This window comes from Roseospira marina (assembly GCF_014197855.1).
Taxonomy (GTDB): domain Bacteria; phylum Pseudomonadota; class Alphaproteobacteria; order Rhodospirillales; family Rhodospirillaceae; genus Rhodospira; species Rhodospira marina.
The window spans coordinates 112,513-341,700 of the sequence record NZ_JACIGJ010000001.1 but is presented as its reverse complement, the minus strand read 5'-3'; the positions used below and the strand labels follow the sequence as shown (position 1 = coordinate 341,700).

Annotated in this window: 215 protein-coding genes, 2 tRNA genes and 1 riboswitch (2 of these 218 cut by a window edge); of the genes, 93 read left to right on the top strand and 124 right to left on the bottom strand. The window is 67.3% G+C overall.

Going from position 1 to position 229,188, the window contains the following annotated elements; all coding sequences use genetic code 11:
• From GGD82_RS01620 to GGD82_RS01605, 4 genes are all read right to left on the bottom strand, one after another.
• On the bottom strand, positions 1–408 hold the 5' end (the start) of the coding sequence (locus GGD82_RS01620) for an elongation factor G (RefSeq protein ID WP_150060508.1). 1,626 nt of this gene lie to the left of the window's left edge; the window shows 408 of its 2,034 coding nt (coding positions 1–408); it begins with the start codon at positions 406–408; its stop codon lies beyond the left edge, outside the window.
• 305 nt (positions 409–713) lie between these two features.
• Positions 714–1,088, bottom strand: a complete 375-nt coding sequence (locus tag GGD82_RS01615; protein ID WP_150060509.1) for an Hsp15 family ribosome-associated heat shock protein — start codon at positions 1,086–1,088, stop codon at positions 714–716.
• A 2-nt stretch (positions 1,089–1,090) separates the two neighbouring features.
• Positions 1,091–3,658, bottom strand: a complete 2,568-nt coding sequence (locus GGD82_RS01610) for a helicase-related protein (protein WP_150060510.1) — start codon at positions 3,656–3,658, stop codon at positions 1,091–1,093.
• A 122-nt stretch (positions 3,659–3,780) separates the two neighbouring features.
• Positions 3,781–4,122, bottom strand: a complete 342-nt coding sequence (locus tag GGD82_RS01605) for an HPF/RaiA family ribosome-associated protein (RefSeq protein ID WP_150060511.1) — start codon at positions 4,120–4,122, stop codon at positions 3,781–3,783.
• A gap of 375 nt (positions 4,123–4,497) precedes the next feature.
• Here GGD82_RS01605 and htpG point away from each other — a divergent pair, with 375 nt between their 5' ends.
• Entirely contained in the window at positions 4,498–6,399 is a 1,902-nt protein-coding gene (gene htpG / locus GGD82_RS01600) for a molecular chaperone HtpG (RefSeq protein WP_150060512.1), read from the top strand.
• A 79-nt stretch (positions 6,400–6,478) separates the two neighbouring features.
• On the opposite strand, the gene GGD82_RS01595 is transcribed toward htpG, so the two are convergent.
• The gene (locus GGD82_RS01595; protein ID WP_170284096.1) at positions 6,479–7,351 is read right to left on the bottom strand and encodes a CheR family methyltransferase; all 873 of its coding nucleotides are present in this window, start codon (positions 7,349–7,351) and stop codon (positions 6,479–6,481) included.
• A gap of 3 nt (positions 7,352–7,354) precedes the next feature.
• Between GGD82_RS01595 and GGD82_RS01590 the strand changes: the two genes are divergently transcribed.
• Positions 7,355–7,594, top strand: a complete 240-nt coding sequence (locus GGD82_RS01590; RefSeq protein WP_170284097.1) for a hypothetical protein — start codon at positions 7,355–7,357, stop codon at positions 7,592–7,594.
• Here the strand turns inward: GGD82_RS01590 and GGD82_RS01585 are convergent.
• Positions 7,582–8,358: a CheB methylesterase domain-containing protein gene (locus GGD82_RS01585; RefSeq protein WP_150060514.1), complete on the bottom strand. Its 777-nt coding sequence runs from the start codon at positions 8,356–8,358 to the stop codon at positions 7,582–7,584. The two genes, GGD82_RS01590 and GGD82_RS01585, sit on opposite strands and share 13 nt — an antisense overlap.
• 472 nt (positions 8,359–8,830) lie before the next feature.
• Between GGD82_RS01585 and GGD82_RS01580 the strand changes: the two genes are divergently transcribed.
• Positions 8,831–11,251 (top strand): penicillin acylase family protein, encoded by a 2,421-nt coding sequence (locus GGD82_RS01580; protein ID WP_150060515.1) that lies wholly within the window; start codon positions 8,831–8,833, stop codon positions 11,249–11,251.
• A gap of 152 nt (positions 11,252–11,403) precedes the next feature.
• A complete protein-coding gene (locus tag GGD82_RS01575) occupies positions 11,404–13,239 on the top strand; it encodes a monovalent cation:proton antiporter-2 (CPA2) family protein (protein ID WP_170284098.1) in 1,836 nt (611 codons plus the stop codon).
• 182 nt (positions 13,240–13,421) lie between these two features.
• On the opposite strand, the gene GGD82_RS01570 is transcribed toward GGD82_RS01575, so the two are convergent.
• The 4 genes from GGD82_RS01570 to GGD82_RS01555 form a co-directional block, all read right to left on the bottom strand.
• Complete coding sequence (locus GGD82_RS01570; RefSeq protein WP_150060517.1) at positions 13,422–14,555, bottom strand: sodium ion-translocating decarboxylase subunit beta; 1,134 nt, start codon at positions 14,553–14,555, stop codon at positions 13,422–13,424.
• Positions 14,556–14,610: 55 nt separating this feature from the next.
• The gene (locus tag GGD82_RS01565; RefSeq protein WP_150060518.1) at positions 14,611–15,018 is read right to left on the bottom strand and encodes a biotin/lipoyl-containing protein; all 408 of its coding nucleotides are present in this window, start codon (positions 15,016–15,018) and stop codon (positions 14,611–14,613) included.
• A gap of 12 nt (positions 15,019–15,030) precedes the next feature.
• A complete protein-coding gene (locus GGD82_RS01560; RefSeq protein WP_150060519.1) occupies positions 15,031–15,441 on the bottom strand; it encodes an OadG family transporter subunit in 411 nt (136 codons plus the stop codon).
• Between the two features lie 128 nt (positions 15,442–15,569).
• The gene (locus GGD82_RS01555; protein ID WP_150060520.1) at positions 15,570–17,123 is read right to left on the bottom strand and encodes an acyl-CoA carboxylase subunit beta; all 1,554 of its coding nucleotides are present in this window, start codon (positions 17,121–17,123) and stop codon (positions 15,570–15,572) included.
• 880 nt (positions 17,124–18,003) lie between these two features.
• Between GGD82_RS01555 and GGD82_RS01550 the strand changes: the two genes are divergently transcribed.
• From GGD82_RS01550 to GGD82_RS01540, 3 genes are all read left to right on the top strand, one after another.
• A complete protein-coding gene (locus tag GGD82_RS01550) occupies positions 18,004–18,297 on the top strand; it encodes a hypothetical protein (RefSeq protein WP_184013217.1) in 294 nt (97 codons plus the stop codon).
• 258 nt (positions 18,298–18,555) lie between these two features.
• Positions 18,556–19,347, top strand: coding sequence for an alpha/beta fold hydrolase (locus GGD82_RS01545; RefSeq protein ID WP_170284099.1), 792 nt, complete (start codon positions 18,556–18,558; stop codon positions 19,345–19,347).
• Between the two features lie 57 nt (positions 19,348–19,404).
• Positions 19,405–19,596, top strand: coding sequence for a PLD nuclease N-terminal domain-containing protein (locus GGD82_RS01540; RefSeq protein ID WP_246163664.1), 192 nt, complete (start codon positions 19,405–19,407; stop codon positions 19,594–19,596).
• Between the two features lie 21 nt (positions 19,597–19,617).
• On the opposite strand, the gene GGD82_RS01535 is transcribed toward GGD82_RS01540, so the two are convergent.
• The 15 genes from GGD82_RS01535 to GGD82_RS01465 all read right to left on the bottom strand — a co-directional run bounded on the left by GGD82_RS01535 (position 19,618) and on the right by GGD82_RS01465 (position 33,173).
• Entirely contained in the window at positions 19,618–21,312 is a 1,695-nt protein-coding gene (locus GGD82_RS01535) for a Na(+)/H(+) antiporter subunit D (RefSeq protein ID WP_150060522.1), read from the bottom strand.
• Positions 21,299–21,652 (bottom strand): hypothetical protein, encoded by a 354-nt coding sequence (locus GGD82_RS01530; protein ID WP_150060523.1) that lies wholly within the window; start codon positions 21,650–21,652, stop codon positions 21,299–21,301. The genes GGD82_RS01535 and GGD82_RS01530 overlap by 14 nt, the downstream gene beginning before the upstream one ends.
• A complete protein-coding gene (locus tag GGD82_RS01525) occupies positions 21,649–23,232 on the bottom strand; it encodes a proton-conducting transporter transmembrane domain-containing protein (protein ID WP_150060524.1) in 1,584 nt (527 codons plus the stop codon). Before GGD82_RS01525 ends, GGD82_RS01530 begins: the two co-directional genes overlap by 4 nt.
• Positions 23,229–24,839, bottom strand: coding sequence for a monovalent cation/H+ antiporter subunit D family protein (locus GGD82_RS01520; RefSeq protein WP_150060525.1), 1,611 nt, complete (start codon positions 24,837–24,839; stop codon positions 23,229–23,231). The genes GGD82_RS01525 and GGD82_RS01520 overlap by 4 nt, the downstream gene beginning before the upstream one ends.
• 7 nt (positions 24,840–24,846) lie before the next feature.
• The gene (locus GGD82_RS01515; protein WP_246163665.1) at positions 24,847–25,221 is read right to left on the bottom strand and encodes a cation:proton antiporter subunit C; all 375 of its coding nucleotides are present in this window, start codon (positions 25,219–25,221) and stop codon (positions 24,847–24,849) included.
• Positions 25,214–25,717, bottom strand: coding sequence for a Na(+)/H(+) antiporter subunit B (locus tag GGD82_RS01510; protein WP_150060527.1), 504 nt, complete (start codon positions 25,715–25,717; stop codon positions 25,214–25,216). The genes GGD82_RS01515 and GGD82_RS01510 overlap by 8 nt, the downstream gene beginning before the upstream one ends.
• Positions 25,714–26,292, bottom strand: coding sequence for a DUF4040 domain-containing protein (locus GGD82_RS01505; protein ID WP_150060528.1), 579 nt, complete (start codon positions 26,290–26,292; stop codon positions 25,714–25,716). Before GGD82_RS01505 ends, GGD82_RS01510 begins: the two co-directional genes overlap by 4 nt.
• A gap of 4 nt (positions 26,293–26,296) precedes the next feature.
• Positions 26,297–26,695, bottom strand: coding sequence for a monovalent cation/H(+) antiporter subunit G (mnhG, locus tag GGD82_RS01500; RefSeq protein WP_150060529.1), 399 nt, complete (start codon positions 26,693–26,695; stop codon positions 26,297–26,299).
• The gene (locus tag GGD82_RS01495) at positions 26,695–26,997 is read right to left on the bottom strand and encodes an MrpF/PhaF family protein (protein WP_150060530.1); all 303 of its coding nucleotides are present in this window, start codon (positions 26,995–26,997) and stop codon (positions 26,695–26,697) included. The genes mnhG and GGD82_RS01495 overlap by 1 nt, the downstream gene beginning before the upstream one ends.
• On the bottom strand, positions 26,997–27,518 hold the full coding sequence (locus GGD82_RS01490; RefSeq protein WP_246163666.1) for a Na+/H+ antiporter subunit E: 522 nt from the start codon (positions 27,516–27,518) through the stop codon (positions 26,997–26,999). The genes GGD82_RS01495 and GGD82_RS01490 overlap by 1 nt, the downstream gene beginning before the upstream one ends.
• A gap of 75 nt (positions 27,519–27,593) precedes the next feature.
• Positions 27,594–27,833 (bottom strand): hypothetical protein, encoded by a 240-nt coding sequence (locus GGD82_RS01485; protein WP_150060531.1) that lies wholly within the window; start codon positions 27,831–27,833, stop codon positions 27,594–27,596.
• A 127-nt stretch (positions 27,834–27,960) separates the two neighbouring features.
• On the bottom strand, positions 27,961–28,587 hold the full coding sequence (locus GGD82_RS01480) for a tetratricopeptide repeat protein (RefSeq protein ID WP_150060532.1): 627 nt from the start codon (positions 28,585–28,587) through the stop codon (positions 27,961–27,963).
• Positions 28,584–31,010, bottom strand: coding sequence for a PAS domain-containing hybrid sensor histidine kinase/response regulator (locus GGD82_RS01475; RefSeq protein WP_150060533.1), 2,427 nt, complete (start codon positions 31,008–31,010; stop codon positions 28,584–28,586). Before GGD82_RS01475 ends, GGD82_RS01480 begins: the two co-directional genes overlap by 4 nt.
• Positions 31,011–31,072: 62 nt before the next feature.
• Positions 31,073–32,650, bottom strand: a complete 1,578-nt coding sequence (locus GGD82_RS01470) for a leucyl aminopeptidase (protein WP_150060534.1) — start codon at positions 32,648–32,650, stop codon at positions 31,073–31,075.
• 256 nt (positions 32,651–32,906) lie between these two features.
• Complete coding sequence (locus tag GGD82_RS01465) at positions 32,907–33,173, bottom strand: hypothetical protein (protein ID WP_150060535.1); 267 nt, start codon at positions 33,171–33,173, stop codon at positions 32,907–32,909.
• 615 nt (positions 33,174–33,788) lie between these two features.
• On the opposite strand from GGD82_RS01465, the gene GGD82_RS01460 reads away from it, so the two are divergent.
• Entirely contained in the window at positions 33,789–34,766 is a 978-nt protein-coding gene (locus GGD82_RS01460; RefSeq protein ID WP_170284100.1) for a DMT family transporter, read from the top strand.
• Positions 34,767–34,829: 63 nt separating this feature from the next.
• Here the strand turns inward: GGD82_RS01460 and GGD82_RS01455 are convergent, their stop codons facing one another.
• Together GGD82_RS01455 and glgA are read right to left on the bottom strand one after the other, a co-directional pair.
• Positions 34,830–37,307, bottom strand: coding sequence for a glycogen/starch/alpha-glucan phosphorylase (locus GGD82_RS01455; protein ID WP_150060537.1), 2,478 nt, complete (start codon positions 37,305–37,307; stop codon positions 34,830–34,832).
• A gap of 117 nt (positions 37,308–37,424) precedes the next feature.
• Complete coding sequence (gene glgA / locus GGD82_RS01450; protein WP_150060538.1) at positions 37,425–38,867, bottom strand: glycogen synthase GlgA; 1,443 nt, start codon at positions 38,865–38,867, stop codon at positions 37,425–37,427.
• A 333-nt stretch (positions 38,868–39,200) separates the two neighbouring features.
• On the opposite strand from glgA, the gene glgC reads away from it, so the two are divergent.
• Complete coding sequence (gene glgC / locus GGD82_RS01445; protein WP_246163686.1) at positions 39,201–40,439, top strand: glucose-1-phosphate adenylyltransferase; 1,239 nt, start codon at positions 39,201–39,203, stop codon at positions 40,437–40,439.
• A gap of 144 nt (positions 40,440–40,583) precedes the next feature.
• Here the strand turns inward: glgC and GGD82_RS01440 are convergent, their stop codons facing one another.
• The 4 genes from GGD82_RS01440 to GGD82_RS01425 form a co-directional block, all read right to left on the bottom strand.
• Entirely contained in the window at positions 40,584–41,627 is a 1,044-nt protein-coding gene (locus GGD82_RS01440; RefSeq protein ID WP_170284101.1) for a threonine aldolase family protein, read from the bottom strand.
• A 15-nt stretch (positions 41,628–41,642) separates the two neighbouring features.
• On the bottom strand, positions 41,643–42,986 hold the full coding sequence (locus tag GGD82_RS01435) for a TldD/PmbA family protein (RefSeq protein ID WP_150060541.1): 1,344 nt from the start codon (positions 42,984–42,986) through the stop codon (positions 41,643–41,645).
• 111 nt (positions 42,987–43,097) lie between these two features.
• A complete protein-coding gene (locus GGD82_RS01430) occupies positions 43,098–44,621 on the bottom strand; it encodes a UbiD family decarboxylase (protein ID WP_150060542.1) in 1,524 nt (507 codons plus the stop codon).
• A 212-nt stretch (positions 44,622–44,833) separates the two neighbouring features.
• Entirely contained in the window at positions 44,834–46,204 is a 1,371-nt protein-coding gene (locus GGD82_RS01425; RefSeq protein ID WP_150060543.1) for a glutamine synthetase family protein, read from the bottom strand.
• A gap of 541 nt (positions 46,205–46,745) precedes the next feature.
• On the opposite strand from GGD82_RS01425, the gene GGD82_RS01420 reads away from it, so the two are divergent.
• The 5 genes from GGD82_RS01420 (at position 46,746) to GGD82_RS01400 (ending at position 54,444) form a co-directional block, all read left to right on the top strand.
• Positions 46,746–49,073: a beta strand repeat-containing protein gene (locus tag GGD82_RS01420; RefSeq protein ID WP_150060544.1), complete on the top strand. Its 2,328-nt coding sequence runs from the start codon at positions 46,746–46,748 to the stop codon at positions 49,071–49,073.
• A 168-nt stretch (positions 49,074–49,241) separates the two neighbouring features.
• Complete coding sequence (locus GGD82_RS01415; protein WP_150060545.1) at positions 49,242–50,894, top strand: gamma-glutamyltransferase family protein; 1,653 nt, start codon at positions 49,242–49,244, stop codon at positions 50,892–50,894.
• 323 nt (positions 50,895–51,217) lie between these two features.
• Positions 51,218–51,718, top strand: coding sequence for a type III secretion system chaperone family protein (locus tag GGD82_RS01410; protein WP_150060546.1), 501 nt, complete (start codon positions 51,218–51,220; stop codon positions 51,716–51,718).
• A 3-nt stretch (positions 51,719–51,721) separates the two neighbouring features.
• Entirely contained in the window at positions 51,722–52,561 is an 840-nt protein-coding gene (gene proC, locus GGD82_RS01405; RefSeq protein WP_150060547.1) for a pyrroline-5-carboxylate reductase, read from the top strand.
• Between the two features lie 1,508 nt (positions 52,562–54,069).
• Positions 54,070–54,444: a helix-turn-helix domain-containing protein gene (locus GGD82_RS01400; protein WP_150060817.1), complete on the top strand. Its 375-nt coding sequence runs from the start codon at positions 54,070–54,072 to the stop codon at positions 54,442–54,444.
• 130 nt (positions 54,445–54,574) lie between these two features.
• On the opposite strand, the gene GGD82_RS01395 is transcribed toward GGD82_RS01400, so the two are convergent.
• Both GGD82_RS01395 and GGD82_RS01390 read right to left on the bottom strand, forming a co-directional pair.
• Entirely contained in the window at positions 54,575–55,474 is a 900-nt protein-coding gene (locus GGD82_RS01395) for an ion transporter (protein ID WP_150060548.1), read from the bottom strand.
• A 17-nt stretch (positions 55,475–55,491) separates the two neighbouring features.
• The gene (locus GGD82_RS01390; protein WP_150060549.1) at positions 55,492–55,761 is read right to left on the bottom strand and encodes a DUF2312 domain-containing protein; all 270 of its coding nucleotides are present in this window, start codon (positions 55,759–55,761) and stop codon (positions 55,492–55,494) included.
• Between the two features lie 226 nt (positions 55,762–55,987).
• Between GGD82_RS01390 and GGD82_RS01385 the strand changes: the two genes are divergently transcribed.
• Positions 55,988–57,037, top strand: coding sequence for an alpha/beta fold hydrolase (locus GGD82_RS01385; RefSeq protein WP_184013215.1), 1,050 nt, complete (start codon positions 55,988–55,990; stop codon positions 57,035–57,037).
• Between the two features lie 72 nt (positions 57,038–57,109).
• Here GGD82_RS01385 and GGD82_RS01380 read toward each other — a convergent pair whose 3' ends face one another.
• The 6 genes from GGD82_RS01380 to GGD82_RS01355 form a co-directional block, all read right to left on the bottom strand.
• A complete protein-coding gene (locus GGD82_RS01380) occupies positions 57,110–58,042 on the bottom strand; it encodes a ribose-phosphate pyrophosphokinase (RefSeq protein ID WP_150060551.1) in 933 nt (310 codons plus the stop codon).
• Between the two features lie 253 nt (positions 58,043–58,295).
• Positions 58,296–59,438, bottom strand: a complete 1,143-nt coding sequence (locus GGD82_RS01375; RefSeq protein WP_150060552.1) for a hypothetical protein — start codon at positions 59,436–59,438, stop codon at positions 58,296–58,298.
• 10 nt (positions 59,439–59,448) lie between these two features.
• A complete protein-coding gene (gene pgeF / locus GGD82_RS01370; RefSeq protein WP_150060553.1) occupies positions 59,449–60,216 on the bottom strand; it encodes a peptidoglycan editing factor PgeF in 768 nt (255 codons plus the stop codon).
• A 4-nt stretch (positions 60,217–60,220) separates the two neighbouring features.
• Positions 60,221–61,303 (bottom strand): class I SAM-dependent methyltransferase, encoded by a 1,083-nt coding sequence (locus GGD82_RS01365; protein ID WP_150060554.1) that lies wholly within the window; start codon positions 61,301–61,303, stop codon positions 60,221–60,223.
• A complete protein-coding gene (gene lgt / locus GGD82_RS01360) occupies positions 61,300–62,115 on the bottom strand; it encodes a prolipoprotein diacylglyceryl transferase (protein ID WP_150060555.1) in 816 nt (271 codons plus the stop codon). Before lgt ends, GGD82_RS01365 begins: the two co-directional genes overlap by 4 nt.
• A gap of 36 nt (positions 62,116–62,151) precedes the next feature.
• Positions 62,152–62,901 carry an ABC transporter permease gene (locus GGD82_RS01355; protein WP_150060818.1) on the bottom strand — a complete coding sequence of 250 codons (750 nt, stop codon included), beginning with the start codon at positions 62,899–62,901 and terminating at the stop codon, positions 62,152–62,154.
• A 388-nt stretch (positions 62,902–63,289) separates the two neighbouring features.
• Here GGD82_RS01355 and GGD82_RS01350 point away from each other — a divergent pair, with 388 nt between their 5' ends.
• A complete protein-coding gene (locus GGD82_RS01350; protein WP_246163667.1) occupies positions 63,290–63,817 on the top strand; it encodes a regulatory protein RecX in 528 nt (175 codons plus the stop codon).
• 6 nt (positions 63,818–63,823) lie between these two features.
• Here the strand turns inward: GGD82_RS01350 and dut are convergent, their stop codons facing one another.
• Together dut and coaBC are read right to left on the bottom strand one after the other, a co-directional pair.
• The gene (dut, locus tag GGD82_RS01345) at positions 63,824–64,288 is read right to left on the bottom strand and encodes a dUTP diphosphatase (RefSeq protein WP_150060557.1); all 465 of its coding nucleotides are present in this window, start codon (positions 64,286–64,288) and stop codon (positions 63,824–63,826) included.
• Positions 64,288–65,502, bottom strand: coding sequence for a bifunctional phosphopantothenoylcysteine decarboxylase/phosphopantothenate--cysteine ligase CoaBC (gene coaBC / locus GGD82_RS01340; protein ID WP_150060558.1), 1,215 nt, complete (start codon positions 65,500–65,502; stop codon positions 64,288–64,290). Before coaBC ends, dut begins: the two co-directional genes overlap by 1 nt.
• A gap of 163 nt (positions 65,503–65,665) precedes the next feature.
• On the opposite strand from coaBC, the gene GGD82_RS01335 reads away from it, so the two are divergent.
• On the top strand, positions 65,666–67,003 hold the full coding sequence (locus tag GGD82_RS01335; protein WP_150060559.1) for an ABC1 kinase family protein: 1,338 nt from the start codon (positions 65,666–65,668) through the stop codon (positions 67,001–67,003).
• A 7-nt stretch (positions 67,004–67,010) separates the two neighbouring features.
• Here the strand turns inward: GGD82_RS01335 and thpR are convergent, their stop codons facing one another.
• Together thpR and GGD82_RS01325 are read right to left on the bottom strand one after the other, a co-directional pair.
• Positions 67,011–67,544, bottom strand: coding sequence for an RNA 2',3'-cyclic phosphodiesterase (gene thpR, locus GGD82_RS01330; protein WP_150060560.1), 534 nt, complete (start codon positions 67,542–67,544; stop codon positions 67,011–67,013).
• Positions 67,523–68,236, bottom strand: a complete 714-nt coding sequence (locus GGD82_RS01325) for an arylesterase (RefSeq protein WP_184013214.1) — start codon at positions 68,234–68,236, stop codon at positions 67,523–67,525. Before GGD82_RS01325 ends, thpR begins: the two co-directional genes overlap by 22 nt.
• Here GGD82_RS01325 and GGD82_RS01320 point away from each other — a divergent pair.
• Positions 68,235–68,948 carry an ABC transporter ATP-binding protein gene (locus GGD82_RS01320; protein ID WP_150060561.1) on the top strand — a complete coding sequence of 238 codons (714 nt, stop codon included), beginning with the start codon at positions 68,235–68,237 and terminating at the stop codon, positions 68,946–68,948. The two genes, GGD82_RS01325 and GGD82_RS01320, sit on opposite strands and share 2 nt — an antisense overlap.
• Positions 68,945–71,491, top strand: a complete 2,547-nt coding sequence (locus GGD82_RS01315; protein ID WP_150060562.1) for an ABC transporter permease — start codon at positions 68,945–68,947, stop codon at positions 71,489–71,491. Before GGD82_RS01320 ends, GGD82_RS01315 begins: the two co-directional genes overlap by 4 nt.
• 7 nt (positions 71,492–71,498) lie before the next feature.
• Here GGD82_RS01315 and mlaD read toward each other — a convergent pair whose 3' ends face one another.
• The 11 genes from mlaD to fabD all read right to left on the bottom strand — a co-directional run bounded on the left by mlaD (position 71,499) and on the right by fabD (position 81,114).
• Complete coding sequence (gene mlaD / locus GGD82_RS01310; protein ID WP_150060563.1) at positions 71,499–71,969, bottom strand: outer membrane lipid asymmetry maintenance protein MlaD; 471 nt, start codon at positions 71,967–71,969, stop codon at positions 71,499–71,501.
• 43 nt (positions 71,970–72,012) lie between these two features.
• Positions 72,013–72,510 (bottom strand): MlaD family protein, encoded by a 498-nt coding sequence (locus GGD82_RS01305; RefSeq protein WP_170284103.1) that lies wholly within the window; start codon positions 72,508–72,510, stop codon positions 72,013–72,015.
• Between the two features lie 150 nt (positions 72,511–72,660).
• Positions 72,661–73,011 carry an NADH:ubiquinone oxidoreductase subunit NDUFA12 gene (locus tag GGD82_RS01300; RefSeq protein ID WP_150060565.1) on the bottom strand — a complete coding sequence of 117 codons (351 nt, stop codon included), beginning with the start codon at positions 73,009–73,011 and terminating at the stop codon, positions 72,661–72,663.
• Between the two features lie 139 nt (positions 73,012–73,150).
• On the bottom strand, positions 73,151–74,260 hold the full coding sequence (locus GGD82_RS01295) for an S-(hydroxymethyl)glutathione dehydrogenase/class III alcohol dehydrogenase (RefSeq protein WP_150060566.1): 1,110 nt from the start codon (positions 74,258–74,260) through the stop codon (positions 73,151–73,153).
• A 132-nt stretch (positions 74,261–74,392) separates the two neighbouring features.
• Entirely contained in the window at positions 74,393–74,755 is a 363-nt protein-coding gene (locus GGD82_RS01290) for a TraR/DksA family transcriptional regulator (protein ID WP_150060567.1), read from the bottom strand.
• Between the two features lie 261 nt (positions 74,756–75,016).
• The gene (locus tag GGD82_RS01285) at positions 75,017–76,186 is read right to left on the bottom strand and encodes a glycosyltransferase family 4 protein (RefSeq protein ID WP_150060568.1); all 1,170 of its coding nucleotides are present in this window, start codon (positions 76,184–76,186) and stop codon (positions 75,017–75,019) included.
• A gap of 58 nt (positions 76,187–76,244) precedes the next feature.
• The gene (gene mltG / locus GGD82_RS01280) at positions 76,245–77,348 is read right to left on the bottom strand and encodes an endolytic transglycosylase MltG (RefSeq protein WP_246163668.1); all 1,104 of its coding nucleotides are present in this window, start codon (positions 77,346–77,348) and stop codon (positions 76,245–76,247) included.
• Positions 77,349–77,356: 8 nt separating this feature from the next.
• Complete coding sequence (fabF, locus tag GGD82_RS01275; protein WP_150060569.1) at positions 77,357–78,616, bottom strand: beta-ketoacyl-ACP synthase II; 1,260 nt, start codon at positions 78,614–78,616, stop codon at positions 77,357–77,359.
• A 238-nt stretch (positions 78,617–78,854) separates the two neighbouring features.
• A complete protein-coding gene (locus tag GGD82_RS01270) occupies positions 78,855–79,091 on the bottom strand; it encodes an acyl carrier protein (RefSeq protein WP_150060570.1) in 237 nt (78 codons plus the stop codon).
• Positions 79,092–79,361: 270 nt separating this feature from the next.
• Complete coding sequence (gene fabG, locus GGD82_RS01265; RefSeq protein ID WP_150060571.1) at positions 79,362–80,102, bottom strand: 3-oxoacyl-[acyl-carrier-protein] reductase; 741 nt, start codon at positions 80,100–80,102, stop codon at positions 79,362–79,364.
• Positions 80,103–80,157: 55 nt separating this feature from the next.
• Complete coding sequence (fabD, locus tag GGD82_RS01260; protein WP_150060572.1) at positions 80,158–81,114, bottom strand: ACP S-malonyltransferase; 957 nt, start codon at positions 81,112–81,114, stop codon at positions 80,158–80,160.
• A gap of 493 nt (positions 81,115–81,607) precedes the next feature.
• Here fabD and rpsF point away from each other — a divergent pair, with 493 nt between their 5' ends.
• From rpsF to GGD82_RS01220, 8 genes are all read left to right on the top strand, one after another.
• Complete coding sequence (rpsF, locus tag GGD82_RS01255; RefSeq protein ID WP_150060573.1) at positions 81,608–82,060, top strand: 30S ribosomal protein S6; 453 nt, start codon at positions 81,608–81,610, stop codon at positions 82,058–82,060.
• Positions 82,061–82,063: 3 nt separating this feature from the next.
• Positions 82,064–82,294 carry a 30S ribosomal protein S18 gene (rpsR, locus tag GGD82_RS01250; protein WP_092784960.1) on the top strand — a complete coding sequence of 77 codons (231 nt, stop codon included), beginning with the start codon at positions 82,064–82,066 and terminating at the stop codon, positions 82,292–82,294.
• A gap of 58 nt (positions 82,295–82,352) precedes the next feature.
• Entirely contained in the window at positions 82,353–83,339 is a 987-nt protein-coding gene (locus GGD82_RS01245; protein WP_150060574.1) for a hypothetical protein, read from the top strand.
• The gene (rplI, locus tag GGD82_RS01240; protein ID WP_150060821.1) at positions 83,339–83,947 is read left to right on the top strand and encodes a 50S ribosomal protein L9; all 609 of its coding nucleotides are present in this window, start codon (positions 83,339–83,341) and stop codon (positions 83,945–83,947) included. The genes GGD82_RS01245 and rplI overlap by 1 nt, the downstream gene beginning before the upstream one ends.
• A 182-nt stretch (positions 83,948–84,129) precedes the next feature.
• Positions 84,130–85,095: a site-specific tyrosine recombinase XerD gene (locus GGD82_RS01235; protein WP_150060575.1), complete on the top strand. Its 966-nt coding sequence runs from the start codon at positions 84,130–84,132 to the stop codon at positions 85,093–85,095.
• Positions 85,092–86,336: a D-alanyl-D-alanine carboxypeptidase family protein gene (locus GGD82_RS01230; RefSeq protein ID WP_150060576.1), complete on the top strand. Its 1,245-nt coding sequence runs from the start codon at positions 85,092–85,094 to the stop codon at positions 86,334–86,336. Before GGD82_RS01235 ends, GGD82_RS01230 begins: the two co-directional genes overlap by 4 nt.
• Before the next feature lie 165 nt (positions 86,337–86,501).
• A complete protein-coding gene (locus tag GGD82_RS01225; protein ID WP_150060577.1) occupies positions 86,502–86,993 on the top strand; it encodes a Dps family protein in 492 nt (163 codons plus the stop codon).
• A 257-nt stretch (positions 86,994–87,250) separates the two neighbouring features.
• Positions 87,251–87,424 (top strand): hypothetical protein, encoded by a 174-nt coding sequence (locus tag GGD82_RS01220; protein ID WP_170284104.1) that lies wholly within the window; start codon positions 87,251–87,253, stop codon positions 87,422–87,424.
• A gap of 113 nt (positions 87,425–87,537) precedes the next feature.
• On the opposite strand, the gene GGD82_RS01215 is transcribed toward GGD82_RS01220, so the two are convergent.
• The 6 genes from GGD82_RS01215 to GGD82_RS01190 form a co-directional block, all read right to left on the bottom strand.
• Positions 87,538–88,416, bottom strand: a complete 879-nt coding sequence (locus tag GGD82_RS01215) for a DMT family transporter (RefSeq protein ID WP_150060578.1) — start codon at positions 88,414–88,416, stop codon at positions 87,538–87,540.
• Between the two features lie 63 nt (positions 88,417–88,479).
• A complete protein-coding gene (locus tag GGD82_RS01210; protein ID WP_150060579.1) occupies positions 88,480–90,927 on the bottom strand; it encodes a GcvT family protein in 2,448 nt (815 codons plus the stop codon).
• 72 nt (positions 90,928–90,999) lie between these two features.
• A complete protein-coding gene (locus GGD82_RS01205) occupies positions 91,000–91,686 on the bottom strand; it encodes a sarcosine oxidase subunit gamma (protein ID WP_150060580.1) in 687 nt (228 codons plus the stop codon).
• On the bottom strand, positions 91,667–94,729 hold the full coding sequence (locus GGD82_RS01200) for a sarcosine oxidase subunit alpha family protein (protein ID WP_150060581.1): 3,063 nt from the start codon (positions 94,727–94,729) through the stop codon (positions 91,667–91,669). Before GGD82_RS01200 ends, GGD82_RS01205 begins: the two co-directional genes overlap by 20 nt.
• A complete protein-coding gene (locus tag GGD82_RS01195) occupies positions 94,726–95,040 on the bottom strand; it encodes a sarcosine oxidase subunit delta (protein ID WP_150060582.1) in 315 nt (104 codons plus the stop codon). Before GGD82_RS01195 ends, GGD82_RS01200 begins: the two co-directional genes overlap by 4 nt.
• Before the next feature lie 25 nt (positions 95,041–95,065).
• Positions 95,066–96,319 (bottom strand): sarcosine oxidase subunit beta family protein, encoded by a 1,254-nt coding sequence (locus GGD82_RS01190; RefSeq protein ID WP_150060583.1) that lies wholly within the window; start codon positions 96,317–96,319, stop codon positions 95,066–95,068.
• A 301-nt stretch (positions 96,320–96,620) separates the two neighbouring features.
• On the opposite strand from GGD82_RS01190, the gene GGD82_RS01185 reads away from it, so the two are divergent.
• Together GGD82_RS01185 and GGD82_RS01180 are read left to right on the top strand one after the other, a co-directional pair.
• Entirely contained in the window at positions 96,621–97,625 is a 1,005-nt protein-coding gene (locus GGD82_RS01185; RefSeq protein ID WP_150060584.1) for a GlxA family transcriptional regulator, read from the top strand.
• A 123-nt stretch (positions 97,626–97,748) separates the two neighbouring features.
• Positions 97,749–98,900 carry a GlxA family transcriptional regulator gene (locus tag GGD82_RS01180; protein WP_150060585.1) on the top strand — a complete coding sequence of 384 codons (1,152 nt, stop codon included), beginning with the start codon at positions 97,749–97,751 and terminating at the stop codon, positions 98,898–98,900.
• 13 nt (positions 98,901–98,913) lie between these two features.
• Here the strand turns inward: GGD82_RS01180 and GGD82_RS01175 are convergent, their stop codons facing one another.
• The 3 genes from GGD82_RS01175 to GGD82_RS01165 all read right to left on the bottom strand — a co-directional run bounded on the left by GGD82_RS01175 (position 98,914) and on the right by GGD82_RS01165 (position 101,925).
• Positions 98,914–99,720, bottom strand: a complete 807-nt coding sequence (locus GGD82_RS01175) for an enoyl-CoA hydratase-related protein (protein WP_150060586.1) — start codon at positions 99,718–99,720, stop codon at positions 98,914–98,916.
• Between the two features lie 15 nt (positions 99,721–99,735).
• Positions 99,736–101,172, bottom strand: a complete 1,437-nt coding sequence (tldD, locus tag GGD82_RS01170) for a metalloprotease TldD (RefSeq protein WP_150060587.1) — start codon at positions 101,170–101,172, stop codon at positions 99,736–99,738.
• A 63-nt stretch (positions 101,173–101,235) separates the two neighbouring features.
• Positions 101,236–101,925 (bottom strand): SOS response-associated peptidase, encoded by a 690-nt coding sequence (locus GGD82_RS01165; RefSeq protein ID WP_150060588.1) that lies wholly within the window; start codon positions 101,923–101,925, stop codon positions 101,236–101,238.
• Positions 101,926–101,950: 25 nt separating this feature from the next.
• Here GGD82_RS01165 and GGD82_RS01160 point away from each other — a divergent pair, with 25 nt between their 5' ends.
• On the top strand, positions 101,951–102,754 hold the full coding sequence (locus GGD82_RS01160) for an SDR family NAD(P)-dependent oxidoreductase (RefSeq protein WP_150060589.1): 804 nt from the start codon (positions 101,951–101,953) through the stop codon (positions 102,752–102,754).
• A 20-nt stretch (positions 102,755–102,774) separates the two neighbouring features.
• Here the strand turns inward: GGD82_RS01160 and GGD82_RS01155 are convergent, their stop codons facing one another.
• Positions 102,775–104,070: an RsmB/NOP family class I SAM-dependent RNA methyltransferase gene (locus GGD82_RS01155; RefSeq protein ID WP_150060590.1), complete on the bottom strand. Its 1,296-nt coding sequence runs from the start codon at positions 104,068–104,070 to the stop codon at positions 102,775–102,777.
• Positions 104,071–104,142: 72 nt separating this feature from the next.
• Positions 104,143–105,102 (bottom strand): zinc metalloprotease HtpX, encoded by a 960-nt coding sequence (gene htpX, locus GGD82_RS01150; protein WP_150060591.1) that lies wholly within the window; start codon positions 105,100–105,102, stop codon positions 104,143–104,145.
• Between the two features lie 132 nt (positions 105,103–105,234).
• On the opposite strand from htpX, the gene mepA reads away from it, so the two are divergent.
• The 4 genes from mepA to GGD82_RS01130 all read left to right on the top strand — a co-directional run bounded on the left by mepA (position 105,235) and on the right by GGD82_RS01130 (position 113,162).
• Positions 105,235–106,149, top strand: a complete 915-nt coding sequence (gene mepA, locus GGD82_RS01145) for a penicillin-insensitive murein endopeptidase (protein ID WP_150060592.1) — start codon at positions 105,235–105,237, stop codon at positions 106,147–106,149.
• Positions 106,150–106,328: 179 nt separating this feature from the next.
• Positions 106,329–108,005 (top strand): L,D-transpeptidase family protein, encoded by a 1,677-nt coding sequence (locus GGD82_RS01140; RefSeq protein ID WP_170284105.1) that lies wholly within the window; start codon positions 106,329–106,331, stop codon positions 108,003–108,005.
• A 200-nt stretch (positions 108,006–108,205) separates the two neighbouring features.
• A complete protein-coding gene (locus tag GGD82_RS01135; RefSeq protein ID WP_150060594.1) occupies positions 108,206–110,101 on the top strand; it encodes a propionyl-CoA synthetase in 1,896 nt (631 codons plus the stop codon).
• Between the two features lie 604 nt (positions 110,102–110,705).
• A complete protein-coding gene (locus GGD82_RS01130) occupies positions 110,706–113,162 on the top strand; it encodes a sensor domain-containing protein (protein WP_170284106.1) in 2,457 nt (818 codons plus the stop codon).
• Between the two features lie 49 nt (positions 113,163–113,211).
• Here the strand turns inward: GGD82_RS01130 and thrC are convergent, their stop codons facing one another.
• Positions 113,212–114,609 (bottom strand): threonine synthase, encoded by a 1,398-nt coding sequence (gene thrC / locus GGD82_RS01125; protein WP_150060596.1) that lies wholly within the window; start codon positions 114,607–114,609, stop codon positions 113,212–113,214.
• A gap of 85 nt (positions 114,610–114,694) precedes the next feature.
• Positions 114,695–115,381 carry a GDSL-type esterase/lipase family protein gene (locus GGD82_RS01120; RefSeq protein ID WP_150060597.1) on the bottom strand — a complete coding sequence of 229 codons (687 nt, stop codon included), beginning with the start codon at positions 115,379–115,381 and terminating at the stop codon, positions 114,695–114,697.
• 219 nt (positions 115,382–115,600) lie between these two features.
• On the opposite strand from GGD82_RS01120, the gene trxA reads away from it, so the two are divergent.
• Positions 115,601–115,915, top strand: a complete 315-nt coding sequence (gene trxA, locus GGD82_RS01115; protein ID WP_150060598.1) for a thioredoxin TrxA — start codon at positions 115,601–115,603, stop codon at positions 115,913–115,915.
• Positions 115,916–116,054: 139 nt separating this feature from the next.
• Here trxA and GGD82_RS01110 read toward each other — a convergent pair whose 3' ends face one another.
• Genes GGD82_RS01110 through GGD82_RS01100 form a run of 3 tightly spaced genes read right to left on the bottom strand, consistent with a single transcriptional unit; the run spans position 116,055 to position 119,057 of the window.
• A complete protein-coding gene (locus GGD82_RS01110; protein WP_150060599.1) occupies positions 116,055–117,446 on the bottom strand; it encodes an NAD(P)(+) transhydrogenase (Re/Si-specific) subunit beta in 1,392 nt (463 codons plus the stop codon).
• Between the two features lie 12 nt (positions 117,447–117,458).
• Positions 117,459–117,890, bottom strand: coding sequence for an NAD(P) transhydrogenase subunit alpha part 2 (locus GGD82_RS01105; protein WP_150060600.1), 432 nt, complete (start codon positions 117,888–117,890; stop codon positions 117,459–117,461).
• Between the two features lie 12 nt (positions 117,891–117,902).
• Positions 117,903–119,057, bottom strand: a complete 1,155-nt coding sequence (locus GGD82_RS01100; RefSeq protein WP_150060601.1) for a Re/Si-specific NAD(P)(+) transhydrogenase subunit alpha — start codon at positions 119,055–119,057, stop codon at positions 117,903–117,905.
• A 386-nt stretch (positions 119,058–119,443) separates the two neighbouring features.
• Here GGD82_RS01100 and GGD82_RS01095 point away from each other — a divergent pair, with 386 nt between their 5' ends.
• Both GGD82_RS01095 and GGD82_RS01090 read left to right on the top strand, forming a co-directional pair.
• On the top strand, positions 119,444–119,998 hold the full coding sequence (locus tag GGD82_RS01095) for a hypothetical protein (protein ID WP_150060602.1): 555 nt from the start codon (positions 119,444–119,446) through the stop codon (positions 119,996–119,998).
• 137 nt (positions 119,999–120,135) lie between these two features.
• Positions 120,136–120,957: a DUF2189 domain-containing protein gene (locus GGD82_RS01090; protein ID WP_170284107.1), complete on the top strand. Its 822-nt coding sequence runs from the start codon at positions 120,136–120,138 to the stop codon at positions 120,955–120,957.
• Here GGD82_RS01090 and GGD82_RS01085 read toward each other — a convergent pair.
• The 12 genes from GGD82_RS01085 to GGD82_RS01030 all read right to left on the bottom strand — a co-directional run bounded on the left by GGD82_RS01085 (position 120,912) and on the right by GGD82_RS01030 (position 132,483).
• The gene (locus GGD82_RS01085; RefSeq protein WP_150060604.1) at positions 120,912–121,421 is read right to left on the bottom strand and encodes an L-2-amino-thiazoline-4-carboxylic acid hydrolase; all 510 of its coding nucleotides are present in this window, start codon (positions 121,419–121,421) and stop codon (positions 120,912–120,914) included. The genes GGD82_RS01090 and GGD82_RS01085 overlap by 46 nt on opposite strands.
• Positions 121,422–121,550: 129 nt before the next feature.
• A complete protein-coding gene (locus GGD82_RS01080; RefSeq protein ID WP_246163669.1) occupies positions 121,551–122,876 on the bottom strand; it encodes a TRAP transporter large permease in 1,326 nt (441 codons plus the stop codon).
• 15 nt (positions 122,877–122,891) lie between these two features.
• Positions 122,892–123,425, bottom strand: a complete 534-nt coding sequence (locus tag GGD82_RS01075; protein WP_150060605.1) for a TRAP transporter small permease subunit — start codon at positions 123,423–123,425, stop codon at positions 122,892–122,894.
• A gap of 94 nt (positions 123,426–123,519) precedes the next feature.
• Positions 123,520–124,608: a TRAP transporter substrate-binding protein DctP gene (dctP, locus tag GGD82_RS01070; protein ID WP_170284108.1), complete on the bottom strand. Its 1,089-nt coding sequence runs from the start codon at positions 124,606–124,608 to the stop codon at positions 123,520–123,522.
• A 147-nt stretch (positions 124,609–124,755) separates the two neighbouring features.
• The gene (locus tag GGD82_RS01065; protein WP_170284109.1) at positions 124,756–125,475 is read right to left on the bottom strand and encodes a GntR family transcriptional regulator; all 720 of its coding nucleotides are present in this window, start codon (positions 125,473–125,475) and stop codon (positions 124,756–124,758) included.
• Positions 125,476–125,615: 140 nt separating this feature from the next.
• A complete protein-coding gene (locus GGD82_RS01060; protein WP_150060608.1) occupies positions 125,616–126,539 on the bottom strand; it encodes a hypothetical protein in 924 nt (307 codons plus the stop codon).
• A gap of 8 nt (positions 126,540–126,547) precedes the next feature.
• Positions 126,548–127,306 carry an SDR family NAD(P)-dependent oxidoreductase gene (locus GGD82_RS01055; RefSeq protein ID WP_170284110.1) on the bottom strand — a complete coding sequence of 253 codons (759 nt, stop codon included), beginning with the start codon at positions 127,304–127,306 and terminating at the stop codon, positions 126,548–126,550.
• Positions 127,299–128,678 (bottom strand): acetoin dehydrogenase dihydrolipoyllysine-residue acetyltransferase subunit, encoded by a 1,380-nt coding sequence (locus GGD82_RS01050; RefSeq protein WP_150060610.1) that lies wholly within the window; start codon positions 128,676–128,678, stop codon positions 127,299–127,301. The genes GGD82_RS01055 and GGD82_RS01050 overlap by 8 nt, the downstream gene beginning before the upstream one ends.
• A 26-nt stretch (positions 128,679–128,704) precedes the next feature.
• Positions 128,705–129,676, bottom strand: a complete 972-nt coding sequence (locus GGD82_RS01045; RefSeq protein WP_150060611.1) for an alpha-ketoacid dehydrogenase subunit beta — start codon at positions 129,674–129,676, stop codon at positions 128,705–128,707.
• A 1-nt stretch (position 129,677) separates the two neighbouring features.
• Entirely contained in the window at positions 129,678–130,637 is a 960-nt protein-coding gene (locus tag GGD82_RS01040) for a thiamine pyrophosphate-dependent dehydrogenase E1 component subunit alpha (RefSeq protein ID WP_170284111.1), read from the bottom strand.
• A gap of 395 nt (positions 130,638–131,032) precedes the next feature.
• A complete protein-coding gene (locus GGD82_RS01035) occupies positions 131,033–131,281 on the bottom strand; it encodes a hypothetical protein (RefSeq protein WP_150060613.1) in 249 nt (82 codons plus the stop codon).
• Between the two features lie 389 nt (positions 131,282–131,670).
• The gene (locus GGD82_RS01030; RefSeq protein WP_150060614.1) at positions 131,671–132,483 is read right to left on the bottom strand and encodes an exodeoxyribonuclease III; all 813 of its coding nucleotides are present in this window, start codon (positions 132,481–132,483) and stop codon (positions 131,671–131,673) included.
• A gap of 108 nt (positions 132,484–132,591) precedes the next feature.
• Between GGD82_RS01030 and GGD82_RS01025 the strand changes: the two genes are divergently transcribed.
• Both GGD82_RS01025 and GGD82_RS01020 read left to right on the top strand, forming a co-directional pair.
• Positions 132,592–133,326: a hypothetical protein gene (locus GGD82_RS01025; RefSeq protein WP_150060615.1), complete on the top strand. Its 735-nt coding sequence runs from the start codon at positions 132,592–132,594 to the stop codon at positions 133,324–133,326.
• Between the two features lie 134 nt (positions 133,327–133,460).
• Positions 133,461–134,348, top strand: coding sequence for a class I SAM-dependent methyltransferase (locus GGD82_RS01020; RefSeq protein WP_150060616.1), 888 nt, complete (start codon positions 133,461–133,463; stop codon positions 134,346–134,348).
• Between the two features lie 6 nt (positions 134,349–134,354).
• On the opposite strand, the gene GGD82_RS01015 is transcribed toward GGD82_RS01020, so the two are convergent.
• Positions 134,355–135,902 (bottom strand): alpha/beta fold hydrolase, encoded by a 1,548-nt coding sequence (locus GGD82_RS01015; RefSeq protein ID WP_211364671.1) that lies wholly within the window; start codon positions 135,900–135,902, stop codon positions 134,355–134,357.
• A 213-nt stretch (positions 135,903–136,115) separates the two neighbouring features.
• Here GGD82_RS01015 and GGD82_RS01010 point away from each other — a divergent pair, with 213 nt between their 5' ends.
• A complete protein-coding gene (locus GGD82_RS01010) occupies positions 136,116–136,799 on the top strand; it encodes a YiaD family glycine zipper/OmpA-like lipoprotein (RefSeq protein ID WP_150060618.1) in 684 nt (227 codons plus the stop codon).
• A 115-nt stretch (positions 136,800–136,914) separates the two neighbouring features.
• On the opposite strand, the gene pal is transcribed toward GGD82_RS01010, so the two are convergent.
• On the bottom strand, positions 136,915–137,400 hold the full coding sequence (gene pal, locus GGD82_RS01005) for a peptidoglycan-associated lipoprotein Pal (RefSeq protein ID WP_150060619.1): 486 nt from the start codon (positions 137,398–137,400) through the stop codon (positions 136,915–136,917).
• A 253-nt stretch (positions 137,401–137,653) separates the two neighbouring features.
• Here pal and GGD82_RS01000 point away from each other — a divergent pair, with 253 nt between their 5' ends.
• The 4 genes from GGD82_RS01000 to GGD82_RS00985 all read left to right on the top strand — a co-directional run bounded on the left by GGD82_RS01000 (position 137,654) and on the right by GGD82_RS00985 (position 139,836).
• Positions 137,654–138,670, top strand: coding sequence for an NAD(P)H-dependent glycerol-3-phosphate dehydrogenase (locus tag GGD82_RS01000; RefSeq protein ID WP_150060620.1), 1,017 nt, complete (start codon positions 137,654–137,656; stop codon positions 138,668–138,670).
• 109 nt (positions 138,671–138,779) lie between these two features.
• Entirely contained in the window at positions 138,780–139,067 is a 288-nt protein-coding gene (locus tag GGD82_RS00995) for a YciI family protein (RefSeq protein WP_150060621.1), read from the top strand.
• Positions 139,068–139,100: 33 nt separating this feature from the next.
• Positions 139,101–139,391, top strand: a complete 291-nt coding sequence (locus GGD82_RS00990) for a YciI family protein (protein WP_150060622.1) — start codon at positions 139,101–139,103, stop codon at positions 139,389–139,391.
• A 25-nt stretch (positions 139,392–139,416) separates the two neighbouring features.
• On the top strand, positions 139,417–139,836 hold the full coding sequence (locus GGD82_RS00985) for an EVE domain-containing protein (protein ID WP_150060623.1): 420 nt from the start codon (positions 139,417–139,419) through the stop codon (positions 139,834–139,836).
• A gap of 372 nt (positions 139,837–140,208) precedes the next feature.
• Here GGD82_RS00985 and GGD82_RS00980 read toward each other — a convergent pair whose 3' ends face one another.
• The 3 genes from GGD82_RS00980 to gpmI are packed head-to-tail and all read right to left on the bottom strand — an operon-like array spanning position 140,209 to position 144,558.
• Positions 140,209–141,534, bottom strand: coding sequence for a S41 family peptidase (locus GGD82_RS00980; protein ID WP_150060624.1), 1,326 nt, complete (start codon positions 141,532–141,534; stop codon positions 140,209–140,211).
• The gene (locus tag GGD82_RS00975; protein ID WP_150060625.1) at positions 141,531–143,003 is read right to left on the bottom strand and encodes a murein hydrolase activator EnvC family protein; all 1,473 of its coding nucleotides are present in this window, start codon (positions 143,001–143,003) and stop codon (positions 141,531–141,533) included. The genes GGD82_RS00980 and GGD82_RS00975 overlap by 4 nt, the downstream gene beginning before the upstream one ends.
• Entirely contained in the window at positions 142,972–144,558 is a 1,587-nt protein-coding gene (gpmI, locus tag GGD82_RS00970) for a 2,3-bisphosphoglycerate-independent phosphoglycerate mutase (RefSeq protein ID WP_150060626.1), read from the bottom strand. Before gpmI ends, GGD82_RS00975 begins: the two co-directional genes overlap by 32 nt.
• 414 nt (positions 144,559–144,972) lie before the next feature.
• Between gpmI and GGD82_RS00965 the strand changes: the two genes are divergently transcribed.
• The 3 genes from GGD82_RS00965 (at position 144,973) to GGD82_RS00955 (ending at position 148,368) form a co-directional block, all read left to right on the top strand.
• Positions 144,973–145,758 (top strand): protein phosphatase CheZ, encoded by a 786-nt coding sequence (locus tag GGD82_RS00965; RefSeq protein WP_150060627.1) that lies wholly within the window; start codon positions 144,973–144,975, stop codon positions 145,756–145,758.
• Positions 145,759–146,123: 365 nt separating this feature from the next.
• On the top strand, positions 146,124–146,750 hold the full coding sequence (locus tag GGD82_RS00960) for an urease subunit gamma (protein WP_150060628.1): 627 nt from the start codon (positions 146,124–146,126) through the stop codon (positions 146,748–146,750).
• Positions 146,751–146,754: 4 nt separating this feature from the next.
• Entirely contained in the window at positions 146,755–148,368 is a 1,614-nt protein-coding gene (locus GGD82_RS00955; RefSeq protein ID WP_150060629.1) for an urease subunit alpha, read from the top strand.
• Between the two features lie 52 nt (positions 148,369–148,420).
• Here the strand turns inward: GGD82_RS00955 and cobS are convergent, their stop codons facing one another.
• The 3 genes from cobS to GGD82_RS00940 form a co-directional block, all read right to left on the bottom strand.
• Positions 148,421–149,407 carry a cobaltochelatase subunit CobS gene (cobS, locus tag GGD82_RS00950; protein WP_150060630.1) on the bottom strand — a complete coding sequence of 329 codons (987 nt, stop codon included), beginning with the start codon at positions 149,405–149,407 and terminating at the stop codon, positions 148,421–148,423.
• Positions 149,408–149,487: 80 nt separating this feature from the next.
• The gene (locus GGD82_RS00945; RefSeq protein WP_150060631.1) at positions 149,488–150,141 is read right to left on the bottom strand and encodes a J domain-containing protein; all 654 of its coding nucleotides are present in this window, start codon (positions 150,139–150,141) and stop codon (positions 149,488–149,490) included.
• A 96-nt stretch (positions 150,142–150,237) separates the two neighbouring features.
• Positions 150,238–151,992, bottom strand: a complete 1,755-nt coding sequence (locus GGD82_RS00940) for a transglycosylase domain-containing protein (protein WP_170284113.1) — start codon at positions 151,990–151,992, stop codon at positions 150,238–150,240.
• A gap of 658 nt (positions 151,993–152,650) precedes the next feature.
• On the opposite strand from GGD82_RS00940, the gene GGD82_RS00935 reads away from it, so the two are divergent.
• From GGD82_RS00935 to GGD82_RS00925, 3 genes are all read left to right on the top strand, one after another.
• Positions 152,651–152,863, top strand: a complete 213-nt coding sequence (locus GGD82_RS00935; RefSeq protein WP_150060633.1) for a ribbon-helix-helix protein, CopG family — start codon at positions 152,651–152,653, stop codon at positions 152,861–152,863.
• Positions 152,864–153,347: 484 nt separating this feature from the next.
• Positions 153,348–154,130, top strand: a complete 783-nt coding sequence (locus GGD82_RS00930) for a substrate-binding periplasmic protein (RefSeq protein WP_246163670.1) — start codon at positions 153,348–153,350, stop codon at positions 154,128–154,130.
• A gap of 9 nt (positions 154,131–154,139) precedes the next feature.
• Positions 154,140–156,290, top strand: a complete 2,151-nt coding sequence (locus tag GGD82_RS00925) for a PAS domain-containing sensor histidine kinase (RefSeq protein WP_150060634.1) — start codon at positions 154,140–154,142, stop codon at positions 156,288–156,290.
• Positions 156,291–156,314: 24 nt separating this feature from the next.
• Here the strand turns inward: GGD82_RS00925 and GGD82_RS00920 are convergent, their stop codons facing one another.
• The 7 genes from GGD82_RS00920 to argH all read right to left on the bottom strand — a co-directional run bounded on the left by GGD82_RS00920 (position 156,315) and on the right by argH (position 162,015).
• A complete protein-coding gene (locus tag GGD82_RS00920; RefSeq protein ID WP_150060635.1) occupies positions 156,315–156,593 on the bottom strand; it encodes a hypothetical protein in 279 nt (92 codons plus the stop codon).
• 456 nt (positions 156,594–157,049) lie between these two features.
• Positions 157,050–157,676: a LysE family translocator gene (locus GGD82_RS00915; protein ID WP_246163671.1), complete on the bottom strand. Its 627-nt coding sequence runs from the start codon at positions 157,674–157,676 to the stop codon at positions 157,050–157,052.
• Between the two features lie 204 nt (positions 157,677–157,880).
• A complete protein-coding gene (locus GGD82_RS20910; RefSeq protein WP_260178150.1) occupies positions 157,881–158,015 on the bottom strand; it encodes a hypothetical protein in 135 nt (44 codons plus the stop codon).
• A gap of 249 nt (positions 158,016–158,264) precedes the next feature.
• A complete protein-coding gene (locus GGD82_RS00910) occupies positions 158,265–158,852 on the bottom strand; it encodes a hypothetical protein (RefSeq protein ID WP_150060636.1) in 588 nt (195 codons plus the stop codon).
• Positions 158,853–158,960: 108 nt separating this feature from the next.
• Positions 158,961–160,238 carry a diaminopimelate decarboxylase gene (gene lysA, locus GGD82_RS00905; RefSeq protein ID WP_150060637.1) on the bottom strand — a complete coding sequence of 426 codons (1,278 nt, stop codon included), beginning with the start codon at positions 160,236–160,238 and terminating at the stop codon, positions 158,961–158,963.
• A 119-nt stretch (positions 160,239–160,357) separates the two neighbouring features.
• On the bottom strand, positions 160,358–160,579 hold the full coding sequence (locus tag GGD82_RS00900) for a hypothetical protein (protein WP_150060638.1): 222 nt from the start codon (positions 160,577–160,579) through the stop codon (positions 160,358–160,360).
• Positions 160,576–162,015, bottom strand: coding sequence for an argininosuccinate lyase (argH, locus tag GGD82_RS00895; RefSeq protein ID WP_150060639.1), 1,440 nt, complete (start codon positions 162,013–162,015; stop codon positions 160,576–160,578). Before argH ends, GGD82_RS00900 begins: the two co-directional genes overlap by 4 nt.
• A 24-nt stretch (positions 162,016–162,039) precedes the next feature.
• Between argH and GGD82_RS00890 the strand changes: the two genes are divergently transcribed.
• Positions 162,040–162,657, top strand: a complete 618-nt coding sequence (locus GGD82_RS00890; RefSeq protein WP_150060640.1) for a TlpA family protein disulfide reductase — start codon at positions 162,040–162,042, stop codon at positions 162,655–162,657.
• 30 nt (positions 162,658–162,687) lie between these two features.
• On the opposite strand, the gene GGD82_RS00885 is transcribed toward GGD82_RS00890, so the two are convergent.
• Positions 162,688–163,422 (bottom strand): phosphatase PAP2 family protein, encoded by a 735-nt coding sequence (locus GGD82_RS00885; protein ID WP_170284114.1) that lies wholly within the window; start codon positions 163,420–163,422, stop codon positions 162,688–162,690.
• A 143-nt stretch (positions 163,423–163,565) separates the two neighbouring features.
• Here GGD82_RS00885 and GGD82_RS00880 point away from each other — a divergent pair, with 143 nt between their 5' ends.
• Complete coding sequence (locus GGD82_RS00880) at positions 163,566–164,192, top strand: GNAT family N-acetyltransferase (protein WP_184013213.1); 627 nt, start codon at positions 163,566–163,568, stop codon at positions 164,190–164,192.
• On the opposite strand, the gene GGD82_RS00875 is transcribed toward GGD82_RS00880, so the two are convergent.
• Positions 164,179–164,751, bottom strand: coding sequence for a hypothetical protein (locus GGD82_RS00875; RefSeq protein ID WP_184013212.1), 573 nt, complete (start codon positions 164,749–164,751; stop codon positions 164,179–164,181). The two genes, GGD82_RS00880 and GGD82_RS00875, sit on opposite strands and share 14 nt — an antisense overlap.
• Positions 164,752–164,838: 87 nt before the next feature.
• On the opposite strand from GGD82_RS00875, the gene GGD82_RS00870 reads away from it, so the two are divergent.
• The 3 genes from GGD82_RS00870 (at position 164,839) to GGD82_RS00860 (ending at position 167,846) form a co-directional block, all read left to right on the top strand.
• Positions 164,839–165,975: a BMP family ABC transporter substrate-binding protein gene (locus tag GGD82_RS00870; protein ID WP_150060644.1), complete on the top strand. Its 1,137-nt coding sequence runs from the start codon at positions 164,839–164,841 to the stop codon at positions 165,973–165,975.
• A 10-nt stretch (positions 165,976–165,985) separates the two neighbouring features.
• Positions 165,986–166,636 (top strand): HNH endonuclease family protein, encoded by a 651-nt coding sequence (locus GGD82_RS00865; protein ID WP_150060645.1) that lies wholly within the window; start codon positions 165,986–165,988, stop codon positions 166,634–166,636.
• 208 nt (positions 166,637–166,844) lie between these two features.
• The gene (locus GGD82_RS00860; protein ID WP_184013211.1) at positions 166,845–167,846 is read left to right on the top strand and encodes a lipid A deacylase LpxR family protein; all 1,002 of its coding nucleotides are present in this window, start codon (positions 166,845–166,847) and stop codon (positions 167,844–167,846) included.
• A 112-nt stretch (positions 167,847–167,958) separates the two neighbouring features.
• Here GGD82_RS00860 and uvrA read toward each other — a convergent pair whose 3' ends face one another.
• Positions 167,959–170,841: an excinuclease ABC subunit UvrA gene (gene uvrA / locus GGD82_RS00855; protein ID WP_150060647.1), complete on the bottom strand. Its 2,883-nt coding sequence runs from the start codon at positions 170,839–170,841 to the stop codon at positions 167,959–167,961.
• Between the two features lie 343 nt (positions 170,842–171,184).
• Here uvrA and GGD82_RS00850 point away from each other — a divergent pair, with 343 nt between their 5' ends.
• From GGD82_RS00850 to GGD82_RS00835, 4 genes are read left to right on the top strand one after another with little or no spacing between them, the layout of a single operon-like run.
• Complete coding sequence (locus tag GGD82_RS00850) at positions 171,185–172,051, top strand: ABC transporter ATP-binding protein (RefSeq protein ID WP_150060648.1); 867 nt, start codon at positions 171,185–171,187, stop codon at positions 172,049–172,051.
• Positions 172,048–172,752, top strand: a complete 705-nt coding sequence (locus GGD82_RS00845) for an ABC transporter ATP-binding protein (protein ID WP_150060649.1) — start codon at positions 172,048–172,050, stop codon at positions 172,750–172,752. Before GGD82_RS00850 ends, GGD82_RS00845 begins: the two co-directional genes overlap by 4 nt.
• A gap of 27 nt (positions 172,753–172,779) precedes the next feature.
• Positions 172,780–173,643, top strand: coding sequence for a branched-chain amino acid ABC transporter permease (locus tag GGD82_RS00840; protein ID WP_221240691.1), 864 nt, complete (start codon positions 172,780–172,782; stop codon positions 173,641–173,643).
• On the top strand, positions 173,643–174,575 hold the full coding sequence (locus GGD82_RS00835) for a branched-chain amino acid ABC transporter permease (protein WP_150060650.1): 933 nt from the start codon (positions 173,643–173,645) through the stop codon (positions 174,573–174,575). The genes GGD82_RS00840 and GGD82_RS00835 overlap by 1 nt, the downstream gene beginning before the upstream one ends.
• 186 nt (positions 174,576–174,761) lie before the next feature.
• Here the strand turns inward: GGD82_RS00835 and GGD82_RS00830 are convergent, their stop codons facing one another.
• Positions 174,762–175,265: an outer membrane protein assembly factor BamE gene (locus tag GGD82_RS00830; RefSeq protein ID WP_246163672.1), complete on the bottom strand. Its 504-nt coding sequence runs from the start codon at positions 175,263–175,265 to the stop codon at positions 174,762–174,764.
• Between the two features lie 191 nt (positions 175,266–175,456).
• Here GGD82_RS00830 and GGD82_RS00825 point away from each other — a divergent pair, with 191 nt between their 5' ends.
• The 7 genes from GGD82_RS00825 to GGD82_RS00795 all read left to right on the top strand — a co-directional run bounded on the left by GGD82_RS00825 (position 175,457) and on the right by GGD82_RS00795 (position 180,476).
• The gene (locus tag GGD82_RS00825; protein WP_150060652.1) at positions 175,457–176,077 is read left to right on the top strand and encodes a ubiquinol-cytochrome C chaperone family protein; all 621 of its coding nucleotides are present in this window, start codon (positions 175,457–175,459) and stop codon (positions 176,075–176,077) included.
• Between the two features lie 10 nt (positions 176,078–176,087).
• Entirely contained in the window at positions 176,088–176,672 is a 585-nt protein-coding gene (locus GGD82_RS00820; protein ID WP_170284117.1) for a YceD family protein, read from the top strand.
• Positions 176,673–176,887: 215 nt separating this feature from the next.
• Positions 176,888–177,070 (top strand): 50S ribosomal protein L32, encoded by a 183-nt coding sequence (gene rpmF / locus GGD82_RS00815; RefSeq protein WP_150060654.1) that lies wholly within the window; start codon positions 176,888–176,890, stop codon positions 177,068–177,070.
• Between the two features lie 104 nt (positions 177,071–177,174).
• Positions 177,175–178,236, top strand: coding sequence for a phosphate acyltransferase PlsX (gene plsX / locus GGD82_RS00810; RefSeq protein WP_150060655.1), 1,062 nt, complete (start codon positions 177,175–177,177; stop codon positions 178,234–178,236).
• Positions 178,236–179,213, top strand: coding sequence for a beta-ketoacyl-ACP synthase III (locus tag GGD82_RS00805; RefSeq protein WP_150060656.1), 978 nt, complete (start codon positions 178,236–178,238; stop codon positions 179,211–179,213). The genes plsX and GGD82_RS00805 overlap by 1 nt, the downstream gene beginning before the upstream one ends.
• Positions 179,214–179,535: 322 nt before the next feature.
• On the top strand, positions 179,536–179,853 hold the full coding sequence (ihfA, locus tag GGD82_RS00800) for an integration host factor subunit alpha (RefSeq protein WP_150060657.1): 318 nt from the start codon (positions 179,536–179,538) through the stop codon (positions 179,851–179,853).
• The gene (locus tag GGD82_RS00795) at positions 179,853–180,476 is read left to right on the top strand and encodes a MerR family transcriptional regulator (RefSeq protein ID WP_150060658.1); all 624 of its coding nucleotides are present in this window, start codon (positions 179,853–179,855) and stop codon (positions 180,474–180,476) included. The genes ihfA and GGD82_RS00795 overlap by 1 nt, the downstream gene beginning before the upstream one ends.
• Before the next feature lie 54 nt (positions 180,477–180,530).
• On the opposite strand, the gene GGD82_RS00790 is transcribed toward GGD82_RS00795, so the two are convergent.
• A complete protein-coding gene (locus tag GGD82_RS00790; RefSeq protein WP_150060659.1) occupies positions 180,531–181,397 on the bottom strand; it encodes an ATP-binding protein in 867 nt (288 codons plus the stop codon).
• A 294-nt stretch (positions 181,398–181,691) separates the two neighbouring features.
• Here GGD82_RS00790 and yajC point away from each other — a divergent pair, with 294 nt between their 5' ends.
• From yajC to GGD82_RS00765, 5 genes are all read left to right on the top strand, one after another.
• A complete protein-coding gene (yajC, locus tag GGD82_RS00785; RefSeq protein ID WP_150060660.1) occupies positions 181,692–182,141 on the top strand; it encodes a preprotein translocase subunit YajC in 450 nt (149 codons plus the stop codon).
• Between the two features lie 52 nt (positions 182,142–182,193).
• On the top strand, positions 182,194–183,756 hold the full coding sequence (secD, locus tag GGD82_RS00780; RefSeq protein ID WP_150060661.1) for a protein translocase subunit SecD: 1,563 nt from the start codon (positions 182,194–182,196) through the stop codon (positions 183,754–183,756).
• 11 nt (positions 183,757–183,767) lie between these two features.
• The gene (gene secF / locus GGD82_RS00775; RefSeq protein WP_150060662.1) at positions 183,768–184,724 is read left to right on the top strand and encodes a protein translocase subunit SecF; all 957 of its coding nucleotides are present in this window, start codon (positions 183,768–183,770) and stop codon (positions 184,722–184,724) included.
• Positions 184,725–184,840: 116 nt separating this feature from the next.
• Positions 184,841–185,203, top strand: coding sequence for an Mth938-like domain-containing protein (locus GGD82_RS00770; protein ID WP_150060663.1), 363 nt, complete (start codon positions 184,841–184,843; stop codon positions 185,201–185,203).
• Between the two features lie 130 nt (positions 185,204–185,333).
• Positions 185,334–185,410 (top strand) — tRNA-Ile (locus tag GGD82_RS00765).
• Between the two features lie 33 nt (positions 185,411–185,443).
• On the opposite strand, the gene GGD82_RS00760 is transcribed toward GGD82_RS00765, so the two are convergent.
• A complete protein-coding gene (locus tag GGD82_RS00760; RefSeq protein WP_150060664.1) occupies positions 185,444–186,064 on the bottom strand; it encodes a hypothetical protein in 621 nt (206 codons plus the stop codon).
• Between the two features lie 867 nt (positions 186,065–186,931).
• On the opposite strand from GGD82_RS00760, the gene GGD82_RS00755 reads away from it, so the two are divergent.
• On the top strand, positions 186,932–187,999 hold the full coding sequence (locus GGD82_RS00755; protein ID WP_170284118.1) for a ChaN family lipoprotein: 1,068 nt from the start codon (positions 186,932–186,934) through the stop codon (positions 187,997–187,999).
• A 218-nt stretch (positions 188,000–188,217) separates the two neighbouring features.
• On the opposite strand, the gene GGD82_RS00750 is transcribed toward GGD82_RS00755, so the two are convergent.
• The 4 genes from GGD82_RS00750 to GGD82_RS00735 form a co-directional block, all read right to left on the bottom strand.
• The gene (locus tag GGD82_RS00750; RefSeq protein WP_150060666.1) at positions 188,218–188,505 is read right to left on the bottom strand and encodes a hypothetical protein; all 288 of its coding nucleotides are present in this window, start codon (positions 188,503–188,505) and stop codon (positions 188,218–188,220) included.
• 238 nt (positions 188,506–188,743) lie between these two features.
• Positions 188,744–189,004, bottom strand: coding sequence for a hypothetical protein (locus GGD82_RS00745; RefSeq protein ID WP_150060667.1), 261 nt, complete (start codon positions 189,002–189,004; stop codon positions 188,744–188,746).
• Between the two features lie 567 nt (positions 189,005–189,571).
• Entirely contained in the window at positions 189,572–190,018 is a 447-nt protein-coding gene (locus tag GGD82_RS00740; protein ID WP_150060668.1) for a hypothetical protein, read from the bottom strand.
• Between the two features lie 77 nt (positions 190,019–190,095).
• The gene (locus GGD82_RS00735; RefSeq protein WP_150060669.1) at positions 190,096–190,761 is read right to left on the bottom strand and encodes a class I SAM-dependent methyltransferase; all 666 of its coding nucleotides are present in this window, start codon (positions 190,759–190,761) and stop codon (positions 190,096–190,098) included.
• Between the two features lie 183 nt (positions 190,762–190,944).
• On the opposite strand from GGD82_RS00735, the gene GGD82_RS00730 reads away from it, so the two are divergent.
• Entirely contained in the window at positions 190,945–192,054 is a 1,110-nt protein-coding gene (locus GGD82_RS00730) for an NAD(P)/FAD-dependent oxidoreductase (protein WP_184013210.1), read from the top strand.
• A complete protein-coding gene (locus tag GGD82_RS00725; RefSeq protein ID WP_150060671.1) occupies positions 192,051–193,328 on the top strand; it encodes a hypothetical protein in 1,278 nt (425 codons plus the stop codon). The genes GGD82_RS00730 and GGD82_RS00725 overlap by 4 nt, the downstream gene beginning before the upstream one ends.
• A 179-nt stretch (positions 193,329–193,507) precedes the next feature.
• Here GGD82_RS00725 and rpoD read toward each other — a convergent pair whose 3' ends face one another.
• The 3 genes from rpoD to GGD82_RS00710 form a co-directional block, all read right to left on the bottom strand.
• Positions 193,508–195,559, bottom strand: coding sequence for an RNA polymerase sigma factor RpoD (gene rpoD, locus GGD82_RS00720; protein WP_150060672.1), 2,052 nt, complete (start codon positions 195,557–195,559; stop codon positions 193,508–193,510).
• A 245-nt stretch (positions 195,560–195,804) separates the two neighbouring features.
• Positions 195,805–197,649, bottom strand: coding sequence for a DNA primase (gene dnaG / locus GGD82_RS00715; protein ID WP_150060673.1), 1,845 nt, complete (start codon positions 197,647–197,649; stop codon positions 195,805–195,807).
• Positions 197,650–197,709: 60 nt separating this feature from the next.
• Positions 197,710–198,159, bottom strand: a complete 450-nt coding sequence (locus tag GGD82_RS00710; RefSeq protein WP_150060674.1) for a GatB/YqeY domain-containing protein — start codon at positions 198,157–198,159, stop codon at positions 197,710–197,712.
• 232 nt (positions 198,160–198,391) lie between these two features.
• Here GGD82_RS00710 and carA point away from each other — a divergent pair, with 232 nt between their 5' ends.
• The 3 genes from carA to GGD82_RS00695 are packed head-to-tail and all read left to right on the top strand — an operon-like array spanning position 198,392 to position 200,705.
• Positions 198,392–199,573, top strand: coding sequence for a glutamine-hydrolyzing carbamoyl-phosphate synthase small subunit (gene carA / locus GGD82_RS00705; protein WP_150060675.1), 1,182 nt, complete (start codon positions 198,392–198,394; stop codon positions 199,571–199,573).
• Positions 199,574–199,580: 7 nt separating this feature from the next.
• Positions 199,581–200,135, top strand: a complete 555-nt coding sequence (locus tag GGD82_RS00700; protein WP_425468496.1) for a CreA family protein — start codon at positions 199,581–199,583, stop codon at positions 200,133–200,135.
• 45 nt (positions 200,136–200,180) lie between these two features.
• Positions 200,181–200,705 (top strand): prolyl-tRNA synthetase associated domain-containing protein, encoded by a 525-nt coding sequence (locus tag GGD82_RS00695; protein WP_150060676.1) that lies wholly within the window; start codon positions 200,181–200,183, stop codon positions 200,703–200,705.
• A gap of 52 nt (positions 200,706–200,757) precedes the next feature.
• On the opposite strand, the gene GGD82_RS00690 is transcribed toward GGD82_RS00695, so the two are convergent.
• Positions 200,758–201,303 (bottom strand): GNAT family N-acetyltransferase, encoded by a 546-nt coding sequence (locus GGD82_RS00690; protein WP_211364672.1) that lies wholly within the window; start codon positions 201,301–201,303, stop codon positions 200,758–200,760.
• Between the two features lie 266 nt (positions 201,304–201,569).
• On the opposite strand from GGD82_RS00690, the gene GGD82_RS00685 reads away from it, so the two are divergent.
• The 4 genes from GGD82_RS00685 to GGD82_RS00670 all read left to right on the top strand — a co-directional run bounded on the left by GGD82_RS00685 (position 201,570) and on the right by GGD82_RS00670 (position 204,605).
• Entirely contained in the window at positions 201,570–202,355 is a 786-nt protein-coding gene (locus GGD82_RS00685; RefSeq protein WP_150060677.1) for a TerB family tellurite resistance protein, read from the top strand.
• A gap of 110 nt (positions 202,356–202,465) precedes the next feature.
• Entirely contained in the window at positions 202,466–203,434 is a 969-nt protein-coding gene (locus GGD82_RS00680; protein ID WP_150060678.1) for a DMT family transporter, read from the top strand.
• Positions 203,431–204,138 (top strand): N-acetylmuramoyl-L-alanine amidase, encoded by a 708-nt coding sequence (locus GGD82_RS00675; RefSeq protein WP_150060679.1) that lies wholly within the window; start codon positions 203,431–203,433, stop codon positions 204,136–204,138. Before GGD82_RS00680 ends, GGD82_RS00675 begins: the two co-directional genes overlap by 4 nt.
• A gap of 83 nt (positions 204,139–204,221) precedes the next feature.
• A complete protein-coding gene (locus tag GGD82_RS00670) occupies positions 204,222–204,605 on the top strand; it encodes a hypothetical protein (protein ID WP_150060680.1) in 384 nt (127 codons plus the stop codon).
• Positions 204,606–204,882: 277 nt separating this feature from the next.
• Here GGD82_RS00670 and rpoN read toward each other — a convergent pair whose 3' ends face one another.
• The 9 genes from rpoN to GGD82_RS00625 all read right to left on the bottom strand — a co-directional run bounded on the left by rpoN (position 204,883) and on the right by GGD82_RS00625 (position 212,646).
• On the bottom strand, positions 204,883–206,430 hold the full coding sequence (rpoN, locus tag GGD82_RS00665; protein ID WP_150060681.1) for an RNA polymerase factor sigma-54: 1,548 nt from the start codon (positions 206,428–206,430) through the stop codon (positions 204,883–204,885).
• Positions 206,431–206,465: 35 nt separating this feature from the next.
• A complete protein-coding gene (lptB, locus tag GGD82_RS00660) occupies positions 206,466–207,197 on the bottom strand; it encodes an LPS export ABC transporter ATP-binding protein (protein WP_150060828.1) in 732 nt (243 codons plus the stop codon).
• A gap of 129 nt (positions 207,198–207,326) precedes the next feature.
• Positions 207,327–208,292 carry an LptA/OstA family protein gene (locus GGD82_RS00655; RefSeq protein WP_150060682.1) on the bottom strand — a complete coding sequence of 322 codons (966 nt, stop codon included), beginning with the start codon at positions 208,290–208,292 and terminating at the stop codon, positions 207,327–207,329.
• On the bottom strand, positions 208,289–208,858 hold the full coding sequence (gene lptC / locus GGD82_RS00650; protein ID WP_170284120.1) for an LPS export ABC transporter periplasmic protein LptC: 570 nt from the start codon (positions 208,856–208,858) through the stop codon (positions 208,289–208,291). Before lptC ends, GGD82_RS00655 begins: the two co-directional genes overlap by 4 nt.
• Before the next feature lie 298 nt (positions 208,859–209,156).
• Positions 209,157–210,200 (bottom strand): KpsF/GutQ family sugar-phosphate isomerase, encoded by a 1,044-nt coding sequence (locus tag GGD82_RS00645; RefSeq protein ID WP_150060684.1) that lies wholly within the window; start codon positions 210,198–210,200, stop codon positions 209,157–209,159.
• Between the two features lie 107 nt (positions 210,201–210,307).
• Positions 210,308–210,919, bottom strand: a complete 612-nt coding sequence (locus tag GGD82_RS00640; protein ID WP_150060685.1) for a ribonuclease D — start codon at positions 210,917–210,919, stop codon at positions 210,308–210,310.
• 245 nt (positions 210,920–211,164) lie between these two features.
• A tRNA-Leu gene (locus GGD82_RS00635) sits at positions 211,165–211,251 on the bottom strand.
• 158 nt (positions 211,252–211,409) lie between these two features.
• The gene (secB, locus tag GGD82_RS00630; RefSeq protein WP_150060686.1) at positions 211,410–211,916 is read right to left on the bottom strand and encodes a protein-export chaperone SecB; all 507 of its coding nucleotides are present in this window, start codon (positions 211,914–211,916) and stop codon (positions 211,410–211,412) included.
• Between the two features lie 154 nt (positions 211,917–212,070).
• A complete protein-coding gene (locus tag GGD82_RS00625) occupies positions 212,071–212,646 on the bottom strand; it encodes an FxsA family protein (protein ID WP_150060687.1) in 576 nt (191 codons plus the stop codon).
• Positions 212,647–213,111: 465 nt separating this feature from the next.
• On the opposite strand from GGD82_RS00625, the gene GGD82_RS00620 reads away from it, so the two are divergent.
• The 6 genes from GGD82_RS00620 (at position 213,112) to GGD82_RS00595 (ending at position 220,427) form a co-directional block, all read left to right on the top strand.
• Complete coding sequence (locus tag GGD82_RS00620) at positions 213,112–213,840, top strand: Tim44/TimA family putative adaptor protein (protein ID WP_150060688.1); 729 nt, start codon at positions 213,112–213,114, stop codon at positions 213,838–213,840.
• 85 nt (positions 213,841–213,925) lie between these two features.
• A complete protein-coding gene (gene mltA, locus GGD82_RS00615) occupies positions 213,926–215,329 on the top strand; it encodes a murein transglycosylase A (protein WP_170284121.1) in 1,404 nt (467 codons plus the stop codon).
• A gap of 222 nt (positions 215,330–215,551) precedes the next feature.
• A complete protein-coding gene (locus GGD82_RS00610) occupies positions 215,552–216,769 on the top strand; it encodes a Tm-1-like ATP-binding domain-containing protein (protein ID WP_150060690.1) in 1,218 nt (405 codons plus the stop codon).
• Between the two features lie 49 nt (positions 216,770–216,818).
• Positions 216,819–217,649, top strand: coding sequence for a phosphoenolpyruvate hydrolase family protein (locus tag GGD82_RS00605; protein ID WP_150060691.1), 831 nt, complete (start codon positions 216,819–216,821; stop codon positions 217,647–217,649).
• 146 nt (positions 217,650–217,795) lie between these two features.
• A complete protein-coding gene (locus GGD82_RS00600; RefSeq protein ID WP_150060692.1) occupies positions 217,796–219,598 on the top strand; it encodes an O-acetylhomoserine aminocarboxypropyltransferase in 1,803 nt (600 codons plus the stop codon).
• Positions 219,599–219,710: 112 nt separating this feature from the next.
• Positions 219,711–220,427, top strand: a complete 717-nt coding sequence (locus GGD82_RS00595; RefSeq protein WP_150060693.1) for a Crp/Fnr family transcriptional regulator — start codon at positions 219,711–219,713, stop codon at positions 220,425–220,427.
• Between the two features lie 33 nt (positions 220,428–220,460).
• Here GGD82_RS00595 and GGD82_RS00590 read toward each other — a convergent pair whose 3' ends face one another.
• Together GGD82_RS00590 and purE are read right to left on the bottom strand one after the other, a co-directional pair.
• On the bottom strand, positions 220,461–221,543 hold the full coding sequence (locus GGD82_RS00590) for a 5-(carboxyamino)imidazole ribonucleotide synthase (RefSeq protein ID WP_150060694.1): 1,083 nt from the start codon (positions 221,541–221,543) through the stop codon (positions 220,461–220,463).
• A complete protein-coding gene (gene purE / locus GGD82_RS00585) occupies positions 221,540–222,073 on the bottom strand; it encodes a 5-(carboxyamino)imidazole ribonucleotide mutase (RefSeq protein WP_150060695.1) in 534 nt (177 codons plus the stop codon). The genes GGD82_RS00590 and purE overlap by 4 nt, the downstream gene beginning before the upstream one ends.
• 256 nt (positions 222,074–222,329) lie before the next feature.
• Here purE and ndk point away from each other — a divergent pair, with 256 nt between their 5' ends.
• Both ndk and GGD82_RS00575 read left to right on the top strand, forming a co-directional pair.
• On the top strand, positions 222,330–222,752 hold the full coding sequence (ndk, locus tag GGD82_RS00580; RefSeq protein WP_150060696.1) for a nucleoside-diphosphate kinase: 423 nt from the start codon (positions 222,330–222,332) through the stop codon (positions 222,750–222,752).
• A gap of 421 nt (positions 222,753–223,173) precedes the next feature.
• Positions 223,174–223,635, top strand: coding sequence for a NifB/NifX family molybdenum-iron cluster-binding protein (locus GGD82_RS00575; protein WP_150060697.1), 462 nt, complete (start codon positions 223,174–223,176; stop codon positions 223,633–223,635).
• A gap of 49 nt (positions 223,636–223,684) precedes the next feature.
• Here GGD82_RS00575 and GGD82_RS00570 read toward each other — a convergent pair whose 3' ends face one another.
• Both GGD82_RS00570 and GGD82_RS00565 read right to left on the bottom strand, forming a co-directional pair.
• Positions 223,685–223,834, bottom strand: coding sequence for a hypothetical protein (locus tag GGD82_RS00570; protein ID WP_170284122.1), 150 nt, complete (start codon positions 223,832–223,834; stop codon positions 223,685–223,687).
• 281 nt (positions 223,835–224,115) lie between these two features.
• Positions 224,116–225,165, bottom strand: coding sequence for a DUF2336 domain-containing protein (locus tag GGD82_RS00565; protein WP_170284123.1), 1,050 nt, complete (start codon positions 225,163–225,165; stop codon positions 224,116–224,118).
• A 731-nt stretch (positions 225,166–225,896) separates the two neighbouring features.
• Positions 225,897–226,026, top strand: a riboswitch (guanidine-I (ykkC/yxkD leader).
• A gap of 94 nt (positions 226,027–226,120) precedes the next feature.
• Here GGD82_RS00565 and GGD82_RS00560 point away from each other — a divergent pair.
• From GGD82_RS00560 to GGD82_RS00545, 4 genes are all read left to right on the top strand, one after another.
• Complete coding sequence (locus GGD82_RS00560; protein ID WP_150060699.1) at positions 226,121–227,209, top strand: putative urea ABC transporter substrate-binding protein; 1,089 nt, start codon at positions 226,121–226,123, stop codon at positions 227,207–227,209.
• A gap of 101 nt (positions 227,210–227,310) precedes the next feature.
• Positions 227,311–228,135, top strand: coding sequence for an ABC transporter permease (locus GGD82_RS00555; RefSeq protein ID WP_150060700.1), 825 nt, complete (start codon positions 227,311–227,313; stop codon positions 228,133–228,135).
• The gene (locus GGD82_RS00550) at positions 228,132–229,010 is read left to right on the top strand and encodes an ABC transporter ATP-binding protein (protein WP_211364673.1); all 879 of its coding nucleotides are present in this window, start codon (positions 228,132–228,134) and stop codon (positions 229,008–229,010) included. Before GGD82_RS00555 ends, GGD82_RS00550 begins: the two co-directional genes overlap by 4 nt.
• A protein-coding gene (locus GGD82_RS00545; RefSeq protein WP_150060701.1) for an urea amidolyase associated protein UAAP1 crosses the window boundary here: on the top strand, positions 229,007–229,188 show its 5' portion. The gene runs 577 nt beyond the window's last position; the window shows 182 of its 759 coding nt (coding positions 1–182); the start codon lies at positions 229,007–229,009; its stop codon lies beyond the right edge, outside the window. Before GGD82_RS00550 ends, GGD82_RS00545 begins: the two co-directional genes overlap by 4 nt.

Genomic DNA, 229,188 nt, shown 5'->3' with positions numbered 1-229,188 from the left:
CTCGATCTTGTTGATGAAGATCATGTGCGGAATGTTGCGCTGATCCAGCAGCTTCATCAGCGGCATCGCCATGCGGACGCGCGCCGGATCGGGATCCACGACCACCACGCCGACGTCCGCGACCATCAGCGCGTCGACGGCGTCCTGGCGGAACTCAACCGAGCCCGGGCAATCCAGGAAGGTCCACGTGTCGCCCAGGTATTCGGCCTCCACCACATTGACCTCGGTCGACATGGCGCGGTCGCGCGCCTCCGGACTGGCGTCGCCAACGGTGTTCTTGTCTTCCACGCGGCCCTTGCGGTGGACTGCCCCACACGCCATCAACAGGCTCTCCAACAGACTGGTCTTGCCGGAGAGATACGGGCCGACGAGGGCGGCCACCCTGGGCGAGACAACGCGGTCGGGCATCTGTCATTTCCTCACTGGTTTTGGGTCGGGACACGGCCCGCCGACGGGCAGGCCCCGAAGCGGACGCATACGGGAAACAGACCGGAGTCGGCAGCGCGTCCGCCGTTTCCGTATGGTTGTCCTGGATGTCGTGCGATACAAGGACAAAGCGGCCCTTGAGCAGATCGTTACACCTGTGCAGATCGTTAAAAGTCCCTGTTTTTCGGGTAGCACAGGGCTTGATGCCCCCTCAACCCGTCCAATAGAGGGCGGCCTGCTTCCAAAGGCTCAGAGATCAGGCAAATGGCGCCCACAGGAATGGCGCTTCAGAACCCGCGCAATTTATCCGTTTCGCGCCGGTCCCGTTTCGTGGGTCGGCCAGACCCCGCCTCCCGCACCGGCGTCGGGGCCATGACCGGGTCATGCAGCCGCTCCGGCGGCGCGGTCTCCTCATACAAAGCCTGGGCTTCGGGCGCGGGGCCCCGCCGTTCTCCCAGCGCCACCACCCGCAGGCGTCGCCGCCAAGGGCCCAGGATCAACACAACCTCGTCCCCGGGCCGAACGGTGGTGCTCGGCTTCCCCACCGTCGCCCCGTTCAGCGACACGTGCCCGCCGGTACACAGCGCCTGCGCCAACCCCCGGGTCTTTCGAAAACGCGCAAACCACAGCCACTTGTCGATCCGTTGCACGGTGTCCGCCATTGTCACGCCCGCAGTTTCTCAGCCAGCACGGCGAAGGGAGAGTCGGAGGTCCGGGCCGCGCCCTTGGCCAGCCGTCGCCGCCGGTCCGCCGCCGATTCCGACCGGTTCGCATCACCGCCGCGCGACCGGCGCCGGTCGGCCTTGACGCGGACGGCCTGGGTCTCGTCACGCCAGGTCCGGAACCCGAGGGCCCGACACAGGGCCTCCGCATCGTCCAGTGAGACGCCGAGCATCGAGCACACATGGCCCGGCAGGACGGCCCCCTCGCCCCCCTGCCCGCGCGGCACCTCGCGCACCGCGCCCCGCACCGAGGCCGCGAAGCGTTCGAGCATATCGGCCCGAACCGCGCGCCCGGCCAGCACCCGGAAGCCCAGCACCCGATGCGCCGTATCGAGGTCGCCGGTCGGTGCCTCCGCCGGGTTCACCGGAAACGACACGCGGCCGCGTGGCGGGGCGGGGGGCGGCGCCAAGCCCTGCCCGACCGCCCAGAGCAGCCCGCGCAATCGCTGGGATTCCGGCTTCAGCAGCGGTGGCATGTAGACACTTTCCACCCCGATCCGGACATCAAGCCGTGCCAGGGCCTTGCGATCCCCCGCCGACAGCGTCGCCAGTTGCTCGCTCACCCAGGCGCTGGGCGCCGTCCCCATAGCCTCCGCGAGTTGATAGGCCAGCCCGCGCGCCGCGCCGGAGAGGCCATGCCCCTCACGAACGGCCAGCAGCGGCGCCAGCTCCCGCGCCACCAGACGATCAAGCCACCCGCTCAGCCGGTCCCGCGCGCGGCGGGCGCGATCCCCGGCGAGCAGATCGGACACCGGCAGGTCAACCATGGGCCGCAGCGCATCCGGGCCGCGACCGAGCCGAGCCACGGGCACGCCGTCCCACAGAATCGCGCCGTCGTCCGCCAGGGTGAAGACCGCGTCCTCGGCCGCCTCCAGCGCGACCAGCCGGCGGCCGATCTCCCCATGCAGGGCCTTTTGCGACGCGTTCAGCACCGCCTTGTCGGCCCGGCCCCCGCCGGTGCCGACCGGCGTGAAGGCGAAGCCCTCCAACCGGCCCACGTAGTGGTCCTCAACGCGCACCCCGCCATCCCGATCCACGACCGCGAACAGGTCCGCGCGATCGTGTAGCTTGCGCATCAGCACCGCCGTCCGGCGGTCCACGAAACGCTGGGTCAGGCGGTCGTGCATGGCGTCAGACAAGCGGTCCTCAATCGCGCGCGTGCGCTGGCGCCAGTGCTCCGCGTCACTGAGCCAATCGTTCTGGTGGGCGATATAGGTCCAGACGCGGATGCTGGCGATACGGTCGCTCAGGGCGTGAATGTCGCCGTCGACGCTGTCCAGGCGCTTGATGTGGCCGGCGATCCAGTCCGGCGGTAGCCGTCCCAGCCGGCTCGTCAGATGTTGAAAGATCTGCGATTGCAGGCGGATATGCGAATCTTCGTGGATCTTGCGGAAATCCGGCACGCGGCAAACGTCCCACAGCAGCGTCACGGCCGCCCGCCCCCGGGCGTTGCGCCGGATGTCCTCGTCCCGGGTGAGCGTCTCCAGCGCTAACTGGTCGGTGGCGTCGCGCGTCCGCCGCAGCACCTCCTGCCCCGGCGGCGCGTTCAGGCTGTTGGCCAGGGCCGCCACCGAGGAGAAATCGAGCGCGCTGTTGCGCCACTGGATCTGACGCACCGCCTGAAACTGGTGGCCTTCCACCCGGTCCACCAACTCGGTCGGCAGCGCCCCCACATCAGCGGTGGTGCCGAACGTGCCGTCGTTCATATAGCGCCCGGCGCGGCCGGCGATCTGGGCCACCTCCGTGCTGCGCAGCGCGCGCTGGCGGGTGCCGTCGAATTTCTCCATCGCGGCGAAGGCCACATGGTCGACGTCCATGTTCAGGCCCATCCCGATGGCATCGGTGGCCACCAAATAATCGACCTCGCCGCTTTGATACAGGGCCACCTGGGCGTTGCGGGTGCGTGGACTGAGCGCCCCCATGACAACCGCCGCGCCACCGCGCTGACGCCGCACCAGTTCGGCAATGGCGTACACGTCCGCCGCGGAGAACGCGACGACCGCGCTGCGCCGGGGCAGACGGGTCAGCTTGCGGGGACCGGTATACGTCAGGCTGGAGAAGCGCGGCCGGGTCTCGAACAGGCAGTCTGGCAGCAGGCGGCGGAGCAGTGGCTCCATCGTCGCCGCGCCGAGGAACATGGTCTCCTCGCGGCCGCGCGCGTGCAGCAGCCGGTCGGTGAACACGTGACCGCGTTCGGCATCGGCGCAGAGCTGAATTTCGTCGATGGCCAGGAAATCGACCGACCGGCCGACTGGCATACTTTCGACGGTGCACAGGTAGTACCGCGCGCCCGGCGGGATGATCTTTTCCTCGCCCGTGATGAGCGCGACGGTCGCGGCGCCCTTGGCGCGAACGACCCGGTCATAGGTTTCCCGAGCCAGCAGGCGCAACGGGAATCCCATCATGCCGGACGGGTATCCGAGCATGCGCTCGACCGCCAGGAATGTCTTGCCGGTGTTGGTCGGACCGAGAACCGCCCAAACCCGCGCGCCGTCCGTCGAGGGTATCATGGCACCCCGAAGGATGGTGGCTCACACCCGTCTTGGCAAGGGTGGCCCTTAAGGGCGGCCCCATCGTGGACACCGGCCCCGGGTCCGTGAGAACGGATTCCGGGGCCGGGCCGTGCAAAGGATCAGACGACCTTTTGGCGCGCCGTGTAGTCTTTCACGCGCCGTTCCATCGTGGAAAAGGCATCGCGCAGGGCAACATTGATATCCTCGTGCGCTTTCGGTTCCTTGGGGTCGCGACGCACAACCAACTCTTCACCAGGTACCTTGCAGGTAATGGCGACGTGATACGGTTCTCCCTTGCGGTGAAGACTGGAGACGTTCTTGTGGTGGACACTGATGACGACGCGACACCCGGTGATGCGGTCGCAATACTGTTCCAGCTTGTCCACCCTCTCCCGGACACGCGCTTCGACGGCATCAGAGTGATCAAGTCCATCGAACGCGATCTGCAGCGGAATCTGCATTGAAGTCTCCTACACACCAAAGATCTTTTCGTCCACGGATCCGAAACACGGCCCGATCCGAACCGACCGACGGAGGCCCATCCATCGCGAACGGCCCGTGCCGGACTCGGCCGTGGCCGGCGACGCGACACCGATGCAGAGACCGTGCGTCTGTCGCGCGCCTGTCATCATCATGACCCATTTTTTACGACCCGAATAGTGAACTGAACGTCATGCCGACGGCCGAACCGCCGCGTTCGGAACAGCAGCACCGTGTGGGGTTGCGCTCGCGCGCAGAGCGTCACATATGGACGGCCCAAATTCCCGCGCGCCGCTTGGGCCCTGGCCCACGGCGCACACCTTGCCGCCACCAGAACACGACAGGGTTCCGCCCCCATGACCGAAGAACGGCTCTCCTTTCAGGCTGAAGTCTCGAAGCTGCTCGATATCGTCGTCCACTCGCTGTACTCGGACCGCCGCATCTTTCTGCGCGAGTTGATCTCCAACGCCTCCGACGCCTGCGACAAGCTGCGGTATGAGGCGCTGACGAACCCAGCCCTGCGCGAAGGCAGCGACGACTTCCGCATCACGCTGAAGGTCGACGCGGATGCCAAGACCATCGAGATCGCCGACAACGGCATCGGCATGAACCGGCAGGATCTGATCGACAATCTGGGCACCATCGCCCGGTCCGGCACGGAAGCCTTCGTCAAGCAGCTCCAGGCCGCCGGCAAAAGTGGCGACGCCAGCCAGATCGGCCAGTTCGGCGTCGGGTTCTATTCGTCGTTCATGGTGGCCAACACCGTCGAAGTGTTCACCCGCCGTGCCGGAGAGTCGGAGGGCTGGCACTGGACCAGCGACGGCGGCGGAGAATTCTCCATCGGAGAGGCCGAGGTCGCGGCGCCGGGCACCCGGATCGTGCTGCACCTGCGGGAGGACGCCAGCGAGTTCCTCGAGGCGTGGCGCCTGAAGTCCACGGTCAAGACCTACTCCGACCACATCGCCATCCCCGTCGTGCTGCTGGGCACCGAGGAGAAGGACGGCAAGACCGAAGACACCGCGGAGACGCTGAACGAGGCGTCGGCCCTGTGGACCCGGCCCCGGTCGGAGATCACGCCGGAGCAGTACAAGGAATTCTACCACCACGTCGGCCACGCCTTCGACGAGCCGTGGCACACGGTCCACTTCAAGGCCGAAGGGGCCATCGAATACACTGGCCTGCTGTTCATCCCGTCCCAGAAGCCGTTCGACCTGTTCCAGCCAGAGCGGAAGACGCACGTCAAACTGTACGTGAACCGGGTGTTCATCACCGATGAAGCACCGGACCTGCTCCCGTCCTATCTGCGGTTCATGCGCGGCATCGTCGATTCCAGCGACCTGCCGCTGAACGTCAGCCGCGAGATGCTTCAGCACAACCCGGTGCTGCGCAAGATCCAGGGCGGTCTCGTCAAGCGCATCCTGAGCGACCTGAAGAAGCGGGCCGAGGCCAACGCCGAGGACTACGCGGCGTTCTGGGACATTTTCGGCGCGGTGCTGAAGGAAGGCATCTACGAGGATCACGAGCGGCGCCAGGAGGTATTGGAGTTGGCCCGCTTCCGTTCCTCCACCACGGACGGCTGGGTCTCCCTGGCGGACTACAAGGCCCGGATGAAGACCGGCCAGGACACGATCTACTACATCACCGGCGATGACCCGGAGGTCCTGAAGCGCTCCCCGCAGCTTGAAGGATTCCGCGCCAAGGGCGTCGAGGTTCTGCTGCTGACCGATCCGGTCGACGAGTTCTGGATCAACAGTGTCCCCGACTTCCAGGACACGCCGCTGAAGTCCGCCGCCAGCAGTGTCGAGGGCCTGGACGAGATCGCCGGCCCGGACGCCTCGGACGAGACCACGACCGAAGACAAGGCGCCCGCCGACCAGATCGAAACCCTCACCAAGGCCCTCAAGGAGACGCTGGGCGACGCGGTCAAGGATGTGCGAGCGTCCTCCCGCCTGAAGGAAAGCCCGGTCTGCCTCGTGGCCGAGGATGGCGGGATGAGCCTGCACCTGGAGCGCATGCTGAAGCAGGCCGGTCAGGCCGGCATCGGCCTTGGGTCGGCGGCAGGCCGCATTCTGGAGATCAACCCGGCGCATCCGCTCATCAAGGGCATGGCGGCCCGCACGGCCCAGGGCACGCCGGACAGTCTGGCCGACATGGGTCAGTTGCTGCTCGATCAGGCCCGCATCGTGGAGGGCGAAGCCCCAGCCGATCCGGTGGCCTTCGCGCGGCGCCTGAGCACCGTCATGGCTGGGGCGCTGTAACACCCGCTTCATGATTGAAAAAAAGGCCGTCATTTCAGCGAAATGGCGGCCTTTTTTATGACGCCGCACACATGCAGAACTATGCCCGAGCCGGGACGGCCGGCTTCTGGAACACAAGGGCATCGGGCAACCGGCGCGCCTTGAACGCATCCGTCAGCCGCGCCCGCGCCTCGGTATAGCCGACGAACAGAAACCCCCCGGGTGCCAAAGCCCCGAACAAGACATCCAGCGCGGCTTTCCGGGACCGGTCGTCAAAATAGATCAGCATGTTCCGGCAGAAGATGATGTCGGCCCCCGAAAGCATCCCCGTGTCGCATGCCTTTACAATATTGATCTGGCTGAACTGCACGGTCTGCCGAAGCCTGTCGCGGACCTGCCAGACCTCGGGCGCCTGGGGCTGAAAGTACTTCTTCAGAAGGTGCGCGGGAACGGGCGCCACGGAGCGCCGGCCGAAGACACCCGCGCGCGCTTTGTCCAGAACCGTCGTGTTGATGTCGCTCGCCAGAATATCGATGCTCCAGGTTCGAGCACCCGGCCAATGTTCCATCAGATAGAGCGCGATGGAATACGGCTCCTCTCCAGTCGCGCAGGGGATCGACCACACGCGAATCGGGTCTCCCGCGCGCTTGCGCCGAACGACATCGGGCAGGACATCCCGAACCAGCGCACGGAAGTGATATTCCTCGCGAAAAAAGTAGGTCTCGCTGGTGGTCAGCCGATTGGCCAGCGTCTGCCATTCCGCATCGGCGCTGTCATCCCGGAGCATCTGGAAGTACGAGCGAAACGACCCATGTCCGGTCTCCCGCACCCGGCATTTCAGGCGCGCCTCGACGAAATAGCGCTTGTGGTCCTCGAACCGAATGCCGGTCCAGCCGTAAAATATGGTCCGGAACTGGTCGAACTCACGCCACGTGATGGTGAGGTCGTCCCGCGCCTCCTCGCCGGCCGTCACGACATGGACCCCGCCACCACAACGAAGGTGGGAGGCGGTGCATACCGCACCCTGCGAATGGTCATCCTCGGCACTCCGGGCACGGTGCGGGGGGCCAAACGATCGGACAGCGCCCGCGTGCGCCACCTCTCTTTAGAGAAAGAGATGATCAATCACCTATCTGAAGTCAATGTCGAGAATGCATTTAAGCGTATTTATCATGATTTACGCCCATGGCGGGCGATGCGCCATCAGGCCACCTGACGCATGCCGCTCTGCGCCACACGAGGCGCCACGCGCGCCGTCAGATGGGCCGCGATATCCAAGCCGTCCAGCACGACCGACGCGCCGCCCGCCCGCACCAGTTCGCGCGGCATGCTGGCCACGCTGCACGACGCCTCCGACTGGGCGATGGTGTAGCCGCCGCGCTGCTTCAGCGCGGTCATCGCCGCGACCCCATCCCGCCCCATGCCGGTCATCTGCACACCGATCAACCGCGTCGGCGCCAGCACCTCCATGGCCGAGGACACAAGGCGATCGACACTCGGGTGCCAGGGGGAGGCGTCTTCGGTCCTGGGGGCCGCGACAAGCTGGCCGGACCGGCGCTCGATCACAACATCCCTGCCGCCTGCGCCGACGTAGACACAGCCGGGACGGAGCACCTGCGGGCTCAACACCTCCACAACCGCGACAGCGCTGTTCGCGTCCAGGCGTGCCGCAAACGACCCTGTGACGTGCGCCGGCATATGCTGAGCGATCACGACCGGCAGCGGGAAGTTGACGGGCAGGACGGGAATAATCTCTTGCAGGATCCGCGGGCCCCCCGTCGAAATCCCGATCAGCACCAGCCCGGGGCCAGCCTCCCTCGCGGCGAGACGCGAGGCGGCACCCGAAGCGGGAGCCGGACGGGCGGCATTGAGCGGAACGACCCGGGCGGCGGCGGTGTCCGCGGCACCTGATGCGCTCCACGCGACGAGTCCGCACTTCTGGCCCGGAGCCGGGCGGGTCGACGTCAGAGGGGAGGGCATCGGCGGGTCTCCTCAATGTGGCGTGATGCCCCCCCCGTCGCCGGGGCGCTCGCCGGGCCGGATGGCTCCCGTCCTCACACGCGACCGGTCGTACGGGGACCCCGACCGGGTCGCGTCACCGTCCAGGAGGGAAGCCACCGGCCCGACGCCCAAACCCTATCGCAACACCGATGCCAAGTCGCGGTCGGCCCGAGAAAGCCATGTGTGCACGAGTGGCGGACCAAAAAGGACCCATTTCACGTAAAAGAGACCAGATTGTGTGACTCCCGAGGTCAAAGCGCGTAGCAAATTGACCGACGCGGCAACGTCGGCGCTGGAGACGACGTCAAAGTGACCTGCGTTCCAAAACCGGAAGCACACGAAGGACCGGCACCCCCGGCACTTGACGTGCACGCTGGCCGGGGTGAGATGACCGGAGGCACATGGGACGCCGACACGACGTCAGCGCCCTTAAAACAAACGGGGAGACCGCATGCGTGTGCTGCGCTGGACCCTCCGGATCCTGGTGGGACTGATCCTGCTTGCGGTCCTCGTAACGGCCGGCGTCGTCGGCTACGGCGTCTGGGCGGCGTGGCACACCGTTCCGCCGGACTCGGCAACCGTCCGTCTGGGCGACCGCTTGTCGGCTCCGGTGACGGTCCACCGGGACGCCCTCGGTATTCCCACAATCCACGCGGAGACGCTGCGCGACGCCACGGTGGCCCTGGGGTACGTCCACGCGCAGGACCGCCTGTGGCAGATGGAGACCCTGCGCCGCCTCGGGGCTGGCCGGATGGCGGAGATCGTGGGATCGCCCGTGGTTGGCCTCGACCGGTTCATGCGGACGCTCGGCCTGCACCGGGCCGCCCGCGCGCAATGGGAGATTCTCAACCCCGCCACCCGGCACGCGGCGAAAGCCTATGCCGATGGGGTCAACGCGTTTCTCAAGGACCCGCCAAGCGGCTTGCCCTACGAGTTCCGGATCGCGTTCCACACCCCGGAACCCTGGGATCCGGTCGATTCCATGCTGTGGCAGCGGTTCATGGGCCTGCAACTCTCCGGCAATTGGCACGAGGAACTGCTGAACACGCGCCTGCAGACGCGGTTCATCGGGGAACCTGAAGCACCTGCGTTCCTGATGCGGACCGAGCCGGACACCCCACCCCTTCTGACGACGGCATCCCACACCCCACCGCCCCCCGGGTTGGATGGCATGCTGGCCCGGCTGGCGGCGATGACACCGGCGGCGATCCGCCCAACCCTGGCCTCGAACGCCTGGGCGGTGGACGGGCGCCACACGGCCTCCGGCGGAGCCCTGCTGGCCAGCGATCCGCATCTCGGCTTTCAGGTTCCCATCCGGTGGTACCTGGCCCGGATCGAAACGCCCGACCTGACCCTGGAGGGGGCCACATTCCCAGGTGTGCCCTTCGTTATCATCGGCCACAACGCGCATGTGGCCTGGGGGTTCACCACCACGCACTCGGACACCATCGACCTATACCGGGAGCGCCTGGGAGACGACGCGGGCACCTACCTACGACCGGATGGCCCCGTTCCGTTCACCGTACGAAACGAGACCATCACCATCCGGTTCGGCGATTCCGAAACCCTGACGGTCCGCGAAACGGTGCATGGTCCGGTCCTCTCGGACCTCGGGTGGGGACGGTTTCAGGGCGCTGCCCCGGAGGCCCCGGGCACCGAAGTGATCGCGATGGCCGCCGCCGCCCTGCGCCCCAACGACACCACGCCGGATGCTCTGTACCGCCTGAACCGCGCCCGAACGCTGGACGAGGCCCGAACGGCCCTGCGCGCGTGGGACGCACCCCAGCAGAACATCGTTCTGGCGGACGCGACGGGGCGCGTCGGCATGGTTTCCCCGGGACGGGTTCCCCTGCGGGCGCCCGGCCACGACGGGCGCCTCCTCGCGCTTGGTTGGACCGGAACCATGGACTGGCAGGGCTGGCAGACGCGCGAGGACCTACCCAGCACGATCGACCCGCCGTCCGGACGGGTGCTGAACGCCAACAACCGGATCCACCCCGTGGACCGCGTCCATCCTCTCGCGGTGTCCTTCCCGGAACCCTATCGCGCCCGCCGGCTGGCGAACCGGCTGAACGCCCTGTCCAGCGCCACCCCATCGGATATGGCAGCCCTTCAGATGGATATCGTCTCCGCGATGGCGGCGGACCTGCTGCCTCCCCTTCTGGCGGCGGCCGACGTCGGCGCCCCGACCCATGCCGACGCGGCGGCCGCGCTCGACCGGCTGCGAGCCTGGGATCCCCCTGAGATGGCAGCGGACCGGCCGGAGCCGCTGATCTTAGCCGCGTGGCTGGACATCCTGACCCGCCGCCTGTTCCAGGACGATCTCGGACCGGTATTCGAGGCCTGGGCCGGACGCCCCCGCCCCTATCCGACCCGCGCCGCGTTGGAAAACGCCCCGCACTGGTGCGACGACATCCGCACCCCCGCCTCTGAACCGTGCCCCGAACAGGTCGCGGGCGCGCTCGACGCGGCGCTGGACTGGATCGCCGAGGAAACCGGCCGCGACGCCCTAGACGCACGTTGGGGCGACCTTCACAGGGTTCGCATGCGGCACGACCTGTTTCGGGTGATTCCCGGCATCGCAGCCCTCACGGGGCTGGAAGCGCCGACAGACGGCGGCGATTTCACGCTCAACCGGGGTGGCCACGCCGGTCTGAGCGGCGATCGCCCGTTCGAGCACGTTCACGGACCCGGATTGCGCGCCGTCATGGACCTTGCCCCGCCCGCCCGGGGACGCTTCATCATCGCCACCGGGCAGTCCGCCAATCCATTCTCGCCCCACTATGCGGATCAGTTTGAGCTGTGGCGCACCGGTCGCGTGGTACGCATTGGCGGGGGCGCGGAGACCGCCGTCCTGACCCTGACCCCGTAATACGTTCAACCCCGTAAGGCGTTCAACAGGGCGACGGCAACGCCCTGTCCGGGCGGATGGAACTGGAACCGCCCGACTCCGGCGGCTAGACTTTGGCACACGATCGGGTTCGTTCGCCCGTCGTGTCCGATCCACATCCGGAGTCCGGTCCTTTGACGCATGAACCGCTGAATATCCTTGCCCTGTTGGCCGGTGGCGTGATCGGCGTCACGCTGTTCCAGCGCCTCGGCCTCGGTTCGGTTCTTGGGTATCTGGTGGCCGGGCTGGTCATTGGACCCTGGGGTCTGGGGATGTTCACGGAAGGCGAGGATCTGCTGCATTTCGCCGAATTGGGCGTCGTATTCCTGCTGTTCCTGATCGGCATCGAGTTGAAGCCCGCCCGCCTGTGGCTGATGCGCAAGGATGTTTTTGGCCTGGGCAGCGCCCAGTTGGGGCTGACGGGCCTGGCCTTGGCCGGGCTCGCGTGGCTGTTCGGCCTTGCCCCCGGCGCTGCGGTTATTGTGGGATTCGGGCTGGCGTTATCGTCGACCGCAATCGGCCTGCAGCTGCTGGCGGACCGGGGCGAATTCGGGCGACGGCATGGCCGGGCCGCCTTCGGGATTCTGCTGTTCCAGGATCTGGCCGTGGTACCCCTGCTGGTTCTTGTGTCCCTGCTCGCCCCGGGGAAGGGCAGCGAGACATGGCAGGAGTCCATGGGTCACGTCGCTTTGGCCCTTGGCGCCATCGCGGCCGTGATCGCCGCCGGCCACCTCTTGCTCGGAACGTTGTATCGGGCGGTGGCCGGCGCCCACAATCAAGAGGTGTTCGCCGCCCTCAGCGTGCTGATCGTCCTGGGGGTCGCGTCCCTCATGGAGACGGTGGGCCTGTCCATGGCAATGGGCGCCTTCCTGGCCGGCCTGATGATGGCCGACAGCGAGTTCCGTCACCAGATCATGGCGGACATCGAGCCGTTCCGCGGGTTCCTGCTCGGCCTGTTCTTCATGGCGGTCGGCATGAGCATCGACGTCGGGGCCGCCGTGGACAATGGCCTGCTCGTTGCCGGACTGGTCGCCGGGTTGCTGGTCCTGAAGGGATTGATTCTGTTCGGGCTCGGCTGGGGGCTGAATGTCGGGCGCGACAACGGGATGCGCCTCGCGGTTCTGCTCTGCCAGGGCGGCGAGTTTGGGTTCGTCCTGTTCACGCTGGCAACCCAGACCGCCCTGATCGACACGAAAACAAGCCAACTTCTGATCCTGGTCATTTCCCTGACGATGGCGCTGACGCCGGTGATGGTGAAGCTGCTGCCGTTCCTTCTGCCCCGTACGCCGGAGCGGGCGCTGGCCGCCCTGGGACCGCGGGCCAACGACGCCGCACCGGGAACCGGCGGCCACGTCATCATTGCCGGCTATGGACGCGTCGGCCAAACCATCGTTCGGATGCTGGAGGCCGCCGGAGTGTCCTACCGGGCGCTTGACCTTCATGCGCAGCGGGTGGCGCAGGCCCGGGAAGCCGGTCAGGACGTATTCTATGGCGACGCCAGCCGGGCCGAGGTGCTCCGCGCTGCGGGCCTGGACGGCTCCCGCGCCGTCATCATCACTCTGGACCAGCCGGAGGCCGCCGAACGCGCCACCGCCGCCGTCCGGCGGCTGCACCCGGAAATCCCCGTCTTCGCACGGGCGCGTGACCCCTCTCACGTCGCAGAACTGGTGCGACACGGAGTCACCGGCAGTGTCGCCGAAGCCCTGGAATCGAGCCTCCAGCTCGGCGCCATGTTCCTGCGCGACACCGGCGATCACGCGCCGGATGCCGTGCAGTCCCTGGTCGAGTCCCTCCGCGACGAGTGCACCGCCACCGGGCGAAGCATCCCGCCGCGCGCGCCAATCCGTCCCAAGAGTCCGACGGACAAACCGGCCGAAGGCGGAACGGGAGCCGAGCCCCGCAGCACCGCACCCCGCACGGATCGGGCCGCGGCCGCGACGCAGAGACGGTACCCCGCACCGCAGCGATAGCGGGCGCGCGCCACGGTCCGCGAAAACGATGTCCGATGGGCCACACGCGGCGGCTTGGCCCGGCGATGCCGAACCGAGCGATGGCGCGGCACCGGTTCCGTCGGACCGCGCCTGAATCGAAACGGGCGCCCCGTGGGGAGCGCCCGTTCCAGACCGTATTCCGTAGCGGCGTCCGCCGTGCCCTACCCCGCGAACGTCGCGATAAAGTAGCCCGCCACGACGGCCGTACCGATCACACCGGCCACATTCGGCCCCATGGCGTGCATGAGCAGGAAGTTGCTCGGATCCGCGCGCTGGCCCTCCACCTGGGAGACACGCGCGGCCATGGGCACGGCCGACACGCCCGCCGATCCGATCAGCGGGTTGATCTTGTTCTCCTTGATGAACAGGTTCATCAGCTTCGCCATCAGCACGCCCATCGCGGTGGCGATGCCGAAAGCGATCACGCCCAACGCCAGGATCTTCAGGGTCTCACCCTGAAGGAAGCGTTCGCCCGTCATCGTGATGCCGACACTGGTGCCCAGGAAGATCGTCACCGCGTTGATGACTTCGTTCTGGGCCGCCTTGTTCAACCGCTCGGTCACGCCGCACTCCCGCAGGAAGTTGCCGAGCATCAGCATGCCGATCAGGGCCGACGCCGCCGGAACGAGCAGGATCACCATCACGGTCACGATCAGAGCGAAGATCAGCTTTTCCAGCCGCGACACCTTACGCAGGGAGCGCATGCGGATCTTGCGCTCTTTCTCGGTGGTCAGGGCGCGCATGACCGGGGGCTGCAACAGGGGCACGAGGGCCATGTAGCTGTAGGCGGCCACGGCAATCGGCGCCAGCAGCTCCGGAGCCAACTTGTTGGCCAGGAAGATGGACGTCGGCCCGTCGGCGCCGCCGATGATGCCGATAGCCGCCGCTTCCTGGCTCGTGAAGCCGATAGCCACGGCCCCAAGGAAGGTGGCAAACACCCCGAACTGCGCCGCCGCGCCCAACAACAGGGTCCGCGGGGCCGCAATCAGCGGGCCGAAGTCGGTCAGCGCGCCCACGCCCATGAAGATCAGCGGGGGGAAGATCTCCAGGTGCACACCCTGCTGGATGTAATAGAACAGACCACCGGGGTGGTCGCCCTCGGGCAGATTCACCAAGCCCGCCGTCGGCAGATTCGCCAGCAGCGCACCAAACGCAATCGGCACCAGCAGCAGCGGCTCGAACTTCTTGTAGACCGCCAGGTACATCAGCACCAAGACCACGACCCACATGACGGCCATCCGCCATGTGACGCCGGGAATCCCGGTCAGTTCGAACAGATGCTGGACGGTTTCCATGGACGACGCTCCCCTGTGACGGTCCGGATCCAAATCGGCGACGGTCGGAACCGGCCTAACCCAGGGACAGCAGAACCTGACCCTCGGCAACACTCACCCCGGCCTGCACGGACACGGCGGACACCGTGCCGCCCTGCGGCGCCTGGATGGGCGTGTTCATCTTCATCGCTTCCAACATCACGAGCTGCTGGCCGGCCGTTACGGTGTCGCCCACCTTAACGTCGACCGACACCACCGTGCCGGCCATGGGGGAGACGACGTCACCGGCCCCGGCGGCTGCCGGAGCGGGGGTTGCCGCCGGCGCGGGCGCCGGCGCGGCGGGTGCGGCCGCCGCCACGGGTGCGGCGGGACGCGCCGCCGGGGACGCGGAGGGCGCCGCCGCCACGGGCGCGCCATCGTCCTCCAGGGTCTCCACGGTTACGTCGTAAACCGTGCCCTCCACGGTGATGCGCAGCTTCTTCATGCGGGGGTCCCCCTAGCGAGCTTGGGAATGCGTCGGGTTGAGCGCCGGCAAGGACCGGCCCCAGTCGCCCTGACGGCGATGCGAATTGAACGTCTGCAGCCGGGCCTGATTGCCCCAGTCGCTCGTCGGCACGACCGGCGCCCAGACCTGGACGATGCGATAGGGGCGGTCCATGACCGCCGCCGTGGCGGCGGCGATGGCCGCCAGATGGTGGGCCGGAATACCACCGGCCGGGGTCGCGGCCAAGGCCGACGGCGGCGCAGCGGCCGCCGCCGCCGCGTTCTTGCGGGCCTCGGACGCCTTTTGCCGGGCCTCGACCATTCGGAATCCGAACCCGACGATGGCGCAGGATGCCCACAGCATGAGGAGCACCGCCATCACCACGGTGATTCCGACCAAGAGGATGTTCAGTCCCGCGAACACGCGCGCCTCCCTGATGCTGTCGAGTCGCCCATGGGCGGTTGCGGCCCCGGAACGCGCACGTCCCGGCACCGGTCGGTGAAACGGTCGCCGACGAAGCCCAGGCCCGTCGGCGCCCCGCAGTCCATCCCTTACAAGGGAATGTTGCCGTGCTTCTTCGGCGGCCGGGTCTCACGCTTGCTCAGCAGGGTGCGCAACGCGAGGGAGACACGTCCCCGCGTCTCGGCCGGACGAATAACGTCGTGCACGAACAGCTTTCCGGCGGAAATGTACGGCGACGCAAAGTGCGCCCGGTATTCATCCGCCAGTTCCCGCGACTTCTGCACGCGGTCCTCGGCCTTCTCCAGGTCACCCCGGTACAGGATGTTGACCGCGCCCTCGGCGCCCATCACGGCGATTTCGGCGGTCGGCCACGCCAGAACGATATCGGCCCCCATGTCGCGGCTGCACATGGCGAGGAATGCCCCGCCGTAGGCCTTGCGCATGATGATCGTGATCTTCGGAACCGTGGTCGCGCCATAGGCAAACAGCAGCTTGGCACCATGGCGGATGATGCCGCCCCGCTCCTGACGCACGCCGGGCAGGAAGCCCGGCACGTCCACCAGATTGACGATGGGAATGCCGAACGCGTTGCAGAACCGGATGAACCGCGAGCCCTTGTCGGACGCATCGATGTCCAGGCAGCCGGCCAGTTCTTTCGGCTGGTTGGCGATGAACCCGACCACGATACCGCTGATGCGCCCGAAGCCCACGACCATGTTTTTGGCGAAGTCGCGCTGGACCTCCAGGAAGCTGTCGGGATCAGCCAGCCGCGTGATGACGTCCTTGACGTCGAACGGCGCCTTCCCGGACTCGGGAAGGATGGCGTCCATCCCCGGATCTTCGGTCAGATCCACCACCTCGTCGACCTGATGGGGCGGCTCGCTCATATTGTTGGGCGGCAGATACGACAGCAGACGACGGACGATGTCGACGGCGTCTTCCTCGCTATCGGCCACGAAATGGATATTGCCCGACACGGCGGCATGGACGTCGGCGCTGCCGATTTCGTCCTTGCTCGTCGCTTGCCCGGTCACGCCACGAATCACCTCGGGGCCGCAGATGAACATCTCCGACTTGCCGCGGATCATGATAATGAAGTCCATCAGCGCCGGCGAGTAGGCTGCGCCACCCGCACACGGGCCGGCGATGACGGCGATCTGCGGCACCACGCCGGACAGGCGGACGTTCCGGTTGAACACCTGCCCGTACCCGGACAGCGCCATCACGCCTTCCTGGATGCGGGCACCTCCGGAGTCGTTGAAGCCGACCACCGGCACGCCACACCGTTCGGCGTGATCCATGATCAGGCCGAGCTTTTCCGCGTGCATGGAGCCGAGCGATCCGCCGGCCACCGTGAAGTCCTGACTGAAGGCCGCGACCGGGCGCCCATCGACGAACCCAACGCCGGTGATGACGGCATCGCCGGGCAGGTCCTTGCCTTCCATGCCGAACTGGCGGCTCTCGTGCTGGGCGTGAAGCCCGAATTCCTGGAAGGTTCCTTCCGCGAACATTGCGGCGAGCCGTTCCCGCGCCGTCCAGAGGCCCCTGGCATGGCGCGCCTCGATCTTTTTCGAGCCCCCACCGTGCGTGGCCACCGAACGGCGGCGTTCCAGTTCCTCGACGGCCTGCTTGGAAATCGGCATGACGGTCCCCTTCGGTTTGCGGCGCGGCAGTATAAACAGCAACGCGGGGGCCGCGTCCACCGCCATTGCGGTCCAAAACGGCCATGATTTTGGTTCTAGGCCGTCACCGGAGCAACGGGCGCGCGCACGACAGCGAAACGACGGGGAAACGGTGTCTCGGGGGTGTGACGAAGTCAAACGCAGATCGCATAGGGACCCAAAAACACCTATACAGGGGTCCGTCGATCGTGCGGCCTCCCGCCCTTTTGTCCCGCGACGTCGGAGACACGAGGTCCGTATGGTCCCGTTATGATGCTGCGCTGAGGTGCCGGGTATCTCTTGCGACGCGGCCCCAATTGAGTGGCGTCACTGCGGGGCCCCTCCCCCCGATCTGGAGCGCATTCGGGCCGCCGTCGAAGGGCCCGACCCGGACGCTGGCATGCTCACGAGAGCCCCTGCCCGGCCCCGGCGTTGAACCCACAGGCCCGATGTGAGACTCCAACCGTCGATTCGAATGGAGTCCCCTTCGCAACCCGTTATAAAGCCCATGAATCCAGCGCACGTCTGTCAAAAATGACAGCAACGGATGCGATGTATCGCGCGTGTTCAAACGAGAATGGACCAACCGGCACAATGCCTTAGCACGATCGCCCCATCCCGGCTCTCTGCCCAACAAACACCCTGCGTTTGCAGACAAAAACGGCCGACCTCGCCCGAAACGCTGACGCCCTCGTCGATCCGATCCAACGTATGGTCCCGCCCTTTCTGGCCCCGTATGTGGATTTTTTTACACGCTTCCGGGTCCGATACAAAATAAATTGACATGCCGTTTTCGCGGACCATATTGGTCAGCTATACGGTCCCCGAGAACAAGAGGGACCTCAAACCGGGAGGGACCAACATGATCAATGCACGGACCATGCGGCACATGACCGGGTCCCCGTGGCGCGCTGCCGCTGCGGGGCATCGGGCCGGGTCCGGGCGGGCGCGTCACGATGCCCGAGCGCGACCTCCGATTGCGCGGGCGCGGACGGGTGACACGCACGTTTGGGACCTCGATCAGGAACCCGATCTCGACAGCCTGCTGGCCGATCCCCTCGTCGGTCTCGTGATGGTTCGCGACGGGCTGTCTCCCGACGACGTGGCGCAATATGTACGCCGCGCGCGGGAACGTCTGGCGGCAGCATCCGCCTGAGCGTCAGCGGGCCGGACCGCGCTATCCCCCCTCTTGCCCCCCAGGCGGGCCGGCCCGCTTCTTTTTAAAGTCCTGTTTTTTGCGCAGTGTCCTTATTAGCCCAGTGTCCTCTTGGCCCACGCGGCTTTATTCGCCGCAGTCTGCGGGTCGGCCATTGGGTATCCCCGGCCCCATCACGTCGATCCGCCGGTTCCCGTCCGGCCTGAAACGCGGTACCCTTACGGCTCCCGCGTTTTGATTCTCGCCTGAATGCCCGTCATGACACTTGCCTGCTCGAGCGTTGGAGACGGTCCCCCGCTGCTGATCCTGCACGGCCTGTTCGGCGCCGGACACAACTGGGCCCGGATCGCAAAGCACATGGCCGGCCAAGGCTGGCGCGTGCTGAGCCCCGACCTGCGCAATCACGGCACCTCACCCTGGGCCGACACCATGACCTACCCGGCCATGGCGGACGACCTGAGCGCCCTGCTGGATGCGAAAGCGGACGGCGGACCCGCCTTGGTCATCGGGCACAGCATGGGTGGCAAGGCGGCGATGTGGCTGGCCCTGACCGAGCCGGCGCGGGTGCGGGGCTTGGTTGCGGTCGACGTCGCCCCCGTGGCCTATCCGCCGGGCCGCGTCATTGAGGCCTATGCGCAGGCCATGCAGGCCCTGCCCCTCGACCAACTCACCCGCCGCGCGGACGCCGATGCCGCCCTGACCGACGCGGTCCCCGAACGCGGCATCCGCGCCTTTCTGCTGCAGAACCTCGATTTACCAGGACCAGAGGGGGGATCCGCGCGCTGGCGTCTGAACCTCGATGTCCTGGCGGCGGCGCTGCCCACCATAACCGGCTGGCCGAATACGCCCCCGGAGGCGCATTACGAGGGCCCGACCCTCGCGCTGTTCGGCGAAGCCTCGGGGTACGTCCGCCCGGACCACCACGCCGCCATGCGCGCTCTGTTTCCCGCCGTCCGCTTCGAGGGGATTCCGGACGCCGGGCACTGGGTGCACGCGGAAAACCCGCCCGCAACCCTGGCGGCTCTGGAGCGTTTCCTTCAAACCGTATGACTGGGCGGGCTGAGTGTTCGGTCCCGGTTTCACTTCTGTGCGTGAGGACCCGTTCCCGTGTTCAAGATCGAAGTCGGATTTTTCGGAGTGCTGCTGCTGATCGCGGTCCTGTGGGCCGCGATGCATGTGCTGGGCAGCCGCGCCGAGCCCCTGCATAAGGCCTTGTGGATCGCGGCCCTGCTGTTCCTTCCGGTCGCAGGCTTGATCGTCTGGTTCTTCCTAGGACCGCGCGCCGTGCGCACCGCGTAACCCCGTTCGGGCTGGCCGGCGTCACGCCGGCCACAGATAGAACAGCATCAGGTAGACGAGCAGGAACAGCGCCACCATCACCGCCGAGGCGCTGATGGGCCATGTGCGGCCCAGCGCGCCCTGCAAACTATGCGTCCGTGCGGTCCAGGCCATCACGCGTTCGATCCAGCGACGGAACCCGGCCACCAGCAGGGTCCATTGTCCGCCGACACTTTCGCGAAGGATCTCGCCAAGGCGGGGCGCGCCCACGCGCCAAAACCAGTCCAGATCCAGCGTAATGGTCTCTGTCCGCTTCATCAGCGGCAGCAGCATGAAGAACGCCAGCCCCGAGAACAGCAGCAACTGAAGCTGGGTGATGACATGCGCACCGGTGTAGGCCTCGTAGTCGACCGGATAGGGCAGGATCGCATAAAGCGGACCGGGCATCAGACCAATCCCGACGCACAGGATCGCAAACACGATCATGGCCGCCCGCATGGGCCAGGGCGGATCCTTTGGACGCAAACCGCTGTCGCGCTGGAAGAACACGAACCAGGGGAACTTGATGCCCGCGTGCAGGAACACGCCGGCGCTGGCCGCCTGCAACAGCATCCAGGCCCACAGAAGGTGCTGGTCGGCCGCCCCCTGGGTGATCATGGACTTAGTCACAAAGCCCGATGTCCAGGGAAACGCCGAGATCGCCAGCGCGCCGATCGTGCCGCAGACCGTGGTGATCGGCATGGTGCGGAACAGCCCGCCGAGATCGGTGCACTTGCGCAGACCGGTCATGTAGAGCACCGATCCCGCGCTCATCAGCAGCAGCGCCTTGTAGATGATGTGCGCGAAGGCATGCGCAGCGGCGCCGTTCAAGGCGACCTCCGTCCCGATGCCGATGCCGACCACCATGAACCCGACCTGATTGATGATCGAATAGGCCAGGATGCGCCGCATGTTGTTTTCCAAGAGCGCGTACACAATGCCGTAGAACACCATGTACAGGCCGACCCAGATCAGGATCTCGGTACCGGGGAAGCCGCGCAGCAGGACATAGACGGCCGTCTTGGTGGTGAAGGCGGACAGGAAAACGGTCCCGCTCCACGACGCCTTCGGGTAAGCGTCGGGCAACCACGCCGACACCGGCGGTGCGCCGGCGTTGATGAGAAACCCGACCAGGATGAGAATCGTGGCCGGCGTGTCCGCCGACATGGCCGCGAATTCCGTCGATCCGGTGGCGGCGACATGGCCGGCGATCCCGGCCATCAGCACGGCGCCGCCGAGGAAGTGCATGAAGGCGTAGCGCAGGCCCGCTTGCCGGGCCTCCGGCGTACCGGGCGCCCAGACCACGAGCGTCGAGGCAACGGCCATCAGCTCCCAGAAGATGAACACCGAAACCAGATCGCCGGCAAACGCCACCCCGACCGCGCCACCCGCGTAGATCAGGGCAGCGGCCAGTTCCAGCACGTTCCGCTGGGGCAGCGCGAAGATGCAGCCGACAAAAGCCATCAGCGAGAAGATCGTCCCGAACAGCCGCGACAGCGCATCGGCCTCAACCAGATCGAGCTGATAGCCCAGATACGGCACGGACAGCGACACCCCGTCCGGTACCGCCCAGACCAGTCCGAGCGCCCCCAGAGGGGCGATCAGCGACACGGCCTGACGCGCCGCGCGCGGAAGGAACGGCAGCAGCAATCCGGCCAGCATCAGCACCAGGGCGGGAGGCAGACTAGTCCACGACATCGTAGAAGGTGTCCTTCCGCTTCAGGAACATGGCCAGTAACCGGGCGAAGACCACCATGGCCACGCACCCCAGGAACCCGAACCAGGCATGGAACGCGAACGCGCCCTCCAGCTCGAAATGGGGGTGCAGGTGCACGAAGAGTTCGGCCACCACGTTCAGCACCAGAATGGCGCCGAACAGCCACCACAAGGTCCGCACGCCCTCCGGCCGCACGATCCAGGGCTGACGCTCCCCGGGTTCCCGCATCGCCGGCTTTTCGCCGGCCGGCGGAACCCGCGCCACACGAACCAGACGCGGCGGGGCGTTCGGGTCGGGCAAGGGAAACAGATGGCGTATCACGGGCCGCCTCCCACAAGCTGTTCGGCCAGGGCCAGGAACGTATCGGGGAACAGGAAGAGCACGACGCAGCCGGCGGCCGTGAAGGTCAGCGCCAGCACGATCGGCAGCGGGGCCTCACCGTGGTCATGGGCGTCCGGGTACTCCTGCACCGGCAGCGCGACGGACTCGCCGGGACGCACCACCGCAAAGGCGCGATCTGCCGCATCCAGGCCATGGGTTCCGCTGTAGCCATGGCCGCCGGGCACCGCCCGGTGCGCGAACGCGTGATACACGATCGGCAGGAAGTACGCTGCGTTCAGCACGGTTGAGGCAAAGAGCACGGCGATGGCCGCCCAAGCCTGCGCGTCGTAGGCCCCGGACAGCATAAACCACTTGGACACGAACCCGACGGTCGGCGGGAGCCCGATCATGGACAGGCTGCCGATCGCAAAGGCGCCCATGGTCCAGGGCATCTTCCAGCCGATGCCGTGCAGTTCGCTCACTTTAGTCTTGTGCGCGGCCGTGTAGATGGAGCCGGCGGCGAAGAACAGGGTGATCTTGCCGAAGGCGTGCGCCATGATGTGAAGTGCGGCCCCCACCACCGACAGCGGCGCCAGAATGGCGGCGGCCAGCACGATGTAACTGAGCTGGCTGATGGTGGAATAGGCCAGTCGGCGTTTCAAGTTGTCCTGGCGCAGCGCGACGAAGCTCGCCGACAGGACGGTGAATCCGGCGGCGGCGGCGATCCAGCCTGTCGCCGGCGTGGCATTCAGCAGGTCGAGCCCGAACACATACACGACCACCTTCACAACGCTGAACACGCCCGCTTTCACCACGGCCACCGCATGCAGCAAGGCCGAGACCGGTGTGGGAGCCACCATGGCGGCGGGCAGCCAGCGATGGAACGGCATCACGGCGGCCTTGCCGATGCCGAAGACGAACAGCGCAAACAGGATCAGAACCGGCCAGCCCTCGGCCTTCCCGGCCAGCAGCCCGCCGGGCACGAAGTCCAGCGACCCCGCCAGCACCCAGCAGCCCACGATCGCCACCAGCTGCAGGCCGATGGACGTGCCCATCAGGATGCCCAGATAGATCCGGCCGGATCGCCGCGCCTCGTCGGTGCCCGTATGCGTCACCAGCGGAAAGGTGCTGACCGTCATCAGTTCGTAAAACAGGAACAGAGTCAGGAGGTTGCCGGCGAACGCGATCCCGATGGCCGACAGAATGGCCACCGCGAAGCAGGCGTAAAACCGGGTCTGGGCGTGCTCCTTGTTCCCGCGCATGTAGCCGATGGCGTAGACCGTGGTCACGATCCACAGCAGGCTGGCGATCATGGCGAAGATCATGCCCAGCGGCTCGACCTCGAAGGCCAGGGGCACGCCCGGCACCACCTCCCACAGGGTCAAGGCCGGCCGCAACCCGTCCAGCACCGGCCCGACCAGGGAGTAGACCAGCACCGTCAGGGTCCCCGCCGTCAGCAGGGTCACGGTCTCGCGCACGTTCGGCCAGCGGCCGACCAGAATGAGCGCTAGCATGCCGGCGAACGGCACAATCAGGCACAGGGCAATCGTCGTCGGCAGATCGACCAGAGGCGGACTCATTCGTGACCTCCCCCCTGCCCGCTCGTCTCGCCCGCCTGTCCGTGCGCGCCCCCGTCAAACAGCGGGTGCTCGAACGCCGGCCCGGCGTCCGGCTGGTAGTTCAGGATGAACTCCGCCGCGCTATCGGCCAGACCGACCGTGTACCGTGTATCCAAACCGAAATAGACGTTGGCCAGGGCCAGGGCGCACAGCGGGACCAGCATGACCAGCGGCGCCTCGCGAACCTTCGGGGCGTCCGCCGGGGGCGAGCGCATGTAGGCCACTTCCAGGATGCGCCAGATGTAGATGATGGCCAGGCAGGAGGACACCACGACAGCCGCCGCCATGATCCAGTGCTGGTCCGCAAGGGCGGCCTTGATGAGGTACAGCTTGCTGATGAAGCCGACGGTGCCCGGCACGCCGATCAGGCTGAGCGCCGCGATCAGAAACGCCGCGAAGGTCACCGGCATGCGGTAACCGATGCCGTCCAGGCGCTCGATCCGGGGCCGCCCGACCCGCAGCACGATGGCGCCCAGGGCCATGAACACCACGCCCTTCATCATGGCGTGGTTGACCATGTGCACCAGCCCGGCCGTCATGCCCGTGACCGAGACCATGCTGATGCCCAGCATCATGTAGCCGATCTGGGCGATGGAGGAGTAGGCGAACAGCCGCTTCAGATTGGGCTGGAAGATCGCCACCGCCGAGCCCGACAGCATCGCCACGATGGCGAGGAACGACACCACCTGCGTCTCGTGAACGGCGACCGGCAGGGTCTGGAACGCCTCGATCGGGCCGAGCACGGTGAAGAAAATCCGCACCAGCACATAGACGGCCACCTTGGTCGCCGTCGCCGCCAGGAAGGCGGTCACGACAGACGGCGCGTGGGTGTAGGCCCCGGGCAACCACTTGTGCAGCGGGAACAGCGCCAGCTTCAGCGACAGCCCGACGGCAAGGAAGGCAATGGCGACCGAGATCGTGCGGGTGTCCGCGACCTCCGGGAGGCGCCGCGCCAGATCCTCCATGTTGAGGGTGCCGGTCATCATGTACAGCAGGCCGATGCCGATCACGTAGAACGTCGCCCCCAGCGAGCCGAGGATCAGATAGCGATAGGCCGCCGTCAGCGCCCGGGGGTCCCGCCCCATAGCAACCAGGGCGTAGCTCGACAGCGACGAAATCTCCAGGAAAACGAACAGGTTGAAGACGTCGCCGGTGGCCACCATGCCCAACAGGCCGGTCAGGCACAGCAGGTACAGAACATAGAACTGCGGGATCAGGCGGCGCGGAATCTCCGCCTCGACGCTCGGCCCGGCATAGATCAGCACCAGAAGGGCGATGCCGGTCACGAGGCACAGCATGAGCGTGTCGAGCGGATCGATGACGTACTCGATCCCCCAAGGGGCGGCCCAGCCGCCCATCTCGTAGCTGAAGGCGCCGACCTGCTGCACCGTGCCGGTCAGCACAACGGCGATGGCAAACGTCGCGCCGGCCACGGCCAGCGCGAACAGCCAGGCGAGCCGGGGTGGGCGCATGAACAGGCACAAGGGCGCCGCGAACAGCGGAAGCACAACCTGAAGGGCGGGAAGATTCTGCACAAGCACGGTGGAAGCGTTTAGGGACGGGATCATGGCGCGCTCAGGCCTCCCCGTCCCGGCGGTCTTCGATCTCCAGGATCTCGTCCTCCTCCAGCGTGCCGTAGCTTTCCCGAATACGGACCACCAAGGCGAGCCCCAGCGCGGTCGTCGCCACGCCTACCACAATGGCCGTCAGGATCAGCACGCTCGGCAAGGGGTTCGTGTACAGGTCCGCGCCGTCCGGATCCACGATGGGCGCGGTGCCCCCCTCCACGTACCCCATGGAGATGTACAGCAGAAACACGGACGTCTGGAAAATGTTCAGGCCGATGATTTTCTTCGCCAGATTGCCCCGCGCGATGACGGTATAAAAGCCCGCCATCATCAACAGAATGACAATCCAGTAGTTGTACAGGCCCAGCACGGTCTCAAGCACGGTCATCCTCCCGTGCATCGATCAACGTGCCTTCGTCACAGCCCCACGCACTCGCGGGGTCATCGTCTTCCTCTTCGTCGTCGCCGTCGTGACCGACGAACGCCAGAAAGATCGACACCATCACGGCCCACACCGTGATGCCGACCCCCAGCTCGACCAGCAGGATTCCCAGGTGCTGACCGTGGTGCGGATCGTGCGCCAGGACATTGTAATTGAGGTATTCGCCGCCCATCAGCAGGGTCGCGAGCCCGACCCCGGCGTAGAGAAGGACGCCGACCGCACACATGGGCGTCGTCACCCAGCGCGGCGCCACCTGTCGGGCCCGAACCGGCCCGAAGATGAGGGTGAACACGATAAAGGCGACAGCGAAGATCACGCCGGCCTGAAAACCGCCACCCGGGCCATAATCGCCATGGAACTGAACATAGAGCGCGAACAGCATAATCGGCGGCATCAGCAGCTTGGTGCTGGTCCGCAGGACCGAATACAACCTCATGAGCGCGTCTCCGTCCCGCCGGGCGTTCGGCCGGACGCCGGGCGCCGGCGTCGGCGCCAGCTGCCCGCCAGAAGAACCATCACACCGATGCCGGCGGTAAAGATCACCGTGGTCTCGCCCAGGGTATCGTAGCCGCGATAGCTGGCGAGGACGCTGGTCACCATGTTCGGCGGCCCCACCTCGACCGGGCTATCGACGATGTAGCGCGGTGCGACGTGATGGTGAATCGGCGCGTCCGGATCGCCGAAGTGCGGCATGTCGAGCGTGCCGTAGACCAGCGCGGCGCCGGTCACCAGCACCACGACCAGAGGCACCGGATCGCGGCGGCGCGGCGGGCGCTCGTCGCGGAAGGTCAGGGCCAGCGTGCTCAGCATCAGCACGGTCGAGATGCCCGCGCCGACAGCGGCCTCCGTAAAGGCCACGTCGACCGCGTCCAGAACGACGAACAGGGATGCCGACAGCAGGCTGAAGATGCCCGACAGCATCACCACCGCGAACAGGCTGCGCAGCCGGATCATGACGATGGCCGCCACGGCCATAAAGGCCATGAGCACGATATCAATGATGTGTTCCATGGCCTCAGCGCTCCCCATCCGGTGCGCGCGCATCGACCAGGAAGGCATCGCCTTCACTCTCCCGGACGTCCACGGTTCCCTCGGTTGGACCGCCATCGCGAGTCCACGGCCGTTCGCCGTCCAGAAGGGCGGCCTGGGCCAGGGCGTGGGTCACAACCGGGCTGGTGAACAGAAGGAACACCAGGATCAGGATCAGCTTGACCCCCACCAGATCGGCGCCGATCCCGGCCTGAAGCAGCAGACCAAGGATGATCAGGCCGGCCCCCAGGGTGTCCGCCAGACTGGCGGCATGCATGCGGGTGAACACATCCGGAAAGCGGACCACGCCAATGCCGGACAGAAGGCTGAACACGCCGCCCCCGATGATGAACGCCCAGCTCAGGATATCCAGAACGAGGGCCATCAGACCTTCCCTTCCGATCCCGCCGCGTCGCTCCGGTCCGAGCGCGGCCCGGCGAGGCTGCTGTACTTGACGAACTTCAGGACGGCGATGGTGCTGGCGAAGTTGATCAGAACGTACAGCAGGGCGATGTCCTCGAACTCCGGCCGGTCGGTGAGAAATCCCAGCAGAACCAGCAGCACCACCGTCAAGGTGCCGAACAGATTCACCGCCACGATGCGGTCATAAACCGACGGCCCGCGCACGGCCCGCAGCAAGGCAAGGGCCATCGTGCCGAGCACGAACAAGCTGGCGGTGGTGAACATCAGCCGCGTTCCTTTGGAGTTCCCGCGAGACCGGCCAGGGGGCGTTCGACGCGCGCGCAGCGGCGGTCCATCTCGCCGGCCTCCAGGTCATCGATGCCGCCGCCTTCCAGCGCGTGCACCAGAATCCGGCCGCGCTCCACGTGCACAGAGATGGTTCCCGGCGTCAGCGTGATGGAATTGGCATAGATCACGGTGCCGAGATCGCTGCACTGGCTGGCCGGCACCCAGGCCATGCGCGGCGCCACACGGCCCGGATCCAGGATGCAGCGGGCAACGGCGAGGTTCGCCAGCACGATCTGCCACAGAAGCCAAGGCCAGTAGGCCAGCGCGTTCAGGGTGACGGAGACCGGAACGCCCTCGTGGTCCAACCCCTCCATCCGCCAGGCCACGAACACCGCCAGCGCGGCCGAGACCGCGCCCAAGGTCAGGAGCAACGGATCAACCCAATGGCCCGACAGCAGCAGCCACAGGGCATACAGCACGACGAACAGGCTGAGCGCATGCTTCACGGCGTGAGTCACGAGGGGGGTCTCCGGCAGGGACAAGAGGCCAGCCGGCGGCCGATTCCGACCGCCGTGCCAGCGGTAGCGCGAATATTAGTCGCCCTGCCGGGCTATGGCATCAAGGCTGGCGTCTCGGGCACCCATGTCGCGCAACGCTCGCACCACCTTGGCGCAACGGACCCAAGTGGTCTTGCGCCCGGCCAACACAGTGGCAACGGCCTTTTCCGACAGGCCCGAAAAGCGGGCGATCGCACCGGCGTCGGCATTGGCCGCACTGGCCAGAGCGGACCCATCCACCAGCACGAACTGTCCCCGTTCCTTGATCGCGGTCATCGTATCCTCGTCCTGTTTCCGATCCTGCTCCATACGCCCCGGCTCGACCGGGGAATTCCGGAGCGTGCCGGACCATAGACCGGATCGTGCGCGGACGGAAGCCCCCGCGCAACAAGCCATCCCAGAGTCACGCCTCCGTGGAGTCCGGCCCAGAAATGCCGGCGGATTCGGCCTGCGCGCGCCGCAGATCCAGCACCCGACGCAGGCGGGCCCGCGCTTCGGAATCCCTGGGCGCGAGCCGGCAGGCCCGCGCCAACACCGCACCCGCCGCCAGATAATCGCCGGCCGATGCTTCAACCGTCCCGAGGCCGTTCCACGCCGTGGCAGCGTCCGGCCGCAGAGCCACCACATGGCGCGCGAGACGCCGCGCGGTGCCGTGGCGTCCGGCCAGGCGCGCCACCTCCGCCCACTGGTGCCAGGCCTCCACCGCCGCCGGACGCACCTGCACGGCCCGCCGACAGGCTGTCTCAGCTTCGGCGAACGCGGCCATCGCCGCCAGCACCCCGCCAAGGGCCGTCAGCGCCTCGGCATGGGCTGGATCGGCCACCAGGGCGCGCCCACACAGCTCCAGCGCCTGACGCGGCCGCCGCCAGTGCATGGCAAGTCGGGCCAACAGCGCCCAGGCATCGGCATCCAGGGGGTCGGCGTGCGTGCGCGCACGGCACAGGCTCGCGGCCGTTTCGGCATCGCCACTGCGCCACGCCAGAATGGCGTCGGCCAGTGGCGGCGGGGACGAAGATCCGGAGCCGGTCATCGCACGGGCGCCCGTGTACGGCCGTCCGGCGCCCGGCGCCGCGCGCCGATCAAATCCACCAAACGAAGTCGCAACTGATCCGGACGCACCGGCTTGCGCAGGACCGGCAGGCCACCGCGTCCCGCATCCCGCAGGTGCTGGCCGTCCAGATCACCGGTCAGAAGCACGGCCGGAATGGGCTCGCGGAAATGCCCCCGAGTCAAAGCCACCGCCTCCACGCCCGTGCGCCCGCTGGGCAAGCGGAAGTCCACCAGCATGACGTCAGGATGCGCCAGGGTCTGGGTCAGCAAGGCCTCGGTCAGGTCCGACAGCCCGGCAAACACAGACACCCGATGGCCCCAGCCCTCCAGCAAAAGGGTCAGGCTCTCCCGAATAGCTGGATCGTCGTCGACCACCACCAGATGCGCGCGCCCCCGGAGGCTGTCCCACCGGTCCGTCACAGACACACGGTCGCCTGCATTGGCATCATCCTCGACCGGACCCATCTCCACCGGCCCGTCCGCCACTGCGTCCGGCCGGACACCGCCCATGTGGCAGGGCACCAGGACAGAGAACCGGGAGCCATGCCCCGGCACGGACTCCACCGTTACCGTCACGCCGAGCAGCCGAGCCACGCGGCTGACGATGCCAAGCCCGAGCCCGAGACCGCCGGCCCGCGCCGGCGCAGCCCCACGCCCCGCCGCCCCATCGTCGCCCGCAACCTGATGAAAATCCTCGAAAATAAGCTGACGTTGATCCGCCGGAATCCCGGCCCCGGTATCGACGATGTCGATCCGCAGCATGCACCCGTCCGGCTGACGGCGGGCCCCCAGAAGGACACGACCACCGGCCGGCGTGTATTTCAGCGCATTGCCGATGAGATTGCGCAAAATGACCTCCAGCAGAGCCGGATCACTGTAGAGGGTCGCACTCGGCGCAACGAATCGGAACGTCAGACCAGAGGCGTCCGCGACAGGCCCAAACTCATCGGCCAGCCGCCGCACCAGGCGACCGATGGCAAAGGGCCGTTGGTCCGGCAGGACGGCGCCCCCCTCCAAGCGCGAAATATCCAGCAGCGTGTTCATCAGGTCGGCCAAGGCGCCCAAGGCGCTCTCGATCTTGCCCAGCACGTCGCACTTGAACGGATCGGTCTCCCGCCCGGACAGCACGGACACGAACAGGTTCAGGGCCTGCAAGGGCTGACGCAGGTCGTGGCTCGCAGCCGCCAGGAACCGCGTTTTGGCCAACAGCGCCTGCTCGGCGGCGGCAATCGCGTCATGCAGGCGCTCCTCCGCCTCGACCTGTCGCGTGACGTCCTGAACATGCGCGATGAAGTGATGCGGGCGCCCTTCGCCGTCGCGCGCCAATGCCAGACTGACCCGGGCCCGGACCACCTGCCCTTCCGGCCGAAGGTAGCGCTTCTCGGCCGTGAACACCCGGACGTCCCCCGCCAGCAGGCGGCGGGCGGCCTCCAGTTCGACGTTGTGATCCTCCGGGTGCGACACCGCCGCCATGTCGAGACTGAGCATCGCCCGCTCGTCCCGCCCCAGAATGGTGCAAAGGGCACCGTTGACCTCCAGAAAGTTCCCGTCCAGCGAGACCATCGCGATGCCATGCGGCGCCGCGGCAAAGGTCTCCCGGAAGCGGCTCTCGCTAGCCCTCAGGGCGTGCTCCGCCGCGTGGCGCCGTGTAACATCGGCCACCTGCGCCACGATTTCCAGCGGCGCCCCATCCGGACCTCGGGTCAGAGCCGCGGTCATGCGCGCCCATAGAACGGTTCCGTCCGGCTTCAGGAATCGCTGCTCGCCATCATACGGCACCGTGTCACCGGCCACGGCCCGGTCGAGCCACGCCGTCATGGCCGGCCAGTCGTCGGAGTGAGTCACCGACAGCGGCGAATGCCCCATCAGGTCGTCCGCCGAGCGGCCGAGCATGAGCGTCAACGCCCGGTTCACCCGGCGCCACCGCCCGCTCATATCCAGCAGCGCCATCCCGTACGGCGCCTGATCGAAGGCATTGCGAAAACGGCTTTCGCTGCGGCGCTCCCCCACAGTCCCCTGCGCCGCTACACCCGCATCCTCGAACACGGCCAGTACGGCGTCCAACGCCACCGGCGGTTCCGCAGGCAAGCCAATCGGCACCATCGTGCAGCGCACCAACCCGCATGTGCCGTCGGCGCTAACGGGCGCGGTTTCGATCACCGCGCGGGGCATCGCCTCGCTGGTGGCAGGATTGAGCACGGCCACCATGCGCGCCCGCCGCTCGGCCGCGAGGGCGGGCGGAAGCCGCGCGAAATAGTCCACGCCAACCAGCCGATAGGCATCCCCCACACCCAGCCGTTCGGCGGCGGCGGTGTTGCCGCACACGATGATCCCGTTCTGATCCAGCAGAACAACGGCCTGCGGAGACAGGTTCCACGCCCGATCAAGTTCCACGCCCTGCATGGGCTGCCTGCTCCCGCTCGCGCCGCGCCGAGGACGCGCCCCGGCGCGGCGGCCATCGCTGTCTACTTCTTCTTACTGCCCTTGCCCTTCGCGGACTTTTCCTTGTCCTTGCCCTTGCCTGACTTGTCGTCGGTGTTGTCCTGGACGCCGCTTTCAATCACATCGCGCACGAAGCGGTCCAGCAGGCGCACACCGAAGGCGGTGCCACCCTTCGGCACCGTCGGCGCATCCTTCTTCGACCACGTGACCCCGGCGATATCGATGTGCGCCCAGGGGGTGTCTTTGATGAACCGCTGCAGGAACTGCGCGGCGGTGATCGACCCGGCCTCGCGGTTGCCCGTGTTCTTCATGTCGGCGATATCCGACTTGATGATCTTGTCGTAGGCATCGGCCAGCGGCAGGCGCCAGCACTTCTCCCCGACCGACACACCGGCCGCGGTGATGGCCCCGGCCAGGGCATCGTCATTGGAGAACAGGCCGGCGTGCTCACTGCCCAAGCTGATGATGATGGCGCCGGTCAGGGTGGCAAGATCGACGATATGGGTCGGCTTGAACCGGTCCTGGCAGTACCAGAGCGCATCGGCGAGCACGAGCCGGCCCTCGGCGTCGGTATTGATAACCTCGACCGTCTGACCCGACATGGTGTGCACCACGTCGCCTGGGCGCTGCGCGGTACCGGACGGCATGTTCTCCACCAGACCGCAGATACCGACCACGTTGGCGCGCGCCTTGCGGCCCGCCAGGGCCTTCATGAGACCGGCGACCACGCCGGCCCCGCCCATGTCCCACTTCATGTCTTCCATGCCGGCGGCCGGCTTGATGCTGATGCCGCCGGAATCGAAGGTGACACCCTTGCCGACGAACGCGACCGGCGGCGCCTTCTTGTCCTTCGCGCCCCGGTATTCCATCACCAGAAGCCGCGGCGGGCGCGCAGAGCCCTGGGCCACACCGAGCAGCGCGCCCATGCCCAGCTTGCGCATCTTGGCCTCGTCGAGCACTTCGACGGCAATACCGAGATCGGCAAGGTCCGCCACCGTGTCGCAGAACGTTTCCGGGTAGATCACGTTGGCCGGCTCGCTGACCAGCCGGCGGGTCAGCAGCACGCCCTCCGCCAAGGCCTTGGCGGGCTCAAAGGCCGTCTCTGCACCGGCCGGGTCGTCGCACAGGAGGGTCAGCGCGGTCAGGGCGGGCTTCTCGTCCGCCGTTTCCTTGGTGCGGTACTTGTCGAAGCGGAACGCACTGAGATGCGCGCCGAAGGCCGCGTGGCTGGCCGCCTCCGCCGCCGTCAGGCTCGCCCCCTCTGGCAGATCCACGGCCAGCGCGGCCGTCTCGTCGCCCAGTCCCCCCAGGGTCGAGACGGCGACCCCGCCCATGGTTTCCAGGGTGGTGGCCGTTACGGCGTCCGGCGCCCCAAGCCCGACCAGAACGATCCGGTCCAGGGTCACACCGTGAGGCGCGGGAACCACCAACGTCTTGCCGCTCTCACCGCTGAACCGGGCGCTCGCCAGGGCGCGGCTGAGCTGGCCACCGGTCAGATCGTCGAGCGTGGTGGCAGTGGCCCCCAGCGTCTTGCCGTCGAACACGCCGACGACCAGGGCGCCCTTGGCGGGAATATCAGGCTTGGCGAACGAGAGTTTCATGGAGGGTTCCTTCGGTGACACGAACAGGTCGGAGCGCCGTCCCGCGCCGGCTCGGCCGCGCGCCGACCTGGGCCGCATCCGGCCCGCGAGACTGGATGGCCGAGTGGCAAAGTCTACAAAGCCGCGACGCCGGGGGAAAGGGGGGCGCGCCATTCCGGTACACCACCCCCACGAAAAAGGGGCGCGCCGATGCGACGGCCGCCCCCCTTATCGCGTGGGTTTGCCTCACGCGCGTCTACGACGCCACGTCCAGCGTTCACCCGTTCTTGACAGCGGTCTCCACGGCCATCGCGACCTGAGCCCCATCGGGCGCCCCATCCGGCCGGCGCGTGACCGAGCGTTCCGCGTCGCGCAAAATGGCTTGCAGGGAGTCCATGGCGACACCGTCCCGACGCATGACCGTGCGAACGATCGGCTCGTTCAGCACATCCACCATGGCCGGTTCGGCGTTACCACCGAACGCATCCACATCATTGCGAAACGCACCGAGCACATGGCCGCCATTGTCCTGACGGTCGGTCATCCCATGTCCGCCGGCGGTCACATGCCGCGACCCAACTCCAGCGTTCGACGTTGTGAGCGCTTCGGCGCCCCGCTTCAACGCACCCGTTTTCATGGTTCCCGCTTTCATCCGGACCGTGAACCTACCGTCGTTCGCTGCCAGCGCCTCCTCCCTTCGAAGGAACGAAGCATCTATCGAACGATAGTGTTTTCTACGATTCAGGTCGAAACCCGACCTCAAACGCGCGCTCATTATGCAGAAGCCAACAAAAACATCAAGGACGATCGGAAAAAGTCAGGCGAACGTTAGGACTTGCGTCAAATCACTAAGACCGAAGTCCACACACGCATATGGATTTTCCCGAACCGCCGCCGACCTCATAGAAACATGATGAGCATCGTTTCAGATCACGATTGACGTCATGAACGCAGTTTGCCGTCCCTGCATCGAACAGAGTCACTATCGAACCGGATCGGACCCGCGCCGAACGTCATCGTTGATATGGAGGCCCCGCCATCGGAGCGCCACCCCTGGAGTGTCCATGTTACCGGAGTTTCACCTTGCCCCGGCCGAACGGGGCCCGGTAAGGGAGGCGTGGGGCGCCCCTGCCCCCCGCCGGTTACAAGGAATACACCCATGACATCGCCGCGTCCTGCCGAGCCATCACGGGGTCCCGGCCCGGCCACCGCCGGCCCGGCCGCGCGCGAGGACAGCGCCAAGGGCACAGACGACCGGCCGTTTGCCGGCATCCTGTTCATGCTGGCGGCCGTCGCTCTGTTCTCCGTCATGGACACGCTGGCCAAGGCCCTGACGCCACATTTTCCGGTTGGTCAGATCCTGTTCTTCCGCGCTGCGGCCGCGCTGGTCATCCTGGTGCCGCTGGCGCTGCGTCTGGCCGGCCCGGGTGCCTGGGGGCGGATCCGAGGCGCGGAAGTCACGCTTCTGGTCGCCGGCCTTCTGGGCGCGGGGGCCCTGGTCAGCTTCCTGATGGCGTGGCGCACCCTCCCCCTGGTGGAGGTCGCGGCCATTCTGTTCGCAGCCCCGCTGATCGTGACCGCGCTGTCTGTTCCCCTGTTGAAAGAACCGGTCGGCGTGCACCGCTGGAGCGCCGTCCTTCTCGGATTCGTGGGGGTGCTGATCGTGCTCCAGCCGGGGGGCGCGGTGTTCGGCATTGGGGCGCTGTGGGGAGGGCTCGGCGTCCTGAGCTATTCGCTCTGGTTCATCAGCCTGCGGCGCGCCGGCAAGACCGTCTCGTCCTACGTGGTCGCGGTGACCAACGCTGTCATCATGCTGCTGCTCGCGCTGCCCCTGATCCTGTGGGCGTGGGTGCCACCGACCCCGATGCAGGCCCTGGGCCTGATCGCGATCGGCGCCGTGGGCGGCCTGGCGCAATTCTGCCTCGTCCGGGCCTTCAGCCTCGCGCCCGCGTCGCTGATCGCGCCGTTCGACTACAGCTACATCCTGTACGCGACCGTTCTGGGGTATGTCGTCTTTGGGGACTTCCCGGCCCCGACAACCTGGGCCGGCGTCGCGCTGCTGACGGTGGCGGGGCTGTACATCATCCACCGGGAGCGCGTCACAGCGGCACGCAAACGGGCCGCCGATCCAAGCTGACCGGCGGCCCGTGGTGTCGTCTGCCCCTGGTTTCGTCCGCCCCGGTTTCGTTGGGGCGGACCGTCAGAGATCCATCTGCTTGGCGCCCCAAATGTCCCGAGCGTAGGTGTGGATGGAGCGGTCCGACGAGAACAGCCCCATGCGCGCCACGTTCAAAATTGCTTTACGCGCCCAGGCATCCGAATCGGTGAACAGGTCATCGACATGGGCCTGGGCCTCGACATAGGCCCGGAAGTCGGCCAGCACCATGTACTGGTCACCGCCATCGAACAGCGTGTCGCGGATAGAGTTGTACCGGTTGACCTGCTGCGGATTGAAATAGCCCGACGAAATCATGTCGACGACACGCCGCAGATCGGCGTCGTGCTCCACGACCTTCCAGGGATTGTAGCCCTTGCGCTTGGTCTCCTGAACCTGCTCGGTCGTCAGGCCGAAGATGAAGATGTTGTCGTCCCCAACCTCTTCCTTGATCTCGATGTTGGCCCCGTCGAGCGTGCCGATCGTCAAGGCGCCATTCAGCGCGAACTTCATGTTGCCGGTGCCGGACGCCTCCGTCCCGGCCGTCGAGATCTGCTCCGACAGGTTGGCCCCCGGGATGGTGATCTCGGCGTTCGACACATTGTAGTTCGGCAGAAACACCAGCTTCAGCGTATCGTTGACGGCCCGATCGTTGTTGATCGTCAGGGCAACGTCGCCGATCAGGCGAATGATCTGCTTGGCCAAATAGTAGCCCGGCGCCGCCTTGCCGCCGATCACCACGGTGCGCGGCACCGGGTTGGCGATGCGACCCTCGCGAAGCTGCACATAGCGGTGGATGACGTGCAGCAGGTTGAGGAGCTGGCGCTTGTATTCGTGGATTCGCTTGACCTGGACGTCGAACATGGAGGTCGGGTCCAGCGTGAAGCCGGTCCGGGTCTCCAGATGCCGCGCGAGCCGCTCCTTGTTCGCCAGCTTGATCGCATTGAACCGCTCGCGGAAGGCGGCGTCCTCGGCCAGCGGCTCCAGCGCGTGCAGCGCGGTCAGATCGGTCTTCCAGGAGTCGCCGATGGCCTCCGAAATCAGGTCGGAGAGCTTCGGGTTGCACTGCAACAGCCAGCGCCGCTGGGTCACGCCGTTCGTGACGTTGACGAAGCGGTTCGGATACATGGCGTCGAACTCGGGGAACACCTTCTCGCGCAGCAGCTTGGTGTGTAGCGCGGCCACGCCGTTCACGCGCTTGCTGCCGACGATGGCGAGGTGCGCCATGCGGATGCGCTGGGTGTCCTCGTCCACCAGCGACATCTTGCGCAGCACCTCCATCTCGCCCGGGAAGCGGAACCGGACCTGCTGCAAGTGGTCGTGGTTGATGAGGTAGATGATCTCCAGGTGGCGCGGCAGGACATGCTCCAGCATACCGACGGGCCAGGTCTCCAGGGCTTCTGGCAGCAGGGTGTGGTTGGTGTAGCAGAAGGTCTCGCGCGTGATCGCCCAGGCCTCGTCCCACTCCATCTCATGCACGTCCATCAACAACCGCATCAGCTCCGGCACCGCCAAGGCGGGGTGCGTATCATTGAGCTGAATTGCGATCTTCTCGTGGAAATTGTGCAGATCATTGTGGACGCGCAGGTGGCGGGCGATGATGTCCTGCAGCGAGGCAGAGACGAAGAAGTACTCCTGCTTCAGCCGCAGTTCCTGGCCCAGCACCGTGCTGTCCATCGGGTACAGCACCTTGGACAACGTCTCCGAGGTCGTCTTGTCCTTCACGGCCTCGATGTAGTTGCCCTCGTTGAAGAACCGCAGATCGAAGTCGTTAGTCGCCCGGGCCGCCCACAGGCGCAGGTTGGAGATCGCCGGGCTGTCGAAGCCGGTGATCTTCATGTCGTGCGCGACGGCGTGGACGTCGTTGGTGTCCACCCATTCGCAGCGCTCATGACCCTTCTCGTCCTTGAAGCAGACGATGCGGCCGTTGAACCGCACGGGGTAGGTGACGCTGTGACGCAGGAACTCCCAGGGATTGCCGCCGTGCAGCCAGCTGTCCGGATGCTCCACCTGCTGGCCGTCCTCGATGGTCTGCGAGAACATGCCGAATTCGTAGTGGATGCCGTAGCCATGGCCCGGGTAGCGGTGCGTCGCCATGGAATCGAGGAAACAGGCCGCCAGCCGCCCCAGGCCGCCGTTGCCGAGGGCCGGATCCGCCTCTTCCTTCGCCAGCACGTCCAGATCCTGGCCCAGGCTCGCCAGCGCCTCGCGCACGTTCTCCTCAAGACCGAAGTCCAGCAGGTGCTTCTTCAGGCGGCGGCCGGTCAGGAACTCCATGGACAAGTAATAGACCCGTCGGGTGTCCTGGCCATACTGCGCCCGGCTGGTACCCATGCCGCGTTCGGACAGAATGCCCTTCAGCATATGGGCCAGCGCCTGGAACCACTGGCGCGGCCCCGCGGCGAGCGGATCGTGCCCCACGACCCGCACCATGTAGGAAATCAGGCCCCGGCGGATGCTGTCCGCGTCATGGAGGTTGACGCGGAATTCACCCTCGAGGGCTTCCTTGACCAGATGGTCCATATTTGCCTGTCCCCGTCTCGTCGTGGCCGCGCCGTCGTGGTCGACGCGGCCCCGTTCCATGTGTGACTGCGTCTTATCGTGTGCCGGGTCCAGACCCGGACATCGCCGAGGGCGATATCAATCCGCGTGCAGAACTTCGCTGTAGAGACCAAGGTAATCGCTCGCCACCCGATCCCATCCATGGTCCACCGTCATCGCGTGCCGCACGACGGCCGCCCAAGTCTCGCGGTCCCGATACAATTCGACGGTCCGGCGCACGGCGTGGATCACTTCGCCCGGATCCGCATGATCGAACACGATGCCCGTGCCCATCTCCGCCTCCGCCACGTCGATCACGGTGTCGGCAAGCCCGCCCGTGCGCCGCACCACCGGCAACGTGCCGTACCGCATGGCGTACATCTGCGTCAAACCACAGGGTTCGAACCGCGACGGCACGAGCAGCGCATCGCTGCCCGCCTGGATACGGTGCGACAGCCCCTCGTCGTAGCCGATCCGGGCCGCCACCGCATCCGGCCGCGCGCCGGCGGCCCCCTGCACATGCCATTCCAGTCCGGGGTCCCCGGATCCCAGGATGACGATTTGCCCGCCGCTGTCCAGAATAGTTGAAATAACAGACAGCGCCAGATCGATGCCCTTTTGTTCGACAAACCGGCTGACCACACCGAACAGCGGCGCGTCGGGCCGTTCTGCCAGCCCCAGCTCCCGCTGAAGGGCCGCCTTACACACCGCCTTGCCATCCAGGTTTTCCGCGTCAAAGGGCGCGGCGATGTAGGGATCGGTGGTCGGATTCCACTCCTGCTGATCGACTCCGTTCAGGATGCCCTGAAGGCGCGCGCCCCGGCTGGACAGCAGGCCGTGCAGCCCCTCCCCGCCCATCTGAGTCTGGATCTCGCGGGCGTAGGTCGGGCTGACGGTAGTCAGGAAATGGCTGTAGTACAGGCCTGCCTTCAGGTACGAGACGTGGCCGTAGAACTCCAGCCCCTCCACCCCGAACATCATGTCGGGAAGCCCGACCATCGGCAGGATCTCGCGCCCGAATATGCCCTGGTAATGGAGGTTGTGCACGGTGAATACGGTGCGCGGCCGCGGCACGCCCCAGAGCCACAGGTAGGCCGCCGTGAGCCCCGCCTGCCAGTCGCTGGCATGAACGACATCCGGCACCCACTCCGGCACCACGCCCTGCGCCGCCACCATGGCCCCGACCCGTCCCAGCAGGCCGAAGCGCAGAAAATTGTCGGGCCAGTCATGGCCGTACTCGTTGAGGTAAGGGCCGCCCGGCCGCTCGAACAGCGGCGGGCAGTCGATCAGCAGCAGGGACTGTCCGGTCGCGGGTTCCGTCGCCGGAATCAGGCGAGCCCACACGTTGGGCAGCACCTCCCCCAGGCTGATCGCGGGACCGGTTGTCTCGACGCGGTCCAGGAGGCCCGCGTAGGCCGGCATCAGAATGCGGGCGTCCACGCCCAGGCGCGTCAGCGCCACGGGCAGGGCTCCGGACACGTCGGCCAGTCCGCCCGTCTTCACAAGAGGATGGGCTTCCGATGTCACGAACAGCACGCGCATTTAGGGGGGATCCCGGGTCCAGTGTCAGGTGGGCGGGACCTTAGCGTCCCGCCGCCTGGAAGCAAAGCCCCGCACGCCGCATTGCCGACTAAAGATGGCCGGGAGCGCGCCGGACGAAGAAATCGGGCACAGTCACATTCCGTTCATTGATTGGCCGCGACACGCGTGTATATGGTCCCGCGAAACGGGCACGAGTCGAACCCCCACTGCCAAACCACACCAGCCCCGAGAGAGGGAACCAGATACATGCCACAGGACACACGGTCGGACGTCCCTCCCAGCGGGCCAAACGTCGCGGATGAACTCGCCTTCGCCAGCGGCGTCAACAAGGCCATGCGCGGGACTCTGGCCCTGGTGCTGGCGGGGGGCCGCGGCTCCCGCCTGCTCGATCTGACCGACAAGGAAAGCAAGCCGGCCGTGCCGTTCGGCGGCAAGTACCGGATCATCGACTTCCCGCTGTCGAATTGCATCAATTCCGGCCTGCGTCGCATCTCCGTTTTGACGCAGTACAAGGCCCATACGCTGATTCACCACATTCAACGCGGCTGGGCCTTCCTGCGGGCAGAGGTTGGGGAGTTCGTCGAACTGTGGCCGGCGCAGCAGCAGACCGCCGCCGGGTCCTGGTACCAAGGCACCGCCGACGCTGTGTTCCAGAACATCGAGCACATCCAGTTTCACGGCGCAGAGCACATTCTCGTGCTGGCGGGCGACCATGTGTACCGGCAGGACTATTCCAAGCTGATGGCCACGCACTTGCGCTCCGGCGCGGACGTCTCGGTGGCCTGCATCGAGGTCCCGCGCGAACAAGCCACGGCCTTCGGTGTGGTCGACGTCGACGACCACGACACCATCATCGGGTTCCTGGAAAAGCCGGCCGATCCGCCTTGCATCCCGGGCAAGCCGGACCGCGCCTTCGCGTCCATGGGCATCTATCTGTTCAACGCCGAGTTCCTGATCCGGGTGCTGGAAGAGGACGCGCACGACCCCAATTCGTCCCGCGATTTCGGCAAGAACATCCTGCCCAGCCTGCTCGGGCGGTGCCGCCTCGCCGCCCACCGGTTCGAGGAAAGCTGCGTGTTCCCACCGCACGCCACCGACGAGCCGTACTGGCGCGACGTCGGAACCATCGACGCCTACTGGGCGGCCAACCTGGATCTGGTGGAAGTCACCCCGGACCTGGATCTCTACGACCCGGCCTGGCCGATCTGGACCGATCAGGTGCAGCGCCCGGGCGCGAAGTTCGTCTTCGACGAAGCCGACCGGCGCGGCATGGCCGTGGACTCAGTGCTGGCCGCCGGCTGCATCGTCTCGGGCGGCCAGATCAAGCACTCGCTTCTGTTCAATGACGTCCGCGTGAACTCGTACTCTGTCGTCGAGGACTGTGTCGTTCTGCCGCGCGTGGACATCGGGCGTCGGGCACACCTTAAGAAGGCCGTCATCGCCGCCGGCACGCGCATTCCCGCGGGGCTGGTCGTGGGCGAGGATGCGGAGGAGGACGCCCGCCGCTTTACCCGCACCGAGAACGGGGTGACCCTGATTACCCAGGACATGATCGACAGGCTGTCGCTGTAGACGACGCCACAGCGCAGACAGAGGTGGCGCGTCGGGGAGACCCGGCGCGCCGTCGTTTTTTGTGAACCACACATAAAAAGAACGCGACGCGTCATGCCCGCCGCACGGCCCGCGCCCGTGAACCTCCACCGGCGCAGCGCGCCGTCAGGCCGACGCCGCCAGCAACCCCCGGGCCGTGGCGATCAGCGCATCGACATCGGCGCGTCGCGTGGCGAAGTGAGTCACCAGCCGCACCGTGCCGGGCGTGTCCGACGGCCAGTCGTAAAACGCATACCCGGCGGCCCGCAAACCTTCCCGCACCGCGTCCGGCAGCACCGGAAAGGCCATGTTGGCCTCAACCGGATCCGGCAGGAGGACACCGGACAGGGTCGACAGTCCATCCCCCAGACGCCGCGCCATCGCGTTGGCGTGGCTGGCGTTCCGCCGCCACAAATCATCGTCCAGATACGCGACAAGCTGCGCCGCCACGAACCGCCCCTTGGACACCAGGTGGCCGGCCCGCTTGCGCCGCTCCTCCACATCCTCGGACAGGCCGGGGCGCAGGAACACGACCGCTTCGGCCGCCCAGGCGCCGTTCTTGGTCGCCCCAAGGCTTAGGACGTCCACGCCCACCCGCCACGTGATATCCGCCGGCGCACATCCCAGCGCGACCGCCGCTTTGGCGAATCGGGCCCCGTCCATATGCAGGCGGAGGTCGTATCGACGGCAGACCTCGGCGATGGCCGCGATCTCGTCGGGTGCGTAGAGCGTGCCGCACTCCGTCGCCTGCGTCAGGCTGACCACGGCCGGTCGAACCCGGTGCACCTTGCGGAAGCCGGTTCGGCGGATGGCCGCGTCCAGCGCGTCGGGATGCAGCTTGCCCCCGGGTCCGGGAATCCCAACCAGTTTCGCGCCCGCCGTAAACATTTCGGGCGCGCCGCATTCGTCCGTGTTGATATGGCTGTCCTCGTGACAGAACACGGCCCCGAACGGCGGGCACAGTTGGCCGAGGGCCAGTGCGTTGGCGGCCGTGCCCGTCACGACGGGGTAGACCTCGACCGGTGTCTCGAACAGGTCGGAGACCCGGCGCGTCAGCCGCTCGGTCCAAGAATCGGCGCCATAGGGTGGCGCGGTCCCCTCCGACGCATCCGCGAGGGCGCGCAGAATCTCCGGCGCGGCCCCGGTCACATTATCGCTGGTGAAATCCACGATGGCTCCCGCGCCTTACTGCCCCGCAACCGTCAGGCCGTCGACCCGCACGGTCGGGCTGTCGGTGCCATAGCGCAGGACAAGATCATCCGCCGGCGTCAGGCCGGCAAAGATCGCCTGCAACGTCCCGGCAATGGTGCACTCGCTGACCGGATAGGCGATCTCACCGTTTTCGATCCAGAACCCGGCGGCGCCCCGGGAGTAGTCCCCGGTGATGGTATTGACGCCTTGCCCAACCAATTCAGTGACATAGAAGCCGTCTTTTATGTCCGACATCAAGTCGTTGGGCGTCAGCGATCCCGGTTGCAGATAGACGTTGCTGGCCGAGGCCCGCGGCGGCGAGCCGGTGCCGCGCACGCCGTGCCCGGTGGGCGGCAAACCAAGCTGGCGCGCCGAACGCAAATCGAGAAGCCATGTGGTCAGGCGGCCGTCGTCGATCAGGTTGTACGGCCGCGTGGCGAGCCCCTCGGCGTCGCAGGGCCGCGACTTCAGGCCCCGATGGCGGTGCGGATCGTCGATGATCCGGATCCCCTCCGCAAACACCTGCTCCCCCATCTTGTCTTTCAGGAAGCTGGTCCCGCGCGCGATCGAGGCCCCGTTGATGGCGCCCAGAAGGTGCCCGATGAGAGAGCGCGCCACGCGCGGATCGAACACCACCGGGACACGCCCGGTGCGGGGGCGCCGCGCGCCCAGGCGGCGGACGGCGCGCTGGCCGGCGGACCGTCCAACCTCCGCCGCGTCCCGCAGGTCGGCCCGGAACACCGCGGCCGTGTAGTCGTAGTCCCGTTCCATGCCGCCGACATCGTCCCCGGCGATCACACTCGCGGCCAGGGACGACCCGGTGCGCGCGTAGCTTTGCGAAAAGCCGTTGGAGGCCGCCAGGGCAACCCGAGTCTGCGACCAGCCGGCCTCGCCCCCCTCGGAGTTGGTCACCCCCGGCACCGCCCGCGCGGCATCCTCGGCCGCCCGCGCCATGGCCGTCAGCTCCTCGGCCGACGGTTCGGCCGGATCGCAGCTTTCCAGACCCGGCAGATCGCGCCCGATCTGGTCTGGATCCGCAAGTCCCGCGAAAGGGTCCTCCGGCACCGTGCGCGCAATGGCAACGGCGCGGTCCACAAGGTCCCGCAGCGCCTCGGGCGACCGGTCGGCGCTGGATACGATCCCCTGGCGCTTGCCGACGAACACCCGCAGGCCGATGTCGCCCCCCTCCGATCGCTCCAGACGCTCCAACGCGCCCATGCGCCACGCCACCGACAGCGAGATGCCGTCCATCAGGATGGCGTCGGCGGCGTCGGCCCCGGCGGTTTTGGCGCGGGCAATCAAATCTTCGAGCAGGGAGAGGGTCTCGGCCTCGGACATGCAGCAGGTCTCCGATGGGTACGCGGTCAGAAGCGGCGATCCTAAAGCCTTCGCGGCGCCGACGCGAGGGCAACGGCCGGGATCCAACCGAAAGCGCCGGTCGCAATCAGGCTACTTCCAGATCGGCTTACCGGAGCCGGGCAGACCATAGTCCGCCCACTTGCGCGTCACCTCGTCGATGACAGCGTCGGTCATGCGGATTTTCTCGCCCCACTCACGGTGCGTTTCCGGCGGCCATTTGTTGGTCGCGTCGAGCCCGATCTTGCCGCCGAGGCTGCTTTCCGGGCTGGCGAAGTCCAGGTAGTCGATGGGCGTGCCCTCGACCACGGTAATGTCGCGCGCCGGGTCCATGCGGGTGGAGATCGCCCACATGACGTCCTTCCAGTCGCGGGCATTGATGTCGTCGTCCACCACGATGACGAACTTCGTGTACATGAACTGGCGCAGGAACGACCACACGCCCATCATGACGCGCTTGGCGTGGCCGGGATAGGCCTTGCGCATGGACACCACGGCAATGCGATAGGAGCACCCCTCCGGCGGCAGCCAGAAATCCACGATCTCCGGGAACTGCTGGATCAACAGCGGGATGAACACCTCGTTTAGGGCCTCGCCCAGCACGCTCGGCTCGTCCGGCGGCCGGCCGGTGAAGGTGCTCAGGTAGATCGGCTTGCGCCGCATGGTGATGGCCGAAATCCGGAACACCGGGAACTGGTCGACCGCGTTGTAATAGCCGGTGTGATCGCCGTACGGCCCCTCGTCCCCGAACTCGTCGAGCATCACGTGCCCTTCCAGCACGATCTCGGCGGTGGCGGGCACCTTCAGCGGCACGGTTTTGCAGTCCACCAGATCGACCTTACGGCCGCGCAGCAGGCCCGCGAACTGGTATTCCGACAGGGTGTCCGGCACCGGCGTCACCGCCGCCAGGATCGTGCCGGGATCGGCACCGATCACGACGGCGGCCGGCAGCGGCTCCTTCTTCTCCGCCGCCCAGCGCCGATAATGCTGCGCACCCCCGCGATGCTTCAGCCAACGCATCAGGACGGTGTCGCGACCGGTCACCTGCATGCGGTAGATGCCGAGGTTGAAGACGTCTTCCTTGCGGCCGCCCTTCCGGTCCGCCTGCGGGCCCTGCGTGACCACCACGCCCCAGGTGATGAGGGGCGCCGGCTCCCCGGGCCAACAGCTCTGCACCGGCAAACGCCCGAGGTCGATGTCCTGGCCGGTCAGAACCACCTCCTGGCACGGCGCCTTGGAAACCGAACGCGGCTTCATCGCCAGCACGGTCTTGAACAGCGGCATCAGTTCCAGCGCCTCGCGCCATCCCCCCGGCGGCTCCGGCTGTTTCAGGAAGGCAAGCGTCTCTCCCACCTCCCGCAACTCGGCCGGCGTGCGATCCATGCCCCAGGCGACGCGCTCCACGGTGCCGAACAGGTTGACCAGCACCGGCATGTCGTAGCGCCGTCCGCCCTTCCCGACCACGTTTTCGAACAGCACGGCCGGCCCGCCCTCGGCCAGAAGCCGGGTCTGGATCTCGGTCATTTCCAGGACGGGGGAGACGGGTGTCCCGACCCGAACCAGTCGCCCCTCCCGATCCAGTCGGCCCATGAAATCGCGTAGGGAATCAAACGGCATCACCACATCTCCGGCGTGTATTCGCACACCGCCCCGCGCGGTCCACGCAGGGCGAAGCCCCGAACAGGGACCTGAACATGCGATGGCTTACACCGCGATCCCGCTGAAGGAAATGACCTTTTCGGCGGCCTCGGTCGCGCGGGAGCGGCGAGGCCGCATGCGGCGGTGACGGCCCGTGCCCCCGCAACGCGGGCGCCGCACGACCGGCCGCGCTAATACCGTTCGAAGCCGCGCATCAGCTCCCAGTCGGTCACGCGGCGGTCGTATTCAAGCTGCTCCCAGTTGGCCGTGTGGACGTAGTGGTCCACGACCGCGTCACCCAACGCGGACCGCAGCATCTTGGATGTCTTCAGGTGCGCGGCGGCTTCGCGCAGGGTTGTGGGAATGTTCTTCAGCGTGCCTTTCCCATAGGCATCGCCGACGAACGGCTCCGGCAGTTCCAACCCCTCCTTGATGCCGGCGATCCCCGCCGCCAACAGGCCGGTGTAGGCCAGATACGGGTTTGCGTCCGCGCCCGGCACCCGGCACTCGCAGCGGATCGCCTTGGTGCCCTCCCCGCACAGGCGGAAGCCGGCGGTGCGGTTGTCCCGGCTCCATACGAGTTTGGTCGGCGCGAACGTGCCGTTCTGGAATCGCTTGTACGAGTTGATGTAGGGCGCCAGGAACCAGGTGATGTCGGAGGCGTAGGCGATCTGGCCCGCCACGAAATGGCGCATCAGGTCGGACATGCCGTAGGGTTTGCTCGGGTCGTAGAACTTCGGCGTCTCACCGACCGCATCCCACAGCGACATGTGGATATGGCACGAGCTGCCCGCGAGGTCGCAGGCCCACTTGGCCATGAAGGTGACCGCCTTGCCATGGTCGTGCGCGATTTCCTTCATCGCGTTTTTCATGACCACGTGACGGTCGGCCATGCTCAGCACATCGCAATAGCGGATGTTCAGCTCTTCCTGACCAGGGCCCCACTCGCCCTTCGAATTTTCGACAGGAATCCCGGAGTCCTGAAGATGGTTGCGCATGGCGCGCACCACGCCCTCTTCCTTGGTGGTCTGGAAGATATGGTAGTCCTCGATGTACGACCCGGCGGTGCGGGCGTCGCGGTAGTGCTTGTCGCGCAGCGCCCCGTAATCCTCGTCGAACAGATAGAACTCCAGCTCCGACGCCGCGAAGGCCGTCAGGCCCATCGCTTCAAGCCGCCCCACCTGGGCCTTCAGCATGGCGCGGGGTGAGTGCGGCAGCGGCGCATGGTCGTGATGGTCCAGCACGTCGCACAGCACCATCGCCGTGCCCTCCAGCCAGGTGCAGCGGCGCAGCGTGCTCATGTCCGGCTTCATGACGAAATCGCCGTAGCCCAGCTCCCAACTGTGTGCGGCATACCCAGGCACCGGCTCCATGTCGATGTCGTTGGCCAGCAGGTAATCGCAGGCGTGGGTTTCCTCATGTCCGCCGTCCATGAAAAAGGCCGCGTGAAACCGCTTCCCGATCAACCGCCCCTGCATGTCGGGGAATACAACCAGAACCGTGTCGATCTCGCCGACGCTGACCGCCTGCTTCAGGGCATCGAAGGTAAAGCCGGACTGCATAAGATTTCCTGCCTCTTCCGTGGAGTGCGGTCGATCATTGGACCTCGAATGACTGTGAGCGTAGCGCGGCTTCCGATGCCAGGAAACCGGTTTTCGCCCGGGTCGGACGCCCGTTTTGCGACATGCGCGGGCGTCCCGAAGGGCGGCGCCTGCTACAGCATCGACGCCGCCTGGGCATGACAGCACGACGGATCGCTCCGCAGCGGAACGCCCGTGACACACGTCGGACACACGAGAAACGGGTCGCTACACTCCTTTTTTACTCGCACACAAACAGACTTAAATCTATCAAAGGTACACTCGACTAAGAATTGCCAAAATACAATCCCTATTTTATCACTCAAGTTATCGACTTCGTTTCGCGTCCGATGCTACATTTCACCGCTTAAAGATCGCCACTCTCCACCAAACACTCGTTTTGATGGAGATGCGTCTTTGGTCGCAGCCGACATGCGCAGACGGACCTCGGTTCGGCGCAGGAAACGGCCGCGTCGCAGCCATCGTACCGTCGCCCCATCACCTGACGTGGAGGAAGTCCCACATGGCCACGCCGACAACGCAGTTCGACCCGGTGAACTACCTCAGCCAAAACATCGACGTTCTGAACGCGATCGCCAACGGACTGTTCGGCGGTGGTGTGACGACCGACTACGACGGCGACGGCGATGTTGATCGGTTCGACTTGGCCCGGTTCCATTTCGAGACGTTCGGTTGGAACGAACGGCGCAACCCGAACAGCACGTTCGACACCTCGGCCTATCTGGCCGCCAATCCCGATGTCGCGGCCGCCGGCGTCAATCCGTTCCAGCATTTTCAGCAGTTCGGCGTCGCAGAGGGCCGCTCCCCCAACGCCTCGATTCCGTCGCGTGCCAATTTCGACGCCACAACCTATCTGGCCAACAACCCGGACCTCGGGGCGGCCGGGCTCGACACGCCGGCGGAGGCGTACCAGCACTTCATCAACCACGGCCAGTTCGAGGGACGGCCGGCCAAAAACACCACGGGCGAGACGATAACCCCGCTGGAGAACGACGACGTCACCCCCGTTGTCCCAGGCCCGGGGGACGATGACGACGACACCGGCGGTGGCGGGGGCTCGACGGGCGGCAACACAATTACACTGTCGGCCCCGAGCGCCGTTGTCGACGGAACGACCAAGACCAACGCCGACGCCGTCACGACCGTGAACGCCGATACGATCAAGTCGTCGTACGCCAATCTGAGCGGATCGAAGGTTGATGGGCTCGACGGCACCGACACGCTCGTCATGTCCGATGTGATGAATGACACCATCAAATTCTCGGGCCTTGGCGCTTCGGATTATGCGCTGACCGACTTCACGAACATTGAAACGCTGAAATTGGCCAGTGGCGGAACCAATAAGGTCGCACAGTTCGATCAAACAACGACCTTCAAAACCATTGTTGGCAGCGACGGCAAAGATCAAATCTACGGAACAACCGCGATGAGAGACGGCGCCTCCATTTCTTTGGGGGCTGGGAATGACACTCTGTACATATATGATTATCTGGACGATTCGAAGGGCGATCCCACCACAACGGCGAATATGAACGTCGATCTTGGCAGTGGCGATGACTCGTTCGGAACAACGACGGCGAACGGGGACAGCAAGATCGTTAACTTCACGGCCAACACCGTGATCGACGGGGGGACCGGCACCGATACATTCTACGCGGTCAAAGGGACCGGCACGGTCACCGGCAACGTCGAAGTGGGCGGAGACGTGGCTGAAATCTGGCAAGGCACCGTGAAGAACTTCGAAAATCTGGTCCTGCACTCTGCCGACACCTACCTTCAGCTGAACATCGCGCAGTACAACCAGTTCACCACCATAGAATCGCAGGAAGGCGCCGGCACAAACGGGGGCGTTCTGGCCTTCCATGACTCCGGGACCGTCACGGCAAAAACCGTCACGGAAATCGGCACCAGCACTGCGCGCCCCGCGATCTACAAGTTTCAGACCGGCAACAACACGTTCAACGCGGCGACCGGAGACATGAAGGTCGTCGGCGCCGCCGGGGTGGAGACCTTCAATTTTGCAAACGGCCTCACGGCCGATGACGACATCGACGGCGCGGGCGGAACCGACATCCTGAACATCACGGGCGTGGCCACGGGCAGCGGCGATGTGGTCAACGTCGAGACGATCAACGTCACCTTCGTGACCGATTCGACCTTCACCACCGGCGCGATGGCACCGGGCGCGGCGGCGACCATCGACGCCTCGGAGTCGTCGGGAAAGGTGACGCTGGATGCCTCCGCCTTCGTGGTCACGACCAAGCTGACCATCACCGACGGCCAGGGCAACGACACGATCACCATCGGGTCGAGCGCCGCGAACCGTGAGTTGACCACGGTCGCGTTGGCGACCGGGGGAGCCGATACCATTGCCGTGGCTCCGGGCGCCGCTATCGCTTTGGCCGGAAACGCGGCCACGATCAATAACTTCACCGCTGGCGCCGTAGCCGGCGCGGACAAAATTGCCTTCAGCTTCAACGGCAGCGATGGTTTGGATGGCATCGACAAAGGCATTGATTCGAATGGTGCCGTAACTGGTGCAGAATATGTCGTCACGATCACCGAGGCGTCGCACAGCGCCGCGGATTTGACCGACGACGCCGACAGCGGCGCGGTGGAAACGGCGATCATCGCGGCCATCGATCTCACGACGCTCAGCGATGGCAACGACATCCTCGTCGCGCTCGGCAACGGCAGCGGCACGGCCACCGGTATCTACGCCGTCGACGTCACAACGGCGGGCTCTGAAACAATCGAAGTCGAACACATCATGACGTTGCAAGGCGTGGATGTGGATGACCTTGAGGCCGGGAACTTCCCGGTTCCCTGACGCCGCGCCACCGGCACAAACCGGTCCAGGCGAGCGTGGGCGGGGCTTTCGGGCCCCGCCCTTTTTCGTGGCGCGCCCCGTGGCAACCGCCCGACGTTGGCGTATGGTTGAGGCCGTCGGCGCCCCCACCCCGCCGCGCCGTTCCCGCACGCTGACCGGAGGCCCCGCATGCCGTCCCCCCTCGCCCGCGCCCGCCGTGCCGCCTGGGGCGCCCACAGCCCCCGTCGGACGATCCGCAAACCGGTGGTGCGCAGCGAAAACGGCGGCGTGGTCTGCGCGCAGCATCCGGCCGCGGCCGAGGCCGGCGCCCGCGTCCTGGCCGCCGGGGGCAATGCGGTCGACGCGGCCATCGCCGCCGGCCTGTGCGTCGGCGTCGTCGAACCCTGGATGAGCGGCCCCGGCGGCGGCGGCCTGATGCTGGCCCATATCGCGGCGGAGGACCGGACCGTGGTCATCGATGGCGGCATGGTCGCCCCGACCGCGCTCGACCCGTCCGCCTATCCCGTCGTTCCGGGCCCGGCGGACCGCGATCTGTTCGGATGGCCCCCGGTGGAGGACGCCCGTAACGTCCTTGGGGGGGCCGCCGTCGCCGTGCCGGGCCTGATCGACCTGTACCGGGTGGCCCTGGAGACTCTGGGCACGCGGCCCTGGGCGGACCTGGTGGCGCCCGCCGTCGACCAAGCGGATGCCGGCCTGCGGATCGACGCGCATGCCGCCCTTCTGATTGGCGCCAACGCATCGGAGTTGGGGCGGTTCGCCGGCTCGGTGGACGCCTTCCTGCCCGGCGGCGCGCCGTTCATGGACACCCGCGCCGACCATCGCCTGTCCCAGGCCCCCCTGGCCGCCACCCTGCGCACGCTGGCCCAGGACGGCCCGCGCGCGCTGTACGAGGGCGCCCCGGCCGAGACCATCGTCCGCGCCGCCCGCGCGACGGGCGGCACGTTGTCGATGGCGGACATGGCCGGTTACCGCGCGCGCATCCTGACCCCGGCCACCGCCGATTACCGGGGCACCACCGTCGCCGTCGCGCCGGACCTGAACGGCGGCCCGTCGATCCTGGTGGCGCTGGAGGCGCTGGCCGCCATGACCTGCGGTGGCAGTCGACCGCCGGGGCCGGATGCCTACGTGGCCTATGCCCACGCGCTGCGGCACGCCTTCATCGACCGCTTGGCGCGCATGGGCGATACGGATGGCCATCGCGGTCGCCCCTCCGATACCGGACCGTCTCCGGCCGAGGAGTCCTGCACCTCGCACATCTCCGTCGCCGATCGGGACGGGAATCTCGTCGCCCTGACCCAGACGCTGTTGTCCATGTTCGGCGCCCGTGTGGTGGCCCCGGATTCGGGCCTGCTGCTCAACAATGGGGTCTACTGGTTCGACCCCCGGCCCGGTCGGCCGAACTCCATCGGCCCCGGCAAACGCCCGCTGTGCAACTATGCGCCGACACTGGTTCTGACGCACGGCGGCGGCTTGGCCCTGGGGGCGGCCGGCGGACGGCGCATCATCGGCGCCGTGACCCAGTTGATTGCGTTTCTAATCGACCACGGCCTAGACCTGGAGGGCGCCATACATCAACCGCGCCTGGATGTCAGCGGCCTGGACACCGTCACCGCCGATGCCCGGCTGTGCGTCGAAACCCTGGACGCCCTGGCCGCCGCCGGCTTTGCCGTCGATATCCGGCCGCCCGTACCCTATCCGGCCTGGTTCGGCACCGTCGGCGTGGCGCAACGGCGGCCCGGACTCGCGCTCGGCGGGGCGGATCCGGCCCATCCGTGGGCCGATGTCTGCGCCAGCACGGATGCCACACCGCGTGTGTCGTAAGTCACTACATCGTTTGCCAGCCTTGCGCCGACCCGCCGGGGCTGGTAACCGAAAGGTCCATGCGGCGGGGAGCCAGGGCCTCCCTCCACGCGGCGACGCCGGGCCACGCGCGGGCCTTGCCTCCTCCGGGACCCTTTGGCACTCTGTCAATAGTATCCCGCTGGTGGGAATAACCCCAATATGTTGGGGTTCTGGCGGGAGGCGCGGACCTGTCGCGATGTTGGGGGCGATCCGACCGGAGTAAGGGGGGGTACGCCTCCGGTCTGGGATCAGGATGCGTGGCGACGCCGCGCGCCGGGCCCTGTACAGTCTGGGAGGGCGTCATGACCACGTCGGCCATTCGCGTCGAAAACTCCACCGCCAACCCCCTCGACATGATCGAGCAGTTCCTGTCGGTGAAGGATTGGGTGTTCGACCGCCGCGCCGAGGATGAGATGGTGGTTGAGGTGCCCAGCCAGTGGTGCACGCTCGGCCTGTTCCTGGCGTGGTCCGAAGAATTGAGCGCCCTTCATCTGTCCTGCGCTTTCGACATGCGGGTCCCCGAGGGTCGGCGCACGTCCGTGTATGAACTGCTCGCGCACCTGAACGAACGCCTATGGCTGGGCCATTTCGCGCTGTGGAGCGAGGAAGGCTCGCCCATGTTCCGGCACACCGTTCTGCTGGCGGACCGACGCCTCGCCGCCGAAGAGGCCCGCGACCTGATGGAAATCGCGGTGTCGGAGTGCGACCGCTTCTATCCCGCGTTCCAATTCGTTATCTGGGGCGGCAAAAGTGCCAGCGAAGCCATTGCCGCCGCGATGCTCGATACCGTGGGAGAAGCCTGACCGATGCCCGCCGCCGATCTGACCCGCGCCGCCCTTTCCGCCGCCCGTGTCTGGCTCGTGGGTGGGGGCAAAATGGGGGGCGCCCTGCTCACCGGCTGGCTGGATCACGGCGTGGCCCCGGACAACGTGACCGTGATCGATCCCGGCTTGGATCAGGGACCGCACGGGGTCCGTCTTGCCGCCGACCCGGCGGCGCCGTTGGCTGAAGGGCCGGCCCCGGACGTCCTGTTGCTCGCGGTCAAGCCGCAGGTGATGGACTCGGTCCTGCCGGCCTACCGCGCGCTTGGCGGCGGCCCCACCGTCGTGCTCTCGGTCGCCGCCGGGCGGCTGATCGCCGGGTTCGAGACCGCGTTCGGCCCCGGCACGCCCGTGGTCCGCAGCATCCCGAACACGCCGGCCGCCGTGCATCGCGGCATGACCGTCGCCTGCGCCAACGGCCATGTTACAGACACGGCGCGCGCCACCTGCGAGGCCCTGCTGGGCGCGGTCGGCGATATCGCCTGGGTGACCGACGAAGCCTTGATCGACGCCGTCACCGCCGTGTCGGGCAGCGGCCCGGCCTACGTCTTCTGGTTGACCGAGTGCATGACACAGGCCGGGATCGACGGCGGCCTTCCGGCCGATCTGGCCGCCCGCATCGCCCGTGCCACCGTCTGCGGCGCCGGCGCCCTCATGGATGCGAGTCCGGAAGACCCCGCCACGCTGCGCCGCAACGTGACCAGCCCGAACGGCACCACCGCCGCCGCGCTGGAGGTTCTGATGCAGGAGAGCGGCGGGCTCGGCCCTCTGATGTCCCGCGCCGTGGCCGCCGCCACGCAACGCTCCCAGGACTTGGCCGGCTAGGCCTATGGCTTACGGCCAGTCGATTCGGCAACGGTCCTTTTCGAGTCCTCATTCGACGGCCGTTGTGGTTTAATCGGTTGAAAGCGTGTCGTATCGCACGCCTGCCGGTTGGCCACGCGCTGTCGCGCCCCTCTGTGGGTACCGCGACACCGAAAACCTTCGACCCGGCACGCTGCGGACACGCAGGGGACCGTCCCCGACCCGTCGGCCGTTTGACGGAGCGGATGAATGCTGTCGTCGCCTGAACGCACAGGCTTCTTGACCCCGATAGACGTCGCGCGTCTGACCCGAGAGGGTGGCGCGCGCCGATCTCTGGCGTCCGGTCCCTCCGAGGACGCGCTCAGCCCTGCGTTCCGTCGGGTAACCCTGGACCCACAGAACACCCGGGCCGGCGGCCCGGATCCACGCGACACCCAGGATCGCCCCGGCACAAGCCCGCGTGGTCGCGGTGCGCCAGAGAACGCAAGCGCGCGCCGGCCCGAGGATGGCGCCGCGGCGGAAGAGGCCGCCGCCCGGCGGGACGAAGCCGCCCAGGCTCGCACAGCGACTCGCGACCGGTACCGGCGCTCCGCGCTTCCTGTTGATGCCAACGGCGTGCCGACCCCACCCAGTGGTGGGCAAACGGCCCTGCTCTCCGGCTCCATCGGTGTTCTGGCCCAGCTTTTCGGTCAAAGCCTAGACAGCCGGCCCCCACCGTCTTCCGGCTCCGGAACCACACCTGCGGACAGCACATCCGGCCCCGTCAACACACTCATGCGGCGCTTGGGGATTGGAGCATATGAGGCCGTGAACCGTGCCATCGGCGCGGCGACCCAGGGCCTCTCGCGCCACGAGGGTGTGGAGTACCTGTTCGCCCTGCCCGTGGGCGGCGTAACCTTGGACGACGCCGCATAGAACCAGTCGCACCACACCCGGCTCGTGGTCGGCCTCCGTTTTGACGCGGGAACCCGCTTTACAATCAAAGTGTTAAAAGCACTTCGCGCTCCACAGAGAGCCCCTGTGTGGTTCCCATTTTGACGTGGTACCCATTTTGCGCCGCCGGCTCCGCACCGGATATCGTCACTGTTGCGCCCTCGAACAACGCCGCCCCCATTCAGGGCCGTTCCGGGTTACGGCCCTCCATGCGGATGCCGGTATTTCGCCTTTATTCTACATAAAAATTGCAAAGAAACTAGGATTGCACTGCACGACCAGCCAGAATCGCCTGATCCTGCGGCTCGGGCATTCTTTAAATCTTGTGAACAACAGCGCAAAACACGTGTGTCGCTCTTGCCGTCGTGTGCTTGCGAGCGGTACCTAGAGTATAGCACGTGCGTGATGTCGCGCGTGGTGAACACGCAATACGATGTGTCGCGCACCACGGTCCGAATCCAGATCGGACCAGCCCCAGACTTTCTACGTTCAATGTATGCAGAATACCCGAATGTCAGCGTGTCTGGATCTCGCGCTGCGTGACGGTCTGTATGGAATCGGGATTTGAGGTGATGAATCGCTTGAGCGCCTTGGACATGGTACCGGCCCGGCCGGCAAACCGAGCCAGCGACGTGGACCGGTACGTGGGACAGCGTATCCGGGAGCGCCGCGTGATGCTGGGACTCAGCCAGCAGCAAATGGCCGAAATGATCGGAGTGACATATCAGCAGGCCCACAAGTATGAGCGCGGAATTAATCGTATTTCCGCCGGCCGCCTTTTTGAAATCGCCCAAGTTCTGGGCGTGGCAGTCAGTTTCTTCTTCGAAGGCCTGGAAAGCGACGCGGAGCAGGACAGTCAGAATCGTCAGCGCATGTGCCTGGAGTTGGCCCGCAACTTCGCCATGATTCGCAACGAGCGGCATCAGGACGCCCTGAGTCAGCTGGCGCGTGCCCTTGCCGCGGAGGCATGACTCTCACAAACCGACGCCGGCCCCGGGGCGCCGCCCGGTGTGAACCACACCCGGCCACCCGGTGGTTCAGGCGCCTGACACAAAACAACGCCGTCCGTGGCGCGTCGTCAGCGTCCCAAGGCCGCGCGCCCTACGACGGCGGGGCATCCCACGGTGGCACTCCGGCCCGGTCGGACGTCTCCGGCACCGCCGCACGCAAGGCGGCGACCTCTCTGCGCAACTGCCGCACCTCCGCCAGCACCAGCGCCGTCTGCCGGTCCGGCGCATAGGGCGTTCCCGCCGCTTCGGCCGCCGCTTCGGCCTCATCCTGCTCCCGCTGGTGGACGACCTGCATGGCGTCCACGATGATGCCGATGAACAGGTTGAGAATCGCGAAGCTCGTCGCAACGATGAACGGCACGAAAAACAACCACGCATACGGAAAGGCGTCCATCACCGGTCGCACGATGCCCATCGACCAGCTTTCCAGCGTCATGATCTGGAACAAGGTGTACATGGACGCGCCGATGGTCCCGAACCACTCCGGGAAGGCGGCGCCGAACAGCTTCGTGGACAGCACCGCGCCGACGTAGAACACCAACACGATGATCGCCCCGACCGACATCAGGCCGGGAATCGCGGCCAGGAGCGCCCCCACCACGCGGCGCATCTGCGGAACGACGGACAGAAGGCGCAGCACGCGCAGAATCCGCAGCCCCCGCAGCACGGCCAACGGTCCCGATGCCGGGATCAGGGCCGCGGCGACGATGAGGAAATCGAACACATTCCAGCCGTCGCGGAAAAATGTGCTGCGCCGATAGGCCAGCTTGACTCCGATCTCGAACACGAACACCGCCAGCACCGCTGCGTCGAACGTCCGCAGCGCCGGCCCGATCGCCTGCACGGCGGTGGCGCTGGTTTCGAGGCCGAGCGACACGCCGTTCAGAATGATGAGAGTGATGATGGCGCGCTGAAAGCCGGGGCCTTCAACCCACCGCCCGACGCGCGCGATCCAGCCGCCGGACGGCGACTTTGGGTTCCTGTCCGCCATACGTGCTGCCTGCCCGCTTAAACGTTCACGGCACGCCGATAGAGGTCCAAGAGTTCATCTTGCTCGGCAAGATCATCCCGGTCCATTTTTCGCAAGCGCACAATTTGGCGCATGATCTTGGTATCGAAGCCGGTCGACTTAGCCTCGGCGTAGACGTCCTTTATATCGTTCTGGAGGTTGCTTTTTTCTTCCTCAAGGTTTTCGATACGTTCAATGAATGAGCGGAGTTGATCGGCGGCGATGCCGCCGACGTCGGACTCGCCGTTCCGGGGTGCGTCGTCGCTCATAGGTGTCCTCCGCGTCCAAGGTGGCCGGCAGCGCCGTGGGGCGGGGCAATCTAGAGCATGTTTGCCGCCGAGGAAACGGCTTTCCAGGACCCCGCGCGCGGGCTTGAAACCGACGGGGATACCGACGGGGACTCTGCTGGCGAGGGAGGAAACACATGACCGGACCGACCGGCGTGTCGGCACGGACGTCGGGGCACGATTGGCGGCCGCGGACTCCATGACGCGCGTGCCTCCGTCCGTTTCCAGCGAGTCCTGTCTTGGTGGACCGCTGTCCGACCAGCGGATCCTCGACCCGCGCGGTCGCGGCCTCGTGCACCTTGAGCGCATGATCCCCGGGCCGGACGGCGGTGCCTCCGAGCTTTTCCTGAGCGGCTGGCAGCCGGCGCGCATGCGACCGGGCGAAGGCCCTCCGCCCCTGCTGTGCGTGCACGGCTCCACGTTTCCCGGCCATGCCACGTTCGACCTGCCGCTGGATGGGGTGTCGTTCCTGGAACTCCTGGCCGCGTTGGGTCAGCCGGCCTACGCCGTCGACCTTCCCAGCTACGGCCGATCGCAGCGCTCCAATGCGATGGAGCGCGGTCCCTCGGCATCCCCACCTCAGACGCGAAGCCCGGAAGCCATGGCTGCGGTTGCCGCGGCCCTGAACGTCCTCCGACGCGAGACGGGGCATGCCCGGATCGCTTTGTTGGGTTGGTCCTGGGGCGCGGCCCTGTGCGCGGCGCTCGCGGGGCAGGATCCCGATGCGGTGGCGCGCCTGGTCCTCGTCGGCCCGCAGTGGTTCCACGAACGACCACCGATCATCGCGCCCGGCGCGACCAGCATCGGCGCCTATCGTTGGGTGCCTCTGCCGGACATGCGCCCGCGCCGCATGAACGGAACACCGCCCTCGGAACACGAGTCCCTAGTACCGGACGCATGGCTTGAGACTTGGGAACGGGCCGTGCTGGACAGCGATCCCGTCGCCCGCTTCCGCACGCCCCCGGCGATCCGGGCTCCGAACGGCACCATACAGGACTCGCTGGACTCCTGGTGCATCGGCGACGTGCCCTATGATCCGAAAGCGGTGCGCGCGCCCAGTCTGCTGGTGGTCGGGGAGTGGGACCAGGAAACACCCCCGGATCAGGCGCGCGGGTTGTTCCACGCCCTGTCCAGCGCCCAGGTGCGGCGTCTGGTGCTTCTGGGCCGAGCCGGGCATTGGACCGTGCTCGACCGACGCCGGAATGAGCTGGTGCACTGCGTACACAGCTTTCTGTCGGAGCGGCTGGAGGCGTCATAACCGACAGCGAACACAGAACGACCGCCGGCATCCCTCGACACCGGCGGCCGCTGTGCCAGACAAGCGCTTGGATCAGTCGAACAGACTGGAGACGGACCGTTCGTCGCTGATCCGCTGGATGGCCTCGGCCATCAGCGGCGCGATGGTGATCTGGCGCACGTTCTTGGCAAGGCGCATGGCCTCCGTCGCCTGGATGCTGTCGGTGATCACCAGATTGTCCAGGGGCGACGACGTCACCCGCGCAACCGCACCGCCCGACAGAACGCCGTGGCTGACGTAGGCGCTGACGGCCGTGGCGCCGGCCTGCTTCAGCGCGACCGCCGCGTTGCACAGCGTGCCGGCGGAATCGACGATGTCATCCATCAGGATGCACAGGCGCCCGCGCACGTCACCGATGATGTTCATCACCTCGGAAACTCCGGCCCGCTCACGCCGCTTGTCGATGATGGCCAGGTCCGCCTCGATCCGGCTGGCAAGACCACGCGCCCGGACCACGCCGCCGACGTCGGGCGACACGACCATCGGGCGCTCGCCCGGATAGCGGTCCAGGATGTCCTTGGCGAACACCGGCACGCAGAACAGGTTGTCCAACGGGATATCGAAGAAGCCCTGGATCTGACCGGAGTGCAGGTCCAGCGTAACCACGCGACTGGCCCCGGCGACGGCGATCACGTTGGCGACGAGCTTGGCGGTGATCGGGGTCCGCGGCGAGGTCTTGCGATCCTGCCGGGCGTACCCGAAATAAGGAATCACCGCCGTGATGCGGCGGGCGGAACTGCGGCGCAACGCATCCAGCGTGACCAGCAGTTCCATCAGGTTGTCGTTGGCGGGATACGACGTAGGCTGGATGACGAACACATCCTCACCGCGAACATTTTCGTGGATCTCCACGAACACTTCCATGTCCGAAAACCGGCGAACGGAGGCATTGGTCAGTTCAAGGTTGAGGTAGGCGGCGATGGCTTCGGCAAGCGGGCGGTTGCCGTTGCAGGCCACAAGTTTCATGGGGCGATGTCCCTGGAGGCGATGGGCGGGCATGACCGGGCCGACGCGACGGCATCCACGAGACCCCGACCCGAAGGCTCCCGCGCGGCTTGAACAAGCGGGGGTCGGGCGCCCCTCGCCGTCAAGCGGGCGGACTATACCAATCGCGCCGGAGACCGACAACACGGCATTCATGGAGATGTCATAACACTTTTTAGGTGGCGACGCCCCGGCCCCCCGGACGGCACCGGCGGCTGGTATCATTCTACACGGGTTATTTCCCGGGCGACGCGACCAAACCTTTGCGCACCAGAATCTCACCAATCCCCATCACCGCGCCTTCCGCGATCAGGGCCGCCGTGTCCCCCCAGGCGCCGTCCAGCGACCCCTTCGGGATGGTATTGGCTTGATTGACCTGCCCAAGCGACGCTCCGTCGGCATCCAAAAGCTCCCAGACGATCGACACCGCCTCCTCGCCCGAGCGATCGCCAGGCAACACCTCGACCGCGCCGCGCACCCTCAGACGATCGTCCGAGGGGGCTTCCGCGATCCGCACGCCATTCATGCGGAACAACTGGGCGACCGCGCGTTCCAGGGCCGGTTTGCCGTCGCCGGGCGCCCGGGTGACCTCCGGCGGGGCCATGACCAGGGCGGTCACGGAGCGGGCGGGTTCGCGCGGCGGGGAGGATGCCGCCGAGGCGGGCGCCGCGGGCGCGGCCGCCTCGGCGGCCACGGTCGCGTTCTCCTGACCTGCGGGTGCTCCTTCCGGGGACTCGGTCGGCGCCGCCCGTGCGCCCTCCCCGGCCCCGGACGCCTGCGGGCCCGCACGGCCTGACCCCGCCACAGGGCGCCGCGTCGCAACGGTAAGACTCTGATCCGGAACCACAAGCGCCGCCACGGCCCGCCCGGAATCCCGCACCATCAAGGTGGCCGCGCGCGGGTCCAGATCGGTCCATGCGCGGGCCGGCACCCGTGTCGTATGCAGAGTTTCTTCTAGAACCGTCCCATCGGAGGCCACGAGGGTCCACTGCACCGTCAGGCGCAGCATAGCCGGCGCTTCGGGCCGCTCCGTGCGTTCATCCACAGCCTCCCGCAGCCACCCTACAAGCGTCAGGCCGACGGGCTTCGTCGGCGGATCGATCACGGCAACAGCCGGAATTTCCCGGCTCCGCAGCCAGTCCGCCAGATCGATTGCGATCATGCGATCCATGGGGAGTGGCGCGTCGACCACCGGCAGCACATGAACCCCGGCGCCGGAGCGCAGGCTCACCAACGGATTGGAATCCGGCGCGTAAGCCGTGTGACGGAAGGGTTGGGGCAGGCCGCACGCCAGCAACGGTGCGACAGCGCCCAGCACAAGCAGAACCCGACTCAGCATGCCCGGTCGACGCCCGTCGCCCGACACGCGACGCGGCATGGTGCCTCCCTCAACGCTCCAACGCGATGGCCGACAACTGGCGCCCATAGTCGCCTTCGGCGCGCAATGTGGCCCGACGATGACTGAAGAAGCGTCCTTCCTCGCGACAGGTGTCGCACGGCATGGGCATGATCTCCCGCACACCCGAGCGCGCAAGCTGTTTTGCGACGAAGCCCGGCAGATCGAACATGTAATGCCCCTCGCGCCGCGACGACGAGAAAAACACCTGGTTGTCGATGTCTTTTTCCGTGAACGCGGCATAGAATTCGGCGCCCACCTCGTAGGAGCGCTGCCCGATGCACGGACCGATGCCGGCGACGATACGATCCGGCTTGGCCCCGGCTTCCACCATGCGGGCCACGGCGTTGGCCAGCACACCGTTCAGGGCACCGCGCCACCCGGCATGGATCGCCCCGACGACGCCGGCCTTCCCGTCGGCCATCAGGACTGGGGCGCAGTCGGCCGTCAGCACGCCCACGACCAGACGCGGACGCGTGGTCACGATGCCGTCCGCGACCGGGAGTTTATCCAGCGGCCACGGGGTGTCGGTCAGAAGAACATCGGTGGTGTGCTGCTGCGCCACGGTGACCAGCGCTTCCGGGGGCATTTCCATGCGTTCGATAGCACGGATGCGATTGCGCTGGACCTTGGCCGGATCATCCTGAGACGAAAATCCGCAATTATTGCTCGCGTACAGACCTTCCGATATCCCTGTTTCCCGGGTAAAAAACGCGTGGCGGACCCGGCTTAGCGCATTCAACGCCGATACGGTGATCATTCTTCTACGTCCCCTCAAACCCCGGGAGCGTGGCCAGCCCCGCCGTGGCCACGGCAATCACCCTAAACAACCTGCCCATTTCCGCCGGATCGATCAAGCGACGAACACCAAGGTGAATCGCGCGATCCTGGTCGGGGGACGCGGTTCGACGCAGGGCCGCCGCCCGCGCTTCCACGCCCAGCGCGCGTAACCACGCGCCTTGCTCGATTGGACCCTGAATGCACCCCCCCGCGGAGACCGCCGCATGTCCCAAGGCCTCAAAGTCCACATGGGTAGTTAAATCGGCGCTGCCAAGATCCCGCAGAACGGGATGGTAATTATGGGCGCGTACGGACTGGAGTGTATCCCCAGTCGCCGACAGACCATGCCCGTAATCGATGATGAGCCCGGCCCCACCCTGCGCCGTGACCCGTCGCGCCACATCGGCGGCGAAGGCCCGGCCCGCCGGGCAGACCTCGGCGATAGCTCTCTCGGGCACGCCGGCCCGCAAGCGCGGCGCCAGATCATCGGCCGGCACGGCCTCACCCACCACGAACACCGGCGCGCCGTCGGCATCCAGGCCGATCCGCCGTAGATGCCAGGCGCCTTCCGCGCGGACGTACTGGCGGACCGGCAGGGCATCCACGAACTCGTTGGCGACCAGCAGAACCGGTGCGTCTTCCGGTACGGTGTCCAGGGTGTCGTGCCACGCCGTCACGGCCGCACCCAGGGCGGCACGTTGGGTCTCGCGCAGCACCGGACTGGTTTCGACCAGATGCACCTCGACCGCCGCCCGGAACGCCGGCACCGGTGCCAGCGCGCGCAACGCGTCGGCCATCAGGGTGCCCCGACCCGGCCCGCACTCGACCAGGAGGACGCGCTCGGGCGCCCCCAGCATCTGCCAGACGACCGCGAGCCACAGACCGATAAGTTCGCCGAACACCTGGCTGATCTCGGGCGCGGTCACGAAGTCCCCCGCTGCGCCGATGGCCTCGCCCCGGGCGTAATACGCGGCGTTGGCCTCAGCCATGACAGTCTCAACCGCCAGGGGACCCTCGGCCGCGATCCGCTGCCGAAGCTGGGTGTCCAGAGAGGGTGTGGAGATCATGGAGATTCCTGTTCAGGATCCTGTGGCGGCCGCGTCCAGGCGTAGACCAGGAAGCCGAGCCCGGCCAGGATCATGGGCAGCGACAGGATCTGGCCCATCGTCACGCCCCCGAACAGATAGCCAAGCTGTGGATCCGGTTCGCGCGCGAACTCGACCGTGAACCGGGCCAGGCCGTAGCCCACCAGGAACACACCGATCAGGCTGCCGCGCCGCAGGCGCACCGCCCGAACCCGCCACAGCAGGGCCAGGATCACGAACAGAACCAGCCCCTCCAGCGTCGCCTCGTACAGCTGGCTCGGGTGGCGCGGCAGGCCTGTGGGATCGGTGGGGAACACCATCGCCCAGGGCAGGTCCGGCGCTGGCCGGCCGTACAGTTCGGCGTTCACAAAGTTCGCCAGCCGGCCGAAAAACAGGCCGACGGGGGCGGCGCAGGCGATCACATCGCCCAGGGCCAGCGGCGCGATCCGGTGTCGGCGGCAGAACAGCAGCAGAGCCACCACCACGCCGGCCAACCCGCCGTGGAAGGCCATGCCCCCCTGCCAGACCATGGCGATCTCGGCCGGATGGGCGAAATAGTACGCCGGATTGTAGACCAGCACATAGCCCAGTCGACCGCCCAGAACGACGCCGAGAGTGGCCCAGACCAGGAAGTCATCAATCCGCTCCGGGGTCGTCACCGCCGGCGGCACCTGCGCCAAACGGCGCACATACCACCAGCCCAGCAGCAGCCCCGCGATATAGGCCAGGGCATACCAGCGGATCGCCAGCGGGCCCAGCTCGAAGGCGACCGGATCGATCATCGGATACGGCATGGCGGCTCAGGCCCCACTCGACAGTCAGGTTCAGGATCAGGCCTTGAGCTTGTAGCCGGATCGCAGCATCACGTAGCCAATGATAAGCAGGACAACGTTGGTCGTCCCGACCACCACAAGGCCGGTCACGGGCAGTGCGTCATCATGCCCGATGAACCCGTAGCGGAACCCGTCGATCATGTAGAAGAACGGATTGACGTGGGCGATGACCTGCATGTTCTCCGGCAGCCGATCGATGGAATAGAACGTCCCGGACAGAAACGAAAGGGGCGTGACGATGAAATTGGTCACGGCCGCCATATGGTCGAACTTGTCCGCCCAGATTCCCGCGATGATGCCGAGCAGCGAGAGCATCAGCGACGCCCCGACCGCGTGGAACAGGATGTAGCCGACGTTATGGATGTGGATGGTCACGAACAGCGTCATCGCGGCCAGGACGGCCGCGCCGACCACGACGCCCCGGCTCATCCCGCCCAGAGAGTACGCCGCCAGGATCTCCCCGCCGGACAGCGGCGGCATCAGCACGTCGACGATGTTGCCCTGGACCTTCGAGATGATGACGGAGGACGAGGTGTTGGCAAACGCGTTCTGAACCATCGCCATCATGACGAGGCCCGGCGCCAGAAACTCCATAAACGACACGCCCGGCACGTGGTTCGCCACATCGCGGCCCAGCGCCAGCACGAAAATCGCCAAAAAAATCAGGGTTGTGACGATGGGCGCCATCACGGTCTGCATGTAGACCTTAAGAAAGCGCCGCACCTCCTTCAGGTACAACTCCCACATGCCGCGCCAGTTGACCGCGCCGATGCGGCGCGGCGGCGGCAGCACGTCGTGTTCGATCTTGGCGCTGTCGCGCACGGTCGATCCTCCTGTGGGTCAAAAAAGCCGGTCCCGCCGGCGGTCGAAAAAGCCGGTCGCGCCGGTCGTTGGTCCGGTGTTTAGGCCCGCTGGACCGGCGCGGCAAGGGACGATCCGATGATGCCATCGGTCCCGCGGTCCGCGTGGGCGCAGGCATGGTATTGGCCGGGGCCTGCGTGCTATCTGGGGCGTCATGACGCCACAGCAAGACCGCACGCGCCCACATCGCGCCTCCGACCGTCCGGCGGACGCCCCGCCCCGGACACGCCGCCCGCCCCGAAAGGTCACCCCGACCTCGCTGGAGAACGCAGCGGTGTTTTACCTGCAGCGCTACTCCGCCAGCACGGAGCGTCTGCGGCGGGTGCTCGCGCGGCGCGTGGAGCGATCCGCGCGCATGCATCCCGACGTCGACCGGGCCGAGGCCGCCGCCTGGATCGACGCTCTGCTGGCCAAGCTCCAGCGCCTCGGCCTGTTGGATGACGTCCGGCACGCGGAGACGAAGGCGGGCGCGCTGTTCCGCCGGGGGGAATCCCGCCGGGCCATCGCCGCGCGCCTGCGGGCCGAGGGCCTGGACCGCGATACGATCGGTGACACCCTGGACGGACTGGCGGACGACACGCCCGGTCCCGATCCGGACCTCGCCGCCGCCGCGACCCTGGCGCGACGCAAGCGCCTGGGACCGTACCGGCTGTCGGACGACGATCGCGCCACCCACCGCCAGCGTGATCTCGCCGCCCTGGCCCGCAAGGGGTTCAGCCCGTCCGTGGCACTCACGGTGCTCGACGCGGCCGATGTGGACGCCCTGGATGCGCTGGTAGCGGGGGACGAGCCCGAAATCTGATGGCGGCTAGCCGGTCCCGGTGGACCCGTAGCCTCCGGCACCGCGCGCCGTCTCCGGCAGGGTGTCGACCGGCGCCCAGGCCACCCGCGTAACCGGTGCCACGACAAGCTGGGCGATGCGCATGCCGCGCTCGATGGTCAGCGGCGCGGAACCGTGGTTGATCAGGATCACCCCGACCTCCCCGCGATAGTCCGCGTCGATCGTCCCGGGCGCGTTCAGCACCGTGACGCCGTTCCGCGCCGCCAGACCGGATCGCGGGCGCACCTGTGCCTCATGCGTGGGCGGAAGTGCGATCGCCACCCCGGTCGGCACCACCTGGACCGCCCCGGGCTCCAGAACGACCGGCTCTGCAACCGCCGCCATCAGGTCCAGGCCCGCCGCGCCGGCTGTCGCATAAGACGGCAGGTCGAGCCCCTCCGCATGGGGCAGACGGACCACATCCACCGACACCGCAGCCCTCGGTTCGTCCATTACGCTTCCCCTCCCAGGGTTTCGGCGATCCGCGCCGCAAGACGCTGGCCGACCTCCGCCTTGCTCAGAACGGGCCAGGCGTCCTCGCCGTCCGCCGTGATGAGATGCACCGTGTTGGCATCACCGCCGAACGTGCCGCTGGTGGCGCTGACGTCGTTCGCCAGGATCCAGTCGCAGCCCTTGCGGTCCCGCTTCTCCCGCGCCTGCTCGATCACGCGTTCGGTCTCGGCGGCAAAGCCTACCACCAGCATCGGACGGCCCTCGCCGGGCCGCGACAGCGTGGCCAGAATGTCCGGGTTCTGCGTCAGGGTGAGGGCCATCGTGTCCTGCCCCGGCTGCTTTTTGCGCTTCTGGTCGGCGGCATCGGCCACCCGCCAGTCCGCCACGGCCGCCGCGCAGACCGCCACGTCCACCGGCAGCGCCGCGCGGCAGGCCGCCAGCATGGCCTCCGCGCTCTCCACATGCACGGTGGTCACGCCGGGGGGATCGGGCAGCGTGACGGGGCCGCTCACCAAAGTGACCTCCGCCCCCAGGGCCGCGAGCGCCGACGCGATGGCGTGGCCTTGCTTGCCGGAGCTGCGGTTGGCGATGAAGCGCACCGGGTCGATGGGTTCGTGCGTCGGGCCGCTGGTCACCAGGGCGCGCCGGCCCGCCAGGGGACCGGTGCCGGCACCCAGCGCGCCCTCGATCGCCGCCAGGATCTCGGCGGCTTCGGCCATCCGGCCGGGACCGTATTCGCCACACGCCATGTCGCCGGGATTCGGGCCGACCACCGCCACGCCGCGCGCGCGCAGCGTCGCCATGTTGGCCTGCGTCGCCGGATGCTCCCACATGCGCACGTTCATGCTCGGCGCCACCAGAACCGGCGTGTCGGTCGCCAGCAAAACCGTCGCGGCCAGATCGTCGGCGAGCCCATGGGCCATGCGCGCCAGAAGATTGGCGGTTGCCGGGGCCACCACCAGAAGGTCGGCGTCGCGGGACAACTGTATGTGCCCCATCTCCGCCTCATCAGTGAGCGAAAACAGGTCGGTATAGACCTTGTCCCCGGTCAGCGCGGACAGCGACAGCGGCGTGACGAATTCATGCGCGGCCTGGGTCATCACGCAGCGCACGGCCGCCCCCCGCTCCCGCAGGCGGCGGATCAGCTCCAGCGTTTTAAAGGCGGCGATACCGCCCGCGACGATCAGCAGGGTACGGCGGCCGTTCAAGGGCATGGTCGGGGCCTCCAGGCCGAGAAAGATGGCGCACGGTACGAAGGGCGCGCCGGAAACGCAATCCTGGCCGCCTGCGCCCCCGGGGACGACGTCGTGACTTAGTCACGGTCCCGCGGTGGCGGTCCGGTTAGGCTGCACCCAACCTCACGCCAAGGACTCACACATGCCTGACGAGAAACCGGACTCCCATCTCTCCAAATCCCGCGCGCGAACCGTGCCGAGCGGCCGCCTGGAACGAGTCGCCCGCTTCGGCGGCCTCGCCTCCGGCATCGCCGGCACCATGGCCTGGAACGGCGCGCGCCAGATGGCCTCCGGCACCCGCCCGCAAGCGCGCGACCTGCTGCTGACGCCGGCCAACGCCCGCCGGGTGGCCGACCAACTCGCCCATATGCGCGGTGCGGCGATGAAGGTGGGCCAGCTCATCTCGATGGACGCGGGCGACATGCTGCCGCCGGAACTGGCCGAGATTCTCGGGCGGCTGCGATCGGATGCGCACTTCATGCCGGGCAGTCAGCTTAAGACGGTGCTGACCAAAGCCTGGGGGGCGACCTGGCTGAAACGCTTCGCCAAGTTCGACACGCGGCCCATCGCCGCCGCCTCCATCGGGCAGGTGCACCGCGCCCGCACGGTGGACGGGCGGGATCTGGCGATCAAGGTTCAGTATCCCGGCGTGCGCCGCAGCATCGACAGCGATGTGAACAACGTGGCCACCCTGATGCGCCTGTCCGGGGTCATGCCCAAGACGCTCGATATCACGCCGATGCTGGACGAGGCCAAGCGCCAGCTTCACGAGGAGGCCGACTACGCCCGCGAAGGCCACTACCTCCAGCGGTTCGGCGCCCTGCTGGCGGACGCGCCGGAGTTCGTCGTTCCGAGGCTGTACACGGACCTAACCACCACCGATGTGCTCGCCATGGACTACGTCGAGGGTGTGGCGATCGACACCCTGGCCACCGCCCCGCAGGCCACCCGCGACCGGGTCATGGCACAACTGATCGGGCTGGTCTTCCGCGAACTGTTCGCGTTCCGGATGATGCAGACGGACCCCAATTTCGCGAACTACCGCTATCAGCCGGAGTCGGGCCGTATCGTTCTGTTGGATTTCGGCGCCTCGCGCGAGTTCGCGCCGGGCATGGCGACCCAGTTCCGCCGCCTGCTGAACGCCGGTCTGGACGGCGACCGGGCCGCCATCCGCGCGACCTTGCTCGACATCGGCTTTTTCGCCGAGGCCACGGCCGCCCATCACCAGGACAGCATGGTCGATATGTTCGAACTGTCCATGGAACCGCTGCGGCGCCCCGGCGCGTTCGATTTCGCGAACAACGATCTGGCCCTGCGCATGCGAGACGCAGGCATGGCGTTGGGGCACGACCGCGATTTCTGGCACATCCCGCCGATGGACACGCTGTTCATGCAGCGCAAGTTCAGCGGGTTCTACTTCCTCGCCAGTCGATTGAAGGCGCGCGTCGACCTGCGGGGCATCGTGGAGCCGTATCTGTAGAGCCCGCCTACGCCAGCGGATACCGCTCCAACGCCTCGTACTGGGCGCCGTCGCGGGTCAGGTGGCTTTCGAACAGCACCACCTCCGTCGCCGTGAACGGCGGAAACGCCCGGTCGTTGTAGGCGCCGATGAAGCCCTCCAGCCGCGTGGCATCGGGGGCCTTCAGGCGGGCCAGGGTGACGTGCGGGGTGAACTTCCGCCCCTCCGGCGCAAAGCCGGCGCGCACGGCGGCGGCCTCCACCCGGTCGCGCAGATGCACCAGCGCGGGCTCCCGGTGTGCGCCCACCCACAGAGTATGGATCTTGCGGCCCTGCCCGAAGGTGCCGATGCCCTGAAGGCTCACGGTCGGCGGCGCGGCCCGCATCATGCGCAACTCGGCGTCCAGGTCCTCCGCCCCGGCGGGATCGACCTCGCCGAGGAACCGCAGGGTCATGTGCAGGTTGTCCGCCGCCACCCACCGCGCCCCGGGCAAACCGATGGCCAGCGCCGCTAGTTCACACCGAAGGTCAGCCGGGGGTTCTAGTCCGATGAACAGCCGCATGGATCGGCCTTTCGCAACAGCTCTTCAACCGAGGGCAGAATGTTCTCGACCATTACCGCAACGCCCTCGGCCGTCGGGTGCATGCCGTCCGCCTGGTTCAGCGCCGGGTCGGCGGCGACACCCTCCAGGAAGAAGGGGTAGAACAGCACGCCGGTTCGCTCCGCGACCTCCGGGAACACGGCGTTGAACGCCTCCCCGTACTCGCGGCCCAGATTGGGGGGCGCCAGCATACCGGCGACCAGCACCTGGACCTCCTGCGACTTGAAGCGGCGGACGATGGCCGTCAGGTTCTCCCGCGTCTGGGCCAGATCCAGGCCGCGCAGACCGTCGTTGGCGCCGAGGGCCACGATGACCGCATCGGGCGTCTCGGCCAGAACCCAATCGAGCCGGGATCGGCCTCCGGCCGTGGTATCGCCGGAGACACCCGCGTTCAGGACCGTGACGTCGTGGCCACGGTCGCGCAGCGCGGCCTCAAGCTGAACCGGAAATGCAGCGTCCTGCGGCAGGTTGTAGCCGGCGGTCAAACTATCACCGAACGCCAGCAGCCGCAGGGGGTCCGCCTGCGCGGGCACGCCCGGTAGCATCAGCGCCACGGCCACCAGCGCGCCGACCGCAACCGACCCGTTCTCTTTGAACCAGCGGCGCAGGGGCCCATATCCCGGACACCCCGACGCAACGCGAGTTTGCCTCATGACTGTCTCCCCCAGTGCGCCGCCCACCGTTCGCCTGTCCAGCGTGAGCCTGACCCTGAAGGGTCCGGCCGGCGCGGTCAACATCCTGCGCGACGTCGATCTGGAGATTCCCCAGGGGGCCGCCGTCGGGCTGGTCGGTCCCTCCGGGGCCGGCAAATCCAGCCTCCTGATGGTCGCCGCGGGTCTGCAACGCCCCTCCGCAGGCTCCGTCACGGTCGCCGGTCAGGACCTCGGGCTGCTCGACGAGGACGCCCTCGCCCGTTTCCGCCGGGATCATGTCGGGGTTGTGTTCCAGGGCTTCCACCTGATCCCGACTATGACCGCCGAAGAAAACGTGGCCGTCCCGCTGGAGTTCGCCGGGCGCAAGGATGCCTTCGACGTCGCCCGCGCGCAGCTTGACGCGGTCGGTCTGGGGCATCGGATGGGGCACTACCCAGGCCAGCTTTCGGGCGGGGAGCAGCAGCGTGTGGCCCTGGCCCGCGCCTTCGCCCCCGGCCCCCGCCTGCTGCTGGCGGATGAGCCGACCGGCAACCTGGACGGGGAAACCGGCGCGCTGGTCATGGACCTGCTGTTCCGCCTGCACGACGAGCAGAACACGACCCTGATGCTCATCACGCACGATCAAGCCTTGGCCGGGCGGTGCGACCGCGTGATCCGCATTCAGGACGGCGCCATCACCGACAACCGGGCCACCCGGGACGCAGCGGCATGACGGACAGCGTGATCCGCGCCCTGCCCCTCTCCGTCCGGCTGGCCCTGCGCGAATTGCGCGGCGGCCTCGCGGGATTCCGCGTCCTCGTTGCTTGCCTCGCGCTGGGTGTGTTCGCCATCGCCGCCGCCGGCTCCATGAACCGGGCCATCCAGGCGGGGCTGGAGGCCGATGCCCAGGCGCTACTGGGGGGGGACCTGGAGGTGGAGCGCCGCTATCAGCCGCCCGACACCACCCAGCGCACCGCCATGGAGGCGATGGCGACGGTTTCACAGACCGTGGACATGCGCGCGATGGCGATCGTCCCCGGTGACGCCGGCGAGCGGGCGCTGGTCGAACTCAAGGCCGTGGATGACGCCTATCCGCTCTACGGCACCCTGGAGCTGACCGGCCGCGAGACTCTCTCGGATGCGCTGGCGCAGCGCGGGGACGTTTGGGGCGCGGTGGCGGACCCGAACCTGCTGACCCGGCTCGGGGTCAACGTCGGCGCGTTCGTGCGCGTGGGCGACGCCACGGTGCAGATCCGCGACACCATCGCGCGGGAGCCCGACCGGGTGGCAAGCCTGTTCTCGCTTGGCCCACGGCTGATGATCCATGCCGAGGCCCTGCCCGCCACCGCGCTGATCCAGCCGGGCAGTCTGGTCGAGTACGACACGCTTCTGCGGGCCGACAAGGGCGTGCCCGCCGACGCCCTGCGGACACGCCTGACCGACGCCTTCCCGGAGGCCGGCTGGCGCATCCGAGGCACCGACCGGGCGGCCCCCGGCCTGACCCGGTTCCTGGAGAACCTGACGCTCTATCTGACGCTGGTGGGCCTGACCGCCTTGCTTGTCGGCGGCATCGGGGTTGCCAATGCCACGCGGGCCTATCTGCAGGGCCGCATGACCACCATCGCAACGCTGAAGTGCCTCGGAGCCCCGGCCGGAACCATTTTCCGCGTCTACTTCATCCAGATCGGCCTGCTGGCGCTGCTGGGCGTGGCGATCGGCGTGGCGGCAGGTGTGGGCGCCCCCTTCCTCGTGCAGGCCCTGGCCGGTGACTGGCTGCCCATCCGCGCCCGCGTGGCGGTTTATGCGGAGCCGGCGCTGCTCGCCCTGGCCAGCGGCGCCTTGGTCGCGTTGGTGTTTGCGGTCTGGCCGCTGGCCCGGGCGCGCGACATTCCCGCCCTGGCGATCTTCAAGGGCGCTCTGGCCGATCCCGGCCGCTGGCCCCGCCCCCGCTATCTGCTGCTGCTGGCGCTCGCGCTGGGCGCCCTGGTCGCCGTCACGGCGCTGAGCGCCGTCGACCAACGCTTCGCGCTCGTATTCGTGGCCGGCGCAGCCGTGTCGATGGGGCTGTTCGGGGTGGCCGCCCTCGGCGTTCAGGCGCTGGCCCGGCGCTGTGCCCGGCTGGCGCATGGGCGGCCGGGTCTAAGGCTGGCGCTCGCCAATCTGCACCGTCCGGGGGCGGCAACCGGCTCCGTGGTGCTGTCGCTCGGCCTTGGGCTCTCCGTGCTGGTCATCGTGGCCCTGATCCAGGGCAACATGACCCGGCAAATCGACGAACGCCTGCCGGCGGAAGCCCCGTCGTTCTTCTTCATCGACCTTCAGCCCGGGCAGGTCGACGGCTTCCGCGCCATCCTGGAGCAGACCGAGGGCGTGGGCCGCACCGCCTACGCCGATATGGTCCGGGGCCGAATCACCCGCCTCGACGGCGTCCCGGTGGGCGAAGCCAACGTGGCCCCGGACGCGCAATGGGCCATTCGCGGGGACCGAGGCTTCACGACGGGCGATGCCCCACCCAACAACGCGGAGATCGTGCGCGGAAGCTGGTGGCCGGTAGATTACGACGGGCCGCCGCTGTTCTCCCTGACCGAGGAACTGGCGCAGGGCTTCGGCCTGGACATCGGCGAGACCATGACGGTCAACATCCTGGGCCGGGAGATCACGGGCACGCTGGCGAACACGCGCAAGGTGGATTGGGGTTCCCTGCGCATCAACTTCACCTTCATGGTCTCGCCCGGCGCGCTGACCGGCGCCCCCCGGACCTGGATCGCGACTGTTCGGGTGGATGACACCGCCGAGGCCGCGCTGGAACGGGCGGTGACCGACGCCTACCCCAACGTCTCGGCGATCCGGGTCAAAGGCGCGCTGGAGACCGTGCGCGGCATCCTCGACACCGCCGCCCGCGCCATCACCGCCACGGCTGCCGTCACGCTGGCGGCGGGCGCGCTGGTGCTGGCGGGGGCGTTCGCCGCCGGACACGGACGGCGTGTCTATGAAGCCGTGGTGCTGAAGGTGGTCGGCGCGACGCGGGGTGACCTGCTGCGCGGCTACCTGCTGGAGTACGGGCTGTTGGGCCTTGCCACCGGCCTGATCGCCGCCGCCGTGGGCACGGCAGGGGCCTGGGCGGTCATCGTGTTCGTCATGAAGGCCGAGTGGACGTTCCTGCCCGACGTCGTCCTGACCACGCTGGTCGCCTGCGTGCTGGTCACGCTCGCGGCGGGGTACCTGGGGACATGGCGGGCGCTGAGTGGGCAGGCAGCACCCTATCTCCGCAACGAATGACGGCCCGTCAGTTGGGCCCGCCGCTCGCCCCGGCCGGCTGGGTCGCGAGGAAGATGATCTCGCCGACCAGATCCTCAAGCGACTGATAATCCTGCGTGTAGCGCAGGGCGTCGCCGGGTTCCAGCTTGGCCTCGTCGGTCCCGGGGATCAGCTTGACATAGCTCCCCCCCAGCAAACCGTCGCTGGTGATGACGGCCCGGGTGTCGGTCGGCAGACGCACGCTGTCCAGCAGACTCATGTCCACCACGGCCTCGAAGGTCTTCGGATCCAGGCGTTGCCCGGTGACCGAGCCGATCTGAATGCCGGCCAACCGCACCTCGCCGCCCACGGTCAGGCCGCCCACCTTGGTGAAGCTGGCGCTGAGGGGGTAGCCCTTGACCTGTCGCAGATCCGCAGTCGTATAGGCAAACACCAGGAACACGGCCGCGACCAGCAGCACGAGCGCGCCCATGATGGTTTCAAGGGGATTGCGGTTCATCGGTTCTCCACGGCTCCGCCGTCCCGGCCGCGTCTATCGCGGCTCAGTATCCCACCGGCTTGTTCGGATCAAGGCCACGCTCCTGCTTGGCGCGGGCGACGATCTTGGACAGCAGATCCTCAATAATGACGGAGTCCTGCGAATAGTCCAGCCAGTCGCCCGGCCCCAGCACGTCCAGCGCGCCGCCCGGCTCCAGTTCCACGAACTTGCCCCCCATCAGACCGTCGGTCTGGATCGCCGCCGCCGAATCCTCCGGCACCTCCACCGTATCCATGACGCGGAACGTCACGACGGCGCGGTAGTACGGATCCAGATGCAAACTCACCACCTCACCGACGGGTATGCCGGCCATGCGGACGGCCGTTCCCGGGGCGATGCCATCCGCCTGCCCGAAACGGGCCTTCAGATCGTACGCGCCGTCGCCACCCAGCGTGCCTTCGGACCGATCGCCAATGCCCAGCGCGCTGAACCCGAACATCATGACCGCGGCCGTGAGCACAGCGGCCCCAACCCCCATCTCACGTCGCGCCTCGAAGCTCATCACATGGTCTCAACTTTTTGGGAACCCGCCGGGAGGCAAAAGCATCCTGAGTGGCATCGGGATCCTGCAAAACGCTCTATTTATTTGATATCCAAGTAAATCGTCGTCGCGATCTGTTCCAGATCGCTCGGGATTTGCTCGAAACGGGAGTCACGCGCCCGGCGTCCAGGCCTCGTAATCGCCACTGGCCGCCCGCCGGGTTCCACCGCGCCGCTCGTCACCGGTGGGCACATAGGCCGCCGGGGTGCCGGACAGATTGGGCACATGCTCCTTGATCCACGGCCGGTCGGGCGCTGCCAGCGGCGCGTCCACGGTGTGGTGCAGCCAGGCATTCCATTCGGGCGGAACCTTCGACGGCTCCGCGATTCCCTTGTACAGAACCCAACGCTTGACCCGGCGGCCCTTGGGCGGGCGCCGTTCCTCGAAGTAGGTGTTGCCGAACCGGTCATTGCCGACGAGACGGCCGTTCAGACGGCTGAAGATCTTGGTTCCAATGGACATGGGACCCTGTGCTCGCTGCCGAGCGCGCGGAGGGGAGAGCCGAACCGCGCACCGTGTTTTCGGAGTGCCAGACACTAAACCGGAACGGCGACCGTTGGAAGCGCCAAGGCGGCGCACGACGCCGCCCGCACGCCCCTGCTCAGAATGTCACGACGGTGCGGATCGATGCGCCCTCGTGCATGAGATCAAACGCCTCGTTGATGCGCTCCAGCGGCAGCACATGGGTGATGAGCGGATCGATCTCGATCTTACCCTTCATATACCAATCGACGATCTTCGGCACATCCGTGCGGCCGCGCGCCCCCCCGAAGGCCGTGCCCTGCCATTTGCGGCCGGTCACGAGCTGGAATGGACGGGTCGAAATCTCCTCGCCGGCGCCCGCGACCCCGATGATGGTGGAGACGCCCCACCCCTTGTGGCAGCACTCCAGGGCCGTGCGCATCACGTTAACATTGCCGATGCACTCGAAGCTGTAATCCGCACCGCCCTTGGTCAACTCGACCAGATGGCCGACCAGATCTCCCTCAACCTCGTTGGGGTTCACGAAGTGGGTCATGCCGAAACGCTCCGCCATCTCGCGCCGCGCCGGATTGAGGTCCACACCCACGATCATGTCGGCGCCGGCCAGCCGCGCACCCTGGATCACGTTAAGCCCGATGCCGCCCAGGCCGAACACCACCACGTTGGCCCCCGGCTCGACGTGCGCCGTGTAGAGCACCGCACCCACGCCGGTGGTCACACCGCAGCCGACATAGCAAACCTTGTCGAACGGCGCGTCGGGATCGATTTTCGCCAACGCGATCTCGGGCAGAACCGTGTGATTGGCGAAGGTCGAGCAGCCCATGTAGTGGTGCAGCATGCGGCCGTTGAGCGAGAACCGGCTGGTGCCGTCCGGCATCAGCCCCTTGCCCTGGGTGGCGCGGACCGCCTGGCACAGATTGGTCTTGCCGCTGAGGCAGTACTCACACTGCCGACACTCCGGGGTGTAGAGCGGAATGACATGGTCGCCCGGCTGCACCGAGGTCACCCCCACGCCGACCTCCAGCACCACGCCGGCGCCCTCGTGACCCAGGATGGACGGGAACAGCCCTTCGGGATCCGCGCCCGACAGCGTAAAGGCATCGGTGTGACAGACGCCGGTGGCCTTGATCTCGACCAGCACCTCCCCGGCCTTCGGGCCTTCCAGGTCCACCTCCTCAATGACGAGCGGCTTGCCTGCCTCCAGCGCAACGGCGGCACGCGTCTTCATGGCTGCGCTCCTCCCTGACGGTCCATGCCCGACTGTCGGCATCGGGAATGCACGGATCATGGACTGATCACGCACGCAGGGCAATGGCGGCGGTCGCGAATATCGACCCCGCTCAGGTACGCCGGACGCGCCCTATCCCTTGCCGCGAGTCTCGCTGGCGCACGACACGCACAGAGGGGCGGCCGGGTCGAATTCCAGACGACGAGTCTCAATATCGGCCCCGCAGTGCAGGCAGGCGCCGTATTCGCCCGCCTCCATCCGCTCGAGGGCGGCATCGATGCGCTTCAGCTCCACCTGACGGCGCCGTTCGGTTTCCTGCGCCATCGCCTGCTGTTGCAGGGCGTCCATGCGCGACAGACGGCCCATGGCGGTATCCCCCGCATCGACGGTGGCCCGGTCGGCCGCCGTGCTGGCCTCGTCCGCCCGCATCTCGTCACGGTGGGTGGTGAGTTTGGCCCTCAGCGCCTTCAGATCCAGATCGGTGCGTTCCGTCATGTACGCTCCGTGATGTTCGCGCGGGCACGCCCCGTCCGGGGCCTCAGGTGGCCCCGCATGCGACCCCGTCGCGCGGCCGCAAACACCGCTCGGCGCCCCCGGCTCTGTCTCCGTGGTGAGCCGGATCGCTGACGATCCTCTCTCGCCACAACAGGACACGGCTCATCGCCGCCCGTGTCTCCGGTCGCGCGACGCCGGTGTCACGAAACGGTCAAGTGTGACACGTCACCTCAGTATGGCCAAAGGGTTTCGGGACGGGCGTTAAGCCCCGCGCCCGCTGGATTCGCCGGCATGCCGCAGGCGCTCCGGCTCAAAGTCCAAATCAAAATCCAGATCAAAGTCGAGATGCAGGTCAAACGCCAGATCCGGATCCGGCGCCACCGCGACAGCGGTCACCGGCGCCCGTGCGGTGACGGGAATCGACGCCAGCCGATCCAGGAACGTGGCCGCCACGGCATCCCAGCTGTGCCGTAGGGCAAAGGCCCGGCAGCGCTCCCGATCGAGATCGAGCGCCTTGAGCGCGGCCCGCCGCAGGTCCTCGTCCAGCACCCCGACCGGATGAGCAGGATCGACGCCGGCCAGCACGTCACGCGGTCCCGCGACCGGGAACGCCGCCACGGGAAGTCCGCAGGCCAACGCCTCCAGCAGCACCAGGCCGAAGGTATCCGTCCGGCTGGGAAACACCAGCGCGTCGGCGGCGGCATAGCAGGCGGCGATGGTCGCGTCGTCCGGTGGGCTGGTGAAGAACACGTCCGGATAGCGCCGCCGCAGCCCCTCCAGCGCGGGGCCGACCCCCGCCACGACCTTCGAGCCCGGCAGATCGAGATCCAGGAACGCCGGCAGATTCTTCTCCACCGCAATCCGGCCCAGGAACAGAAAGATCGGCCGGGGCAGATGCGCGAACGGCGCCAGCGTGCGGTCCCTGGGCCGGAAGGTATCCGTATCCACGCCGTGCGGCCATACGGACAGATGCCGGAAGCCCCGCCGGCGCAGCTCGGCCAGCGTGGACGCCGCCGGCACCAAAACCCGTGCGGACGGCCGGTGCACGTGCCGCATCCAGGCATACATCCAGGACAACGGTGTGCGAAAGCGCGTGTGCATGTATTCGGGAAACCGCGTGTGATAGGCGGTCGTGAATGGCCACCCACGGCGCAGACACTGCGCGCGCGCCGACAGGCCCAATGGCCCCTCGGTCGCGATGTGAACGGCATCCGGCCGGAACGCATCCAGAAGACGCGCCACCTTGCGCCGAGGGCGCACCGCCAGCCGAATTTCCGGATACGTCGGCATGGGAATGGACCGGAACGCCCCGGGCTCGATCACCGCGACGGTATGTCCGGCGCGCTCCAGCGCGCGACGCACCGCCTCGATCACCCGCACCACCCCGTTGATCTGCGGGCGCCAGGCGTCCGTAACGATACAGATCCGCACCGTTATCCTTTCGATCCGGCCAGGGCCCCATCCCCCCCAAGACCCTGGCGCACGACGGTCACTCTTCGCCTTGCTCCCTGAGAAACCGGCGCCATCGTGCCACGTTTCGGTTGTGCTCCGCTAGGGTCCGGGCGAATGCGTGCCCGCCGGACCCGTCCGCCACGAAGTAAAGATCGTCGGTATCCATCGGATTCAGAACGGCCAGCAGCGCATCGCGGCCGGGATTACAGATGGGGCCAGGCGGCAGCCCATCAATGACATATGTGTTGTATGGCGTTTCGCTGCTCAGGTCCTTACGCCACAGCGGCCGCCCCAGATCGCCGTCCGGCGCCAGACCGTAAATCACAGTCGGGTCGGATTGCAGGCGCATGCCCTTGCGCAAGCGATTGATGAAGACGCCCGCCACATGGGCCCGCTCCGAAGGTACGCCGGTTTCCTTCTCCACGATGGAGGCCAGGATCACCGCTTCCTCCGGCGTGTCGAACGGCAGCCCCTCCGATCGCAGGACCCACAGCTCATCAACGGTTTCCTGCATGGCCGCCATCATGCGCCGCACGACCGCGTCCCGCTGCCCGCCTCGCGTGAAGTGATAGGTTTCCGGCAGCAGGCTGCCTTCGTCCGGCTCCAGGGTAATGGCCCCTTCCAGGCCCTCCGCCGCACGGACAAGGTCCAGCACCACCGGAACCGTCAGGCCCTCGCTGACGGTAATCCGCCGCGCGATCACGTCGCCCCGCGTGAGGATGTCGAGCGCCCCTTTCGGGCTCACCGCCACGTCGAACCGGTATTCCCCGGCCTTCAGGTCCCGGGCCCGGCGTTCGATACGCGCGCTCCACTCGAAGATGAGGGGGTCCCGGATCACGCCGTTCTGGACCAGAAGATCGGCGATTCCGCTCAGCGTGGTCCCGTGCGGCACGACGACGGTCACCGGCTCCGTCAGGGGACCCGGTGTGCGATACGCATCCTGGAGGTAGGTCCAGCCGACATAGCCGGCGACCACGGCCATGCCGGTCAGCAGCGAAACCAGCATGGCCAGCGCCCGCACGATCCCGCCGCCCGGCCGTTTGGCTCGGCGGTGTTCGGCGCCTCCTCCGCCGCGCCCCGTCGCCACACCGGGCTGAGGTTGCGGCGGGCCGCCGTCGTCCCTATCGGGTCCGTCCGCCATGGACCGGCTCAGGGCGCCGGCCCGAAGATCAGGCTGGCATTCGTGCCGCCGAAGCCGAAGCTGTTCGACAGCACGTGGCGGACCTTACGCTCCTTCGCTTCCTTGGCCACGAGGTCCATATCGCAGCCCTCGGACGGGTTCTCAAGGTTCAGCGTCGGCGGCAAGACTCCGGTGTTCATGGCGAGCAGCGAATAGATCGCCTCGACGCTACCGGCCGCGCCCAACAGGTGCCCGATCGCCGACTTGGTCGAGGACATGGAGACGGACGCAGCGTGCGGACCGAACAGGCGCTTGACGGCGTCATGCTCGATCTCGTCGCCCAGCGGCGTCGAGGTGCCGTGCGCGTTGATGTAGTCGATGTCCTCGGGGTTGAGGCCGGCGTTGCGCAGCGCGCCCGTCATGGCGCGGAAGCCGCCATTACCGTCCGCCGCCGGCGCCGTGATGTGGTAGGCGTCGCCGGACAGCCCGTAGCCCTTGACCTCGCCGTAGATCTTGGCGCCACGGGCCTTGGCGTGCTCGTACTCTTCCAGCACAACCACGCCCGCGCCCTCGCCCATAACGAAGCCGTCCCGTTCGCGGTCCCACGGACGCGACGCCTCGGACGGGCGGTCGTTGAAGCCCGTCGACAGCGCCTTGGCCGAGCAAAAGCCCGCAAGCCCCAGACGGCACACCGCCGATTCCGCGCCGCCCGCGACCATCACGTCGGCATCGCCGTACGCAATCAGGCGGCTGGCGTCGCCGATGGCGTGCGCGCCGGTCGAGCAGGCCGTCACCACCGCATGGTTCGGCCCCTTGTAGCCGTACCGGATGGAGACGTTGCCAGAGACCAGGTTGATGAGGTTCGCCGGAATGAAGAAGGGGCTGATGCGGCGTGGCCCGGACTTCTCCAACGTCAGCGCGCCCTCTGCGATGCCCTTCAGGCCACCGATGCCGGAGCCGATCATGACGCCGGACCGCTCCCGATCCTCGTCCGCCTCGGGCAACCAGCCGGAATCCTTCACCGCCTCGTCGGCAGCGGCCATGCCGAAGACGATAAACTCGTCCATCCGGCGGCGCATTTTCGGTTCCACGGTGGTGTCCGGATCGAATGCACCGGGCGCATCGCCTCGCGGCACCATGCCCGCGATGCGCGCGGTCAGATCGGAGACCTCGAACGCGTCAATGGCCCGGATACCGGACTTGCCGTTCGTAATGCTGTCCCAGTTGTGCGCAACGCCCACGCCCAACGGAGTGACCATACCCATTCCGGTGACGACGACTCGTCTCATGTCCCCTGCCATGTCTTATGCCTTGCCTGCCCCGGGACCAGGGCCGGCCTGCCCACGGGATCATGCTCGCGCGACCCCGGAGGCCCGCACCAGTAAGGCTCGCCGGCTCCCCCGCGCCGGACCCGTAAGCACCGGGGCCGTCCGGACCGAGCCCACGCACGCGGAGATCCGCGGCGGGTAACCCGGGCCGGGCAACCCTGGTTCAACGGCGCGCCCGACGGAGCGAGGGCGGCCGGTGTTACTTCGTGTGCTCGTTGATGAACGCGATCGCATCCTTGACGGTCAGGATCTTTTCGGCCGCGTCATCGGGGATTTCACACTGGAACTCTTCCTCGAAGGCCATGACCAGTTCGACGGTATCCAGACTGTCGGCCCCCAGATCGTCGATGAAGCTGGCGTTCTCGGTCACCTTGGACTCTTCGACGCCCAGGTGCTCAACCACGATCTTCTTCACGCGCTCGGCGACATCACTCATCTTGCTTCGTCCTTGAATGAAAGGGTCCTGGAAAACGGGAGCAGAGTGGGAACGGCTGTTCCCGGTTGGGGCCTCGTCACAAAGACGCGGACCCCCGTGCGCTTCGGCCGACTGACGGGGTCGCGACGGCTGTCGTCATGCCGCGCGATGTCGAACGGAGGCCGGACAATCGAGACGGGCTACCTAACACACTTACCCTGCCTTGACTAGCGCCGGGACAATCCCCAAAGGGCTTCCGGCCGAAGCATTTTCGCATCGTGGAGCAACGGCTCAAATCATCGCCATGCCACCGTTGACGTGCAGCGTCTGACCGGTGACATAGCCCGCTTCGTTGCTCGCCAGATAGACCACGGCGGACCCAATATCCGCGCCCGTGCCCATGGCGCCCGCGGGAATAGCGGCCAGCAAGCGCGCCTTCTGGTCATCGGACAGGGCGTCCGTCATGGCCGAGGTGATGAACCCAGGCGCCACGCAGTTGACCGTGATGCCGCGCGGCGCGACCTCGGCCGCGAGCGACTTCGACATGCCGATCAGCCCGGCCTTGGAGGCCGCGTAGTTCGCCTGCCCCGGATTGCCGGTCACGCCCACGATGGACGTAATGGACACGATCCGGCCCCAGCGCCGCTTCATCATGCCCTTGAGGGCCGACCGCGACAGACGGAAGGCTGCGGTCAGGTTGACCTCCAGCACCGCGCTCCAGTCGTCGTCCTTCAACCGCATGGCGAGTTGGTCGCGCGTCAGGCCGGCGTTGTTCACGAGAATGTCGAGGCCGGTGCCCGCCTCAGCCTCCGCGGCTGCGACGAGGCCGTTGACGGCGTCGGCATCGGACAGGTTGCACGGCACGATGGGGCAGCGGTCGCCAAGTTCGGCGGCCACGGCCTCCAGCGCCTCGCGCCGGGTCCCGGAGAGCACAACGGTCGCGCCCCGGGCGTGCAGCGCGCGCGCAATGGCGCCGCCGATACCGCCGGACGCGCCGGTCACCAGCGCGGTCTTACCGGTCAGATCGAACATGAACGGAGAATCCTTGTCGTACGGGATCTAAGGGTGGTCCGGCGACGGACGGGTCTCAGAGAGACGTCAGGAAGGCCTCGACATCGGCCGGCGTGGACACCGCGATGCCGGTTAGGCTGCGGTCGATGCGCTTCGCCAGACCCGACAGAACCTTGCCGGCCCCCAGCTCCACGAGGGTCTCGACGCCCGCGTCCTTCATATAGAGCACGCTCTCGCGCCACCGCACCGCACCGGTCACCTGTTCGACAAGGCGGGCCCGGATCTCCTCGGGATCCTCAATGGCGCGCGCCAGCACGTTCGCCACCACGGGCGGGTCGGGCGGCAGCATGGTCACCTGAGCCAGGGCTTCCGCCATCGCGTCGGCGGCCGGCGCCATCAGGGCGCAATGGAACGGCGCGCTGACCGGCAGCATCACCGCCCGCTTGGCCCCCCGGTCGGCCGCCACCTCGACCGCCAGCTTCACAGCTTCGGTGTGGCCCGACACCACGACCTGCCCCGGCGCGTTGTCGTTGGCGGCAGTACACACGCGGTCACCGGCGACTTCGGCCGCGATCGCCTTGGCGGCGTCGACATCCAGGCCCAGAAGAGCCGCCATCGCGCCCTGCCCGACCGGAACGGCGCGCTGCATCGCCAGACCCCGAGTCTTCAGAAGGCACGCCGCGTCTCGGAGCGAAAAGGTCCCGGCTGCAGCAAGCGCGGAGTATTCTCCCAGCGAATGCCCGGCGACGAAACGCCCGGCGTCGGCGAGGCGCACACCGCCCTCGCGCTCAAGCACACGAACCACGGCCATCGAGACCGCCATCAGCGCGGGCTGCGCGTTCTCCGTCAGCATCAGCGTTTCCGCCGGCCCCTCAGCCATCAGCCGGTACAGCGGCTGCGACAGGGCGTCATCCACTTCCTCGAACACCTCACGGGCCGCCGGGAACGCCTCGGCGAGGGCCACGCCCATTCCAACCGCCTGAGACCCCTGACCAGGGAACACAAAGGCCCGCGTCTGACCTGCCTGCGACATTGTAAGAATGTCTCCCTCCCTCGCCCGCACCACTTCGTTGACGGCACTGCGGGGTCTTCGTTGCGACCGCGACTCCACATCGCCGGCCGCCGCCACCATGGCGCGCCCGTGGGTCCGGACCAGTTACGGTTCTCGCGCCGCCCCGCGTGTCCGTGCTGGTCAATCGCGTCTGGATTCAAGCGCTTCCCGCGCCGGAACGCAAAGCAGACGGGTTCGGGCGGCGGCACAGTGTTAAACCCTGTAACACTTGTCAAGGTTCCCTTGCACGCAGAGGCGCAATGTGTATAGTGCGCCCTCCCGCCCCGCCGGCGATGTCGGCGGGCGGGTTGTGTATTGGCCTGCCGAAGGCCCGCCCCGGGATGCCGGGGTCGGGACAGACACCAGTCCTTTACCCTTGCCGGACGCGACCGGCTATGCCCGCCTCGATGCTGGCGCCCAAGGGGGGCCGGACCCGGGTTGCGGGATGAGACAAGCCAAAAGGGGCAAAAAAACCATGGGTTTGTACGAGACCGTGGTGATCGCGCGTCAGGATCTGTCGGCCGCTCAGGTCGACCAGATCGCCGAACAGACGACGGCGGTTATCACCGAAATGGGTGGCTCGGTCACCAAGAAGGAATACTGGGGCCTGCGCAGCCTCGCGTACCGCATGAAGAAGAACCGCAAGGGCCACTACTTCATGCTGAACGTGGATGCGCCACCGCCTGCGCTGCACGAGGCCGAGCGTCGCCTCCGCCTGAACGAGGACATCGTCCGCTATATGAGCATCCGCGTCGAGGCCCTGGATGAGGGCCCGTCGATCATGATGCAGAAGAACGAGCGCGGCGACCGTCCGGAACGCGGCGGCCGTCGGGATCGTGGAGATCGCGGCGACCGGGGTGACCGCGGCGATCGTGGTGACCGCGGCGACCGCGGTGATCGTCCCCGTCGTCAGGAAGCAGGAGAGTAAGTCATGGCGCGACGTCCATTCTTCCGGCGGCGCAAGACCTGCCCGTTCTCCGGCGCCAATGCGCCGAAGATCGACTACAAGGACATCCGGCTGCTGTCGCGGTACGTGTCCGAGCGCGGCAAGATCGTGCCCAGCCGCATCACCGCCGTCTCCGCCAAGAAGCAGCGCGAACTCGCGCGGGCGATCAAGCGGGCACGGTTCCTGGGCCTTTTGCCCTACGTCATCCGCCAGTGACCGGACGGGCACCGCAGGGTGCCCCGTGAGAACCTGGCAGGGACTCGGCTAGGCCGCCATGCACCCTACCGTCGCACTCGCCGTGGCCGCTGGCCTCGCGAACGCTGTTTTGTTCGCCAGTCCGGTGCTGATGGGGCCGAGCGCCCTGATGGCGTGGTGTGTCTCCCCCATGCCGCTGATCCTCGCCGGCCTGGCGTTGGGTCGGCTGGGGGGCGGGATCGCGGCCGGCGTAGGCTTGGTCACGGTGCTGCTCGTCGGTGGCTCCGGTCTGTACGCGGCGACGTATGCCGTCTCGGACCTGCTGCCCGCGTTGCTGATCGTGGGGCTGGCCCTGCGGCCGTATCCCGGGGTCACGGCCCCGGATCCGCGCCGGGCGGAGGACTGGTACCCACCGGGAGCAATCCTGGCCCGACTGGCGCTGGCGCCGCTGCCCATTCTGGCGGCGCTGACACTGGTCGACGCGGGTGACGCCGGCGACTTGCGCGACCTCGTGCGGGCCACCGTCGAAGGGGTCATGAGCGCGCAGGCGCCCGGGAGTCCGTTCGCCACCATGGATCCCGCCATCCGCGCGCAGTGGGTGGACGCCATGGTGCGATGGTTCCCCGGGGTCATCGCGCAGGTGTGGCTCCTCCGGGCGGTCGGGTCGGCGTTGCTGGCCCATCGGCTGGCGCGGTCTCTGGTCGGGTACGTGGGACGTACCGTTCGGGCGATGGCGCCGGTCCTGATGGCGCTGACCTTGCCGAGTTGGTATGTCGCGCTCCTCCTGGGAGTCACGGGGCTTGCCCTCGTCACGGGCGGATCGGTGGGCTACATCGCCGAGTCCGCCGCCGTGTTCCTGGTGGTGCCGGTGCTGCTGCTGGGGCTGAAGCTGGTCCATGCCGGCGCGCGCACGACGCCGCGTCCGGTGTGGTTGCTCAGCCCGTTCTATATCGTGCTTGTGTTCGTGTCGGGCCTGGGCTACGTCGCCCTGGCGCTGGCCGGACTGGTGGAATTTTCGCTTTCCTTGCGCCGGCGTGCGGCCGGCCGGGCCTCGGAGGAGGAATGATGGACGTCATCCTGCTGGAACGCATTGAAAACCTGGGCTTCATGGGCGACATCGTAAAGGTGCGTCCGGGCTATGCCCGCAACTTTCTCCTGCCGCAGCACAAGGCGCTGCGCAAGACGGACGCCAACTTGGCCTACTTCGAGGCCAAGAAGGTGGAACTGGAAGCTCGCAACCTGAAGCGCAAGCAGGAAGCCGAGGACGTCGCCGCCCGCATGGCCGGCGTCTCTCTGGTCCTGGTGCGCCAGGCCTCCGAGGGCGGCCAGCTCTACGGCTCCGTAACCGCCCGTGACATCGCGGACGCCCTGAAGGAAGAGGGCTACGACGTCGGGCGCTCCCAGGTGCAGCTCAACACGCCGATCAAGCTTCTCGGGACCACCGAGGTCCGCATCGGCCTGCACTCGGAAGTCGCCGTAACCGTGCCGGTCACCGTGGCCCGGAGCCTGGAAGAGGCGGAGCGCGCCGCCGAAGCCGAAGCGGCCGCTGCGGAAGCCGCCGAGGCGGGTCTGCCCGAGGACGACGCGGACCTCGACGGCGACGAGATCGACGTGGATGCCGAAGAGGCCTGGATCGAGGACGGCGGCGTCACCGACGAGTCCGACCCCGATTAAGACTGTCCCGGCCCCGTCCGCACGCCGGTTCGACACCGCCCGGATCCGCCCATCTCTCGCCGCGTGCGAAGGGGGGGTGATCTGGGCGGTGTTCGGCCCCCCTGGACAAGGGTTCCCGGATCGGGTTTCGTGTCCGGCATGGGGGTCGTAAAACGGGGATGGGTCGGGCCGGGAGCGACGCCATGATGTCGCGCCACATCGAGACGTTTCTGGAGATGATGGCGGTGGATCGGGGGGCCTCCCCGAACACCCTGGATGCCTATCGCCGGGATCTCGAGGCTCTGACCGCGTTCTTGGGCGCCACGCCCCCCGAACGCGCCAGCACGAATGACCTCCGGGCGTTCCTCCAGCATCAGGCCGCGCAGGGCATGGCCCCGCGGACGACCGCCCGACGCCGCTCCGCGCTGCGCCGGTTTTTCGGGTTCCTGGCCGCCGAGGGTCGCCGGCCGGACAATCCGGCCGATATTCTCGACGCCCCCCGCACCGATCACGCCCTGCCCCGCCTGCTCGATGAAGCCGAGGTCGAGCGGTTGCTCGATGTCGCCCGTGCCTGGGACGGCCCCCATGGCCTGCGCGCTTCGGCCCTGCTCGAAGTCGTCTACGCCGCCGGCCTGCGGGTGTCGGAACTGGTCGGCCTGCCCCTGGCGGCCGTCGCCCGTGACCCCGAGGTCCTGCTGGTGCGCGGCAAAGGCGACAAGGAGCGCGTCGTCCCCATCGGCGCCCCGGCCCGCGCAGCGATCCGTACCTATCTGCCGGTACGAGAGACCTTCCTGGCCGCGACGGGGCGGTCCCGCACCTTGGGTCAACGGTTTCTTTTCCCCTCCCGCGCGGCGGCCGGCCACCTGACCCGCGACGGCTTCTCCAAGATGCTGAGCGAACTGGCGGTGCGCGCTGGGCTGCCGCCGTCGCGGCTGTCGCCCCACGTCCTGCGCCATTCCTTCGCCACCCACCTGCTGGCGCACGGCGCCGATCTGCGCGGCGTGCAGGCCATGCTCGGCCACGCGGACATCACCACGACGCAGATCTACACCCACGTGCTCGATGCCCGCCTGCGGGCCCTGGTGGGGGAGCATCATCCGCTCGCCGATCTCGCCGTCGACCCGTCCCACGGGACCGGGTCCGAAACAGAACCAGGGGCCGGACCATGAGAACCGCCGCGCGCGGAATCGCTGGGCTGCTGCTGGTGTCGGTGCTGGGGCTGGCAGGGCCGCCGATCTCCCCCGCCCGCGCGTTCGACGAGCGCGGCGCGCACATCGTGGTGGACGCCGCAACCGGTCGGATTCTCGCGGCGAACAAGCCGAACCATCCCCGGTATCCGGCCTCGCTGACCAAGATGATGACGGTGCTCATGCTGTTCCGGGCCTTGGAGTCCGGCGCCATCACACCACAGACGCCGATTCCGATGTCCGCCAACGCAGCGGCGGCGAACCCGGTCAAGCTGGGGCTGGCGCCCGGCGACTCGATCACGGTAGCGGAGGCCATCCCTGCGTTGATCGCGCGCTCCGCCAACGACGTTGCCGTGGCGGTGGCGGAATTCCTGGGCGGCACCGAAGACGCCTTTGCCGAAGACATGACCCGGGTCGCGCGGGTCGAACTGGGCATGTCGCGAACCACATTCCGCAACGCCTCCGGCCTGCCGGACGATGCCCATGTCACCACGGCGCGCGACATGGCGCGACTCGCGCGCACGCTCTGGCGGGACTATGCTGCGCAGTTCGGCGCCTTCGGCACCACCGTGTTCCATTTCCGGGGCGGCGCTCTGCCCACGTACAATCCGCTGTTGGCCTCGTACGCCGGGGCGGACGGCCTGAAGACGGGATTCACCTGCGCCGCCGGCTACAACCTCGCCGGCACCGCGCAAAGGAACGGCCATCGTGTCATCGCCATCGTGCTGGGAGCCGGCACCAGCATGGAGCGCAACACCACAATCACGACCCTGATGGATCGGGGCTTTGATCGGATCGCCGCTCTTGAGGATTTTGCGACGGAGACGAACCCGGCGCCCCTCGGTCTCGCCGCCCTGCCGACGCTGGATGCGCTGCGGGCGCCCCGTCCCCTGCGTGACCACGCAGCGCCGGATGTCGAAGGCTGCGGCGGGGTGTATGCCGGCGGTTGGGCGATCAACCTCGGTTCCACCGGTAGCCTGAGCAAGGCCCGATGGATGGCCAACCAGGCGGCCGAACGCTACGGCGGCAAGGCCCTCACGGTGCCGGTCGGCACCGGCGGGATGGTCAAGCACAACGCCTATGTGGCGGCCTTGTCCGCCGGCCAAGCGCGCTCCATCTGTGCCCAGCGCCAGCGGAGCGGCGAATACTGCGTCGTCCGGAGCCCCCGCATGATGTGGGCCTCGCAAGCAGCGGTGCAGCGGCTGCGACGCTCCATGCAGTGACGCCCCCCGGAACCCAACCGGGCGATCGAAAAAATCGAATAAAACGAATTGACCAATCCGTTGGACCCATAGATGTGCGCTCTGCATCGTATGGGCCTGCGAAGGCGCCGTGGTCCTCCGACCGCACAGCGTCCGCGCCCCAAACAAGAGAAGGAGCTTCGACCCATGACCGAACAGACTCGGCTTGCCCCGATCGCCAACGGCCTTGAGGACAACGCCCGCGCCAACGTCGCCGAAGGGCTGGCCACGGTGCTGGCGGGCACGTATGCGCTCGCCCTGAAGACCCAGAACTTCCACTGGAATGTGACCGGCCCGCGCTTCCGCGGCCTGCATGCGCTGTTCGAGGAGCAGTACACCGATCTGCAGGGCGCCAGCGACGAGATCGCCGAGCGTATCCGCTCCTTGGCCGCGGTTGCGCCGGGCGGCCTCGCCCGCTTCGCCGCGCTGAGCCCGGTCGAGGACGCGCCCGACGTGCCCCCGGGTGCGGATGCCATGGTGGCCCAGCTCGCTGCTGACAACGACACCCTGGCCCGCACGCTGCGCGGCCTGATCGGCGAGGCGGGCGATGCCGGCGATGAGGCGACCGCCGACCTGCTGACGGGCCGTCTGGCCACGCACGAAAAGGCCGCGTGGATGCTGCGCGCCAGCCTGGGCTGATCCGGTCCCACCGCGCACGGCGCCCCCGGTCTGGTCAGAAGGCCGGGGGCATGCGCCCCTCCCCGTCACCCTTTGCCTCTTCGTCCCTGCGGCGGAGCCGTTTTGAACACGCCTTACGTTTGTCAATATGTCCGCGGGACAATAAGGGTTGTTTACGTGGGCGATACGACTCCATACTGACAACAGGCCTAGAGTCAGGACCGTCTTTGCTTTCCTTCAGCCATGCCTCAATACGACTGACTGAGGAGACCGATCCCATGCTCAAAACCGCGACCGTGGCCTTCGTGGCCACCCTATTCGCCTCCTCCGCCGCACTGGCGTGCAGCGGATGGAAATCGGCCGATTCGAGCAAGCCGATCACCACGGCGCAGGCCGACACCGGGTCCCAGACGTCGACTCCGTGGACCGGCAGCGGCGCCCGGACGGACTGATCCGCGCGCAAGCGCCCCTCTTGCAGAGATGCGTTCGAAAGGCCGGCTGTTCGGAACAGCCGGCCTTTTGCATGGCTGGAGTCCAAAGTTGGGCGGAAGAGACCGGTGACCGGTCACGTGCCGGACCGGCTGCCCCGCCGAAGCAATGCCAGCGCGCTGTTGCCCGCAATCGCGCCGATGACCAGCACGCCCCCCACCAGAGTCATCCCGGGCGGCACCTCACCGACGCCGACCCAGGCCCAGAACGGTCCCAACGCGGTTTCGATCAACGCCAGCAGCGCTACCTCGGCGGCGGGAATGTAGCGGGCGCCGCTGGTGTACAGAGCCAGCGCCAGCGGCGAGACGATAAGCCCCATGATGGCGATGATACCGAAGTCATGCAGCGTGACGTCCAGCGGCGCGCAAAACGGCAGGACCGCCGCCGCCGACAGAATGCCGCCCAGCGCCACCACCGGCAGGGTGTCGCGATCGCCCGCCTTGCGCATCAGGACCAAAGCGAGCCCAAGGCAGACCGGCACCGACAGCGCGACAAGATCGCCGATCACGGTGCCGCCACCGAGGCCCACCGAGCCGCTCATGATGATGACGACCCCGGTGAACGACAGCGTCATGGCGATCCAGGTGCGCAGCCGCACCCGCTCCCCGATCAACGCCAGCCCGAACAGCGCGCTGACCATGGGAATGGTGGCAATGACCACCAGCGCGTTGGACACCGTGGTGAGGGTCATCGCCACCACGAAGGCAATGTTGGTCACACCCATCAGGACCGACGCCAGCAGGCCGCCCCAGCCAATGGCCTTCAGGTGCCGGCCCGTGTTTCGGCGCTGCCAAAACCCGACCACCGCCAGCAGGACCAGACCGAGGAAGAGACTCCGCCAGAACACGACCTGAAGCGGCTCCGCCTCCGCCACCAGCTTGACCAGCATGCCGTCCGGGCTGATGACCAGCATGCCGGCGGCGGAAAGAAGCAGACCTTTCAGATGGGGAGACATAGGGTGTTCCGAATCGCGAGGCGCGCGGCCGGCCCCGCCGGGGCCGAGCGGGAACCGCACGGATCAGGTCGGCGCCACACCGCGCAGGCGCAGGTTCTCCGGATCGTAGGGACTGTCCGGAATCACGGTCACCTTATGGCGTGTGCCGAGAATGTCCATGGATAGCTCCGTTCCCTCCGCCGCCGCCTCCGGCCGCAGCATCGCGAGGGCGAGCGAATACCCGAGCCGAGCGCCAAAGTTTCCTCCGGTCGCGCGCCCGACCACGCTGTCGCCGTCGTAGATCGGGTTGTTGCCCAGTGCGTCGGCGTCCGTCACATCGTGCACCCGCAGCGTTGCGAACTGGTTCCGAAACCCGGTCTCCTTCCACGTCAACAGCGCATCCCGGCCAATGAAATCACCCTTGGCCGGCTGAATGAACCGATCCAGGCCGGACTCATAGGCCGCATACTCGATCGACAATTCGGTACCCACCATGCGGTAGGATTTTTCGATCCGCAGGCTGTCCATGGCCCGGATGCCGAACGGCGCCAGTCCCAGGTCGCCGCCGGCCGCCATCAGCGTATCGAAAATGTGGTTCTGGTACTCGATCGGGTGGTGCAGCTCCCAGCCGAGTTCGCCGACGAAGCTGACCCGCAGCGCCTTCACCGGGGCCATGCCGATGTCGATCTCCTGTCCCGACAACCAGGGGAACGCGCCATTGGACAGATCGGCGTCGGTCACCCGCTGCAACAGGTCGCGCGCCTTCGGCCCGGTCACGACCAGCACGCCCATGGCCCCGGTCAGGTTCTGGATCTGGACCGAACCGTCCGTGGGGGCGTGGCGCCGGAGCCAATCGTGGTCGAGCCGCTGCAACGCCCCGGCCGAAACCAGATAGAACGCATCGTCCGCCTCGCGCTGTATGGTGAATTCGGAATGCACCCCGCCACGCGGCGTCAGGGCGTGGCACAGGGCGAGACGCCCGGCCTTGCGAGGCAGCCGGTTGGCCACCAGCCGATCGAGGAACGCTACCGCCCCCGGGCCGCTGACGCGCGCCTTGGCGAAGGCCGTCATATCCAAAAGGCCCACGTTTTCAGCCACGTTCCGGGCTTCATTCATCACATGCTCGAACCATGCGGAGCGGCGGAAGGACCAGTCGTCCTCGCGCGCGACACCCTCCGGCGCGAACCAGTTCGGCCGCTCCCACCCGAACTTCTGCCCGAACACCGCCCCCCGGTCGCGCATGCGCTCGTAGCACGGGGCGGTGCGCAGCGGTCGGGCCGCCGGCCGTTCCTCGTCGGGGTAGTGCACGGTGAAGACGTTGGCGTAGGCCTCCTCGTTCTTGCGCCGCATGTAGCCCTTGGTGACGTAGTCGCCGAAGCGGCGCGGATCGACACCCAGCATGTCGATGGTGGGCTGACCCTCCACGATCCATTCGGCAAGCTGCCAGCCAGCGCCCCCGGCGGCCGTCACGCCGAAGCTGTGGCCCTCGTTAAGCCAGACGTTCGGCAGGCCCCAGGCCGGTCCGATGATCGGGTTGCCGTCCGGGGTGTAGGCGATGGCGCCGTTGTAGACCTGCTTGACCCCCACCTCGCCGAACGCCGGCACACGGAACATCGCCCCCTCGATATGCGGCTCCAGCCGCTCCAGATCGCCCTGGAACAGCTCCCACTCCGTGTCGGGGTGCGGGTCGTCGACGTAGCAGCAAGGCGCGCCCTTCTCGTAGGGGCCGAGCAGGAGGCCCCCGTTTTCCTCCCGCATGTACCAGGCGTTATCGGAATCGCGCAGCACGCCCATGTCCGGCAAGCCCTGCTGGCGGCGGGCCACGATCTCCGGGTGCGGCTCGGTCACGATGAACTGGTGCTCGACCGGAATGACGGGAATATCGAGCCCGAGCATACGCCCGGTCTTGCGCGCGAAGTTCCCGGTGCAGCAGACGATGTGCTCGCAGGTGATCTCGCCCTTGTCGGTGCGCACCAGCCATTCACCGCCGCGCGTGCGCTCGATGCCCAGAACCGTGGTGTTGCGGTTGATCTCGGCCCCGCGCGCCCGCGCCCCCTTCGCCAACGCTTGTGTCAGGTCGGCGGGTTGAATGTAGCCGTCCGCCGGGTGCTGGATCGCGCCCACCAACCCCTCGATGTTGCACAGGGGCCAGATGTCGCGGACCTGCTCCGGCGTCAGGAAGTCGACCGCGACACCGATGGTCTGGGCGACGCCCGCGTACTGGTGGTACTCGTCCATGCGGTCGCGGGTCTGGGCGAGCCGGATGTTGGTGACGTTGCGGAAGCCGACATCCTGGCCGGTTTCCTCCTGAAGGCGCTGGTAGAACGCCACCGAGTACTTGTGAACCTGCCCGACCGAGTAGCTCATGTTGAACAGCGGCAGCAGGCCCGCCGCGTGCCAGGTCGAGCCGGACGTCAGTTCCCGCCGCTCCACCAGCACGACGTCGGACCACCCCTTGGCCGCCAGATGGTACAGGGTCGAGACGCCGACGACACCGCCGCCGATCACCACCACGCGCGCATGCGTTCTCATAGGCTAACTCCCTGTCTGTTCCGGCGGCCCGGTTCCGGCGACATGCGCCGCTCCGGCCGTATGTGTGTTCGGTCAGAAATCCCCCGGTTCGTGCGCGATGCCCGTCATGGCGTCGATCAGCCACGCCGCCGTGTACCGGGCGATGGAATTGCGCACCCAGATCTCAATGGCGTCAGCCCCCCCTTGCTGACCATTGGGCCCCTCCCCGTCGGTGACCCGCAGAACCGCGCGGGTGCGGCCCAGCAGGGTCTGCACACAGGCACCCGAACCCAGAACACGCGGATGCAGGTCCAGCGGACAGCCCTTCGACAGCACCAACCGCGCGCGCGGCCCGGTCAGCACAAGGGTCGTGTACATGTGCGACAGGTCGCAGACGGACAGCCACGGATCGTTGACCCGGGCATCGCGGATCGTGGCCTCCACGGCGGGCGCGGTGCCGTCCGGCCCGACCAGAAGCCACTCGTCCGGCCCCAGCCACATCGCGATGCGGTGACCGTCCGGGCTGGCGGTCCAGGTGTTGGGCGTGGTTGGCGGCTGCACACCCAACCGCGTGCCGATGTCCGCCAGCATGCCCTCCGTCGCACGCAGGTTCTGCACCGAGCGGGCGGGCGTGGTGCCCAGCCGGACCAAGGGGCCACTGGCCGCCGCCATCGCCCGGGCCAGCGGATAGAGCGGGTTTTCCCAGCGCCCACCCGGGCCTCCCGGCCCGTAGTCAATCTCGGAATAAGACCCGGTCGGTTCACGCTGCGGGGAGGCCATCACGGCGCGCTCCTTCCTTGTCGACCATCACGGGATCGCAGATCACCGCCGGCACCTCGCCCGACGGCAGCGCGACCGCCACGGTGTCGCCGATCCGCCCGCGCCCGCCGCTGACCAGGGCCAGCGCGAAGCCGGAGTCCAGCGTCGGGCTCCAGTAGGCGGAGGTGACGAAGCCGAGCATCGGCACCGGCGTGGCCCGGCGGCTGGCGCCCGTCTCCACGATCTGGCTGCCCTCCGGGATCACCCGGCGCGGATCCTTCGACCGCAGCCCGACCAGATGCCGCCGGTCCGGCCGCGCGGTATCGGACCGGCTGAGCGAGCGCTTGCCGATGAAGTCCGGCTTGGTTTTCGACACGATCCAGTCCATGCCCAGATCAACCGGCGTCTGGCAGCCGTCCGTCTCCTGCCCGACGATGATGAAGCCCTTCTCGGCGCGCAGAACGTGCATGGTCTCGGTGCCGTAGGGCGTCACCCCCAGGTCCACGCCCACGCGCAGGATGGCGTCCCACAGGGCGCCGCCCTGGTGCCAGGGCACGTTGATTTCGTACTGCAACTCGCCGGTGAAGCTGATGCGGAAGACGCGGGCGTGCAGGCCGGCGACGATCGCCGGGCGCCAGCTCATGAACGGGAACGCCTCCGGCGACAGGTCCTGACCGGAGGCCAACCGAGCCAGCAGCTCGCCCGCCAGCGGCCCGGCAAGACCGACCGTGGACCATTGCTCCGTCACCGAGGTCAGGCGCACCCGCAGGTCCGGCCATTCGGTCTGAAGGTATTCCTCCAGGTGATCCAGCACGGCGGCGGCGTTGCCGGTCGTGGTGGTCATCAGATACCGGGTGTCGTCCAGGCGCGCCGTGGTGCCGTCGTCGAACACCATGCCGTCCTCCCGGCACATCACGCCGTAGCGCACCCGCCCGACCGCCAGCTTGGACCACGCGTTGGTGTAGACCCGGTTGAGGAATTCGGCCGCGTCCGGCCCCTGGATGTCGATCTTGCCGAGGGTGGAGGCGTCGAGAACTCCCACGCCCTCGCGCACCGCCCGGCATTCGCGTTCGACAGCCTGCGCCATGGTTTCGCCCGCGCGCGGGTAGTACCAGGGCCGCTTCCATTGGCCCACGTCCTCGAACTCGGCGCCCAGGGCCACATGGCGGTCGTGGATCGCGGTCAGCCGCGCCGGGTCCAGATGGTCGCCCCGGTCGCGCCCGGCCATGGCGCCGAAGGTCACGGGTGTATAGGGCGGGCGGAAGGTGGTGGTGCCCGCCTGCCCCATCGGGCGATCCAGCGCCTCCGCCAGCACGCCCAGGCCGTTGATGTTGCCGGTCTTGCCCTGGTCGGTGCCGAAGCCGGTGAGGGTGTAGCGCTTGACGTGCTCGACGCTTTCCAGCCCCTCGCGCGCGGCCTGCCGGATGTCGTGCGCCGTGGTGTCGTTCTGGAAATCCACGAACGGCAGGCCCCAAGCGTGGTCCAGGCCGGGGGCCGGGCGGACCCGCCACAGGGGCGCCGCCGGTCTGATGGGCGGTTCGGGCTCACAGTCCGGTGCGGCCGCGGCCTCCGGCCCGGGATCGAAGCCGGCGCGGCGGGCGGCGTCCGCGCCGGCCACCGCGCCCTCCGCCAGCGTCCCGGCCAGATCGAACGTGCCGGCACAGGCGCCCGCCGACGCCACCGCCTGGGTGGCCTGTTCCGGCACGAACGCCAGCCGGTCGTCGTCATAGCGCAGCCGGCCGCCGGACTGGCTGAACAGATGCACCACCGGCGACAGCCCACCCGAGACCAGCAGCAGGTCGCAAGGGATCGTTTCCAGGCAATGCGGCACCGCACGCCCGTCGGCTTCGAGTTTCGCAATGCTGGCGCCGGTGATGTGGCGCGTGCCGGTCGTGCCCGCGACCACATAGCCGGTCATGATGCGAATCCCGGCGGCGCGGGCGGCGGCGGGCCAGCCCGGCCCCGGCGCCTCGCGGGCGTCGATGATGGCGTGAACGGTCGCCCCGGCGGCGTGCAGATCGAGCGCGGCCTCATAGGCGGCGTCGTTGGTGGTGAACAGCACCACCGAACGGCCCGGCACGACGCCCCAGCGATGCCGGTAGGCCTGCGCCGCCCCGGCCAGCATGATGCCGGGCCGGTCGTTGTCTCCGAACACCAGCGGACGCTCATGGGCGCCGGTCGCCAGCACGACGCGCGTGGCCCGGATATGCCACAGGCGCTGACGCGGCGCGCCAGCGGGGGCGTCGTCCAGGGGCAGGTGATCCGTCACCCGCTCCAGCGCCATCAGGTAATTGCCGTCGTAATAGCCGAACACGGTGGTGCGCGGCAGCACGCGCACGTCGGGACGGGCGCGCAGGTCCGCTTCGACCGCGTCGGCCCACGCCGGCCCGGGCTGCCCCTCCACCACGCGCGGACGGGCCAGCAGGCTGCCCCCCAGGCGCTCGTCCTCGTCCGCCAGAATTACGCGGGCGCCGGGCACTGCCGCCGTGCGCGCCGCCGCCAGACCCGCCGGACCGCCGCCGACCACCAGCACGTCACAATGCACGTGGCGCTGGTCGTAGCGGTCGGGATCGGGCAGCGGTGGGCAGGTGCCGAAACCGGCCGCGCGGCGGATCAGCGGCTCGTAGACCCGGTCCCACATCCAGCGCGAGCCATGCATGATTTTGTAGTAGAAGCCGGCCCCCATAGCGCGGGAGGCCAGGCCCAGCGCGGCACCCAGGTCGCGCTCCACCGAGGGCCAGACGTTGACGCTGTCCGCCTCCAGCCCGTCCACCAGCGCGGTCTGGGTGGCGCGTCCGTTCGGATCGGTGCGCGCGGGCTCGCCCGTCAGACGGCGCTGGATGAGGGCGCCCGGATCCTCCGCCCCGGCGGCCAGGATACCGCGCGGCCGGTGGTATTTCATCGACCGGCCGACCAGATGGATCCCGTTCGCGAGCAAGGCACTGGCGACCGTGTCACCGGGATGCCCATCCATCCATTCGCCGTTGAAGCGAAAGCGAATGCGGCGGCTGCGGTCGATCAAGCCGCCTTCGGACAGCCGGAAGTCCTGCGTGCGGTCGGTCATCGCCCCGCCTCCCGCTCTGGCAAACCGGACTCGCCGGAGACGGCTGGCCGGGGCTCTCCCATGCGGTAGACGGCCAACATCCGGTGGCTGACGGTGTCACGCAGCACGTTGAACCAGCGTCGGCACCCGGCGGCGTGACACCAGCGCTCCGCGAATTCGCCCTTTGGATTGTCGCGCAAAAAGACGTAGGTCCCCCAGGCCTCATCCGACAGCGCGGCCGGATCCGCGGGGCGGGCGACATGGGCCTGACCACCGTAGTGGAACTCGGTTTCTTCGCGCGGCCCGCACCAGGGGCATTCGATCAGCAGCATGACGACGGATCCCTCCCGGGCCGGTTTAATGCGCGACGGCGGCGGCGCCGTGCTCATCGATCAAGGCACCGCTGGTGAAGCGGTCGAGCGCGAACGGCGCCGCGACGGGATGCGGCGCGCCCCGCGCAATGGTGTGGGCGAACACGAAGCCGGACCCCGGCGTGGCCTTGAACCCACCCGTGCCCCAACCGCCGTTGATGAACAGACCCGGCACCGGCGTCGTGCTGATGATCGGGGAGGCATCCGGGCAGGTGTCCACGATGCCGCCCCAGGTTCGCATCATGCGCAGGCGGGCAAAGACCGGAAAAAGCTCCACCAACGCCGCCGTCTGATGCTCCAGCACATGGACGCTGCCGCGCTGCGCATAGCTGTTGTAGCTGTCGATGCCGGCGCCGATGACCAGTTCGCCCTTGTCGGACTGGCTGACGTAGACGTGGATGGCGCCCGACATCACGACGCTGTCGAGGATCGGCTTGATCGGCTCCGACACCAGCGCCTGAAGGGGATGCGACTGGATCGGCAGCCGGACGTCCGCCATCGCCGCCACCACCGAGGAGTGGCCGGCCGTGACGATCCCCACCTTCGGCGCACGGATGGGGCCGCGCGTCGTCTCCACGCCCGTCACGCGGCCGTCGCCGTCGCGGCGAATGCCGGTGACCTCGCAGCCCTGAATGATATCCACGCCGCGCGCATCGGCCGCGCGGGCATAACCCCAGGCGACCGCGTCGTGGCGGGCCACCCCGCCGCGCGGCTGAAGGGTCGCGCCCATGATCGGGTAGCGCAGCGTCTGCGACGTGTTGATGATCGGCACGGCCTTTTTCACGCCGGCCGGGTCCAGCCAGACGGAATCGACCCCGTTGAGGCGGTTCGCCTCCAGACGGCGCCGCCCGGCGCGAACGTCCTGGAGGGAGTGCGCAAGGTTCAGCACCCCCCGCTGGGACAGCATCACGTTGTAGTTGAGGTCGCGCGACAGCCCTTCCCACAGCTTCAGCGACGTTTCGTACAGCGCAGCACTTTCGTCCCAGAGGTAGTTCGAGCGCACGATGGTGGTGTTGCGCCCGGTGTTGCCACCGCCCAGCCAGCCCTTTTCCAGCACGGCCACGTTGGTGATGCCGTGCTCTTTGGCGAGATAGTAGGCGGTCGCCAACCCATGGCCACCGCCGCCGATGATGATGACATCGTAGGCCGCCTTGGGCTCCGGGCTGCGCCACAGGCGGGGCCAGTGGGCGTGGTGCGACAGCGCGTTGCGCGCCAGCGACCAGATCGAATACCGGCTCACGAGTCCCTCCCCGCGTGGCTGACCGGATCGACACCCGAAGCCCTTCGGTGCCCGCGAACGGCACGCATCGGGCGTCTTGTGTCGCATTTAGGAGAGCGTGAACGGGCGCGACATGACTAGAACGCGGGAGACACGGCTCTGGTATATTTGCGCCATCCCGTCGCGGTCGTGATTGACTCGCAACGAACCGCTGATAACCCTTATCTGTCAGGGTTCTATGTCCGCTCAGGGGGACGATGCCAATGCCGCGCAACGCCCACGACCATGGCGCAGACGCACACGACGCGGGAGGCCCCGCGCCATGATGCCAAACGCGCCATCGACGGCCCGCCTCAAGGTCGGCTTCGTCCTTCTGCGCAGCTTCACGCTGCTGCCGTTCGCGGGCTTCGTCGATGTGCTGCGGCTGGCGGCGGACGAGGGCGACCGCAGTCGGCAAATCGAATGCCGCTGGACCACGATGACGCCGGACGGCCGCTCCCTGACGGCCAGTTGCGGCACCCGGATCACCCCGGACAGCGGCCTGATGCCGGCGGGCGGGTTCGACTACATCGTGGTGGTCGGTGGCCTCATCCATCAGGGGCCGGTGCAGGATCCGGCGGTCACCGCGTACCTGCGCGAGGCGGCGGCGGCCAAAGTGCCCCTGGTCGGCCTGTGCACCGCCGTCTTCACGCTGATCGACGCTGGGCTGATGCGGGACCGGCAGTGCTGTGTCTCCTGGTACCACTATCAGGACCTCATTCAGGCGTTCCCGGAGGTCACGCCGGTCGCCGACCGTCTGTTCGTGGTGGACGGCCCGCGCATCACCTGCGCCGGGGGGACCGGCGCGGTCGACCTGGCCGCCTGGCTGGTCGACCGCCATCTCGGCGCGGCGGCGGCCCGCAAAGCCCTCAACATCCTGGTCAGCGACGGCGCCCGGCCCGCCGACTCGCCGCAACCGATGGAGATCGGCGAGGGTACGGTGGCCGTGCGGGACCCGCGCCTGCGCCGGGCGCTCACCATCCTGGAGCACGCGCTGGCCAGCCCGCCCCGGGCGAGTGATCTGGCCCGCCGGGTCGGCCTGTCGCGGCGCCAGTTGGAACGGCTGTTCCGCGAGGAGCTGAACGCCACGCCGTCGGCCTATGCCCGCGCCGTCCGGTTGCGTCACGGCCACTGGCTGGTCACCCGCACAGGCCGCAGCGTCACGGACATCGCGCAGGAGTGCGGGTTTGCCGACGCCTCCCACTTCTCCCGCCATCACAAGGCGGCCTATGGCGCGACCCCGCAGGCGCTGCGGACGGCGACCCGCCCCGGAGCTTCGGTACCGTGACGAAACAAAGGGGTTTCCGGCACCAATCGAGTGTTTACGCGGGTCGCTCGTCCTGGATCAAATGACACACGAAACAGTGGGCGGGGCAGGAGTGGAGCGCCCCGCCATATCGGGGAGGCGTGCATGTTCAAACCCGTGGACCAGCGCCGTCCGAGGCTCCTTCAGTTTCTGCTGCTGCAACGGTTTTCCATGCTGGCGTTCACCTCGGCCGTGGAGCCCCTGCGCACGGCCAACCGGCTGGCCGGACAGACCCTGTATGACTGGGAGATCCTGACGACGACCGGCACCGCCGCCGTGGCCAGCAACGGCATTCACGTCCTGCCGGACAGCACGCTGGGCGAGGAGCGCCCTGACGCCGATGCCGTGGTCGTGTGCGCCGGGCTGGGGATGGAAGGCTACGACTCGCCGGAGGTGACCCGCTGGCTGCGCAGGCATGCCCGCCGCGGCGTCCCCGTCGGCGGCCTGTGCACGGGCCCGCTCGCGCTGGCGGCGGCCGGGCTGCTGAAGGGCTACCGCTGCACGATCCACTGGGAGAACGTCGAGAGCTTCGTCGAGCAGTTCCCGGATCTCGCCATCACGGCCACGCTGTACGAGATCGACCGCGACCGCTTCACCTGCGCCGGGGGCACATCCGCCCTCGACATGATGATCGCGATCATCCGGGAAGAGCATGGCCGCGCGCTGGCGGTCCGGGTCGCGGACGCCCTGATTCACACCGGCCTGCGCCATCCGGAGGACCCACAGCGCGTTGCCCTGCGCGAGCGGATCGGGGTCAGCGATCCGAAGGTCCTGGCCGCCATCGCGCATATGGAAGCGCACCTCGAAAACCCGGTGCCGGTCGAGGTTCTCGCCAGTCAGATTCGCGTATCGCACCGCCAACTCGAACGGTTGTTCCAGAAGCACCTCGGCGCGTCACCGTCGCGCTATTACCTGCGCCTCCGACTCCAGCGGGCGCGCTCCCTGCTGGCCCAAACCTCGATGACCGTGCTTCAAGTCGCGGTCGCCTGCGGGTTTTCCTCCGCTTCCCACTTTTCGAAGTGCTATCGGCAGGAGTTCGGGCAGGCGCCGCGCCGCTGGCGCTTGGCCCCCGAGCCCCTGCGAACCACGCCGACCAGCGGCACAGCGCCATCGGCGCCGCTCCCGGACGATGCCCCCGCCGACGTCGTCGACGTGCCGTTGGCCGTTGAGTTGGATGTCCTGAATGACCTCGATCCCGCCGGGGAGCGAGCGACACTGCCCGACCCCGGCGATGACCCGTCCACGCCGGCCCCCTGAAAGCCCCGCGACGCTAGCGCCGCGTCATCCGGTCCAGCATCGCCCCCACGGCGGCGGCATGTTCCGGCTCGTTGTGGCACTGGCCCTGGAAGCAGGCGCACAGGTCGAGGAAATCGGGCAGCGCCATGCGATGGGCGCTTTTCAGCAGGCGCTTGGTCATCCGCGCCGCTTTTGGGGGCTGGGCGGCGATCCGCGCCGCCAGCGCCTCCACCCGGGGCATCAGATCCTCCGGCGCCGTGACTTCAAGGACCAGCCCGAGGGCCAAGGCCTCCTCCGCGTCGAACACCCGCCCGGTCAGCGTCAGTTCCGCCGCGCGCTGGTAGCCCACGAGTCGTTGCAGGAACCATGCCCCGCCGTCACCGGGAATGATGCCCAGGGACAGGAAGGTCTCGCCGAAGCGGGCGCGGGTGGAAGCCACGCGGATGTCCGCCATGCAGGCGAGATCAAAGCCGGCCCCGATGGCCGGGCCGTCGACGGCGGCGAGGATGGGGACTTCGGCCGCCTCCAGCGCCAGCGGAATGCGCTGGATGCCGCGCCGGTACCGCTCCGCGACCGTGGCCGGATCGCCCGCGAAGTCGCCGGCACGCTCCACCATGTCCTTGACGTTGCCGCCGGCGGAAAACGCTGCGCCGCTGCTGCGCAGGACCAGCACCGAGACGTCGTCGACGGCCCGGTTCACCCATGCCGCCGTGGCGCAAATGTCGTCGATCAGGCCGGTTCCGGTCAGGGCATTGCGGACATCGTCGCGGTCCATCGTCAGGACCGCGACCCGATCCGCCACCTCCAGGCGGGAGTCCCTGAGGGCCGGCCGCTCGGTCATCGTCCGCGCCCGTCCCTAGGCCGCGCTGGTACCGCCGACCGTCAGGCGGTCGATCAGCATGGTCGGCTGGCCAACGCCCACCGGCACGCCCTGCCCTTCCTTGCCGCAGGTCCCGATACCGGGATCCAACGCAAGGTCGTTGCCGATCATCGACACCCGGGTCATCGCCTCCGGCCCGTGCCCGATCAGGGTGGCCCCCTTGACCGCCGGCCCGATCTTGCCGTCCTCAATCAGGTAGGCCTCGGAGGCGGAGAAGACGAACTTGCCGGAGGTGATATCGACCTGTCCGCCGCCGAAATTCACGGCATACAGCCCTTTCTTGACGGACTGGATGATCTCCGCCGGATCCTTGTCGCCAGCCTCCATCGTGGTGTTGGTCATGCGCGGCAGAACGGGGTGCGCGTGCGACTCTCGCCGGCCGTTACCGGTGGGCGCCACGCCCATCAGGCGGGCGTTCATGCGATCCTGCATGTAGCCCTTCAGGATACCGTCCTCGATCAGCACGGTGCGGGAGGTCGGCGTGCCCTCGTCGTCCACCGACAGGGAGCCGCGCCGGTCCGCCAGCGTGCCGTCGTCCACCACCGTGACACCAGGCGCCGCCACCCGATCGCCGAGCCGCCCGCTAAAGGCGGACGTCTTCTTGCGGTTGAAGTCGCCCTCCAGGCCATGGCCCACGGCCTCGTGTAGCATCACGCCCGGCCAACCGGACCCGAGCACCACCGGCATTTCACCGGCCGGCGCGTCGATGCTCTCCAGATTGACCAGGGCCTGCCGCAGCGCCTCGTCAACGGCCGCCTGCCAGCGCTCTTCGGTGACGAACGACTCGTAGCCCATGCGCCCGCCGCAGCCGTAACTGCCGCTTTCCATGCGCTCGCCCTGCTTCGTGACCACCGCCACGTTCATACGCACGAGGGGGCGGATGTCGGCCACGGCCTCGCCGCCCGGCCGCAGGATGTAGACGGCCTGCCATGAGGCGGAGAGGCTCGCCATGACCTGGGCCACGCGCGGATCCTTGGCGCGGGCGTAGGCGTCGATGGCCGACAGGATCGACACCTTCCGATCCATGCCGAGCCCCTCGATCGGGTTCGCGTCGGTGTACAGGTGCCGGTTGGTGCGCTGCGGCGGCAGCGCCAGCGTGCCACCGGAACCGGTGCGCACCGCCTTCACCGTGTCCGCCGCGCGGGCGATGGCCTGATCGTCCAGCAGGGTCGCATGGGCGAAGCCGACGGTCTCGCCCTGCTCGGCGTGCAGACCGAAGCCCTGCGCGGTGTCGAAGCTGGCACTGCGGATCCGGCCGTCGTCCAGCGAAAAGCCCTCGGACTGGCGGTATTCCAGGAACAGCGCGCCGTCGTCGCAACCGGCCAGCGCGTCGTCGACCAACGCGCCGACGCGCGCGCGATCCAGACCGGCGCGGTCGAAGAACAAGGCGGTGACCTGGGCGTCATGGGGCATGGGGCGGATCTCCAAGGCATGATGGAAGAACGTGCCTAACAGATCCGACCGCCGCGCGCGAGATCAAGGCCCGTTCGTGAACAGGTCCGGCGACGCGGCGGGGCGGTTCGGTCCGTGTGCCGCGTCGGCTGGCTGGGTGATCTCAAGCGCATCGTCCCACGCCAGCAGGCACCCCCGCACGTCGTCGAACGGCACCGTCGGATCCAGCCAGGCCGCTTCCGCCTCCGGCCCGGTCAGAAACGCGGGCATGCGGTGATGCAGGTCCGCCATCGCCGCCGTGGCCGCCCGTGTGATGACCGCGAACCGGCCGGCGTCGTTCACCAACCCGGCCATCGCCCACACCGGGGCGTCCGTCCGTGCGCTACGGTGGCGTTGCTTGCGCCCCCGGCCTGTCGCTCCCGACCATTCGAAAAACGCCGTCATCGGCACAAGGCAGCGGTTCCCGACGAACGGCCGGAACGTCGGCTTTTCGGTGAGAGACTCGGCACGCGCATTGATAAGCGGTTTCGTATCCCACTCCACCGCAAAGCCCCACGGCAAGGCGATCGGCACCCGCCGGGGTCCGATCACGGGGACCCGATCGGTCGGCCGAACCTCCGCGCGCGGCAAACCATCCAGCACGGCCCGGGTCGCGGCGTCCTCATCGGGCGGTGCGGTCAGGCCAAAGCGTGCCTCAAGATCGGCGGGCACCACATTGAGTTCGAAACGAGAGCACATGCCGAGTAGGATGAAGCCACCGTTTTCGGACCGCAAGGACCTCCCGCAAGGATCACCACCGATGACCGACGCCAATGACCCCCTCGCCTGCCCCGTGGATCACACCGCCCTGAAAGGGGATACGCCGAAACACGCGGGGCGCTCCGTCCTGATCACGGGAGCCAGCCAGGGCATCGGTCACGCCATCGCCGCGCGCTTCATGGAGGAAGGGTGGCGAGTCATTACCTGCGCTCGCCGCGACGTGCCCGCGCACTGCCGCCGGGATCCCCTGTGGACGCACCACTTCGTCGCCGATCTGGCGCAGCCGGACAGCCTGGACAACTTCGCCCGGCAGGCGAACGAGGCCCTGGGGGACGAGCCGTTGCACGCCCTCATCAACAACGCCGGTGTCTCGCCCAAGACCCCCTACAAGGAGCGGCTGGGTATCCTGAATGGCTCTATCGACGGCTGGCACGAGGTGTTCGAGCTGAATTTCTTTGCCCCGCTGCGGCTGGCCCGCGCCATGAGCGTCAAGCTGTCGCGCGGCAAGGGGACGGTCATCAACATCACCTCCATCGCGGGGCATTTCGTGCACCCGTTCGCGGGCTCGGCCTATTCGACGTCGAAGGCCGGCCTGTCGGGCCTGACGCGCGAAATGGCGGCGGAGTTCGCCCAGCTTGGCGTGCGCGTCAACGCGGTCGCGCCGGGTGAAATCGCCACGGAGATGATCAGCGAGGAGTACGAGGCCCTGATCCCCCGCATTCCGCTGGACCGCATGGGGTCGGTGGCGGACGTCGCGGGCGTGGTGTTCCGCCTGTGCGACGCCGATTTCAGCTACGTGACCGGAAACGAGGTGTTCGTGGACGGAGGCCAGCGGTTGCTGTAGGGCCGGGTCCAGCCGGACACTCAGGCCGAGCGCGTCAGCCGGGCGGCATAGAACCCGTCCATGCCCCCGGCTTCGCCAAGGTGACAGGGCAGCGTGCGCAGGTCGCCCGCCGGGGTGATAAGGTCGGGCAGGCCACCGACCTCCTCCGGTGCGATGGGATCGCGCGCCAGATCCGAATGGCGGGTCAAAGCCACCTCCACCACGGCGGCCCCCTCCTCCGGCTGCAACGAGCATACGCAGTACAGCAACGTCCCGCCGGGTCGGACGAGATCCCGCGCCGCGTCCAGCAACACCGCCTGGGTTTCGGCGAGCCCCGTCACGGCGCCGGGGGTCTTCAGCCACAGCGCATCGGGATGACGGCGCAGCGTGCCGGTGGCGGAGCATGGCGCGTCCAGCAGCACGGCGTCGAACGGGCCGCCCTCCGGTGTCCAAGTCCGCGCATCGGCCGCCACCACGGTGGCGCTCAGGCCGGCGCGGGAGAGGTTGTCCCGCACCCGGCCCAGGCGTCCCTCGGAGCGGTCAAGCGCCACCACATCGGCGCCCATCGCGGCCAGTTGCAGAGTCTTGCCGCCGGGCGCCGCGCACAGGTCCGCGACGCGCTGGCCGGGCTGTACCCTCAGCAGCGTGGCGGGCAGCGCGGCGGCAGCGTCCTGCACCCACCACGCCCCCTCGGCAAAGCCCGGCAACTCGGGCACCGACGCATGATCAGCCGGCAGGCGCAGGCTACCCGTGGGCAGCACCGTCGCGCCAAGGCGCTCCGCCCAGGGCGCCGCCTCGGACGGGTCGCGCAAGGTCAGGTCGAGCGGCGCGGGATGAAGGTGAGCGGTAGCGATGGCGCGGGCCTTGGCCTCGCCGTATCCCGTGGACCAGGCCGACCAGAGCCAATCCGGCGTGTTGCGGCGGGGCGCATCGAGGGATTGCCACCACGCCCGCCCCTCCCGGTCCAGCCGGCGCAGGATGGCGTTGACGAGAGCCTTGTGCCCCGCCTGCTTCGCCGCCACGCACAGGTCGACGGCGGTGGTCACGGCGGCATGGGCCGGCATCTCCAACACCAGAAGCTGCGCCGCGCCCAACCGGAGTACATGGCGCACGGGACGGGCCTTCGCCGGCAGCGGCCGATCAAGGCAGCGATCCAGGAGCGCGTCCAGACACCCCAGGTGACGGAGAGTCGCGGCGACGAGGGAATGCACGAAGGCGCGGTCGCGCGGCTCCAGGTCCCCGACCGCTCCGCCCAGCACCTCGTCGAGGGGGCGTTGCTTATCGAGGACCTGGCGCAGCACGGCCAGAGCGGCGAGACGGGAGCGGACGACGGTCATGGGCGGTCAGTACGCCCGCCCACCGTCCGGGTCAAGATGGGCTCAGGACCCACCTTCCAATCAAACGCCACATTACCCCCAGGGGCCGCGCCGCCGACGGGAGGCGCCGCCCGTGCTCGGGATACGGGAGGCCGCCGCCGACGCGCTCATGCCGCTGCCCCCGGCCGCCGTCGGCGCCGAGACCGACCCGGTGCCGCCGTGCGCGGCCATGGACCGCAGGGCGCGCACGCGGTTCGCGGTGGACGGGTGGGTGCTGAACAGGCTGTCGTGCTTGTGGGCGTGCAGCGGGTTGACGATGAACAGGTGCGCGGTCGCCGGGTTGCGCTCCGCCGCGTGGTTGTCGATAGAGCGGGATCCACGCTCCAGCTTTTCCAGGGCACTGGCCAGCCACTCGGGATTACCAGCGATGCGCGCGCCCTCGGCGTCCGCGTTGTACTCGTTGTGTCGGGAGATCGCCATCTGCACGATCATGGCCGCGATCGGCGCCAGGATCGCCACCAGCAACGCACCCACGATCCCGAGCGGATTGTCCCGGTTGCCGCCGAAGAAAAAGGCGAAGTTCGCCAGCATGCCGATCGCCCCGGCGATGGTGGCCGTGATGGTCATCGTCAGGGTATCCCGGTGCTTCACATGCCCCAGTTCGTGCGCCATGACGCCCGCGACCTCCTCGCGGCTCATCATGTTCAGCAGGCCAGTGGTCGCGGCAACAGCGGCATTTTGCGGGTTGCGCCCGGTCGCAAATGCGTTCGGTTGCGCGGTGTTGATGATGTAGACCTTCGGCATCGGCAGGTCGGCCCGCCGCGCCAGGTCCCGGACCAACCCGACGAACTCGGGTGCCTCCCGCTCGGAGACCTGCTTTGCGCCGTGCATCGACAGCACGACCTTGTCCGAGTTCCAGTAGGCGAACCCGTTCATGCCCAACGCGACCAGAAACGCCAGGACCATGCCTCCGGCGCCACCGATCATATAACCGACGGTCAGGAATAGGCCGGTCATGGCGGCCAAGAGAAATGCGACACGCATGAACGACATGGATCGTCCTCCCGGTGGAGATTCTGCGCTGGGGAGATAGGGTCAAGCCCGGTGCGTGCAACTAAATTCCTGGTAAGCTGAGCGGTGGCCGCGCGCGCGAAACGCCGGTCCGTTGTATGGGCGGAGGAAACCATGCGGTGGAGCACGATCCGGCGTGCAATGGCTCTTGGCGTCGTCCTTCTGGGAGTCGCCTTTCTATGGCTTGGTGGCCTGACCAGCGCGCGCGCCCAGCAGGACGACTGGTCGCGTCAGACCACCCCGGCCCCTGGCCCGGCGCGGGCGATCGGGACCTACACCGAGGGCTGTCTCTCCGGGGCGGTCGCCTTGCCGCTGCATGGAGCGGGCTACACGGTGTTGCGCCCCCAGCGGCTGCGCTATTTCGGGCATCCCCACCTGATCGCCGTGGTGCGGGACTTGGCCGCTTGGGCGGACGCAAACGGCTGGGGCACCCTGCTCGTCGGCGATCTGTCGCAGCCCCGCGGCGGCCCGATGAGCTTCGGCCACGCTAGCCACGAGATCGGGCTGGACGCTGATATCTGGCTGCGCCTGCTGCCGCCCGGCCAGCGCCTGTCGCCCGAGGACCGGGACGACCCTACGCCGGTCTCGATGGTGCGACCCGGCGCGGGAACCGCAGACCCAACCCGCTGGACCGCAACGCACAGCGCCCTGGTCCGGGCCGCCGCGCAGGACCCGCGCGTGGCCCGGATTTTCGTCAACCCGGCGATCAAAGCCACCCTGTGCGACGCCTTTCCGGCGGACGAGCCCGAAGACGCGGCGTGGCTACGGAAAGTTCGCCCGTGGTACGGCCACGATTCCCACATGCATCTTCGGCTGTCCTGTCCGACCGACAGCCCGTCGTGCCGGGAACAGGACCCCGTGCCGCCCGGCACGGGGTGCGACCCGCCGACGTTTGCTTGGTGGGCGGAGCAGATCGCAGCCCGTCAAGCCGCGCAGGCCGACACCACGCCACCGCCCGCCCGGCCCCCTGTTGCACGACCGCCGCAATCCGTGCCGCCCGATTGTTCCGCCGTGTTGTCGGCTCGATAACCCAGGGGCACATATCTATAGTGACACACGGATTCTCCGGCCGGATGGGCACGGGATCCGGTGTTGCTTTCGGGTTACATGCGCGGCGTTTGAGTCCGCGCCAGTCGGTCGGTGGGTGGATGAACCGCACAACATATACGAGATTCTTCGGCGCTGCATCGCGTTGGCGAGCCGGTGCCGTGGCCGCCGGGTCGGCCGCGCTGGCTTCGGCCCTCCTGGCCGGCTGTGTGACCGCCCCCCCGTCTAATGGGCCGGACGACCTGGGACCGATCCTGCTGGCGAGCCTCCAGTCCGGTCTCGCGCCTAGCCCCACGAGTCCGGCCCGGACTGAGGCCCTGGCCGACACGCTGCAACGCCACCTGTCCGCGCCTTCGGGATTCGAAAGCCCAAGCGCCGCCTATGCTGCGGCGTTCTATCAGGCGCGGGCCTTTGCCCCGGCCTGGACCGATGCGTCCGGCCCTACGGCGCGGGGACACGTGGTGCGCGAGGTCTTGAGCACCGCCTGGGCCGATGAGATTTACGGCCTGACCGTCCCCCCCGCGCCCACACCGCCACACGACGGACCGCTGTCGCCCGACGCCATTGTCGAACACGACATCGCTCTATCCGGTGCGCTCGCGGACTATATAGACAGAGCCACTGCGCGTCGTCCGCCCTGGGCATCGCCCCTGCTCGGTGGCGTAACCGGGGCCATGGCCGAAATCGCGGTGGAGGACGTGACCGACGCCGCGCCCGGACGCCTGTTCCATATCGTGGCGGAAAACGATCGCTTCGCCCGTCTCCGGCGCGGTCTGCTTCAGTATCAAGCCCTGGTCGACGCCGGGGGATGGCCGGCCGTGAGTCCGGACGGCCCCAAGATCGAACCGGGCGGCCAGGATCCCGAGATCCGCGCCATCCGCGCCCGGTTGCGGGCCACCAACGATCTACCGCCGCCCGTTCCGCCGATGCTGACGGCGGATGCATCAACTCTCGATCCGAGCCTTGAAGTGGCCGTGCGGCGGTTTCAGGCGCGGCACGGGCTGGCGGTCGACGGCACGATCGGCCCGCGCACCCGCACCGCCCTGGCCATGCCAGTCGAACGGCGCGTTCAACAGATGGCGCTGAACCTCCGTCGGCTGCGCGATATGCCGCCGGCCCCGGATGGGCGTTCGGTCGAGGTCAATATCGCCGGCGCCACCCTGGACGGCCGGGACAACGGCGTCACGGTCTTTCAGACCGACGTCATCGTCGGCATGCGGGACCGCCCGACCCCACGGTTAAGCAGCGCGATCAACCAGCTTGTGCTCAACCCAACCTGGACGGTACCCACGAGCATCGCCGAGAAGGATATCCTGCCCAAGCTGCGCGATGACCCGGGATATCTGGCCGCGAATGGATTCCAGCTCTTCGACGGCTGGACCAGCGCGGCCGCCGAGATTGACCCCCTGACGGTTGATTGGGACGCGCCGAACGTCAACATCCGGGCGATGCGTCTGCGGCAAGCTCCCGGCGGCGGCAACGCACTCGGTCGTATCAAATTCCTGTTTCCGAACCAGCATGATGTCTACCTGCACAGCACGCCCAGCCACGGGCTGTTCGGGCGGTCCCTGCGCACCTTCAGCAGCGGATGCGTGCGGGTGCGCGATCCGCTGGATCTGGCCGTCTTCATTTTGAATGAACCGGACACCTGGACGCGGGAGACTCTGGCGGCCCGCATCCAAAGCGGCGAAACCCGGACCCTGCGGCTCGCGCATGCGGTTCCCGTGTCGATCATCTACCTGACCGCGTGGGTCGCGGAGGATGGAACGATACAGTTCCGCCGCGATGTGTACGACCTGGACGCGCGCTCCCTGGCGGCGAACCCAGACGTGTCCTGAATCGCCTCCGCCGTCGAACGGGTCTGTCGCGAACGCGAGGGCCCGCGCATTCATTGTTGCTTTTACCGTCATGGTGCGCAATTTTGCTGTCCCTCCCGGCTGGCGATGCCATCCGGGCGACCGATTGAAGCGGCCTGCCCCGGGGTTTTCGCCGGACGGGCCACCCGATCTACCTGGACACACCCAGCGGAGCGCGCGCCATGGCTGACCCGTATCAAGAAGCCCACAGCTTGTCCCTCGAGGACCCGGCAGCCTTCTGGGGCAAGGCTGCCGAAGACATCCATTGGGTCAAGCGGTGGGACAAGGTCCTCGACGACTCCACCCCCCCGTTCTACCGCTGGTTCGTGGGCGGTGAGTTGAACACCTGCTATAACGCCGTCGACCGTCATGTCGAGGCGGGCCATGGCGAGCGGGCCGCCATCATCCACGACAGCCCGATCACGGGCACCAAGCGCACCATCACCTACGCCGAACTGAAGCAGCTCACCGCGTCGTTCGCGGGCGTGCTCGCCGATCAGGGTGTGACCAAGGGCGACCGCGTCATCATTTATATGCCGATGGTGGCGGAGGCCCTGGTCGCCATGCTGGCCTGCGCCCGCCTGGGCGCCGTGCATTCGGTGGTGTTCGGCGGGTTCGCCGCCAACGAGTTGGCCACGCGCATCAACGACGCCAAGCCGAAGGTCGTGGTCGCCGCGTCCTGCGGTCTGGAGCCGAACCGCGTGATCGCCTACAAGCCGCTGCTGGATGAGGCGATCCGGCTCGCGGCGCACAAGCCCGACCGCTGCGTTATTCTTCAGCGGGAGCAGGCGATTGCCGAGTTGATTCCGGGCCGAGACGTGGACTGGCAAGAAGCGGTGTCGACCGCGCGGCCGCACGACTGCGTGCCCGTCCTGGCGACCGATCCACTCTACATCCTGTATACGTCCGGCACCACCGGGCAGCCGAAGGGCGTCGTGCGTGACAATGGCGGCCATGCCGTGGCGCTGAAGTGGACCATGAAGGCCATCTACAACGTCGAGCCCGGCGAGGTGTATTGGGCCGCCTCCGACGTGGGCTGGGTCGTGGGCCACTCCTACATCTGCTACGGCCCGCTGCTGCACGGCTGCACCACCGTCGTGTTCGAGGGCAAGCCCGTTGGCACGCCGGATGCCGGCACGTTCTGGCGCGTCATCAGCGAATACAAGATTCCGATGCTGTTCACGGCGCCGACGGCCTTCCGCGCCATCAAGAAGGAAGACCCGACCGGCGAGTTCCTGAAGAAGTACGACCTCAGCCACTTCCGGACGCTCTATCTGGCCGGCGAACGCGCGGATCCCAACACCATCACCTGGGCGCAGAACCAGCTCAAGGTGCCGGTCATCGATCACTGGTGGCAGACGGAAACCGGCTGGGCCATCGCGGCCAACTGCATGGGACTCCAGGAGTTCCCGGTCAAGCTCGGCTCGCCCACCAAGGCGGTCCCCGGCTGGAACGTCCAGGTCCTCGGCGAGGACAAGGAACCCGTCGCCCCCGGCCAGATCGGCGCCCTGGTGTGCAAGCTGCCCCTGCCCCCCGGCACCCTGACCACCCTGTGGAACGCCGACGACCGGTTCCGTCAGGCCTACATGGACGAGTACCCGGGCTACTATAAGACCGGGGACGCCGGCTTCGTGGACGAGGAAGGCTACGTCTACGTCATGACCCGGACCGACGACATCATCAACGTCGCCGGACATCGCCTGTCGACCGGCGCCATGGAAGAGGTTCTCGCCAATCACCCCGATGTCGCGGAGTGCGCGGTCATCGGCGTGCACGACGACATGAAGGGCCAAATGCCGCTCGGCTTCATGGTCCTGAAGGCCGGCGTGACGCGGGACGCCGACACGATCGTCGCTGAGGCCGTCAAGATGGTGCGCGAGACCATCGGTCCGGTCGCCGCCTTCAAGAAGGCTCTGATCGTCGGCCGCCTGCCCAAGACGCGCTCGGGCAAGATTCTGCGCGGCACCATGCAGAAGATCGCCGATCACGAGGACTTCAAGATGCCGGCGACCATCGACGATCCAGATATCCTGCCGGAGATCGAGGATGCGCTGAAGGAGATCGGCCTGGCCCGCTAACGCCAGCCCCCCGGATAACGGACGGGGGAACGCCGACGACCCAGCATCCGACCGGAACGCGGGGCTCTCCAATCGGAGGCTCCGCGTTTCCGTTTTCGGGAGCCTCGGGCTTTTGGTTCACGGGAATGCTCCGCGCCTCTCAGGACCACGCCCCACACTCATGGCAGTGTCGCGCACACTACTTTTCCGGCATTTTTAATACATGATAGCCCTAAAAATTAGTATGACTGTGGATTGGGGCCAAATATCAGACCTGTTTTTTACGAAGTATCAAAAGTCGGCCGGTATCATTGTGTCCCGCTTCGCGGGCGGAGCGTCCAGTGCAAAGGATTAAATTGAATTTTTCACTTCAATCGACAAAAATGCAGGTGATATGCAAGGGGCTTGAGACTGGACGTGGTGTCGCGGCGGCTGACACGCGCGCACTGCGGCGAAACGACAGGGGAGGGCTGTTGTGACGCTCACGGAGAGACCCGGCATCGTTGCGGATGGCGGCTCGTCCCGTTCCATGACGCACTGTCGGTGTATCGGCGAGACAACGGGGGCCGCGCCCTGTCCCATTGGTTTACCGACATGGCTGACCTGCCGGGACATTGTGGACCATATGGACGCAGGCTTGGCCGTCATCCGCGATGGGGTGGTTCTATGTGTCAATCGGGGCTTCGCCCGCCTCGCGCGCCGCAAACCTGACCATCTGGTCGGACGCCACCTTGACGCCCTGTTCCTGGAGGACGACCGCGCGGCCCTCGTTCAGGCCTTGCAGACGGCCGTGACAGTCCCGGAGACCAGCCCCGACCCGACCGACCGCGAGAATGAGGCGCCCGAGCGCCTGCCTTCCGTCTTTCGGCTGCGCCGGCTCGACCGCGACACGGCGGTCAGTGTCACCATGCAAATGGTCCGTCTAACCCCCATCCGCCCCGAAGACACCGAAACGCCAATGGTCCTCGTTGCGCTCAACAACGCAACGCGCGAAACCGAAATGGCGCAGGCCCTGCGCGACAGCGAGGCCCGGTATCGCGGCCTGTTCGAACATGCGCTTGAGGGCATCTATCAGACCACGCCGACGGGGCAGTACATCACCGTGAACCCGGCCATGGCGCGGATCCTGGGCTTCGAGCGCCCGGAGGATCTCATCGCCGCCCGCGATGACATCGGGCAGCAGACCTATCTGGACCCCGACGTCCGGCACCGCTTCACCGACATGATCGTTACGGACGGCGTCGTCGAGCACTTCGAAGCCCAGGTCCTTCGCAAGGACGGGTCGGTCATCTGGGTGACCGAAAACGCCCGCTGCGTCCGCGACCAGAACGGCGAGATCGTGGCCTATGAAGGCACGATGGCCAACATCACGGAGCGCAAACAGGCCGACGCCGACCTGCATTTGATGGCCAAGGTCGTCAACAGCGTGCACGAAGGCATCGTCATTATCGACCGGGATTGCCTGATCTGGGGTGCCAACGAGGCCTACCAGCGCATGACGGGGTATGACGCCGCCGACCTTCTCAGTCGCCCGGCCCGCCTGACCACGCCCGAGTTGCATGAACCCGATTTCGAGGCGGCCATTCTTGAGGAGGTGGAACGCAGCGGGCACTGGGTCGGTGAGGTTTGGGGCCAGCGGCGCAACGCCCCCCCCTTCCCCATGGAGATGTCCGTTTCGGCCGTGCGGGACCGCAAGGGCGACCTCACGCATTACGTGTCGGCCTGCACGGACATCACAAAACGCAAGCGCGATGAGGAGCATATCCGCTTCCAGGCCAACTACGACATGTTGACCCACCTGCCGAACCGGTACCTCATCATGGACCGGCTGGAGCAGGCCATCCTGAAGGCACGGCGCGACGGCACGCGGGTCTGCGTGCTGTTCCTCGACCTGGACCGGTTCAAGAACATCAACGACCTGTACGGCCACGCGGCGGGGGACGAAATCCTCAAGCTCGTAGCGCGGCGCCTTCGGCAGGTCGTGCGCATGTCGGACACCGTGGGGCGCTTGGCCGGCGACGAGTTCATCGTCGCGCTGACCGACGTCGCAAGCGGCGATATCGGCGATCAGGTCGCCGAAAAGATCATCGAGGTGCTGTCCGAGGCCTTCCTCATCCTCGACGCCGAGCTGTTCTGCCTGCCGTCGATCGGCGTTACCTATTTCCCGGACCAGGCGGACACCGTCGAGGAGCTGCTGCGCAACGCCGACATCGCGATGTACCACGCCAAGCATATGGGTGATCGCCGCTTCGTGGCGTACTCCGAGGACATGGCGCAACGGTCCATCGAAATGATGAACCTGGAGAACGACCTGCGCCATGCGTTGAACCGCAACGAGCTGGAGCTGCACTACCAGCCGAAAGTCGCGGGCAGCCGACACCATGTGGTGGGCGTCGAGGCGCTGATCCGCTGGCGCCATCCCCGGCGCGGCCTCGTGGGTCCGGGTGAGTTCGTGCCGCTGGCCGAGGACTCGGGCCTCATCATTCCCATCGGACGCTGGACCCTCGCGACGGCCTGCGAGCAGTACATGCGCTGGCGGGCCCAGGGCATCGCCCCGCCCAGTATCTCCGTCAACGTCTCCATGCGGCAGTTCACGGATTCGTCGTTGTTGGAAAGTGTGCGCGAGGTTCTGGACCGCACCGGCGTGCCCGCCGGCTGCCTCGACCTGGAGATCACTGAAAGCGTCATGACCGGCGACGTCGAGCGGGCGGTCGCCACCCTGAACGCGCTCAAGGCGCTGGGGGTAACCCTATCGATCGACGACTTCGGCACCGGGTACTCGTCGCTGAACTACCTGAAGACGTTCCCGATCGATACGTTGAAGATCGATCAGACCTTTGTGCGGGACGTCAGCCACGACACGAAGGACGCCGCCATCGTCACCACCATCGTTACGTTGGCCCGGAACCTCGGGTTCAACGTGGTGGCGGAGGGCGTCGAATCTCAGGAACAGCTCGATTTCCTGTTGGCGAGCGACTGCGGCCTGTTTCAGGGCTATTTCGTCAGCCGCCCCTTGGCGGCGGCCGACTTCACGCTGTTCCTCCAGACCTGCCAAACAGATCGCCAGCACGCCCAAGCCTGAGGCCCGGAAACACAGGGCCGCCCCGCACCGGACCGGCCCCTGGGCGAGCTCAGCGGCGGATGCCGTCCCGCACGATCTGTTGCAGAACGCGGGTGTCGTTCGGCGCCTCCACCAGGCGCTCGGAACGCTGGTACAGATCCGCCAGACGTGACGGCAGCGGCGGCCGAATGCCGGTGGCCTTCTCCACGGCGTCCGGGAACTTGGCCGGATGCGCGGTGGCCAGCGAAACCGTCACCCCACCCTCGTCCCGCCGGCCGGCCACCTGCCCCGCGACGATGCCGATAGCCGTATGCGGGTCGACCAGCTCGCCCGTCGTCTCCAGAATAATGCGCATGGCCTCCGACGTCTCCTCGTCGGTCAGGCGATGGCCCCGGAACAGACCCAGCAGTTCCTGGTGCAGATCGTCCGGCACGCTGTACGACCCGCTCTGGCGAAAGCTCTCCATGGCAGCGCGCACTTCGATGGAATCGCGGCCGTGCATTTCGAACAGCAGCCGTTCGAAGTTGCTGGAGACCTGGATATCCATGCTTGGGCTCAGGGTCGGAATGACCGTTTCCTGTTGCATGGTCCCGGTTTCCAGGAACCGGCTCAGAATGTCGTTGCGGTTGGATCCCACGACCAGCCGGTCGATCGGCAGCCCCATTTGGCGCGCCACGTAGCCAGCGAAGACGTTGCCGAAATTGCCCGTCGGCACGCTGAAGCCCAGCGACCGGTCCGGCGCGCCCAGCGCCACGCCGGCCCAGGCGTAATAGACCACCTGGGCCATGATACGCGCCCAGTTGATCGAGTTGACCGCCGACAGGCCGACCTCGTCGCGAAACGTCGCGTCGGCGAACAGCGACTTCAGCAGCGCCTGACAGTCGTCAAAGGTGCCGTTGACCGCAATGTTGTGCACGTTGGCGGACTGAACCGTCGTCATCTGGCGGCGTTGCACCTCGGACACGCGGTCCTTCGGATGCAGGATGAACACGTCGATGGCGTCGCGATCCCGGCAGGCCTCGATGGCGGCGGAACCGGTGTCGCCCGACGTGGCCCCCACGATGGTCACCCGCCGCCCAGCGCGCGTCAGCAGCAGATCGAACAGCGGCCCCAGGACCTGCATGGCGTGGTCCTTGAACGCCAGCGTCGGCCCGTGGAACAGCTCCATCATCCAGTCGTGCGGGCCGATCTGGCGCAACGGGGCCACGGCCGGATGGTCGAAGCGCGCGTAGGCCGCATCCACCAGATCGGCCAGTTCCTCCTCGGTCAGCGCTGCGCCGACGAACGGCAGCATGACCCGCAGGGCCAGCTCCGCATGGGACAGACCGCGCAAGCTGCGCCACTCCCGCTCGCTCAGAGAGGGCCATTCCTCCGGCACATACAAGCCCCCGTCGGCCGCCAAACCGGCCAGAACCACCTCGTCGAACCCAAGAACGGGGGCAGCCCCCCGGGTGCTCACATAGCGCACGACGACCCATCTCCCCTGATTGTGTGCGGGCGAAGTCTATCCGGGACCCTAAGCCTTGCCGGACGGGCCGGCAACACCGTCCGTCCTATGACCGCGTGCCGCGCAGCAGAGCCTCGACCCGCACGCCGAGCGCTTGGGCCAGTGCGGCATGGTCCGCCTCGGTGAAGTGAATCCCGTCGCAGCCATGGGTCCGGCCGATCACCACGCCCGCCTCCACCACCGGCACGCCGGCCACCTCGGCCGCCGCCGCAACGGCGGGCCCAAGCGCCTGCCCGACACCCTCGCGTCCACTGAAACTCTCCGCCGTCCAGGGCGCCAACGACCCGATGGGCGCCGGCGCCAGGATCAACACGGCGGGCGACGGATAGGCGCTTGCCGCGCCCCCGGTTCGCACCATATCCGCCAGACCGATCACCGACCGGGCGATAGCCTCGGCCGAGCGATCGAAGCGCGCCTTCAGGTCGTTGGTGCCCAGGGCCAGGATCACCAGATCGGCCGGCGTGGCCTTGACCAGCGCCGCCGGCAGATGGGTGAGGCCGTTGAAGTCATGGGCCCGCAACGGCGTGAAGATCTCGGCCGAGACGGCATCGTCCTGGTCGGTCGTCCGAGCTGGCACGGCATCGACCTGCACCGCCACGCCGTTGCCCAGGCGTGCCGACAAAGCGTCAACCCACGGAACGCCCTCGGGATACCGCTCCAGCGGCCGGCGTTCGACCGCCGGGACGAAACCCCAGGCATTGGAGTCTCCGAAGACAAGAATTCGTTTGCGCATGGCGGCCCCCGGGCCTTCGCCCTGTGTTGGTGGGAACGTATCCCGGAGCTTACAGATCCCGGCCCGGCCCTGACTAGGGCCGCTCACGTCGGGTGTGTGCGCAACGCCTTTTCTTGACGCCCTTCACATCCCGGACCTAGATTTGGCCCACGATGACCGGACCGCCGGTGGCTTACCCCGGCCTGTTCCGGGCCGACATGTATAAAGGACGGCTTCCCCATGAAACATGTGTCCGATTCCTCGTTCGAGGAAGATGTCCTGAAGTCCACGTCCCCCGTGCTGGTGGACTTCTGGGCCGAATGGTGCGGTCCCTGCCGCCAGATCGCTCCCGCGCTGGAAGAGCTGGATCAGACCATGAGCGACAAGGTCACCGTCGCCAAGATCAACATCGACGAGAATCCAAACACGCCGAACAAATACGGCGTGCGGGGCATTCCGACGCTGATGGTTTTCAAGGACGGTCAGGTGGCCGCCACCAAGATCGGCGCCCTGCCCAAGAGCAAGCTCCTGGAGTGGGTTGAATCGGTCGTGTGATCCCGGACCTCACCGGATCGCAGACGGAACGGGGGCGGCCTCCGCACGGAAGCCGCCCCCTTTTTCGTGGTCCGACGCGCGGACCGTGTGGGCGGGACCGATAGGCCCACCCACACGGATCCGGTGCGACCGCGCCGCCCTATTCCAGCGCCTGCACGATCTCTTCGGTCATCTTTTTCGCGTCCCCGAAGAGCATCATGGTGTTGTCCTTGAAGAACAACGGGTTGTCGACGCCGGCGTACCCGGACGCCATGGAGCGCTTCACGAACAGCACGGTCTTGGCGTTTTCCACGTCCAGGATCGGCATACCGTAGATCGGGCTCGACGGGTCCGTCTTGGCCGACGGGTTGGTGACGTCGTTCGCACCGATGACATAGGCGACGTCGGCGGTGGAGAACTCGCTGTTGATGTCCTCCAGCTCGAACACCTCGTCATAGGGCACGTTGGCCTCGGCCAGCAGCACGTTCATGTGCCCCGGCATACGGCCCGCCACCGGGTGGATGGCGTACTTCACCTCGATGCCCTCGGCCTTCAGCTTGTCCGCCATTTCACGCAGGGCGTGCTGCGCCTGGGCGACGGCCATGCCGTACCCCGGCACGATGATGACCTTGGAGGCGTTGGACATGATGAAGCTGGCGTCGTCGGCGCTGCCCGGCTTCACGGCCTTGTCGCCGCTGCCACCGGCCGCCGCGGCCGCGCTGTCGCCGCCGAAGCCACCCAGGATCACGTTGAAGATCGAGCGGTTCATGCCCTTACACATGATGTAGGACAGGATCGCACCGGAGGAGCCCACCAGCGCACCGGCCACGATCAGCAGCGGGTTGCCCAGGGTGAAGCCGATGCCGGCCGCCGCCCAGCCCGAGTAGCTGTTCAGCATCGAGATCACCACCGGCATGTCGGCGCCGCCGATGGGGATGATGAGCAGGAAGCCGAGCGCGAAGGCCAGGACTGTCAGCAGCAGGAAGACGGTGTGGCTCTCGGTGACGCAGAAGATCACGATCAACACCAGCAGCGCGATGCCGAGGCCCGCGTTGAGCGGATGCTGACCCTTGAAGATCACCGGCGAGCCGGAGACCAGGCCCTGAAGCTTCGCGAACGCGATGCACGAGCCCGAGAAGGTGATGGCACCGATGGCCAGACCCAACGACATCTCGATCAGGCTGTTGACCGGGATGGTCCCGACCGAGCCGATCTCGTAGTTCTCCGGCGTCAGCAGCGCGGCCCAGGCCACCAGCACGGCCGCCATGCCGACCAGCGAGTGAAAAGCGGCCACAAGCTGCGGCAGCGCAGTCATCTTCACCTTGCGCGCCACCACGGCGCCGATGCCACCGCCGATGGCCACCGCGATCGCCATCGGGAAGTAATTGACGACGTGGGGCGAGATCAGCGTGGTCAGCACGGCGATAGTCATACCGACCATGCCGAACAGGTTGCCCTGCCGCGCGCTGGTCGGAGACGACAGCCCCCGAAGCGCCAGGATGAAGCAGACGGCGGCGATCAAATACGCCAGCATTGTCATTCCGAATCCCATGACTCGCCCTCCCTAGCTCTTTTTCTTCTTGAACATGGCGAGCATGCGTTCGGTGACGATAAAGCCGCCGAAGATGTTGATCGACGCCAGAAGCACGGCACCCAGGCCCAGCCAACTCGCGCCGGTGAACTCGGCCGGTCCGGCGGCGATCAGGGCGCCGACGATGATGACGGACGAAATCGCGTTGGTCACACCCATCAGCGGGGAGTGCAGCGCCGGGGTGACGCTCCAGACCACGTAGAAGCCGATGAAGCAGGCCAGGACGAACACGGTGAAGAGCCACCAGAATTCGCCGCCATGACCGGCCCCGGCCGCCGCAGCGGTCCCCATGGCCGAGCTTGCGGCCTGTTCGGCCAGGGCCTGCGCACTCTGCGCCAGCTGCCCGGCCTGTTCGGCCAGGGCGCCGGCCTGCGACGCGATGGTATCGGTGGTTTGCGTTGCCATTGGGTCCCCCTCCTAGTTCGAACCGCCGACGAGGGCCGGATGGACCACCTTGCCGTCATGGCAGACGCAGGTGCCCTTGATGGTTTCGTCCTCCCAGTTCAACTTCAGGGCCTTGGCCTCCTTGTCGAACATGGGCGTGAAGAAGTTCAGCAGGTTCTTCGCGAACAGCGGGCTGGCGTCGGCGGCGACCCGCGTCGGCAGGTTGGGGTAGCCGATGATCTTGACGCCATCGACCTCGACCATCTTGCCGGCCTCGGACAGTTCGCAGTTGCCGCCGGCCTCGACGGCCATGTCGACGATCACCGAGCCCTTCTTCATCGACCGGACCTGTTCGGCGGTCACCAGCTTGGGAGCCGGACGGCCGGGGATCAGGGCGGTCGTGATGACGATATCCGTCTTCTTCAGAACCTCGGATATGACCTGCTTCTGTTTTTCAAAGTATTCCGGCGGCATTTCTTTGGCGTAGCCGCCGGACGTCTCCGCCTGCTTTTCCATCTCGGCATCGACAGTGACGAACTTGCCGCCCAGGCTTTCCACCTGTTCGCGCGTCGCCGGCCGCACGTCGGTCGCCTGCACGGCGGCACCCATACGCTTCGCGGTCGCGACGGCCTGAAGGCCGGCAACGCCCGCGCCGAACACCAGCACCCGCGCCGGCGGAACCGTTCCGGCCGCCGTCATCATCATCGGGAAGGCGCGGGAGAAGGCGTTGGCCGCCTCGATCACCGCCTTGTAGCCGCCCAGGTTGGCCTGCGACGACAGGATGTCCATGGACTGCGCGCGGCTGATGCGCGGCATCAGTTCCATGGCGAACGCCGACACGCCGGCCGACGTCAGGGCGTCGACCATCGATTTCTGCGTCAAGGCGTTGAGATGACACATCAGGGTCGCGCCGCGTTTCATCAGAGCGATCTCGTCCGTGCCCTCGTCGGCCGTCATCGGCCGCTGGATCTTCCAAACGAGGTCGGCATCGCCCAGGGCCGTTTTGGCATCGGGGGCGATGGTGACGCCCACATCCTTAAGCATGTCGTCGGTGACGTCCGCGCCGAGGCCGGCGCCCGTCTCCACCACGACCTCGACGCCAAGACCGACCAGCTTCTTGGCGACCTCGGGTGAGATCGCCACGCGAGCCTCGTCGCTCCGGCGTTCCTTTGGTACGGCGAGTTTCATGGATTGGAACCCTCGATCGATCAACGAATGGCAATATGGCGCACGCCCGGCCGGCGCACGCCACCGCCGGAATATTGGAACCGGGTCGGGGCTCGGCAACATGCCGCGGCACTGCGGATGGGCGCCCCCTCTCGGACATGCAAACCACCCCGACGGGAAGGAGAACCCGTCCCGAAGTCCCCGGACCGTAGCCCATCGCGTATCACATAGCCACCGTTTCCCACTTTGCACCCGGTCAATCGTTCCGCTATACGGAAAGCTCATCCATCCGATCGGACCCACGTTAGCCACCGATCCGAGCGTCACGGCTCTTGCCTTCTCCCCCCGGCCCGAACGAATATCCCCTCGATTTCTGGGATGGCCAGCTTAAGGGACGGGAGGGACCGGTGGCGCTGCACGAACCGACGGACGACGAACGCTATCTGGCGGGGCCGCGCCCGGCCCCGGTGCTTCTGACGGTGCTCGGCTGGACGCTGGGCGCGCTGGTCGCCGCCCTTCTGCTCACGCAAGAGACTCCGATTCAGGCGCGCGCGCTGGAGCTGTACACGGGCACGTTCGGCATGCCACGGGGGGGCGGTGTTCCCGAACTGCGCATCGCCGGGGTCGTCGTGTTCGGCATTGCCGCCGTCATCGTCGGCCTATTTGCCTCGTTCCTGACGGACATCATCGACGGTGTGCCGAAGGTTCGCCTCCGGCTCGGCAATCTCGGCCTTCTGCTGCTGTGGATCCTGACCGTGGTGCCGTTCGCGTTGGTCGGGTTTCCATTCCTGGTCCCGATCGCTGCGGGCGTCGTCGGGTGGGTGCGGTCCAAGGGCTTCAGCCCCATCTCCCGCCGGACGCAAACCGGCGTCTGGGTCGTGTTCGCCGGCATCGGGGTCGCGGTTCTCGGCCTGCTGATGGTCCTGCGTCCAGACTTGGCGACGGTGATCCGCTTCGCCTGAGGCCGCCCGGCTCCGGCACGCCCACCGTGCGACAGGGCTTTGCGTCCCCCGCCCTCTGTTCCATGATAGGAACAAAAGCACCGGACCGCGCGCCGACGTTCCAACGCGCCGGTCCGGACGACGGGGAGGGACGCACAATGGCTCCGGACACCGAATCGATACCCGCTACCGGCTCGGCCGCGCCGCCGACCCCGCTGGCGGAGCGTGTCAACGTCCTGACCATGGACGACCCCTGGCTCTGGCTCCAAGCCGGCTGGCGTGACCTGATGGCCGCGTGGCCGGTCAGCCTGGGGTTGGGCGCCATGTTCACCGGCCTGGGGTTCGCCATCAGCGCCGGCCTCGCCCTAACCGGGCTCGACTACCTCATCACCTCCACCATCGCCGGGTTCCTGCTGGTCGCGCCCGCGCTGGCGATGGGCTTCTACGACATCAGCCGCCGCCTGGAATGGGGCGAGCGCCCGACCCTGTGGCGCGCCCTGACGGCGTGGCGCGCGAATCCCGTGCACATGCTGTCCTTCGGCATCGCGCTGCTGTTCTTCATGATGATCTGGCTGCGATTCGCGGCGCTCGTGTTCGCGATCTTCTTTCCCTACGTCAACATGTCCTGGGGCAGCATGCTGAACCAGACCCTGTCGCCGGAAGGGCTGGTGTTCCTGGCCGTGGGGTCGGGCGTGGGCGCGGTGTTCGCCGGTGTCGCCTTCATGGCGGCGGCGGTATCCATGCCCATGATGATGGATCGGCCCATCGATGCGGTGGGGGCCGTATTCACCAGCATCATTGCCGTGCTGCGCAACGCCAAGCCGATGGCCTTGTGGGCCGGTCTGATCGTGGTGTTCACGGAGGCGGGGCTGGCGACCCTTCTGGTCGGCCTGACGATCACGCTGCCCCTGATCGGCCATGCCACGTGGCACGCCTACCGCTCCGTCGTGCCGTCCCCTGACGAGGACCGCAACCGGTAGCGGAATGTGCAACAGGACGCACCGCCCGCGATGGTCTGCGCCCGATCCAGAGCGAGTCGCCCGTCGTACGCCTGCGCAAACGTACCGTCTCGGTTGCACGACAGCACGTCCGCGACCGCCCCAAGTCCCAGTTCCGCGTACATCTCCACAAACCGGCACCGGGTGACATCGAAATCCAGGCGGTCCGGCCCCTCATCGCGCACCGTCGCCTCCAGGCCGCTTTCGATGCCGCGATCCCGGTAGGTCCGATCGAAGATCGCGGTGAACGCCCCCATTGGGTCAGCGCCCGGTGGGGTGGCCTGCGCGGCACGCTGTGCCTCCGCCTCGGCCGAGCGGGTGATCGCCCGCGCCAGCAGCGCGCGGGCACGCTCCGGCCCGATCTCAGCCACGAGTTCGTCGTAGATCGGCTTGATGACCTCGCCTTGGATGCGCCGCCGCTCGACATTCGGCAAATCCGTCGTCATGGTTCCGGTCCTTCTTCTCGTATTCCGGCCGTCTCGTCTTCCTGGCAGCGCCACACAGGCGCGACTCGCCGAACCGGGGCACACCCGGCGCGACGGGCGACTCGCCACGGACCGACAAGTAACTCTGCCTCAGAATCCCGTCACCAGCACTGTGGGCAGCCACGTCGCCAGCGACGGTACGGCCAGCAGAAGGATCATCACCAGGATCTGGCACAGGATGAACGGCAGAACGCCCTGGTACATCTGACGCGTGCTCATGTCGGAAGGCGCGATGCCCTTGAAGTAGAAGATCGAAGGCGCCATCGGCGGCGTCAGGTAGGACGTTTGCAGCATCACGAACGTCAGCATCGCGAACCAGATCGGATCGACGCCATACAGATCCAGCAGCGGCACGAAGATCGGCAGGCAGATCAGCAGCACCGAGACCCATTCCAGGATGAACCCGGCCACGAACACGATCCCCAGCAAAAGCAGCACTAGACCGAAGGAATCCACCTGGATCACCTCGATCACGCCGCGCACCACGTCATTGCCGCCGAGGCTGCGGAAGATCGAACTGAACATTGACCCGCCCACCACGATCATCAGGATCATGCTGGTCAGACGCAGGGTCGTCAGAAAGGCATCGCGCAGCATGGGTCCATCCAGCGTCCGGTGCACCGCCGCCAGCAGAAGCGCCCCCAGCGCACCGACGGCGGCCGCCTCGGTCGGCGTTGCAATGCCGGCCAGAATCGTCCCCAGCACCGCCACGATCAGCAGGGTCGGCGGCAACAGGCCGATCACCGTCAGCCGCACTTTTCGCCCGAACGACATCCCCTGCCCTTCGGTGTCGCGGTACGGCACGGACGGCGGCGCCAGGATGCCCCGCACCGCGATGTACAGCAGGAACAGCCCGACCATCACGACACCGGGCAGAATGGCGGCGGCAAACAGCTTGCCGACGGACTGATTCGCAACGGATGCGTACACAATCAAAACCAGTGACGGCGGGATCATCGTGCCCAGCGACCCGCCCGCGCAAACCGTGCCGGCGATGAGATCGTTGCGATAGCCCATGCGCTGCATGGCGGGTACGGCCATCAGGCCGATCATGACCTCGACCGCGCCGACGATTCCGGTGGTGGCCGCGATCATGGTCGCCATCACCATCGTCGTCAGGGCAAGCCCGTTCGGGAACCGTCCCACCCAGATTTGCAGGACACGGAACAGGCGCTCCGCAATGCCGGCGCGTTCCAGGACGCAGCCCATCAGAATGAAGGGCGGCACGGCCGTCAGCAGGAACTGCGACCCCGACGTCTGGATGATGTTGAAAAGCTGGATGCCGACCCGGAAGTCATACAGCGTCCACCCGAAGGCGAAGCCGACCGCGATGAGGGCGAACGACACCGGCGCGCCCAGAAGCAGCAGCACAATGACGCTCGGAAACATCAGGATGGCGAGGGTCTCGTTCTCCACGGGGGGTGGCCTCCGTCAGCCGTCGGATGAAGGCGCGGGGTCCGAATGGCCCCCCACGGCCAGCAGGTGGCGCACCGATTCCGCCACGACCTGGATCAGCAATCCCACCAGGCCGATGGCGATGCCGGTCAGAAAGGGCCAGATCAAGGGCTCCCAGGCGCTTGCCGTTTCCAGCGTACCCCGCTCCCACGCGCGCCACGCCTTGGTGACGGCGAAATAGGTGCCGTACCCGAGAGCGGGGAGGAACAGGACGAGGAAGAAGACCGCCTGGATCAGATGCCGCAGCCGCGCCGGCACGGCGCCGATAAGGAAATCGATCCGCACATGGCCGTCGCGCCGCAGCGTATAGGCCGCACCCAACAGGAACACACTGCCGTTCAACATCGTGCTGACATCGTTCGACCAGATCGTGGGCGCGTTGAAAAAGTGACGGGACACGATCTCGTACAGAGTACAGGCGATCATGACAGCCAGAAGCCCGATGGCCACGGCGGCGGTCACCGACCCGACGCGATCCATCAGGCGCAGAACAGACCAGATTCGGGACACGACAACAGCCTCCCGGCACGGATGGCGGGACCAAAAACACGGCGCCGCGCGGACATCGTCACGAGTCCCGCGCGGCGTTAATACGAGGGGAAACCTACTCGCGCGTATCCATCACCAGGTACTTGCCATTGCGGCGCCAGTTGTCCTGGAATTCGAACACGGAGGTTACCAGACGCATCGGCAGGTCGTCGCCCTTGGCCTCGGCCTCTTCGGCCAACTTCATCGCCCAAGCACGGGATTTCTCCTGCGCGTCCGCCATGAAGGCGTCATCCAGCCGGATGAACTCGTTCCCGCCCGCCTGCAACTCCTCCATCGTCTTCAGATCGCGCACGATCATGGTCTGAAGACTGCGATGGGTGTTCAGCTCGGCGGCCAAAGCCATCTTCTCCTGAATATCCTTCGGCAGGCTCTCCCAGGTCTCGTTGAGCATCACCGTCTCGAACGCCCACGTGGGGGCCTGAATACCCGGATAGATGATGTACTTGGCGACCTCATGGAAGCCGATCTTCTGGTTTTCCGACGGGATCGAATACTCCGCCAGATCAATGCCGCCCTTTTCCAGCATGCCGTAGATTTCAGACCCGGCCACCACAGTCGGTGACACGTTGTAGTTTTCCTCCAGGATGGCCGCCCAGTTCCCCAGCGTGCGGAACTTCGTGCCATCGAGATCAGCGGCGGTGCGAATCGGCCTGTTGGCATGGGCAAAGAACTCGGACGGGCCGAGGGCGCTGACCAGCGCGTGCATGCCCATCTTCTCCCGCCGATGCTCCTGCCACAGCTCCAGGCCGCCGCCCTGATAGAGCCACGGCAGGTAGCTGTCCACGCCCAGGCCGGTCGGAAACGAGGCAACCATGGCGTTGACAAGGTCCGACGTCCCCAGGAACACGGGGGTCGTCTGGGCCATGTCGATCAAGCCGTCGGAGACGGCGTCATGCAGTTTCAGCACGCTGCCGACCGTGCCCGCCGGCAGGATCTCGATCTCCACCCGACCGTCGGTGAGCTGCGCCACGAGGTCGACGAACGGCTTGGCCATGTCCTCGTAATAGACGCTGTTTTCCGACGCGATGATCGCCATCCTCAACTCGTACTCGGCGGCATTCGCCGTGCCCGCCGACAGGCCCGTGCCAAGCGTCCCCGCCAGGACGGTCGTCGCGACCACCGTCGTCTTAAACCAACCCCTCATCGTGCACCCTTCCATGTTCCCAGTTCGAAAGCATTTTGCCGAGCATCGGGATCCGGAAAAAGGCTCTATGCCTTTGATATTGAAGCAAATCGTCGCCGCGTTCGGTTCCACATCGCGCGGGATTTGCTCTCATCCGGTCGGCCCCTTTTATGACCGGGGCATCGGCGCGACGGCCATGTCGGCGTCCTTTTGCAGATTGCGGATGACCTCGATCAGCGCCTCTCCAGACGCCGTGATATCCTCCTGCAACACATGTGACAGGCGATCCGCGTCCCGCACCTCGACGGCTTCGATCATCTCACCATGGATGTGAATCCCCCGATCCGTCTGCCCATAAGCCGGATACAGCAGGTTGAGATAGGAGCCGGTCTTGAGCCAGCAGGTCTCGATCAGGCGGGTCAACATCGGCATGCCGGTGGCCCGGTAGATCTCGAAATGGAACTGCCAGTTCAATTGCATGACCCTGCGGTAGTCGCGCTCCTGGTTGGCTTCAAGCAACTGATCGTTGGCCGCCCGGGCCGCCGCGATCTGCCCCAGCGTCATACGGGGCGCGGCCTCGCGCGCGGCGGTGCCTTCCAGTGCCAGCCGGATGGTCAGGAGTTCCCGAACGCGCTCCTCGGTCAGGACGGGCACGAACACCGTGCCGTTCATCCCCATATCGAGAGCGCCCTCAGAGACCAGGCTGTACAGCGCTTCCCGCGCCGGAGTGAGGCTGATGTCAAGCGACCGCGCGACGGAGCGTATAGTCAACTTGGCCCCCGGTTCGAACCCACCGGCCATGATCGTGGCCCGCAACTGTTCCCGTGCCCGCTCGGCCAGCGTGCCGGTCCTCTCCATCGGACCGAGCTGTTTCAGGGCATTATCCAAGACCCGTATCCTCCCAGAGGTTGAAGAGTGTTCTACCCTACGCCTTATATCGCGATGTTGGGCGTCGGCTCCATTTGCATCGGCGCCAGGATTCAACCGAAGCGGAAGTGTGCCACACCACATGCGTTGAGGGAACCGGGTCAGGGTCCTGCCAAAGGGCGTCCCTGGTTTCGGCGCATGACTTCGTTGGCCTCCCACCATGGGACGTGGGCATCCAGCCAAGCCGACATGCGTCCACAGTACACCGTCAGATCGCCGAGAATGGCGGTCACGTCGGCATCGTCTTCGCGCAGGGCATCCCGCCCGGCTTCCAGGATGGCCCCCGCCTGTGTCAGATGGCAGTAGCCAACGACCCGCGCCAGGGTCAGCTCCAGCGTTTCGCAGGCGATCGTCGCGCGTGTCCGGTTGTCGTACCCGGATACATTGGCCCACAGCCGCCACATCAACTCCTGAGTCCGCCGAAACTCCCCCTCGGCCGTGATCAAGGGGCCGAAGGGAATGTTCAGCCCGTCGCGCAGGACAAAGTCATGCACTTCGCGCGGCTGGTGCGCCCACGCCGCGCGTCGACCCTCCGCCAAACGGACGCGCGCCGGACTTCCGGATCGCGGCGCACCCTCGACCGCCCCCGTATCATGCCTATCCCCGGCCCCGTCCGCGCCGGCCAGGCTGAGGCGCGCCGTGAACACGCGCTGACCATGACTGCGGCGCTGGCCGTCCGCGAAATGCCGCAGCCAGCCCAAGTCACCCTGGAAAACACCCAAAAAATTGACCGCGGCCGTCTCCGCCTGAAGCGCGTCGTACGTAATCTCCAGATACTGCCGATCCGGATAGTACAGAAACGCCCCCGGAGGAAGCGTATGGATATCGGCCCCCTCTTCAAGGCATTCAAGGATCGGCGTCGGCCAATAAATGTGGCACCCCGCGATCTTCGCGCAATGAATGGTGACCTCCGCCGGCATCCAGGCCTTCAGAGCCGCCAGCGTGCGCGGTGCGTGTGCGTCGGTCAGGGCGATCGGGTGTTCCGTCCCGTCGCACTGAAACAGGAGGGTTTCAACGGCCTTCATGCGGACCCTCACGTCAGAACATAGCCATTCGCCGTCCAGCCACCATCCACGGGCAGGATGACGCCGGAGATCATGGCGGCCTCGGCCCCCGCCAGAAACGCGCAGGCGGCCGCAATCTCCTCCGGCGTCGCAAGCCGGCCCAGCGCCGCCCGCCCCTCGGCCCCGGCGAGGTTATAGAGGCCGCGGGTGATCAGCTCCTCGACCATGGGCGTACGGACCCCCGTCGGCGCCACGGTGTTGACCCGGATTCCGCGCGGCCCAAGCTCCATGGCGAGGGCGCGAGTCAGGTTATGAACCGCACCCTTTGAGGCGCAATAGGCCGTTCGGTCGGGGGCCCCCCCTTCGCCATAGACCGAGCCGAGCAGAACGGCCCAGCCGCCGCCGCCCTCCGGCATCGCCGGCAGAGCGGACCGCACGGTCAGCCACGCGCCGGTCACGTTGATGTCCATCACCTCGCGGAATTGCGCCGGGGTCAGGCGCTCCATGGGCGCGACATGCGTGATGCCGGCGGCGGCCACAACGCCGTCCACACCACCGAACGCCTCGCGCATGCGGGCCACCGCCCGGTCCAGATCGGCCGGCTCGCGAACATCGCCCGTTTCGGCCAAGGCATCCGGCACGCCGAGGGCCTCTCGCGCCTCCTCCATGCCACGGCGACCGAACAGGCAGAGGCGCGCGCCGTCCGCCGCAAATCGGCGGGCCACCGCAAACCCAAGCCCCTGACGCGCACCCGTCACCAGGACGCGCTGGCCTGCTAGGTTACCCAACGGTCGCCTCCCACTGCGGCCCGTGCGTTGAATCGGTCGTCATCGTGGACATCGAGACTCCCTCCGTCAGCGTGATCTGGGCCTCGATCAGACGGGTCACGAGGTCCGGAGCTTCAAGCGGCGGCAGATGTCCCACCGCCGGAATCAGGTGCAGCGCGGCATCGCCCGACGCCGCCAACCCATGATGCCAGGGGATGACGTCGTCGGCCCGGCCCCACAGAATACGAGTCGGCGCCACGACCGACCGCAGCGCGCGCACCACAGTGAACGACTGTGTTCCGTCGGGAAAGAGGGCATCGGCCAGCGCCGTCTGAGCCGCGCGCAGGGCCGGGTCCGCCCGCGACGCCATCGCGGCGCGCACATAGGCGTCGGTGATCAGGCTGGGCTCGACCACCATGCGCCGCAACCAGGGCGCCAGGCTTTCGACGCGGCTGGCATGGCACAGCCCGTCGAGTACGGTTCCGTCGATATCCGGACCCAGGCCGGCCGGCGCAATCAGGGTCAGCGAGCGCACCCGCTCCGGGCAGGCCTCGGCCAGTGCGAGGCCGATGGCACCGCCCAGCGAATGCCCCACCAGATGAACCGGACCCGGAACGGCCGACCGCAAAGCGTCGCTGATATGCCGGACCAGATCCCGAAACCCCTGGATCCGAATGCGCGGGGAGCGCCCATGGCACGGCAGGTCCAGGCGAACAACGGGGTGACGCGCGGCCAGGGTCTGCTCGATGGCATGCCACATCATCGCGTCCGCGCCGAAGCCATGCAGAAGGACCACCGGCGCCCCAACGTCTGGACCGCTCCTGTACACGGCCAGCGGCCGGCCCTCATCCATCCCGACGAAACGGTCTGCCCGCGGGGACGCGCCTTCCACCGCACGTATGGCGGCCTCGACATCGCGCCGCTTGATGCGCCCGCCGCGTCCCGTCCCCGTGATCCGCGCGAGGTCCACCCCCACATTGCCGGCGATGCGCCGTGCCACTGGGCTGGCGATGATCCGGTCGGTCGCCCAAGGCCGGGAAGGCGGCGGGTCCCCGGCCGGCGTTCCGTCCCCCGCCGGGTCGATCGCCCGGACCGACGAATCTGGACCTCGATCGGACTCGCCCCCGTCCATCGCCTCCCCGTCCATCGCCTCCCCGGATCCGATCCGGCCCAGCGCGGCCTTGACATCCACCTCGTCTCCCGGCTGCGCGAACAACCGGTCCACGACGCCATCACAGGGGGCCTCCACCTCCGTCGCGGCCTTCGCGGTCTCGACCACAGCGACAACGTCGCCCTGCCGGACGGCATCGCCCGGCTGCACGCGCCATTCGACCACCACGACCGATTCCATGTACTCGCCCGCCGCCGCCCCAATCCGGATGTCCGTGGCCATCGTCTCTCCCCCTGTCCGAGGTGTTTTCAGTCCAGCGCCCGCCGCGCCGCCGCCACAATCCGGGCCACGTCCGGAATCACCCGCTCTTCCAGGGGCTGCGCATAGGGAATGGGCATGTCGAGCGCCGCGACCCGCTGCACCGGCGCATCCAGATCGTCGAACGCATAATCCATAATGGTCGCCGACAGTTCGGCAGCGAAGCCGCAGAAGCCCCATCCCTCGTTCACGACCACCGCGTGGTTGGTCTTAGCGATCGAGCGGGCGATGGCGTCCAGGTCGAGCGGCCGCAGGCTGCGCAAATCGATGACCTCCGCCGACACGCCCTCGCCGGCCAGAACGTCGGCCGCCTTCTCCGCCTCCAGCACCATCCGGGAGGTCGCGAACAGCGAAATATCCGCGCCCGGACGGACCACGCGCGCCCGGCCGATCTCCACCGGCTCGGCCTGGTCCGGCACATCGCCGCGCGTGTTGTAGAGCAGCTTATGCTCCAGGATGATCACGGGGTGTGGGTCGCGGATGGCAGCCAGCAACAAGCCGCGTGCATCGGCCGGCGTGACCGGCGCCACCACCTTCAGGCCCGGGATATGCGCCACGAAGGCGTCGAGCGACTTGGCGTGCTGCGCGGCCGTGCCGACGCCGCCCCCGCCCTGCGTGCGCAGAACGAAGGGCATCGTGACCTGTTCGTTCCAGATGTAGTTGTAGATTGAGGCCTGATTGACCAGCGCATCCAGGGTCAGCGGCATGAAGTCGGCGTACATGATCTCCAGCACCGGGCGCGTACCGGTCATCGACGCCGACACCGCCATGGCCGCCAGAGTCTGCTCGCTAATCGGGGTATCCCGCACCCGGTCGCCGAAGGCCTCCCGCAGACCCTGGGTCACCTTGAAGACCCCGCCGTAAGTGGCGATGTCCTCGCCGAACACGAACACGGTCTCGTCGGCGGCCATGGCCTCCCGCAGGGCCGTGTTGAGGGCCTCGGCGTAGCGCATCATCGCCATGTCACCGGCCCTCCCCGAAATCCGCGGCGTCCGCATGAACCGGCGCGGTCGCGTAGGGCGCGCTTGGCCCATGCGGCTCAAACTCCGGTAACGGATCGGCTAGGGCCGCCTCGAACGCGGCGGCCGTCTCCTCCTCCGCCGCCGTCTCCAGACGCTCCACACGGGCGGGATCGATGCTCTCCGCAAGCTGCGTCCGCGACACCACGATGGGATCGCGGGCTTTCCAGAGAGCCACCTCCTTCGGGTCCTGATAGCCACCCATGTCGGAGGTCGAGAACCCCTCGACGCGGTAGGTGCGAGCCTCGATCAGGGTCGGGCCGTCCCCACGGCGGGCGCGCTGGGCCGCCGCCGCCACCGCGCCGTACACCGCGAGCACATCGTTGCCGTCCACGGCCTCGCCGGGCATCCCGTAGCCGGCCGCGCGCACCGTGTAGTCCGCGACCGAAGACTGCTCGGAGCGGTGCACGGTCAGGCCATAGTCGTTGTTTTCCAGCAGGAAGATCACGGGAAGGCGCCACAAGGCCGCGATGTTCATCGATTCGTGGCAGATGCCGGTTTGCGCCGCCCCGTCACCGAACACGGCCAGCGCCACCCGATCCTCGCGCCGGATCTGGAAGGACAGCGCCATGCCGGTCGCCGCCGGAATGGAGCCGCCAACGATGGCGTTACCGCCGATCATGCCATGCTCGACCGATCCGACCAGCATGTGTCCGGCGCGCCCACCGCCATACCCCGTGACGCGGCCGAAAATCTCCGCGATCACGCGACGCGGATCGAGCCCTTTGCCGATGTAGACGGCATGGCCGCGATGCGTGGTGGTGACGACGTCCCGGGCCTCCAGAGCCATGGTCGCGCCGACCCCGACCGCCTCCTGCCCGTCGCACCGGTGGATCGGCCCCCGCGTCTTGCCCTGTTTGTGCAGAACCCCCAATCGCTCCTCAACGCATCGCGTTATCACCATGCGGCGATGCATATCCAGATGTTCGTCCGCTGAGGGTCGGTTCGACGGCATCGGGTCACTCATGCACTGTGTAATTTGTTATAACAGATAAACTCGTTTGGCTTTTCTGTCGAACCTTTTCTTTTGACGCAATTATATTCATTGGTTGTACGCGCGGCTATGGAAGCGCGATCATAATGCGCGCAGCCACTGAGAAACGCCAAAGTCGTGTAGAGCGTCCCTTGTTAGGCGTACCATACAGGCTCGGCACCCGTCACCGCGAAACGTGCCAAGCCCAGATGCACCCTTCTTTAGTTGTAAAGTCGAGTGCGTGTTATGGCGGACGTCCACCCGATAGCGCCCAAGGCTTCGGTGGCCGCGTGCGCACCTCATTCCGTCCAGGAGGCCTGGGGGGCCTAAAACGAGTCCTCGCCGAGACTCATGACCCCAACGCCGATGGCCAGACTGCCGAAGGTCACAAACAGCCCCCCGAACAGCAGCACCATGCTCAGCAACCAGTCGTCGGAGGCCAGGGTCAGCGTTCCGATGCCGCCCACATCCCAGATCAGAAGGCAGCCCCCAAACGTCAGAGCCGCCGCCGCGCCGTAAACGACATGCCGCAGCACAAACAAGATGGCGTTGCGTTCGTGGTTGGGAAGCGCCATGCGGCCCCTCACGCGCCTAAGAACGAAACGATTCCGACGGCTAGCGTGCCACGCCTCCAGCAGGCCGACAACCTGCGACGGCGGCGTGGGCCTTCCACAGCCGCACCGCCGCCGTCCAGAACGGTAAAGGCGCCCGGCCAGGGGGGAGGGGCCGGGCGCCTTTCGCTCCAACGAGGAGCACGAGGGACAGCCGGGGGGGAGCTTGATCCCTCGTCTGGACGAAACACCAAGTCTGACGCTTCGCCCTTGCCGTCCAAATGGGGCCACCCGGGGCCTTTTAAATTGATGGTGTTGCATGCCCCTTATGCGCCAAGCGCATACGTCAAAGTCAGAGCCCTGCACGGAGCGCGGCGGGCGCGATCACGCTGCCGAATGCCCCGCACGGCGGCTCAGGCGTCCCGCAGACGCACCCATGCCGGGGTGTGGTCGGACGCTTTCGGCTGCCCCCGGGGGCCGCGATCCACGCCCGCATCGTCCAGACGGTCCGCCGCCAGCGGCGACAGCAGCAGATGGTCGATGCGCAACCCGTTGTCCTTCTGCCAGGCGCCGCCCTGATAGTCCCAGAACGTGTACACCCCGGGCCGGGGATGGCGGACCGCAATTGCGTCCGTGTACCCGAGGTGAAGCAGGCCGCGAAACCGCTCCCGGCTCTCCGGCCGACACAGAGCATCGTCGGCCCAGCCCGCCGGATCGTAAACGTCGCCATCCGTGGGGCACACGTTGTAATCTCCGGCCAGGATCACCGCCTCATCCAAGCGCACCAGCCGTGCCGCGTGCGCCCGCAAGCGGTCCATCCACGCGACTTTGTACGTGAACTTCGGCGAGTCGCTCGGGTTGCCGTTCGGAAGATAGATCGACGCGACCCGCAGAGGCGCGGTCCCGCCCACAACGGCCTCGATATAGCGGGCCTGCTCATCCGGCATCCCGTCGGGCCCTTCCGCCTCACCGTCGGGAGACGGAAGCCCGCGGCTCACATCCTCCAGACCAATCCGGGACAGGATGGCAACCCCGTTGTAGGTTTTCTGGCCGTGAACGGCGCATTGGTAGCCAAGATCCTCGATCGGCTCCACGGGAAAGCCATCATCGACGGTTTTGATCTCCTGCAAGAGGGCGACATCCGGCCGCGCCTGCTCCAGCCAGGAGAGGACGGCCGGCAGCCGGGCTTTGATTGAATTGACATTCCACGTGGCAATGGTCGGCATGGGGATCCTGGACGCTGCGAAACGGACAAACGGAACGGGCGGTGACACGCCCCATCTTCGGAACCCAAGACCAGTCCCGCAAGGGGGGCGCGCGTGAGACGACGATGCATGAACGTTATGACGGCATGGCCCGCGCGGAGTCTTCTGGGCGCGGTGGGACTGACCGCGCTGTTGTTTCTGCCCGGGGGAGGCTCCACCCCCCTGCTGGGCACGGCGACGGCCGCCGCCGCGCCGACCTGCCCCGGGCATCCGCAACCGGTCGAGGTTCGGTTCCATGCCCGGTTCGATGCCGCGCGGCTCGACCATACGCGCGGGCGCCACACCATCAACCAGATGTTTCTGAAAAGCCATGGCACAGCGACTCCCCCGCACGGTGGCCTCGGCACCGCCGTGGGCCTGACGGCGACGCGCTCGGAGTTCCGGTTCAACACCCGTACGCAGATGTATCGCCACGCCAATGGCGGCTATTGCGTCTATCTGCGCAGTGTCGAAGCGCACCTGAACCAGATCGACACCGTGGTGTACGTCGCGCGCGAGTTCCCCAAGAACTCCTGTGCCTACGACGTGACCTACGCCCACGAAAAGAAGCACGTCGGCATCTACTATTTCACCCATAAGGAGTTTGCCGCACGGATCGAGACAGCCCTGCGCCGCCTGGTGTTGGACGTCAACCCGCGTCTGGCGTCCTCCCGCGAGGCGGCCCGCACCGTGCACGCCACCATGATCGAACAGGGACTGGCCGACCTGTTGGCGGACCTGGATCGGGAGCGAACGGAGCGGAACGCCATGCTCGACTCGGACGAAAGCTATGCCCGCGAGCAAGCGAAGTGCCCCAGTTGGTAGGGTTCGTGATCCCCCCGAACCTGCGTTTGCCCTGCGTCTGCCCCGCGTTTGCACGGCCCCGGCGAATGGGATAGTCCGAACGACGCGCTGCCGCCCACCCCTTCTTCCTTCGTCCCCCCTCCACGAGACCCGACATGACCCCTGACCTGTTTCGCCAGCGCCGCAAGACCGATCTGCGGGCGTTACCCCCGGGGATCGCGCCTTGGATCGCGCCCTCCCACGACGAGGGCGACGACGAGGCGGCGCCCGTCGACCTTGCGGCGTGGCTGTTGGATCCGAACCGCACCCCGGCGCCCCTTTACGCCAGCGCCGACGCCGCCCGGGCGGCGCAGAGCTTTGCCGTGACCCGTCTGGTTCTGGAAAGCCTGGGGCGCGAGGATCGGCTACCCGCCCTGCCCGCTGGGCCTCTGGCGGTGGATATCCGGAACGCGGAGGATTACCGCTTCCAGGATCTCTACCCGCGTCCGCCCCGGTGGCAGACCCGCCGCGTGCTGGACTTCCATCCCGGGGTCGGCCGCCAGGTGAACATCTGGTGCCAGGAAGTCCCGGGACTGGTGTATTGCGCCATGGAGTCGGACGAGTCCACCTATGTCGCCCAGGCCGAGTATTTCCTCCGCGCCAACGTGTTGCCCTTTCTGGATTATGTCGCGGAGCCGCGGGATTTCGCCGTGCGCGAGCAGGCCGGCATCTATCATCTGCCAACCTGGCGCTTCGATCTGCTGCCGCCCGGCTTTTTCGACATGATCATGTGCGTGGATGTGCTGCCGCACCTGTCGCGGCGGCTGATCCGCCACATGCTGCCGCTGTTTCACCGCTGCCTGGCCACCGGCGGCGGCCTGTACATCCGCGACGACGCGGACGCGGCCTTCAATCACGACCTGGAGAGGACCCTCAGCCAGCTCGGTTTCGTGCTGGAGTTCCGCCCCTACCTGTTCCCAGGCGAAGACATCCACGGCCTGCCCCGTCTGTGGCGCAAGGTTGATCCGCGCAAGCCCGCAGCCGGCCGTCCCGTGGGCGGATAGATCGCCCTACGCGCCCGAGACGATAGGGAACGTCACGGCGACGCACCACGCGAACACGAAGGCCGCGACGAGCCCCGCGACCCACGGATGCCCGGTGGCGCGCCGGCTCCAGGCGCTGAACAGACCGAACAGGCCGAAGAACAGCGCGATGACCGGGAACAGAATAATCAGGAAAAACAGGCTGTTCAGGTCCAGCGCGATCGCCGGCACCAAGGAGAGCAGGAACAGCAGCTTGGTGGCGGTGTAGGCGCCCCGCGCCCGGCCCGGCCCGCGCGTCAGCGTCTCGTCGATCAGGAAGAACGGCACCGTGCCCAGCATCATCGCGGGTACCAGCCACGCGTGCTCCGGCGTGGGCAGGAAGTTGGCGACGAACAGCTCGATCGGCCCTCCTAGCCCGACCATCGCGAACGCGCCCAGGGCCAGCGTCGCCACGGCGAAGCGCCCCCAGTATGGGCGGACCGAGGGCGGGCCTTGCCGGGGCGCGCGCCACCGCAGCCACAGCAAACCCAGCCCGCTCAAGGCCCCATAAAGCCCGAAGTGCAGCAGCAAATAATCGCCAACCAGAACCGGCAGCCAGTCCGTCGGCAGCGGCCACAGGATCAACGGTGTCAGGACGGCCGGCACCATCGCCACCGGCCAGAAACGCCGCCAAGGCACCCCCGCGCCGGGTTCGGCTGCCCCCGACGGCATCACGCGCGGCAACAGGCTGGCCGCCGGCCACGCCAGCACCACCACGCCCAACAGGAGCACAAGAACCCAGCGCCCCCGCGCGGGCGGCTCTGGCGCCGCGCCGCCGGTCCGCCCGAACGCCTGATCCAGCCAAGCGACGGCCTCCGTGATGCCCGCGCGCCCGAACAGGACCCCGATGTGCTCGACGCCGGGCGAAATGGCCATGCGCCGCGCCGATCCGGCCTCAAAATCACCGTAGGTCACGCCCCAGTGCGGCGGATCGTCGTCCGCGACCATGCCGACCACACGCGCGGCCTCATCCTTCAGCACCTGGGGTTCAAGGCCGCCCACGACGACCAGCAGGTTCGGCGGCACATCGGCGGTTACGACCGGGGAGAACATGGAAACGGCCACGACTCCGGCATAGGCCTCGTGATCGTCCCCCGCCTGCCGCACGACGATGTCGGACGCCATGGAATGCCCCAGCAGCGCGACCCGATCATGGCCCGGAGACAAAACCCGCGCATACCCGACAATCGCGTCGAGTTGCTTCAGCAAATACACGGTCGCGCCCGTCACCTCTGTCAGGTTTCCGGGCAGCGGATCGGGATGACGCCCGTGGCCGAGCGCGTCATAGGTCACGGCCACGTACCCCGCCCGGGCCAAGGCGATCGCATAGGACTGCATGAGCTGGCGCGAGCCGGCGAATCCGTGCGCCACCACCACCGCCGGTCCCGGCGGCCCCTCCCCCGTCGCGCGGAACACCGTCACGGGCGTCCGCCCGACCGTGGCGTCTTCCACCGTCAGATCGGACAGCGGTGCCAGCAGGCGTGCCAGCGCCAGCGCGATCATCGCCAGCGCGACCAGCGCCACGCCGGCTTTCAAGAGCCCCCTTGCCTGCCCCCCGGTCGTCCCCCCGGTCGTCCCCTTGGCCCTACGCCCACTCGTCATCGTGCCCTGCCCCCTTGCTTCCCCGGCGGTCGCCGCACGCGGCGCTGTACGGAGGCTTGCCCCGCCGCACGCCCGCCCCGACAATGCCGTCTTTGGCCATCATCAGACGTGTTTCAATCCCTCGGACCCACCAACGGAGCCCGCGTCATGCCCCGGTTCACGCCCAGGTTCACGCACCATCGTCTTCGTGCCGCCGTCTTTCTCGTGCCGATGAGCGGCCTTTTTCTCGCCGGCTGCACCGCCAACAACAACGGGTACTACACCACCCAGGGCGCGGGGGTCGGGGCTCTGGGCGGCGCGGCCGCCGGTGCCGCCATCGGCGCGGTGGCCGGCAGCAACGTTGCGCGCTCCGCCCTCATCGGCGCGGGCGTGGGCGTTCTGGCCGGTGGCGCAGTCGGGGCCTACATGGACAGCCAGGAGGAGGAACTGCGACGGAACCTCGCCGGCACGAACGTCTCCGTCCAGCGCCAGGGCGATTCCCTGCTGCTTGTGATGCCGGCCAATGTAACCTTCGCGTTCGATTCGTCCGACATCGCGCCGACGTTCCAGCCCACTCTCACCGAGGTGGCCACGACGCTGCGCAACAATCCGCAAACCTACATCCAGGTGCACGGGCACACGGACGCGGTTGGCAGTGAAACCTACAATCAGGGTCTGTCGGAGCGACGCGCGCAATCCGTGGTCAACTTCCTGCTGGGCCAGGGCATCCTGCCGGAGCGCCTGTACTGGCAGGGTCACGGCGAAACGCAGCCCATCGCCACCAACGATACGGCGGCCGGCCGCCAGCAGAACCGGCGCGTCGAGATACGGATCATCCCGCACACCGCCTGACGGCGCCACGTCACGGCCGTGACGCAAAAACGGAACGGCCACCGCACGGACCGGGACCCGTCAAGGTCCCGACCCGAAGCGGTGGCCGAACTGCGTCCACCGGTGCGGCGCGCGCTTAGCGCAGGGTGGTGACACCCCGGCGGTTGCGCGACCAACAGCTTTCGGTCGCTTCGGTGCAGGTCGGACGCTCCTTGCCGTAGGAGACGGTGGACAGGCGCTGCGACGGCACGCCCAGGGTCACCAAGTAGTTCCGGACCGCATTGGCGCGGCGCTCACCCAAGGCGAGGTTGTACTCGCGAGTGCCACGCTCGTCAGCGTGACCTTCGATGGTCGCCGAGTACTGCCCGTACTGCTGCAGCCACGCAGCCTGACGCCGCAGGGTCTGCTGAGCCTGGGAGTCGAGGTTGTAGGAGTCAAAACCGAAGAAGATCCGGTCTCCGACTTCCTGAACAAACTCCTGCTGACTGCCCGCGGCAGGACCACTGGGCGCCGTGACCGGAGCGGCACCGCCGCCCGCCTGACCGGACCCACTCTCGGGCGTGGACGAACAGGCGGCGAGCAGCACGGAGGCGGCCACAACCGAGATAAACTTGAGCTTCATGGAATAGACTCCAGGACCGATGAAACGCCGGCATGGCCGGATTAAGCCAGCCGTAGGGCTCGGGAGAGTGGGTAAGGAAGCGGCCGCGAAACCGGACGGACTTCGCCCCGTTTGAGCCTTGCGGTATTTATCCAAACCCGCATGAAAAATACAACAGGGAAAGCGGACATCCGTGCCATCGGAGTGTGGATTCGGGGCTCCGAAACCAGCCCAGCCCCTTGCGCTGGGCCGCCACCGCCGCCATAACCCGGACATGAGCCATTCCATCGAACACATCGGCATCCTGGGCGGCGGCGCCTGGGGCACCGCCCTGGCCAGTTCCGCCCGACGGGCGGGGCGACCGGTCTCTTTATGGGCGCGCGAGCCCGAGGTCGTCGCGGCCATTCGCGCCAACAACGCCAACCCCGATTTTCTGCCCGGTGTGGACCTCCCGGAGGGCATCGACGCCACCACCGACGCGACCGCCGTCGTGGCGAGGGCGGACGCCGTCCTTCTGGTCACACCGGCGCAAGCGGTGCGTGCCACCTGCACGGCGCTCGCGCCCCACTGGCGCCCCGGTGTCCCGGTTGTGATCTGCGCCAAGGGCCTGGAGACCGCCACCGGCGCCATGATGGGCGATGTGGTCGCCGACGCCTTGCCGATGGCCCCACTCGCCGTGCTGTCGGGCCCGACGTTCGCCAGCGAGGTCGGGCGGGGCTGCCCCACGGCGCTGACCCTGGCCTGTGCCGACCGCGCCCTCGGCGAGGCCCTGGTCCATGCGTTGGGCACGCCGACCTTCCGCCCCTATTGGAGCGACGACGTTACCGGCGTCCAGGTCGGCGGCGCCGTCAAGAACGTGCTCGCCATCGCCTGCGGCATCGTCGAGGGACGGGGGCTGGGCGATAACGCCCGCGCCGCCCTGGTGACACGAGGCCTCGCGGAGCTGTCGCGCCTTGCCGGCGCTCTGGGCGGCCGGCCGGACACACTGATGGGCCTGTCCGGGCTGGGCGACCTGCTGCTGACCGCGACGTCGATGCAGTCCCGCAACTACTCGCTGGGGGTCGCTCTGGGCGAGGGCCGCACGCTCGCCGAGGTTCTGGGGGAACGCCGGTCCGTGGCGGAGGGGGTGCACACCGCCCGCGCGGTCGCCGAAATGGGCATCCGGCTTGGTGTCGATCTGCCGATCAGCGCAGCCGTCGACGCGGTACTCAATCAGGACGCCGACCTCGACCGGGCGATTGTCGGGCTGCTCTCCCGCCCCTTCCGGCCAGAACCGGATCACAATAGCTGACCGGGAGCTAACCGGGCTTGGCCGTTCCACGGTCCCAGGGGGGGGTGGTCGCCTGCCAGCCCCCCTGCTAGACTCCCCAGTCGAATCATTCCGTCGAGGACTCGCGTACATGTTGTATGTCATCTATTGCCTGGACAAACCCAACAGCCGGGATCTGCGCTTGGCCACGCGCCAGGACCACCTCACCCATGCGAAGGCGCACAACGACGCCATCCGGCTGGGGGGGCCCTTGCTGACCGACGATGGCGACGGGATGGTGGGGAGTCTTTTGATCGTGGACATGCCGGACAAGGCCGCCGTCGAGGCGTTCGTCCGCGACGATCCCTATTTCAAGGCCGGCCTGTTCGAGGCCGTGCTGATTCGCCCCTTCAAACAGGTCCTCCCCATTGCGGAGTAGCCGCCCACCCCGGTCGCAGGAGGTCCCTGGATCATGTTGTGGATGATCAATTGTGTGGATGCGCCGAACAGCGCCGCGCTCCGCGCCGCGCACCGGGACGCGCACTACACACACCTGGAAGCGAACGCCGACCATCTCGTTGTGGCGGGACCGCTTCAGAATGAAGCCCGCACTGCCAGCGTGGGCAGCCTGCTGATCGTGGACTTCCCGGACCGCGACGGGGCCGTATCCTTCGCCCAGAGAGACCCGTTCAACAAGGCCGGCGTGTTCGCCTCGGTCACCATCTGCCCGTTTCGGCGGACCCTGCCGATCGAGCCGACCTGACCCGCGCCCCTAGGAGAGGACAGCCTTGGCACACTGGCTGATGAAATCCGAACCCGGGGCGTGGTCCTGGGACGATCAGGTTCGCGTCGGTGTCGAGCCGTGGGACGGCGTGCGCAACCATCAGGCGTCCAACAACATGAAGGCGATGCGCCTGGACGACACCGCCTTTTTTTATCACTCGGTCAACGAGAAGCGCATTGTCGGCATCGTCCGCGTGGTCCGGGAATACTATCCCGATCCCTCGGATGCCTCGGGCCGGTTCGGCATGGTGGATGTGGAGGCCGTGTGCCCCGTCCCCCAGCCGGTCACCCTGGCGACCATCAAGGCGGATCCACGTCTGGCCGACCTGCCCCTGATCCGCCAATCGCGTCTGTCCGTGATGCCGATCCCGGATGAAGCATGGGCCATGTTGTGCGCCATGGGTGGGGTCAGCACCCCGCCCTGATCCCGCCCCCCCATCATACGGCAGAGAAAAACCCGGGCGCCCCAAAAGGCCGACCCGGGTTTTTTTATGTCGCCGTTTTTATCGCTTCGGGGCCGTTGTACCGGCACGCTTTTGAAATTCGCCGTGCCGTGGGTTGGGTCCCTTGCGAGATCCCTCCACTCGCTTCGCTCGGTCGGGATGAGACTGTACTTTGTTTTATAAAGAAAAAATCCCACCCCGAACGCCCTGATAGGGGCGGAGGGATCTTGAGAGCCTTACTGTCGCGGTCCGGGTTCCTTCAAGAGCGTGACGGTTAAAGACCCGCCGAAGCCCGCGAAACATCCTGCACCGGGGGCGCGACCGGATTCGGGCCGCACCCCCATGCGCGGAGCCCTATTGCAGGGCGGCCCGTTCCCGGTACAGCGCCAGTCCGTGCAGCAGGTCGATGGCGCGGGCCAGCTGGTAGTCCTCGACCGCCTCGTCGCCATCCTCGGCGGCCGCCGCCTCGTCGCCCTCCGAGGCGGCCGGCGGTTCGGCGACGGCATCGTCTTCCCCACTATCCACGTCCAGCGCGTTGCGCAGGTCGGCCTCACTGCGACGCCCGGGAACGTTCATGACCTCCAGGCGAGCCGGCGGCACGATGATGTCCGGCTCGATCCCCTTGGCCTGGATGGACCGGCCCGACGGTGTGTAGTAGCGCGCGGTGGTGATCCGCATGGCCCCCTCGCCGCTCAGCGGCACGATGGTCTGGACCGAGCCCTTACCGAAGCTCTTGGTCCCGACCACAAGCGCCCGGCCGTGATCCTGAAGCGCGCCGGCCACGATCTCGGACGCGGAGGCGGAGCCGCCGTTGACGATCACAACGAGCGGCAGGCCACCCGCCAGATCGCCGCTGTGCGCGTTGAACCGCTGCGTATCGTCCAGATCGCGTGAGCGGGTCGAGACGATCTCCCCCTTGTCGAGGAAGGCGTCGGACACGGCCACCGCCTGATCGAGCAGACCGCCGGGATTGTTACGCAGATCCAGGACATAGCCCTTGAGGGTCTCACCCGCCTCGTCGGTCAGCGTGTCGATGGCCTCGCGCAGCCCGCTGTCGGTTTGCTCCGTGAACGACGTGATGCGGAGATAGCCGATATCACCGCCCTCCAGCCGGGAGCGCACCGATTTGATGGTGATGATGTCGCGCGTGATGGTCACGTCGAACGGCTCACCGGTCTGGCGCCGCACGGTCAGAACGATGTCCGTCCCGACCCGGCCGCGCATACGGTCCACCGCCTCGTTGAGCGTCAGGCCGCTGACCGCCTCCCCGTCCAGATGCGTGATCAGGTCCCCCGGCTCCAGGCCGGCGCGCGCGGCGGGCGTGTCATCAATCGGCGAAACGACCTTGACGAGGCCGTTCTCCATCGTGACCTCAATGCCGAGCCCGCCGAACTCACCCCGGGTCTGAACCTGCATGTCCTTGAAGTGATCGCGGTTCAGATAGCCGGAGTGCGGGTCCAGCGAGGTCAGCATGCCATTGATCGCGGCCTCCATAAGCTCGCGGTCATCCACCGGCTCGACATAGTCCTGTTTCACCCGCTCGAACACGGTCGCGAACAGCTCCATGAGCCGATAGGTCTCGTCATCCCGCGCCGCGGCGTTCGGGGCGAAGGAAACGGTGCCCAGCACCATCAATGCGATAGCGCCGGAGGCGACGATCAGGAGCGTTTTGCGCATCATCCCTTTCCAGTGTCCGTGCCCGCCGCCAACCAGGGCAGGGGGTTGATGGGCCGGCCATCCCGGCGGAGTTCAATATAGAGGGAGGGGTTGTTCTCTCCCATCACACCGATGGGCTCCCCTGCCCGCACCGCCTGTCCGACGTGTCCGTCGAGCCGGTCCATCCCGGCGAGCAGCGAATGATATCCATCGGTATGTTCGATAATCAAGAGAAGGCCATAGCCGCGAAACGGTCCGGCAAAGGCCACCGTGCCGTCGAACGGCGCCACAACCTGCGCCCCGGCCCGGGTGTTCACAGTCAGGCCTTTGCTCGCACCGCCCAGGGCGTCCGGCTGGCCGTACCGCGTGACGATCGAGCCACGCGCCGGTATCGGCATCGCGCCCTTGCCGGTGGCGAATGCCCGCACCGTCATCGGCTCGGGCAGCGGTGTCAAGGGGCCCGGGTCCGTGACCATGGCAACCTCGGTCACATCCGGCGGGGAGTCAACGGTCGGGGTGGCACTTTCGGAAACCGGTGCGAGAGCGGGAGCGGAGGCGACCGCGTCCGCCGCGGCCCTTGCGGCTTCCTCGGCCTCCGCCGCGGCCTGTGCCTCGGCCACCGCGCGCGCCGCCTCTGCCGCCGCCGCGCGCCGGGCTGCTTCCGCTGCGGCGGCACGACGGGCCTCCTCCGCCCGACGCAGCGCGGCCAGGGCCTCGCGCCGTTTGCGTTCTTCTTCCAGGCGCCGGATCAGGTCCCGTAGGTCGGCCGCCTCCCGGCCGAGGCGCTCCACACGCACGGCAGCCTCGCGCTCCTGCTCCAGCGTGTGGCGCTGCAACGCGGCCTTGCGATCGAACAGATCCTCAAGGCGGGCATGGGCCGAGCGGAGCGACGCGCCCTCATCCACGATGGCGGCGCGTTGTTCCGTGATCGCCGTATCCAGGGCACGCAAGGTTTCCAGTTCCCGGGCCAGGGCACGCGCGTTTTCTCGGATGCGGGGAATGGCGGCGCCCAGCAGGATGGCGCTGCGCACCGTGTCGGCCGGGGGCGCGGGTTGAACGACCAACGCCTCGGTCGGGCGCCACGCCAGACGCTGAATGGCGGTCAGAACGTGGGCCATCTGCGTATCGCGCATGGACAGCGCGGCAGCCACCACGTTTCTCTCGTCGCGAAGCGACGAGAGGCGCTCTTCCAGTGTGGACAGCCGCGTCTCCGCCTCTTGGATCGCGGCCGCGCTTTCAATCACCTGATCGCGCACGCTGCGCAGCTCGGCGGCCAGGGCCTCGCGCTTGGCCCGGAGCGCTTCCCGGGCCTCCCGCTCGCTCTCCAGGCGTTCCTCGACGGACTGCAAGGCGCGCGCGGGGTCGGGCGCGGTGGCCCAACTTGGACCGACGCTCCCGAGGCCCCCGAGACCGAGGACGACAATGGTGGCAAGGCCCGTAGCACGCACCCGGCGGGTCCGTCTAGTCGGCCAAGGCTCCCGCGCGTGCGCCATGCCGCGCCTCCTGCACGTCGACGAGGGATTGCCCCGTCATCTCCGACGGCTGCGGCAACCCCATGAGATGGAGCAGCGTCGGCGAAACATCGGCCAAGCGCCCATCGTGCAGCGTGGCGCCTTCCGGCCCATTGACCAGGATCGCGTCGACCTTGCCGACCGTATGCGCCGTGTACGGCTGGCCGGTCTGCGGATCACGCATCATTTCGAGGTTGCCGTGATCGGCGGTCACGAGCATCACGCCCCCGGCTGCCCGCACGGCCTCTTCCAAACGGGCAAGGCAACCATCCACGGCCACCGCCGCCTTCATGGCGGCCTCCAGGATGCCACTGTGCCCGACCATGTCGCCGTTGGCGAAGTTCACGATCACAGTGTCGAACTTACCCGACCCGATGGCCTCGACCAGACGATCCGTAACTTCCGGCGCGCTCATCTCCGGCTGAAGGTCGTAGGTGGCGACCTTCGGGCTGGGCACCAGAATACGCTCCTCGCCGGGGAACTGCGTCTCCTCGCCGCCGTTGAAAAAGAAGGTGACGTGCGCGTACTTCTCCGTCTCGGCAATGCGAAGCTGGGTCAGGCCGGCGTTGGCGACCACCTCGCCGAAAATGCCCGTGAGGGCCTCCGGTGGGAACAGGGTCTCCATCCAGGCGTTGTGCGCCTTGGAATACTCGGCAAGCCCGGCGGCCCCCGCAAATGACACGACCCGGCGGCGCGCGAAGCCGTCGAACGCCGGATCCAGCAGCGCCGCGAGGATCTCGCGGGCGCGGTCGGCCCGAAAGTTGGCCATCAGCACGCCGTCGCCGTCGCGCATGCCCTCGTAGCCGTCGATCACCATGGGCTTGACGAACTCGTCGGTCTGCCCCGCGTCATAGGCGGCCTGCATCCCGGACACCGGATCCGTCGCCTCGGCCACGCCATCGCCGTCGACCATCGCGTTGTAGGCCAGTTCCACACGGTCCCACCGCTTGTCCCGGTCCATGCCGTAATAGCGCCCGGAGACGACGCCGACCCGGCACCCGGGCACATCGGCGACGTCCGCCAGGAATGTCTCAAGATAGCCCTTACCGGACGACGGCGGCGTATCGCGCCCATCCATCAGCGCATGGACCACCACCGGCACGCCGGCCTCGCCCACTGCCTTGGCCAGGGCGGCCATGTGATCCTGGTGGGAATGGACCCCGCCGGGCGACATCAGCCCCATCAGATGGCAGGTGCCGCCGCTCGCCTTCAGGCGGTCGATCAGGCCGGTCAGGGCGGGGTTGGTCTGTATCGAGCCGTCTTCCACCGCGCTGTCGATGCGCGGCAGGTCCTGCACGACCACCCGACCCGCGCCGAGGTTCATGTGCCCGACCTCGGAGTTGCCCATCTGACCGCGCGGCAAGCCGACGTCATCGCCGCTGGTCTCGATCAGGGCGTGCGGATTGTCCCGCAGCAGTCGGTCCCAGGTGGGGATGTCGGCGAGCGCGAGCGCGTTGTCTTCGGTCTCGTCGCGATGGCCCCAGCCGTCCAGGATGCACAGAACGACGGGACGAGGACGGTGCGTGGTCTCGGTCATGGCGGGCTCGTTCATCCTTTGCCGGTAGAGCGGATCAGCGTCCGGACCGTCGCTCAACAGCGGGGCGGACGGGCGCGACGGTACCACGGGTTTCGCCGGGCGTCATGCCGCGCCCTCGGGCGCGGTGCCGGAGTCGGCCACACAGGGAGCAACCCGGGTATCCCTGACGTCAATCATGGGCCATAAGTAGGTGGTCGAAGCCTGTCCGTCACCCCCTTCTCCACCCCGCAGCGGTCCCCACGCCACAGCGGCCCTAAGATTCCGTCTAACCGCCCCAAGGGCCCAAAGCCCTGGACTCGGTGGCGCCCCACCCTCTCGGTTGCCATGAACCCGCAAAACGATCAGAGATCCGCGACGCGCAGGGCCACGTAGAATGCGTTCGTCCGGTCTTCACGTTGAACGCGGGGTTTTCCCATGGCCACCTCCCGCCGCCCTTTCTCCGTCGAGCGGTTCCGTGCTCCGTCCCCCCACGCCGGCCCGCTTGGCGGACCGGACGTCCACGGTGATCGGGACACGGCCACCATCCTTAAGGCCATCGACCGGCTCGGGCATCGCCTGGACGCCTTGGACGCGCGGATTGAAGCGCAGCAGATCCCGGAGCCGCCGCCGCCGCCCGAACCCGATCCGAAGGAACTGCCAGACCCGGTGCGGGCCCGGATAGAGGAAGCGCAGATCCTCCGCATGGAGATCGTCGCCCTTGCCCGAAGCATCGAGGATACCAAGGTCGAGATCGCGCGGCTCCGCGACCAGCGCCCGGAGGGTGACCGCCTGACGGACATGGAGCAGGAGCTTGACGCCATCGTCGGGGCCACCGAGGGCGCCACCAACGGCATCCTGGACATCACGGAAACGGTGTCCGCCATGGTCGCCGAGATTCAATCGAATAACGAAGACGGGTATGTTCGCGGCCTGGCTGATGACATCCAGGAACGCCTGATGGGCATTTTCGAGCACTGCAATTTCCAGGACCTCACCGGGCAGCGCATCACAAAAGTTGTGAACGCGATGAAATACATAGAAGACCGCATTGACCGGATGATGGAAATCTGGGGCCGCGACGGATTCCTGACGGCCACGCAGGATCTCGCGGTTGCGGAAGCCGAGAAGACCGCCGCCCAACGGGACCGCGACCTGCTGAACGGCCCGCAAACCGGCAATAAAGGCATATCTCAGGACGAAATCGACGCCCTGTTCGGATAATACGGACCAACGCCGACGTTTTGCGGTGCTCCCTAGTAGCTCGCACCTGCAAAACAGATTATCGTTTGCGGATGGCTCGCGTGCCGGGTCCATGACCGTCGCGGACGGGCATGGCTGAAGGCTGACCAGACCCCGGCGGCCGCGCGGGACCGTTCTGTCCGCCGGGCGCTGTCGGCGCGCCCCCAATCCACTCTCATCGCGTTCCGTTGCGACACGATCTCCGGACGATCCCCCCGATGCGCGGACAGCGGCGCGCGGTGTGGGATTTCGTCGGTCCGGTGTCCGGCCGTCTGCGGAACGTCGGGGATCACCTCCCCGGCGCGGGTGCCGCGGAGGGAGGCCATGGGGTGAAGGAGGGGTTGCCGATGAAACTCACGCCACGCGAAACCGACAAGCTGATGGTGGCGATGGCCGCGCTGGTCGCGCGGCGGCGCCTGGACCGAGGCGTGCTTCTGAATCACCCGGAGGCCGTCGCGCTGATCTCGGATGCCGTCACGGAGGCCGCCCGCGACGGCCGCTCGATCGCCGAGGCAGCCGCCACTGCGGCGTCGGTCCTGACCCGCGATCAAGTCATGGACGGTGTCCCCGAGATGATCGAGACCCTTCAGATCGACGCCCTGTTTCCCGATGGCGTCAAGGTGGTCACGATTCGGAATCCGATTCGCACCAGTGACGCGCGGGTCCGGACCGGTCAGGTGATCCCCGCCCGCGACCCCGTGACCCTGAACGCGGACCGGCCCACCCGCACGCTGACCGTCAAGAACACGGGCGACCGTCCGATCGAGGTCGGCAGTCACTATCACTTCGCCGAAACCAATCCGGCGCTGTCCTTCGACCGCGACGCCGCGCGCGGATACCGCCTGGATGTCCCGGCCGGCGCGCGGGTACGGTTCGATCCCGGCGAATCGCGGACCGTAGCGCTGGTGGCCTACGGCGGCCGGCATGTGGTGACGGGGTTCCGGGGACTGGTCGACGGCGCGGTGGAGGACTGAACGCATGGCCCACGTGATGGATCGCGGCGCCTATGCCGCGCAGTACGGCCCCACGGTGGGGGACCGCGTCCGGCTGGCCGACACCGACCTCGTCATTGAGGTCGAGCGCGACCGGACCACCCCCGGCGAGGAAGTGACCGTCGGCGCCGGCGGTGTGGTTCGCGACGGCATGGGGCAATCCCAGACATGGCGCGGACAGGCGGCCGTCGACACGGTGATCGCAAACGCCCTGATCCTGGATGCCGAGCGCATCGAAAAGGCGGATATCGGAATCAAGGACGGCCGTATCGAGGCTATCGGCGCCGCCGGCAATCCGGACACCCAGCCGGATATCGACATCGTCATCGGCCCGGGGACTGAGATCGTCGATGCGGCCGGCCGCCTCGTCACGCCGGGCGGGGTCGATGCGCTGGTGACGTGGCTCGACCCGCGCCAGATCGACGACGCTTTGGCCTCCGGCATCACGACGATGCTGGGCGGCGGCACGGGACCGACCGCCGGCTCCCGCGCGGGCGCCAGCACGCCCGGCCCCTGGCATCTGTGGCGCATGCTCCAGGCGGCGGATGGCCTGCCCGTGAACCTCGGCTTCTATGGCAAAGGCAGCGCGAGCCGGCCCGGGGCCCTGGAGGAGCAGATTTCCGCCGGCGCCATCGGCCTGACCCTGCATGAGGCCTGGGGTGCCACGCCGAGCGCCATCGCGTGCTGTTTGTCCGTGGCCGAGCGCCTGAATGTGCAGGTCGTCTGCCACCTCGACCGCCTCAACGAGAGCGGATTCGCTGAGACCAGCCTGGAGGCGTTTGGCGACCAGACCGTGCATGCCGTGGTGTCGGACCCATCCCTGCGCGGCGGCCCCGCCGCGTCCGACGGTCTGGCCCTGGACGGCCTGGCCTTTTGCCAATCGGCAACGGTTCTGCCGGGAAGCGCCGCCACCGGAGCCTTTGGCGCGGCGACGATCCTTCATGACATGGGCGCACTATCGATCCTGGGGTCGGGCGCCCAGGCGCCGGTCGAGGACGGCGGATTGATCGCCCGCGCGTGGCAAAATACCCACGCCATGAAGGCGCTGCGCGGCCGCCTACCGGAGGAGAGGGGCGACAACGACAACATCCGGGTCCGTCGCACGCTGGCGAAGTACACCATCAATCCGGCCCTGGCGCATGGTGTCGCGGAACATGTCGGCGCCATCGCCGCCGGGCGGCTTGCCGATCTGGTGCTGTGGGACCCGGCGTTCTTCGGCGCGAAACCTGCCCTGGTCCTCAAGGGCGGAAGCGTTGTCCTGGCCGGGCCCGGCGACGCACAGCCCAGGGCATCCGACCGGGATCCGGCCGTCCTGCGACGGAGCTTCGGCGCCTTCGGGCGGGCGCTGACCCAAAGCAGCGTGACCTTCGTCTCGCATGAGGCCATTGCCACGGTGCTGGGGGGAACGCTGGGCCTGCGCAAGACCCTGGTGCCGGTCTCCGGCTGTCGCTCGGTCACGAAGGCCGACATGATCCTGAACACGGCTAGGCCGACGCTGGAGGTCGATCGCGCCACGGGCACGGTCCGCCTTGATGGCGCACCCCTAACGGTCCCGCCGGTGGCGGAGCGGCCGCTGACCCAGCGGTATTTCCTGTTCTGATCGGGCGTTCGGGGGGCGCGGGACGGACGCCGCACCGCGCCCCGTCCGATCCTCAGGTCACGGTCAGGTTGGCCGCGCTTTCCCGCAGTTCGGCACCGAAACACCGCTGATAATACTCGGCGATCAACGGGCGTTCGGTCTCGTCGCACTTGTTCAGGAAGGTGACGCGGAACGCAAAGGCCAGATCGCCGAAGATGGTGGCGTTCTCCGCCCAGGTCAGAACCGTCCGGGGGCTCATGACGGTCGAGATGTCGCCGTTGATGAAGCCGTTGCGGGTCAGATCGGCCACGGCCACCATCTGGCTGAGCACCTTGCGCCCCTCGGGCGTGTCGTACTCCGGCCGCTTGGCAGCGGAAATCTCCACCTCGGCGTCATGATCCAGATAGTTCAGGGTGGCGACGATGTTCCACCGGTCCATCTGGCCCTGATTGATCTGCTGGGTACCGTGATACAGGCCCGTCGTGTCGCCCAGGCCCACCGTGTTGGCGGTGGCGAACAGGCGGAACGACGGGTGCGGCCGGATCACCTTGTTCTGGTCCAGAAGGGTCAGGCGGCCCTCCACCTCCAGCACGCGCTGGATCACGAACATCACGTCGGGACGGCCGGCATCGTACTCGTCGAACACCAGGGCGCAGGCGTGTTGCAGCGCCCACGGCAGAATCCCCTCGCGGAACTCGGTCACCTGCAAGCCGTCGCGCAACACGATGGCGTCCTTGCCGACCAGATCGATGCGGCTGACGTGGCTGTCGAGGTTCACCCGGATGCACGGCCAGTTCAGGCGCGCAGCCACCTGCTCGATGTGGGTGGACTTGCCGGTGCCGTGGTAGCCCTGGATCATCACGCGACGGTTGTGCGCGAAGCCGGCCAAAATCGCCAGCGTGGTGTCCCGGTCAAAACGATAGTTGGAATCGAAATCTGGCACATGCTCGGTCCGGCGCTCGAACGCAGGCACCGTCATATCCGAATCGATGCCGAACGCATCGCGCACCGAAACCGTCGTATCCGGCTTGTCCAGGAGAGGTTCGGCCTGGATATCCATCGAATGTCCTCATGTCACGGAGATCAAAAAAGTTGGCGGAGAGTAATCCATGAGCCGGCGCGGTGGAAACCGCTTTCCGCCTAGTCGGACACCACCGCTAGGAGCACGTGGTAGGCCTCGCTGACCCGTTTGAATCGCTCCTCGGCGTCCTTGGCGCCGTTGTTCGCATCCGGGTGATGGCGCTTGACCAACACCTTGTAGCGTGCCCGCAACTCGGTTCGGGTGATCGGCCACGCCAGCTCCAGCTCCCGCAAGGCGCGATTTTCCTTGCTGTCGCGGCCGAACGGGCTGGCCGCTTCCTGCGCATGCCGATGCTCGGCCTCGCGCGCCGCCGCGAAAATCCCCATCGGGTCGTGAAACGACTCCGGATCCAGGCGATGCGGGCCGCCCTGGCTGACCGAGCCCATGCGCCATGTCGGGCGGTCCCAGATGGTCGAGGTCCGAACGTGGCGTTCGATCTCGTCCGCGTCCATACCCGCATAGTAGTTCCACGCCTTATTATAGGCGCGAACATGCTCGAGGCAAAATCTATAGTAGCTGCCGAGGCTGCGGTCCTTCGGTGCGCGATGTTCCCCCGGCTCTGAACACCCGGGAAACTCGCACAGCGGCTGAGACGACGTCGCGGCGCGTCCGTCGGCGAACCCCAGGAGATCGTCCAGGTCCGTCAGGCGGTCCGGCCGGCGGCGTCGGGCGGTGGCGCCCTGAGCACCCGATTTCCGTCCGTGAGCGACCATGATCGGCCTACTATGGGGATCGCCCGGCCCGGTGACAAGCGGCGCCGCGCGCGGACCGCCGACGCGATCCCGTCGCCCGACGGCGGAGGCGCGCGCTCACGGCCGCCAGCGTTCGAACAGGGACCGGAACACGGCGGCCGCCGGGCCGCCGCCCCCGAGGTGGTTCATGGGCCGGCCGTCATCGTCGCCGATCCAGACCCCGGCCACGGCGGCTCGACCGACGCCGTCCCGCACAAACCCAACAAACCAGGCATCACGATAGTCCTGCGTCGTGCCGGTCTTGCCGTAGGCCGTCAGACCCCGCGCGGCCGCCGGCTGCGCCGACCGTCCGGTGCCATAGGCCACCACCCCCCGCAGCATCGCGCGCATGGCCTCCACATGGTCCGGCGCCACCACGCGCGGCGGGTCGCCCTGCCGACGCCGGGCGTACACCGCCGTGCCGTCGCGCGCATCCACCCGCGCCACACCGTGGGGGATGGCCGCATACCCGCCGTTCACGAACGGCGCGTAGGCCGCCGTGAGATCGAGGGGCGACACCTCGCTGGTGCCCAGCACCATCGACGCATCTGCGCCGTCCACCGCCGTCAGGCCGAGGCGCCGAGCCACGCGCGCCACCCGGTCGCGGCCCGCCTGCATGGCGATCCGCACCGCCACGGTGTTGATGGACGCCGCCAGCGCATCGGCCATGGTGACAGGTCCGCGATAGCGCCCGTTAGCGTTGCGCGGCGACCACCCGCCCACGGACACCGGCGCGTCCTCGATCCGGGTGTCCGGGGTCAGGCCGGCCTCCAGCCCGGCCAGCCAGACCATCGGCTTGAAGGCGGATCCCGGTTGCCGGCGCGCCTGAACGGCGCGGTTGAACGGACTGTCCCGCCAGGATTTTCCGCCCACCATCGCCAGCACCGCGCCCTGCGGATCCAGCACCACGACCGCGCCCTGCGTGGCGCCGCGCGCCCGCGTGTCCGGGTCGTTCAGAACCCCCGCCAGCGCCGCCTCCGCCGCCGCCTGGGCCGCCGGTTCCAGGGTGGTCCGCACCCGCAGATCCCGGTCGAACACGCCGACGTACCCCCGCACGTTGTCCAGCACCCAGTCGGTGAAGTAGCGCGCCCCGCTGCCCGCGCCCCGCGCCAAGGCCAGGGACGGCCGGCCCTCCGCCGCGAGTCGCGCCGCCTCCGCCTGGGTCAGCACCCCCGTCTCGACCAGGTTGCCCAGCACCTCCAGGGCGCGCGCGTGCGCCTGATCCGGGTTGGCCGCCGGATTGTAGCGCGACGGGGCCTTCATCAGGCCGGCCAACACCGCCGCCTGATAGGGGGTGATCTCACGCAACGGACGGCGGAAGTAGCGCCGCGCGGCCGCGTCCATGCCCCATACGCCCGCCCCCAGGTACACGCGGTTCAGGTACAGGCCGAGGATCTGATCCTTGCTGAAGGTCGCTTCGAGCCACAGTGCGAGCAGAACCTCCTGCACCTTGCGGCGCAGCGTACGGTCGTTGGTCAGAAACAGGGTCTTGGCGACCTGCTGGGTGATGGTGCTGCCGCCCTGCACCACATGGCCGGCCCTCACGTTAACGACCATCGCGCGGGCGACGCCGAGAGGGTCCACGCCCCAATGGTCGCGAAAGCGCCGATCCTCCGTGGCCAGCACGGCCTTCACCAGGATCGGCGGCGCGGTCTCCACGCTCACCGGATCGCCGTAGACCTCGCCGGCCACGGCCAGCGGCGTCCCGTCCGCCGCCTCCACCGTGATTCCGGCCGGGCGCACGCGCGCCGTCGCGTCCCCAATGTCGGGCAGGTCGTAGGCGTAGAACAGAATGACGCAGCCGAGCGCCACAACGCTCCAGATGCTGGCCACAAGGCCCCATTGGACCACCGGCCAGGCCCGAAACCGCCCCCGAGCCGCCGTCCGCCGCCGGGGCGCCGACCGCCGCGGCCGACGGGCGGTTGCCTTACGGGCCGCCCGCGTCGCGCCGGGCGTCTTCGGCGTCGCGGCTTTGGACGTCGTTCCGGCGGTTTTTCGTTTCGGTGCCGCCTTTTGCGCCGGCTTTTTTGTCGACGGTCGGGGTCCAGCCTGTTTCGGCGGACCCGCCGCGTTCCGGCTTGTCTTCGCCTTACTCTTGGCCTTGCCCGGGGCCGTGCTCTTAGCCTTGCTCGGGGCCTTGCTCGGGGCCTTCCCCGCCGACGTCCGCTTTGTCGTGTCCTGAGTCGAAGGAGAGGTACGGGACCCACCCGATCGGCGACGCCGGGTCCCCGTGGCGCAATCCCCCCCGGTTCCACTCACCCTGCGTGCCATGCCATTTCATCTCTTATATCGCGCACGAATACGCCAAGAACCCACTCTAGGTAATTATCACCGTTACACATAAGCTCAAACAACCCTATACAATCATCGACGAACATGCCTTTCTTGTGGCATAAGACTTATGCAACGCGTGTTTAAAAGCGACGCCGCGCGTGTTTGAGTGTGTCGTATGACCTCCAGATGACGTAAACGCAAGAAGGGACGTCCGGTCATGACTGAGGACTCCACCCTGACGACCATGGTTCCGCCTGAACTCCTTGCGCGTGTCCGTACCATCGCCAAGCGTTCGGATCGCGAGTTCGCGGATTGTGTCCGCCAAGCCGTCACCGACTTCTGCGAAACTTGGGAATTGTATCACGAGACCGTTGATTCCATTCTACGGAACGACGATGAGCGCCCCTGCTTGCGCGTCGCCAACAGTTAACCCCTCCGACTCGTTTTTTCTGGGTATCGACACACAGCGGACCGCACCAAGGCGGCGGATGATCTGTGTCCGAGAACGAATCGCACACGCGCGTTCCTTCCTAACGCCTTGATTTACAAAAAATTAGATTTTGGCCGTTCCTCAGAAGACCGGCGGCGTCCGCGGGACCGCAGCGGCAGCGGCGCCCCCTGCCCCGTCCCTCACCAACTTCCGCTCGACTCGCTCCGGGTTCACCGATACGCTACTCAGCGTCTCCTTGGGGGGAGATGACAAGTCGTCACGGGGCCAGATCAGCGTCCGCCGAATAGAAACGGATCGCCTCCTTTCCAAACCAAAATCTGATACGCGGGCACGGACGTCTTGATACCCGTTTTTGCTTGGTGCGCACACGCTGAGGCAGGACAGGGTCATGATGTTTCCAGGGGCGTTTTGTAAACGGACAAGCCTCGGCCCGCTCCGTTGTTTCGCCTTTTTCGGGTTTTTGGTGTGCCTCCCGGTCCTGCTGGCCGGGACGGGGGGCGCCGCCGAACAGGCTGAGGATCGGGTCGATCATCTGGCGGCCATACAGGCCCGCGGAACCGTCCGAGTCTGCATCTGGCCCGGGTATTACTCCATCTCCTACCGCAACCCCCGGTCCGGCACCCTGGAAGGCATCGACATCGACATGGCGCATGCCCTGGCGGATGACCTTGGGGTGACCGTGGCGTTCGTGGACGGCTCATTCGCCGAGCTCGTCGCAGCCATGACCTCCGACCTGTGCGATATCGCCATGCATGGTGTGGGCGTGCGCGAAGACCGCGCGCAGTCCATGGCATTTTCGGAGCCCTACCTGACCAGCGGAATCTACGCCGTCGTGGACCGCCATACAGAAGGGTTCGACCAGTGGGCCGACATCGACGCGCCGGGGCATGTCGTCGTGGTCCAGAAGGGCACCTACATGGAGCCCGAAATGCGCTCGCGCTTGAAACAGGCGGAGCTCATGGTGGTGGATCAGTTCCGCGAACGCGAGGAGGCGGTCATCAGCGGTCGGGCCGATGTCTTCATGACGGACTATCCCTACGGTCGCCGCATGGTCGATCTGACGGACTGGGCGCGCCTGCTGAAACCGAGCGAGCCGGTGGCTCCGACGGACTACGCCTACGCCGTGCCCCTGGGTGACCCCGCGTGGCTGGCTCGCATCAACGCCTTCGTGCGGACGGTCAAGGCCGACGGACGGCTGCGAGCGGCGGCAACCCGCCATGGTCTCTTGCCGATCCTGGCCGACTAGGGGCAGACAATGGATCTATGGCGCACGCCTCGATCTCGACGTGCGGACGCGCCTCCGGCGCACGCCTACACCCTGTTCAGCCTGCCCCGCCTGCTCGCACCGAATGCCGTGGCGTGGGGAACGGCGGGACTGGCCAGCGGCGTGCTGCTCCTGTTCGTGCTGGGCGTTTTCGGCGTGGCCCTGATGGCGCGCGGGCAGGAGGTCGAGGAAGCCCGAGTCACCAGCGGGTTGGTGGAATACGGCATCACGCGCACACTGGAATCGGCGGAGTCTCTGTTGCTGACCGTTGCCAGCACCGTCGCCCAGGACGGTGAGGACGGCGCGCCCGGCCCCATCGTCCATGACTGGCCGGATATTCAAGGGGTCGTTACACGCAGCATTCGCTTTGTCCCATCCATTCGCCAGGTTCTGGTCGTAAACCGGGACAGCGAAATCCTAATGGATACATCGGGGCGCGATGTCGGGCGGCGGCTGGATCGCGGAGCCTTGGGGATCCCTAGCCCACCCACGGACCCGGCGGGCACATCCGCCCTGTTTCGAGGAATCGCGATCGGCACCCTGACCCAGGGCCGTTTCCTGCCCGTCGTCGGCGTATCGGCGGACCCGAGCGCCCGCGCGACAGTTCCCATGAGCCTTTGGGCCTCGCCCCAGTTTCTGGTCGTCGTCGCCATGAACCCCGGCAGCGTAAAACGCATCCTGCACCACGCCGTCAATGGACCGGTCCGGCAGGTGGCGCTGACCACCCTGGATGGTACGCCCATTCTGACGGTCGGAACGTCGCACACCCCGCCGCCGGATGCATTCCGAACGACGGTGCCGACCGTCGTCTCCTCCGGAGCCGAGTTGGGCACGGTTTCCGTGACCGGCGGCCAGCAGATCGTCGCGCTGTCGTCGCACTTTCCAGTCGCAGTCGTCGCGCATCTGTCCAACCTCGAACACCTGCTGAACTGGCTGCGCGAAAACGTGGTGCTGCTGTTCTGGGGTGCGGTGACAGCGGTCGGCGTCGTGGTTGCCGGACACCTGCTGATGCGCGAGACGGTGCAGCGGCTGCGCCTGGAGAACCGTCTCGCCCTGGTGTCCCTGACCGAGGCGGTGTTCGCGCACTCCGCGGAAGCCATGTTGATCGTGGATCGGAAGCGCCGTGTCCTCGCCGCAAACCCGGCCTTTCAGTCCGCGACCGGCCACGCCCCGGACGCCGTGATCGGAACGCCGTTGGCCGGACTGGTCTCACCCGCCCCGGAACTGGACAGCCCCGACATGAGCGAGACGGTCCGGCGCACCCTCCCCTACTGGCACCTCCAGGCCCGCGAGGGCGCACCACGCGCCGTCGAGTACCGCGAGGCGCCGCTGTCCCCCGACGCCACGATCATCACGCTCAACGACATCACCGAGCGTATCGCGTCGGAGCGAGCGCTTCAGGCGGCCGTGCAGCGCGCGGAGCTGGCCAGCAAGGCCAAGTCCGAGTTCCTCGCGTCGATGAGCCACGAGCTGCGCACACCGCTCAACGCCATTCTCGGATTCTCGGAGGTCATGCGCGAGGGAGTCTTCGGACCGGTCGGCGGCCCCCGGTACGAGGAGTACTTGCAGGATATCCAGGCCAGCGGCATCCACCTTCGCGACGTCATCAACGACCTGCTTGATCTCGCCAAGATCGAGGCGGGCAGCCTCGACCTGGACCCCGAGGACATCCATGTAGCCGACGAAATCCGCACCTGCTGCCGGCTCGTGGGCAAGCGCGCCCAGGATCACGGCCTGACCCTGACCGACGCGGTGCCGGAAGACCTGCCTACGCTGAACACGGATCGTCAGGTGTTTCGCCAGCTCATGTTCAACCTGCTGTCCAACGCCATAAAATTCACCCCCACCGGCGGCCGCATTACCGTGGACTGCGCGGTGTCGTCGAACCAGGGCCTCGCGGTTTCCGTCGCCGATACCGGCCTCGGCATCTCGGCGGCCGATCAGAAGCGGATCTTCGACGCATACGAACGGGCGGTGAACACCGAAACCCGCAACATCCAGGGCAGCGGCCTCGGCTTGTCCCTGGTCAAGGCCATGATGGAGGTTCAGGGCGGAGCCGTCAGCGTTCAGAGCCGTCCAGGCGAAGGCTCCGTCTTCACCCTGTGGTTTCCACCGACACGCCTGGGACCCGCCGCGTCGTAACGGCCTTAGAGCCCGCCTGCCCCTTCAGTACGGGCTAACCCGTCTGTGCTGGGCGGCGATGCGTTTGTAGAACCCGGGATCGTCCAGGGCGGTGACGGAGATCGTTCGATAGCCGAGATGGGCGTCCTGGTCGGGTACCAGCCGGGCGTGCGGAGGAATGCCCTCGAAGTGCACGATCTGGCGCACGGTCCACATGGACTGATACTGGCCGTCCGTCTTGACGTAGCGGTCTCCAACCTGAATGCCGTGGCGGCTCGGCAGGCCGTTGCTCACACCATCCAACAAGCGTCGCAGAAAGCTCATGGTCTGCTCTCCGAGCACGCGCCGGACCACCGTTCCCAGGCCGTCGGCGGCAACGGCCCGCCACTCACGCCCAGGCGCCGCGTGTCGACCGGCGCGCCGGTCCGTCTCCGACACAAACAATCATCAAGACCAACCGCTTAAGTTGACGCCCACACAAAGGCGCCGAGAAAGTAAAGCACACGGGGACTCGGGTGTACAAGCCGCTTTCATGAAAACACGTGCGGAATCAAACACGGAGGTTGATCAAAATCCGGACGTACCGTCTCGCCAATCCGGCCCCCAGCCGCAGGGTGCCGTATCTTCACCCGATCCCACATCCCGCACTGCGCCACCGCCCGTCTTGCCGTGAACGCTGCCGCGCCCGGGGATCCGCCGCAGCGACAGCGATACCAAAGGCCGGAGCCTTTGCCTGTACGGCTGGATGCGCCAGTTTCAAAAAAAGCACGGAACGTGCGGTCAATGCCGACCGACGGCCAGTTTCGCCGCCAAACCAACGAAAATAAAACTCGTCACGTACTGAAGACCACGGGCGGCATGTTTATTCCGCGCCAGGATGCCGCGTATGCGTCCCGCAAAGATACCGACGAGGCCATTTATAAGGGTGCCGCCGATGTTAAGGATTGTTCCAAACACCAGAAACTGAACCAGGATTGAGCCACCAGCCGGATCCACAAATTGCGGAACAAGCGCGAGCATGAAGATCGCGACTTTGGGGTTGAGCAGACACACCACCACCCCGTCTCTCCAGGCCTGAAACGCATCGGATCGGACGGTTTGCGCGGGCGACATCGACCCGGCGGGGGATCGAAACGTTTGCACGGCCAGATACAGAAGATAGGCGACGCCGGTCCACCGGATCACCTCGAATGCCACCGGATGGGCGGCAATCAGGGCCGCCAGCCCAAGCCCCCCGGCCAAAGCGTGAATGAAAGACCCCGTTGCAATACCGACCGACGCAGCAAGGCCCGTCTTCGGACCAGATCGCGCACCCTGGCCGAGACAGAAGAGCATGTCGGCGCCCGGCGTCAGATTCAAAGCCAGGGCGACCGGAACGAAGACATACAGGGTTTGCGGATCAATCACGATGAGGCTCCCGCGAGAAGCGGAAATCGAAAGCCGCGGCACGGAGCCCGGAGCTTCAAGCGGATCGCGCCACCGGATCCGTCACATCCCAGGGCACACGTAAGACCTGCGTACACGCCTAGGACATGTGCACCCCACGCGGTCTGGACACCATGGTGCCCGACCGCGCACATACGGGGTGTATCACCCCACCGGAAACCGGGATCAGGACTCCTGGCTACGCCGCGCCTCAAGCGCTCGCTGCAAACTGCGGTCGGAGAAATACTCGGCCGCCCGATAAAACCGCCAAATAACGAACAGCCAGCAGACCGCGAAAATACCAAGCAGTGCATAGGTCATGAGTGCGTCTTCCCTTGCTCGCGCGCCCTTTGCCACCGGCGGCGCCGGAGGGCGACCGTAACCAAACGGACGCGACTGCCTGCTGGCCGCCAGAACCACCCCGCGCTCCATACCGCGAGCCGAGTCCGTCAACGTCGCGCCCGGTTCCCCGAACGGCCTCAGAAAACGCCGAAATCCGATAAATTGCAAGAGCGTGAAGGGATCCCGTCCCTTTGACACCTGAACGGATTGCACCCGACGTGTTCACCCTCAGGCGCCCTCAAGATACTGACGGACCTGCGCCCGTGCACCCTGTCCCCCGATGCGCAGATCGGCCCTGAAGTCCGATCCGACAGCCGTTCCGTCCGCCTTGACCTCCAGCGCGACGAGAAACGCGCGCTTCCGCGCCAATTCGAACTGCGGAACCCCCCGGCCGGGCGGGTGGAGGTCCTTCCGGTCACCGCCCGCGTCCTCCTTGACTGCGGGAACGATCTTGGCGATGCGCTTGCGGCCGGTCACGATCTGGCCCTTGCGCGCCAGGTCCTGGAACGCATGCACACCGTCCAGGCCATGGGCCTTCATGACCTGGTCGTACATATGCGTGCGCAGGGTATCATTGGGACCGGCGGGGAGCGCGCGGCCCATGCGGCGCCCCGTGAAATACGTGTAACCGGCCAACCGGAAGTCATCGCAGGTGAAGAACTGGCGCATCAGCAGGACGAAATAGCCGCCCGCCAGATGCCCCTCGCGGAACCCGAGCTTCTCTTCCATCTCGTCTTCGTCGCCCGGACGCACGCGCACCAGACAGGTCACGTTGCCGTCGAAGGGGACCACGGCCCCGAGCTTCATCTTTGCCATGACGTGCCCTCCGCGCCGCGTCCGGTTCGGTCTTGCCCGGACAGTATGCCCAAACGCAGCAGCTCCGACCAGACGCGCCCGGGGGCGCCGCCGGGGCGCGATCGGGCTCTAACGGGCGTCGGTCAGCCAGGGCGGGAGGTCTTCCAGGGACGCCATTTCGGTCAGCGTCGGCCGTCGCCGCACCACATGGAACCGATCGCCGTCCACCAGGACTTCCGGCACAAGCGGCCGCCCGTTGTACTGCCCGGACATCACCGCCCCATAGGCGCCGGCGGTCATGAAGGCGACCAGATCGTCGGCGGCCAAGGGCGGCAGGGAGCGGTCCCGCGCGAAGGTATCGCTCGACTCGCACACCGGCCCCACAACATCGATCGGATGCCGCTCGACGCCCGCCGACGGTTCCACCACAGGCCAGATGTCGTGCCACGCGTCATACAGAGCCGGCCGCATCAGGTCGTTCATCGCCGCGTCCACGATCGCGAAAGTCCGCGTCATGCCTTCCTTGAGGTACGTCACCCGCGAGACAAGCACCCCTGCGTTGCCGGCGATGGCCCGGCCGGGCTCGATGGTCAGCGCGCAGCCGAGATCCCCCACCGTGCGGGCGACCACGGCGGCATAAGCCGAGGGCGGCGGCGGCGTGTGGTCATCGGCGTGGTAGGGCACGCCGAGCCCGCCCCCCAGGTCGAGCCGGTCGATCGTGACTCCATCCGCCCGCAACAAGGCCACGAGGTCGCGGACCTTGCGGAACGCGGCCTCGAACGGCGCCAGATCCAGGATTTGCGAGCCAATGTGCACGGCCACGCCGTGGACCGCGATGCCCTCCAGCGTCATGGCGCGGCGGAACACGGTGCGGGCACTGGTCCACTCGATGCCGAACTTGTTCTCCGCCTTGCCGGTCGTGATCTTGGCGTGGGTCGCCGCGTCCACGTCCGGATTGACGCGGATCGCCACCGGCGCGCGCACCCCAAGCTCGCGCGCCACGGCATCCAGCGCGTCCAGCTCCGGCTCGCTCTCGACGTTGATCTGATGAACCCCGGCGTTCAGGGCAGCAGCCATCTCGTCCTTGGTTTTACCGACGCCGGAAAAGACGATCCGATCCGCCGGCGCGCCCGCCGCCAGCGCCAGCCCCATCTCGCCCCCGGAGACGACGTCCACTCCGGCGCCGAGCCCGGTCAGCAGACGCAGCACGGCCCTGTTGCCGTTCGCCTTCATGGCGTAGCAGATGGTCGCGTCCAGATCCGCGAAGGCGTCGGCGAAAGCGCGATAGTGTCGGGTCAGCGTGGCCGTCGAATAGACGTAGCACGGCGTGCCGACCTGCGCCGCGATGGCCTCCAGCGGGACAGCCTCAGCATGAAGCCGGCCATCAATGTACGAAAAGTGGTGCATGAAACGCCTGACGTGTCGAAGGCCTGAAACGAGGGCGCTGTCATGCACCCGGGAACGAAGGCGCGATTACGCGCCGGGGAACGAAGGCGCGATTACGCGCCGGGGGACGGGAGGCGCGGTCACACGCCCGGAGCCGGTGGCCCGGTCACCCGCCGCCGCTCCTCCTGGCGGGTCGGAGGCGCGAGCGTGGAGGCGGGCGGCGCCATCTCTGGCGACGCGGGCGCGGGGTAGCTGCGCGGGTAGGTGGAGTCCGCCGGCGGCAGGTTGGGCGCCTTGCGCCCGCACCCGCCCAACAGCGCCAGTGCCACGCTGGCCGCAACGATACCGTGGGCCGCCCTCACGCGGGGCTCTCCCCGTCGAGGAACCGGCGCCGCGCCTCGACACAGGCCGCCCGTACGCGGTCCGGCGCGGCTCCGCCCAGACTGGTGCGCGCCGCCGCCGACCCGGCCGCATCGAGCCGCAGATCGTCGGTGATGCGCGGCTCCACGGCCTGAAGGTCCGCCAGGGAAAGGTCCTCCAGACCGACGCCCTTGTCCTCGGCCAGCTTGACGATGGCCCCGGTGATGTGGTGCGCGTCCCGGAACGGCACGCCGTGCTCCCGCACCAGCCAGTCCGCGATATCGGTCGCGGTGGAAAAGCCCGCGCCCGCCGCCGCCGCCAGCCGGTCCCGATTGACCTGAAGGTCCTGAACCATGCCCGTCATCGCCGCCAGACACAGGCCGAGGGTGTCGACGGTCTCGAACACCGGCTCCTTGTCCTCCTGCATGTCCTTGGAATAGGCCAGCGGCAGCCCCTTCATGACCATCAGCAGGCCGGTCAGGTGGCCGACGACGCGCCCGGTCTTGGCGCGGATCAGTTCGGCCGCGTCGGGATTGCGCTTCTGCGGCATGATCGAACTGCCGGTCGTGTACCGATCCGACAGGGTGACGAAGCGGAATTGTGCGCTGGTCCAGATCACCAGTTCCTCGGCCAGCCGCGACAGGTGGACGACGCACAGGCTGGCCGCCGCCATCAGTTCGATGGCGAAATCCCGGTCCGACACCGCGTCGAGGCTGTTCGCCGTCGGCCGGTCGAAGCCCAGGTCGGCCGCCGTCATGGCCCGGTCAATGGGAAAGCCCGTGCCGGCCAGCGCCGCCGACCCCAGCGGGCACTCGTTCAGCCGCGCCCGCGCGTCCCGCAAGCGGCCCCGGTCGCGGCCCAGCATCTCGACATAGGCCAACATGTGATGCCCGAAGGTCACCGGCTGGGCGCACTGCAAATGGGTGAAGCCGGGCATGACGACGTCGGCGTGCGTCTCCGCCTGCGCGATCAGCGCCGCCTGGAGCCCGGCCACAGCCCCATCCAGGTCATCGATGGCGTCGCGGGTCCACAGCTTGAAATCCGTCGCCACCTGATCGTTTCGCGATCGCGCCGTATGCAGCCGACCGGCCGCCGGGCCGATGATCTCGCGCAGGCGGGACTCCACGTTCATGTGAATGTCCTCCAGCGCCGTCTTGAAGACGAACCGGCCCTCGACGATCTCTTGCAGGACCTGATCGAGACCGGTCAGAATGGCCTCGCCGTCCGCGCGGTCTATGATGCCCGTCGCGATCAGCATGCGGCAGTGCGCCTTGGACCCTTCGATATCCTGGCGGTACAGTCGCTTATCGAAGTCGATTGAGGCGTTGATGCGCTCCATGATGGCCGCCGGGCCGGCGGCGAAGCGTCCGCCCCACATGCTGCTCCGCGTCGCGCCGGAACCGGTTGTGTCAGCGGGGTCGGTATCGTTCACGTCCATCTGGGATCATCCACCTGGAAAGCCATGAGTCAGGGAAGCACGCGCAGCGGGCCGCTGATCGCCCTCGCCATTTTCGTCATCGGTCTCGCCACTGCAAGCGCGACGCTGATTCTGCCCCAGATCCAGGGGAAGACCGTCCCGGGCATGGTCGAGGGCCGTGGGGCCGCCCTTGCGCTTGAGCGCGTCGCCTCCTCCAAAGCGGCGCAGGGCGCGCCGTTCCGGTCGGAGAGTGGCGACACTGTGACGCTGGAGGACTTCCGCGGCAAGATCGTTGTCCTCAACTTCTGGGCCACGTGGTGCGGGCCCTGCGTGCGCGAGATGCCCACCCTGGACCGCCTGCACGCCCGGCTAGCCGGGGACCGGTTCGCCGTCGTCGCCGTCTCGACGGATCGGGCGTCGATGGCGACCCTGCGCGCGTTCTTCGACACGCATGATATCACCCACCTGCCGGTGTACCACGATCCGACTGGTGATCTCTCCCGCGCCTTCGGAATCACGGGGCTGCCCACCACGGTGGTCCTCGACGCGGAGGGCCGCGAGGTCGCCAGCCACATGGGCTACATGGATTGGGATCAGCCGGACCTCGTCACCTGGTTCCACCAGCGCATGGACCGGGCCCGGGGCACCGGTCCGGGCGGCTGACCGCGACATTGGCGGCCATGTCGCTCCTAACTAACGCGGGGCACCGAGACGAAGGGACAAGCCCCGGGCCGCCGCCCAGCGCACGGCAAGAACGGCGGCGGCGATGCCAATAAAGCTGCCCATCAGCACGTCCGACAGATAGTGCACCGTCACGAACAGCCGGCTGGAAGCGACCAGCACGCCCAGCGCCGCCCATGTGGGCCAATGGCGTGGATACAGGGCCATCAGCATGGCCATGACCACCCAGATGTTTTGCGAGTGGCCGGACGGAAAGCTGTTGGCCGCCGACTGGAACGACAGCGGCACGGCCCCGTACAAGTCCTCCCGGAACAGCCAGACCGGCCGCAGCCGTCCCACCAGATGCTTGAGCACAGTCACGAACAGCCCGCTGCCCGCCAGCGCGCAAAGGAACACGACCCAGACCCGAGCCTCCGCCGCCCAACGGGCCCACATCGCGTCCATCGCCGTCGCCATCATGCCCAGGCCGCAGCGGGCGAGCATGACCAGGGCCAGGACGTACCAAGGCCAGCCCAGACCAATGTCCGTGACGATGACCCAGAAGCCCTTCCAATCGCCCTGCACGTTGGCTTTGAGAACCAGCGCCAGCGGGCGGTCGATCCACACCATGGCGACGAGGCACGCCAGGGACACCCAGGCGAACCCGACGCTCAGCGGCCGACGGGCGGCCAGGGTGGCATGCCCCCAGACCAGACGGGCAAGGAGTGTCGTATCGGCGGCGGCGCGGTCCACGGGTTGGGCTTTCATCAAAAAACGTTCCAATTCGGCGGCTTGAGCGTTTCCCTTCATGTCCTTTCCACGATATGATTGACCCATGGTCCGGGTCGAGAGCACGGTTGGCTTCGCGATCCCCATGGACGCCGGATTCTGACCGGACGCGTGATCCCTCAATGACCCTCACCTTTTCGCCGCCTCCGTTCGTCACGCCGCAGCGCCCGGTCCGGAGGTTTGGCCGGCGCATCGCTATGGTCGGCGACAGGTCTCCTCAAAGCGCAACCGACGATGTGGGCGCCAGTGGCCTTCGGGTGCGCCCGATGGTGGCGGTCGATACCGGTCGCGTTCACGATTTCCTGATTGCCCAATACGAGACCTTCAACGCCGCCGACAACACGCCCGTGGGCCACGCCCATTTCCAGGCCTTCGTCTCGGCCCCGGCCTTGCGGGACCGGCTGGACGAAGGGTGCATTGCCCATGTGGCCGAACGGGACGGAACCGTCCTGGGCATGTGCGAACTGCATCTGGATGGCTACCTGACTCTTCTATACGTGCGCGGCGACCACCACGGCCGCGGCATCGGGCGGCGCCTCCTAAAACAGGGGCTGGAGACGTTGCACACGGTCGCTCCCGCAATCACCGTCGTGCGTGTGCGCGGAACGCCCTACGCCCGGGGGTTTTACACCCATATGGGGTTCGAACCGCTTGCGGATGCGCTTCAAGAAGATCACGGGATCCGGTTCCACCCCTTCCTGATGCGTCTGCCCACGCACCCGCAACGGGATACGGTCACCGGCACATAAAGGACAACTCCCTTTCAGGGTCTTCGGGTTCGTGAAGGCCGGACAGCAAGAGCACGTCCTCGTATACGGTCGCGTTCACATGCGTGTGGATCCGCTCCAGCAGGGACGCCTTCAGGTCGGCGTTCCGCTCCATGCCATCCAGGCCGTCCAGTTGCAGGGGGGTCCGGTTCAAGGCGAACAGAAGCGCCTCCCGCGCCCAGGGCGCCTTGATACACGCTCCGACACGTTTGCCGGGCAAGGGCACCAGCCGCGCGGTGATCGCCTGATAGCGCGTGCGGCCGTTCTTTGCGATCGGCAGCCACAGGGCATCGAGTTGCATATAGGACCCGATGACCTGATCGGCGTCCGTCCGGGGCCGGTTGGCCTCCTTATCCGGCCGGTTGCCGGCCTCGGCGGCGGACTTGCCATGCCCACCGTCACCACCGCCGCCCCCGTGCCCTCCGCCACCACCGGCGGCGAGCGCGAGACCAGGCAAGACCACCAGAGCGGTGGCCAGCAGGGCGGCCCCGACCCATCGTTCCGGAGCGGCCCACGAAAAACGCATCGGGACTGGGGACATTGCGGCGCTCCCGCGTTGTGACACATCGGCTTCGGAGAGTATAAACGGGAGCCGCCATCGTCCGCCACCTCGCACGGAGACTCGTACATGCGGAAGCCCCCTGCCCCCGCCGCCCCCAAGGCCCACACCCTGACCCGCCGGACGGTTGCCGTCGGCCTCGCGGCCGGCCTCGGCACGGTCGCGCTTGCCACCGGCGCATCCGGCCCGGTCCTGGCCGCCGACGAGCCCCTCAAGGTCGGCTTCATCTATGTTGGCCCGGTCGGCGACTTCGGCTGGTCGCACCAGCATGACCAGGGACGTCAGGGCGTCGAGGAGGCCCTGGGCGATGCCGTCGAAACCACCTATGTCGAGAGCGTGCCGGAGGGGGCCGACGCCGAGCGCGTGCTGACTCAGCTCGCCGCAAGCGGCCATGACCTGATCTTCACCACCTCGTTCGGGTTCATGAATGCCACCCTGAAGGCCGCGCGCAAGTTCCCGAACGTCAAGTTCGAGCACGCCACCGGCTACAAGCGGGCGGACAACGTCTCGACCTACGCCGCGCGCTTCTACGAGGGTCGCTATGTGATCGGCGTCATCGCCGGCCACATGACCAAAAGCAACACCATCGGCTACATCGCCTCGGTGCCCATTCCCGAGGTCGTGCGCGGGGTCAACGCCTTCACGCAGGGCCTGCGCTCGGTGAATCCGGACGCCACCGTCAAGGTGATCTGGGTCAACTCCTGGTACGATCCGGGCAAGGAGCGCGAAGCCGCCGAGACCCTGGTTGCCCAGGGGGCCGACGTCCTGACGCAGCACACCGACAGCCCGGCGCCGGTCCAGGTGGCCGAGGAAAAGGGCATCTACGCCTTCGGGCAGGCGAGTGACATGACCCAGTTCGGCCCGGATGCGCACCTGACCGCCATCGTGGATGACTGGCGCGGCTACTACGTGGAGCGCACCAAGGCCGTCATGGACGGCACCTGGGAGAGCACGGACACCTGGGGTGGCCTGGCCAGCGGCATGGTCGCCATCTCCGACTACAACCCGGCGATGCCGCCTGAGGTCGTCGAGGCCGCCGAAGCCGCGCGCGCCGCCATCGAGTCCGGGGAATTGCACCCGCTGGCCGGCCCCCTGCGCGATCAGACCGGACAGGTCTTGATCGCTGACGGCGAAGCTCCGGACGACGGCGCCCTGCTGTCCATGGACTGGTTCGTCGAGGGCGTGCAGGGTCAGGTGCCGAAGTGAGCCGGTCGTCGTGAGCCGCAGCCGTTCCGGATCCTCGCGCGCCCAGCGCGGGCGCCCGTTTGGGGCCATGCGACAGGCGCGGTTCGTCCTGATCCTGGGCGGGCTGCTGGCAGCGCTGTGGGGCCTGCGCCAATCGGAGGTGTTCTATCCGGTGGCACAGCCCTACGACCGGGCCCTATACGACCACTGGATCGACGCGGACGGCGACTGTCAGGACACCCGCCAGGAAGTCCTGATCCGCGACAGTCTGGTCCCGCCCCGCCTGTCCGAGGACGGATGCCGTGTCGTGTCCGGTCGCTGGATCGACCCGTACAGCGGGGCCGCGTACACCGACCCGTCCGACCTCGACATCGACCATCTGGTGCCGCTGGCCGAGGCGCATCGCTCCGGCGCGGACACCTGGACGGAGGGTCGGCGGCGCGCCTACGCCAACGATCTGTCCTCGCCCCTGACCCTGGTCGCCACGGCCGCCGGGGAAAACCGATCCAAGGCGGACGGCGATCCGCTGTCCTGGCTGCCCGGAACGCCGGACCGCTGGTGCGCCTACACCGCCGCCTGGACCACCGTAAAGGCCCGCTGGGGTCTCAGCCAGGACCGCATGGAAGGCTGGTGGACGGATGTCGTCCTCTGGGCCTGCGAGGCCATGCCCCCGCGACGCTGAGCCGCTGACGGCCACGCGGCCCCGCGTCATCATGGCCAATGGGTCACGCTGCGCAACAAAGTGAGGTCCGGCTGGCCGATCCCGCCCGCGGCGCGCCACGCCGGCCTTTTTTTCCGCCCTTGGGCGTGCCTATCCTTCCAAGGAACTATTTCTTCACACGGGCGTTTCTGTGCTGCGGGGTCAGGCTCCAGGGATGAGGCATATATCAATGAAATTGACCGGAATCGTGTTGGTGTCCGGCTTGTGCGCAGCGGGAATCGCGATGACGGCCCCGGCCTTCGCGGACAACGAGGGGGACAACGACGGCGATATCGTTACCTTTCAGCTTGAAAACGATACCTTCGCGAACACGGACCGCAACTACACCAACGGAATCGCCGTGGGGTTCAGCCCGGCAATGCGCAAAACGCCCTGGGCCAACGACCTTGCCGCATTCCTGCCGATGATGTCGCCGCACGGGCGGGAGCGTGTCGTCTTCAGTCTGGGGCAGACCATGTACACGCCCACAGACATCACCATCCGCCAAGAGCAGCCCGATGAGCATCCCTGGGGCGGGTTCCTGTTCGGGTCCGCCGAATTGATCAGCGAGGGCGAAGGCCATCTGGACCAGATGTCCCTGACGCTGGGTGTGGTCGGCCCCGCCTCCCAGGCCGGCGACACACAGGCATTCGTGCACGACATTCTGGACGTGGCCGAGCCCCAGGGATGGGACAACCAGATCCACGATGAACCGGTGGTTAACCTCGCCTATCAAAGAAGCTGGCCGGGCTTTCTCAAGGCGTCTGCGCTGGGGCTGGAAGCCGACGTGACCCCGCATGCAGGCGGTGCCTTCGGCAACGCCTTCATCCACGCCAATGCCGGGACCATGGTCCGGTTCGGGCAGGGACTGAAGGTGGACGCGGGGCCCCCGCTGATCGGCCCCAGCCGCCCCGGGACCCCGGTGTTCGACACCGGTGTCGGCAGCGGCTGGTACCTGTTCGCGGGGCTCGACGCGCGGGCCGTAGCACGGGATATCTTCCTGGATGGCAACACCTTCCGGGACAGTGCCAGCGTCGACAAGAAGCCGTTCGTCGGCGAGGCTCACGCCGGAGCTGTGGTGTATTTCAACGATTTCCGGATCGCCTACACCCACGTCTTCCAGACGAAGCAGTTCGACACTCAGAACGGGCTCGGCAGCCACGGCGCCCTGAGCATCGCGGTGAACTTCTAAAGCGAATCCCCGAACGATCCAGACCAGATCGCACCCCAAAAAGAGGGGGCGATTTTCTTGGATATTAAATAAATAGAGCGTTTTTCGGGATCGCACTATCACGCCGAACGCCCTACGCGGGGGTGCGCTGGCGGACAGCAGCCTCGATCAGATGACCCTTGAGGTATTGCCCGGTGTGGCTGTCCGGGTGCGCGGCCACCTGTTCCGGCGTGCCCTCGGCAATCAGGCGGCCGCCGCCGGAGCCACCTTCCGGTCCAAGATCGATGATGTGGTCGGCGGTCTTGATGACCTCCAGGTTATGCTCGATGACAAGCACCGTATTTCCCTGGTCTACGATCTGGTGCAGCACCTCCATCAGCTTGCGCACATCCTCGAAGTGCAGGCCGGTGGTCGGTTCGTCGAGAATATAGAGCGTGCGCCCGGTGGCGCGCCGCGACAGCTCCTTGGACAGCTTGACCCGCTGCGCCTCGCCGCCTGACAGCGTGGTCGCCTGCTGGCCCAGGTGGATGTAGCCGAGCCCCACCCGTTGCAGCAGCTCCATCTTGTCGCGGATGATCGGCACGGCCTTGAAGACGTCCGCCGCCTCTTCCACCGTCATGTCAAGAACGTCGGCGATCGACTTGCCCCGGAAGAGAACTTCGAGAGTCTCCCGGTTGTAGCGCTTGCCCTTGCAAACGTCGCAGGTGACGTAGACGTCGGGCAGGAAGTGCATTTCGATCTTGATGACGCCATCGCCCTGGCAGGCCTCGCAACGCCCGCCCTTGACGTTGAACGAGAACCGGCCGGGCTTGTAGCCGCGCGCCTTGGCGTCGGGCAAATTGGCGAACCAGTCGCGGATCGGCGTGAAGGCGCCGGTGTAGGTGGCCGGGTTGGAGCGCGGGGTGCGTCCGATGGGAGACTGGTCGATGTCCACGATCTTGTCGATGTGCTCCAGGCCCCGGATGGCGTCGTGCACCGCCGGAAGCTCGCGCGCCCCATGAAGTTGGCGCGCCAAGGCCTTGTACAGGGTCTCGATCACCAGGGTCGACTTGCCGCCGCCGGAGACCCCCGTCACGCAGGTGAAGGTGCCGAGGGGAATGTCCACCGACAGATTCTGCAGATTGTTGCCGCGCGCGCCCTCGACCCGCAGGGTCTTGCCGTTGCCGGACCGCCGGGCATCCGGCACCGGCACACAGCGCCGCCCGGTCAGGTACTGCCCGGTCAGGCTGGCGGGGTTCGCCATCACCTCTTCCGGCGTGCCCTCCGCCACGATCTTGCCGCCGTGGACACCGGCCCCCGGCCCCATGTCCACCAGATGGTCGGCGGCGCGGATAGCGTCCTCGTCGTGCTCAACGACGATCACGGTGTTGCCGAGATCCCGAAGCCGGCGCAGCGTCGCCAGCAGGCGGTCGTTGTCGCGCTGGTGCAGGCCGATCGACGGCTCGTCGAGCACATACAACACCCCCGTCAGGCCGGAGCCGATCTGGCTGGCCAGCCGGATGCGCTGACTCTCGCCGCCGGACAGCGTGCCCGAGGTCCGCGAGAGGGTCAGATAGGTCAGGCCGACGCTGGTCAGGAACCCAAGCCGCTCGTTGATTTCCCGCAGGATGCGGCGGGCGATCTCCTGATCCTTCGGCCGCAGCCGCCCCTCCAACTCCGCGAACCACTCCCGGGCGACGCCAATCGACAGGTCGGAGATCTCGGCGATGTGGCGACCGTCCACCTTGACGGCCAGCGCCTCCGGCTTGAGTCGGGCCCCACCGCAGGCCTCGCACAGATGGGAGGCCTGATACCGCGACAGGTCGTCGCGCACGCCCTGGGACTCGGTTTCCCGCCAGCGGCGCGCAATGTTGGGCAGCACACCCTCGAACGGCTTTTCGGTGCGGTAGCTGCGGTGGCCGTCGTCGAACCGCAGGGCAATCACCTCGTCCCCGGAGCCGTGCAGAATGGCCTGGCGCGCGGCCTCTGGCATCCGCAACCAGGGCGTATCGGTGTCTGTGCCATAGTGGGCCGCGACGCTTTCCAGCGCCTGCGCGTAGTACGGCGATGGCTGACCCGCCGACGCCCAGGGCAGCACCGCACCCTGGCGGATGCTCTTGTCCGGGTTCGGCACCACCAAATCGGGGTCGAAGTGCAGCTTCACGCCCAGCCCGTCGCAGGCCGGGCAGGCGCCGAACGGATTGTTGAACGAGAAAAGGCGGGGCTCGATCTCCTCGATAGTGAAGCCGGAGACCGGGCAGGCGAACTTGGCGGAGAACACGGTCTCCGCGCCAGTGGTCGCGTCCTCGGCAATCAGCAGACCGTCCGACAGGCCCAGCGCCGTCTCGACCGAATCGGCCAGCCGCGACTCAAGCCCCGGCTTGACGATCACCCGATCCACCACGACCGAAATGTCGTGCTTCACCTTCTTGTTCAGCGGCGGCACCTCGCCCAGGTCGTGCACGGTGCCGTCCACCTTCACGCGCTGGAAACCGCGCTTCTGGAACTCCGCCAGTTCCTTGCGGTACTCGCCCTTGCGGCCGCGCACCACCGGCGCCAGAAGATAGAGACGGGTCCCCTCGCCCATCGCCACGATGGCGTCGACCATCTGGCTGACGGTCTGGCTTTCGATCGGCAGGCCCGTGGCCGGCGAGTGCGGAATCCCCACCCGGGCCCACAGCAGGCGCATGTAATCGTGAATCTCGGTGACGGTGCCGACGGTCGACCGCGGATTGCGGCTGGTGGTCTTCTGCTCGATCGAAATCGCCGGAGACAGACCCTCAATGGAATCCACATCGGGCTTCTGCATCAGCTCCAGGAACTGACGCGCGTAGGCCGACAGGGACTCGACATAGCGCCGTTGCCCCTCGGCATAGATGGTGTCAAAGGCCAGCGAGGACTTGCCCGAACCGGACAGGCCCGTCACCACCACCAGGGAATCCCGCGGCAACGTGACATCGATGCCCTGAAGATTGTGCTCGCGGGCACCGACAACGCGGATGTCCTGGGAGGTGGCAGAGGTCGTGGAAGGGGGCATGGCGGGGGCTTCGTCCGGGCCAGGGGGAGCGGTCAGTGGGTCGGTTTGGCGGGAGACCTCTCGTACATAGAGCCGCCCCACCGGGCGCACAAGCGGTCCCCGGAGATGGAGCACCGACGCGGCGCGCCCTCACATCCCATAGAGCGTATCCGCGCTGCCCCATCTCCCTAGGGCGGTACGGCCACGAAAAGAAGGTGGGTTGGTGGGCTTGCCCCCCGGCCCGCCATGGGGTACACACCCGCGCCTTGGGCGACGCCAGTTGAGTTGCGAATTCGCAATCGCGCGCCTCCCTTGTGCCCATTCTACTCCCATCCCGTCCCCGCTGCGACGGAAGGTCCGTCTCGTGATCCAGATCGAAGGCATCTCAAAGGCGTTTGGTGGCCTGCAAGCGGTCGACTCGGTGACCTTCACCGTTGCGGCTGGCGGCATCACCGGGCTGATCGGCCCCAATGGCGCAGGCAAAACGACGCTGTTTTCGATCCTGGCCGGGTTTCTGCCGGCCGATCAGGGCCGCGTGCTGCTGGATGGCGAGGATATCACCGGCCTGCCGCCACACAGCCTGTTTCACCGGGGTCTGGTCCGAACCTTCCAGATTCCGCATGAGTTCTCCCGCATGACGGTGCGCGAGAACCTGATGATTGTGCCGCCCGGCCAGGCTGGCGAAAGCCTCGCCTATTCGTGGCTCCGCTGGGGCAAGGTCAAGGCGCAGGACCGCGTCATCCGCCAGAAGGTTGATGACGTTCTGGACTTCCTCAAACTGACCCACGTCGCGGACGAGCTGGCCGGGAACCTGTCGGGCGGCCAGAAGAAGCTTCTGGAACTCGGCCGGACCATGATGATCGACGCCAAGGTCGTGCTGCTCGACGAGCCCGGCGCCGGCGTCAACCGCACGCTGCTGAACAGCATTCGGGATGCTATCCGGCGCCTGAACACCGAGCGCGGCTACACCTTTTGCCTGATCGAGCACGACATGGACCTGATCGCGGACCTCTGCGACCCGGTGGTCGTGATGGCGCAGGGGCAGGTGATCGCCGAGGGGCCGATGGATGTGATCCGCGCCGATCCCCAGGTGCAGGACGCCTATCTCGGCGGCGGTGTCTCGGGGCGCGGCGTGTCCGCGATGACCGAGGACGATATCGGCCGCGCGCGGCCCGACAGCACGGTGGACACGGACGCGGACGAGTCCGGTGACGAGGAGTGGCGCCCATGACCCTGCTGTCGATCGAGGGACTGACCGGTGGCTATGGCGGCGCCGACATTCTGCACGGCGTCGACCTGCGCGTGGAGCCCGGCGAGATCGTGGTCATCATCGGCCCGAACGGCGCCGGGAAGTCCACCCTGATGAAGGCGGCCTTCGGCCTCGTGAAGATCAAGGAAGGTGCCGTCCTGTTCGAAAAGCGGGACATCACCCCACTGCGCCCGGACCAGATCGTCCGCCAGGGCATTTCCTATGTCCCGCAGGAGCGCAACGTGTTCCCCTCCATGTCGGTGGAGGAAAACCTTGAGATGGGTGCCTTCATCCGCACCGACGACATTCGGCCGCAGATGGAGCGGATCTATTCGTTCTTCCCGCGTCTGGCGGAACGTCGGACCCAGATTGCCGGGTCCATGTCGGGCGGCGAACGGCAGATGCTGGCCATGGGCCGCGCCCTCATGCTGGACCCGAAGCTGCTTCTTCTGGACGAACCGACCGCCGGCTTGTCGCCGCTGTTCATCGACCAGACGTTCGAGCGCATACAGAAGATCAACGCCGCCGGCATCGGCATTCTGATGGTCGAGCAGAACGCGAAGCAGGCGCTCGCGGTGTGTGACCGGGGTTACGTGCTGACGATGGGCCGTAACCGCATCGACGACACCGGCGCCAACCTGCTGGCCAACAAGGATGTGGCCGAGATGTTTCTCGGTGGATAAGTGGGTGCCTGAGGAGACCGAGCGGCGATGGTGACCGAGCTTCTGCAACTGGCGATCTACGGCGTCGTGCTGGGTAGCATCCTGACGCTAGGCGCGATCGGCGTCTCGCTCATCTATGGGATCCTGCGGTTCGCCCATTTCGCCCACGGTGACCTGATGGCCCTCGGGGCCTATTTTTCGCTCTCGCTCGTAGCCGGGCTGGGCTTTCCGGTCTGGGCCTCGGCGCCGTTCGCCATCGTGGGCGCGGCCCTGGCAGCCATCGCCATCGACCAGACGGTCTATCGGCACCTGCGCAAGTCGCCCCCGATCATCCTGTTGATCTCTTCGTTCGGCATCGCCATCGCGTTGCGCAGCGTGATCCAGTTGGTGTGGGGGCCGCGCAATCAGGTGTACGCCAGCGGCATCCAGATTCCCTGGCGGTTTGAGGGCCTGGTCATCAAGCCAGATCACGTCTGGATCGTGCTGGGTGCGGTTGTTCTGGTGGCAGCGCTGCACCTGTTCCTGACCCGCACCAAGATGGGTAAGGCCATGCGGGCCATGAGCGACAACATGGACCTCGCCCTCGTGTCCGGCATCCCGTCCGAGCGCGTCATCATGGTCACCTGGGCCGTCGGTGGCGGTCTTGCCGCCGTGGCGGGGATTTTCCTGGGCATGGACACCCGCCTGCACCCGGTCATGGGCTGGTCGGTGCTGCTGCCCGTCTTCGCCGCCGCCATTCTGGGCGGGATCGGCCGGCCGTACGGCGCCATCGCCGGCGGCATGGTAATCGGGCTGGCCATGGAGATGTCGACCGTCGTCATCGATCCGACCTATAAGCCGGCGGTGGCGTTCGCGCTGATGGTGATCATGCTGGTGGTCCGGCCGCAGGGCCTGTTCAAGGGGAATGCGTGATGGAGATGGACGGTCTTCTCACCTACGGGGTCTTTTTCCTCACGCAGGCCGGCATTTACGCCGTGCTCGCCCTCGGCCTGAACGTCCAGTACGGCCTGACCGGACAGATCAACATCGGCATTGCCGGATTCTTTGCCGTAGGCGCCTACACCAGCGCCATCGTGACGACGCACCCGAGCACCGCGCATCTGGGGGGCTTCAACCTGCCGTTCCCGGTCGGCGTCGTGGCCGCCATGGCCACGTCCGCCCTGGTTGCGGCCGCGATCGGGCGCATCACAATGCGGCTGCGCTCGGACTATCTGGCCATCGCCACCATCGGCATCGCCGAGATCATCCGCCTTGCGCTCAAGAACGAAGACTGGCTGACCAACGGTGTCCGCGGCATCCCGGGCATCCCGCGCCCGTTCTCGGAAACGCTGGGCGCCAACCCCCTGATTTCGCTGGGGGTCGTTCTGGGCTTCGTCGCGTTCGCTTTCTGGATGGTGGAGCGGGCGCGCAGCGCGCCCTGGGGCCGGGTCCTGCGCGCCATTCGCGAGAACGAGGACGGTGTGAGCGCCGCAGGCAAGGATGTCGCACACTTCCGCCTGCAGGCGTTTGTTTTCGGCGCGAGCCTGATGGGCATGGCCGGCGCCCTGTACGCCCATTTCATCGGCTTCATCAGCCCGGAGGCCTTCCTGCCGCTGTACGGGACGTTCCTGGTCTGGGTCATGCTGATCGCGGGCGGCGCCGGCAACAACTGGGGCGCGCTCGTGGGCGCTCTGGCCATCTGGGTGCTCTGGTCCGCAACCCAGTTCATGACCGATGCCTTGGGCGCCGAATACGCCACCCAGGCCGGGGCCCTGCGCGTTCTTCTGATCGGTGTCTTGCTTCAGGTGATCCTGATCGCGCGTCCTCAGGGCCTGCTGCCGGAACGCGGCGCCCGGAAGCACTAGAGTGTTTTGCGTGACAGTTGGCCCACGCAAAACACTCTATCGGTTTGATATTTTAGAAAATCGTCGTCGCGATCGGCTCCCGATCACTCTGGACATACTCTCAGCCGACGCCCTCCCCGGTCCCCGGGAACCAATCCCCAGGACCATGGGGGGCGGCGCCCCGAGGCAATGCCGCCATCCCCAGGCTTACAGGCCGGGGATTTCGGTTTCCAGACCGTTCCCGCCGCTGCCTTGGAAGCGGCCGAGATTGCCCAGGAACTGCTCGACAACGCTCAGTTCGTTGCCCAGCGTCGGGGTCTCGCGAGACACCACATCGACGTCGTGGCCATCGTCCAGCCCAAGCTCTTGGACGTCGCTCACCCGGCCGTCCGGCCCGAACGCGATGGCGATGACCCGGCGCTTGAGTTCCTCTCGCTCAGAGAGCCCGGATTGGTGGGTCTGGGCACTGATGTAATACCAGGTCTCGTCGTCGAACATGGCCGTGGTCGACGGCGTGCCGAGCAGGGCCGCGACCTCGGCCCGCGACTGCCGGCCCGGTTCGATCTGGGACAGACGCTCCGCCGTGGGTTCATTGCCGCGCGCACTGATGTCGCCGGTGCAGCCGGCCACGCTGAGTGCCAACAGGCCCCCCAGGGCCAGAGTCGCGCCCAGGCGCCCGATCCGGTCACGCGATCCCCGTCGCTCGATCACGCGCGCATCTCCCTTCGTTCGGATGAGTGGTGGAGCCGGACTTGCCGTTTTCCGCCCCGGCGCCCCGAAGGCGCGTGCCCGTGTTTGCACCTGCGGGCCGGGGCCTTTATATACCAGCAACTCTTTGCTTGAAAAGGGCACCCGCCGACGGGCGCCCTCCATCTTTCTCCAGCGGCTCCAGAGACGGCACCATGTTTGATCTTCTTTTCGGGGGGCGCGCGCGGGCGCGCGACCGCGCACAGTCCCAGGCGGTTGTGCAGACCCTGTACGGCGCCGTCGTTCAGCAGACACGCCGGCCGGAACCGTATGTCGCCTGGGGCGTTCCAGACACACTCGATGGACGCTACGACATGCTGGTGCTGCACGCCTTCGTGCTGTTCCGCGCGCTCGGTCGCCTGAGCCAGGAGGAATCGAAGGCTACCGGCGTTCCGGAGGGGCGGACCGAGGCCGGCGGACTGTCTCAGGCGGTGTTCGATCACATGCTGCGCGATCTGGACACCAACCTGCGCGAGGCCGGCGTCAGCGACATGCGCATCGGTGCGCGCATGAAGAAGCTGACCAAGGCGTTCTACGGCCGCGTGTCCAGCTATGAGGCCGGGTTGAAGGCCGAGGAAGACGACGCCACGCTGCGGGACGCCCTGGACCGCAATGTCTATCAGAAGGTCGCGGCGCCGCCGGAGGGACTCGCCGCCCTGGCCCGCCACGTCCGGGCTCTGGCGGCGGCGGCCGACACCTGGACATGGGCCGACCTCTCGCACGGTGTCGCGCGCTACCCCGACCCGGAGCCCACCGCCGAACCCGCCACGCCGTAAGGGACTCGCCATGACTGTCGCCCCCGAATTCAGCCGGCCACTGCCGGCCGAGCCCCTACCGCCCCGGGGCCGGACCCTGACCGTGGAAGCCGATGCAGACGAGCGCGCGGCCCTGGCGGACCGGTTCGATCTCGACCGGCTCGACCGCTTCGCCGCCACCGTCACGCTGCGGCCCCTGGGCGGCCGGCGCGGTGTGGTGCGCGTGGAACTGACCGGCACTCTGGAGGTCGAGGCCCTGCGCACCTGCGTGGTGACGCTGAAACCCCTGCCCTGCACGATCACCGAGTCGCTGATGCGGCGGTTCTCCAGCGCCGCCGACGATGGCCCCGGCGACGCCGAATTGGACATCGACCCGGACAGTGACGAAGACCCACCCGACCCGATCGTGGACGGCCTGATCGACGTGGGCGAAGCCCTGGCCGAGGCGTTCGGCTTGGCGCTGGACCCGCACCCGCGCGCCCCGGGTGCTGAGATATCGGACGAGGCCCTGTCGGCGGGCGCACTTGGCTCCGACTCGGCCTCCGAGTCCGAGAGCGCCGCATCATCGCCGTTCGCGGCCCTCGCGGGTCTCGGTTCGGCCCGACGGAATCGCTGACCGGACGCCCCGCACGGGCCGCCCGCGAAAAAACACCAACCCCGCCGCGCCCCGGTTCTTGCGGGACCCAGCAATTTCCGTTACATAGTGCGCCCCGTGCCTGGACCGCCCCTGGCGACCCGCAAACCCCTGGTTTTGCTTGCCGCGCCCTGCCGACTCGCGTCGGCGGCCGTGCCGGTCCCGGCTTCCGTGATCCCGAAACCTGGACAGGTCCCATGGCTGTTCCCAAGAGTAAGACATCCAAGTCCCGTCGCAACATGCGCCGCTCCCATCATGCGGTGAAGAACGGGCCGTACAACGAGTGCCCGAACTGCGGCGAGCTGAAGCGTCCGCATCATGTGTGCGCGCACTGCGGGCACTACGACAATCGCGAGGTCGTGAATCCCGAAGCCGCCTGATTAGGGCGGTTGGATACGACGGAACGAGCGTCGGCAGGACCGGCACACCGGACCGGCTCGTCGTGGCCGGACGGACCCACAAGAGTTCGGCGAATGGGGTTCCCTTGAGCGTAAGCCTCACACTCTCCCTTGACGCCATGGGCGGGGATCGCGCCCCGGACATGGTGCTCAAGGGGATACGCATCGCACACGAGCGCCACCCGCGCGTTCGGTTTCTGATGCATGGAAACGAGGCCGCGCTGCGCCCCGTCGTGGCCAAGGATAAAACCTTGGCCGAAGTCTGCGAGATCCGGCACACCGACAGCGTGGTCAGCGGGGACGAGAAGCCCTCCCAGGCCGTGCGCCGAGGTCGCGACAGCAGCTTGTGGCGGTCTATTCAGGCCGTGAAGGACGGGGATGCCGCGGGCGTCGTCTCGGCCGGCAACACCGGGGCCTTCATGGCCATGGCGAAGCTGGCGTTGCGCACCCTGCCCGGCATCGACCGGCCGGCCATCGCGGCCCTCATGCCGACCCAGCGCGGCGACTGCGTCATGCTGGACCTGGGCGCGAACGCCGAGTGCGACGCCGACAACCTCGTGCAGTTCGCCATCATGGGCGAGGTGTTCGGGCGCACCGTGCTGGGACTCGACAATCCCAACATTGGCCTGCTGAACATCGGCACAGAGGATCAAAAGGGCACGGACGCCCTGCGTCAGGCCTCCGCGATTCTTCGGGACAGCGCGCTGCCGATCCGTTTCCACGGGTTTGTTGAAGGGGACGACATCGGCAAGGGCACGGTCGATGTCATCGTCACCGACGGCTTCACCGGCAATGTCGCGCTAAAGGCGATCGAGGGCACCTCGAAGCTGTACACGTCCTTCCTGCGGCGTGCGTTCGAAAGCTCGATCCTCAGCCGCCTGGGCTATCTATTGGCCCGGCCGGCCCTGAACAAGGTGCGCATGCGGGCCGACCCGCGCCGCTACAATGGCGCGATGTTCCTGGGCTTGAACGGGATCGCGGTGAAGTCCCACGGCGGGACCGACCCGCTTGGCTTCGCGAACGCCGTCTGCGTCGCGATCGACCTGATTTCGAACGGTTTCAATGACACCATTCGCGGCGAGTTCATGAAGGTTCAGCGGGCCTCCGGCCTGAACAGCCAGGATCTGGAACGGGCGGCAAACGGCTGATGGTCACACGCTCCGTTCTGCTGGGGACCGGATCGCGGCTGCCCGAACGGGTGGTCACAAACGACGACATGGCCCGCATCGTGGACACCAGCGACGCCTGGATCCGCGACCGCTCCGGGATCCGCGAACGCCGGTTTGCGGCCGAGGGGGAAACCACATCCGATCTCGCCATCGCCGCTGGGCGCGCGGCGCTGGAACGCGCGGACCTGGATGGCAAGGACGTCGACCTGATCATCCTGGCCACGGCGACCCCGGATCACACCTTCCCCGCCACCGCGACCAAAGTTCAAGCCGCCTTGGGCGCTGAAGGCTGCATCGCCTTCGACATGCAGGCGGTGTGCACCGGGTTCATCTACGCTCTGACCACGGCCGACTCGTTCTTGCGCGCCGGTCAGGCCCGGACCGCCCTGGTCATCGGCGCCGAGACGTTCTCTCGCATCCTGGACTGGACCGACCGCGGCACCTGCGTGCTGTTCGGGGACGGCGCTGGCGCGGTTGTGCTGCGGGCCGAAACGGGCACGGGCGATGCGCGGACCGACCGCGGAATCCTATCGTGCCATCTGCACGCCGACGGACGCCAGCACCACCTGCTCTATGTCGACGGCGGGCCGTCCACGACCCAGACCACCGGCTTGGTGCGCATGCAGGGCCGGGAAGTGTTCCGCCACGCCGTCGCCAACATGGCCCAGGTCGTCGACGAGGCCCTGACGGCCACGGGCCTGACAGGTTCGGATCTGGACTGGCTGGTGCCCCATCAGGCCAACCAGCGCATCATTGAAGCCACGGCACGCAAGGTCGGGCTATCGATGGATAAAGTGGTCATGACGGTGGCCCGGCACGCCAACACATCGGCGGCCTCTGTTCCCCTCGCCCTGGACGAAGCGGTGCGGGACGGCCGCATCCGACCCGGCCATCTCGCCCTGCTGGAAGGCATGGGCGGTGGCTTCACGTGGGGCTCTGCGCTGCTCCGCCTCTGACCGGTCTGTGCCCCATCGAGTCGGAGGCGCCGGCTTCCATCCCGGTTTAATCTGTCCCCGCCAAATCCCTGATATTGACGACTTTCCGGTGACCCGGTAGTCTTTTCGCGGTCGGAAGCCCTCTGCTCTTGGCGGGTCTTCCGGGTCGTCCACCACCGCCCCGGCGGCGGGGCATGCCGGCCAGAGGGACCGGTCCCGGGAGCCTCCGGCGTCCCTGCCCCCGACAAAGGACCGAGGCGGACGATCACATGGTTCCGGGCCAGCACCGGGCCCATTCGCGGCGACTCGTGGCGGACGGGACCGGGACGAAGGGTGACAGACAATGAGCGGGCAAACCATCACGCGGTCGCAACTCAGCGAAGCTGTCTATCAAGAAGTCGGATTGTCCCGCAATGAGTCGGCCGACCTTCTTGAGTCTGTGCTTCAGGAAATGTCCCTGGCGCTGGCCCGCGGGGAGACCGTCAAGATCTCCTCGTTCGGCAGCTTTTCGGTGCGGGAAAAGGGGCAACGCATCGGTCGCAATCCCAAGACCGGCGAGGAGGTTCCCATCATGCCCCGCAAGGTGCTGGTATTCCGTCCCTCGCAGCTCCTGAAATCCCGCATCAACAAAGAGGACCACGATCCTCACGGGAGTGAGTGATGCCGGGGGCCGAAATTTCCGATCGAAAGGACAAGCCGGTGGCGGGAGGCCAGGCACGGGAAGGCGCCGGACGCAGGACACAAAAATCCGACGCGGCCTTCCGCACGATCAGTGAGGTCGCGACGGAACTTGACGTCCCGCAGCACGTCCTGCGGTTCTGGGAGACCAAGTTTTCCCAGATCCGGCCCATGAAACGGGGGGGGGGCCGGCGGTACTACCGGCCCGAGGATGTCGTCCTACTGACGACTCTGCGCGACCTGCTGTACCGAGAGGGCTATACCATCAAGGGCGTGCAGAAGCTGCTGCGCGACACCGGCGCCAAGGCCCTGGTCTCGACCGTTCAGGAGCGCCAAGAGCGCGCGGCGGCCGAGGGCGGCCCGCTGGGGCCGGTCGGGCTGGCACTTCCGGATCCCCCCGAATCGGACGACGCGACGACACCGAACACAGACGAGCCCCTCTCCGATGCGACGGAGACCGGGCCCTCGGATGCGTCCCACCCGGGTCTGGACACCGACAAGCAGGCGGAGGTCCGCGCGGTCATCGACGAGCTTGAGACGCTTCAGAGCCTGCTGCGGCAGGCGATCGACGCCACGCGAGAGCCAACCCCGCCACCCGCGGCGTAAGGGAAAGGCAGCGGCCGGGCGCCCAGTGATCCCCGGGCCGTCGCCCCACCGAACTCAGCCGGCCAGAGGCTGCCCCAGCCGACCGGCCAGATCCTGAATGTATTGCCAGGCTACGCGGCCGGACCGACTGCCCCGGGTCGTGGCCCATTGGATGGCTTCGCGCCGCAAGGCCTCGTCATCAATCGCCAGGCCGTGGTGCCGCACGTAGCCCCGCACGATGGTCACGAAGGTCTCCTGGTCGACGTTGTGAAAGCCGAGCCACAGGCCGAAGCGATCCGACAGCGATACCTTCTCCTCCACCGCCTCGCCGGCATGCAGGGCGGTGGACTGCTCGTTCTCCACCATCTCCCGCGCCAGCAGGTGGCGGCGGTTCGACGTAGCGTAGAACAGCACGTTGTCCGGGCGGCCCTCGATCCCGCCCTCCAGTAGCGCCTTCAAGGACTTGTAGCTCGTGTCCTGACCGTCGAACGACAGATCGTCGCAGAACAGCAGACAGCGCCGCCCGCACCCGCGCAGCCGCGTCAGAAGCAGCGGCAGTGTCGGAATATCCTCGCGATGGATTTCCACAAGAGCGAGTCGGGATTCGGGCAGTTCCCCAGCAACGGCACCGTGTACCGCCTTCACAAGCGAACTTTTCCCGGTGCCGCGCGCGCCCCAGAGCAGTGCGTTGTTGGCCGGCAGGCCGCGCGCGAAGCGGCGGGTGTTCTCGGCCAGGGTCTCGATCTGCCGGTCGATCCCCTGGAGGAGATCGAGGGGGATCCGGTTGACGACCGGCACCGGCTCCAGGTGCTTGGTTTCCGCATGCCACACGAAGGCATCGGCGGCGTTGATGTCCGTCACGGCCGCCGCCGCAGGGACAACCTTCTTCAAACACTCGGCAATATCCTGCAAGGCACGGATCGCAAGATCAAAGTTCGGCATGAACACGGGGCTCCATCCTGTCTCGGCCAGCCGGAACGGCCGCGGCACCATAGCATGCCCCGGCGGCCCGACAACCATGCGCGGCACCCACCTTCCGGCCCATGCCCCGGCGGCCCGACAACCATGCGCGGCACCCACCTTCCGGCCCATGCCCCAAGGCCGGGAACGCTGCCGTACGGTCGCGTTTGCAACGCGGCGCCGGATGAGTATAGTCCGGGCTCCGAACATCCGGAGGCGCCCGCCCACCCGCCGCGCGGCCGCCCACCCAACACCCCGAATCTAAGGAGCGCGCGGATGCTCATCAGTCCCGCCTTTGCCCAGACCGCCCCCGGTGGCGACGCCATGGGAAGCCTGGGCGCTTTCCTGCCCCTGATCCTGATTTTCGTCATCTTCTACTTCCTTCTGATCCGCCCGCAGCAGAAGCGGATGAAGGAGCACAAGGCCATGCTGGAGGCCATCCGGCGCGGCGACCGTATCGTGACCAACGGCGGCATCATCGGCACCGTGGTCAAGGTCCAGAACGACACCGAAGTCTCCGTCGAAATTGCGGACGGGGTTCGCGTGCGTGTGATGCGCGACATGATCGCCAACGTGCTGTCGAAGACCGAGCCGGTGTCCGGCGGCGGCGACGGCAAGGGCAAGCCCGCCAATGAAGAGACCGCTGCCGCGCCGGCCGCGACCGGCAACGACAACGGCGGGGCCGCCGGCAAGCTCAAGAGCCTGCTCTCCGGCAAGAAGTCCTAACACGTTCCGTCCCCTCCCCCGGACCGCCCGCTGACACCGAAGGCCGTTTTCAATGCTCTATTTCGCCAAATGGAAGACCGGGCTTGTGCTGGCCATCTGCCTTGCCGGCCTGTTCTTCTCGGTTCCGAACGCTCTGCGCGGCCAGGCCGACGCCCTGCCCTCCTGGTGGCAGCCGGTGACGCTTGGCCTCGACCTGCAAGGCGGCTCCTATCTGCTGCTGGAGGTCGAGACCAAGGTGGTCGTCCAGGAGCAATTGGAAGCCCTGGTCGAAAACGCGCGGGCGGAGCTTCGCACGGCCCGCATCCGGTATGTGGGGCTGGGTGTCGAGGGCGAGTCCGCAGCCGTGACGATTCCGGACGCCGGGCAGCGCGCCCAGGCCAGGACCCTGCTCGCCGGACTGGACACCGCGGTCGAGGTCACGGAAGAAGCGGACGGTCGCTTCGTCATGGGCCTGACCGAGCAGGCGCTGATCGAACGCCGCAGTCAGGCGGTGGACCAGTCGATCGAGATCGTGCGCAAGCGCGTCGATGAGACCGGCACGCGGGAGCCCACGATTCAGAGACAGGGCGAGAACCGGATCATCGTGGAGCTTCCGGGCGTCGACGATCCGCAGCGGATCAAGGACCTGATCGGGCGCACGGCCAAGCTGAACTTCCATCTGGTGGACGAACGGGTGTCCGCCGAGGACATGATGTCGGGTCAGGTGCCCCCCGGCACCGTCATTCTTCCGGCAGCGCCCAACAACGCGGGCGGTCCGCAGAGCTATCCCGTGCGCAAGCGGATCGAGGTGTCGGGCGACCGTCTGGTCGATGCCCAGGCGTCGTTCCAGGACAGCCAGCCGGTTGTCAGCTTCCGCTTCGACACCGCCGGCGGCAGCCGGTTCGGACGGGTCACGCAGGAAAGCGTGGGGCAGAATCTCGCCATCGTGCTTGACAATCAGGTCATCAGCGCCCCGGTGATCCGTGAGCCCATTCTGGGCGGATCGGGTGTAATCTCTGGCCGCTTCTCGGTCCAGGAGGTGCAGGACCTGGCCCTGCTGCTGCGAGCCGGCGCCCTGCCCGCCCCCTTGACCGTGCTGGAGGAACGCACGGTCGGACCGGGCCTGGGCGCGGACTCGATCGAAGCCGGCGCGCTGGCCAGCGGGCTCGGGTTCGTTCTGGTGGTCGTGTTCATGCTCGCCAGTTACGGCCTGTTCGGCGGCATGGCGGTCGTGGCCCTTTTCGTCAACCTGTTCCTGCTGCTCGGGTCCCTCAGTCTGTTGGGGGCAACGCTGACTCTACCGGGGATCGCGGGCATCGTCCTGACCATGGGTATGGCGGTCGACGCCAACGTGCTGATCTTTGAGCGCATGCGCGAGGAAACGCGCAACGGCCGCACCCTGATGAACAGCATCGAGACCGGCTTCCGACAGGCGTTCAAAGCCATCGTCGACGCCAACGTGACCACGCTGGTCGCCGCCGGCCTGCTGTTCTATTTCGGCTCCGGCCCCGTGAAGGGCTTCGCCGTGACCCTCAGCCTCGGCATCGTCTCGTCCATGTTCACCGCCGTCATGGTGACCCGCCTGATGGTCGTCACATGGTTGCGGCGCGGCCACGCCAAAACCCTGCCGATCTGAGGATCCCGTCCATGCCCAAGCTTCTCAACATCATCCCGGTCGATACCAAGATCGACTTCATGAAGCGCCGGCTGGTGGCGCTCGTGCTCTCGATCGTGCTCATGCTGGCATCGGTGGCCTCGCTGGCCGTGCAGCAGCTCAATTTCGGCATCGACTTCGCCGGCGGCATTCTGGTCGAGGCCCGCATGCCGTCTGAGCCGGACATGGCGGATATGCGCGCCCGCCTCAACGGGCTCGGTCTCGGCGCCGTCTCGCTCACCCATATCGGCGAGAACGCACGCGACGTCATGATCCGCGTCCAGCAGCCCGCAGACACGACGGACGAACAGGAAGGCGCCGCGCTGAAGGCGATCCAGAGCGTTCTCGGCGACAGCGTGGATTACCGCCGCGTCGAGCTGGTCGGCCCCAAGGTCGGGTCCGAACTGATCGAGGCCGGGATCTGGGCGGTCTCGCTCTCGATCCTGGCGATCGTGGTCTACATCTGGTTCCGGTTCGAATGGCAGTTCGCGGTGGGGGCCATGGTGGCGCTGGTGCATGACGTGCTGGTCACGCTCGGCCTGTTTTCCCTCCTGCGGCTGGAATTCGACCTGACGACGGTCGCCGCGGTCCTGACGCTGGCCGGTTATTCCATCAATGACACCGTGGTCGTCTACGACCGGGTGCGGGAGAAGCTGCGCAAGTACAAAAAGCTGGATCTGATCGAGCTGCTGAACCTGTCGCTCAACAAGACGCTGTCGCGCACCATCCTCACGTCGTTCACCACCCTGATCGCCGTGCTCTCCCTGCTGTTCCTGGGGGGGGACGTGCTGCGCAACTTCAGCGCCGCGCTGGCGTTCGGCATCATCATCGGCACGTACTCCACCATCTATGTGGCGGTGCCGATCCTGGCCTATTTCGACCTGCGCCGGGAGGCGATCGCTGGCGAAGAGCCGACGGAGGAGACCCCGAACGCCGAGGCGCGTCCGTAACGCCACGCCGATCCCCCGGTGGTCCGTTTTGGGTCCGCCGGGTTGATCGTGGGGACCTCGTGAACCACGTCACGCGTTTGTACTCCCTTGCCACCCCGGACACGAGGCGACGGCCCATGGACATCTCCCCCATAGTCCCCCGCCACCGGCAAGTCGTGCAGGCCTACGGCGACGGCGCCTTCCGCATCAGCGGGGTCCAGCACGCCGGGTCCGTCATCGTGATGCCGGAGACCGTGCATGCTTGGTCCGGGGAGGTCAGCGAGCAGGGCTTGGCCGTGATCCTGGACGCAGCCGAGACCATCGATATCCTTCTGGTTGGAGGCGGCCCCTCCATGGCCCCGATCCCGGCGGCTCTGCGGCAGACCCTGCGCGCCCACGGCATCGTGCCGGAGCCGATGGACACCGGAGCCGGCTGCCGAACCTACAACGTACTGATGGCCGAGGACCGGCACGTCGCCGCCGCCCTGGTCGCGGTCTGACGCCTGGCGTTTGGACCGTTACGGTCGTCATAAATCTCCTTGACCGGGTCGGGCGAACGACTAGAGTTTCGCCTCTCCCGGGAGCCGGCACGCCGAACCGTATCGGATCCGGCGATCGCCTCGCCCTTGGGGGCCTGTAGCTCAATTGGTTAGAGCCGGCCGCTCATAACGGTCTGGTTGCAGGTTCGAGTCCTGCCGGGCCCACCACCTTTCTTTTGAAGCCGACCGACTCACCCCACATCAGACGAAGCCGAAATGGATGCCCAGGGCAACCATGTCGTGGGCGTTGATGATGGAATGGCGCGTGATGTGCTCGTCCTTCAGCTTCGGGATAAAGAACTGCCAAGCTTCGAGCACCCCAATATCGTCGGGAAGCCGCGCATCCTCCGCCCCGATGCCCGACACACTCACCTGCCGTTCCTTGTGCAGGCTTTTTTTGCCCGCATCCGACCATTTTTTCTGGGCCGCGAAGGTCCCCCAGAACGCACTGATCGGAACCTGCGTGACGACTTCGATGTAATTGTCGAGGTCGTTCCAGTCGATACATACCGCCGACATGTAGCGGACCATCGCGCTCATATCGATCTTATTGAGCTTGGCTTGGTGATAGCGCCCGAGCGCACCTTCATAGTCCTCCCTATAGGGCAGCACGGGTGACCACCAGGGTGTGACGCCGTATGTGGGATGGGCTGGCGCTTCACCCTTGGTGAGCTTGAACAGCCGGAACCCGGCGGGGAGTTCCACCACCCGCACGGGCTTCGTTGTGCCAAAAGCATCAACGTCGCTTTGACGTAAGTGCAGGCGACCGTTCGCCTTGAAGTCGCTGATGGAAAGTGGCGGGTTCTTTACATTGTCGCCCACGATCACCTCCTCTGCCGAGACCCGAATACACCGCGAGCCATCCGCCCCTGCGCGAACGGACATTTTCTTTCGTTTTAAAGCCGTGGCGCCGCCCTCGCACACACGCGGGGTCGCGGCCCGTGGACACCACCGGTCCTGTGTGACGTCCGCAACAGCCGCAAGCCTCCGAACGAGCGGAAGAATGGAGACACACGGATCCCGCCCCCTACAGGCAAAAGCGTGCCCAGCTGCGGCGACAACCTCAAGCGAAATATTGCAGTAACTTTGTCGGGTATAAAAATAATACGGCTATTACTTGAGCATTTCGCTCTTCGACGGCGATTGCCTCACCACGAGACCTCACCCAGGGCGCCGCCAAGACCCGCTTCGCCTGGCGGGTGGCGCCGTATCGGAGACAGGATCGCAAGGCCGGGTGCCAAGCGAGCCGTCTTCCTTGCGCCCGTACACGCTTCAGGAAAAGGACCCCGTCTATCATTGGAGGTTCCGTGCGCGCAAACGGCGATGCGGTCGCTCGGCGGCCAGATCGCACCGGAGATCGCCGGCGCCCGCACCATTGTGTTCCGCTTCGGCGTCTCGCCGGCCGGCTTGGCCCGTGATGACCGTGAGGCCCCGCTCACCTGGCATCGCCGAACGTCCCGGGCCGTTCGACATTACGTTCATGGCAGGCCCCGATGCCGGTGGCCAACGACGCCATGGAGGCTTGGACGCGGGCATTGCGCGACCGGTGGTACCCCGCCCACGCGGAAAACCGTGTGCGGGTGCTGCAGTTGATCCGGACCGACGCGGGCCCGTATCGTGGGACTGTGCGTGCGGCGGCCCATGGACCGCCAGACGCGCGGCCATCGTCACCACACGGGATCCCGCCACATGCTTTGCCCGCCCCGCGCCCTCGCCCCCTGGGTTGTCTGGTCCGCCCTCGCCCTTCCGATCGCGGGCGCTCACGCCGGCGCGCCGCCCTGGGGCGGAGACTGGACCACGTCGATCCGGGCCGAGCATCCGCTCGCCGGCGCGCTGCTGGACCCCGCCACGGCCAACGTGCTGGACGCCGCCGCCGTGGCCAACCGTCTGCGCGGCGCCGATGTCGTCCTTTTGGGGGAAAAGCACGACAACCCCGACCACCACCGGGCGCAAGCCTGGATCCTTGAGGGGTTGGTCACGGCGGGGCGCCGACCGGCGCTGGTTCTTGAGATGCTGGACAGCCGGCAAGGTCCCGCGCTGGCAGAGTATCTCGCCAATGCGGACGCCACAGCGGCCGGCCTGGGTGCGGCCGTCCATTGGGCGGACAGCGGCTGGCCGGACTGGACGCACTACCAGCCCATCGCGGAGGTCGCCTTGAACGCCGGCCTGCCGGTGCTGCCGGGAAACCTTCCGACCGACACCGTCCGCCGCGTGGCCGGCGCAGGGGCCGAAGCGGTCCTGGGGGCCGAGGGTCTCGCCCCGCGCGCCCTGGACGTCCCGCTTCCCACAGACCTGACCGAGGCCTTAGGTGCGGAGATCCGGCGTGGCCACTGCGATATGCTGCCAGACGCCGCCCTGCCCGGCATGATCGCCGCGCAGCGCGTCCGGGACGGCGAGATGGCACGCGCCCTGCTGAGCGGCCGCGCGCGCGACGACACCGATAGCGCGGTTCTGATCGCGGGAAACGGGCATGTGCGGTCTGACCGGGCCGTGCCCTGGTACCTAGCGCAGCGCGCGCCGGACGTCCGCTCCGTGTCCGTGGGCATTCTAGAGATCGGCCCCGATCTGCCCGCGACCCCGACCCCCGCCGATCTGCGGGACACGGAGGCTCCCGTTGCGACGGCCCCTCAGCCCTTCGACTTGATCATGCTGACGCCCGCCCTGGACGACGTCGACCCCTGCGAGGCCTTCCGCGCGCAGCTTGAACGCCTGCGGGAGCGAAAGGACGACGAACCGGCGCTGCCCTCCGGTGACTAGAGCGTTTTGCATGGCATCCGGATGCTGCAAAACGCGCTAGCCTATTGAATCTTAAGAAAATCGTCGTCGCAATCGGGTCCAGATTGCTCGGGATTTGCTATAAAGGGCCGACACAGCAATGGCTCCGGCCATACCAGCCGGAGCCATTGTCACGTGTGGCACGTGTCACACCTTCCGTGCGCGCCTGAGGGGAACGGGCGACGCAAGCCGGCGCCTCACTATTCCGCAGCGGCCGTTTCCGGAAGCGACTGAGCGAACTGATCCTCAAAGTCACGGAGCGCCCGACGATACCGCGCTCCCGTAACCGCGTCGCCCTGGCGTTCCGCCTTTTCGGCGGCCCGATCCAGAACCTCGCGGATGGTATAGTGTCCCTTCGGCTGGCGGAGCGTCATCTCCGTCCAGGCCGCCGCCAGCATCGGCAGCAATTCCTCGCTTTCCGCGATGGCGGCCACGTACGAGGACGTTGACGCCGTGAGCGCCTTGATGCGTTCGGGATCCAGTCTCATGATCGTGCCTCCAGTCGCATTCGGGCAGTCGCATTCGGGCCGTCGCGATCGGAACAAACCCTGCCGAAGCCGCCCACCTCGGCCTTCTCCGTCGGCACCCCATATCGGCACCGCTGCGCCCGGCCACCCCAAGGCCGGTTACCGCGAACCCGACCATCCCGAAGAGTGCGTGGGCCGAAACCGCGGCCCCCGGTTTCTTCGCGCAACGGACGCCCGTTCCGCGTCCTGTTGCGTTTATCTATTCTGAACCGAGCCTGGCGCGCTCGCGCGCCAGGATTCGGTCCAAATCATCCGCCGCTTCAAAGTCACCTCGGAGCCGGGCCTCGCCCGCGCGCTCTTCAAGGATCGCCACGACGCGAACCCGGCCCGTGGTCGAATCGACTTCCCGCGCCACCCATTCGGCGGCAACAACGGTCGGCAACCGTTCGAAGGCAGCCATCGCCTCAACCTCGTCGGCCTCCATACCGCAAAAGGCGATGCAATCTTCAATAGTCAGCATGGCGCGTACTCTCCGTTGTCCTTGAGACGCCGGGTCGTCCCGCCACGGCATTCCTATGTCTCACCTCCAGAACGTCTCACCCCTGGGCTTGCCGTTGGGCTTCGGCCTTTGTCACACCGGCCGTTCTGCCATCCGGCCCCGCCGCACCACCACCGATGAAACGCCAGTTGGTTGCGGGAGCAGGGCGCCCAATTCATGCAAAACCATAACATTCCTGTTGCAGAAACGCAAAACCGCCTAAAAAACGTCAAGGCGTTCAACGCTGCGTCACAAAACCTGACATCCATCGTATTTGAGGCAAGACACCCAGAACACTGATTCTTTCGTATGAGAGTCCTGAGAGCAATCAGCCTTCGCTCTATAAAGCCCGCACGCGGGCACGTATCGTTAGAACTATGTTTATACGGATCGAACGATTTTTCTCGCCCTTCTTTCGGTCCAAACGCAGGGAATGCCGCGCGAAAAGCGGACCCTCGGGCATTGGGACGTTCCAAAACCAAGGCGGATCCATGGGCGGATCGCCTTCTCTTTTCGTGTGCGCCTTTTGGGCGTGGGATCGAAAAGAGGTCAAAGTCCCGCCCCGACTCCATCCATTCCGGATTCGAATCGGATGGAAAGCCGACCGGCACGCACGGCCTCTCCATCGTCCGGATGCGTCCAGACCTCCACGGTGTCGGGCCCTTTCAGATCGAACGGAGGCACCTGGCACGCCGAAAACAGGATCTGCTTGCGGGTCGCGTCATCCGGCATCGCGGCCGACGCGGCGCCCTTGACGTCGTAACGGGTCAGCTCCGCCCCGGTCCCCGCCAGATGCACCGACACGGCGCACCGCGTGGGCAGATCCCCGAGGTCGCAGATCAACCACACCGCCACGGCCAGCCGCGTCATCAGAGCCGGCGGCGTGCCCCGCATCACCAAAGGCCCGGTCAACACGCCCATGAACGAATGCTTGTCGCCGAGTTCCGGCCGGATGTCCTCGCAGAACACGGCCAGGGCGACACGGGGGTCCAGCATGCAACCGCCTCCTTGCACCGTCGGCCCCTGAACGGACTCGTCCGCTCATCGACCGGTTTTACATACGACCGCCGCGGTCAGCGAAACACCCAGAGGTCCCAGGCGTTGCCCGAGCGGGGGTTGGTCAGCGTGGCCCGGTCCAGCACCGTCCACATGTCCCCGTCCATGGTCGCGTGCATGGCGCGAAACGGCCCGTTGGCACCACTGTCGGGCCGGCGCGGATGCTGAAGGGTCACCACCATCACCCCGTCGGCCGCCAGCCAACGCCGGAAGCGCGGCAGCCAGGATACCGACTCCCCGCTATAGCTGAGCACCTCGGTCAGGACGATGGCGTCGTACCGCTCCGCCGGATCCGGCGGCTCGAAATCGGCCAACCCCGCCCGGATCAGACGCGCCCGATGCGCATCATCCGGCCCGATCACGCGACGGGCCGTCTCCAGAGCCACCGCCGACACATCAAAGCCGGTGTAGTGAACCCCGGACCGGTCCCGAAGGACATGGCGGACCAGCGCGCCCTCGCCGCAGCCGCCGTCCAGAACATGCCCGTCGTCCGGCACCAGATGGCGCAACCACGCCCCGATGATACCGTAGCGCGGCGCTTCCTTGAGCGTGTGGAGGCGGGCGAACTCATCGGCGCGGTAGGCCTCGTCCCAGGCCTCCGGATCGGCGCCGAGCCGCCGTTTGGCCCGGCGCGCCTCACGAGACGATGGTACAGACGGCGCGGCTTCGGCGCGGTGCGCCATGGCAAGCCCTTCCCTGATGCTGGAACGCCCGCGAACTCTTCGATCCTACCGAACCCACCGGGCGGTCGGCCTTGACCGGTGCGGGGCCGGTCCGCACACTCTGCCCGGCCCAGGGCGCCCCGACAACCGGACTCGCCCGCCAGAATGGCACCGTGGCCGGTCAGACGGAGGATCAAAGAGCCCGTGGAGCGTGTGGAGCGGATTGTGATCGGGGCCGGCGTGGTCGGGCTCGCCGTAGCCCGGGCGCTGGCCCTTGCGGGGCGCGAGGTCGTCATCCTGGAGGCTGCGGAGGCCTTTGGCACCGAGACCAGCGCGCGCAACAGCGAGGTCATCCATGCCGGCCTGTATTACCCCCGGAACAGCCTGAAGGCCCGGCTGTGCGTGCGGGGCAAGGGGCAGCTTTACGCCTACCTCGCGGAGCGGGGCATCCCGCACGCCCGCTGCGAAAAGCTGATCGTCGCCACGTCGGCCGGCGGTGCGGCGGAGATCGACGGCCTGCGGGCGGTGCAGGCCCGGGCCGCCGAGGCCGGCGTGGACCTGCCGCTGTTGAGCGCTGCGGAGGCGATGGCGCTGGAGCCGGACGGGCTGGACTGCGTGGCCGCCCTGCACTCCCCCACCACCGGCATCGTGGACAGTCACGGCCTCATGCTGTCGCTGCTGGGCGACGCGGAGGCTCACGGCGCCATGCTGGCCGTCAAGGCGCCGGTGCTCGGGGGCCGCGTCACGGACGACGGTCTTGAACTAGCGGTCGGGGGCGCAGAGCCCATGCGGCTGCGGGCGGATGGCGTCATCAATTGCGCCGGGCACGGCGCGCCGACGGTGAGCCGCGCCCTGGCCGGTGTGCCGGTCGACCCCATCCCGCCGCAGTACTACGCGAAGGGCTGCTATTTCGCGCTAACGGGCCGCGCGCCGTTCCGCCGCCTCGTCTACCCGGTGCCGGGACAGGCCGGGCTGGGCATCCACTACACCATCGACCTGGGCGGCCAGGGACGGTTCGGGCCGGACGTCACCTGGACCGACGGAATCGACTACACGGTGGACGCGGACCGGGCGACGGTTTTCGCCGACAGCATCCGCCGCTATTGGCCGGGGCTTCCGGACAATGCCCTGCATCCATCGTATGCCGGCGTCCGGCCCAAGATTCAGGCTCCGGGGGAGGCCGCGCGGGACTTTCTGATCCAATCACCTCGGGAGACCGGTGTACCCGGGTACAGCGCGTTGTATGGTATCGAAAGTCCGGGCCTGACGAGTTGCCTGGCGATCGCTGACATGGTGGGGGAGTGGGCCGCATGACGGTACCGCGCAAACGGATGACACGAACCGCGGCCACGCGCATGGGCGCCCTTGGGCTCGCCATCGCCACCGGACTGGCGGCGGCCCCACCGACCCCGGCGCATGCGCAGGAGGCGCAATCACCCGGAACCGAGCGCCTGATGGACCAACTCCGCGATCTCGGTCTTGCGCCGGAGCAGGAGGGCATGGACGCCCAGGGGCTGGTGGACGACAGCGACCGTCGCGGCGGCCTCATGGACCGCTATCGCCAGGAACGCGAGGCGCGGGAGGCCGCCCGCCGGGCGGCCGAAGATCCGGGCGAGCCGCTGCTGGCCGTGCCGCCGACCCTGATGCCCAACGTGCGTGAGGAACTGCGCCGGGTCGTCCAGGAGCTGTCGCGCTACGCACGCTCGCGCGATCCCGGGTTCGCCGTCCTGGCCCGCAACGGCACCCCGTTGGCCTTCCGCGCCCACCGGGAGGCTGTGCTGGAGGCCGCGAAGGCAGCGGCGGCCGGTGCCGGCGTGACCGATCCGGACAGCCCCGCCGCCGGCGTCGGCGAGCCGGCCGCCGGCTTTCTGGGCGCCGTCGACGGCATCGTGATGGACGGCCAGTTCTGCGGCGAACCGCCCGTGTCCGACGAAGACCTCGCGCGTCTGGGCTCCCTCAATCTCGTGCTGATCTCCATCGACCATTGCGCCGACCTCGAGGTGGTGGCGGAGGCGCGGCGGCGTGCGGCGGAGGCCGGCGTGATGATCCACGCCGACACCGACCCCAACGGCCGCCTGGACACGGTGCCGGAGGGGCATCCCTATGGCGAGAACGCCGAGAACATCACCGATCCCCATCAGGCCCGCTCGGTGCTGGTGCTGAACGACGCGCGCGGCTATGGGGAGTCCAGCCGCCTGATCGGGGCCCTGCGCGACACCAACCACGATCTGCTGATCCTGAACCCGTTCGCGCTGGGCAGCGTCGCCCTGGGCCGCGAGGATGTCGCCGCGCTGCGCTACAAAAAGCTCGGCGCGCGCCGCATGGTCCTGGCGACGTTCGACGTCGGCATGGCCCACGAGACGGCCTACTACTGGTCCCCGGGCTGGTCTCCGGGCGAGCCCCGCTGGCTACAGGCGACCGCGCGCGGCCGGCCCGGCGCCCAGTTCACGGCGTTCTGGGACCCGGCGTGGAAGGCACTGCTCAGCACCTTCTTCGTGGCCGTGATGGACCTGGGCTACGATGGCATCGTGTTCGAGGGTCTGGACTCCCTGCACCGCTGGGAAGCGATCATGCCGCTGGAGCAGTGAGCGGGGACTTTGGAGAGAGCACCGGCATGACTCATCCGGAGCCCCACCCCCGACATGGAAACGCCGCGCATGACACAGGGTCACGCACGGCGTTTTCAGCGTTCAGTGCGGCGTCATAGCGGCGCCGCGACGCAGCAAAGGCCATGAATCGGTCGCGTCCGATTCATGGCCGATCCGTATTAACTATCCAGGAAGCTGCGCAATTTGCGCGACCGGCTGGGATGCTTCAGCTTGCGCAGCGCCTTGGCCTCGATCTGGCGGATACGCTCGCGAGTCACGCTGAACTGTTGGCCGACCTCTTCCAAGGTGTGGTCGGTGTTCATGCCGATGCCGAAGCGCATACGCAGCACGCGCTCTTCGCGCGGGGTCAGGCTGGCCAGCACGCGGGTGCAGGTCTCGCGCAGGTTGGCGTTGATGGCCGCGTCCAGCGGCTGGACGGCGTTCTTGTCCTCGATGAAGTCGCCGAGGTGGCTGTCCTCCTCGTCGCCGATCGGCGTCTCCAGGCTGATCGGCTCCTTGGCGATCTTCAGGACCTTACGCACCTTCTCCAGCGGCATCTGGAGCTTTTCCGCCAGTTCTTCCGGGGTCGGCTCACGACCGATCTCGTGCAGCATCTGCCGGCTGGTGCGGACCAGCTTGTTGATGGTCTCTATCATGTGCACCGGGATACGGATCGTGCGGGCCTGATCCGCGATCGACCGCGTGATCGCCTGCCGGATCCACCAGGTGGCATAGGTCGAGAACTTGTAGCCGCGCCGGTACTCGAACTTATCCACCGCCTTCATCAGGCCGATGTTCCCCTCCTGGATCAGGTCCAGGAACTGAAGGCCGCGGTTGGTGTACTTCTTGGCGATGGAGATCACGAGTCGCAGGTTGGCCTCGATCATCTCCTTCTTGGCCATGGTGGCCTCGCGCTCGCCCTTCTGCACGGTCTGGACGACGCGGCGGAACTCCGAAATCGGCAGGCCCGACGTCTCCGCCACCTGGGCGATGCCGCCGCGCAGATCGCCGATGTCGCGCTCGAAGCGAGCGGCGAAGTCGCGCCAGCCCTTGCCGGGCCGGGACCCGAGGTCCTCCAACCACGTCGGATCCAGCTCACGGCCATAGTAGGCGTCCAGGAAGTCCAGACGCTTCACCTTGGCGCGTTCCGCCAGACGCAACAGGCGGCCTTCCAGGGTCATCAGGCGCTTGTTGAGGTCATTAAGCTGCTCGACGAGTTGATCGATGCGGGCGTTGTTGAGATGCACACCCTCCATCAGGTCGATCAACTCGTGGCGCAGCTTGTCATACCGTTTTTCCGTCGCCGACGGAACGACGTCGCCCTTTTGCAGCAGGCCCAAGCGCTGATCCTGCACCTTCTTCAGCTTGCCGTAGGTGGCGGCAATCTGCTCGAAGGTTTCGATGACCTGAGGCTTGAGCTGCTCCTCCATGGCCGACAGCGAGATGCTGTTTTCCTCGCCGCCGCCGCTGTCCTCGCCATCCGAACTTTCGTCGTCGGACTCCGTTTCATCGTCGTTGGCAGAGGCGGGACGATCCCCGGCCGGCGCGGCGGGGCCTGCGGAATCGCTCCGCTCTTCGGAGTCTCCGTCGGTCTCGGCAGCGTTCTCGCCGTCACCGTCACCGTCGCCGGTCGCAGCAGCGGCACCGCCGCCGGATCCGTGGCCGTTCCCGTTGCCATCGTAGGTCGTTTCGAGATCGATAATCTCTCGCAGCAGCATCTTGCCGGCGACCAGATCGTCGTGCCAGCGCAGCAGCGCGCGAATCGTCAGCGGGCTCTCGCAGATCCCGCCGATCATCATCTCGCGACCGGCTTCAATACGCTTGGCAATGGCGATTTCGCCCTCGCGCGACAGCAACTCGACCGAGCCCATCTCGCGCAGGTACATACGCACCGGATCGTCGGTGCGCCCCATCTCGTCTTCGTTGATGTTGCCCGAGGCCTGGGTCTCGGCCGGTTCCGCGGCCTCCTGCGTCTCGCCCTCGGACTCCTCGGACTCGACAACATTGACGCCCATCTCGGACAGCATCGCCATCGTGTCCTCAATCTGCTCGGAAGAGACGTCGTCTGGAGGCAGCGCCTGATTCAGTTCGTCATACGTGACGTAGCCGCGTTCCTTGCCGCGCTGAACCATCTTCTTGACGGCCGCGTTGAGCGTATCCAGCAGGGGGCCCTCGCCGCCTTCTTCGGACGCATCCCGCGCTTCTGCCGTCGTTGCCGCCTTCGTAGCCATTCGCACTCCGCTCCGCTTTTCGTACCGTCCGCCCGAGACGCTTCGCGTCCGTCGGTCCCATCCCCCCTGGGCAAGCCCAGAAGGGCGCCGGGACCATCACCTACCGGTCAGTCGCTGAACCCCGGCGCCACACCCCGCCCGGCGCGCGCCACCCACGTTGTCCGTCCGCTCATTCCGGAACAGAAAAGCCCCTCCGAGCCGGCGGGCCTTCACCCCCGGTCCCGGACACCCCCACTATTCCGGTGTCAAATGCCATCCCCCTCGGGCAGATCGAAGATGCGACTTCTGACCGCCTGCAACGCCTTCAGTCGGTCCAACGCTTCCTCCGTCATTTCGAGGGCCAAGTGTTCCTCGGCGGCGCGGCAGTCATCCAGAATCGCCGTCCGACAGTGTTGCGCCACGGCATCCTCCCATCCCCGCAGGGCGGATTCGGGCGTCGCCGATGGCCGGGCAAAGGCCGCGTGCAGACTCACCGATGGTCCTAACACGTGATCCAGCATGGCCCCATGACCGGCGTTCCTGAGATGGTCTAGGATGTCATCCCTGTCAAGCGGCTCTCCACCCTGGAGTCGCGCATCACAGGCCACAAGCAGGTCCGCGCGCAAATTAGAGAGCCCAGGATCGCTGAATGCGAGCATCCCCATGCGCTCCGCCACCTGATCAAACAACTCCGGGTGATTCAGAAGCACGGCGAGCATGAGCCCTTCCTGAAGGCGTCGCGCCGGCAACGCCCCCGTCGGCACGGCCGCAAACGGCACCGCGACCGTCGCGCGGTCCTTTCCGCCCGGACGACGGCCCCCCGACCCGCTCCGCCCGCCACCCCGCGCGCCGCGGACCTCGGTCCAGAACCGGTCCCGCAAGGCGGCCCGGTACTGCTGCGCCACCGAACGGTCGGCGATCCCCTCGACCGTGCGCTCAATGTCGCGCTCCAGCGCGGCGCGGCGCTCCGGCGTATCCACGCGGTTCCGGGCCCGCAAAACTCGCCAGCACAGTTCGGCCATCGGCAGCGCCGCGTCCAGCGCCGCCCGCATGGCCCCCGGCCCCCGGCCGCGCAGCAGATCGTCCGGATCCTGCCCCGGCGGCAACAGCGCGAAACGAAGGCTCCGGCCCGGCGTCAGCAGGGGCAGCGCGCGATCCAGGGCGCGGTGCGCGGCCCTTTGGCCGGCTTCGTCCCCATCGAAACAGAGCACCGGTTCGGGCGCCAGCGACCACAACAGCTCGATCTGCGACTCGGTCAACGCTGTGCCCAACGGCGCCACCGTCTGAGCGAACCCCGCCGCCGCCAGGGCGATGACGTCCATATAGCCTTCGGCGACGATGGCCTCCCCGGTCTCCCGGATGGCATCGCGCGCCTCAAACAGGCCGTAGAGCAACCGGCTTTTGCTGAACAGCGGCGACTCAGGGCCATTGAGGTATTTCGGCTTGCCGTCACCCAGCACGCGCCCGCCGAACGAGACCACGCGGCCCTTGCGGTCCCGAATCGGGAAGATCACCCGATCCCGGAACATGTCATAGGGCGCCCGGGAGGTGTCCTCCGGCCGGCCGATCAGCCCCGCTTCCGCCAGCGTCGTGTCATCCAGGCCCTCGCGCCGCAGGTGGGCGCGCAGGGCCCCGCCGGGCGGGGCATACCCGAGGCGGAAATGAGCGATGGTCGCCTCGCTCAACCCGCGCTGGCTTTCCAGGTACGCCAGTCCGTCCCGGCCCTCCGGCAGACGCAAACGCTGCTGGAAGAAGGCACAGGCCGCCTCCATGACCTCTTCAAGGCTGTGCGCCCGCGCCTCCCGTTCACGCTCGCGCGGATCGGGTTGCGGCACCTCCAGCCCGGCCTCGGCGGCCAGGGCCTCGATCGCCTCCATGAACGACAGGCCGCCCGCCGCCATCTCAAAGGAAATGGCATCGCCGTGCGCCCCACATCCGAAACAATGGTAGTGGTCGTCGTAGATATAGAAGCTTGCCGTCTTCTCGTTATGGAACGGGCAACAGGCCTTCAGATTGCGGCCATTCCGAATCAACCGCACACGCCGGCCGATGACCGTAGCCAGACTGACCCGACTTTTCAGTTCTTCCAGAAATCGGTTGGGCAGAGCCATGGCCGGACTCCCCGCCCCTTCACTCGCGAATGCCGTTGAGGCGGGGCCGGAGCCCGCGCATTACGCCAGACGGGCTTTCGCCATCTGGCTGGCGCGGCCGAAGTCCATCTGCCCGGCGTACCGCGCGCGCAGGGCCGCCATGACGCGGCCCATGTCCTTCAGGCCGGCCGCCTTGATCTCGCCAATGACCGAATCGACCGCCGACTCGATCTCGCCACGATCCATCTGATGCGGCAGGAAGGATTTGATGATCTCGACCTCTTCCTGCTCCTGCTCCGCCAGATCCATGCGACAGCCCTGTTCGTACAGCGCGATGCTGTCCAGGCGCTGTTTGATCATGCTCTGGAGCATATTGAGGATGTCCGTCTCGTTGACCTCCTCGCCCCGCCCGCGCGCACAAATGTCGCGGTCCTTCAGAGCGGCCAGAATCAGCCGGATGGTGCAGACGGACCGTTGGTCCTTGTTTCGGATCGCGACCTTGAGGTTTTCGTTCAAACGATCGCGCAGCATGCGTCTGTGTCCTCTCGACACGAGTGGTGAGTGTGTGCCGTCCCCCCCGGGGCATGTCCGGATGGGAGAGGGAGCTAATCGCGATCATCCGCCCTGTCAAATCCTACGCGAGCGGAGGAGCCATGCGCTGCCCTGTGGTCCCGTGCAATCCCGAGGGTGCGCCGGTTGACTTGGCGGCACCGAACGCCCTAAGTAGCCGCGCCTGTTTTCTCCAGCCGGACCCGCCCCTTCCATGACCTTTTCCGCGCAAGACGACGGCCCCGTGCAGGGCCCCGCCGGTGCCACCGCCGCCCTGGTGCTTTCCGATGGATCGGTGCTGTGGGGACACGGCCTCGGCGCCGTCGCCGAAGCCGGGGGCGAAGTGGTGTTCAACACCGCCATGACCGGCTACCAGGAGGTGATGACCGATCCCTCCTACGCTGGCCAGATCATTACGTTTACGTTTCCGCACATCGGAAATGTAGGCACCAACGACGAGGATATCGAGTCCCTGACGCCGGCCGCGCGCGGCTGCATTCTGCGAGCCGAAATCACCGAGCCGTCGAACTGGCGGGCCACGCGCCACTTCAGCGACTGGCTCGCCTCCCACGGGCTCGTCGGCCTCGCCGGGCTCGACACCCGGCGCCTGACCCGGCGCATCCGCGAGGTCGGCGCGCCGAACGGCGTGCTGGCCCACCGGCCGGATGGCCTGTTCGATCTGGCCGCGCTGCGCGCCAAGGCCGCCGGCTGGCCCAGCCTGGAGGGCCAGGACCTCGCCAAGGAGGTCACCTGCGGCCAAACCTACACCTGGGACCAGACGCGCTGGTCCCTGGCGACGGGCTACGGCGTGCAGGCCGATCCGCGCTTCCATGTCGTCGCGATCGACTACGGCGCCAAGCGCAACATCCTGCGCTCGCTGGCGTCGCATGGCTGCCGGGTGACCATCGTCCCCGCCTCGACCGACTTCGAGTCGATCATGGCCCACGAGCCGGACGGGGTGTTCCTGTCCAACGGGCCGGGTGACCCCGCCGCCACCGGCACCTACGCCGTACCGGTGGTCCGCAAGCTGGTCGAGAGCGGCAAACCGGTCTTCGGCATCTGCCTCGGCCACCAGATCCTGGCCCTCGCGCTGGGTGCTTCCACCTATAAGATGGACACCGGCCATCGCGGCGCCAACCATCCGGTGAAGGATCACACCACGGGCAAGGTGGAGATCACCAGCCAGAACCACGGCTTCGGTGTGGACCGGACCTCTTTGCCGTCGGGCGTGGTGGAAACACACACGTCGCTGTTCGACGGCACCGTGGAAGGCCTGGCGGTTGAGGGTAAGCCCGTGTTTTCCGTTCAGTACCACCCGGAGGCATCGCCCGGTCCGCAAGACAGTCAGTATCTGTTTGCACGGTTCATGGACCTCATGACCGCCGCCAAGCCCTGAGGCTCTCTTGGAGGACCCTGCCCTGCACGCTCTCGACACCCTTCGCGCCGTGGGAAAGGCCGGCATCGGCGCATCCATCACCGCCCTGATGGCCGCCGCACTGCTGAGCGCCGCACCGGCCCACGCCGACGAGGTCGGTTGCGTCGATACGGTGTTCAAGCTGATCGGCCCGAATCACAAAATCTGCATCGACTCCCTGCCCGACCCGAAGGTGGACGGCGTCGTCTGCCATCTGTCCCGTCCAGAGACCGGCGGCCTGTCGGGCGCGGTCGGCCTGGCGGAGGATCCGTCGAACAACTCCATCGCCTGCCGTCAGGTGGGACCGATCACGATCAAGGAAGACTTCGACGCCGGCGAGGTCGTGTTCTCTGAGCGCCGCTCGATCCTGTTCAAGAAGCTGCGCGTCCGCCGCTTTTACGACACCGAGAACAACGTGCTGATCTATCTGGTCATCAGCGACAAGCTGATTGAAGGCAGCCCGAAGCACTCGCTTTCCACCGTCCCCATCATGCCTTGGGGCGGGGTCGAGCCCCGCAACCTGCCGGCCGAAAAGCTGGAGTAGGCAGAGTACCACGGGGACTGATCAAGGGACCGTTTGGATCCGGCCATGACCCTGCCCGCACACACGGACTCCTTGTTCGCCTGCCTGGCGGGCCTGGGCATCGAGACCTCGACTGTGGAGCACCCCGCGGTGTTCACGGTGGAGGAGGCAAAGGCCACCCATGACACCATTCCGGGCGTGCACTGCAAGAACCTGTTCCTGAAGGACGCCAAGGGCGCCCTATTTCTGGTGGTCTGCCCACACGACCGCGATATCGCGGTCAACCATTTGCACAAGCACCTGGGCTGCAAGCGCCTGTCGTTCGGCAAGCCGGACCTATTGATGGAGGTTTTGCGGGTGGAGCCGGGCTCTGTGACGCCCTTCGCCCTAATCCACGACGCCGAGCGCCGCGTGACCGTGATCCTGGACAGCGCGATGATGGCGGCCCCGGTCGCGAACTATCACCCGCTGGTCAACACGGCGACCACATCGATCCGAACCGCCGATCTCCGGCTCTTCCTGGACAGCCTGGGCCACGAGGTCCGGGACATGGACCTGACGGCGGCGGGGGCTGCTCCACCAACGCCCTGAGGCCCCCTCTGAGGCCCCCAAAACACGCGGTGCCCCATAAGACACCGCCCCGTCAGTCCACGAGCAGCCGTTCAAACCGTTGCTCCTGGACCCCGCCGGACCACTGATCCACATCCGATGTCGCGACAAGGGTGAATCCCTGGCTCTCGTAAAGATGCCGGGCGGCATTCAGGCCGGCAAAGGTGTTCAGAAAGCACAGCGGATAGCGGCGCGCGTCGCAGAACCGCACGGCCCACTCCAGAAGAGCATGCCCCAGGCCGTGACCGCGCACGCGATCGTCCACGATAAACCAGCGCAAATGCGCGCCGTCCTCCACCTCGCCCCCCGGACTGGCGTGCGGGCCATGGATGACCACCGATCCGACCAGAGCGCCGTCGCGGTCGCGCACCGCAAGCAGAAGGTCGCGGTCGTCCTGGTACTGCTGCAAAAACGCCGCCATATCGGCACTGATCTTGGCCTCGAACGCCGCACCAAAGCCCCACTGCGGCGCGTAGTAGGCCATGTGGAGACCAACGATTTCGGCCAGGAGTCCGGGCCGGTAGCCTTCCACGAAGACGATGGCGGACTCGGTCTCCGGATCCAGCGTAACGGAGGCCATGCGGCGGATCCTTTCTCGGTCGGGTCTCGGTCGGGTCTCAGTCGGAGACGGCGAGCACGGATGGCTCTCCTGTAGCAAAGACGCCCCTTCAAATCGAGATGGCTCGGCATGGGGCCAGGCACGGCCACCGAAGGCGGGATCCCCGCCGGTCCGATGCCCCTTTGCCCAGCGGGGAAACCGCCCTATGTTGGCCCGGACAACGCGCACCGGGCCGGCTTCGGCCTTTTATTGGGGAGCGAGAGAGGGCAACCCATGAGCAAGTGGCCATGAGCGTCTGGGGCAAGATTATCGGCGGTGTCGGTGGATTCCTGGTGCTCGGTCCGCTGGGCGCCCTGGTCGGCGCGGCCGCCGGCCACGCGGTCGACAAGGAAGGCTGGCCCTCGTGGCTCGGCGGCGGTACCAGCGACCGGCCGGGCCTGCGCGAGCGCATCGGCAAGGCCACCGCCGACGCCCGACAGCAGGTGTTCGCCGTGGGCGTGATCGTTCTCGGCGCCAAGATGGCCAAGGCCGACGGTCACGTCTCGCGCGACGAAGTCGCGGCTTTCAAACGCATTTTCCAGATCCCGCCGGGCGACATGAAGGCGGTGGGCGCGATCTTCGATCAGGCCAAGCAGTCGGCCGATGGCTATGAGATCTACGCCCGCCAGATCGCCCGCCTGTTCTCCGACAGCCCGCAGGTGCTGGAGGAGCTGCTCGCGTCTCTGTACCAGATCGCGCGGGCGGATGGGGGGGCCCTGCACCCGGCCGAAACCGCGTTCCTGAACGATGTGGCGCGTATTTTCGGGCTGCCCCCGGAGGCCATAAACCGCCTGCATGCCCGCTATGAACGCGCCAGCGGGGACGAGGCCGATCCCTACGCCGTGCTGGGCGTAACGCCGAACGCCAACGACGAAGAGGTGCGCGCGGCGTGGAAGCGGCTGTCGCGCGAACATCATCCGGACGTCCTAATGTCCAAGGGCATGCCGGAAGAGTTTATCGCGCAAGCCAACGAAAAGATGGCGGCCATCAACCATGCGTATGACCGTGTGCGGGAGCGGCGGGGGCTGAAGTAGCCGCCGCCGTCGCGGCGCTTGCGCCGAGCGGATGCGCGTCTCACTCTGCGGGTCAGCCCGGCGCCTCCGACGCGCCGACTCCGCCCGTGCTTCTTTAAGGTCATCCGATTATGCCCGTGACCGACATCCTGCTGGCCCTTCTCGTTCAGGGCCTGTGGGGTTTGAACTTCATTGCCGCCAAGGTGGGGGCCGACAACCTACCCCCTTTGATGTTCACGGCTATCCGGTTTCTTATCGTCGCGGTCCTGGTGGTGCCGTTCGTGCCACGCCCGCGGGGCGCAGCCCTGCGCAGCGTCCTGGTGCTGTCCCTAACGTTCGGCACGCTGCACTTCGGCATCCTGTTTTCCGCCATGCGGTACGTCGATGCGGCCACCGCGGCGGTCATCATTCAGACCGGCCCGCCGTTCAGCGTGCTGTTGGGGATTCTGATCTTCAAGGAGGTCATCGGCTGGCGCCGCATCCTCGGCCTTGTCCTGGCCTTCAGCGGAGTCATCGTGGTGGCCGGCGAGCCCAATTTGCCGTCCCTGCTGCCGGTCACGATGCTGCTGTTCGCGGCCTTCGCCTGGGCGATGAGCAACGCCGTCGTGAAGTTCTCGCAAGGCCTTTCGGCCCTCGCGATGACGGGGTGGCTCTGCCTTCTGGCGATACCGCAGGTGACGCTTCTGTCCTGGCTGTTCGAGGACGGCCATGTCGAGGCCCTGTACACCGCCCCCTGGAAAGCATGGGCCTGCGTGCTGTTCAGCGCCATCGGGGCATCCCTGATCGCGCATTCCCTGTGGTATGCCCTGGTGCGCCGCCACCCCATGACCGTCATCGCGCCCTGGGGCCTTTTGGCGCCGATCCTCGGCATTGCCTCGGGCATCCTGATCCTCGGCGAGCCGGCCACCTGGCAGAAGGTCGTGGGAGGCGCCATTACGCTAACCGGGGTCGGCATCGTCCAGATCCGCTCGGCGGTGAAGGGACGGCCGGTCGGCACTGGCCCGGAATGCCCGGAGTGTCCCGACCTCGCGGCCGACGCGGCGAGCACCACCCAGTTTCCCGAAAGCGGCGCGCCAACGGACCGGTCCCGCCCGTCATGACCGGGTATTCCATGATCTCGGCGCCGTCGCCCAATCACGACGCGCGGCCTGCGGGCCAGCGGATCGAGCTTCTGGTGCTGCACTACACGGGCATGCGCACCGGCGCCGAAGCCCTCGCGCGTCTGTGCGACCCGGCGGCCAAAGTCAGCGCCCATTATATGGTCGAGGAAGATGGGCGCGTGTTTCACCTGGTGCCGGAGGCCCGGCGCGCGTGGCATGCCGGGGTTTCGCACTGGCGAGGTCGGGGCGACGTCAACGGGCGCGCCATCGGCGTCGAGATCGTCAACCCGGGCCACGAGTTCGGCTACCGCCCCTTTCCTGAGCCCCAGATGGCCGCCGTGGAAGCCCTGTGCCGGGACATCGTGGCCCGCCACGCCCTCCCCCCCAACGCCGTGGTGGGCCACGCCGATGTCGCCCCCACGCGCAAGGAAGACCCCGGCGAACTGTTCGACTGGGCGCGTCTGGCCCGCGCGGGCGTGGGCGTGTGGCCGGACCCACCCACGCACAGCGACAGACCAACGGATCCGGCCAAGGCCGTGGCCGGGCTCGCCATCCTCGGTTACGACACCGACGATCCGGTCGCCGCGCTGGTCGCCTTCCAGCGCCGGTTCCGCCCCGCCCTGTTCGATGGCATCGCCGACACGGAGACCTGTCGATTAATCCAGGCCCTAACCGAAAGCCTCAGGAAAAAGCCTCGCCTTTGACCCCAGGTTGCCTTGATTCGGCCCGGTTCAAAGGCCACAACAGGGGTCAGTCGGTCCAACCACTGTGTTCAGGAGACTCCGCCATGACTCGAGTCCGCCGCCTTGCCGCCGCCACCCTTGTCCTGGCGACCGCCGGCCTCGGCCTCACCGCCCCCGCCGCCGCTCAGTCGTCCTCGGCCTCTCAGGCGCCGATTCGGTCCATTGGGGCCGATGACAACCCGCCTATGGTCGCGTTCGAGTGCACCACCCCGGCCGGTCCCCCCGTCCGCATGGAAATGGTGCTCCGCCGCATGGCCGGGCAGGTGTGGGCCTACAGCAGCCTGGAGCGCGGCGTGGACTGCTCCAGCCTGTCCACGGGCGGGATCACCTGCATGTCCGACGTGCTGCGCGGCCGTGGGACGACGCTCCAGAACACACTGAACGACCTGCTGAAGGACGAAAACGTCCGCTGCACCCGCTCGCTCTGAGCCCCCCGGGGTTTGGAGTCTTCGGCTCTCCATCAAAGAGTTAGGGCGCCCCACACTGGGGCGCGCCGCAGGCGACCGGCTCCCTCCCCTGGATAGGGGAGGGTCGGGGTGGGGTCGACGTCGGCAAACGTGACCGTTGCGTGGTTGGCGGCCCCCCTCCCAACCTCACCCTTGGGGGGAGGCGCCTGACCATGATGCACGATCCGAGGCCTTTCAAATGGGAGGCCCCTAACCTTCCCGCAGCGCACCCTTGATCGGCCGGTCCTGCCGGGCGGCCTCAGCCCTCCCCGGCGAGGGCCATTTTCTCGCGCCGCCGCTGCACCGACGAGGGGATCCTCATCCCCTCGCGGTATTTCGCGACCGTGCGGCGGGCGATATCCACCCCCTCCTCGCGCAGAATCGTGACGATCCGATCATCGGACAGAACCTTCCGCGGCGGTTCGGCGTCGATCAGCGCCTTGATGCGCGCGCGCACGGCCTCGGCCGAGTGCGCCTCGCCGCCCGCGCTGCTGTTGATGGCCTGGGTGAAGAAGTACTTCAGCTCGAACAGGCCTCGCGGCGTGGAAATGTACTTGTTGCTGGTCACCCGGCTGACCGTGCTCTCGTGCATGCCGATCACACCCGCGACGTCGCGCAGGATCAGCGGCCGCAGATGCTGGATGCCGTGCTCCAGAAAAGCGTCCTGCTGGCGCACGATCTCACCGGCCACCTTGAGGATAGTCGTGGCACGCTGGTCCAGTGCCTTGACCAGCCAATTGGCGGTCTGAAGGCTTTCGCCCAGGAACGCCTGCACCGCCTTGTCGCCTTTTGCAGCCGGCCGCACCCGCGCCAGATAGCGCCGATTGACCAGAACGCGCGGTAGCGTGTCGGCGTTCAGTTCCACCACCCAGCCGCCTTCCGGATTCGGCCGCATCACCACGTCCGGCACCACGCTCTGGATCGGCTCGCCCTCGAACCGCAGCGCCGGCTTGGGGTCGAGGGCGCGCACCTCGGCGATCATCTCCCGCAGGTCCTCGGCATCGACCTCGCACGCCTTCTGAAGCGCGGCGATATCGCGCCGGGCCAGGAGATCCAGGTTGTCGAGCAGGGCCTGCATGGCCGGATCGAGGCGATTGAGATCCGCCAACTGGAGCGCAAGACATTCCTTCAATGTGCGCGCGAACACGCCCGGCGGATCGAACCGCTGCAAACGCGCCAAAACGGCCTCGACCTGGGGTTCGGGCGCGCCGAGGGTGGTCGCCACGTCCTCCACCGTCGCCGTCAGATAGCCGCAGGGGTCCAGAAGCCCCAGCAGATGCCCCCCGATCAGGAGCTCCGCCGGGTCGGTCAGATCCACGGCCATCTGGCCGCTGAGATGATCGCGCAACGACACGGGGCGGCTGAGAGTCTCCTCCAGGCCACGCATGTCGTCCGAAAAGTCGCTGGACCCGCCTCCGCCCCCGCCCCAAGCGCCGACCGCAAGGCCTAGCTCATCGAATCCGCCGCCGTCGCCACTGGTTGGACCGACCATGTCGCCGGCCCCTGATTCATCCCGGTCGGTGTTGTAGTCTTGATCGAGCGGCGATGGCCCGTCGGTGCCCTCCCCGGCCCCGCGATCGATGATCACGCTAGATTCGGCGTCGGCGCGCACCTCCTGCCGCTCGGGCAGCGAGTCAAAATCCGCCCGTTCGTCCCGCTCCAGCAGCGGGTTTCGCTCCAATTCCTGTTCGACGTACGTCGTCAGATCCAGGTTCGACATCTGCAGCAGCTTGATGGCCTGCTGCAGCTGCGGTGTCATGACCAGACTCTGCGACTGCCGAAGGTCAAGCCGGGGTGACAGTCCCATAAACCACGTGTCCTTGCGCGCTCGGTCGTCTGCGGCTAAAGGCTGAACCGCTCGCCCAGATAAACGCGTCGAACGCCCTCGTGGGCCACGATCTCAGAGGGCGGCCCCTCCATCATCACGCGCCCTTCGTGAAGTATGTAGGCCCGATCCACAATGTCCAGGGTTTCCCGGACATTGTGATCGGTGATGAGGACGCCAAGGCCACGGTTTTTTAGGTGGGCCACCAGATCGCGGATGTCACCGACGGCGATGGGATCAATGCCCGCCAAGGGTTCGTCGAGCAGAATGAAGGCCGGTCGCGTAGCCAGGGCGCGCGCGATCTCCACCCGGCGCCGCTCGCCACCCGATAGGGCCAGCGCGGGCGCATGGCGCAGGTGGGCGATCGAGAATTCCGACAGCAGGCTGGCCAGCATCTCCTCGCGCTGGTCGCGGTCCCGTTCCGACACCTCCAGCACCGCGCGCAGGTTGCCCTCGACCGTCAGGCCGCGAAAGATCGAGGCCTCCTGCGGCAGGTAGCCGACGCCAAGCCGCGCCCGCCGGTACATCGGCAGAGCGGTAACATCCTGGCCATCGAGCCGGATGGCCCCGGAATCGGGCATGACCAGCCCGGTCATACAGTAGAAGCACGTGGTCTTGCCGGCGCCGTTGGGTCCCAGCAGGCCAACCGCCTCGCCACGCCGGACGGACAGATTCACGTCCGTCAGGATCGCGCGGCGGCGGTACACCTTGCCGAGCCCCTCCGCGGCCAGCGTCCCGCGCCAGGACATGCGCTCTGCGTGCTCCTGGTGGTCTTCGGGCCACTCGTCCGGACGATCCAACAGTGCCTCCCTTCGCCCCGCCCCATGCACATCACACAGGCGCCCGTTTCGACCGAAGACGGGCACCGGACGACGCGGTCAGTCGCCGCCGTTTTCGCCCGGCGCCGACGGCGGCCGTTGCGGCGCGATCAGAGCCCGCGCGCGCCCGGTCCCATCGGCCCCCGCACCCCCTTCAAGGGTGCTGACGCCCGTATTCAGGTTGACCACGGCCCGCTCCCCGGCCAACTGGTCGGTTTCGGTGGTGATGGTCACGTCCCCAACCACCGTGGCGATGCCAGCCGGGACGTCATAGACCGCGCGGGCGCCTCGGACAACCTCCTTGTCCGTCGTGATCACGACGTTGTCGAAGGCTTCCAGACGGCTCAACCCTTGCTCCGTTCCGCCCGCGCCATCCTCGCCACCGTCGCCGCCATCCGCCGCAGCGCGGGTCCCGCCGACGGCCGCGTCGGTGAAGTGACCGGTCAGGACGTCGGCCTCGACCGTGTCCCCGTTGACGCGCACGGCCCGCGCATCGCCCCGGGCCACCGCCATGCGCTCGTTCGACCAGTATTCCAGGCTCCGGCTGGCCGTGACGACCTCCGCCTCGGTTTCCATCCGCAGCGGACCACCACGCACGACCAGGATTCCGCTGTCGACCTCGTAGATCGCCGTATTGCCCGTGACCGTGCGCCCGGGCGAGGTGATGCGGGCGGCGCCTCGGGCCTCCATCCGCCAGATTTCCGTAGAGCCCTCTGGCGTCTCGCGATAGTGCGCAATCAGCGTATCCCCGTAGACGCGGTCCTCGCCCTGGATGGCCACGGCGTTGCCGCGCGCGACATACAGGTTCTCGTCGCGCCGCCATTCGATGCCGTCGTCGGCCAGCACTTCAATGGGCGAATCGCCACCCGACAGCGGCCCCTGCTGGGCGCGGACCGGGGCCCCGGCCACCACGGCCAGCCCCAACACACCCAGCACGGCGCCCCCCAACACGGCGCCCCTCAGTACCGCCCCCCTCGGCACAACCCAGAGGCCCGCCCGCGCTCGGATACCCGACCGATTCGTCATGGCGCGATCCTCCCTCCGCCGTCCTGCAACACGAGATGCGCCCGTCCCGTGAACGTCACCACGCGGCCACCGTCGACCATCACGAAGCCATCAGAGTTGATCGTCCCGTCCGGTCCCTGGCCCCGCACCGGGTCCGTCCCGTGGGCACTGTTGGTCTCCAGGTCAATCCGGGCCTCGTCCGTGTGAAACTCGAACCCGTCATCCCGGTACAGCATCACGTCGCCATCCAAGTTCAGGGTTCGGTCGGCTTTGGAATACAGGCCGGCGTTGCCCCGCAACGACAGCCAGCGCCCGCCGCCCAGCGTGATGTCGCCCTGCGGCTTGTCCAGGTTCACCCGGTCCGGATCCTCGGGGACCTCTTCCGCCGCCTCCGCCACCAGGGTGTAGGGCTGGTCCTGCGCATCCACGCCGTGAAAGCGCGGATTCACCAAAGTGCTGGGATTGACCTCGCGCGGATCCAGCGCTGCGAAGCCCAGGGTAAACCGCTCCGTCTGAGACTGAATCTGCGGCCAAGCCAAAACCAGCCCAAGCAGCACCACGGCGACGCTCGGCAGGAGCAGCTTCATGATGGTGACGAACCGGGAGTACCGTCGCGTTCCACCGTGGGAACCGGATCGCTCTCCGGTGTCCTGGCGCGCCGAGTCCTCCGGCCGGTCCGTCGCGTGGGATCGATGATCCGTGTCCGGCGCGTCGTCCCCAGGGGGGGCTGCCGTCCTCGACACACTGTTTTTCGGAGCCAGCTTCATCGCGATCGCACCGTCATCCCGGCTTCACCATCCACGCCCCGATGGCATGCGTCGCGCTTGGTCCGGCCCTCCGACCTCCCGACCGCCCGACGGCTGTGTCCGTCGCGCCCATGCTGGTCTAGTCCACACCGGCCCGCAACAGATCATGCATGTGAATGAAGCCGACCGGGCGGCCGTTCTCGACCACGAACAGGTTCGTGATGCGACGCTCGCCCGCGTTCATGATGTGCAAGGCTTCCGCCGCCAGCATGCTCGGCGGCACGGTCCGCGGGTCGCGCGTCATGATGTCGCCCGCCGGTCGCGCGACCAGATCGGGCGCCATGTGCCGCCGCAGGTCGCCATCGGTCACGACCCCGAGCAAAGGCCCCGGCGTACCGGCCGCGTCCAGGGACGCAACAATGCCGACGCAGCCGAAGCCCTTGCGCGACATCTCGATCAGCGCCCGCGACATCGGGGTTTCGGCGGTCACCAGGGGCAGCGCCTCGCCGCTGTGCATGACGTCACCGACGCGCAGCAGCGCCTTGCCAAGCCGGCCGCCCGGGTGGAACACCTGGAAGTCTCGCGCGCTGAAGCCGCGCGCTTCCAGCAGCGCCACGGCCAGCGCATCACCCAGGGCCATCATCAGCGTCGTGGAGGTGGTGGGCGCCAGTCCGAGCGGACAGGCCTCCCCATGCGGCGGCAGAACCAGGGCCACGTCGCTCGCCTGGGCCAGCGCCCCGTCGGCACGGGCGGTGATGCCCACCAGGGGGATACCGAACCGGCGCGTATAGGCGATCAGATCCGACAGCTCCGGCGTGTTGCCGGAGTTCGACAACGCCAACACCAAATCCTCGCGGCCGATCATGCCGAGGTCGCCGTGGCTGGCCTCCGCCGGATGCACGAACTGCGCCAGCGTTCCGGTCGAGGCCATCGTGGCCGCGATCTTGCGCCCGACATGCCCGCTCTTGCCCATACCGGTCACGGTCACCCGCCCCCGGCAGGCCAGCAGGCGCGTCACCGCCGCGTCGAAGTCGGGGCCAAGCGTGCTCGCCAGCGTGTCCAACGCATCGCGTTCCGCCTGCAGAACCCGTCGCGCACTTCGCAGGGCCGGCGAGTCGTCCGCAGCCGGCTCCACCGTCGGAACCGTCGGTGACAGGGGGGACCGGGTGGCGGAGGAGGACATGAACGGCGTCTCTCGCGGATCGGGGGATCGGAACGCACCAACGCGCTCTGTGCCGAGGGTCCAGCCTGACCCGCCTGGGCGGCCTTGTACGACGGCACGCGCGGCGATCAGTGAGCGAAGATATCCTCCTCCGCCCAGCCGGCCACGTCCAGCGCGGCCCGGTCGGGGAGGAAGTCGAAACAAGCCTGGGCGAGTTCCGTGCGTCCCTCACGCGCCAGCAGGCCCTCCATGTGGGCCTTCAGGCGGTGCAGGTACAGCACATCACTGGCGGCGTACTCCATCTGCTCGCGGCTCAGGGTATCGGCCCCCCAGTCGGAACTCTGCATCTGCTTCGAGATGTCGATCCCGAGCAGGTCCTTGCAGAGCACGCGCAACCCGTGAGCCTCGGTATTGGTACGCCCCAACTTCGACGCGATCTTGGTGCAGTAGATCGGCGCGGTGCGCACCCCGAACCGGGTCAGCAGCATCGCGACGTCGAAACGAGCGAAATGGAAGATCTTGGTCACCGCCGGGTCCGCCATCAGAGCGCACAGATTCGGCGCCGCGGCGCCCGGGTGGATTCGGACCAGATGGCAGACACCATCACCGCCGGACAGCTGGACCAAACACAGCCGGTCGCGGTGCAGCTTCAGGCCCATCGTCTCCGTGTCCACGGCGACGCTCCCGGTGAAGGTCACGTCGGCGGGCAGGTCGGTGTCGTGCAGAATAATCTCGGCCATGAGGGCGGCTTTCTCGCGTCTGTCGTCGAACCGCGTGTGCGGCGGGCGCTTGGCTCCCAATGCGTCCACCATCGCAGCGCGGTGTGCTCGGCCCCACAAACGAAAACCGCCGCGCCGGGTTGAGCCCGATTGCACGGCGGCGGTCGGTACCAAGCATCGGCGAACCGAAGTGGCTCGCGGGCCTTGCTCTGCCCGGTGGCGGGTCCGGACCGTTCCGGTATCCCGCCAACAACGCTCTGTAAAAATGGTGCCCAGGAGAAGACTCGAACTTCCACGGCCTTTCGGCCACAGGTACCTGAAACCTGCGCGTCTACCAATTCCGCCACCTGGGCATTTGCGGCAACGGGGCGTTGGAGGCCGGGTTTCTACCGGGCGGTCCCTTCCCTGTCAACGGGAATTTTTACCGCCCGGCCCAGCCCCCCATTTTTTTTGCCGCGCGACCCGATCCAATCCCGATCGAACCGGCGCCGCGCGGCCCCCCTGTTCACCGTCAGGCCGTACCGGCGTCGCCCCCCTGGTCGGTCTTGTCCGCCTGCTTCTGCAACGCCTGCACGCGCTGACGGAACAGAGCCACGAAATCGATGGGTTGCAGCACAACAGGCGGGAACCCGCCGTCCCGCGTCAGATCCGACAGGATGTTCCGGGCGAACGGGAACATGTGGCGCGGCGCCTCGATGAGCAGCAGAGGGTTCAGATGCTCGGCCGGCGCGTTCACCGACACGGCCGCGCCGTACTCCAGCTCGGCGATGAAGGCGGTCTTCTCGCCGACCTTACCCTGCGCGTTGAGCTTCAGGCGGACCTCGTAGAGCTTCCGCTCCTCGTCGAAGACGCTGGCCTGCACATCGACGCTGACCGAGATCTCAGGCGACGAGCGCATCTCGGTGAAGATGCCCGGCACGTTCGGGGCCTCGAACGAGAGGTCGCGGACATACTGGGCGTTGATGACCAGGGGCGGCGTCTCCTGGCCGGATCCCGGTGTGGTCTGCGGTTCGCTCATCGTTCACTCCCGATTGAAGGGTTGCTTGTTCGGAAAGGGCCGTTCGGGCACGCCAAAGGCCCCGCCGGGCGTACGCCTCGGCGCGGGTTCCGTACCATGATGGCCCGAGTCTGACAACCGAGGGCCCAGCCCGAAGACCGCCCGGTGGCCGCCTTCAGGAGCGGTCGTCGGACCGCCCGTCCTGGGCCTCGTCCGGGCTCTCATTCGGCCCGGCGACTCCGCTCCAGCGGCTGGGTCGGGGCTCGCCCACGTCGCCGTCACCCAGGTCCTCATACTCCCCATCGATGACCGGACCGCGCCCGCCGCCCGGGGTCGGGCCGCGTCCGGCACCGAACGGGTCGTCGCCTCCCGGAGGCATCCCCGTCGTGTGGACATGCAGGCGCCCGCTCTGCTTCAGGCGGTCCAGCGCGAACGCCCGCACCGGCGGCAGGAGGAGCAGGAACCCGAGGCTGTCCGTCACGAATCCCGGGGTGAGCAAAAGGGCGCCCCCCACCAGCAGACAGGCCCCATCGAACACCTCGCGCATCGGCACCTCGCCGCGTCCAAGGCTGGCGCGCGCCCGGTTCAGGGTCGCGACGCCCTGGGCGCGTAACAGCATGGTGCCGATCACCGCGGTCAGGATGACCAGGCCCAGCGTCCAACCCAGGCCGACGACGTCGCCAACCTGGATGAACACGGCGATCTCAAGAAGGGGAACACCAATGAAGGCGAGCAACAGCAAGAAGGGCATGGCGGCGTGTGCCTCGTTTACAGGGGGACAGGAGGCCCGTTCCGCCCGACGGACACGGGCGCGGCGGGGCGATTTCGCCTTGCTCCGCACGGCCGCACTTCTTATGTACCGCCGTGTCGGGCGGTTCACGGGCCGCGCTGAAGGGAACCCAAAAGCCCGATGGACCCACAACGCGGGTTGATCCCGGGTCACGGGTCCCTCAGACTGGATCCCTGGTGACGTGCGGGTCGTGCCGCCGAAGACGTGTGTAGCTCACGGCGACGGTTCAGGTCCAGTATGGGGCCGGCACGGCTCGCGTTTTGGAGCCCAGACCCGACAGGTCTCGAAACCCCGCGTTGGGCGGGCCGGATCGGACACCGGGGCAGACAACGAACGAACACTTCGAGCGCCAACCCAGGCGCATACATCACGTTCCGGATGCGGCGAGACCGTCTCCGGAATCAAGTCGGCGAGTTTCGATCGGCCATGGGCGACAGCTTCCAATTCATCGACATCATCTTTTTCGCCATGATCGCGGCGTTCCTTGTGTTGCGCCTGCGCAGTGTGCTGGGCAAGCGCACGGGCAATGAAAAGCCGCGGCGAACCCCGTTCGACGGCCAAACGAACCAGCGCCAGGGCGGGGACGACAACGTCATTGATCTGCCCGGGCGGCGGGACACCGATAGCGAGGACGCGGAGGGCGACTCCCGCGCCGCCGATCAACCCTCTTCGGCCTGGAGCCGGCGCACCTCCGTCGCGTCCGACGCTGGGGTAGAGGCGATCCGCGCCGCGGATCCGCAGTTTGACCCGGAGGTCTTCCTCGGCGGCGCCCGCGCCGCGTTCGAGATGATCGTGGAGGCCTTTGCGAAGGGCGACAAAGCGGCCCTGCGACCGCTGCTGGCGGACGAAGTCTATGACGGCTTCGCCGGCGCCATCGACGAGCGCGAGTCGGCCGGTGAGGCAATGGAGACCGAGGTTCTCGGGTTCAAGACCATCACCATCGCGGAGTGCCGCATGGATGACCGCATCGCCAAGGTGACGGTCCAGTACGAAACCGACCAGGTCAACGTCGTGCGGGACGGCGAGGGTGCCGTCGTGGACGGGGATCCGGACCACATCGCGCGGGTGACGGACATCTGGACCTTCGCGCGCGATACCGCGTCGCGCGACCCGAACTGGGCGCTGGTGGCGACGCGCACCCCCGACGACGATTGAGATACCCCGGATGGACTGGCGTCGGCCATTCCGTCTGGGCTCGCGCGGCCATGACGTTGCACGTCAGGTCCGTGATGCCGGCGTCGTGGTTCGCCGTCGTCTCGCCAAGCTTCGGTCGTCCGACCCGGGCCCGTCTCATCACCGGACCGTTCTGCATCAGCGTGCGAGCGACTACGCCAAGGCCGTTGCGGCCGGCGTCGGGCCGCGCGCCCAGCACGCCTTGCACTGGTCCCGGAGTCGTGCCCGCGACCTGACGCGGCACGCGCAGATTTCCGCCGAGTTGGCGTTGCGCCGGTGGGAAACCAAGCCCGCCCGCTTTCGTCAGCGCGTCACACTCGGAACCGGGCTGGCGCTTGTCGTCGGGATTGCTGGACTGACCGTCTGGCTGTGGCCGCGCCCGGCCCCGCCGCCGGAACCCCACTACACCCTGGTCAGCCTCCAGGCCCTGCCCGGCTGGCCGTCGGATACGGTGCTCGAGGCCCGCCCGGCCCTGGACCGCTCCTGCGCCAAGCTCGCGAAACTGTCTCCGGACCGGTCCATGGCCATCCAGGGGCACGCGGCGTTGCGGGCTGTCACAGGCACCGTCGCGAACTGGCAAGCGGTGTGCGCCCGCCTCGATCAGGTCCCGGCCGACGATCCGCAAGCCTTCCGGGGATTCTTGTTGCGGGCCTTCGCGGTCTACGCGGTCACCAGCAGCGATGCCGACGCCCACGGGCTGTTCACCGGCTATTTCGAAGCCCACATTGATGCCGCCCGCACGCGCGGAGGCCGATACACCATCCCGGTGTACGGGCCGCCCAAGGATCTCGTGATGGAATCCGGGCAAGGGCAACGCCGGGTGAACGGAGTCCTGGAGCCCTACACGGACCGCGCGGCCATCGAGGACGGCGCCCTGGAGGGCAAGGCCCCGGTGTTGTTCTGGGCCGCCGACGCGGTCGATCTTCACATTCTGCACATTCAGGGCTCCGGACGGGTGACCCTGCCCGATGGCCGGCAAACCCGGATCGGCTATGCCGCGAACAACGGCCAACCCTTCGTGGGGATCGGGCGTCTGGTGCGGGAGCGCGGTCTGGCGGACGGCGCATCCATGCCCGCGATCCGGACCTGGCTACGCACCCACCCCGAGGACGGCCGCGCCCTGATGCGGGAGAACCCGCGCTACATCTTCTTCCGCGAGATCGCCGGCACGGGGCCGGTGGGGGCGTTCGGCGTGACCCTGACCCCGTTGCGCAGTCTGGCGGTGGACCCGCAGTTCCTTCCTCTCGGCTCCCTGGTCTGGCTGGATACGACCGGGCCGGACGGTGTGCCGATTCAGCGGCTCATGGCCGCCCAGGATGTTGGATCGGCCATCAAGGGCATCAATCGCGGCGATGTGTTCTGGGGCGGCGGCGAGGCCGCGTTCGACAAGGCCGGTCGCATGGCCAGCCCCGGACAGACCTACCTGCTCGTGCCGCGTCCAGAACGCCCGGTCGATCCGCTGATGATGTAGGCCGCCGGACGGCACGGCTGTGGCCGCCAGGCGACCCGATTTCGGCGTACCCGGCCCGGATGCGCACGCCAAAGGCCCCGAAATAGCAAAAGATTCCAGACGAACGCCGGTTGGCGGGTGGAAATCCGCAGCCTTAGACTATCGGACGACGACCGGCGGGTGTCGTGCCCCAGCGCGTGGCCTGCCCGCGCCCACCAACAACCGCGAACGGCTGGAGGAAACATGGCCAACTCACCCGCCCCCCAGGGCGTGGCGTACGTCGCGGGCACCTTCGACACCAAGGCCCGCGAGTTGCACTTCATCGCCGACGCCCTGAAGGACCTCGGCGTCGCCGTCACGACAGTCGACCTGTCGACGAATCACGCCGACGCCGTCACCGACATCGGCGCCAAAGCGGTCGCCGCGTTCCATCCCGATGGCGCGGACGCGGTGTTCACCGGAGACCGGGGCAGCGCCGTCAGTGCCATGGCGGTCGCCTTCGAGCGCTTCCTGCTGAGCCGCGACGACATCGGCGGCGTGATCTCCGCTGGCGGCACAGGCGGCACCGCGCTGGCCACGCCGGCCATGCGCGCCCTGCCCATCGGCCTGCCCAAAGTGATGGTCTCGACCGTCGGCGGCGGCAACGTGGCGCCCTACGTCGGACCGTCCGACATCTGCATGATCCCGTCCGTCACCGACGTGCAGGGGATCAACCGCATCTCGTCCCAGGTTCTGGCCAACGCCGCGCACGCCCTGGGCGGCATGATCGCCCACCACAAGGATCCCGATCCAGACGCCAAGCCGACCGTGGCGCTGACCATGTTCGGCGTCACCACGCCCTGTGTGCAGCATGCGGCGGCCGCGCTGGAAGACCGGTTCGACACCCTGGTGTTCCACGCCGTCGGCACCGGCGGTCAGGCCATGGAGAAACTGGCGGACAGCGGCCTGCTCGCCGGCATGCTCGACCTGACCACCACCGAGATCTGCGACCTGTTCATGGGCGGCGTGTTCTCGGCCGGCAAGGACCGGCTGGGTGCGGTCATCCGGTCCGGCCTGCCCTACGTCGGCAGTTGCGGCGCGCTGGACATGGTCAACTTCGGCGCCAAGGACACGGTGCCGTCCAAATACGCCGACCGGAACCTCTACGTCCACAATCCGCAGGTGACGCTGATGCGCACCACGGTGGAGGAGAACGCCCGCATGGGCCGCTGGATCGGCGAGAAGCTGAACCGGTGCGAGGGGCCGGTACGCTTCTTCCTGCCTGAGGGCGGCGTGTCACTGCTCGACGCGCCGGAGATGCCCTTCTGGGACCCGGAGGCCGACGCGGCCCTGTTCGAGGCGCTGGAAACCACCGTGCGCCAGACCGACTCCCGCCGGCTGATCCGCCTGCCCTGGAACATCAACGACGACCGGTTCGCCGATGCGGCCGTCGCCGCCTTCCTGGAGCTTCTGGAGGCATAACGCCGCCTCCCTCCCCGTCTTCCCTGTGTTCTGTCCGGAGACTCCTGTTATGTCCCGCATTCCACGCCAGCAGATCCTCGACACCTTCCGCGCCAAGATCGCCCGGGGCGAGCCCATCGTCGGCGGCGGCGCCGGCACCGGCCTGTCGGCCAAGTGCGAGGAAGCCGGCGGCATCGACCTGATCGTGATCTACAATTCCGGCCGCTACCGCATGGCCGGGCGCGGCTCGCTGGCCGGCCTGATGGCCTACGGCAACGCCAACGAGATCGTGGTTGAGATGGCGTCCGAGGTGCTGCCGGTCGTGAAAAAGACCCCGGTGCTGGCCGGCGTGAACGGCACCGACCCGTTCATGCTGACCGAGCCGTTCCTGAGGAAGCTGGGTGACCTAGGCTTTTCCGGCATCCAGAACTTCCCGACCGTGGGCCTGATCGACGGCGTCTTCCGATCCAACCTGGAAGAGACCGGCATGGGCTACGGCCTGGAGGTCGATGTGATCGCCGCCGCCCACAAGCTCGACCTGCTGACCACGCCCTATGTGTTCAGCGAGGAGGACGCCATCGCTATGACGAGGGCCGGCGCCGACATCATCGTGTGCCACATGGGCCTGACCACCGGCGGCTCGATCGGGGCGGAGACGGCCAAGACCCTCGATGACTGCGTGGGCTACATCAACGCCTGGAGCACGGCCGCGAAGTCGGTGCGCGATGACGTGCTGGTGCTGTGCCACGGCGGCCCGATCTCCATGCCGGACGACGCCGAGTACGTGCTGGCCCGCTGCCCGGACTGCAACGGCTTCTATGGCGCCAGCAGCATGGAACGCCTGCCGACCGAGGGCGCCTTGACCGAGCAGACCCGCAAGTTCGCCGCCATCCGGCGGTAGGGGCTCGTCTCAGGGATGTCTGCGTGCGCGGGCTCCCTTCGGGGAGCCCGTTCCGTTTCGGGCGATCCGAAGGAGCAACCTTGACCCCGCCGGACCACCGCGCTTGCATGAGCGCCCCTCCCGCCCCCCGGCAAGGACACGCCGCCATGACAGCCCAGGCCGCCCTGACCTACCCCGACGCCCACATCCGCGCGATCCTGGCGGACGTGAAGACCATCGCCATGGTCGGAACCTCCGCCAACTACAACCGGCCAAGCTACTTCGTCATGAAGTACCTGCAGGAGAAGGGGTATCGCGTTCTACCCGTGAACCCGACCCAGGCCGGCAACACGATCCTGGGTGAGACGGTCTACGCCTCCCTCGCCGACATCCCGGAGCCGTTCGACATGGTCGACGTGTTCCGCAGCGCCGACGCCGTGCCGGGGATCGTCGAGGAGACCCTGGCCCTGCCTGCGGACACGGGCGTTCGGGTGATCTGGATGCAGCTCGGCGTGCGCCACGACGCGGCGGCGGCGACGGCGGAGGCCGCCGGGCTGACCGTCATCATGGATCGCTGCCCGAAGATCGAATACGGCCGCCTGGGCGGGGAACTGGGCTGGTACGGGGTGAATTCCGGCGTCATCTCGTCCCGCGCCAAGGCCGCGCCCGGCCGGGGCCGTGGCGCCCAAGGCCAACGGGACTTTGGGTTCGCCACCCGCGCCGTCCACGCCGGCGCCAGCCCGGACCCGACCACCGGGGCGCGCAGCACGCCGATCTATCAGACCACGTCCTACGTCTTCGACGACGTCGATCAGGCCGCCGCCCGCTTCAACCTGCACAATTTCGGCCACGTCTACGCCCGCCTCTCCAACCCGACGGTGTCGGTGCTGGAGGAACGCATCGCCAACCTGGAGGGGGGACGCGCCGCCTGCTGCGCCGCCTCCGGTCACGCCGCGCAGTTCCTGACCTTCTTCACGCTGCTCGAGCCGGGCGACGAATTCGTGGCCGCGCGCAATCTGTACGGCGGGTCGATCACCCAGTTCGGGCTGTCGTTCAAAAAGCTGGGGTGGACCTGCCATTTCGTCGATCCAACCGACCCGGAGAATTTCCGGCGCGCTCTGACGGACCGCTGCAAGGCCATCTTCATCGAAGCCCTGGCCAACCCCGGCGGCATCGTCGTCGACCTGGAGGCCGTGGCCGCCATCGCGCATGAGGCCGGGATCCCGCTCATTGTCGACAACACCATGGCCACGCCGTACCTGTGCCGACCGATCGAATGGGGCGCCGACATTGTCGTGCACTCCACAACCAAATTTCTCAGTGGACACGGAAACGCCCTGGGCGGCGCCATCGTCGAGTCGGGGCGCTTCGATTGGGCCAAATCGGATAAGTTCCCATCCTTGAGTCGTCCCGAGCCCGCGTATCACGGCCTGACATTCTATGAGACGTTTGGCGACTTCGCTTTTACGACCAAGGCACGTGCCGTCGCCTTGCGTGATTTCGGCCCAACCCTGAGTCCTCAGAACGCCTACCTTACGATCATGGGGATTGAAACCCTGCCCCTGCGCATGCGCCAGCATATCGCGAACGCGCGCACCGTTGCCGCGTATCTCGCCAATCATCCCAAGGTCGCCTGGGTCTCGCATGCCGGGTTGCCGACCTCGCCATTCAAGACGCTGGCCGAGAAGTACCTGCCCGAAGGCCCCGGGGCTGTGTTCACATTCGGTGTGAAGGGTGGCTTCGAAGCCGGTGTCAAAGTTGTCGAAAGCGTAAACGTGTTCAGCCATCTGGCGAACATCGGCGACACGCGCAGCTTGATCTTGCACCCAGCGTCGACCACCCACCGCCAGCTTTCGGACGAGCAGCGCGCGGCCGCCGGAGCGGGCGAAGACGTCATCCGCCTGTCCATCGGACTGGAGGATGCGGCGGACCTGATCGCCGATCTTGATCAGGCGCTGGCCACACTCTGAGGCGCCCACTGGCCAAACGTCATAGGGCCAGGCCGCTTTTGAATCGCGCTAAATCTGTATACAATTGTCGGAGATTTGCGATGACACGGGTCCAGCGACCGGAGCGATTCTCATGTATTCGATCACCGACCCGCTTGCCACGTTTCCCCTGTTCGCGAGCTTAAGCAGCACGGACCGGATCGAGCTTGCCCAGAGGTTCACGCGGCGGCGATTTAACGCACATCGTTTGATCTGCGATCGAAATTCCAAGGACAGCGACGTCTGGTTCCTGCTGGAAGGGCGCGTAAGCATCTCGAATTTCGCGCGAAATGGACGCGAAATCGCCATTGCGGAGTTCGGACCCGGCGATTTCTTCGGAGAAATTGCCGCCATTGATGGCAAGCCGCGATCCGCCTCCGTGACGGCCCGAACGGACTGCGTGGTGCTCGTGCTGACCGCGGACCGCTTCCACACGATGGTTGTGGACTATCCGGAACTCGGCTGGCACATCATGCAGCGACTCTCCACGCTCATTCGAGCCACGAACGAGCGCCTGCAAAGCGTGTCGACGCAGAGTGTAACCCAGCGTGTTTGTCAGGAAATATTAAACCTTTGCGTGCCAAGCCCAGTGGCGCGGGACCACCATATCGTCCACCCGGTGCCCACCCAGGCCGATCTGGGCACCAAGATCGGGGCCAGCCGCGAAACGGTGGCCCGGGTTCTTCTGGATCTCGCCGGGGATGGCATTGTGATGCGCAAGGGCCGGACGCTGACCATCCCGGATCGCGATAATTTACAGGCGATGGTCGACGGCATGCGCCCTGTGCGCGAGGGGGCCAAGGTCGCCTGACGCGCTAACCCGCCCCCGGTGCTACGGGGGGCGCTACGGGGTGTCAAACGGCTCGAGCCAGGTCACATGACCCATCTTGCGGCCGGCCCGCGCCGCGCGCTTGCCGTAGAGGTGCAGGTGCGCCGTCGGATCGGCCAGGATCGCCTCCCATGAGGACGCGGCGTCGCCGATCAGGTTTTTCATGCGGGCGCGGCGCCCGATCAGGTCCGTGGCCCCCAGCGGCAGACCACACACCGCGCGGATGAACTGCTCGAATTGATCCGTCACCGCCCCGTCGAGGCTCCAATGGCCGGAGTTGTGCGGGCGCGGCGCCATTTCATTGGCGAGCAGACGGCCATCGCGCGTCACGAACAGCTCCACGGCGAGGAGACCGACCAGATCAAGGGCCTCGGCCGCGCGCCGCGCCAGATCCCGTGCCGCCGCCCGCACCGGCTCCGGCAGGGGCGCAGGGACCGTGGTCGTGTCGAGGATGTGGTTCACATGCTCGTTCTGGACCGCGTCGAACGTCGCCACCGCGCCATCCGGCCCGCGCGCGACGATCACCGACGCCTCCATGTCGAAATCGACGAACCCTTCCAGAATCGCCGCGTCGGCGCCCAGCGAGTCCCAGACGGCGCCGCAGTCAGCGCCGGCCTCCAGGCGGACCTGGCCCTTGCCGTCGTAGCCGAGCCGCGTGGTCTTCAGGACGGCCGGCGTGCCAAGATCGTCCAGCGCGACGCGTAGGTCGTCGGGTCCCAGCACCGGCCGCCATGGCGCCGTTTCGATCCCCACCCGGTTGAGGAATGTCTTTTCGAGGATCCGGTCCTGCGCCGTCTCCAGCACGGTCCAGGACGGCCGCACCGGCCGCCGCACCGCGAGCCAGGCCACGGCCTCGGCGGGCACGTTCTCAAACTCGAATGTCACCACATCCACGGCATCGGCGAACACCTGCAACGCCTCCGGGTCGTCGTAGGGTGCGACCACGGTCTGCCGGGCGACGCGCGACGCCGGGCTGTCCGCCTCGGGCGTCAGGATCACACAGTCATAACCCAGACGCGCCGCCGCCATGGCGGCCATGCGGCCGAGTTGGCCACCGCCGATGATGCCGACCGTCGAGCCGGGTGCGATGAGCGTCATGGCGCAGGTTCGTCCTCGGGCTCCTCGGCCACGGCCTCGGTCTGGCGGGCCCGCCACGCATCAAGCGTCGCCGCAACCGCCGGGTCATGCAACGCCACGACCGCCGCCGCCAGCAAGGCCGCGTTGACCGCGCCGGACCGGCCAATCGCCAGCGTTCCCACCGGCACACCGGCAGGCATCTGCACAATGGACAGCAGACTGTCGAGCCCTTTCAGCGCCTTGCTTTCCACCGGCACGCCGAACACCGGCACCAGGGTCATGGCCGCACACATGCCCGGCAGATGCGCCGCGCCGCCGGCCCCGGCGATGATCGCCTGAAGGCCGCGCGCCCGGGCACTCTCCGCGTAGTCGTACAGCCGGCGGGGCGTGCGGTGGGCCGAGACGATGCGCGTTTCCGCCGGCACCCCGAGTGTGGCGAGCGTGTCCGCCGCATGCCGCATGGTGGTCCAGTCGGACTGACTGCCCATGATGATGCCCACCTTGGGCGGGGCCGCGCCCTTGGGGCGACTCGTATCGGGATCGTCGGTCATGCCGGCTCACGAAAGCGGGTGAAACATTCGGAAGCGGCGCACCCTAGAGCACAACGCCGGCAAAGGGAATGCCTCGTTGGGGCCGCAACGAGGCCGATGCGATGTCCGGCCCCGATGGCCCGCGGCCGGGTTGCCAAGGTTGCCAAGGACTGCCCGACGGACTATAAGGCCCGCGCGTTCGCCCCAGCGCAGCCGGGGCGCTTTTTTGTTATGTCCGCGGCTCAGGCCGACACCCCCAAGACAACAGGAACCCCCGATGGCTATCGAACGCACGCTTTCGATCATCAAGCCCGACGCGACCCGCCGGAACCTGACCGGGGCGATCAACGCCCGCTTCGAGGAGCGTGGCCTGCGCATCGTCGCCCAGCGCCGCGTCCAGCTCACCCAGGCACAGGCCGAGGGCTTCTACGCGGTCCACAAGGAGCGCTCGTTTTTCAGCTCCCTCGTCGAGTTCATGTGCTCCGGCCCGGTCGTGGTGCAGGTGCTGGAGGGTGAGAACGCCGTCGTCCTGAACCGTGAGGTCATGGGCGCGACCAACCCCGCCAATGCCGAAGCCGGCACCATCCGCAAGGACTTCGCCGAGTCCATCGAGGCGAACTCGGTGCACGGTTCGGACTCGCCCGAGAACGCGGCCAAGGAAATCGCGTACTTCTTTGCCGAGGTCGACATCGTCGGCTAGAGCAAATCCCGAGCGATCTGGAACAGGTCGCGACGACGATTTGCTCCAATATCAGCACTTTAGAGTATTTTGCGTGATTCCGATGTCGCGCAAAATGCTCTAAATCAAGACGTCGACATCGTCGGCTAACGGAATACCGCCGACATTGTCGCCGGATTTGGGCCACGGACGACGGGCGTTTCGACCCGCCCCGAGTGTCCCGTTTCAACGGGCGGAAGCCAAATGGCTTCCGCCCGTTTGCGTGCGTGGCGAAACCATAATCGACGGGGCCGCCCCCCTGCGCGCCGCGGAAAAATATGCGTGCAATTGAGAATTGTTATTCGGCGATGGCTGAGCGCGGTCTAGACCGGGGCGATGGCGGGCCGCAGGGCGCCCGGCCCCGCCAATCGGACACCGGCGCCCCGAACCGTCAGGAGCCGCCATGCGCATCGGATTCACCAGTCAGAACTTTCGCACCATCACCGGCCACGCCGGCCGCACCCGCCGCTTTCTCGTGTTCGAGCTCGCTTCGGACGGCACCGCCACGGAAGTCGAGCGCTTCGACCTGCCGACGGAAATGTCGATGCACGAATTCAAGGGGGAAGGCGCGCATCCGCTGGACACGCTTGATGTCCTCGTCACGAAGGAGTGTGGGGACGGCTTCCTCCAGCGTCTCGCTGGCCGGGGCGTTACCGTCGTGACCAGCCCCGAGGAGACCGACCCGCAGGTCATTCTGCGCGCCATCGCCGCGGGCCAGATCGACGTCCGCCGCCCCGCCACAACCTGCTGCGGCGCCCACCGTGGCCAGGGACATGGCCATGCGCACGGGCATGGTCACACCCATGCGGACGGGCACACCTGCTGCCATGATCGCGAAGCCGGCGGCACCACGTCGGCGGCCTAGAGCCGATCCCCCCACGAAACGGCGATGTCCCGGCGGTGGGCGACTGGACTCAGTCGTCCGCCGTGTCCAGATGGAACCCCTGCGGGCAGTACGGCTCTCCACTGACCCGCCAGTTCGGCTCGCGCTTGTCCGCCGTCGCGAACGGCACGAGGCTATCTTCGGCACACACACACCCGTGGGTCTGACAGAACAACTCCATGTGGTCCTGCGCCTCGCGCTCGGTCAGCCCTCCTGCGCAGGCGGATACGAAGACAACCGGAAGCGCGGCAAGGAACCGGGAACGACGGCGGCAAAACGCTGACGGCATCACGACATCTCATGCTGGGGGCGGACGGCCCGGACCAAAAGGGGTAGCGAGCATACCATATCGGCCCGACCATGCACGTCCGCCGCTGCGGACGCTCGGCCGTGCCGACGCGCCGGTCGCAGGCGCGGCCTCCCGGTCCAAGACGACCGCACCTGGGCTGAGCCCCTGTCGGGTCAGACCATACGCCGGTTCAGAGGGCCGTCAGAAGGCCGCACGGCGCCCAGGGGATCGGACTTCTGGGTCCAGTGCGCCACGACGGAGCAGGCGGTCTCACTATCGACGCGGTCATAGAAATCCCCGGCAGCCTGGGGACCATCGGCGACACCATCTTCGCTCTTGGAGCGGACCTCCGTGATGATCGCGCGGAGTTCCAGGAACTCTATTCGCGTCATGCCGAGCGCCCGGCACACGATCGCCAGGGACTCGAATGCCTCCTCAAACAGAATACGCCGCACCAAAGGCTTGCGGAGGCCCAGGCCCGCGCTGATGAGCGAGACTGCGAGTCGGACGTCGCCCCCTTCCATGGCACACAGACACAGACTTCTCAGGCGGCCCCGGTCGGACACGAGAGCTTCAGCCAAGGCATCGGCCCGGACCGAGAGGACCTCGTCGTCCGGCAACAGCGTATTTTGGGTCCGGACGGCGTCCAAGCCATCGTCGATCACCGCGGGTTGGACGTCCCAGGTCTCCAGGATAAACGTCCGCAACGCGCCCGACACCCAGGCATACAGCATCTCGGCCAAATCCGGGGTCATCTCCGGCCGCATCAAGAGCGGCTCCTGGAACTCCCGCTCCACGCGAGACCGCTCCACGAGGTAGGCCAATGTCACCTCGGCAATCTGCGCCGACTCGTTGTTCAAAAGCTCCAGGATGACCGGGGACTCACGATCGTGGGCGAGCGCCTCCGATACGGATTTGGGCAGGTTCGGGCGGCGGGCGATGGCGATACGATGCTCGATGGCCTTGTGATGAAGCAACTCGATCAGATCCATGTCGCGCAGGACCGCGCTGCGCAGAAGGATCGGATACGCCACATCAATGGGTTCGTTGGCGAGGAACCAGATCAGGTCCCGGGGACATCGGGAATTGTCGGCGAGCAAATTTACGAGGCGGTGGCGGACCGCCCCCTCAACCTTGTAGATCAGGTTGCGGAGAATGTCGGTGACCAGTCCCAGCTCCGAATCGTCGAGAGCCGCGTTCTGCCGGTCCAACAGGTCCGACATGTATGTGGCGAGGTCTTCGCGCGACTCCCGAGATCGCTGCCGGGCGAGATCGAGCAGAATGGCGGCGCTAATTCGCTCCGCTGACCTTGGATTGGCAGAGGTCTGCGGCCCATCCTCCGACCGGCCACCACCACCTATGCGCTCAGGGTCTTCCATCATGCGCGCCCCCGGCCCCGATTCAGATGTATCGAAATCCAAAAGACCATCACCACCCCCCAAAGATGGATCAGAAGGACTTGGGTAGCCCTTGAGGTGGAAAGAATCAACCTTATAGGTGATTTTAGACACATCCATACGCCAAAATATTGCAAGCACTCCATGGATTTTATCACGGATTTGATGCGCCGATTCGCACCCTCCCCCCCCTTGGCCGAGCACGCACCCGAGCCTGAAGTCTTCACGAGGCGGGAAATCGCGCGATGAATCGGCGCCAGACAGGGACTTGCGACCGCCCAAAACACGCAGCAGGACATAAGGGGGCCCCTTATGGATTACGGCCTAAAGGCTAATCCACGCACGAAGGCCAGGGGACGAAGGCACGCGCCCCGCTCTGCGCGGTATCCTCGCGGATACGTCCCCTGTCGTGACGTGCGGTCCGTCCGTCCGGACCATCCCGACCGACCCGCGCCCCTTCTGCCTATTATATACGCAAAACCGGTCCCTTAGGTTCCCCTGCATTTGTTTTCATCAAATTCCGCATTGCGTCCCGGACCGAAATTGGGCATACGGGATCCTAGAGCGGCTAGGGTTCCGGTTCGGCGTGGCGCGCACAGGCGCACAACGACGAACGGCTGGTCCGAGAGCAGCAGCCCTTGGGGTTAACAGCCCTTGGGTACACGGCGGGACAAAAGCCCGGGAGACCTTGTAGGGTTGGCCATTGGCCACCGGCAGGTTTCGCCGTGCGTGTTAAACCCACAAGGTTCGGGACAAGGCAGAACCTTGGGAGTTTGACACCATGAATCCCTTCAAGACGATCTTCGGCACCAGCGCCGTCGCGGCCGCCGCCCTCGTGGCCTTCGGCCTGACCGCCGCCGCGCCCAGCGCCCAGGCGGCCGAAAAAACCAGCTTCAAACTGGCGTGGTCCATCTATGTCGGCTGGATGCCCTGGGGGTGGGCGGCCGACAACGGCATCGTGGACAAGTGGGCCGACAAGTACGGCATCGATATCGAGGTCGTGCAGTTCAACGACTACATCGAGTCGATCAACCAGTACACCGCCGGCGCCTTCGACGGCGTCACCGCCACCCAGATGGACACGCTGGGCATTCCGTCGGTCGGCGGCGTGGACAGCACCGCCCTGCTGATCGGCGACTTCTCCAACGGCAACGACGCGCTGATCCTGAAGGACGGTGATTCGGTCGAGGACGTGCTCGGCCGAGACGTCCATCTGGTCGAGCTGTCGGTCTCGCACTACCTGCTGGCCCGGGCCTTGGCGACCCTCGGCAAGTCGGAACGCGATGTCACCGTGGTCAACACCTCCGACGCCGACATGATCGCCGCCTACCAGACCGACGACGTGACCGCCGTCGTGACCTGGAACCCCCTGGTAGCCGAGATCCTCTCCATGCCCAACGCCACCAAGGTGTTCGACTCCTCCGACATTCCGGGCGAGATCATCGACCTGACGGTAGTCAATTCAGAGACGCTGGCGGACAACCCGGCGTTCGGCAAGGCGCTGGCCGGCACCTGGTACGAGACCATGGGCATCATGATGTCCGACACCGAGGCGGGCCGCGCCGCCCGCGCCGCCATGGGCAAGGCCTCGGGGACGGATCTGGCCGGCTACGACATGCAGATCGCGAGCACCAAGATGTTCTTCGATCCGGCCGAGGCCGCCGCGTTCGGCGCCTCCGAGGACCTGAAGACGACCATGGAGTCGGTGCGGACCTTCCTGTTCGATCATGGTCTGCTGGGCGACGGCGCCCCCAGCGCCGATGTGGTGGGCATCGAATTCGCGGACGGCACGGTGATGGGCGACGAGTCCAACGTCAATCTGCGCTTCACCACCCGTTACATGGACATGGCCGCCGACGGCGCCCTGTAGGACCGGTCAAGACGGGGGCGGCCCCGCGTTCTGCGGGCGCCGCGCCCCGTTCCGGCCCCCTCCTCGCCCCTCTTGTTTCCGCCGTCCACAGGATCGCCGCCATGACCCGTCTGGTGAACAGGCACCCGGACCGTCCCACGCGCCTGCTTCTGGCCATGCTGCCGTTCGCGCTGCTGATCGCCGCCTACGCCATCGGCTCGGACATGCGGTTGGCGGAGAACCCGAACGACAAGCTGTTGCCCTCCTTCACGGCGCTGGGCGACGCCATCACGCGCATGGCCTTCACCCCGGACAAGCGCACCGGCGACTACCTTCTCTGGGTCGATACCGTGGCCAGCCTGACCCGCATCGCCGGCGGGGTGGCCATCGCCACCGTGTTCGGGCTGCTGGTCGGGGTGTCGGTGGGGCTGCTGCCCTATGCACGGGCCACGCTGGGCGGCTTTCTGTCGGCCGTCGCGATGATCCCGCCGCTGGCGATCCTGCCGATCCTGTTCATCCTGTTCGGGCTGGGGGAGCTGTCCAAGTTCGTGCTGGTGTTCGCGGGCATCGGCCCGTTCATCGCCCGCGACATCGCCATGCGCGTGGCCGAACTGCCGACCGAGCAGATCGTGAAGGCGCAGACCCTGGGGGCCTCGACGTGGCAGATCTGCACCCGGGTCGTGCTGCCGCAGATGTGGCCGCGCCTGATGGACTCGGTGCGGCTATCGCTGGGCGCGGCGTGGCTGTTCCTGATCGCGGCCGAGGCCGTCGCCTCCCAGGACGGGCTTGGGTACCGGATCTTCCTGGTGCGCCGCTATCTGGCGATGGACGTCATCCTGCCCTACGTCGCCTGGATCACGCTGCTGGCGTTTTCCTTCGACTGGCTGCTGCGCGTGCTTCAGGCCCGCCTGTTCCCCTGGTTCGCCCCGGAGGGCGCCAGCCGATGAGCCGCGTCGAAGTCCGCAACCTGTGGAAGGAATACGGCGATCAGGTGGTGCTGGAGCGCATCTCGATGGACGTCGCCCCGCATTCCTTCGTCTCGCTGGTCGGTCCGTCCGGCTGCGGCAAGTCCACCTTCCTGCGCATGCTGCTGAGCCAGGAGACGCCCACGCGGGGCACCATCCTGGTGGACGGCCAGCCGCTGGCCAATGAGCCCCAGCCCGATCGCGGCGTGGTGTTCCAGAAGTACTCGGTGTTCCCGCACCTGACAGCAGTAGAGAACGTGGCCCTGGGCCTGGAGTTCGAACGCGCCCCCGTCACCGGGCGGCTGTTCGGCCGCGCCCGGCGGGCCGCGCTGGACGAGGCCGGGGCGCTGCTCGAGGGCGTGGGCCTGGCCGCGGCGCGCGGCAAGTATCCCGCGCAGCTGTCGGGCGGCATGCAGCAGCGGCTCGCCATCGCCCAGGCGCTGGCCCGCAAGCCCCGGATCCTGCTGCTGGACGAGCCGTTCGGCGCCCTCGACCCGGGCATCCGCGCCGATATCCACGACCTGATGCTCTCGGTGTGGTGGGACACGCGCATGACCGTGTTCATGGTCAGCCACGATCTGCGCGAGGCGTTCTATCTGGGCACCCGCGTGGTGGCTTTCGACCGCCCCACCGAAAAGGACGCCGCGCGCTTCGGCGCCCGCATCACCTTTGACATCGCCCTCGATCCGGCCGCGCCCATCAAGGAGCGCCTGCGGGAGGCCGAACACGGCACCGCGACGGATGACCTGGGCGAAGAGTTGGCGGCCATGGCCGCCCAGGCCGACCGGGACGACCCGGCCCCGGCTCCATCAACGCGCCGGGACGACCCGGCCCCCCGCGACGGTGAGACCGCATGACCTCCTCATCCGCGCCCTCCTCATTCGCGACACCGCTGTACGAGGACACCCTGCCCGGCGGGGCCCACTGGTCCTTCACGGTGCGGCGGGGCATCACCCTGCGTCTGATCGACGTCGAGGGTGGCGCCAACGTCGGCATGGTGTTCTTCAACCCGGCCAACACGCTGGAGCGCTACAA

Coding starts and splice junctions, on each gene's coding strand:
- tldD (WP_150060587.1), bottom strand. CDS start 101,172: ATGCCCCATGACGCCCAGGTCACCGCCTTGTTCTTCGACCGCGCCGGT.
- lysA (WP_150060637.1), bottom strand. CDS start 160,238: ATGCACCACTTTTCGTACATTGATGGCCGGCTTCATGCTGAGGCTGTC.
- GGD82_RS01605 (WP_150060511.1), bottom strand. CDS start 4,122: ATGCAGATTCCGCTGCAGATCGCGTTCGATGGACTTGATCACTCTGAT.
- dnaG (WP_150060673.1), bottom strand. CDS start 197,649: ATGGCTCTGCCCAACCGATTTCTGGAAGAACTGAAAAGTCGGGTCAGT.
- GGD82_RS00640 (WP_150060685.1), bottom strand. CDS start 210,919: ATGGCCGAGATTATTCTGCACGACACCGACCTGCCCGCCGACGTGACC.
- GGD82_RS01220 (WP_170284104.1), top strand. CDS start 87,251: ATGCTCAAAACCGCGACCGTGGCCTTCGTGGCCACCCTATTCGCCTCC.
- GGD82_RS00870 (WP_150060644.1), top strand. CDS start 164,839: ATGCGGAAGCCCCCTGCCCCCGCCGCCCCCAAGGCCCACACCCTGACC.
- GGD82_RS01590 (WP_170284097.1), top strand. CDS start 7,355: ATGGACCCCGCCACCACAACGAAGGTGGGAGGCGGTGCATACCGCACC.
- GGD82_RS01185 (WP_150060584.1), top strand. CDS start 96,621: ATGATGCCAAACGCGCCATCGACGGCCCGCCTCAAGGTCGGCTTCGTC.
- GGD82_RS01040 (WP_170284111.1), bottom strand. CDS start 130,637: ATGGTGATAACGCGATGCGTTGAGGAGCGATTGGGGGTTCTGCACAAA.
- GGD82_RS01470 (WP_150060534.1), bottom strand. CDS start 32,650: ATGAAACTCTCGTTCGCCAAGCCTGATATTCCCGCCAAGGGCGCCCTG.
- rplI (WP_150060821.1), top strand. CDS start 83,339: ATGGACGTCATCCTGCTGGAACGCATTGAAAACCTGGGCTTCATGGGC.
- GGD82_RS01010 (WP_150060618.1), top strand. CDS start 136,116: ATGCCCCGGTTCACGCCCAGGTTCACGCACCATCGTCTTCGTGCCGCC.
- rpoD (WP_150060672.1), bottom strand. CDS start 195,559: ATGGCTACGAAGGCGGCAACGACGGCAGAAGCGCGGGATGCGTCCGAA.
- rpsR (WP_092784960.1), top strand. CDS start 82,064: ATGGCGCGACGTCCATTCTTCCGGCGGCGCAAGACCTGCCCGTTCTCC.
- GGD82_RS01395 (WP_150060548.1), bottom strand. CDS start 55,474: ATGGCGGACAGGAACCCAAAGTCGCCGTCCGGCGGCTGGATCGCGCGC.
- GGD82_RS01565 (WP_150060518.1), bottom strand. CDS start 15,018: ATGAAGAAGCTGCGCATCACCGTGGAGGGCACGGTTTACGACGTAACC.
- GGD82_RS00560 (WP_150060699.1), top strand. CDS start 226,121: ATGAATCCCTTCAAGACGATCTTCGGCACCAGCGCCGTCGCGGCCGCC.
- GGD82_RS00960 (WP_150060628.1), top strand. CDS start 146,124: ATGAAACTCACGCCACGCGAAACCGACAAGCTGATGGTGGCGATGGCC.
- fabD (WP_150060572.1), bottom strand. CDS start 81,114: ATGTCGCAGGCAGGTCAGACGCGGGCCTTTGTGTTCCCTGGTCAGGGG.
- GGD82_RS00685 (WP_150060677.1), top strand. CDS start 201,570: ATGAGCGTCTGGGGCAAGATTATCGGCGGTGTCGGTGGATTCCTGGTG.
- GGD82_RS00605 (WP_150060691.1), top strand. CDS start 216,819: ATGTCCCGCATTCCACGCCAGCAGATCCTCGACACCTTCCGCGCCAAG.
- GGD82_RS00890 (WP_150060640.1), top strand. CDS start 162,040: ATGAGTCAGGGAAGCACGCGCAGCGGGCCGCTGATCGCCCTCGCCATT.
- GGD82_RS00575 (WP_150060697.1), top strand. CDS start 223,174: ATGCGCATCGGATTCACCAGTCAGAACTTTCGCACCATCACCGGCCAC.
- GGD82_RS00980 (WP_150060624.1), bottom strand. CDS start 141,534: ATGATGCGCAAAACGCTCCTGATCGTCGCCTCCGGCGCTATCGCATTG.
- GGD82_RS01365 (WP_150060554.1), bottom strand. CDS start 61,303: ATGATCTCCACACCCTCTCTGGACACCCAGCTTCGGCAGCGGATCGCG.
- GGD82_RS00690 (WP_211364672.1), bottom strand. CDS start 201,303: ATGGCCTCCGTTACGCTGGATCCGGAGACCGAGTCCGCCATCGTCTTC.
- GGD82_RS00590 (WP_150060694.1), bottom strand. CDS start 221,543: ATGACGCTCATCGCACCCGGCTCGACGGTCGGCATCATCGGCGGTGGC.
- fabF (WP_150060569.1), bottom strand. CDS start 78,616: ATGAGACGAGTCGTCGTCACCGGAATGGGTATGGTCACTCCGTTGGGC.
- GGD82_RS01380 (WP_150060551.1), bottom strand. CDS start 58,042: ATGAAACTTGTGGCCTGCAACGGCAACCGCCCGCTTGCCGAAGCCATC.
- GGD82_RS01195 (WP_150060582.1), bottom strand. CDS start 95,040: ATGCTGCTGATCGAATGCCCCTGGTGCGGGCCGCGCGAAGAAACCGAG.
- trxA (WP_150060598.1), top strand. CDS start 115,601: ATGAAACATGTGTCCGATTCCTCGTTCGAGGAAGATGTCCTGAAGTCC.
- ndk (WP_150060696.1), top strand. CDS start 222,330: ATGGCTATCGAACGCACGCTTTCGATCATCAAGCCCGACGCGACCCGC.
- GGD82_RS01295 (WP_150060566.1), bottom strand. CDS start 74,260: ATGAAGACGCGTGCCGCCGTTGCGCTGGAGGCAGGCAAGCCGCTCGTC.
- GGD82_RS01085 (WP_150060604.1), bottom strand. CDS start 121,421: ATGACGACGGATTTGCCGAATGTCGAGCGGCGGCGCATCCAAGGCGAG.
- GGD82_RS01355 (WP_150060818.1), bottom strand. CDS start 62,901: ATGTGGGAGTTGTACCTGAAGGAGGTGCGGCGCTTTCTTAAGGTCTAC.
- GGD82_RS00920 (WP_150060635.1), bottom strand. CDS start 156,593: ATGAGCTTTCTGCGACGCTTGTTGGATGGTGTGAGCAACGGCCTGCCG.
- GGD82_RS00570 (WP_170284122.1), bottom strand. CDS start 223,834: ATGGAGTTGTTCTGTCAGACCCACGGGTGTGTGTGTGCCGAAGATAGC.
- GGD82_RS01610 (WP_150060510.1), bottom strand. CDS start 3,658: ATGATACCCTCGACGGACGGCGCGCGGGTTTGGGCGGTTCTCGGTCCG.
- GGD82_RS00880 (WP_184013213.1), top strand. CDS start 163,566: ATGACCCTCACCTTTTCGCCGCCTCCGTTCGTCACGCCGCAGCGCCCG.
- GGD82_RS00975 (WP_150060625.1), bottom strand. CDS start 143,003: ATGGCGCACGCGCGGGAGCCTTGGCCGACTAGACGGACCCGCCGGGTG.
- cobS (WP_150060630.1), bottom strand. CDS start 149,407: ATGGATATCCAGGCCGAACCTCTCCTGGACAAGCCGGATACGACGGTT.
- rpoN (WP_150060681.1), bottom strand. CDS start 206,430: ATGGGACTGTCACCCCGGCTTGACCTTCGGCAGTCGCAGAGTCTGGTC.
- GGD82_RS01570 (WP_150060517.1), bottom strand. CDS start 14,555: ATGGAAACCGTCCAGCATCTGTTCGAACTGACCGGGATTCCCGGCGTC.
- secB (WP_150060686.1), bottom strand. CDS start 211,916: ATGAGCGAACCGCAGACCACACCGGGATCCGGCCAGGAGACGCCGCCC.
- GGD82_RS01060 (WP_150060608.1), bottom strand. CDS start 126,539: ATGAAGGCCGTTGAAACCCTCCTGTTTCAGTGCGACGGGACGGAACAC.
- thpR (WP_150060560.1), bottom strand. CDS start 67,544: ATGCGGCTGTTCATCGGACTAGAACCCCCGGCTGACCTTCGGTGTGAA.
- GGD82_RS00680 (WP_150060678.1), top strand. CDS start 202,466: ATGCCCGTGACCGACATCCTGCTGGCCCTTCTCGTTCAGGGCCTGTGG.
- yajC (WP_150060660.1), top strand. CDS start 181,692: ATGCTCATCAGTCCCGCCTTTGCCCAGACCGCCCCCGGTGGCGACGCC.
- ihfA (WP_150060657.1), top strand. CDS start 179,536: ATGAGCGGGCAAACCATCACGCGGTCGCAACTCAGCGAAGCTGTCTAT.
- GGD82_RS01175 (WP_150060586.1), bottom strand. CDS start 99,720: ATGACCGAGCGGCCGGCCCTCAGGGACTCCCGCCTGGAGGTGGCGGAT.
- GGD82_RS01480 (WP_150060532.1), bottom strand. CDS start 28,587: ATGACCGGCTCCGGATCTTCGTCCCCGCCGCCACTGGCCGACGCCATT.
- GGD82_RS00845 (WP_150060649.1), top strand. CDS start 172,048: ATGACCCTGCTGTCGATCGAGGGACTGACCGGTGGCTATGGCGGCGCC.
- GGD82_RS01000 (WP_150060620.1), top strand. CDS start 137,654: ATGAGCCATTCCATCGAACACATCGGCATCCTGGGCGGCGGCGCCTGG.
- GGD82_RS01100 (WP_150060601.1), bottom strand. CDS start 119,057: ATGAAACTCGCCGTACCAAAGGAACGCCGGAGCGACGAGGCTCGCGTG.
- glgA (WP_150060538.1), bottom strand. CDS start 38,867: ATGCGCGTGCTGTTCGTGACATCGGAAGCCCATCCTCTTGTGAAGACG.
- GGD82_RS01110 (WP_150060599.1), bottom strand. CDS start 117,446: ATGGGATTCGGAATGACAATGCTGGCGTATTTGATCGCCGCCGTCTGC.
- lptC (WP_170284120.1), bottom strand. CDS start 208,858: ATGAAGCTGCTCCTGCCGAGCGTCGCCGTGGTGCTGCTTGGGCTGGTT.
- GGD82_RS01460 (WP_170284100.1), top strand. CDS start 33,789: ATGACATCGCCGCGTCCTGCCGAGCCATCACGGGGTCCCGGCCCGGCC.
- GGD82_RS00550 (WP_211364673.1), top strand. CDS start 228,132: ATGAGCCGCGTCGAAGTCCGCAACCTGTGGAAGGAATACGGCGATCAG.
- htpX (WP_150060591.1), bottom strand. CDS start 105,102: ATGTCGTTCATGCGTGTCGCATTTCTCTTGGCCGCCATGACCGGCCTA.
- GGD82_RS01550 (WP_184013217.1), top strand. CDS start 18,004: ATGATCAATGCACGGACCATGCGGCACATGACCGGGTCCCCGTGGCGC.
- GGD82_RS00925 (WP_150060634.1), top strand. CDS start 154,140: ATGGATCTATGGCGCACGCCTCGATCTCGACGTGCGGACGCGCCTCCG.
- GGD82_RS00695 (WP_150060676.1), top strand. CDS start 200,181: ATGACCCTGCCCGCACACACGGACTCCTTGTTCGCCTGCCTGGCGGGC.
- GGD82_RS01235 (WP_150060575.1), top strand. CDS start 84,130: ATGATGTCGCGCCACATCGAGACGTTTCTGGAGATGATGGCGGTGGAT.
- GGD82_RS00710 (WP_150060674.1), bottom strand. CDS start 198,159: ATGCTGCGCGATCGTTTGAACGAAAACCTCAAGGTCGCGATCCGAAAC.
- GGD82_RS01525 (WP_150060524.1), bottom strand. CDS start 23,232: ATGAGTCCGCCTCTGGTCGATCTGCCGACGACGATTGCCCTGTGCCTG.
- GGD82_RS01050 (WP_150060610.1), bottom strand. CDS start 128,678: ATGGCCACGGACATCCGGATTGGGGCGGCGGCGGGCGAGTACATGGAA.
- GGD82_RS01230 (WP_150060576.1), top strand. CDS start 85,092: ATGAGAACCGCCGCGCGCGGAATCGCTGGGCTGCTGCTGGTGTCGGTG.
- GGD82_RS01105 (WP_150060600.1), bottom strand. CDS start 117,890: ATGGCAACGCAAACCACCGATACCATCGCGTCGCAGGCCGGCGCCCTG.
- GGD82_RS00820 (WP_170284117.1), top strand. CDS start 176,088: ATGACTGTCGCCCCCGAATTCAGCCGGCCACTGCCGGCCGAGCCCCTA.
- GGD82_RS01205 (WP_150060580.1), bottom strand. CDS start 91,686: ATGGCCTCCCCGCAGCGTGAACCGACCGGGTCTTATTCCGAGATTGAC.
- GGD82_RS01325 (WP_184013214.1), bottom strand. CDS start 68,236: ATGAGGCAAACTCGCGTTGCGTCGGGGTGTCCGGGATATGGGCCCCTG.
- GGD82_RS01300 (WP_150060565.1), bottom strand. CDS start 73,011: ATGTCCATTGGAACCAAGATCTTCAGCCGTCTGAACGGCCGTCTCGTC.
- pgeF (WP_150060553.1), bottom strand. CDS start 60,216: ATGATCACCGTATCGGCGTTGAATGCGCTAAGCCGGGTCCGCCACGCG.
- GGD82_RS01520 (WP_150060525.1), bottom strand. CDS start 24,839: ATGATCCCGTCCCTAAACGCTTCCACCGTGCTTGTGCAGAATCTTCCC.
- GGD82_RS01315 (WP_150060562.1), top strand. CDS start 68,945: ATGACGGACAGCGTGATCCGCGCCCTGCCCCTCTCCGTCCGGCTGGCC.
- GGD82_RS01495 (WP_150060530.1), bottom strand. CDS start 26,997: ATGTTCACCACCGCCAGCTTGTTCGTGCTCGGCACGATGGCCCTTGCC.
- GGD82_RS00965 (WP_150060627.1), top strand. CDS start 144,973: ATGGCCACCTCCCGCCGCCCTTTCTCCGTCGAGCGGTTCCGTGCTCCG.
- GGD82_RS01400 (WP_150060817.1), top strand. CDS start 54,070: ATGGTACCGGCCCGGCCGGCAAACCGAGCCAGCGACGTGGACCGGTAC.
- GGD82_RS01290 (WP_150060567.1), bottom strand. CDS start 74,755: ATGACGGAACGCACCGATCTGGATCTGAAGGCGCTGAGGGCCAAACTC.
- GGD82_RS01135 (WP_150060594.1), top strand. CDS start 108,206: ATGGCTGACCCGTATCAAGAAGCCCACAGCTTGTCCCTCGAGGACCCG.
- secF (WP_150060662.1), top strand. CDS start 183,768: ATGCCCAAGCTTCTCAACATCATCCCGGTCGATACCAAGATCGACTTC.
- pal (WP_150060619.1), bottom strand. CDS start 137,400: ATGAAGCTCAAGTTTATCTCGGTTGTGGCCGCCTCCGTGCTGCTCGCC.
- GGD82_RS01160 (WP_150060589.1), top strand. CDS start 101,951: ATGACCGACGCCAATGACCCCCTCGCCTGCCCCGTGGATCACACCGCC.
- GGD82_RS00655 (WP_150060682.1), bottom strand. CDS start 208,292: ATGACGAATCGGTCGGGTATCCGAGCGCGGGCGGGCCTCTGGGTTGTG.
- GGD82_RS01130 (WP_170284106.1), top strand. CDS start 110,706: ATGGACGCAGGCTTGGCCGTCATCCGCGATGGGGTGGTTCTATGTGTC.
- GGD82_RS01090 (WP_170284107.1), top strand. CDS start 120,136: ATGGCTCCGGACACCGAATCGATACCCGCTACCGGCTCGGCCGCGCCG.
- GGD82_RS01390 (WP_150060549.1), bottom strand. CDS start 55,761: ATGAGCGACGACGCACCCCGGAACGGCGAGTCCGACGTCGGCGGCATC.
- GGD82_RS00625 (WP_150060687.1), bottom strand. CDS start 212,646: ATGCCCTTCTTGCTGTTGCTCGCCTTCATTGGTGTTCCCCTTCTTGAG.
- GGD82_RS00745 (WP_150060667.1), bottom strand. CDS start 189,004: ATGCTGACTATTGAAGATTGCATCGCCTTTTGCGGTATGGAGGCCGAC.
- GGD82_RS01435 (WP_150060541.1), bottom strand. CDS start 42,986: ATGTCCGAGGCCGAGACCCTCTCCCTGCTCGAAGATTTGATTGCCCGC.
- GGD82_RS00835 (WP_150060650.1), top strand. CDS start 173,643: ATGGAGATGGACGGTCTTCTCACCTACGGGGTCTTTTTCCTCACGCAG.
- GGD82_RS00875 (WP_184013212.1), bottom strand. CDS start 164,751: ATGTCCCCAGTCCCGATGCGTTTTTCGTGGGCCGCTCCGGAACGATGG.
- GGD82_RS00595 (WP_150060693.1), top strand. CDS start 219,711: ATGTATTCGATCACCGACCCGCTTGCCACGTTTCCCCTGTTCGCGAGC.
- dctP (WP_170284108.1), bottom strand. CDS start 124,608: ATGAGGGGTTGGTTTAAGACGACGGTGGTCGCGACGACCGTCCTGGCG.
- GGD82_RS01045 (WP_150060611.1), bottom strand. CDS start 129,676: ATGGCGATGATGCGCTACGCCGAGGCCCTCAACACGGCCCTGCGGGAG.
- GGD82_RS00600 (WP_150060692.1), top strand. CDS start 217,796: ATGACAGCCCAGGCCGCCCTGACCTACCCCGACGCCCACATCCGCGCG.
- uvrA (WP_150060647.1), bottom strand. CDS start 170,841: ATGCCCCCTTCCACGACCTCTGCCACCTCCCAGGACATCCGCGTTGTC.
- GGD82_RS01020 (WP_150060616.1), top strand. CDS start 133,461: ATGACCCCTGACCTGTTTCGCCAGCGCCGCAAGACCGATCTGCGGGCG.
- GGD82_RS01245 (WP_150060574.1), top strand. CDS start 82,353: ATGCACCCTACCGTCGCACTCGCCGTGGCCGCTGGCCTCGCGAACGCT.
- rpmF (WP_150060654.1), top strand. CDS start 176,888: ATGGCTGTTCCCAAGAGTAAGACATCCAAGTCCCGTCGCAACATGCGC.
- GGD82_RS00675 (WP_150060679.1), top strand. CDS start 203,431: ATGACCGGGTATTCCATGATCTCGGCGCCGTCGCCCAATCACGACGCG.
- GGD82_RS01425 (WP_150060543.1), bottom strand. CDS start 46,204: ATGCAGTCCGGCTTTACCTTCGATGCCCTGAAGCAGGCGGTCAGCGTC.
- GGD82_RS00935 (WP_150060633.1), top strand. CDS start 152,651: ATGACTGAGGACTCCACCCTGACGACCATGGTTCCGCCTGAACTCCTT.
- GGD82_RS01465 (WP_150060535.1), bottom strand. CDS start 33,173: ATGACCGACCGTCAGGACAATGGCGGCCATGTGCTCGGTGCGTTTCGC.
- GGD82_RS01555 (WP_150060520.1), bottom strand. CDS start 17,123: ATGCCGATTTCCAAGCAGGCCGTCGAGGAACTGGAACGCCGCCGTTCG.
- GGD82_RS00620 (WP_150060688.1), top strand. CDS start 213,112: ATGGGCGACAGCTTCCAATTCATCGACATCATCTTTTTCGCCATGATC.
- GGD82_RS00910 (WP_150060636.1), bottom strand. CDS start 158,852: ATGGCAAAGATGAAGCTCGGGGCCGTGGTCCCCTTCGACGGCAACGTG.
- gpmI (WP_150060626.1), bottom strand. CDS start 144,558: ATGACCGAGACCACGCACCGTCCTCGTCCCGTCGTTCTGTGCATCCTG.
- GGD82_RS01035 (WP_150060613.1), bottom strand. CDS start 131,281: ATGGCGCTTCCCAACCACGAACGCAACGCCATCTTGTTTGTGCTGCGG.
- GGD82_RS00995 (WP_150060621.1), top strand. CDS start 138,780: ATGTTGTATGTCATCTATTGCCTGGACAAACCCAACAGCCGGGATCTG.
- dut (WP_150060557.1), bottom strand. CDS start 64,288: ATGGACGAACCGAGGGCTGCGGTGTCGGTGGATGTGGTCCGTCTGCCC.
- GGD82_RS00860 (WP_184013211.1), top strand. CDS start 166,845: ATGAAATTGACCGGAATCGTGTTGGTGTCCGGCTTGTGCGCAGCGGGA.
- lptB (WP_150060828.1), bottom strand. CDS start 207,197: ATGTCCTGGCGCGGGACGCTGGCCGCGGAGGGGCTCGGCAAGGTGTAC.
- GGD82_RS01270 (WP_150060570.1), bottom strand. CDS start 79,091: ATGAGTGATGTCGCCGAGCGCGTGAAGAAGATCGTGGTTGAGCACCTG.
- GGD82_RS01335 (WP_150060559.1), top strand. CDS start 65,666: ATGCCTGACGAGAAACCGGACTCCCATCTCTCCAAATCCCGCGCGCGA.
- GGD82_RS01120 (WP_150060597.1), bottom strand. CDS start 115,381: ATGCGCAAACGAATTCTTGTCTTCGGAGACTCCAATGCCTGGGGTTTC.
- GGD82_RS00555 (WP_150060700.1), top strand. CDS start 227,311: ATGACCCGTCTGGTGAACAGGCACCCGGACCGTCCCACGCGCCTGCTT.
- GGD82_RS01225 (WP_150060577.1), top strand. CDS start 86,502: ATGACCGAACAGACTCGGCTTGCCCCGATCGCCAACGGCCTTGAGGAC.
- GGD82_RS00670 (WP_150060680.1), top strand. CDS start 204,222: ATGACTCGAGTCCGCCGCCTTGCCGCCGCCACCCTTGTCCTGGCGACC.
- argH (WP_150060639.1), bottom strand. CDS start 162,015: ATGGACGTGAACGATACCGACCCCGCTGACACAACCGGTTCCGGCGCG.
- GGD82_RS00825 (WP_150060652.1), top strand. CDS start 175,457: ATGTTTGATCTTCTTTTCGGGGGGCGCGCGCGGGCGCGCGACCGCGCA.
- GGD82_RS00755 (WP_170284118.1), top strand. CDS start 186,932: ATGCTTTGCCCGCCCCGCGCCCTCGCCCCCTGGGTTGTCTGGTCCGCC.
- secD (WP_150060661.1), top strand. CDS start 182,194: ATGCTCTATTTCGCCAAATGGAAGACCGGGCTTGTGCTGGCCATCTGC.
- GGD82_RS01210 (WP_150060579.1), bottom strand. CDS start 90,927: ATGAGAACGCATGCGCGCGTGGTGGTGATCGGCGGCGGTGTCGTCGGC.
- GGD82_RS00735 (WP_150060669.1), bottom strand. CDS start 190,761: ATGGCGCACCGCGCCGAAGCCGCGCCGTCTGTACCATCGTCTCGTGAG.
- lgt (WP_150060555.1), bottom strand. CDS start 62,115: ATGCCGTATCCGATGATCGATCCGGTCGCCTTCGAGCTGGGCCCGCTG.
- GGD82_RS00795 (WP_150060658.1), top strand. CDS start 179,853: ATGCCGGGGGCCGAAATTTCCGATCGAAAGGACAAGCCGGTGGCGGGA.
- GGD82_RS00990 (WP_150060622.1), top strand. CDS start 139,101: ATGTTGTGGATGATCAATTGTGTGGATGCGCCGAACAGCGCCGCGCTC.
- GGD82_RS01505 (WP_150060528.1), bottom strand. CDS start 26,292: ATGGAACACATCATTGATATCGTGCTCATGGCCTTTATGGCCGTGGCG.
- GGD82_RS00945 (WP_150060631.1), bottom strand. CDS start 150,141: ATGGTCGCTCACGGACGGAAATCGGGTGCTCAGGGCGCCACCGCCCGA.
- GGD82_RS01485 (WP_150060531.1), bottom strand. CDS start 27,833: ATGACCGCGATCAAGGAACGGGGACAGTTCGTGCTGGTGGATGGGTCC.
- purE (WP_150060695.1), bottom strand. CDS start 222,073: ATGACCGACGATCCCGATACGAGTCGCCCCAAGGGCGCGGCCCCGCCC.
- glgC (WP_246163686.1), top strand. CDS start 39,201: ATGCGCGGGACTCTGGCCCTGGTGCTGGCGGGGGGCCGCGGCTCCCGC.
- GGD82_RS01375 (WP_150060552.1), bottom strand. CDS start 59,438: ATGCCGCGTCGCGTGTCGGGCGACGGGCGTCGACCGGGCATGCTGAGT.
- GGD82_RS01155 (WP_150060590.1), bottom strand. CDS start 104,070: ATGACCGTCGTCCGCTCCCGTCTCGCCGCTCTGGCCGTGCTGCGCCAG.
- GGD82_RS01030 (WP_150060614.1), bottom strand. CDS start 132,483: ATGCCGACCATTGCCACGTGGAATGTCAATTCAATCAAAGCCCGGCTG.
- GGD82_RS01585 (WP_150060514.1), bottom strand. CDS start 8,358: ATGCCCTCCCCTCTGACGTCGACCCGCCCGGCTCCGGGCCAGAAGTGC.
- carA (WP_150060675.1), top strand. CDS start 198,392: ATGACCTTTTCCGCGCAAGACGACGGCCCCGTGCAGGGCCCCGCCGGT.
- GGD82_RS20910 (WP_260178150.1), bottom strand. CDS start 158,015: ATGACCTATGCACTGCTTGGTATTTTCGCGGTCTGCTGGCTGTTCGTT.
- GGD82_RS01475 (WP_150060533.1), bottom strand. CDS start 31,010: ATGCAGGGCGTGGAACTTGATCGGGCGTGGAACCTGTCTCCGCAGGCC.
- GGD82_RS01420 (WP_150060544.1), top strand. CDS start 46,746: ATGGCCACGCCGACAACGCAGTTCGACCCGGTGAACTACCTCAGCCAA.
- mlaD (WP_150060563.1), bottom strand. CDS start 71,969: ATGAACCGCAATCCCCTTGAAACCATCATGGGCGCGCTCGTGCTGCTG.
- GGD82_RS01510 (WP_150060527.1), bottom strand. CDS start 25,717: ATGAGGTTGTATTCGGTCCTGCGGACCAGCACCAAGCTGCTGATGCCG.
- GGD82_RS01320 (WP_150060561.1), top strand. CDS start 68,235: ATGACTGTCTCCCCCAGTGCGCCGCCCACCGTTCGCCTGTCCAGCGTG.
- coaBC (WP_150060558.1), bottom strand. CDS start 65,502: ATGCCCTTGAACGGCCGCCGTACCCTGCTGATCGTCGCGGGCGGTATC.
- GGD82_RS00770 (WP_150060663.1), top strand. CDS start 184,841: ATGGACATCTCCCCCATAGTCCCCCGCCACCGGCAAGTCGTGCAGGCC.
- GGD82_RS00645 (WP_150060684.1), bottom strand. CDS start 210,200: ATGTCCTCCTCCGCCACCCGGTCCCCCCTGTCACCGACGGTTCCGACG.
- GGD82_RS01430 (WP_150060542.1), bottom strand. CDS start 44,621: ATGCCGTTTGATTCCCTACGCGATTTCATGGGCCGACTGGATCGGGAG.
- GGD82_RS01455 (WP_150060537.1), bottom strand. CDS start 37,307: ATGGACCATCTGGTCAAGGAAGCCCTCGAGGGTGAATTCCGCGTCAAC.
- GGD82_RS01215 (WP_150060578.1), bottom strand. CDS start 88,416: ATGTCTCCCCATCTGAAAGGTCTGCTTCTTTCCGCCGCCGGCATGCTG.
- GGD82_RS00740 (WP_150060668.1), bottom strand. CDS start 190,018: ATGCTGGACCCCCGTGTCGCCCTGGCCGTGTTCTGCGAGGACATCCGG.
- GGD82_RS00840 (WP_221240691.1), top strand. CDS start 172,780: ATGGTGACCGAGCTTCTGCAACTGGCGATCTACGGCGTCGTGCTGGGT.
- GGD82_RS00565 (WP_170284123.1), bottom strand. CDS start 225,165: ATGTCGGACCTGTTGGACCGGCAGAACGCGGCTCTCGACGATTCGGAG.
- GGD82_RS01415 (WP_150060545.1), top strand. CDS start 49,242: ATGCCGTCCCCCCTCGCCCGCGCCCGCCGTGCCGCCTGGGGCGCCCAC.
- GGD82_RS01025 (WP_150060615.1), top strand. CDS start 132,592: ATGAACGTTATGACGGCATGGCCCGCGCGGAGTCTTCTGGGCGCGGTG.
- mnhG (WP_150060529.1), bottom strand. CDS start 26,695: ATGGCCCTCGTTCTGGATATCCTGAGCTGGGCGTTCATCATCGGGGGC.
- htpG (WP_150060512.1), top strand. CDS start 4,498: ATGACCGAAGAACGGCTCTCCTTTCAGGCTGAAGTCTCGAAGCTGCTC.
- GGD82_RS00610 (WP_150060690.1), top strand. CDS start 215,552: ATGGCCAACTCACCCGCCCCCCAGGGCGTGGCGTACGTCGCGGGCACC.
- GGD82_RS01410 (WP_150060546.1), top strand. CDS start 51,218: ATGACCACGTCGGCCATTCGCGTCGAAAACTCCACCGCCAACCCCCTC.
- GGD82_RS01180 (WP_150060585.1), top strand. CDS start 97,749: ATGTTCAAACCCGTGGACCAGCGCCGTCCGAGGCTCCTTCAGTTTCTG.
- GGD82_RS00750 (WP_150060666.1), bottom strand. CDS start 188,505: ATGAGACTGGATCCCGAACGCATCAAGGCGCTCACGGCGTCAACGTCC.
- GGD82_RS01580 (WP_150060515.1), top strand. CDS start 8,831: ATGCGTGTGCTGCGCTGGACCCTCCGGATCCTGGTGGGACTGATCCTG.
- GGD82_RS01535 (WP_150060522.1), bottom strand. CDS start 21,312: ATGTCGTGGACTAGTCTGCCTCCCGCCCTGGTGCTGATGCTGGCCGGA.
- GGD82_RS01305 (WP_170284103.1), bottom strand. CDS start 72,510: ATGAGCTTCGAGGCGCGACGTGAGATGGGGGTTGGGGCCGCTGTGCTC.
- GGD82_RS00725 (WP_150060671.1), top strand. CDS start 192,051: ATGACGGTACCGCGCAAACGGATGACACGAACCGCGGCCACGCGCATG.
- GGD82_RS01200 (WP_150060581.1), bottom strand. CDS start 94,729: ATGACCGACCGCACGCAGGACTTCCGGCTGTCCGAAGGCGGCTTGATC.
- GGD82_RS01545 (WP_170284099.1), top strand. CDS start 18,556: ATGACACTTGCCTGCTCGAGCGTTGGAGACGGTCCCCCGCTGCTGATC.
- GGD82_RS01615 (WP_150060509.1), bottom strand. CDS start 1,088: ATGGCGGACACCGTGCAACGGATCGACAAGTGGCTGTGGTTTGCGCGT.
- fabG (WP_150060571.1), bottom strand. CDS start 80,102: ATGTTCGATCTGACCGGTAAGACCGCGCTGGTGACCGGCGCGTCCGGC.
- mepA (WP_150060592.1), top strand. CDS start 105,235: ATGCGGTGGAGCACGATCCGGCGTGCAATGGCTCTTGGCGTCGTCCTT.
- GGD82_RS00885 (WP_170284114.1), bottom strand. CDS start 163,422: ATGAAAGCCCAACCCGTGGACCGCGCCGCCGCCGATACGACACTCCTT.
- GGD82_RS00805 (WP_150060656.1), top strand. CDS start 178,236: ATGGTCACACGCTCCGTTCTGCTGGGGACCGGATCGCGGCTGCCCGAA.
- GGD82_RS00790 (WP_150060659.1), bottom strand. CDS start 181,397: ATGCCGAACTTTGATCTTGCGATCCGTGCCTTGCAGGATATTGCCGAG.
- GGD82_RS00955 (WP_150060629.1), top strand. CDS start 146,755: ATGGCCCACGTGATGGATCGCGGCGCCTATGCCGCGCAGTACGGCCCC.
- rpsF (WP_150060573.1), top strand. CDS start 81,608: ATGGGTTTGTACGAGACCGTGGTGATCGCGCGTCAGGATCTGTCGGCC.
- mltG (WP_246163668.1), bottom strand. CDS start 77,348: ATGGCGGACGGACCCGATAGGGACGACGGCGGCCCGCCGCAACCTCAG.
- proC (WP_150060547.1), top strand. CDS start 51,722: ATGCCCGCCGCCGATCTGACCCGCGCCGCCCTTTCCGCCGCCCGTGTC.